This is a genomic window from Legionella sheltonii, assembly GCF_026191355.1.
GTDB classification, from domain to species: Bacteria; Pseudomonadota; Gammaproteobacteria; order Legionellales; family Legionellaceae; genus Legionella; species Legionella sheltonii.
Window position 1 is genome coordinate 1 of the sequence record NZ_JAPHOQ010000005.1, and the last position, 230,686, is coordinate 230,686.

A 230,686-nucleotide genomic window follows, 5' to 3' on the forward strand; every position below is an offset into this window, starting at 1 on the left:
TCATTTTGAATAATAAACTTCAGTAACAGAGCATGCTTGGACTAAGGATATGGATTTTAAGTTTGTTGTTTCTCCTGTTAATCAAATTAAAATTATAACTTTTTGCTTTTATTTTATATTTGTTGCTCATTAATTGCGCCCTCATCAGGGTTCATGTAATTGATTTTTATTAAACTTTAGTTTAAGTTAATTTTATTTAGGATAGGTTGTAGCTTATGTTAGTCCAACAAATTTTGGATTTTATCAAAACGCTTGAAAAGGAAGGCACACCGATTCCGTGTGATAAAGTGCTATCTGAATGTCTTTCAGAGCGATTTTCTAAAAAGCCAGCTGGTTCTAAATTAACCAGTGATGACCTTCATTTTCTTCTTACGTGCTATAAAAGTCGATGGGAAGCGATAGTCGATAAAGATGATGACTATACCCGTAATCCATCTGCTTCTAACCTGGCGTGGATAGCTTTAGCAAAAGAACTTGCTCCTCTAGCCAAAATTAATTATTTAAAAATATTAATCCCAACTTTAAGCAATGAAAAAGATTTGAATGATTTTTCATCGCTGAACGAAACCGTAAATCTCTTTAATTTTTATCTAGGTCACGGTGGCAAGACTTTATACCGAAAATGGAGTTTTTGTAAGCACTTAGAGAATTGGCAATTTACTTTATCAACTTATAGATCAGAAAGAAAATTAACTGCAGTTACAATAGATGAATTAGCCCGTTTAAAATTATGCAAAGTAACTGCTTGCGAAGTAAGTGTAGATGATGAACATTTCAAAAACTTTTGGGATCTCTTACGTAAAAAAGTCTTTGTTAATTTAAGCGCCCAAGGGAATATGCCTATAGCCTTACTTCCTCATATGCTCGCATTGATCGAACGCTACTACTATTTACGGGCTCATAGCTTAGATTTTTCCTTGTTTAAAAATGAAGTAAGGAGTTTATTTGCTCGTTTATACCGTTATGAATTAGCAGATGTAAATTTTTTGTATGGTACAAAAATTGCGTATAAAGAGGATGAGCAATATATGCTCGATCTATTTATTAATCTTTATACAGCTAATGATTTTATGGATCTGGATTATGAAATCCAAACGTTAAGCAAATGGTTATTTGATATTAATCCTGATTTAAAGGCCGTAAGTAAAGAGTTAGGTCCTTTTTATCAAGGATTATCCAAAGACATTAAAGATGCAGAACGACCAGTTGTTCCGTCGGATGCTTTTGTAAATTGTTGTAAGTTACTTGTTTCATTACTTACTACCCAGTTTGAACTTTCCATTTTCTTTACTCGACAAACACACAGTTTATGGGATAAAAAAAATACAGTATTTCCTGAAGCATATGGAATTTTTACTATTTTGTTGCCATTAATTGCGGCAAATAAACCTAAAGCTTTAGAGGACGCTTATGCCAAGATTATTGAGGATATAGTTATTCCTGCAAGTGAAGATAATACTTGGTATACATGGTTTACTCGTAGTAATTCAACAATTAAATGGTTGGAGCTTGTCCAGAATTGTAAGTTAAACGAACTCGGTGTTTATTGGTTTGAACCTGAAATATTGTTTAATGCCTTGAAGCTTTTTGATACAAGGAATGAGTCGGTTCAAAAGCAGATCAATTCACTATTGGATGACATAATTCAAACTTATGCCCAAAATCAAAATGATCTCATGAAGCAATTGCGAGTGAATATTTTGTTTACTGAGTTTCTAGAAGCATTAACTAAGGATCACCGCGTCTATATATTACGATTAATTTCAACATGTGATCCGAAAATAGCGAAATCAAATTTTCTCAGCAATTGTACCAAATATATCAATAGACAAGTATCTGAGCTATGCCAACGTCCAACATCTTCATCATCAGCGTTTTTCCCGCTACTTACCCAACTTGATCATAAAAAATTATTTCATTTGACTGATGGTATAAAAGATGTTGAGGCAATGATGAGCGAGTATAAAACTCAATTATCTAAGCTTAATATTGAACCTAGTTTCGGAGAGAAAATCAGTAATTACTTAATGAAAATAAGCCATCCCATTCTAAGCGCAGCACAAAAAGATAATGTCAAGGATTGTGGACGGCCCATACATGATTATTATATAGGTCAGTATACCTAGTAGAGGCTTGCTTAAATTATACTCGCATGAAATCATGGGGTTTTCTGTGCGTTTCCTGCCACCCCGAGGAATGACGAGGAGGGGTGGAGTGTGGCTCAAACGATCTGGTCTGGTTTTTTATTTAACTAAAATTAAACTTTATTTGGCGTATTGAGTGCAGAGCTTAATAAAATTTTCATATCGTCTTTCTGAAATAAAACCCTCATTCTTTGCTCGAATAATGGCACAATGAGGCGTATTTTTATGCGTACAATTGCGAAATTTGCATTGTGACAGATAGGGACAAAACTCAGGATAGCCACGAGCGATTTCTGTAGCATCAATATGCCATAAACTAAACTCCCTAACTCCCGGAGAATCGATTAAGGCACCACCGCTGGGCAAATGATAATAGCGTGAGTTGCTGGTAGTATGCCTGCCTAACTCGGATAGTTCCGAAAGGGCATTTATGGAAATATTTTGTTCATGAGGCAAAATATTGGAAATAAGTGACGATTTCCCTACTCCAGATTGTCCTACAAATACACTGATTTGATGATTTAATATATTTTTCAGCGCTTCTAAGCCATCAGGAATGCATTTACTTGTTTGCAGGATTGGATAATCAAGCCTCCCATAATCAAGAAGTAACTGTTCTTTTAGGGCTTCGCAAGGCAAATCCGTTTTATTCAATAGAATTACGGCCTGCAAGTGTAGTGTTTCTGCCATCACTAAGTAGCTATCAAGTAACGGCCAGGAGATTTCGGGTTTGGGTGCGATCACAATGATGAGTTGTGTAATGTTTGCTGCAACGGGCTTAACCGCACCTGAGCTGGTTGGTTTTGCCAAAACGCTGCTGCGAGGGTAAAGACTGACTACTACACCTTGATTCGTTCCTTCTGTTTGCCAAATTACCCGATCTCCCGCAACTAATGTTTCCAAATTGGGTCTAATCGAACACCGAACATGTTTTCCCTCATGGTCTTCGAGTTCAACATGTCTGCTAAATCGAGTAATCACTAGGCCATCAGCTAAATCCTCATGATTTTTTTTATTTTCATGATAATTTCGTTGGATTTTTTCAATGCGTGCAGTTTGTTGCTTACTAATACGTCTTTTACTCATAGTTCGGATCTATAATATAATCATTAAATATTCTTAGCTCGGTGAGGCAAATCAGAGCTAAATAATCATACAGTATGAAGGTAAATTAAAATTAATGAAAGTCTACTTGGTTGGTGGTGCTGTTCGTGATCAATTATTGGGTCTCCCAGTAAATGAACGGGACTGGGTTGTAGTTGGTTCGAGTCCCGATGATTTATTAAAAAAAGGATTCAAACAGGTTGGGCGTGATTTTCCTGTTTTTTTGCATCCAGAGACCAGTGAAGAATATGCTTTAGCACGAACTGAAAGAAAATCTGCTCCAGGTTATTATGGTTTTTCCTGCAATTTTAGTAAAACAGTAACTTTGGAAGATGATTTAGCACGCCGCGATTTAACAATTAATGCTATGGCGATGGATGAGCAGGGGTGCCTTGTTGATCCTTATCAGGGGAGAAAGGATTTAGAGGCTAAGTTACTTCGCCATGTATCTCCTGCTTTTGTAGAGGATCCAGTACGCGTGTTGCGTGTTGCTCGTTTTGCGGCGCGTTTTCATCATTTAGGCTTTAAATTGGCGGATGAAACCCGTTCATTAATATATACGATGGTTCAAAGAGGCGAATTGACTCATTTGGTTGCTGAAAGAGTCTGGCAAGAATGGCAGAAAAGCTTGACGGAAAAAAATCCAGAGCAATTTATCGGTACTTTGCGTTCCTGTGATGCATTACGCGTGGTTTTACCTGAAATTGATGCATTATTTGGTATTCCCAACCCTTATCGGTATCATCATGAAGTAGATAGTGGTATTCATACTTTGCTGGTCTTACATGCAGCAGCAAGTTTATCTCCAGATCCCGTAGTCCGTTTTGCCGCCTTGGTGCATGATTTAGGTAAGGCTTTGTCACCGATGCACAATTGGCCAAGTCATCATGGCCATGAGGAGCGTGGAGTGGCTATTATTGAGAGTTTATGTTCTCGACTACGTATCCCCAATGAGTATCGTGCCCTTGCAAGGATGACCTCGCGATTTCATTTGAATATACATCGCTTATTTGAGTTAAAAGCAAGTACTATTGTGAAGCTTTTAGAGCAAAGTGATGCATTTCGCCGCCCTAATCTCTTCTATAATATGTTAATTGCTTGTCAATCCGATGCAGAGGGCTGTGGCCGAAATATTGATTACCGACAAGGTAAATTATGGAGTTATTTGCTTACGGAATGTGCTAAAGTGAATAGCCAAGCCCTTATCACTGAAGGTTATAAGGGTGAAGCAATTAAACATGCGTTACATCAAAGACGAGTGGCATGTGTTGAACTGATATTAAACTCCTGGATGATAAATGAAAAATAATCAAAATTTAATTTGGATAGATTTGGAAATGACAGGGCTTGAACCTGAAAAAGACAGGATAATCGAGCTTGCTACAGTTGTGACTGATCCTCATTTAAATGTAATTGCTGAGGGGCCCGTTTTTGCTATTTCCCAGCCTAAAACTTTACTCGATGGTATGGATTCTTGGAATACCAGACAACATGGGCAATCCGGCTTAGTCAAGCGCGTTTTGGAAAGCCAAATTAGTGAGAAGCAAGCAGAACAATTAACTATCGATTTCTTAAAACAGTATTTGGATAAAGGAAAATCACCAATGTGTGGTAATAGCGTTTGCCAGGATAGGAGATTTTTATACAAATACATGCCAGAACTTGCAGCGTTTTTTCATTACCGAAATTTGGATGTGAGCACGCTGAAAGAATTAGCGATCCGTTGGCGGCCTGAGTTGTTGAATGGAGTAGTTAAAGAATCCAAACACCTTGCATTGGATGATATTAAAGATTCGATTGCAGAATTGGTATATTATCGTCACCATTTTATAAATTTACCGGATGTACCCAAATGATAGAAAGAGAGCGATTGGAATTACCTAACGCTGCAGACAAGTTATTACTGCATTCATGTTGTGCCCCTTGTTCTGGTGAGGTTATGGAGGCGCTTATTAGTTCAGAGATAAATTTTACAATCTTTTTTTATAATCCGAACATTCATCCTGTTCAAGAGTATGAAATCAGAAAAAACGAAAACATTAATTTTGCACAAAAACACAATATCACATTCATCGATGCAGATTATGATAAAGACAACTGGTTTGCTCGAGCCAAAGGTTTGGAATGGGAACCAGAGCGTGGTAAACGTTGCACCATGTGTTTTGATATGCGTTTTGAACGAACCGCTTTATATGCTCATGAGCATGGTTTTCCAGTAATCAGCAGTTCCTTGGGAATTTCCCGTTGGAAAGATATGAATCAAATTAATGATTGTGGCATTCGTGCTGCAAGTAAATATCCCAACTTAGAATACTGGACTTATAATTGGCGTAAAAATGGTGGTTCGGAGCGTATGTATGAAATTGCAAAACGCGAGGAATTTTATAAGCAAGAATATTGTGGATGTGTGTATTCTTTACGTGATACCAATGCTTGGCGCAAACAAAAAGAACGTGATCGAATTAAAATCGGTATAAACTATTATACTGAAGAACCAAAAGACGAAGGAGCCTTATGAGTACTCACTCACATGGTGATTCACATCACCATCACGGGCACAATGCTGCGGTCACTTATGGTAGAGCATTTATCATTTCTATAATCGCTAATGGTCTTTTTGTGATTTTACAGATAGTTTTTGCTTATTTATCTAATTCGACCAGTTTATTGGCTGATGCGTTTCACAATTTAGGTGATGTTTTGGGTTTAGTTTTAGCATGGATTGCTACGGTACTGATGAAGCGTGCACCTACGATGAAGGCTACCTATGGTTTAAAAAAAATATCCATTCTCTCTGCGTTAGCAAATGGAATTTTATTAGTCTTTACATGCGGAATTATTGCTACAGATGCAGTATACAAATTATTTTCGCCCTCAGAGGTTCATGCATTTTCTGTAATGATCGTTGCAGGAGTGGGAATAATAATTAATTTTGCTACGGCACTACTGTTTGCTCGTGGTTCTGAAGACTTGAATATTCGAGCTGCCTATTTACATCTATTTTATGATGCTTTGGTTTCTGTTGGCGTCGTTCTATCTGCTGCATTATTGTATTGGACTGGTTGGTTTTGGATAGATCCAATAGTTGGTTTATGCATTGCATTAATTATATTAAAAGGAACTTGGTCCTTATTTGCTGGAAGTTTCAGACTTATTATCGATGGAGTTCCAGAAAATATTTCCTGGACTGCTGTTAGTGATTTTTTATTGGGTAAGCCAGGAGTAAAAGGATTCCATGACTTACATATTTGGGCTCTCAGCACCCAAGAAAATGCCATGTCAGTTCACTTATATATGCCTGATGCAGAACTTTCTGATGCATTAAGGTCCGAATGGGTTGAGCAATTACGCCATGACTTTAACATTCAACATGTCACCATTCAGGTAGAGAAGACTAAAATAAATTGTAATGATGCATGTCATCATCCAAAATTTTTATAGATAAATTTACTTTATCCTGAGGAGTTACAACGAAGGATCTTCTGCTTTGTGCATTTTATTTCTCATGCTGGAGATCCTCTCGCTGTTCGAGGTGACGTTATCTGATCGAATTAATTGTTCTCGGTGTAGACCTCTTTTGTAATTAACTCTAAACCCTGTTTATAGCTTTTACACGCAAGTGCTTCTTCACCCAGTTTTTCATGCAACTGCCCCTGAATTTCGTAGGCTAGAGCAGTAGGTTCAATCTCATTGGCTTTTTCAAGATAATATTTAGCCTTTCCCCATAATTTACGTTTCATGCAAATTTGCCCTAAACATAAATAGAGTGCTGCTGAATGAGCATGTTTTTTCAGTAATCCTTCGGCAAAAGAGAGTTGTTTTTCATCTGTGGGTAATAAACTATAAAGCCTAATCAATTGGGGGCTAAGGTCTTTACGCAGTGCACGCCGCAATAAATCATTGGCGGTAGTATAGTCTGCCCTCTTTAATAAGAAACGAATGTATTCGGCGATGATATTGGGTTCATCACTTAAAGTTTTAGGTAGTGAATGAAAAAAAGTATGTACGGCTTCTGCTTGATTTTGCTTTACTAGATCAATCATTCTTTGTAAATAAGCATTATATTGCAATAACGCAAACTCTTGGGGATTAACAACCTGATATTTTTTTAAGTCAGGTAGAATGGTAATCAGTTGTGGCCAGTCTTTTACTTCTTGATAAAGTTGCATGATAAGTTTTAAAACATATGGATGACGTGGTGCTATATCATGTAAATGTTTTAAGGTTGCCAGAGCCTGTTCCCATTGATGATTTGCAAGTTGTAATTCTGCTTGCGTCAATTCCACCGCAATTTTGGCTTCAGGCATTGATTGCTGCGCTTCACGCAAATAATCATCCCGTAATTGGTTGTCTCCCATTTTTTGGGCTGCTCGAGCAGCAGTCAAATAATTAAGTAAGGGTGTATCTGTGTTGGGTAAGGCTTGAATTAAATGATTTTTTGCTTTGAGCCAATAGCCTTCGCTGTATTCAATGAATCCTTTACGAGTAATTGCTTGTGCTTTTTGAGACAGTCGCTTGGAGTGCCATCGAGTTAATGTACTTGGAGTACGGGAAATTTGCTGGAATAAACGCAGAATAAGATACAAGATTACGAACAAAATAATCAGGCCAAAAACAGCGACCCAAACTGTTGTTTCGATAGTCCAGTGGTTGATTGCAATGAGAACGTAACCGGGATCTTTATTCAGTTGAATTCCTAATGCTACAGCACCCAGTAAAATCAAAAAAGCAAAGAGAAGACGAAGCATTATTAATTTCCTCCTGCGCTATTTTCCTCGGTTGAGGATTGATTTACAGGTGTCCTCTTTGCATCAATCAATTCATTGAGCATAGGGAGAGCGGAGCCTAGTTCAGGTCTTTTTGGAGTTATATTCACCTGCTGTAAATCAGTGAGCTCTTTGATTAAAGCAGCTGTATTTGGTGTCTCTTTATTAAAATTCATTCTCAGATTATTAATCGCCTGTTTTAGAACCAATTGATAGACAAAGGCATTGTGATGTAGAACTGCCCATTGTGCCTCTTGGAGATTTAGACGGAGCTTTTCTTTGAATATGGCCTCAAATAAGGGAGACATCAGTGGTTTTATCTCCTGATCATGTCGACGAATTACAACAAGCTTTTCCAGCACGGTCATACTGCTTTGTAAACGGGATCGCCAAGAAGAATTATTGGGTGCAGGCGTTGCATTTTCGGTAGCAGGCTTCTCACTTACAGGTAGTGGAATGCTCAAATCATTAATGCTGTTTTGAGCCGCATCCAATTGACTTAGTAAACCGGCAACATCTACAGAGGGTAAGGCTTGCATTTGTGCTATATCTTTGGCTATTGCCTGCCTTATATTAAAAATCTTAGGATTGTTTAATTGTTTTAAGAGCTGATCGGCTTGTTCCAATAAAGCAATTGTTGCATCAACACCATTACTCCAATGTGCATTGATTTGAGCTAATTCAAGATAGTAACGTGCTTTGAGAAGAATCCAATCCTGGTTTTGATAAAACCTTTGGCTCATTGCAGTTTGCAATTGTTTGCTTAAGTTCTCAAATTTAGTTTGTAATTGAGTCTGTATTTCTTCGGCATTATTTGTTTTAGTATTGATTTGCTCTAGAGTTTGCTCTTGTTTTTGTTCGAGTTGCTGTAACTGGGTGGCGAAACTGTTTTGTGCTGTGTTTAATTGATCGTGCAATTGCTTATTCAGAGAAAAGGTATAGGCAGCAATCCCTAAGGCGCCTAAGGCAACAAAAAGCGCGAATACGGTGAATAGATAGTTATTTTTAGAAACAGAGGAATTACTTTTTGATTTTGCTTTCTCAACTTGCGTCGTATTAGGTGCTTTTTTTGTTTTTTGTATTTGTTCTTCGTTGCCGTTTGCCATAAATTAATCCTTGTTTACGTAGTCAAACAATGTATCCATCACCCGGCTAGGGTGGCATATCCTAATATCTGTTATACCCGATGCAGAGGCAACTTGAGCCAGCCGCTCACTAATCATCAGCCATTTTTTATTACGTAGCCAATCATGGGCCTCTTTATCAAATAGTTTAAAAAGGTTATGCAGGGACTGTTCACTTGTTAACAGTATAATGTCCACTAAATCTTCGCGCCATATCGATTGCACAAATTGAGTGCTCATTTGAGGAATAACTCTTTTATACACCTCGAGAACAAGCAAGTTACTTCCTCTCTGTATTAACTGCTCCTCAATAAGTGGCCTGCCTCCTTCTCCCTTAAATAGTAGCACGTTTTGCTTTTCTGGTTGTTGTAACGCTTTTAATGCCAATAAATGCTCACTGTCAGGCACCTCGGGAATTGCACTCACCTGGATGTTGAATTCGTGAAGTGCTGCCGCACTTCCTTGGCCAATTGCAATGACTTGAACGGAAGATGGCCATTCGATCTGGTGTTGGCTTAATTGAGTAAAACAATAATCAACCGCATTAGCACTAATAAAAATGGCTTGGTCTATCGTTTTCAAATTGGGTAGTAAACTGAGCCAATGAGTGTTGGTCCCCTTAATTTCTATCGCGGGAAGTTCAATTACTATTCCTCCTGCGTCACGGATACTTTCGCTTAACTGACTCGCTTGGCCACGTGGGCGAGTATTTAAAATACGTAAGCCAGATAGTGAATTTTTCATTTTGGAACTGATGCAAGAAGATTTGTTGCACCTTGTGCCAGCAAAGATTGGGCGCAATGTTCGGCTAAGTTTGTTGCCTCCTCTAATGGACCAGTTTGCATGCTCTGTATGATTTGTGAACCATCAAGAGTTAAAATTTTTGCTTTTAAGGCAAGTTGATTATTCACCATGGGTGAGCAAAAAACTGCTAAAGGTACATGGCAATTACCACCTAAGAGTGCATTGACCTTACGCTCAGCATGCACGCAAATAGACGATATGGGGTCGTTGAGTTCGACAAGGAGTGCCCGAGTTTCTGCATCATCGCTTCTGCATTCGATTGCTAGAGCCCCTTGCCCACAAGCAGGAAGCATGATCTGAGCAGATAATTGCTCTGTTATGACCTCGGTGAAGCCCATACGCTCAAGACCTGCAGCAGCTAAGATAATTGCCTGATATTCTCCTGACTTGAGTTTTTCAAGTCGGGTATTGATATTTCCTCGTAAGGATTTAACCTTCAAATCGGGCCGGTACGCTAATAATTGCGATTGTCGTCTAAGGCTTGAGGTTCCAACAATAGATTGAGCTGGCAGAGAGTGCAGATCCTTATGTTGGTAGCTGACAAAGACATCGAATGGGTTATCTCTTTTACAAATCGCAACGAGCTCAAGGCCCTCAGGGAATTCTGCAGGCATATCTTTTGAGGAATGAACAGCAAAATCAGCTCTCTTATCTAACAAAGCTTCTTCTAACTCTTTTACAAATAAACCTTTCCCGCCAATAACCTGAAGTTTATCCTTAAGAAACTTATCCCCAGATGTGCTCATAGGTAATAATTCTATTTGCAGATTTGGCCTTTTGTTTAACAGTAAATCTCGAACATGATTGGCTTGCCATAAGGCTAATGGGCTCTGACGTGTTGCGATACGTAATGTTCTTGAACTCATAGGATACTGCATTTAAAAAAAGATGCAGTATCATACTATGTTCACTATATGGATGCACGCACAGAAAGAGCAATAAAAATATAAGTCCAACCATTAACAATCATATCAATTGCAATGAACATTCCTATAACCCATAAACCACTAACTGGCCATTGCATGATGATTAGGATGCCGAGGATAATGGCGAGGATTCCGGCAAATAAGAGCCAACCCCAGCCCTGAGCTTCTTTTAAAGATAAGGCCAAAATGATTCGTGTGATACCAATAACAATTAGAACGCCTGCTAAGAGTGCAGTAATTAAAGTGGATGCTAAAAAGGGATCATAAATGACAACACCAGCACCAATCAGGTATAAAACTGCAATTATTGCTTGCCAGAATATTCCTTTCCAGTCTCGGTGTTTGAAAATATCAATAAAATGAGAGATTGCAGAGATAATTAATAATGCTGCAAAAAAATACATACTGACCAGAGTTAGGCCAATGACCATGCTCAAGCCTATGCAGCCCAGAGCAACAAGTAGTATTCCCAATCCTAAAAGCCAACCCCAATTGCGTCTTATCGCATTTGGGGTGTAAATTTCGTGTGTGTTTGCCATATCATTTCCTTATTGTGGTACATCCATAATGAATAACAACTACTGAAATATAACCTAATTTTCAAAGAGTTGTCGAATAGGGTGGTCGTGTTTTATTGAATTTGATGTCGGTTGGAACCTTGGCCCAACATGTACTTAAAGACGAATGTAGTACGAAATTTTTTGTTGGGCCAAGGCCTTTCCTACAGACTATAAGAGAAAATTATTTGTAACTATCATAAAGCGCATAAGGTTTTTGTTTATAATAAGCCCAATAACGGTCTCCATAAGACCAATGCCAATATTCATTACCATAATTAACAAAACCAACGGCCTCTAATGCCTGGCTCATGATTTTCCGATTTTGCTTTGCTTCCTCAGTAATAATTTCTGACGCAGTTAGTGAAAGAGAGCCATCCAAATCGTCCATCCAATCTTTTGGGTGAATTCCCATTTCAATGGCCTCTCCTTGCTCATTGATTAGGTAAACGTCTATCGCGGCGCCTGTTGAATGAGGCGGGATATTGGGTGAGCCGTCCTGGTTGATTACTGGGGAAACCAATCGCGTTGTTTCCGTAAAAATCTGTTCGGCAGACCATTCCGGGTGTTTCTTTTTGACTTTCTCATGACGTGTATCAAAAAGCGATTTTTGTAGGGTGAGACTCCGATAACTTTCATACAAACAAAAACGTAATCCAGTAGGTAACAAGGATTGGGCGTTTTTTAATTTTTCATAAATTGTTTTTCGCATTTTGGTGTAATCAGTATTATTCGGTATTTCTGGAGAAGGGCCATAGCTAATTCCCGGATGATTTATTAAATCGATCATTGGCTCTTGATTATCAATTACCGGGATGGCGATAATTTTAGGATCGGCAATGAGTAAAATAGGTTCCAGCGCAGTAGAATCTGACATATCTAATCCTTATAACTTATTTTGCCATGAATGAAATGCATTTACTTAAAGCACCAATTATAGATTGAAGCGTGTTTCAAGAAAATAAAATGATTTTCCCCATATTTGGTTTTAATCGTGCTGGAAAAAAAATTCACTTCTGGGTATTATCCTAAATTATTATCATGGGGTGTACGGGCATGAGGTTGCAGTTTTCAATGTTATTGTTTTGTTTTTCATTTGCGGTATATGCCTGTGATGAAGTGCGACAACGAGAAATGCAATTAAGAATTCAACCTGTAGGGGAAGTCTCTGTACAAGGTCAAGCTCAGGCAGATAATAAAGCAGTGAGCGAAGTTGCAGCAAAAAAAGAGCCTGGCGAAGAAACCTACCAAAAGTATTGTATTGTTTGTCATCGAGATGGTCTTGCGGGAGCACCAAAATTCAGGAATGAACAGGATTGGAAACCGCGTTTAGCCGGGAGAGAATTAAATGATTTATTGGCTTCTTCAATAAAAGGGTTGAATGCTATGCCTGCAAAAGGAACGTGTATTAAATGCAGTGATGATGATCTTCGAGCCGCCATATCTTATATGTTGCCAAAATCATGAGAAAAATTACTTTTAAAAAAATTCAAACCTTCAATGCAGCTCTGACTGTGTTTGTATTATTTGCTTCTTTTTATTTTCAATATATTGTTGGCCTTGTTCCTTGTCCTTTATGCATCATGCAACGGCTTTGTGTCTTATTATTATTAGCGGTTATGGGATTTAGTTTTCGAACCTTAAAAAGGGCCCGTATTATTAGTTTCTTACAAATAATCATTGCATGTGCCGGCTTATATTTTTCTTTACGACAATTATGGCTACAGTCCTTACCTGCAGGCCAAGCCCCCGCTTGTATGCCCAGTTTGGATATTTTAATGCGCTATTTACCATGGCAAACGGTACTAAAAGCTTTATTTTTAGGAACTGGGGATTGTGCCGAGGTCACTTGGCGTCTGCTTGGAGTCTCGATGCCAGGATGGTGTGCGATGTACTTTTTATACATGGCCCTAATGGGATGTTTCTTATTTTGGCAGACCAGTTCACGCAGGCTTCGACAAGAACATTTTTAGTTGGTTGCACTTTGTAGCCTGGTTGCGCAGCGGAATCATTCCCAGTGTTGCGAGGGTTGTCCATGGTGCTGCACAGTGGTAAGAGCCTTCGCTTCACTCGGGATGATGGCAAAAAATCTCGGTTTACCTTAAGCCTATAATTAAATCGTTTCTGAAGTGTTGAACTGCTGATTTTGGCTAACAACTTCGGAAGCCTTTTCCTGTGCTCGTTCTGATAAATAGGGTTTGAGTTGATTTCTTTCCGGATAGGCAAAGCGAAGCATTTGATTTTTAAAATGAGTAATCCGAGCGACTGATTCTGATGATTGGGAGTACGTGATTTTTTGTAATAATTCAAGTAATACAGGGCGTGGTTGGTGGCAGACGATCAGCATATCACAACCTGCTTTAAGTGCTTCTTCTGCTCGAGTCATTAAATTCCCTATATCGGCACCAGTCATACTCAAGCAATCACTTAAAATTAAGCCTTCAAACTGGAGTTCATTGCGTAATATCTCCTGCAACCAAATTGTTGAAAAACCAGCGGGTTTGTTGGCATCAATTGTCTTGTAAGTTACATGCGCAGGCATGACCGCGTTGAGTAGCCTCTTATTAAAAAGCTCAATAAAAGGTTTTAAATCCTTTGCTTTCAGCTCCTCCATTGTGGCATGTGAAACCGGCATGGAAACATGTGAATCCGCATTGACCGAGCCATGGCCTGGAAAATGTTTGGCGACGGCAGGCATGCCGGCTGCACTCATGCCTTCGATAAAAGCGCTTGCTAAAGCAATAATTACATCAGGATCATGATGGAAGGCGCGATCCAAGCGAGCAATAACATGGCTTTGGTCATGTAAATCAAGCACTGGTGCGAGGCTTAAATCAATACCACAATTTATCAAGTCTTTGGCCATAAGTTCGCCATATTGTCTTGCAAGTTTGATCCCGACCTCGGGATTTAGATCATATACATCACCATAAAGGCGGGATGCAGGCAAGGAGCGAAATCCATGTCGTGAAAAACGTTGCACAAAACCACCTTCATGATCGGTTGCGACAAAAATATTGGGATTGATGTCACGGATTTCACGAATTAAACGTTCTAATTGCTGAGGATTTATAAAGTTACGCGTGAAAAGGATTATGGCTCCTACATTAGGATGTTTTACGATTTCCCGTTCAATATCTGAAAGTTCAATACCTTCTAAGTCAATCATGAATAAATTAGAATTTGAACTGGACATATATTATCCTTTTTAGAATTGAGATGAATAGGACCATACTTCCATTGGTTTTGCGCATAATATCATAGATTGACTCATGATTAACATGACTAATGCTGGTAATCCACGTTTGACTTAGCTATTATCGCCATTTTTGAACTATTTTTAGTAAATGAATACTTTTTCTTGCACGGTGTTACACAAACACGCCGCAACCCAGGCACGAGTGACACGTGTTACTACCGCCCATGGTGAATTTATTACCCCGGTTTTTATGCCAGTTGGTACTCGCGCTGGTGTAAATAATATGACTCCTACAGAGTTGCGAGACGCACACAGCCAAATTATCTTAGGTGGGAATACGTACCATATGTTGTGTGCCCCAGGGATGGAAGTTATTGAAAAAGCAGGAGGGATGCATCCTTTTATGGGATGGCACGGTCCAATGTTAACCGATAGCGGGGGGTTTCAGGTTTTTAGTCTTTCAAAGAACAAAGAAATTTGTACTATTGATGAGCAAGGAGCTCACTTTACATTACCTGGTAGCCAGCGATTGATCCATATGACCCCTGAAATGTCACTGGAAACGCAAAAGATTATTGGTGCGGATATTATCATGGCTTTTGATCAGTGTACGCCAGATAGTTGTACTAAAGATGAAGTGCAGCACATTATGAATCGCACCCATCGTTGGTTAAAGCAATCCATACAATATCACCAACAACATCCCAACTCACGATATGGTTACCAACAAGCACTATTTGGAATTATTCAAGGTGGAACTTTTAAAGATTTACGCCGTGAAAGTGCGGATTTTATCGCTTCAATGAATACCGAGGGTATTGCAATTGGTGGAGAGACAATCGGTTTTGATATGAAAACCACCGTTGAAGTCATTCGTTGGGTGCGCGAGTATTTACCGGAAATCAAACCACGCTATACCATGGGTGTTGGCATGTCGCCACAGGATCTTTTGGATGTAGTTGCCGAAGGAATCGATATGTTTGATTGTGTCGCTCCAACACGAAACGCACGTCATGGTTCTTTATATTGTGGTGAATTAATCCGAGAAGGCAATTGGTTACGTTTTTCCAGTGAATATGAGAATGAGCGAATTCAAATCAAGAAATCATGTTTTGCTGAAGATATGTCGCCAATTATGGCACAGTGTTCTTGTTATACGTGCCAAAATTATTCACGTTCTTACTTACATCAGTTAGCAAAACAAAAAACAAATTTATTTACTGCTTTGGCAAGTATTCATAATGTTCATGTAATGCACGATGTTTGTGATAAAATGCGCGAGTTGATAATTAACGAAAGTTCGAACTAAAAGGCATCTTATGCCTGTTTACGTCATTAACGAAGACATGATCCAGTAAAAAGCAAGGCTTTTTATATGGGGTTCATCAATTAATCTAAAAAATAACAGGAGATAAAATGGTTGTAATTAGCACATCTAAAGGTGATATCCATATACAATTAGATACAGAAAATACTCCAGCTACAGCAGAAAATTTTCTTAATTATGTGCGCAGTGGTTTTTATAATAATACAATTTTCCATCGTGTTATTGCAGGTTTTATGATTCAAGGTGGTGGACTGGACTCCGATATGAAGCAAAAAGCTACGAATGAGCCTGTTAAGAATGAAGCAAAAAATGCGAAGCCAAATAAACGTGGCTCGATTGCAATGGCACGCACTATGGATCCTCATTCTGCAACAGCGCAATTTTTCATTAATGTTGCTGATAATGCATTCTTAAACTACAGCGGTGATCATATGCAAGGATATGGATATTGTGTATTTGGTGAGGTCGTTGAAGGCATGGATATTGTGGATGCTATTGCCAAAGTAAAGACAGGACAACGAATGGGCCATGCAGATGTGCCAGTTGAGGAAGTGAGCATTCTCGAAGTAAAAGAAGTTTGATAAGTAGCCTTAGTGAAACGCAGAAATTTCCCTTCTCCCCATAGGGGGGAAGGTGTTTGTTAGAGCAGATGTGAGGGGATTAATGGCAGTTGCCTTCACTACATTCTAGACTACAGTTCCCTATCCCTATGATTTCCGTCTACGCTTTTTAATACTCTCTGAATAGTCAAATATGGGTATTTCAATGTGAAAGAAAATAGCCAGTAGACGTGCGGTGAAAATACTGATTAATGTGATGATGATGTTGATGTTTTCTGGGATATGAAAATAATCGAGAACAATAAATAGCAATGCCCCAGCAAGAGCAATCACTGCATAGAGTTCCTTTCTTAACACCAGAGGGATATCATTACATAAAATATCCCGCAACATGCCGCCGCAAATGCCTGTGAGCATACCACTAATAATGGCGATGCTTGGGGATAAACCATGATTCAATGCTTTTTGGGTGCCAATAATCACGAAAGTCGATAATCCCAGTGCGTCAAGGATTAAAAATATTTTCATAATGCGGATCAATGAATGGGCAATAAATATGGTCAGGAATGCACATAATGAGGTATACAGCAGATATTCAGGATGTGTTACCCAGGTCAGAGGATAAGTATTGAATAGTGCATCTCTTACTGTTCCACCGCCTAACGCAGTAATACTGGCAATGAGCATGACGCCAAAAAAATCCATTTTCTTGCGACCGGCTGCCAATGCACCGGTGATTGCTTCAACACAAATGCCTATGATGAAAAGATAATGGAGTAACATATAAAGCTCAGAGTGTTTTTTTAAATCGCAATTATACCACTATTGAGGCAAGCGGAGAACTATGGCAGCGCGAACAAAGAGGGATAATTCCCATATCCATGATTTAAATAAAGGCTTACTTAACTCTTAGAGCTATTTCTTGGGGGGGCTTCTGATGACATACTTTGAGAGGAATCACTGTCCAAGACAACATAAATTCCCATGTTTACAAATGAGTTAAAATCGTCATCATCATAAGATTTAAATAAAACAGAAAACTCTTCGAACATTCTCTTTTTGACTTGTTCACGAATTGAGTCCCAAATGTCTTCCATTGTAGGTTTTTGCCGGAACATGCCATTAACTAATAGAGGAGAAGATGACTGAATAAACTTCTTTGCTTCCTCCCTAACAACAGCCTGTAATTTATAGGAAGCAACTTCTTTTGTGACAAAGTCGATCGTTACATCGGGATGGATTCCTACTAATTTTTCCATGAACTTATTCAATTTTCCATCGCGACAAATATCGATATCCTCACCCCCTATATCTTTATCACCTTCTAGTAGGTTATATCCTCTTTGAATCTCATATAAACCCTCTTTCAACATCTTGAGAGCCTCAGCTAACTCCCCCTGTCTATTTTTTTCATCATGAATAGCAATCCAAGTTAAAATCAAAAGTTTTTTTAAAGGAATACCTGTCTTGGCATGGATTTCAATTCCTTTCAAAATGTCATCCAGAGCTCTATGAGCAGCTAAGTCTTCCTGAGATTTTGAATTTGCTAAACCAGTACCCCACGAGTTTATTTCGTTGATCGTTGCATGGATTAACGCCGGACTTAGCGTATCTCCATAACGTTTCTGCAAGCGTAGAGCTGATTCTGCTGCCGAACTGTCTACACTCGATGCATGGGTACTTTGTTTGGTATTAAGATGAGGTAAAATATTCATTTGTGCCAGTTTGGTGCGCAATACATTGGCAATTTCAGATTGCTTATAGCGCTCTGCTAGAGTAACAAATTCATCCTCAGCTACACATACAAGCTCCGCTCCTTTATCTAACAGCACATTGAGCATATTTAAATCGCCATTAACAATGGCCGTTTTTAATGGTAGCTCGTTCTGGGTGTTTACATTAGCACCTTTTGAAATTAAATACTTAGCACAATCAATATGATTGCTTCGAACTGCAAAACACAACGCTTTGTCTTGGTCAGCATGTAAATCAAAACCATTTTCTTCCAATATCTGAAGAATAGGAAGATATCCATGGGCGGCCGCACTGAATAATGGTTCGCAATTGCTGAGGTCAATTTTCTCACTATGTTCAAGTAATATATTTTTTACCAGCCCTATATTATTTGCTTGGCATGCGTCTAACAAAGCTTCATTTACCGTAAGGCCATACTTCATCAGCAATTTAATTAATGAATATTTTTTAGATGTCGCAGCAAGATGTGCTGCTCCCTTGATTCGAGATGCCTCCCAGGGCAAGTCCCTTGACAACAATTCGCGAAGCGCATCTTCATTTTCGACAAGACAACATGCTTCTAAAAGGTTATAGCTTCTTACACTTTTTTCAAGCCTGATTAAACCAGAAGAACGTTTTACAAGCTCTGCTTTGGAGTATTTATCTATTTCGGATTTTAACTTATCGATATCATTGATTTCGATGCACTGAAAAATAGCTTCAGACTGCAAAAATTTTTTCATATAGTTCAATCCTTAATCTTTTATGTTCCAAAGCAATACTTCTTAATATTTTCTTAATCTATGTAATTTAAAATAAGCCACTCAGCATTGTGCTTACATGAAGTGTGCATAATATGCTCTTGAATATAATTATACACAGTCTTTATGGGAGTTTAAAATGCCCCGCAGAACTAGCGATCTAAGAAAAATGTTAGAAAATGCAAAAATCGATACATCTGATTTTATTTTAATTGCATTAGACATACTCAAAATTGAAAACAAAACACTAGAAGAACAATCAATAGAAGAAGCGATTGGTGCAATTAAAGTTGATTATCTAGAGGTCAATTATACTGGTGCTGTTGAAAAACTTATTGCCGCAGCCAAAACGCTAAAGGACCCAAGTATTGCCAAGTTATTTGAACAAGCTGCTGAAAAAGCGGCTAAAAACAGTAAGCCTGAGCACGTAGAAAGTAGACGGTATTTTGAAAATAAGTTCGTTACTGAGCAGTGGAAAACTCTTGACACGACAGATCATCAAGACAGCCTTGACCGTCTTGCCAAGTTTATGGTGGGTGCCAATAAGCTCTACGCGGAAAAACAAGGCTTTTCAAAGCTTAGAAAAGTTAATAATTTGAATGATATGGAAATGGTCATTTCTGCAATAAGGGGATTTGGTGAAGAAGGGAGCGCTACAGCAGTTGTTTTAGATAAAATAATAGAGATGCGGCATGAAGAAAATGCGTTATCTGGTTTTAAAGACAGAGGTATAGAACGTATACCAAAAGATGTTGGTTATTCGCAAAATCCTGGCATCATCAAAGCAAACACCCCAATGCCTTTAGTTGAACGTAGAGAGCAAGCAGTTCAAGGCAGTATTACGGATAGTTTTTTAATCAAGCGAACAGTTAAAGACGGATATTCTGCTAAAAATGTGGATGTTCCTTTTATTAATTCAGTCTCTGGTACCGCTTACACCTTGGCAGCCGTGTTAAATGAGTATGCTAAAGAAAACCAGCAAAGTCCTACGTTACAAAAAGATATGGATAATATCATCCAGACTTTCGTGGCATTTACTTGCAAATCAGGTTTTCATAGTTTGTCAGAAATGATGGATGTACTCAATTCAGCGGAAGTTTGTGGAATATTCGATGTATACGGTCTCAAAATAAATCATCTTTTTTCCAAAGAAACCCTTGAAACCGCAATTACTGCTGCATCAGATTATACGGAAACAAGACAATCTCACAAAAGCGTGCTGAGTGAAAAATCACAACACCCTCTCTTTAAGAGAAATGCAGAGCCAACTGCTAAAGCAAGTTATCCTGGAGAAATTGCTCTTCGTGTTAGAGAAGAGAAACTGACTGGCCCTCGAGTTGAAAGAGCATTGAGAGAAATGTATCAAGAGGGACTTCAGGGTGATAACAAATATTCTCCAGAGCATTGCAGGGAAATCGCTCAACAATTTGTTAATTATGCAAACAAACATCATCGTCATTTCAATATGGATGGAGTGAAACAATTTCTTAAAGAAATGAATGAGGTTATTAGAGAAAGACAAGAGAATATCGAAAAAAATATTGAACATTACGTCAAGTCTTTCGAAATATAATTCATGCAGTTCATTTTTACCTGGGGCTAGAGACTATCTGAAAAGTCGATGCCCCTGGCCAGTCTTACGTTGTTGAATTATTTGGCGATCTTTAGGTTCCATGCGAATGGCTAAAGTGTTTTACTGAAGCTAAAGCTAAATCAATAATTTTTTTAGACTGCTCTTCATCCGCATTAATTAGACTAACGTCGTTAATTAATTCTATTAAAAAACTAGGTATTTCTTGTTCCGCGAGCGTGCTGTTATAAAGACATGATGCTCTGGAGAAGAGATAGTGAAGCAAATTTTTATTAACCGTTACTTTTTCTCGAGCAACTCCTTGATCATGTGGCGAGTTTCCAAATAATAACCAACCTGGTGACACATGAAGTGTAGCCGCAATTTCCATCAATTTGACAGGTTCCGGGATGGCTTCTCCCCGGAGGTACTTGCGACATATTTGTACGGAATATCCTGTAATTTCAGACAGCTTATGGATGCAGATACCTGAAGTAGAACGTTGCGAATTAAATCCTGCTGCGATCATGGCATCACGTAAACGATCAGCAAATTGTTTTGCCAGATTAATTTTGTCCATAGTGAATTAGGAGGTTTCATTTTAATGTAAGGAAGTATAACAAAAAGAAACATAAAATTCAAAATAATCACCTATTGGAAACTTTAAGTTTCCTATGGAAATTTAAAGTTGACATTGAGTGGCAAAAAAGTATAATGGCTTCGAAACCTATGGAAAAGGGTTTTCTAGTCCCAAACAAGGAAGCAGGTGATAACGATGGAACAAATATCACAATACAGTCCAATAGAAGAAAAAGTGGATAACTCATAGCAGTTAACCTCGCAAACTCATGGCTTGAATGGTTCCCCTCCATTTAAGCCTTTCTAGATGCCTCAGCTGGGGGAGTGTTTTTTGCACAAGCCAGAAAGGATTACACGATTTATTAATACAAAATAATCTAAATGATTGCTTTATAATGGCACCTTATTATATACTTCACCCCAATGTATATGCAGGTCGTTTTATAGGCACGTAGCTCAGTGGTAGAGCACCACCTTGACATGGTGGTGGTCGGTGGTTCGATCCCACTCGTGCCTACCATGCACTAAATCGTATTCCAGGAGCGCCCACTTTCATTTGGGACGATGCTTGATTGACTCCTCTTAATTAAGGTTTAAGCCCTGCCATGCAGGGTTTTTTTTTGAAAAGAAGTGCTTACGGATAAAATTATGCCAAACATTAAATTACCTGATGGAAGTATAAAACATTTTGAAGCGCCCTTAACGGTCTATGAGGTGGCTCATAGTATAAGCCCTGGACTAGCTAAAGCTGCTTTGGCCGGTCGTATTAATGATCGTTTGGTTGATACTTCTTTTCTGATTGAAAATGATTGTGCATTGGTTATTCTGACTGAAAAACAAGAAGAAAGCCTCGAAGTCATTCGTCACTCTACAGCCCACTTATTAGCACAAGCAGTTAAAAGTCTTTTTCCTACAGCGCAAGTGACTATAGGACCCGTTATTGACGATGGTTTTTACTATGATTTTGCGTTTCAAAGAGCATTTACGCCTGAAGATCTGGAGTCAATCGAAGCAAAAATGGCAGAGCTGGCCAAGGCAAATTATCCTGTAGTGCGTCGAGAATTGCCCCGTGATGAAGCCATTCAGTATTTCAAGAGCATTGGCGAGGAATACAAAGCAAAGATTATTGCCGATATTCCTGAAAATGAAGTGTTGTCGTTGTATAAGCAAGGTGATTTTGAAGACCTTTGTCGTGGACCTCATGTTCCTTCTACGGGTTTTTTGAAGGCATTTAAGCTGACTAAATTAGCAGGCGCATACTGGCGTGGTGATTCCAATAACGAAATGTTACAACGTATATACGGTACTGCCTGGGCTGATAAAAAATCTTTGGCTGATTATCTATTCCGTATAGAAGAGGCCGAAAAACGTGATCATCGTAAATTAGGTAAGAGCTTAGAACTATTCCATTTTCAGGATATCGCTCCTGGGATGGTATTTTGGCATCCAAAAGGTTGGACAATTTATCAAGAGCTCGAGCGTTATATGCGCAACCGATTGGTTGATTTTGGTTACCAAGAAATTAGAACACCGCAATTGGTTGATAAAGTACTTTGGGAAAAATCAGGCCATTGGGCTAATTTTAGAGATGAGATGTTTGTTACTGAAACAGAAAATCGCCATTATGCAGTTAAGCCAATGAATTGCCCATGCCATGTTCAAGTGTTTAATCAGGGTTTAAAAAGCTATAGAGATTTACCATTAAGATTTTCCGAGTTTGGTAATTGCCATCGCTGTGAACCATCCGGCGCATTGCATGGTTTGATGCGCGTTCGTAACATGGTGCAAGATGATGCACATATCTTCTGTACTGAAGATCAAATTCAATCAGAAGTAGCGATGATGCTTGAGCTGGTTCAGTCGGTATATGCTGATTTTGGTTTTAGTGAGATTAAGTACCGTCTGGCGCTACGTCCTGAAAAGCGAGTTGGTAGCGATGATGTATGGGATAAAGCTGAAGGTGCTTTAAAACAGGCAATGAAAGACAGACAAATTGATTGGGTTGATGCTCCAGGTGAAGGTGCTTTTTACGGACCCAAAATCGAATGCTCATTAGCGGATTGCTTGGGCAGAATTTGGCAATGTGGAACCATTCAAGTTGATTTCTCGATGCCAGGTCGGCTGGATGCTTCATACGTCGCTGAAAATGGCAGTAAACAAATTCCAGTGATGTTGCATCGTGCAATTTTAGGCTCTTTTGAGCGTTTCATGGGTATTTTGATAGAGCACTACGCAGGAAAACTGCCTTTATGGCTATCTCCAGTGCAAACGATGATTCTGACAATCAGCGAAAAGCAAAATGAATATGCAAAAAAAATAACACAAATTTTGCAAAAAAGAGGTATTCGAGCCAACTATGACTTGAGAAATGAGAAAATTGGCTTTAAAATTCGCGAACATACTTTACAAAAAGTGCCATATCTCTTAGTGATAGGCGATAAAGAAGTCGAATCCAACCAAGTTGCTGTGCGTTCACGCGAAGGAGTAGACTTGGGTGTGATGACAATAGATACAATTTGTGATACCTTGACGCAAGAAATTGCTCGTAAAGGGTCAATTAATTAATTAATAAGCAGGGGGGGTTAAACCATTAGTGCACCAACTAAGCGTGAAAATGATCGCGCACGAATTAATGAACAGATCAATGTACCTGAGGTACGCTTAATTGATGTCGATGGTAATCAGGCAGGGATAGTCCCAACACGTGAAGCTTTACGTGCAGCGGAAGAAGGTGGATTAGATCTTGTGGAAATATCTCCATCAGCCAAACCTCCTGTATGCCGTATCATGGATTATGGCAAGTTTCTCTTTGAATTGAGTAAAAAACAAGCGGAAGCGAAGAAAAAGCAGAAGCAAATTCAAGTCAAAGAATTAAAATTCCGTCCTACGACGGAAGATGGAGATTATCAGGTCAAGCTACGCAACCTGATCCGTTTCCTTAATCATGGTGATAAAGTCAAAGTGACGCTACGTTTTCGTGGTCGTGAAATGGCTCACCAAGAACTGGGTATGAAGATTCTCGAACGTTTGCAGCAGGATACAGCTGAATTTGCGGTTGTAGAACAACAAGCGAAACGTGAAGGAAGACAATTACTGATGGTCTTGGCACCCAAAAAAACTAAGTAGCTGAACAAATGCGGAGTATATTGTTATGCCGAAGTTAAAGTCACATCGCGGAGCATCTAAACGCTTCCGTAAGACAGCAAGTGGCGCGATTAAACGTCGCGGTGCTTATAGAAATCATATCCTAACCAAAAAGTCTACCAAGGCGAAGCGTCATTTGCGCGTGGAAGCCGGTACTTTGAAGCCATGCGATGCACGTTTAGCAGCACGCATGTTGCACGGTAGTTAAGGGGGGGAATGAAGAATGCCAAGAGTTAAACGTGGTGTGACAGCGAAAGCACGTCACAAGAAAGTTTTAGACCAAGCAAAAGGTTATTACGGAGCCCGTAGCCGGACCTACCGCATGGCGAAACAAGCAGTAATTAAAGCAGGTCAATACGCATATCGTGACCGACGCCAAAAGAAACGTCAGTTCCGTGCATTGTGGATTACGCGTATTAACGCGCAAGCTCGTGAATGCGGTTTATCATATAGCCGTTTGATTGATGGCTTGAAAAAAGCAGCAATCGAACTGGATAGAAAAGTATTGGCTGATTTGGCTGTTCATGACAAAGTAGCTTTTGCTGCAATTGCTGAACAAGCTAAGGCTGCATTGGCACAATAATCTTTATATAGTACGTGGCCTGGGTGAAGGCGCATCCTAACCCGGAAAGCTGTGGCAGAAAACTCGGTTTTGCTGTGCTTCACCCAGGAGCTGTTCTAAGAATACTAATAAAGATGAAATTTATTTAAGGAGGCTGCGGCCTCCTTTTTACTTGTGGGTATAATTATGCAGGATATCATCACCATACAAGAGCAAGCCTCTGAAGCAATTAACAATGCGCAAGATGTATCGGGATTGGAAGCAATTCGGGTTGATTTTTTAGGTAAAAAAGGCAAGTTAACTGAAATTTTAAAAAGCCTTGCCCATCTATCTGCCGAAGAAAAACCTAAAGTAGGCCAATTAGTGAATCAGGCAAAACGTGAAATCAGTGAATGGATTGAAACGAAAATGCTTGAGCTCAAAGAAAAACAATTATTAGAAAAACTCTCTGCCGAGCGCGTCGATGTTACCCTTCCAGGACGTAAAAAAGAGAGCGGTTCATTACATCCGGTAACCCAGGTAAAGCACCGGATTAATGAATTTTTTAGCCGCATGGGCTTTGATATTATTGATGGCCCAGAAATAGAAACAGAATTTTATAATTTTGAAGCATTAAATATTCCCGGACATCATCCGGCACGTGCCATGCATGATACTTTTTATTTTGGTGATGGCCGTCTGTTGCGTACGCATACTTCACCGGTACAAATTCGTGCGATGGAGCAACGTACCCCGCCGTTTCGTTTAATTGCCCCTGGACGCGTGTATCGTTGTGATTCAGATTTGACACACACTCCCATGTTCCATCAAGTTGAAGGTTTGTTGATTGATAAACAAGCTACTTTAGCCAGTTTAAAAGGATTGCTCGAAGATCTTTTCGCTGATTTCTTTGGTCGAAAATTAGCATTACGGTTTAGACCTTCTTATTTTCCTTTTACGGAACCTTCAGCTGAAGTGGATATTGAATGTACCCAATGCAGTGGTAAAGGATGTCGGTCGTGCAAATTTACAGGATGGCTTGAGGTTTTAGGTTGCGGTATGGTGCATCCCAATGTGCTTAAGGCAGTAAATATTTCCCCGGATGAATATCAGGGATGGGCATTTGGTATGGGTATGGATAGACTGGCGATGTTGTATTACGGAATTGATGACTTACGTATGATGTTTGAAAATGATCTTAATTTTTTAAGTCAATTTTAAAAGACGTACGCTGTCGGCCTATTATTTTGAATATTAAAGCCCAATAGAGATACAGTGATAACGATGCCTGCTGGGCAATAAGAGTTTAATCAGGTGGTAAGGACTATAAATGAAATTAAGTAAATTATGGTTACGTGAATGGGTAAATTTCTCATTAACTGAACAAGAATTAGCACATCAACTGACCATGGCAGGCCTGGAAGTTGATGCAGTGAGTCCCGTAGCAGGAGAGTTTACTCATGTCATTGTGGCCGAAGTTCTTAGTACCAAACCTCATCCAAATGCAGATAAGTTGACTGTATGCGAAGTGAATGCAAACACAGACAAACCTTTGCAAATTGTTTGTGGTGCTTCAAACGTTAGAGCCGGTTTAAAAGTGGCATTAGCGATGGTTGGCGCGCGTTTGCCAGGTGGTTTTAATATCAAAGAATCTAAATTACGCGGCGAACTATCACAAGGAATGCTTTGCTCTGTGAGCGAACTAGGCATGGCTGAGCAATCTGAAGGCATTATGGAATTAGAAAGTGATGCTCCGGTAGGGATGGATTTACGTGAATATTTAACCCTTGATGATCATATTTTTGATATCGATTTAACCCCTAATCGTGCTGATTGTTTTAGTGTCTTAGGCATCGCCCGTGAGGTCGCAGTATTGAACAAATTACCCTTATTGGAACAATCTATTCCTAAGGTGACCCCAATTATTGATGATGTATTACCTATACAACTGAAAAACCCTGAAGCATGTCCGCGTTATTGTGGTCGCGTCATTCGAGATATAAATCCTCAAGCAACAACACCTTTATGGATGTCTGAACGCTTACGTCGTGGTGGTATACGCACGGTGCATCCTATTGTTGATGTTATGAATTATGTGATGCTCGAATTGGGCCAACCCATGCACGCTTTTGATTTAGACACAGTCAGCGGTGAAATTAATGTGCGTTTTAGCAGTACTCAAGAACAATTAGAATTGCTTGATGGTCAAAAGTTAACACTAAATGAAAAAGTACTAGTGATTGCCGACCAAGAAAAACCTCTGGCGATGGCCGGGATTATGGGGGGAGAGGCGAGTTCAGTCCAAGCACATACGCACAATGTATTTTTAGAAAGCGCCTATTTTAATCCAATTGTTATCGCAGGAATTGCAAGAAAGTTTGGTTTATTCAGCGATTCATCCCAGCGTTTTGAGCGTGGGGTTGATCCTGGTTTGCAGATGAAAGCATTAGAACGAGCTACAGCATTAATTCTATCAATTGCAGGTGGAGAGGCTGGGCCAGTTATTGAGGCTTATGAGCAAAAACATATCCCAGGAATTGTTAGTTTTTCTTTTGATACGGATAAAGTGCAGAAGTTAACCGGCCTTAGTATTTCATTAAAGGAAATGAAAAGTTTATTAGGCGGACTCGGCATTGTTATTGGAAAAGAACACAATAATTGTCTTGATGTGGTTATTCCTTCGCATCGTTTTGACATTCAACAGGATGTAGATTTGGTTGAAGAAATTATCCGCCTGTATGGGTATGATAATTTACATGCGCAACCTACCTATACTTGTGCGCAGGCAGGAAAAACGTGTGGGAATGAGGAAATAGCTACCAAACTTTCCCGATGGTTTAGCTGCAGAGGATATCATGAGGCGATCAGTTACAGCTTCGTTGACCCTGAGTTACAGCAAGAACTTTATCCGCATAAAGAATTTATGCAGTTACTTAATCCCATCTCCTCAGAATTATCGCAAATGCGTGCTGGGATGTGGCCTGGCTTGATTGCATCCATGATTTATAATGTTCATCGTCAACAGCATGCCGTAAAATTTTTTGAAATTGGTGTGGTTTTTGATGTGAACAAAGGGCAACTCGTAGAGCGCCCTTGCGTTGCAGGCTTATTAATGGGGGAACAAGGCAGTGTGAGTTGGAGTGAACCTACTCGCTGTTTTGATTTTTTTGATCTAAAAGGGGATCTGCAATCTTTATTTGCATCACTCAAATTAAAGCAGGTCGAATTCATTGCTGCGGCACATGATGCGTTACATCCTGGACAATCAGCTCAAATCAAGATTAATGGAGTACCTGCAGGATGGATAGGTATGTTACATCCACGTTTAACTGATGCATTGGATTTACAAAATGATGTGTTGCTGTTTGAAATTAATTTAGCGGCATTAGTTGGGCATGAAGAACCACGCTATAAAACAATTTCCAAATACCCTCAAATTCGTCGCGACCTATCATTCTTGGTTGACGCGGATGTTAGTGTCATGCAGATTGAGGCAGCAGTCCGAGCAACGATTAATGAAAACTGGTTAAAATCCTTTGATGTTTTTGATGTATACACTGGAGAAGGGGTACCCAAAGGAAAGAAAAGTCTTGCAGTGGCTATGACCTTGCAAGATGAAAGTCGGACATTGGTGGATGCCGAGATAAATTCTTTGATTAGTGCTATAATCAATACGTTAGAAAATAAATTTTCAATCATATTGAGGGAATAATCGTGAATGCACTAAGCAAAGCAATAATGGCAGAAACCTTAAGTGATGAATTAAAATTGTCCAAACCCGCATCAAAAGAAATGGTCGAGAATTTTTTTGAAGAATTGCGGCATGCGCTTGAACACGGACATCATGTGAAATTATCTGGTTTTGGTAATTTTACATTAAGGGATAAGCCACAAAGACCAGGTAGGAACCCCAAAACAGGAGAAGAAATTCCTGTAGTGGCTAGGAGAGTGGTAACCTTTAAACCGGGTTTGAAATTAAAAACAAAAATTGAGTCTATAGGAAAATAATTCATTGGCCTATTACAACAAACATGTCCTTATATGCACCAACCAAAAGGCTGCAGGTAAGCAATGCTGCGCCAATACCGGCGGTGAAGCTTTTTTTGATTATATGAAGTCGCGACTCCTGGAATTTGAGATGCATGGTCCAGGTAAAATTCGTGTCAGTAAATCAGGATGTCTTGGGCGTTGCAGCTCAGGCCCTTGCATTGTAATTTACCCGGAAGGGGTATGGTACTCCTATTCATCTTTTGCTGATATTGATGAAATTATCGAAAAACATTTAATTGCTGGTGGTCTTGTTGAGCAATTGCTAATTGATCAAGAATAATTAATCAGCTCGATTGGCCTCTGTGTTGTGGTCTGTACCCTAATTACAACTCTGTGTAGGATGAATAAAATGTAGGTTGGGCTTTAGCCCAACTTTTTTCTAAAGCAAATGCATAATAGAACTTTTATCAGCCCAAGGTTCACCCTACATTAGAACAAAAATAATTATGATTCTTGTATGAAATTTGTTATATTTACGCGGATTTAAATAATTGTTTATAAATTTTTATCCTTTTTTACTTGTAGGATGTTTCTGTTTTGGTTAAAATCGCCCGTCCATGATAGAAGATTACCAATTTAGGCGGTTCGGAGTTCATTTAATGAAGACATTTAGTGCCAAAAGCCATGAAGTCAAACGTGACTGGTTAGTGGTTGATGCCAGTGATAAAGTTTTGGGTCGCTTAGCTAGTGAGATTGCACGTCGTTTACGTGGCAAGCATAAAGCTGAGTATACCCCTCATGTTGATACAGGCGATTACATCGTTGTTACCAATGCGGAAAAGGTTATTGTGACCGGCCGTAAGTTTACCAACAAGATGTATTATCGTCACACTGGATATCCTGGTGGAATAAAATCAGATAGTTTTGAAAAATTACAGGCTAGAAATCCTGTTAGAATTATCGAACTTGCTGTTAAAGGCATGTTACCCAAAAATCCTTTAGGTAGAGAGATGTATCGTAAGCTCAAAGTATATGCAGGTAACGAGCATCCACATACTGCACAGCAACCCAAGCAACTTGATATTGAGGAATAAGTATTATGGCTGAAATGAAGCAATACTACGGCACTGGTCGTAGAAAAAGTTCAACAGCTCGTGTGTTTCTACGTCCAGGAAAAGGCGACATCAAAGTAAACGGTCGTACTTTACAAGAATATTTCTGTCGTGAAACCTCTTGCATGGTTGTTATGCAGCCATTAGAAACCGTTGATCTTGTTAATAAGTTTGATGTATACGTTACAGTTTCTGGTGGTGGAATTTCTGGCCAGGCAGGCGCTGTTCGTTTAGGTATTGCCAGAGCATTAGTTGCTTATGATGAAACAGGATTGGCAGAAGATGCTGAACCAAATCCTAATTCTGTTCGCAGAAAACTTCGTGCACGTGGTTTGCTAACTCGTGATTCACGTCGTGTTGAAAGAAAGAAAGTGGGCTTGCACAAAGCACGTCGTGCAACTCAATACTCAAAACGTTAATCGTTTTTTGGTTAAAAAGCCCCGCACATGCGGGGTTTTTTGTTTGGCATTGTTATACTACTATTAGGCCTTAATGACAGTGGGACAAGGGGAAGGTTCATTAGCTGTTCTCTATATGCCATCTGCCCCTGACGGACACTCTTCTCCTCATAGTGAGAAGGCAAATTGAATTAACTGTAATGACGGTACCACACTAAGGCTACAGAAATATCAGCTATGGAAAATCAAATTATTGATCCTGAGCAAGATAAACGCGATCGTGTAGATGAAGATCGCCGTCGATTTTTGTTGACCTCAACTTGTGTATTGGGAGGCATAGGGGCTCTTTGTGCTTTAACGCCCCTTGTTTCTTCCTGGCTACCGAGTGCCAAAGCTCAAGCAGAAGGTGCTCCAGTACAGGTCGATATAAGTAAATTGGAGCCAGGTGAACAGGCAGTGGTTGAATGGCGTGGTAAACCTGTATGGATAATTAGACGAACTCAGGAAATGTTACAACGTTTAACTACAGACTCATCAAAGTTACGTGATCCGAATTCGTTGACCCAGCAACAACCCTCTTATGCGAAAAACGAGCATCGATCCATTAACCCTGAGTATTTAGTTCTTATAGGTATTTGTACACACCTGGGATGTTCTCCTAAATACAAACCTAATCTAGGGGATTTAGGGCCTGACTGGCCAGGTGGTTTTTTCTGTCCTTGCCACGGCTCAACTTTTGATCTTTCGGGTCGAGTTTTTAAGGATGTTCCTGCACCAATTAATTTAGAAGTCCCGCCCTATTATTTTCTCAATAAGCATACTCTTGTTATTGGCGAGGATAAGGCATAAATTTTTTGTGTTGGCGGTGATGATTATCGGGTAAGGGTAGGCACTGAACATGGACACGAGAATGAGGCGCTGCAGTGCTCTTTTTTCACAAAAGCATACGTTAGCATGAATCAATTGACCGAGCATGTCCATGTCCGATAGAGGGCGACAGGCCAGGCTCCAACAACAGGTAATAGAGAAAAGGCTAGAGTAAATGAATAGACTCCTTAATTGGATTGATGAGCGTTTTCCACTAATAAGCACTTGGAAAAATTATTTCAGTGCCTATTATCTTCCAAAAAATTTAAATTTTTTTTATTTTTTTGGTTCATTAGCTCTTGTCGTTTTAGTCAATCAATTGATTACCGGTTTATGGCTTACCATGTTTTACACCCCAAGTGCAGAACAGGCTTTTTCTTCCATAGAGTACATAATGCGTGATGTAAATTTCGGTTGGTTATTGCGTTACATGCATTCCACCGGCGCCTCCGCATTTTTTATCGTTATCTATTTACATATGTTTCGCGGGCTACTGTATGGGTCGTACCAAAGACCCAGGGAATTAGTTTGGCTTTTAGGGATGTTTTTGTATATTTTACTTTTGGCTGGTGCTTTTTTTGGTTATTTATTGCCTTGGGGGCAAATGTCTTATTGGGGGGCTCAAGTAATCACTTCGTTGTTAAGTGCAATACCCTATATTGGTAAAAGTCTTGTTGTGTGGTTAAGAGGTGATTACACCGTTGGCAATGCTACGTTGCAACGGTTTTTTGCCTTACACGTTATAGCGATTCCCTTTTTACTCTTGATGCTGGTTTTTTTGCATGTGGTTGCCTTGCATAAGGTAGGATCTAATAATCCAGACGGAATCGAAATCAAAAAGCAACTGGATGAAAAGGGTAAGCCTTTCGATAAAATTCCTTTTCATCCTTATTACATTGTGAAAGATTTAGTGATGATCATTGCTTTTCTCGGCCTATTTTTTGCTGTAGTGTTTTTCACTCCCGAAATGGGGGGATATTTTTTAGAGCATAATAATTTTGCACCCGCTAACCCTTTAGTTACTCCAGATCATATTGCTCCGATGTGGTATATGTCACCGTATTACGCCATGCTGCGGGCTATCCCTGATAAATTATTAGGAGTAATGTGCATGGGTTTCGCTTTATTAGTTCTGTTCTTTTTACCATGGCTCGATCGCAGTCCAGTCCGTTCAATGCGTTATAAGGGTAACTATTCACGAGTTATGTTGTTTCTCTGCGTCATCGCATTTGTACTGTTGGGATATCTAGGCACAATCCCAGTTACGCCAGTACGTTTATTTTGGGCTCGTGTGAGTACGGGACTCTATTTTGCTTATTTTATTTTAATGCCTTTTTATACTCGTTTTGAATCATCACGCCCATTGCCTGCACGCATAGGAGGGCGATAATGCATAAAAAAGCAGGCATTTTATACGTGTTGGCATGGTTTTCGGGTCTGCTTATCAATCCAATTGTTTTAGCACATCCCGTTAATATTAATGTTCAAGATAAGGAGAGTTTGCAAAGAGGCGCTCGTTTATTTATGAATTATTGTTCTGGCTGCCACTCTTTAAAATATTTACGCTATAATCATATGGCTAAAGGATTAGGCTTAACCCAGTTTAATGGTCGAATTAATGAAGATTTATTAAAAAATAATCTGATTTTTACCCAGGCAACAATTCATGACCCAATTCGTATTGCTTTGCCTCCGGAAGATGCAAAACAATGGTTTGGAATCGTACCTCCTGATTTATCTTTAGTTGCTCGAGAAAAAGGTACGGAATGGCTGTATGGTTATCTAAATGGATTTTATAAAGACGATGCTCGACCTTTTGGGACCAATAACCGACTGGTCCCTGATGTTGCAATGCCAAATATTTTAGAAACGATGAGCCACGAATTACCTGAAGAACAATTTAACACTAATTTAGACGATTTGGTGACTTTTCTTGCGTTCGTTGGTGAGCCAGTACAACCACTGCGTTACCACATGGGTTTCTTTGTCGTAGGCTTTTTATTGATCTTATTTCTTGTTGCACTGGGTTTAAAAACAGTTTATTGGCGAAAAATCGGCATAAAGTAACCCAAACAGGTAAAAATGTGGTAAAGTGCGAGTTTTGTGTGTGAACTTTACCTTTATCTAGGTTTTATGAATTAAATAGGAGTTGCTCATGGCAATTGTTGCGAAGCGCACTATAATGTCTTTATTTTCCGATACGGATGATGTCTACAGTCATCAGGTGCGGATTGTGTTGGCTGAAAAAGGGGTGAATGTAGAAATTCTTGTTGCAAAACAAGCTGAGCCCAGCGCTGATCTTTTATCAGTTAACCCCTACGGAACTGTTCCTACTTTAATCGATAGAGAGCTTGTACTTTATGAGCCACGTATCATTATGGAATATTTAGATGAGCGTTTTCCTCATCCACCTTTACTACCGGTATATCCTGTTGCACGCGCTGAAACACGAAAAATGATGCACAGAATAGAACATGATTGGTATTATTTAATGAACCGTATTTTAAGGGATGATAACGCGGACCAGGCTAGAGCAAATTTATTTGAAAGCTTAACCGCACTTGATCCTGTATTTGCAGATAAGCCTTATTTTTTGAGTGATGAATTTTCTTTATTGGATTGCGCATTAGCTCCTTTATTGTGGCGTTTGCCTCGATTGGGAATTGAAGTTACACCAGAGTTTAAAGGAATAATTGCTTACATGCAGCGCTTGTTCAAACGTGAATCGTTTCAAGCAAGTCTGACTGATGCTGAGCGACAATTAAGAGCGGCATAAACATATGACAATGACATCAAATAAACCTTATTTAATTCGTGCGGCCTACGATTGGATAGTAGATAACGAATTAACGCCTTATATCCTGGTTAATGCAGCATATACAGGGGTTCAGGTTCCCAAAGAGCATGTGAACCATGATCGTATCGTGTTAAATATTTCTCCGGCAGCAACTCGCGGTCTTTTATTAGAAAACGATCGTATTATTTTTACAGCACGATTTTCAGGAAAAACGGAACAAATTTTTGTTCCTCCTGGAGCTGTATTGGAAATTTATGCGAAAGAGAATGGTAGAGGCATAGCCTTTGCCATAGAAGATGAAGAAGAACCGCCTCCAGCAGCTTCAGGTGCTTCTAGTAGTGAATCTGAGGGCTCAACTGCTTCTAAAAGTAAGCCTTCGTTAAAATTAGTCAAGTAAATGGAAGTAGCTTGGGTGAAGACGAAGTCGAAACCCGGGAATTCTGATGCCTGGGTTTTATACACTACATCCTAGACTACAAATAAGAAACGTGTTCAAACTAAGTCCTGTTCCCAGTTTGCTGACTTGAGCCAAGACAGTACAAAGAAACAGGCCTTAATGGATTTGGAGCACAAGGTGACCATACCAGCAAATTCCCTTTATCGTTGTGAACAAATTAGATCTTGTGAACAACAAGCAACATCTTTGTTTCAATTAGATGAAAATGAATTAATGTCACGGGCGGGAGCAGAGGCTTTTTCGGTGATAAAAAAGCTTTATCCGCATGTGCGTCACATTGCCGTATACTGTGGCGCAGGCAATAATGCAGGGGATGGATATGTGGTTGCACGTTTAGCGCATGAACATGGAATATTGGTCACAATTTACCAATGTAAGACCGTGGCTGATCTCCCTTTTACCGCGCAACATGCCGCATTAATGGCGATAAATGCTGGGGTTGAGTGTCAAGCTGCAGATGAAACCATAGATAGTGAAGCAGAGTTAATCATTGATGCTCTTTTAGGGATTGGTCTGAAAGGACCTGTGCATGGAGTTATTGCATCGGCGATCCATCAGATCAATACAAGCGGACTACCTGTTGTAGCTTTGGATATTCCATCGGGTCTTAATGCCGATACAGGAATGGTTGAAAACTTTTGTGTTAAAGCCAATACGACCATAACGTTCATTGCCCAGAAAGTGGGGATGTATACAGCCGATGGTCCAGATTATTGTGGTGATATTCATTGTTGTTCGTTACAACTTGAGCCCTGTGTGTCCAAGCTCATTCCTGCTGCCCGTCTTCTAAGCTCTGCCACTCTATCTTTACCACTTGCCGGGCGTAAAAAAAATTCGCATAAGGGAAATTATGGTCATGTTTTAATAATTGGTGGAGGTCCAGGCATGCCCGGCGCGATTAGTTTGGCCGCGAAAGCTGCGATGCGAACTGGTGCAGGCGCAGTAACTGTCGCAACTTGGCCTGATCATGCAAAAAATGCCTTATCATTAATTCCAGAAGCGATGGTGAGCGGGGTAAAAACTGCTAAAGAGTTAATGCCCCTTTTAGCTCGCGCCTCAGTCTGCATTATTGGCCCTGGCCTAGGGGAGAGTGAATGGGCTATTAACCTATTTTTGACTGCCATTACCTCACAATTGCCTATGGTTATCGATGCCTCTGCCTTAAGATTGTTATCCGAGCATGCACAAGTGGATGATAATTGGATTTTAACACCCCATCCTGGTGAAGCGGCTTGCCTGTTGTCTTGTTCGACTGATTTGATTCAGAAAGATAGATATCAAGCAGCAGCCAACATCCAACAACAATATGGTGGGGTCGTTGTGTTGAAAGGTGCCGGGACAGTGATTCAAACTGCTGAAAAAGATACTTTTGTTTGTCCTCGGGGTAATCCAGCAATGGCTAGCGCTGGCATGGGTGATGTATTAAGCGGTATTATTGCAGGCCTTTGTGCTCAAGGACTTTCTTTGGCTGATGCAGCGCAGTGTGGTGTTTGGGCGCATGCAGTTGCTGGCGACCAGGTAGCCAACGAATTGGGAGGCGCTGGATTATTGGCCAGTGATTTATTTGATGTGTTACCTCATATTTTAAATTACCCTGAATGATGATAAATAGCGAATTAGATACAGCAACATTAGATTTACCTGATGAAAAGACAAGTCAACAGTTTGCCGCTCGATTGGCAAAGTGTCTTTGTCCTTCCTTAATCATGACCTTTAGTGGCGATCTGGGAGCAGGTAAAACCACCATTATTCGCACCATGTTAAGACATCTTGGGGTTCAATCTGCGATTAAAAGTCCGACTTTTTCGTTAGTAGAAAGCTACACATGCAATCATTTGACCATCCATCATTTTGATCTCTATCGAATACATCATGAAGAGGAGCTGGAATATTTAGGGTTCAGGGATTATTTTACGCAAGGAAGTATTTGTTGTATTGAATGGGCTGAAAATGCAGGAAAAGCATTGCCTAATGTGGATATTCGTTTTAAGTTAAGTATTAAAGGGGCTGGACGTGAAATGCAAATAATGGCATTGAGCACAGAGGGTAAAAGAATTTTAGCTCGCCTGGCAGGTGAAACATGATATTTCGCTCATGGTGTTTTGTTGTAATGTGTTTTTGTTCTATTGCCACATTTAGTGCTCAACTTAAGTCCATTGTATTAAAACAACAAGGAAATCAAACTTCCCTTTTTCTAACAATCAATGGACCATTTACACATAAAGTGTTCTTTTTAAATAGTCCGGAGCGGGTTGTATTGGATTTAAAGGAAACACAACTCGCTGTAGATTTAAATCAACTGGGTTTAATCAACGGTTTGGTAAGACAAGTACGCAGTGGACATTCTGATCCGCGAACTTTAAGATTAGTTTTCGAGGTCAATCAACACGTACAACTCCGATCAGCTCCTTGGAAGCCTAATGGAGCTTTTGGCGGTGTACGTGTTGATTTACTACATAGTGGCCTTCTTGCTCAGCCGATTGCCGCACATAGTCCTCCCAAGACTACTTCGGCATTGCCACGCAAAGCCAATATAAAAAATATACAACCAGCAAAATTGCCTGTAAAAAATGCACCAAAACAGCCTGTGCACCCTATTTTAGCAAATCAACAGCCTATTAAAGTAAGTGGCAAGCCTTCTAAGTTGCGTGATGTGATTGTTGTGTTGGACGCGGGTCATGGAGGCAAAGATCCTGGAGCTCGAGGTCCTCATCACAGCCGAGAAAAAGACGTTGTTTTGGCAATTACTTTAAAGTTAAAACAATTAATCGATAGGCAACCAGGGATGCGTGCGGTACTAACACGCTCTGGAGACTATTATGTAGGATTGAGACAACGTCTGGATATTGCCAGAAAATATAATGGGGATATATTTGTGGCCATTCATGCGGATGCCTTTAATAATTCTCATTCAAATGGTGCTTCAGTATTTGCTTTATCACAACGTGGAGCAACGAGTGAAGCGGCACGCTGGCTTGCAGAAAAAGAGAACTATTCCGAGTTAGGTGGTGTAAATTTGGGTGATTTGGATGATCAGAATGGGGTAGTCCGCTCGGTTCTCATCGATTTGTCACAAACAGCGACAATTAATTCCGGATTGCAAATGGGGGGGCGTGTTTTAAGTCAACTGGGTAATTTTACCAATTTACATAATAACAAAGTCGAACAGGCGGGTTTTGTTGTGTTGAAGTCTGCTGATATTCCTTCCATTTTGGTAGAAACAGGTTTTATTTCAAATCCCATAGAAGAACGTAATTTAACCAACCCCAGTTATCAAGCGCGTTTGAGTCAGGCTATTTTTCAAGGTATTAAAGGATACTTCTGGGAAAACCCTCCTCATGGATCTCGCATCGAGGCGATGACAACCAATAATGTTCATGTAGTTCGTGCGGGAGAAACCTTACCCGCCATCGCCGCACGCTATCATGTTTCGGTTGCAGCGCTCCAATCCACAAATCATTTACGCGGCATTACCCTGCTTAAGCCGGGGCAGAAATTGGTGATTCCTCCGGCATGGGCATAAGAATTCAGCAACTACCACCGCTTATCGCCAATCAAATTGCTGCGGGCGAGGTCATAGAGCGACCTGCATCGGTAGTCAAAGAACTATTGGAAAATTCTTTTGATGCGGGTGCTAACACCATAAGCATTGAAATTGGTTATGGCGGCCTGAATCAAATTAAGATTAGTGATAATGGAACAGGAATCCTTGCAGAGGATTTACCTTTGGCAATTGCCGCGCATGCGACCAGTAAAATTAATTCACTGGATGACTTGTATGCGATTGATAGCATGGGATTTCGTGGTGAAGCATTGGCCAGTATTGCTTCTGTAGCAAAAGTTACAATTAGTTCTAAACCGGAACAGCAAGAAACGGCGGCAATGTTACGTGTACAAGGTACAGAACGATCTATTTCTCCCTGTGCGCGCAGTGTAGGTACAACAGTAGATGTGGTTGATTTATTTTTTAATGCACCGGTTCGAAAACGATTTCTAAAAAGTGAAAAACTGGAGTTTCAAGCAATAGAAACTGTAGTGAAACGTTTTGCTTTAAGTGCGCCTAAAATTGCGCTTACGCTCAAACATAATGGAAAACAAATTTTATCCTTACCTGCAGCAACAAACGAACAAGCTTGCTTAACACGTATAACCCGGATATTAGGTCATGCGTTTATTAAAGATTCCATTTTTCTTGATGTAGAACATGGGGCAATGAAACTCACTGGATGGATAAGTGGCCCTAATTTTCAGCGCAGCCAGAATGACCGACTGTGGGTATATATTAATCAGCGCATGGTAAAAGATAAGTTGGTAAACCAGGCGCTAAAACAGGCTTATGATGGTTTGTTACATCCTGGACGATTTCCTGCATGCGTGCTGTACTTCACGATGAACCATGCGGAGGTGGATGTGAACGTACATCCAACCAAGCATGAAGTACGCTTCCAGCAACCTCGATTGGTATTTGATTTCTTTACCTCTCAATTGAGTGCGGCATTGAAATCAAAAAATGATATTGAGGAAGACGCTTCATATCTATTATTCCAACCCTCAGCTCAAGGTCAAATTCAAGAGATTTATGAACCCTATCCTAAATTGACTGAATTAAATAGAACGCGTGATAGCTCAGAAACTGAATTACCTTGGGTCATTTTAACCAATAGGTACATTTTAACATTTATTCATCAGCAACCGCATGTTATAGATGTAGTGGCATTGCATCAATATAAGCTGGAAAAGCAAATTTCCCAATTGGTTTTGCCTCTACCCAGTAGGCCTTTATTGGTGCCGATTCGATATTCTCTTCCTTTAAAACTCCAAAACCACAAAGAGAATTTGGAGCTGGGCCTCAAACAGTTAGGAGTGGGCCTTGAGTGGCTGGGAGAACATGAAGTGCAGATTCGTAGTATTCCTCTTTGTATGCCTTACTTGGATTTGCGTTTGTTCTTTGATTCTGTTGCCGAATGTGGTGTAGTTCAGCAGAGCACATTAATGGACTTAATGAGTCGTTCACAAGTGTTTGATCCTAGACTGCTTAGTTTAGAGGAAAAAATGGATTTAAATCAGCTGCTGTTGCGTATTTATAAAGAGGGAAATCAGCAGCTTGGTTTGTTTAAAGTATTAACAAATGAAGTGTGTAGCAAGCTAGTGGGGGCGGAGTAATCGCTGATTATAGTTATGACTTATTAATAACCCTCACTCCTACCTCTCTCCCACGGGTGGGATAGGGGATGCACATTAAATTCTTTTCTCTCATGCTGGGACAAAGATAAAAATCCCTTCTTCCTGCAAGGGAGAAGGTGCACTTAAGGGCGGATGAGGGTAAAATTATGACTGTTTTATTGAGATCTTGAATGGTTAAATTAATTTTTTGTTTAATGGGACCTACTGCATCAGGGAAAACATCTTTAGCGTGTGAATTGGTAACACGTTATCCTTTTGAAATTATTAGTGTTGATTCTGCAATGATTTATCGGGGTATGGACATTGGGACTGCCAAACCAACTCCTCAGGAGTTGCATAGTGCGCCACATCATTTAATAAATATTAAGGATCCTGTTGAGTCGTACTCTGCGGCTCAATTTTCTACTGACGCCTTATCTTTATGTGAAAAAATTTTCAAAAAAGGCAAAATTCCTCTTCTGGTAGGGGGAACGATGATGTATTTTAATGCGTTACAAAAAGGTTTATCTACTTTGCCCGAAGCGGATCCCGTTGTACGTCGGCAGTTAGAGGAAGAGGCGGCTTTATGTGGTTGGGCTGTTCTCCATCAAAAATTAGAACATATTGATCCAGAATCTGCTGCACGTATTCATGCTCATGATGCACAACGAATTCAACGTGCCCTAGAGGTATATTATTTGACCGGCAAGACATTGTCTTCATTTCTTGTTCAACCCAATAAAAAAACGGACTATCACTTTGTGAATTTTATTCTTTTCCCTGAGCAGAGAGCATGGTTGCACGAACGGATAGCACAACGCTTTGATCAGATGCTTACGGAAGGCTTTATTGAAGAGGTGAAACAGTTACAGCAAAAATGGAAGCTAACCATGAACTTGCCAGCAATTCGTTGTGTAGGGTATAGGCAGGTACTTGAATATTTGCAAGATGATTTTGATTATTCCCTCATGCGTGATAAAGGAGTTGCAGCTACACGGCAATTGGCGAAACGCCAGTTAACCTGGCTTAGGCATTGGGGAGAGGCATTCTATTATGATCCACAAAATGAGGCTTTTCGCGATGAGATTATAGCGAAAATCGGGGAAATATTAGATAATCCTAGCAAACACGTATCAAAGGAACATCATGTTAAAAGTTAAAAAAGAACCAGCAAGCACAGAAAAAAATTATATAGTCCATCGTAATGAATTACCTTTGAGTTGTCCCACAAAGGATATGATTTTGTGGAATGCTCACCCTAAGGTTTATTTGCCTATTGAAAAAACTGGAGTAGAAGTTTGTCCTTATTGCGGTTCGCGGTTTGTTTTACAGAATGATTAAATCCATTTGTATTGTACGTTTATCTGCATTAGGTGATGTTCTAATGGCTGTTCCGCTCATTAGAACGTTGCAAGCCAGTCTCCCACAAGCCAAGTTGACTTGGATCATTTCCAAGCCTGCTTTTGATTTGGTGGAAGGGATGGATGGTGTGGAGTTTATTTTAATCGACAAGCCGAACAGTGTTGTGGATTATTGGCGCTTTAAAAAGCAAATGAAAGGGCGTACTTTCGATGTATTACTAGCGCCACAAGCAAGTCTTAGGACTAATTTACTCTATCCCCTGATTAGAGCAAAACGAAAAATAGGTTATGACGAGCACCGAGCCAATGATGCTCATGGTTTATTTGTCAATGAACGAATTACTCCGGGCTTAGAGCATACCCTAGATGGTTTTTTAAAATTTGCGCAGGCACTAGGAATAAAGGAGCGTGTCATTCGTTGGGATTTACCTATTGCTGCTGAAGATTATGAGTGGGCGGAACAGCACCTACCTAAACAAGGCCCTATTTTAGTAATTAATCCCGCCGCCAGTAAACCTGAGCGTAGCTGGCCTATTGCTCGATATATTGATGTCTTGCAACGAGCTCAGGATAAATGGAACGTACAAGTCGTTATAACTGGAGGGCCGATTGATTTTGATAAACATTTGGCAGAACAAATAGCCCAAGTTATCCCTGCAATAAATCTCGTTGGCAAAACGAGACCCAAACAATTATTAGCGCTCATAAGCAAAGCGACCGTTGTTCTTTGCCCTGACACGGGACCTTCCCATATGTCAACTGCGGTAAATACCCCTGTTATTGCGTTGCATGCAGTGACTAATCCGCTTATTTCGGGTCCTTATCTTTTTCAACATTTAGTGGTAAATCGCTATCCTGAAGCAGCAGAAAAAATTCTGGGCAGCAAGCGAATTGAGGATGTTTGGGGGCAACATGTACACGGTGACGAACCCATGCAATTGATTTCCGTTGATGAGGTAATGGAGAAATTAGCAGCTGTTTTAGATGGATATCGTCAATAGCAACTACATGAGCGACCGATGGCGTCAGCTTAAGTACCACGAAGCTACTTCATATACTCCCAGCTTAGGTGAAACTCGAGTTTCGACCTTACCTAGGCTGTCCGTTAGTTGCTGCCATTGCTTGAACGCTTACCTTTTGTTTCTCGACCACTTTACTGAGGCGCTATTTTACAGGCTCTTACTAATTTTTTTTACTGTAAGCAATCTCAAAATGATTTTCTAAATCCGTTTCAAGTGAGGGGTACTCCACGTCATTACGTCCCTCATTACAGCAGCTATTCCAAAAAGGAAATGTTGTTGATTGCTGTGGTTTTGGTCTAGTATATGATGGGGACTCTTGATCACAAACAAGCTCGCTTTGATAACCAGGGGGGGTGAATTTGTAGATTTTTGCATGAGATGATTCTGTAGGTGAGCTGGCTTCCTGATATCGCTTTGCCTCTTCTTGCAAATGTTCTAGAGGTTGTTCTTTAAAGCGATAGACATTCATAAAAATCATGCATGCTTGAAGAATCATTAATGTGACGCCAACTACTGGATTAAGCGTCAAACCCACTGCAACTAACAGTCCACCAGAAACCAAGATGGAACCGAGGTTATAAGCCAAGCTCATGGCCAGATTTTGATTTATATTGGATACAGTTTGTTTGGAGATTGCAAAAACTGATGCGATAGGTAGTAGCATGCCTTTATGAATGACCACTCCTGCTGCTTCTTGAGTTAAAACATCACTGCTGTCCGATATTACTGCTATGCCTAAGTTGCTGACTTTAATTGCAGGCGCATCATTTCCTGCATCGCCTACCATGGCTACTTTATGCCCTTTATTCCTTAACGCGAGAATACGGGAAGTTTTTGACAGAGAATTTTCCTTTTGATCATTTTCCTCTAGAGAAGTTGGCTTGCAGCCGGCATAAACGTGTTCGATGCCAAGCGCTCTAGCATAACGAGTCGCTGTTTCTTCATCTGCTCCGGTACACAAACAGATTTTTTTCCCCATTGCCTTTAACGTTCGAATAGTACAATAGGCATCTTCACGTAGCGGATCGGTGATTACCATAAATCCAATTACAGTATTCTGACGCGCCACATAGACTACCTGATCTCCTGCCTCTAATTTAGGTTGTTTGAATTTAGCGGGAATGGAGATGTTTTTTTCTTTCATTAGCGTCATGCTGCCAATAGTATATTTTTTATTCTTTATTAGCCCTGAAACTCCAGAATGATGAGAGTCATCAAGATCCGTAACTTCATAATGGGATACTTGATGTTGATTGCTAAACGAATAAATCGCTTGGCCTATGGAGTGAGTTGATTTTTTTTCTAGGGCCGAACAATAGGAGAGGAACTCTGATTCTGTAAGTCCACTCTCATCAAATAGATAAAGTTCTTTAATATTAGGAACGCCTGTTGTAAGGGTGCCATTCAAATCAAAAATTACCGTGTCTATTTGTTCTGCGTGTTGTAATGTTTTAGCACTATTAAAGGTCACTCCATTTTCTGCCGCTTTATGCATTCCTGTTTTTACGGCAAAAGGCGTAATTAACCCTAAGGTACAGGGGCAAGCACTTACTAAAACCGATACGGCGCACTGAATTGCTATAGCGGCTGGATAAAAGAGGCCGATAATGATTCCAGAGGCCACTGCTAATGCAATTACGGTTGGGATAAAATAAGTTAATAGTTGTTCGGTTTTTAATTCAATGGGCGCAGCTTCCAACGCCGATGCTTCTATTGCCTTATCGAGCCGTGCCAGATAGGATTCTTTGTGATTTTTTGTGACACGAATAGCTAAAGGGTTTGCATGGTTCGCTAAGCGCATACCAGCTACTACTTTTGCTTGCGGCGGAAAATAATGAGGAAGAGTAGCTCCTGTAATGATGGTATTGTAAATGATACTTTCATTTTCACAGGTACCATCAAGAGGTATAACTTCTCCTGGGTGCACAATAATCACATCGTCTTCATTAATCAACTCTAAACTAATTTCATCATAGCCATTAGTGTTCTGTTTTTTTACAACTTTAGGAACTCTGTCCTGAAACTTTGTGGTGCCAATTTTTTCTTTAATGGTATCTTCTATCGCAATGCCTATATGTCTAAAGCCATAAATAAGCAAGCCTGCTTCAAACATCATAGGAAGCCAAGGTACAAAGAGTGAGGCAATTGAGCAAACTATAATGGAGGCAGTACTGAGCGCAAATAAACTGTCCATAGTTAATTTTTTGCTTTTGGTCAATTTTATCCAAGCGTCATAATAGGAGTTATACCCAAGTAATAGGGTTAGTAGAGAACTAAAAACAGCAAGAGACGCCATCACTGGGAGTGAAAGTCCGCCGGTTGCAAGACAAAGGATAAGTACAGCCACTCCTGACACGCATCCGACTGCACCAAGAAACCAATGTGAGTTAAAAAATTTTTTGATTTTATTAATGGTTTGCTTTAAGGGGGTTAATTGCTCAGCTGGTGCTTGCGGTGCGTCTTTTTTATCCGGTTGATATTCATATGTTCTACATGAAAAACCCACCTCTTCAATATGGTTCTTAAGTTCCAACCAGATTTCTTGATCAACTCGTTTTTCTTCATCATCAACTTTAATAATTACGGTTACTTTTTTAGGATCTGGCGTGGTGATGTCTGCATGAAAATGTATTAGCCTGTCAGACAGTTGACCTTGAAGGTAACTTCTAATAGTCCGACTACAACCGGCACAGGTCATCCCATCAACATAAAAAATATAGCTTCTGGATTTAGGCATATAGGCTCGTCAATTAAGAATTATTTTAGTAAGACTTGATATTTTTCTTATTGTTGTTAGGTCCTGAATTTTTGGCTTAATTGCTCATATTTTTTGAGACAGGTCTGACTTAGTCTTTGAAAAAAAAGACGTTTTACTTAGGTTTATAAAACATCAAGCCTTAAGTTTATTAAAAAACAGAAAGTTATAATATGCGTGAAATCATATCATATGCATCATTTTTTGCACCATCTTTTTTAAAAGTGCTTAGGAGATTACTAAAAGTCTTCTTTGAATCGATAAGAAATTCTAAGCTCGGCGTTGAATTGATCGAGCTAAAAATGAATCAGGGTGAAATGGCTCTTTCACCCTGAAGGGATATTACGGAGTTATTGTCCTGCATTCAGATCAGCATTTGGTGCGCCAGAACGAACGCTTTGCAACAACAAGATGCTATTCGTCATTAAAAGACGCTCATGGATTTGACGATCCAAATAAAGCTGATAATTAATCTCAGCGAGTAAGATCGCAATTTCTTTTTCTACAGTAGCAGGAGCTGCAGTGTTCAGTTGAGTTATCCATTGGCTACCTCCTGATTGGCCTGTACCGCTTGACCCAGTACCAGTAGTTCCAGTGCTACCAGTGCCAGTGGTACCACCCGCACCAGCATTAGGGAATAACCGCCAAGTCGCCATGTTGTATTCACTTAACGCTTGGCTCATTGGGGTCAGATTTTGACCTTGCTGACCTCCCTGTGCGTTCTGAGGGGGTGATTGCGGCATTCTTTTGGACATAATAAAGTAAAGGTTACTTATTCCCACTGAGCTTTGAGCTGCGTAGGTACGTAAGCTTGCAAGATATTTAGAAATGGTTTGTGTCGCCTGAACTTGTTGCGCAGTAGGAGCGCCGCCGCTATTGGATGAGCTAGGAATCGTCTTCTGTACCAATTGGTCATAGTCATACCATTTTGGTAATTTTATAGGAACAATACTACCGGTAACGTAACGTATAAAATTGTTAGCGAGTTGTTCTTGATTTTGCGCGGTGAGGCCATTATTGGTTCCGGTACCCACCCCAAGACTATCAGTTGAATACATTAATGGTCCAGTTAATGCGTTGCTGTTCAGCTGATTTAAAAATTGTGAAATGTATTGGCCGTTAAAAAAAGTAGTCGCATTGGGGATGTATGCTCCTATTGCATTAGCAGATACTAAAGTGCCATACAGGTAGCCGCAATTCTCAGTCATGGTAGTTGGGGACTGATCATATTTCATACAGTAACTAATATCCGGTGTTCCTAAAATATTGAGTACCGCTTGGCTAATTGGCTCTTGTTGAAAAGATCCCTGACCTTGACTGCCACCTTGTATTTGATTGAACAATGGATTTGCAGTGAATCCTAAGGCACTACCACCTGATTGATTCGATTGCACTGATTGATCGAATAATGGACTCGCAGTTACTGTTGACTGGCCAGAGGAGCCAGAAGAGCTCGATCCATTAAAGCCATTAAATGTATTATTAACGAGCTGATTAATCGCCGAAGCAGTCGGAATATTCGTAGGCACTAACTGAGAGAAAGGAGTTGCGGCACTTTCATTGCCTCCACTATTCTGATTACTACCACTTGTAAATGTATTGACGGGAATCGCACCTAAATAAGTATAAAGCATATAGGTTTGAGCCAGTTGTGCAACAGGTAGGTTGATTAGGTTGTAGTTGAGTATGTATGTTTGGGGATTTTGTGGTTGTTGCGTTACATCAAAACCTAAATAACTACCAAAATTTTGGAAATATTGGACGAGTTTTTGGGTATTATTAGACATTTGTTGTTGATTGTATAAATTGGTTGTATTATCTGCTGCAGCAGGAAAAGCAGTAAAACAAAGCAGATTAAGCAATACAAATTTGGACGACGATAATTTCATTTATTCTTCCCCTTCAAGTGCACGTAAAACAAGTTTTAGCCGGTACTGGCAAAAAACTCGCGACAACAACCTTAAACGTTCAAATACAATATTTCTTTTGAGAAAAACTCCGGCTGAATCATGACTTCCTGTACTTGTTTCTTCTGCATGGATCAAGACTCGTGAAGCACTGCCCGGATGGACCGTATCAATTGCCTGCAGCAGACGTAGGCCTCTGCCTGATTTGATATTCCCCACGATGCGAATAAACTTTTCTTCTTCGGCTAACAGCCCCATGTCTATTTTTTCTATGTCGTCAAGTTCTCTGCCTAATTGCTCCATGGCTTGCTCAAACTCTGGATTTCCATCAAGAGTCCAATCCTCCACACTTTCCATAAAAGTAATCACTCTATAGATCATAGGATCAATATATTCAAACCAGTATTGTGCGGATGCTTCGTGGCTAAGATCTGGCATTTTTTACTCTTTCTTTACTTATAATTAGCGGATGGACGAAACCATTACTTACTACTATAGTATATTATGAAAGGTAAAAGAAAGAAGTAAAATATATGAAAAAGCGGTCAAGAATAATTAAGCTGGTTTCATCGATCCTTAATGTTCGTAGGTGGTTCGATTGGGAACGAATGAGGGCGTTTACTTTATATTTGGGAAATGGGTTTAAACGCTTATTCGTGCCACAAAAAGCACCAACCGAGGGTGAATCATTCAGTGAAGCGGTGAAGCTTCTAAATCTTAGCGATGAAAGTATACTTACGAAACAAAAATCATTGTTTCGTTTAAGTATTCTTATGGTATTAGCCGCTGTTTTAATTTTTGTATATGCTGGATATCAGCTTTTTTACGGTTCGATAAGAGCGTTTCTTGTGAGCATTATTGTTACTATGATTGCACTAGTTTTAGCCTTCCGTTACCACTTTTGGTACTTTCAAATGAAAAATCGTAAGTTAGGGTGTACTTTTAATGAATGGTATAGGCAGGGGTTGTTGGGAGAGAAGAAATGAATAAGTTGTTAGTTACTCTACTCCTCCTTTTATTTCCTGGATTGGTTTTAGCGGATAGTAGTGGTGGTGCTTTGAGTTTTGCTCCTCCTCCGAGTGATTATTCTGTAGTATTTCTTGGTAATTTATTTGGTGTTGTTGATGGTGTTTTAAGTGGTACTGGCAGCCAAATTATGGGCAACATGTTTGCCGTATTTAACGCTGCTGTTTTGGCATTGGGCGGTATCATTATTATGTATACCCTCCTGGTAGCCACCATGAATACTGCCCACGAAGGGCAGATGCTTGGGCAAAAGTGGTCCTCCATTTGGATTCCTATTCGCTCCACTGTAGGTTTAGCTTTATTGATCCCTAAGACTTCTGGTTATTGCTTAATGCAAATTTTTGTCATGTGGGTTGTTGTGCAAGGGGTTGGTGCAGCCGATAAAGTATGGAATGCTGCGTTAAGCTATTTGAATCGTGGTGGCGTTATTATTCAAGCACAACAGATAAATCCGGCCTCTGAATTGACCAATACCGGAACCACAGGGATTAGTGGTATAGCAAGTGGTGTCGTCAATATCCTTGCGGGCCAAGTATGTATGCTGGGATTGCAGACTCAACTGACGACTCAAAGACAAGCCCTGCTGGATGCCCAAGCGCAAAAAACAGGAGCGTGTTACTCTGCTGCTCAAGGGTCAAGCATGCAGCAATTTTGTAATAATGTAGTTCCAGATTTCTTAGGCTCGGTCAATGCAGTTGCGGTTCAAAATGCTGCTCCAACTAGAAGCTCTTGGAGCGTTGACATGCCTAATTTTGATTCCAGTTCCCCTTATAGTTTTCTTAATGGAATCTGTGGCACCATTAAATGGAACAGTATTACCACCCTAAATTCTAACTTTGGCACCCTACTGTCTGGAAGTGCTAGTCCTAAACTGGATCAAAACGGTAATCCTGTAATCGGCAAAGATGGTCAGGTTGAAATGAATTATTTCACCGCAGGAAATAACGTGAAAGTTGGAAATAACACGTTAACTCCTGGTGAGATTGCGGCCACGCAGATGTCTCGCGCTATTGCAATCCAGCAAATGTATTCGGATTTGTCACCAGTTGCTCGGTCTATGATAACTAATGATCCAGGAATACCATTTAATCAAAAACCAAACCCCGATGCTTATTCTGCAGTGGCAACGGAGCAATTCGGTGTACCCTATAAAAAAGATGGAACAGTGTGTGATAATTACAGCAGCAGCACTCCGCCAGATGATCGATGCGTGATTTGGGGGCCAGTGCCAGGATCTCCCATGGGTGGAACTTTGTTAAATGGTAATGAATTAATCAATGCGATCAATGACTACAACGGCATTATGATGCCTACGGTAAATCTATCGCGCCTGATTAACAATGCATCAGACAATGCTAAGGCCACAGACTTTATCAATAATGCCGAGATGCAAGGCTGGATTATGGCCGGTGCTTACTTTTTTAACTTGGTGGAGATTCAGGGAACGTCATCCATTGCGAACTCAAGTCAAACCGATTCAGGCACAGGACTGGATGGAAGTACGTTTAATCCTCAGGCGATAACGAGTCCGTTTGTAATTGGCACCAATGGTACGAGTGTTACTTGTGGTCCTGGAAACATGACGGCTCAGGGTAAAGATTTTACCACATTATGCACTTGGTTTAATCAAGATAATGCTCCATTAAAAGCGGTGCAAGCGCTAATTACTTCGAGTGATACAGATAAAAAGCCTTCCTGGTCATCCTCGATGACAAGTGATAAAACGCAGTCTGCATCTACGGTATATGGTTTTATTAACAATGGATTGATGATGCAAACTCCTGGCCAACCAGGGGTACAGCAACTCACTTTTGCAAACAGCATCAACTTCAGCGTAAATACGTCGTTGTATCGATTACAACGGCAAAACTTTTCTTGCGGTGAAGTAAAACCGTTCTTCTCCATTTGCCTAGGACAAATTCTTGGAAACATATTTTATAATATTATCTTGGTGACCGTATATAACCTGTTCCTTGATATCTTTGGCCAGATTATCAATAGTGTGGTTATGGCATTCTTGATGATTCCATTACAAGGAATGGCAACAATCTTCCAGCAAGGGCTGCAGATTATCGCGCAACCCGGGGTAAACCCAGTTGTTGCATTAGCCAATATGGGAAATGAGTACATCAATTTTGCGGGTAACTTATGGATGCTTTTATTGAATATGGCGGTATCCAGTGCGTTAATCCCGGTATTTGGTATCTTTATCTTTGCGATGATGTCTTTGGCTATGCCGCTTGTGATCGCCTGGGTGGGGGTCATGGTTACCGTAGGCTTTACAACGGCTTATTATATTCCAATATTACCTTATATGATTTTTACCTTTGGTGCTCTGGGCTGGTTAATCTCCGTCATTGAAGCGATGGTTGCCGCACCTATTGTTGCATTGGGCGTGACCCATCCTGAGGGACATGACGCTTTTGGTAAGGGTGAGGCTGCCATCATGATCCTGGTTAATGTTTTCCTAAGACCTTCGATGATGATTATAGGGTATATTTCTGCCATCGCCTTATCTTACGTAGGCGTATGGGTTCTGAATGCAGGGTATGACCAGGCTATCGCATTTATACAACGGCCTAATCAAGATCCAGCGCATCTCGCGGCTGGATTCTGGTCGACTGGTGGTTCAGACTCGCCTTCTGGTACCGGCGGATATACAGATTGGGCGGGAATTTATGCATTCTTCTTCTCAATATTAACTTATACCTCGTTGTACTTAGTGATAATTCAAAAATCATTTACACTGATATCCTATCTGCCAGATAAAGTTTTGAGATGGATTGGCGGCACTCCTGAAAGCTTGGGTCAAGAAACCGCACAATGGGGTGAGGAAGTAAAAGGCAAGACTCAAGAAGCAGGTAAGGAAACCCAGACCGCACAAGGACAAATCGATAAGACATTGGGTGGCTATGGTGTGAAAGGCGTTGGTATGGCTAAAGGTCTTTTGGGCAAAGGCGGCGGCGGTGGCGATGTTTCTGCTCAGGGTAATGCGACTCCGAGTAGTGATAGTGATAGTGGTAAAGATAAAAAAGGATCTAGTAAAGGATCACCTAAGTCAGGGGGGGAATTAGGTGGTAGTGAAGCGCCTGTAACTAAGTAAAATTGTTAAAAGGATTATCACTTTATTTCCAATGTAAAAAGTTTTAAAGCGCATTGTGATATAATTAGATACATATTAAACATAAGGTCGTTTGCATCATGCCCGAATTATCTGCTCCTAAAAGTACTGCGATGAGCCAGAGCGATATGGCTCAAGATAAACTGAAAGGTTTGCAAAAAGCGAAAATAGATGAAGATCGATTTTTCCAAGAGTTATTTCTATTTTTACAAAGAATGCTGGCTTCAATTTTAAACCTTCAAGTCGATCCTAAAGCTGAATTAACTGATCTTGCTAAAGATTGTGGCTACCAAGACCTGCCTACCGCTTTAAATTCTGCAAAAAATGCACGTGGACAGTCCCCATTAACTCAAGCATTGCAAAACCAGGATTTCTCTTTGGCGCAAACCTTACTTAATTCAGGCGCAAAATATGATGTTCGATCAATGGATGAATATGATATTGCAATTAAAAGCCAGCGAGGCCAACAGGCGCTTCAACAAAAGACCATCACTCCTCCTGAGGGGGGGTATCAATCTCGTCCAGATAAATTGCATAAAGTTAAAGAATTTGGTCTGGTTCTTGGCATCGTCATGGAAAGTGTCGATAAAACGTCTTCTCAACGCGCGCATATAGGTCCTACTTATCACATGATGTCCGATGCCATAAGGGAGTATAGCCAAGGCAGTAATAAGGAGCCTACAAAAAAAGACTTTACGCAAATTAAAGAGGCCTTCGCTTTTGCAAATAAAGAAGCCAATTTTGAATTCAGCACCCCTAAAGGAAGCCCTAAAGCAGGAGCCTCACTTTCTGAGCGAGTACAAGAAGGCAAAGTAACCTCAGTCCCCATCAATTGTAAGGGACATGCTATGGGGTTATCTTTTGTGCCGGTTGAAGGAAATCCTGATAAAACTTATTTAGTTTTCACCAATCGCGGGGAGGGGGCAAAAGGAAAGTATGGAACGCAAATTTATGAGGTAAATACCAAGGATGTTACTCCTGACTTTATAAATAACGTAATGAGTGGGCATGATAAAGGGTTATCACACGGACAAGTCATGGCGGAAATCCAGAAAGTCACTCAAGGTAAAGAACCAATAAGCACTATAACTCAAAAACCGCAATCATACGATAATTGTACTATAGCAAATACCCGCGCCAACATTCATGGGGTTCTGCTATGTCAGGAAGCAAATCGCAGAGGCGGCTTTGAGAATGTGACTCAAGATGTTAAAGATGAAGTCAAAGGGCGTTATAAAGAGTTTACTAGTGATATGAGGGATAAAACAGTCCAGAAATTGGAAAGGGGAATACAAGACAATCCAGATGATCCTGATCTAAAAGCCTTGGCTAAAGGGTTTTTGCAAAAACCTAATCATAAGCATTCGGATATACTCCAATCTGCCGTTGCTGAAGAGATCCCCATGAATTCTCTCAAATCATGAATTTGCTTTATTTTTAAGAAAAAGTACCGAGCACGCATTAGCCTTTAGGTTGACAACTCGAACTAGAGAGATCAGAAATGCCTCGGATAAATTCAGACATTTCGATGGGTTCCTGGCCAATCTTTAATGCGCTACGGACAAAATTAGCCGCCTTTAATACCTCTTCCAGATTGTATTTTTTTAATTGAATCGAATGTAAATAAGCAACAAAAAATTCTGTTTTTAAATTTCCAGTGCCTTTACCCATACCCGCTAATGATGCATCGATAAAACGTACCCCGGAGTCCATTGCTGCTAAGGCATTCGCTTGTGCTAAACCCAGATTGTCATGAGCATGAAATCCAAAGGGGAAGGGGTATTTACTAGTGTATTGCTCATAAATTTTTTGAGTACGAGACGGTAATAAACTACCATTTGAATCGGCAAAATAGATGATATCGGGTTCATATTCACTTATTTTCTGGATCGAATTAGTGAGTTCATTGTCTTGGTAATAAGAAATATGCATCAGATTGACCGAAACATTCATATCGGCATTTTTTATCATTTGGATTTTAGGTAGGGCAGAAGCAAGTTCATTTTTAGCAATACAGATTCTTAATAAATCAACACCACACTCCTTTAATTCCATCAGATTTTTTTGAGTGAGGTTATTTGGGAAGACCATGACGGCCATTTTAGCTTTTTGCATTAACGATCGACAAAGAAGCAGGTAATCTCTTTTACACAATCCTGCTCTACCTACAGTGGTAGGAGCTAACATCTCATTACGATAGCCAATTTCAATATATTCAATGCCCGAGTTATCGAGTGGGCCAATGATTTTTTCTAAATGCATGTCTTCGAAATGAAAATTAGTGCGGTGCCCCCCATCTCTTAATGAGGCATCTAAAAGCATGATCGAATCGTTCATATAACTCCTAAGTACGGGTATAAAGCATACCTGTTCTTAAAATTAGTATAGCTAAAATTAGAGTTGATGGAAGACTTTCTATAGAAGTAGAGGAATGGCAGGAAATGATGTTAACCTAAGCAGCTAAATCTACAGAAATAACACATGGTTCTGGATTTTTTTATGAATCTATTGCTGATATTCTTTAGCTCCAGCAATAATTAATTTGTAAACCCGCTCACTGATAATGCCCTGTTCAAACTTCGCTTTGGCATCCCAGGTCATCAGTTGGCCTTTTTGGCGTACTAACTTACGTGTAGCAGAGGTTACATCATTCGGATCGCTTTCAAGTAAAATATCTCGGACTTCTTCATCAAATACCAGATATTCTCTTAAGGCAACTCGTTTTTCGTCTACGGTAGGTACCAGTTTTTGCCAAATACATAATCGAATCGTTTCCAAAATATCAATCGTTCTTCCTAAACGTTCTTCGCCAGAGAATGAGGTGACTAGACGGCGCATGGTTTCGGCAACACCCGAGGTGTGCAACGTTGTGTATACTGGATGTCCAGTAAGAGCAGCTTCTAATGCAGCACTGATTGTTTCTGCATCCCGGCACTCACCTACCATAATTAAACGTGGCTTGCGACGTAAAGCGTTTCTTACTCCATCAGCAAAACTAGGCAAGTGACGAGGGATTTCTGACTGACTTACTACAGCGGATATGGTTTCAATTTCATCATAGACAAATTCGATTGGAGATTCATAGGTCAATACTTTACGGTTTGAATCTTCGGTTTCAATTAAGTCACGAATAATAGAGGCCAATAGGGTCGATTTACCTGAACCCGTTGCTCCTGTTATAAAAACGATTCCTTCTTGAGGAGCAATTGCTTCCAGCACATTATCGGGTAGATTCATCGTCTCAAGCCTCGGAGGCGTGGTAGGAATCGTTCTTAAAGTAATCTGGATTGCATCATGGCCTTCCACAAGACAGGCTGTTCCATTGACACGGTAACGGTATCTGACCCCGCGATTCGGGCGGAATTCATAGTGAGTATCAATATCTTTACCTGAAAGAAGCTGGGTCGTGGCATTAGGACCATAGATTGCATTAATTAAATCACCAAGTTCCGTGTTGGATAAACGACGATTCGTTATGCGTAAGAGTTTTCCATAAACTTCTGCATAAATGGGTTCTCCTGTTTGAATGGTAATATCCGAAGCATTTAAACGCTCTGTATGCTCCAACATTTTATCCATAAACAGTGGAGTAAAACGCGTTGGCTCATCGGGCATTAAATATGTTTTATTATTCATACAAATCTTAGCGAATTCTATTGTTGTCGTTAATTGGGGCAATCGTAGGTTGCCAGGATTTATCCGTTATTATAATTTTAGAACGATTTGCCAATTTTTCCATATTTTTAAATTGTTCGAGTGCATTTTCATCTTTAGAAACCGCTGCTCGCCATTGTTCGCTATTTATATTCAGTGCTGGCAATGCTGTAATTCTTAGAACCCTATCATCGATATGAATTTCGGACGCGTCGCCGGTGATTCCCAAATCGGTGTGAGAGACAAACGGTGGGGATACCATATTCATTGCTAATAATTTCCTGTAAAGGATCATGCCACCAAAATCTTCTTTAAGACGGGCAATGTTCTCCTCAAGAATAGTATTGGCTTGATCAATACCATTTTTCCAGCCTTTAGCTACATAAAGACACCACATCTTCTTCTCTACCTTGGTCTTAGGCAGTAGGGTATAGTGCGGGTATTCCGGTTTGACATAATCCAGCCATAAGTATTGCCGCCAAGTGGGAGGTGTCGTAACAAAATGAGCTTGTTTTGCAACTCGATAGGAACGATCGGAAATGCGTATCGTTTGTGCATCAGCAAGATTAAGGGTATTTCTTCCTTCTAATAATACTGGAGGTAGGATGTTGTGCTCTAGGATCAACGAATTAAAATCATAAATCGTATCGAGTCTGCGAGATTCTCTTATAAGATGCTCATCAATGACCTTTGCGCGAGCAGCCAAACCTGCTTGAGCCCCAAGGCTTAAAGCTGTTTCTCGTAGTGCTGTTTGACGAATTCTACCGTTTTGTCTCTTATTTCTTTCCTTTTGGTTTACATTAGCCATGGCTTGTAGCCCGGCTAATGAGGTAGTGTCACCCATATATTTTGATGAGTGACATCCAATGAGTAAAGCAGACAATACAACTATTAAACTAGGAATAAATTTTGGCATAGCGCAATTCAACAACCTGACTGTTAGGATAGACGTGAATATTGGCTTTTTGACCAGCTTGGTAATCAATATCACGCAGGATTTCAGCTAAACTTTGATCTTTAACATTAAGGCTAATTAAAACGGGAATTGAAGGAGCCTTTCCTAAAACGCGGAGCCTGAAATGCGCTGATTTCGCAATGCGGGCAGTTAATTCCTCAATAGGACCAGACCAGTCCACACTTGCCCTGGCTTGTAAATTATACGCATTAGGTATGGTCAGTGTATTATCTACAGGTGGTGGTAGAATTACTTTTTCAACGCGCGCCATTTCATGCATGGAATCGCTTACAGATACCGCCGCCTCTGCTAATTTAATTGTAGCATCATCACTAGGATTGTTAACCGGTGGTTTTTTAAAGAGAACGCCACCATGTTTACAACCGGAAAGCAGGATTGAGGCAATAAACAGCATGACAAGCTTGTTGTTCATTCAAATATTCTTAAATGTCTGGAATTATTCGTTTGATTGAAACAGGAGCTAGGCTCCTTGTCAAGCCTATCAATGAGGAATTATATCAATTTAATGATGTAAAAAATTAATTGAGTTTCTCAAATAACGCATAGACAACTTGTCCCGCTTGTTTTAGTTTTATTTGCTGCCACTTTTTTTCATCCATGTGAATCTTCGTAGGAGACTCCACATAAACAAGGCCCCCAGGTTTGAGAATATTACTTTGCGCTATAGATGAAATACATTGAGGAAGATAGGTTTGCGCAAAAGGAGGATCCAGAAAAATAATATCAAATTCTTCTTTACTGTGCTCAAGATACTGTACCGCATCGGTTTGGAGTAGTTTGAGCTTCGGATCGTTAAATGAGGTGATTATTTTCTGTAAATTGGCATGGGCCTTGGGAGCTTGCTCCAGAAAAACAACGTGTGCAGCCCCTCGAGAAAATGCCTCCAGACCTAAAGCACCACTCCCTGCAAAGGCATCCAGGCAGTGTGCTTCTCTGATGTCATGCATAAGCCAATTAAATAAAGTCTCACGCACGCGATCTGGGGTGGGGCGCAGGCCTTCTATATCTGGAAAATGTATTTTTTTTCCTCGATATACCCCTCCTATGATGCGCACGACCTGCTTCATGATTTACCCACTGTAACCAATAACAATTTATCGGGATTGACTTGCTGTTTGAATGCCTGCTTCACTTGCTCACTGGTTATTTCATTGATCCGAGCAGTATAGGTATCAAGAAAATCTTCCGGTAAATGATAAAAATTCATGCGCAATAAGAGGCTTGCAATACTGCGATTACCGGATAAAGAAAGTGGGAAACTTCCAGTCAGGTATTGTTTTGCTGCATTCATCTCTTCATCAGTTGGACCCTTATCAATGAAGGCGCGCAAAACACTCTGAATCACATCTAATGTTTCCTGCGTTTGTTTGTTTTTGGTCGATAGGCTGATAAGAAAAGGTCCATATCCTGACATAGGAGCAAACTGACTTTCTATACCATAAGTTAAGCCACGTTTTTCCCTTACCTCTACAGCAAGCCTTGAAACTAACGCACCACCTCCCAAAATATAATTTCCTACAATGAGAGGAAAATAATTTGGATTATGATGATCAATACCGACCTGGCCGAGGCGAATCATGGTTTGCGATGATGGAAATGGAATATTTATTGTTTCTGCCTTGGTTAGTTGGGAGGCTTTAGGAATCGGTGGCGCTGCTTGTCCTTCTGGTAGCTCCTGAGTCAATTGATCGGCAAGCTGATGTGCTGCTTGACTATCAATTGCGCCCACCATAACTAAAATAGCATTTTTTGCTACATAATAGCGTTTATTAAACTCAATAACTTGGCTTTTACTTATCGCATTAACCGTTTCCATTGTCCCACGAACAGGATGTGCATAGGGATGCTGTTGGTATAAAGCCTGGAAAAAACGAAGCTGGGCTACGTCTTCAGGTGATTCTTGACTCTGTTCGATGCTCATCAGTTGTTGTTTCTTTTCTCTTGAAAAAGCCGCATCTGGGAAATCCGGATGGTTAATGATTTGAGTGAAGGTATTTCCCGCTTTGTTCATCGCTTCTTGGCTAACTAAAGTCCTAAGACTAAATACCACCATATCTCTGTTGATTTCGACCTTATATTGAGCGCCTACATCAGCGAGCGACTCAGCTATTGCTGTTGCGCTTTGGCCAGCATTTCCTTGATTCATCATGCTGCTGGTTAAGGCACTGAGTCCATATTGGTTTTCGTCGTAGGACGATCCTGCTGCAAAAGCGATGCTGACATCAAGCATAGGAACTTCCATAGCAGGATAAAAAACAACCCGAACTCCATTTTTAGTGATCCATTTTTCAGTTTTGAATACACTCGCTGTCGCTGTTTGTGACAGTCCAATCGTTATTGCCAAAATACACGCGCTAAAAATTCTCATGGTGCCACCTTTTGTGTTTTAGGTTCTAAGATTGCTGTAGTCATGTTCTTTTCTTGAAAATAACGTTGTGCTGTTTGCTGAATTTGTTGCGGTGTAATTGCATTGATTGCCTGGGAGTAATCTTTGCTTTTTTTCCAACCCACACCGATTGTTTCTAAAAGGCCTAATTCCGAGGCTTGTCCGAAAATAGAGTCTTTTTCAAAAGTTTTTTGTGCAATGATTTGATTTTTAATGCGTTGTAATTCAATCGCACTCACTGGATTTTTTTTCAAGTCATCGAGCTCATTAAGAAGGCCACTTTGTAAATCATTAATTGTATGATTTTGGTTAGGAGAACCATAGACGATGAACTGAGTTTGATATCTTGTGTAGGGGTTATAATAGGTATCTGCGCCATTCGCAACATGCTTGCCGCGAATGAGGTTTTTAGAAAAACGAGCGCTGTCCCCCGCGTCTAAAATTCCAGCGATGATTTCTAAAGCATAAGGTTCATAGGCTTCTTTTGCTGTGACCACACTGGGGACTGAATAACCGATCATGAGTAAAGGTAATTTTGCTGCAGCTTGAATATGAACAATCTTCTGACCTAGCTCCGGAGGCTCTTTTTTTAATTTTCGTTCAGGTATAGGCTGTTTGGGCAAAGCGCCAAAATAATTTTCTGCTAAAGCACGAACCTGTTCTGGGTTAACGTCCCCTACAACCACCAAAGTTGCATTGTTGGGTGCGTAATACTTTTTATACCATTCCCTTAGGTCTTCTACGGTCATCTGTTTCAGATCACTCATCCAGCCAATAACCGGATGATGATAAGGAGCACTTAAGTGCGCGGTAGCCAAAAAACGTTCGAAGGCAAGTGCCTGTGGATTATCATCGGTGCGTAGACGACGCTCTTCCTGGATTACTTTAATTTCTTTGGCAAATTCATTCGCATCAAGAAGTAAATGATTCATACGATCTGCTTCCAATTCAAAGCTGGTGGCAAGCTTTGAAGCATCCGTTTTTTCAAAAAAAGCGGTATAATCATTATTAGTGAATGCATTCGCTTGGGCACCAATTTCAGCTATGGTTTTGGAAAAGACGCCTAAAGGATATTTTTCAGTACCTTTAAACATCATATGTTCCATGGCATGTGATATGCCTGTAATTCCACCGGGTTCATCTGCGGAGCCGACGTTATACCAAATCATTGATACGGCAATTGGAGCTCGATGATCTTCTTTAATTAAGATTTTTAATCCATTATTCAAGATAAACTCTTGAACTTGGCTAAAGGTCTGGCAAGATAGTACCATGAGTAAAGTAAAGAGTATTTTGCGCACAACTTAACCTCAAAGTAAAAAAGATGATAGAATTTCATATTTTTCAGGATTTGTATACTATATGATTAAATGGTTTAAGCGAAGTCATGATTCCACCTCTGCAGAGGCCGATCAGTCACAAAGTGTTACTGACTCGATGCCTGACGTTCCTGAGGAAGTAATTGAACAGGGACAAGAGCCTGCAAAAGAGGGGATTTTTGCACGTTTCAGGAAAGGATTGAGTAAAACACGCCATCAGCTAGGTGATGGAATTGGGCGATTACTGCTCGGTAAAAAGGAAATCAGCCAAGATTTGATGGATGAGCTAGAAACTCTTTTGATCAGCGCTGATTTAGGTATGGAGACCACTCAAGCTGTATTAAAGCAGTTGGCCGAAAGCTTAGCTCGTAAGCAGTTATCAGATGGGAATGCTGTTTATGATGCGCTGAAATTTCATTTACAAGCAATTTTGAGTCAAAACAGCCACCCTTTAACTTTAGAAACAGCAGATCATTCTCCATTTGTTATCTTGATGGTTGGAGTCAATGGTGCTGGTAAAACCACTACCATAGGAAAACTGGCGAAACAATTTCAGCAGCAAGGAAAGAAAGTCATGTTGGCTGCGGGAGATACTTTTAGAGCCGCGGCAGTGGAGCAGTTGCATGTTTGGGGCGAGCGTAATGACATCCCCGTGATTGCCCAGCATACCGGAGCAGATAGTGCCTCGGTGATTTTTGATGCATTGCAAGCAGCAAAAGCACGGAAAATAGATATTTTAATCGCTGATACCGCGGGTCGGTTGCATACGCAGGGCAATCTAATGGATGAGTTAAAGAAGGTAAAACGAGTTCTACAGAAGCTTTGTCCAGAGGCTCCTCATGAAACGATGTTGGTATTGGATGCAAGCATAGGGCAAAATGCTTTAGTTCAGGCTCGACAATTTCACGAAGCTGTAGGGCTGACGGGGATTACCATGACTAAATTGGATGGCACCGCTAAAGGTGGGATTTTGTTTGCCATTGCGAATGAATTAGGAATACCCTTTCGTTATGTAGGGATTGGTGAAGGGATAGAAGATTTACGACCCTTTGATGCAACACAATTTGTTGGTGCACTATTCAATGATCACATTTGACCAAGTAACTAAACGTTATCCAGGTGGTTTTGAAGCGTTAAGTCAAGTGAATTTTTCCTTACAAAAAGGAGAAATGGTTTTTCTTACTGGGCATTCAGGAGCAGGAAAAAGTACCTTACTCAAATTAATTGCTCTTTTAGAATGGCCCACTTCTGGTCAGTTAACCGTCAATGGATTGCGTTTGAATCAGTTGAAAAAGCGCGATGTTGCGGCGCATCGCAGTCAATTGGGAATTACTTTTCAATCACCTTACTTACTGAATGATCGTACCGTATTTGACAATGTCGCTTTACCGTTACAAATTCAGGGTATGCCCTCTCCCATGATTGCCAAAAGAGTGCATGCTGCCTTGGATATGGTGGGATTATTAAGCAAGGAAAAAATGCTTCCTGTCCATTTATCTGGTGGAGAGCAGCAACGCGTGGGGATTGCTCGTGCTGTTGTACATAAGCCCTCATTATTATTGGCTGATGAGCCTACAGGAAATCTTGACCCCAAACTTTCCACGGAAATCATGACTATTTTTGAGCAGTTTAATCAAGTGGGCGTTAGTATATTAATTGCCACCCATGATTTGGCATTAATTGCCGGAATGAAACATCGTATTGTCATGCTAAAAGGGGGACGAATGTGTTAAAAAAAGCACAAGCAATCCTTTCTTATCATCTGCAGGCGGCGGTACAAAGCTTAAATTTATTATGCCGCAAACCATTGGCAACGATGATGACTTCTATAGTGATCGCTATTGCCTTAGCTTTACCGGCTCTCTTTTGGGTATTTTCAGATAATGTTGCTAAATTAACTGCAAGCTGGCAGCGTGGCGGGCATATTTCTCTTTATTTAAAACCCGGTTTATCTGAAGCAGAACAACAGCTTGTTCTGCAAAAAGTCCGTGAGACGGACGGTGTAGCCCATGTTTCCTTAAAATCCTCTACCGATGGATTATCGGAATTAACCCAGCAAGAGGGGATGCAGGATATTATGCGTTATCTTCCGGAGAATCCTTTGCCGGCATTGATCGATGTAGTACCGGCGTTAATCATAGATTCACCGGCTAAATTGGATTTATTAGCACGACAGTTGCAAACTCTATCACAGGTAGACAATGCAAAAGTTGATATGGAGTGGATAAGTCGCTTGCATGCCGTCTTAGGATTTGCCGCTAAGTTTGCAGACGCCTTACTGGCTTTATTGGCAATGGCCGTCATTATGATTGTTGGCACTACCTTACGCTTGGCACTTCATAGCCGACAAGAAGAAATCCAGGTTTTAAAGTTAATTGGTGCAAAAGATCCCTTTATTCTAAGACCTTTCTTGTATTCAGGTGTTTGGTATGGCGCATTAGGCGCTGTTTTTGCTGTTTTTATGGTGAATATTTTTATTTTCAGTCTAGGCTCAGCGGTAAATCAGTTGGCAGTTGCTTATCAAATGCACTATCCGTTAACAGGCTTGTCAATGCGTCAGATCTTGCTACTTGTTTTATTTGCAATTATACTAGGGTGGATGGGGGCACGTTTATCTGTAAAACGTCAATTGGCTTCCATTGAACCACAATTGTAAGGTTTCGTCTTATTTTTCACCTAATTTCTATTGCGAAATGTTAGAGGAAAGAAGTATGAGTCAATATTTGCAACTTGCCGAAATGAATTTACCTGTGGGCAGTCTTGATTCTTACATTCACAGGGTTAATCAAATTCCTATGTTATCCTTAGAGGAAGAGATTGCTTATGCTGAGCGTTTTCATTCTGAAGGAGATCTTGAGGCTGCGCGATGTTTAGTTCTTGCTCATTTGCGTTATGTTGTTCGCGTTGCTCGCGGTTATTTGGGATATGGCTTGCCTCTGAACGATTTAATTCAGGAAGGTAATATCGGATTGATGAAGGCGGTCAAACGATTCGACCCGAAGATGGGAGTACGTCTTGTCTCCTTTGCTGTGCACTGGATAAAAGCAGAAATTCATGAATTCGTTTTACGCAATTGGCGTATTGTTAAAATTGCTACAACTAAAGCACAGCGTAAGTTATTTTTTAATCTCCGCCAAATGAAAAATCGTTTGGGATGGATGAGCCGTGAAGAAGTGAGTGCGGTAGCAAACGATTTAGGCGTAAGTTGTGAAGATGTTTTAGTCATGGAGCAGCGCCTGAATGCAATGGATACCCCTTATGATGCTCCTGATGCAGATGATCATGATGAATTTTATACGGCGCCTGAGCGTTATTTGTTCAATGCAAATGATGATCCTTCCGTCTTGTTAGAAAAAGAAAACACAGGCGATCAAGGCCGTGAACATTTGATGCTTGCGCTAGAGCAATTAGATGAGCGCAGCCAGGATATTTTACAACAACGTTGGTTAGCTGAAGATAAGCTGACGTTACATGATTTGGCTAAAAAGTATGGCGTATCTGCAGAGCGGGTTCGACAGCTTGAAAAAAATGCAATGAAAAAATTGCGACAATATATAGAAAATCTTTAATACAGGTGTGTCGGGCCTTACCCGACACACAGTGAGTCCCTTAAGATTCATTCTGCTGAGCAAGCTATTAGCCTCCAAAGCATAACCTCTCGCTTATGTTGCTAATCGTTTATTCCAAAAAGTCACTTACCAAGCGTTCTACTCGCTCATCCAATAATACACTCACGTGATTTGCTTCTGGAAGGAGGCAAAGTTTGGCATCTGGATATTTTTTACAGAATTCGATCGATTCTTTAGTACTAATCGTTTCGTCGAGCTCCCCATGAATGCATAAGAAAGGGATATTTGGTGATTGGGAAATGAAATGGTGAAGACGGACCAGTTTAATGTCGAAGCGCGCTTGCTGCTTCATCACTTGGCGTAAATACAAGTACCCGTGTCCACTCAGTTTAAACTTTTTGGCAATGTGGTTAACGGGGCTGCGCATTTGTGTGGGTGATGCAATTAAAATCGCACGTTCAGGTTTATATTGTAATTGCCATTCGGGCAGTTGACCTGCCACGTTCAGGGTATTGAGTAACATAGAACCGCCAAAAGAATGTCCAATAACTGCATAGAAAGGACCGTATTGATTGATGGTATCCTTCAAAATAGCAACCGCATCAGTCCAAGGCAGCTGTAGCCCTTTAGCTTCACCATGAGCAGGAAAATCAAGAGCGTATACTTCATATCCTTGTTGATGTAACACATGGATTAAGCGAGCCATGTATGCGGCGCGAGATATCCATCCATGGGTGATCAGGACTTTTCTTCCTTTTGAATTTTTCTGTGGGGCAAAACGATGCAATACATGATGGCGTGGGAATTCATTATGTATCACTTCGGTGCGTCTTCCTTCGATAAACTCACAAGCCAATTTTGCAAAATCTCGATATTCTTTTTCCAAAGGAAAAAATATAGGTGTAATAAATGCCTGATAACACAGTTGGGCGTGTAAAATGTCTCGTACATGGATTAATGATGAAGTGATCATAATTATATCCCCTTCAGAGTTTTACTTTAAGTTTAGTATAAATTATTGTCTATTGGTTTTTTTTAATCTTTGTTTAGCGGGTAATGTGGAGATGGATGACAAAAAAATCATGCAAAATGGACGATGGGCAGGGGAAGGCGACAGGGTCAGATAATCGTGAACGATTAAATAATACTTAATTTATTTCATGACTTTATCTCTCTAGCCCAATTTTATAAACTAGGCCTCAAAACAATTTAATGGCTTATTTAGGGAACTACAATGCATACTTTAAATCATATTTATCAAGATAACGGACAGGAATGTCATGGCTTTATAGCTTATGATAAGGCACTCGCTGGCCCACGTCCTGCAGTATTAGTTGTTCATGATTGGACCGGCCGTAATGAGTTTGCCTGTGAGAAAGCAAAGTTATTAGCTCAAATGGGTTATGTTGGTTTTGCTGTAGATATGTATGGCCACGGCCGACTTGGTTCCACTACAGAAGAAAAACAAGCGCTCATGAATCCCTTGGTTTCTGAACAAAAATTATTACGACAACGCATTCAAGCAGGATTGACGGCTGCGTGTTCTATGTCAGAGGTTGATAGTAAACGAGTTGCAGTTATTGGCTTTTGCTTTGGAGGCTTGTGTGCGCTCGAGTTGGCGCGTTCTGGAGCTGATCTTAAGGGGGTAGTAAGTTTTCATGGCTTGTTGCATAAACCTGGCAGCTTAAAATCTGAGCCAATTAAAGCCAAAATTTTAGCCTTGCATGGTTACGATGATCCTATGGTGCAGCCTGATCAGGTACATGAATTTTGTAACGAGATGAACGAAGCAAATGTAGATTGGCAAATGCATATGTATGGCCATGTGCAACATGCATTTACTAATCCGCTTGCGCATGATAAGCAATTAGGGACTATCTATAATGAGGTTGCTGCGCAACGCTCCTGGCAATCGATGACCGACTTCCTACAAGAAATTTTTAAATAGGGCTCCTTTTTCTTCTAAATAAAGAGGACCTTGGAAAATTGGCTTAGATGAAACGAAGAATAATTGACGGATTTCAGAACTTCTGGCTTCGTTTCATTAAGATTCCATATCATTGTGTTTTAAATGAGATACTATGGAGAGTGGAACCGAGAATAAAATTAAAAAAAATTATTTCAAATGGGCTCGATTGTAATTCGACAAACAATTATAATCCCGAAAAATAATCTTGCTTCTGTGTTTTTTTCCATAAGCCTTTTACTATTGATGTTAAATATAATATATTGAGAATATAGGTTCTTGCTCGCTTCTTTTTTATTAAAAATAAGCAATTAAATCAATTAAACTGTGGAAAAATGGCGCAATTAGTAGGAGTCAACCAATTTGAGTTTTTCACCCGGTTATAACACTATGCTATTGCATCATTTTTTTGAGCAGTCCGTTGATAATTATTCAAGCAATATCGCTTTGATTTGTGATAACGCATTCATTTCTTATCAAGAATTAGAAAATCGCGCCAATCAATTAGCCCATTTTCTTTATGAAAACAAAATATCCAAGGGGAGTATTGTCGGCATTCTATTCGAACGTTCTATAGAATGTTATGTTGCGATACTCGCTACGCTAAAAACAGGCGCAGCTTATGTGCCTATTGAAGTAGATTATCCAGATGAACGGATTAACTACATTTTTTCTGATCTACCTTTTGATGCTGTTTTAACTTCTTCCCTGCAATTGGCCCAAAAAAAACTGGCATGGCCAACTACTTATGTGATTGACACACTTGCTGAAGAAATTTCGAAACGTCCCACACAAAGATTAATTCAAGATGATTTGAGTCCTGATGACTTGTGTTACATCATTTACACTTCAGGCTCAACAGGAAAGCCTAAAGGCGTGGAAATTACGCAACGCAGCATTTGTCACTATGTGCAAACTGCAAGTAAACTTTATGATATAACCAGTGATGATAAGGTATATCAAGGATTTTCTTTAGCATTCGACGCTTCTTTAGAAGAGTTTTGGATGGCCTTTGCGAATGGTGCCGCTCTTATTGCGTGCACTGCAAAAGAGGTGCGTTCCGGTTTAGGTTTAATTTCGTTTTTACAACAACATCGCGTCAGTGTTTTTTCAACAGTGCCTACTCTGTTGTCGTCTTTAGAGGGGCAATTGCCTGATCTGCGGCTTTTAATTTTAGGCGGGGAAGCGTGTTCTTCTGCTTTAGTCAAACGGTGGAGTAGAGACGGACTGAGGATCGTCAATACATATGGTCCTACTGAGGCAACGATTATTGCAACTTATGCAGAATGTCATCCCGACAAAGAAATCACTATTGGCCAGCCATTACCCGGTTATGAAGTGCTTATCCTTGATGAGCAATTGCGAGAGGTAGCGGATGGTGAGGAAGGTGAATTGTGTATTGCAGGAGTTGCTTTGGCTCGTGGTTACGTCAATCGGCCGGAGAATACAGCAGAAAAATTTATCTTAAATCCAGCAAATAAGAATCAGCGCTTGTATCGAACAGGAGATTTAGTTTCCAGAGCACCTAATGGTGACCTGCGTTTTGTCGGGCGTGTAGATGATCAAATTAAATTACGTGGATTTCGCATTGAATTAAACGAAATTGAAACGGTGATCATGCAATATGCGGGAATTAAGCAGGCAGTGGTTGGTTTACATGCATTGGAGCAACCTACATTAGTTGCTTATTTGATCCTCGATACAAATCATGTTCTTGATGTAAATGAACTGAAACACTTTTTAAAATCTCGGTTACCCGATTATATGTTACCTGCATTAATCGAAACCCTGGAAGCATTTCCAGTCTTAGCGAGTGGTAAAGTAAATCGGAAGGAACTCCCTAAACCCACGCAACAAAAGACCGAGACAGATTATCAAGAACCTAAAACAGAATTGGCTCGGGAAATTGTTCTTGCCTGGGAAAAAGTATTTGATTGTAATAATATTTCCGTAAATGCAGACTTTTTCTATGATTTGGGTGGGCACTCATTACATGCGGCGAAAGTGATCTCAAACTTACGCAAAATACCTGCCTTAAAAAATATCTCAATTCTTGATTTATATAAAAATCCAACAATTAGTCAGTTGGAACAGAAATTTAGTGCGCTTAATGCCAATCCCCATGTAAGCGAAGAGCAAGTGGCTAAGAAGAAGTACAGAGCACCTCAATGGAAGTATTATTTATGTGGTGTTGGTCAATTTTTTGGATGTTTATTGCAATATGCAGTAGGTACTTTACAACTATTGGCTGTTATTTTGTGTTATAGCTGGGTGAGTTCTGAGTATTCGATTATTTCTAGAGAATCACAACTGGCGTTTTTAGCTTTGTTTTTATCCATGCCCATCATTTCGTTATTTATCACGATCTGTTTGAAGTGGATTTTACTTGGCCGGGTGAAGCCTGGTGAGTATCAGCTTTGGGGGTGGTTTTATTTTCGTTGGTGGTTAGTACAAAGACTGCTCAAAAATTTGTTTTTAGCTAAATTTTTGGTCGGCTCACCGTTAGCGGCTATCTATTATCGATTGTTAGGCGCCAGAATAGGAAAAAATTGTCATTTGGGCTCTATGCAGGTTTCTGCACATGATTTATTAACTGTAGGAGACAATACTTCTATAGGTTCTGATTGCAGACTTAATGGCTATATAGTTGAAGATGGCTGGTTAAAGATTGGCTCTATCAACATAGGCAATAATTGCTATGTCGGCTCACGTGCAGTGGTGGGTTTGAATACACAGATTGAAGATAATGGGGTTTTGGATGACATGTCCATGCTTCATGATCAAGGTTTAATTCCTCAAGGATCCTATTTTGCTGGTTCTCCTGCATTGGCTGGCACTGCCCCTGCTGACCATGTTACCCGTAAAAAAATTGCAGTTGAAGAATCGACGATGTTGGAAAATACCCTGTTTGGTATTTTGCACTATTTAGGCGTTGTTTTTGTGATGGTGGTGTATTACTTATGCTTAATCCCATCCATCTCTTTGATTAGCTATTACTATGATCAAAGCCATTATTTTACCACGATGTTTTTTGCCATACCTTTAGGAGCGATACTCTTTTTAGGATTGTATTATTTATGCATAGTAATCTGTAAAAAGATCATTATGGATAAGATAAAACCTGGCGAATATCCTTTGAAGAGTTTTTATTATTTCCGCCATTGGATTATGGTGAAATTATTAGACGGCGATGAAATCTCAGTGATGGCAGATACCTTGTACTTGCCTATGTTTTTACGCCTGTTGGGTGCAAAACTCGGTAAAGGCGTCGAGCTGGGAGAGACCCCTCATATTATTCCTGATCTGGTAACCATTGAGGAAGGTGGCTTTGCCGCCAGTTCAGTCGCGTTGGCGTGGCCCAGCGTGTGTAATGGTTTTATTTCTTTTGCTCCTGTAACTGTTGGAAGAAGAGCTTTTGTAGGTAATGTAAGTTTATTACCAGCAGGTAAATCAATGGGGGAAGGTGCTTTATTAGGATGTTTATCTGTGACACCACCAGGAGACAAAGCAACAGAGCCTTATTCTGCTTGGTTGGGTTCACCAGCTGTCTTTTTGCCAAAACGCGAATTATTTGTTGGTTTTTCTGATAAGGATACATTTTATCCATCTAAAAAACTGTACTGCATGCGTTTAGCCATTGAGTTTATGCGAATTATTTTACCGTCAACTTTTTCATTAATTGCATTATTCAATATGCTTTATGTTTTAGACTATATGTTAAGTGAATATTCTTGGTTTACTACCGCGTTAGTTCTACCACCAGCCGAAATGTTCTTTACAGTCTGCCTCGTTGGAGTGTTGGTTGCTCTTAAATGGTTGATGTTGGGTAGATTGAAGCCTTTAACCAAACCGATTTGGGATCCTTTTATTTGGAAAAATGATGTTATTGAGTACTCTTATAACTACTATACAAACCCCCATTTAACGAATAAAGTTTTGGGAACTCCTTTCGCACTTTGGATACATCGTTGTCTTGGAACTAAAGCGGGTAAAAGAGTTTTCACCGACAGTGCTGAGTTTTCAGAATTTGACCTAATTACTATAGGCAATGATGTATGTATTAATGCAGAGACCATCATTCAAACCCATCTTTATGAAGATAGAATATTCAAAGTCTCTAATGTGACGATTGGTTCGGGTTGCAATATAGGGGTAGGTTCAATTGTTCTCTACAACACCCTAATGGAAGATAATTCTTGTTTAGGAAGTCTTTCTTTATTAATGAAAGGGGAGCGTTTACCTGAAAATACTCATTGGGCTGGTATTCCTGCTCAATCAACAGCGCTTGGAACCCAATATCAGCAAGTTGCACCACAGCCGGCGATTACGGAAGAAGTTCCTGGCGACGCAATTCCAGAGTTATTGTAGCCTGGTTGCTTGCAACCAGGAATTTCTAGAAGGTCTCCATTGAGGCCCTTGAGGTTTTCTTAGCTGTATGAGCAAACTTATTGAGCAATAGCGGATGTGCAGGCAATAATTCGCTTAATCGATTAAAATTCGACGGGTTGTATTAAATACTTTAGTCTTTATGAAGGATTAATTGGAATAAAAAACCTGGGTTTCGCTGCTGCTTAACCCAGGCTACATTTTTGAAAGTGCTCAAAATTATTCTAAAGAATAATTATCAATTAACCGGATCTCATCAATTCGTATTGCAGCAAAACGACGATTTTGATGCTCTTCAACATATTCTACAGCAATGCCTTTTGCAGTTAATCGTTCGATGATTTGTGCACAGCTGAGCTCTTTTTGTTGAAATAGTGCGGCAAATTGTTCCGCTAATGCTTTTTGCTCCTTATTGAGTCGATTATTGCGGGAACTGTAAGCCAAACCACTTACTTCACGAATGGTGGGACAGGCTTTAATTTCTATATCCATAAAAAAAGCCTTAACCATTCCTAGAATTAATAGGTATTGTTGATAATCTTTTTCACCGAAATAAGCTCTATGCGGTTTAACCAGGTTGAATAACTTCATTACTACCGTTAATACTCCATTAAAATGCCCTGGCCTATGTTTTCCTTCCATCAGTTGGCAAAGTTGATTTTCTTGCACCTGGTAATTGTATTGATCCGCATACATAGAGTGTTCATTAGGAAGAATACAAAAATCAACGCCAGCATCTTCCATAATCTTAAGATCTGCTTCTAAAGTGCGGGGATAATTCTTAAAATCCTCTGCTTGATTAAATTGCGTCGGATTGACAAATAAGCTTGAAACAGTATGTTGATTTTCCTTTTGGCTCGCTACAAATAAAGAGGCATGCCCTGCATGTAAATTACCCATTGTTGGTGCAAAGCCAAGATTGAGTGAGGGAGATATTGTTTTACGAAAGCTTATCCATTCATCAAGGTTGTGGAAAATTTGCATAAGTTGCTCCTACAGATTTAACCCTATTAGTAAAATGATTCAATACCGTTTTAATTAACGATCGATATAAATATCGTCCTTATTGAACAACATAAAAGGCACTTATATGCCTTTTATGTCGGATTCACGTGAATTAAAATGAATGTTCAGTAGTTGGGAAACTCACTTGCTGTACCTGTTGTGCATAGGCATTTAAGGCATTCAGGAGAATGTCCTTACCTTGGATGAATCGTTTAACAAACTTTGGATTAAAATCAGTTTGTAAACCCAACATATCATGCCAAACAAGGACTTGACCATCAGTATCAGAGCCTGCCCCAATACCAATAGTAGGTATAGCCAATGACTGAGTTATGGTATGTGCTAATTGTTGGGGTACACATTCGATGACAAGAGCAAAGCAACCGGCTGCTTCTAAATCAAGTGCTTGTTGGATTAGTCGTTCTGCTTGTTCTTGATTTTTTCCTTGTACTTTATACCCACCCAATTGATGAATGGACTGAGGTGTTAAACCGATATGGCCTATAACAGGAACCCCTGCGTTGACTAAATAGGAAATGGTATTACAGGTATCTGTATCTCCCCCTTCAATTTTCACTGCCTGTGCCCCGGCTTGTAATAGGCGTTTTACATGTTCAACAGTTTGAGCCATTGAGGTTTTATGGCTTAAAAAAGGGAGATCACTGATTAAAAATTGCTGTGTTAATCCACGTGCTACAGCTTGGGTATGCAGTATCATCATCTCTATAGTCGCCATGATTGTTGTTTCATGGCCATGAACGGCCATAGCTACCGAATCGCCAACGAGAACGCAATCAATATTGGATTCAGCTACAATGCAGGCGGATGGATAATCGTAGCAGGTAATCATGGAAATTTTTTGTTGTTCTTCTTTTTTACGTTTAAAATCATGTATTTTCATAATGCTTTACCCCTTAATACAATGAAGCAAGCATAATGATGAAAAGCGAGACACACTCTAGGTACCTGTCGCATGGATCAAGTCCTCCAAAAAAGTTAAAAAAAAGTCACCGCCAACATGGGTCAGTGCATTTGACCTCGTTCCAAACTCACTGAGAAAGTGGAGGAATGAGGTGAGTTATGAGCAGCGAGTTTGCTGGCTCATTCGAGCTATCATATTTCAAATTCAGGAAGTTGAGAAGTAGTTGATTTTTTGGACGGTGGCCGAAGCAAAAACAAAAGTGGAAAAGCACATAACACCAACCACATCATGAAGCGAAAATCTTGTAAGTAGGCAAGTAATAAAGCTTGTTTGGTTACCGTTGCATCAAGAATGGCCAGACCTTGTGTTGACTGTAGATTAAAGACTCCTAGCTCACTTGCGTGGTTTAAATTGATGTTAAATGGAGTAATAAAATTGGCAAAGGCAGAATGATTTGCTTGAGTGTTTTGGGCTAATTTGGTCATGACTATGGAGATACCTATACTGCTGCCGATATTTCTGAGTAAGCTAAATAAGGAAGTACCGTCATTGCGATACTGCGGGGGTAAGCTGGCGAACGTAAGTGTAGATAATGGAACAAAAATAAAACCCAGTCCCAATCCTTGAGTAATTCCTGAAGAAATGATGTCGCTATTGCTGATGTTCACATTGAATAAGGTCATAAGCCATAAAGAGTAATCCGTTAAAATTAATCCCAAACCAATTTGATAACGCGCATCAATTTTTCCAGATAACTTGCCTACGATCATCATCGCCATCATAGTGCCTACCCCTCTTGGAGCTAAGAGTATGCCTACGTCAATTACCGGATAATTCATTAAACCTTGCATGTAAGGCGGTAGTAAGGCCATGGTAGCCAGTAAAATAATTCCAATTATAAAAATAAAAGCCAGTCCCACGCTAAAATTTCGATCTTTAAACATGGATGGATCAATAAAAGGAGTCCTGGAAGTAAGTATATGGGCAATAAACAAATACAAGCAGATGAGGGCTACTAATCCCTCAATAATTATTTCATTGTTATTAAGCCAATCCAGTGACTCACCCCGGTCAAGAAATAGCTGCAATGAGCCGATTGCGATACTTAAAAAGGCGAATCCCATTAAATCAAAATGTTTTTCAGTTTTAAGTTTATTTTCCTGAAGAAATAGAGTTAAACCAATCCAGGCAAGTGCCCCAAAGGGAAGATTAATGTAAAAGACCCATCGCCAGTTGTAGTACTCAGTAAGCCATCCGCCTAGAGAGGGGCCAAGAATGGGGCCAATCATAACCCCCATACCCCAAATAGCCATTGCCGAACCGTGCTTTTCTGGAGGATTTGAATCTAAAAGTATGGATTGGGATATGGGAATCAAACTGGCGCCACAAACACCTTGAAGTAAACGGAATATGACAATTTGCGACAAACTCTGCGCAGCACCACAAAGCATCGAAGCTATAGTGAAACCAATCACGGACCAAATAAAAATTCGTTTTCTTCCAAAGCGATCACCCAGAAACCCAGTCAACGGAGTGAATATCGCTGCTGCAACAATGTAGGAAGTAAGAACCCAAGAAATTTGTTCTTGAGTTGCGCCCATCCCGCCTTGCATATGAGGTAAGGCTACATTAGCAATGGTTGTATCCAATGATTGCATTACTGTTGCAAGCATGACCGACAAAGTAATGAATACCCTTTGTGAGCCTTGGTGTGCTTGATATGTTTTCATCATCGAGTTCACTCAATCTATCGTTAAAATGTAGTCTGGGTGCCGCGAAATAATTCTGCGTTATATTCGAATGCTCCTCCCCAATGATGGGAGAGGGGCAGGGAATAGAGTAAATACCCCCCCTATCGGTCACCTTCTGCCCATAAGAGGAGATGTGAATGCAGCAGAGCTTGCTTTGCTCATCCAGACTACATAATAGTAGTTTTAACCCTCTCCTACTTTGGGAAGAGGAGGATTTTTAAATGAATATCTTTTATGCCCTGTATCAATTTCCACCCAGGAACTGAGCCCTGAACGCAGTGGAGGGCTGTTCGGGTCGGGCTGTAACTGGATGCGGACTGCAATGCGCTGAGCAATTTTAACCCAATTCCCGGTGGCATTTTGGGCTGGAATAATTGAAAACTCTGAACCGGTTGCAGGACTTAAACTTTGGACAGTACCTTTCCACTTTTTTCCAGGATAAATATCGATGGTGGTAATTACCTTTTGCCCTGGACGGACATAGGTCAACTCTTTTTCAGTAAAGTTTGCTTCGATCCAGGGATGTTCATTAGCAACCAAAGTCATGGTAATAGAGCCTTTACTGACGAATTGTCCATTTTTGGGAGGTGCACTAATGGTTCCAGCTACTGGAGCTTTAATTTCAGTACGTAGTAAGTCCAATTTTGCTTGCTCATATTCTGCCTTTGCCATTAAATAAGAGGGATGTGACTCTACAGGTTCGTCAATACTACCTGCAAGGGATGCTGCCAAACCTTGCGAATTATGTTCCGAAGTGACTATCTGTTGTGCCGCAAGTTCCGCACCCTCATTGGCGTCATCTAAACTGGATAAAGATACAAAGTGTTTCTTTGCAAGATCCATCTGACGTTTTTTATTGCGCAGGGAAAAATTATATTTAGTGCGAGCAAGTTCTAATTCAGCTTGCTTTTCACGATAATTGGCTTTCATAGCCAAAATGTCAATGCGGACTTGAGCTAATTTAGATTCGGCTTTAGTCAATGCTACTTTAAAAGGTTCTGGATCAATCCGATAAAGGAGTTGATCTTTTGTTACATTCTGATTCTCGATGACAAAAACCTCTTGAACCACACCGGATACTTGCGGGCTTAAAGGGATCATATCCGCTTTAACATAGGCATTATCTGTTGCCACATAACGACCACCAAGCAAATAAAGAATTATTCCGATAAGCACAAAAACTGCCGGAATTATAATTAAAAAAATAAAACGTTTAGAAAAAGGGAGGTTTTTTGTGATGGGCATTGCTTCTTTTTGCTCTTTATGCATTTTGTTCATCTATAATTCGAGTTATCATTCAGGCTTCACGCAGCTTCCTTCTTTGTGTAGCGGATCATTAAGGTGGATGTGAAACCCTCACTCTAGCCCCGCTCCCTGCGAGTGGCGGAGGGGATTTTGTTTCCTTCACCTCAAAGCAAGAGGAAGGAAGATTTCCTTATCCCTATTAGGGAGAAGGTGCCCATCAGGGCGATGAAGGTTATGCCCCCACTTCATAGGCGTAACTGCATGAAATATGTACTTATGATAACAGGTTTTTTATGCAAATCACTGAAAAATTAACTGTCCCAGGTGAACATGCGTTATTTTTGCAAGGAGCTGTTGGGAAATTAGAAGCAGTTTTAACTGTCCCAGAGCAAAATAACTCTGTTTTTATCGCTTTTTTGGGACATCCTCATTCACTGCAAGGCGGCACGATGAATAATAAAGTGGTTACCACTTTAGCGCGTGTCTTTAAAGAGTTAGGCATTCCTTCGATACGCTTTAATTTTCGCGGGGTAGGTCAATCTGACGGTAATTATGATGCAGGTCTTGGTGAGAGTGAGGATATGCTGGTTTTAGTTCGTGAGTGGCAAAAGGAACAGCCGGAAAAGAAACTTATTTTTGCTGGCTTTTCTTTTGGTTCTTACGTGGCTTATCGGGCAGCGTCACAATCGGATGCAAAATTGTTAATTACAGTGGCTCCTGCAATACATCATTATAATTATGGCGAATTTAATCCGGCACCTTATCCCTGGCTTATTGTGCAAGGGGATGAAGATGAGGTAGTTCCTCCCCATTTGGTTTTTGAGTTTGCAGCTCAAGCTCATCCTGAACTCCCGGTGATTCGTTTTGTCAATACGGGACATTTTTTTCATGGGAAATTAATCGAGCTGAAAGCTAAACTCATAGAGTACATTCATTCTCAGGTTGTTTTATGATGAATTTGATTAGTCAATATGAAGCTGCTATTCATCGTGGTGAAATTGATGATGATCCCTTGCAGCGAGAAATATTGGCACAGATGCAATGTGTAGCGGATGAGGTAAAAAAATTGAACTCATCCTGGTTTTATCCCTTCATTAAAACTCGAATTAAGGGAGTGTATCTTTACGGTCCCGTTGGGGTGGGAAAAACATACTTAATTGATTTATTTTATGATTGTCTTGAAGAGAAAAAGAAAGCACGTTTTCATTTCCATCATTTTATGCAACAAGTTGACTCGCAATTAAGACGAGTGCAAGGACAAAAGAATCCACTTCGCAAAATTGCTAAGGAATTAGCAAAAACCACGCGAGTGCTTTGTTTTGATGAATTTATGGTTCATGACGTTGCGTATGCCATGATTTTAGCGGATTTATTACAAGCGTTAATTGCTAATGGGGTTATTTTAGTGATTTCCTCGAACATACCTCCGGATGAGTTATATCGCAACGGGGTTCATCGAAAACGATTTTTACCTGCTATTACGGCAATTAAAGAGCATTGCGAAGTATTGCATTTAAATGAACAAAGAGATTATCGAGTCGGGCGAGCTCCTTTACTCGATGCTTATTTATTTCCATTGAATGAGCAAACCGCTTTGACTATGGAGAAGCAATTCACGCTATTAACAAAAGAATTTCAGGAAAATGGTTTTATTACAATCCAAAATCGTGAAATTCCTTACCTTAAGATTGCGGAGCAGTCGATTTGGTTTTCTTTTGATATCCTGTGTAATTTGCCTCGTAGCCAATTGGACTACTTGGAGCTTGCAGATAAATTCGACACCATTTTTTTAAGTAACATCCCTTCATTAACCGTAAATCATACGTTACAAGCTATTATGTTTATTCATTTTATTGATGTGATGTATGACCGTGGAATTAATATTATTATTTCCGCGGAAGTGGCCGTCGAAGAGTTGTATGTTGAAGGTGAAATGAAAGAAACCTTCAAGCGGACTTTAAGCCGTTTGCTGGAAATGCAATCGGTGGATTATTTAGCACGTCATCCCAAAAGAGCACTTAAAGAGTTGATTGCTGGTAATTCTTAATAGGGCCTTCGGCAGAGGGGGCAAAATTACCGAATTCTGCTGTATTTTGCCAAGGCTATATGTTGATTCAAAATTGAATTAATGTATAATTTTTTTCTTAATTGAGAATGATTCTCGATTTCATTTATGCTAAGATTAAAATTATTTCACTATTTTGCTGTTAGGACATGATAAAAATTACAGAATTAGTACCCGGTGATAAAGCACGATTAACCAGTTTTGGTACAACGGAGATGCAATATAGACGTAGACTTTTGTCTTTGGGCGTGACCTGCGGTACAGAGCTTTTAGTGGTCCGAATTGCTCCTTTAGGATGTCCTATCCAAATTGAAGTCAGAGGAACTTCCTTAACTTTGCGTAAGGATGAAGCGAGTCAATTGATTTTGGAGCGTATATGACTCATGTGTTATTAGTAGGTAATCCTAATTGTGGTAAGACCACCTTATTTAACGCATTAACTGGTGACAATCAGCGAATAGGAAATTGGCCTGGTGTCACGGTTGAAAAGAAAACTGGGGAATTCTTCGTAGGCCAACAACGCATTGAAGTAACGGATTTGCCGGGGGTTTACTCTCTAGTGGCGAATGCAGATGGCGTCAGTCAGGATGAACACATCGCTGCCGACTCTGTGGTAACGATGGAGGCAGATTGTATTATCAATGTGATTGATGCCTGTCATTTGGAGCGGCATTTATATCTGACCACTCAAATTTTGGAATTAGGCAAACCCGTACTGCTCGCGCTGAATATGATGGATATTGCTCAGCAACGCGGCATCTCCATAGATATCAATGCCTTGTCTCAACAATTAGGTTGTCCTGTTATCCCCATCCAAGCACATAAAAAGGTTGGGATCTCACAGTTAATGCAGGCACTAACTCACCTGCCTCAAAAGCATATCCCCTGGATACTGCCTATACCCCAAGCGGTACAACAAACATTAACAACTCTGGAAAACACTTTAGTTCATGAGGGGTATAGCCAATCTCTTGCTTATTACTATGCGCGTAGGCTTGCAGAGGGAGATGAGTTGTTATTAGATAAAAAGCTTACTAAAGATTTGCCCTTACTCAACGAAGCAGAGCCTAGTCTTGATATCTTGTTAGCGGATGCTCGATATCAGAAAATACATGCGATGGTGACCGCTGTACAGAAAAAACGAAGTGATGCCAGTGAGGATTTTACTGCAAAGCTTGATAAGATTATGTTACATCGTTTTTTTGCCCTCCCTATATTTTTTGCCATGATGTATTTGATGTTTTTATTTGCGATTAATGTAGGTGGTGCGTTTCAGGATTTTTTTGATATCAGTACTGATACGATATTTGTTCAAGGTACTGCCTGGTTATTACACCAGGTTCATGCCCCTAATTGGTTGATTGCTTTATTGGCCAACGGAGTTGGTAAAGGCATTAATACCACCTTAACGTTTATCCCTGTCATTGCGGCGATGTTCTTCTTTTTATCCCTATTAGAGACCTCAGGATATATGGCCAGAGCAGCTTTTGTTGTCGATAAAGCAATGCGGATGATGGGTTTGCCCGGAAAATCGTTTGTGCCGATGATCGTTGGTTTTGGTTGCAACGTTCCTGCGATTATGGCAGCGCGAACGCTGGATTCAGAACGTGATCGTTTGCTCACCGTGATGATGAGTCCTTTTATGTCATGCAGTGCGCGTTTGGCGATTTATGCAGTATTCGTTGCTGCGTTTTTCCCCTCGGGTGGGCAAAATGTCGTGTTTTCTTTATATCTTGTAGGGATTTTGATGGCGGTATTAACCGGGTTCATCTTGCGCAAATCCACTTTAAAAGGTCATGCTTCCCCCTTAATTTTGGAGTTGCCTGCTTATCATAAACCTGCTCTTAAGCGATTATTTAAAGAAACCTTGATGCGATTACGTTTTTTTGTAGTGCGGGCGGGGAAATTAATCGTACCTATTTGTGTTATTTTAGGTGGTTTAAATGCCATTACTTTGGGCGGTGGAATTAACTCAGGCGAAGCCAGTACGCAATCATTGCTTTCTTTAATGGGACAGTGGATTACGCCTCTATTTGCACCTATGGGAATACATCAGGACAATTGGCCGGCAACGGTGGGATTGTTAACGGGTATGTTAGCTAAAGAAGTAGTGGTTGGTACGCTCAATTCACTTTATGCCCAGGTAGGTCATGTAGGTGAACTTGCCGCTGCTCATTTTGATTTCTGGGCAGGCATCAAAGCCGCTTTTTGGTCTGTTCCTCAGAATTTAGCTCAACTCGGTTCTGCTTTGACAAATCCTATATTGGCTAGTGCAGCGGATAACCCCGTCTCTCAGTCGGTATATGGAATTATGGCGCAACGATTTGATGGAAAAATAGGCGCCTATGCTTATTTATTGTTTGTACTTCTTTATATCCCTTGTGTATCGACAATGGCGGTAATTCGCCAAGAAGCAAATAGAAAATATATGTGGATTTCTGTGGTTTGGTCTTTTGTGGTTGCTTATGCTGCCGCAGTTGGGTTTTATCAAGCCGCCAAGTGGATTCAGCGCTCTGAACAAAGTGTTATCGAGATCATCGTGTTCTTATTGGTTCTCATTATTGTTATCGGGTTACGCCAATACGCCAAACGAAATATGCGGAGGAATAATGCTGTTGCAAATACGTGATTACATTTGTCGTCAAGGTGTAGTGAGTACCCAGCAATTGACTCGAGAGTTTCGTTTGGATCTTCAAGCATTACAGCCTATGCTGGATTTATGGATTGGCAAGGGAGTAATACGGAAATGCCAGGAAAAAGCAAATTGCCAAAGCACATGCTTTAAATGTCATTCTAAGGCGCCTGAATATTATCAATACATTTAGGCGCTGTTTATCATTCTATTAACTTGACCCCGTGCTCTCATTGCACCCGGGATGAAGTATCTCCTCATGGCAGGTTACATTTTTTTACAGGTTTTTTACTTTAGCAGATTTAACTTTCGTGCTCATTCATAAAATTTGGGCTAATATAACCATATGAGCTTGATTTATATGTGGTATGCAAATGGATGAACCAGATTTCCCTACTACTGACGAAACCCCTGAGTATCTAGAAGATTTGGATAACATTGATAACGAGAACAGTCTCGACTTGCGTAAGCTGCAAATGGAAGAGGATTTAAATGATCCTATAACCTTAGTTGAGCGGGTCTATCAAATTTGGTGGCGATGGGCTGATTTTGAACTTTATATTGTGTCTCCAACTATAGAGCTTATTTCTCCTCCTGTACTGATCAAGCCAGAAATAATTGCAGGAACACATGAGTTTGAATTTGTGTATCCTATTCTTGATGCAGGATCAAAATTGTCTACTTCCAAAAGTGAAGAAATGTTTTCCGCTGGCATGTCCATGTATAAGCTCTATATGACCATAGAAAAAATGATCTATATATTGGTTGAGCGTTTAAAAGATGGAGGCATTGATAAAGAAACAGAAGTGCAAGTTTCTTTTGGCGGACATTTGCTTCCCCAAAGAAAAGCTTTTGAATCAATTATTAATTTACCTTATAACGTGGTAGTAACTAACTTTGATCCAGGTGAATGGGGTGAGCGTTATTTACAAATTGTCAAACAGAATGCAGATAAATATGGATATCCACTTGAGGCCCCACGTGATACTTATAAGCAGCCTAAAACATCCACTGTACGGCCTAAATAAAAAAGCCCTCCATTAAAAGGGGGCTTTCTGTTGGTAATCAAACTAGGAAAATCATAGTTGGACTTTTAGTGAAGGAGCTTCTTCGATTTTACCGCGATGTGCTTTAATGAAATCAACACGACCCATTAATTCTGTATTATCACCTAAAACTTGTTGTAAAGACTGAACAACATCAAGTACAGTTTTGTTTCTTGCATTTTCATCATGTTCTTGAGCTGTTATGCGTTTTACCTGGGTAAGGATATTTTTCACCCCTTCACTTGCGAATTAAATAAACTACTTCCTATAAACGAATGATCAACATAATCTTGAAGTATGGCCTGGGTTAGTGCTAAGGGATCTTTTTCCAAATTATTTTGATGGATGAGTTCACAAGCCAGATAATTGGCAATTTCATGATGTCCTGTACTTTTTGCTTCTTTCATTGCTCTTTTGATGTTGCTCGCATTAGGCATATTTTCTTGAGACAAATTACAAAGCTGTTTCACTGCATCATATTGCCCTGCTTTTGCCGCTGAAAAGAGCAGGTTGCCAGCCATTTTCCAATCAGGCTCATGATGATTTAATAGTTTCATAAAAACTGGCCAATCATTGTGATGTGCCGCGACTCTTAATGTAAAACTCATTGCAATCTGAGATGGTTTTTTTACCCTATCGCTTTCAAGATAATCAAAAACTGAATCCCAATCCTCTTTCTTCATTTTTTGCTTGATCAAGTCCGTAAATTCGGTATCGCATAAATTTTGATAATATTTTTCACGCTCTGCCAATGCTTTTTTAACAAGTTTTGCATTAGGTTGTGGTAGCCCTTTGGGTATATTGCATAACAGCGTGATAATTTCCCATTGCTTATTAATTCGCTCACCTGGTTCTGCTTCCTTTGAGGTTGCTGTCTTTAAGGCACTTTCTATTGCCTTATTAATAGTTTCCGGTTGAATTTTCTGAATTTGATTTATATCATTAACAAGAAATTTTACCGTTTTAACAAGACCCTTAGAGACACAATAAGTCAATCGCTCATTTGGATTGTTAGAGATAGCCATAATTGATACCTAATACAATAGATGTATATTAATTATATCAATAAAATAACAAATTGATAAAATTGTAACCTATGAAATATTTTTTATCTTTAATTTTAAGATCTTATCGAGTAAAAAGAGCCTTTTAAGAACAGAGATAATGAACAAATTTATTTGGATTAGAGATAGACAAGTTATATTTTGGTTAGAATCCATATCGACTTAATCTTGCGCGATAACAACAGAGTGCTATACTTCGCATTTGTGCTTTATTTAATTAACTTTTCTAATTAAGGAAGAAACTCACAGTGAACAAAAAAAGACCCGTTAATCTGGATTTGGGTAGTTTAAATTATCCCCCTATGGCGATAGCGTCCATTTTACATAGGATTTCAGGGGTGGTTTTATTTTTACTGTTACCCATAATGCTTTATATTTTTGGCCAATCAATGCAATCTGAAGAATCCTTTACACAAGTAAAGAGTTTATTGTCCCATCCTGCTTATAAAATGATCCTGTGGGCATTTGGTGCAGCAATGATTTATCACGTACTTGCAGGGATTAGACATCTTGTGATGGACATGGGGTTTGGTGAGCATCTTAATGCTGGTCGGCGTTCCGCTGTTTTAGTCATTATTCTTGCCATTATTTTGTCAATTTTTCTAGGAATCTGGATATGGTAAATAATGTCACCAGCTTAACAGGTAATGGGCTAAAGGATTGGTTGATTCAACGAGTCACCGCGGTTTATTTTGCTGTTTATTCTTTCTTTATTATTGGATTTTTGTTATTGCATCCTGAGCTAGGTTTTGCGCAATGGCATGCTCTTTTTTCGAATGCTTTAGTGCGGATCGCGTCACTTATTGCCTTGTTTGCTCTTTCATTGCATGCATGGATAGGTATTTGGACAGTAACTACCGATTATATGAAGTGTACTGCTCTGCGTTTATCAGTACAAATGTTAGTCGTTTTATGGCTCCTGAGTCAATTTACTTGGGGCTTAATGATCCTTTGGGGGCGGTAGCATGGCAATTGCACGTAACACATTTGATGCAGTAATTATTGGCGCAGGCGGAGCTGGAATGCGAGCTGCACTGCAGATGGCAAATTCTGGTTTAAAAGTTGCGCTCTTATCCAAAGTATTTCCAACCCGTTCACATACGGTATCAGCCCAAGGCGGGATTACTTGTGCATTAGGAAATGCTCATGAAGATGATTGGCGTTGGCATATGTACGATACAGTGAAGGGTGCTGATTATATTGGCGACCAGGATTCGATTGAGTACCTCTGTAAAACAGGCCCAGAAGCTGTATATGAACTCGAACATATGGGTTTGCCTTTTTCTCGTATGGATAATGGCAGAATCTACCAACGCCAATTTGGTGGCCAATCAAAAAATTTTGGTGGTGAACAAGCTGCCCGCACTTGTGCTGCAGCAGATAGAACAGGACATGCCTTACTTCATACCCTGTATCAACAAAATTTAAAAGCCAAAACACATGTATTTAGTGAATGGTATGCTCTTGATCTCGTTAAAGATGCTCATGGTCACATATCTGGTGTCACAGCAATGTGTATTGAGACTGGTGAAGTCGTATTTTTCCAATCCCGGGTATGTATTTTAGCAACTGGGGGCGCAGGCCGTATTTATCAATCCACAACCAATGCTTTTATTAATACTGGGGATGGTTTTGGTATGGCCTTAAGAGCAGGCATTCCTTTACAAGATATGGAAATGTGGCAATTTCATCCTACAGGTATTGCTGGCGCTGGTGTTTTAGTGACTGAAGGCTGTCGCGGTGAGGGTGGTTATTTAATTAATAAAGACGGCGAACGTTTTATGGAACGTTATGCTCCTCGGGTTAAGGATCTTGCATCTCGCGATGTCGTTGCCCGTTCTATGGCTCTCGAAATACGTGCAGGTAAGGGTTTTGATCCAAAAGGGGTTGATCACGTTAAATTAAAATTGGATCATCTGGGAGCCGATCTCATTAAGTCACGGTTACCAGGAATTCGTGAATTATCGATGAAATTTGCAGGAGTTGACCCAATCGTTGAGCCGATCCCAGTTGTTCCTACATGCCACTACAGTATGGGCGGAATACCGACTAATATGTATGGTCAAGTCCTTACTAAAACGAATGGAGTAGAGCATGTCGTAGATGGATTATATGCGGTAGGAGAATGTGCTTGTGTTTCTGTTCATGGAGCGAACCGTTTAGGTGGTAATTCGTTACTGGACTTAGTTGTTTTTGGTCGGGCAGCAGGATTGCATGTTGAAGAGTTATGGCTCGCAAATCAATTGCCTGAATTGACTTATATTAGTGACGATGATCTTGCTCCATCGTTACAACGCTATAATCGCTGGAATGATTCAACAGACGGCGAAAGCCCTGCTGTGATTCATGATGAAATGCAACGTGTAATGCAAGAAGACTTTGGTGTATTCCGCACAGGTGACGTTATGGCCTCTGGCTTAAAACGCTTACAAGCTTTACGTGAGCGATTGGCCCATGCCAAATTAGAAGATAAAAGCAAGGTATTTAATACAGAACGAGTCAGTGCATTAGAGTTGGATAATTTAATGGCAACTGCATACGCAACAGCACAATCTGCAATTGTTCGTACTGAAAGTCGTGGGGCTCATAGCCGTGAGGATTACCCAAAACGTGATGATGAGAACTGGATTAAACATACGCTCTATTTTGAGGAAGGTGAGAAAATTGATTTTCGTCCAGTTAATGCATCACCTAAGCATGTCGAGCCTTTTGCGCCCAAAGAACGCGTTTACTAAAGAGGATAGATTACATGGCAGATAGTAAAAAATTGACCCTATCAATATATCGCTATAATCCTGAGGTGGATGCTAAGCCTTATATGAAAGATTATGAGCTGGAGATCCCGGTTAAAAGTGATCCTATGTTGCTCACCCTACTTGAGCGTTTAAAAGCAGAGCAGGATCCTTCTCTAACCTACAGGCGCTCATGTCGTGAGGGAGTATGCGGTTCAGATGGCATGAATATTAATGGAACAAATGCCTTGGCATGCATTACCCACGTGTCTCAATTGAAAACCGACAAAATTGTTATTCGGCCCTTGCCTGGATTTCCAGTAATCCGTGATTTGGCTGTTGATATGTCTCAGTTTTATCAACAATTTGAGCGCATCGAACCCTATTTACAAAATGATGGAGTTGCACCAGCTCGGGAGCGCTTACAATCTCCAGAAGAGCGTGCACAGCTGGATGGCTTATATGAGTGCATTTTATGTGCGTGTTGTACCAGTTCATGTCCTTCATATTGGTGGAATCCAGAAAAATATGTAGGGCCTGCTGGATTATTACAGGCAAGACGATTTTTAGCAGACAGTCGTGATACCGCAACAGCGCATCGTTTGGATAAATTACAAGATCCATTTAGTGTGTTCCGTTGCCGAAGCGTCATGAATTGTACCAGTGTCTGCCCGAAAGGTCTCAATCCCATGAAAGCAATTGCTGAGATTCGCCAGCAAATGCTGACAAAAGAAACCTAACGGTACTTTGTTATTATTGAGGGTACTTGGTAAAAGTCATTAAAAATAGGAACATTTAATTCTCTAAAATGAGAATTATCCTGAAATGATCTCGAAACCAGAATAAGGATGGATCCCCGCTCTTGCGGGGATAGCTGTTTTATCCACGGGGATGAGTGGAATAGCCAATTTAAGTAAGGGCTCAGGCCTCCTATGTTAAGGTGTATTCGAACGGTTGGATTTGAGCGCAGGTGTGAGATCATTTTTCTGATAAGTGCAGCATAATTAGTCTGCGCATTGATTAGAAAAATGGTCTTGCACCATGTGCCAAATCCAGTCGTTCCCTGATAGGGGCTGAGTACTTACCAATTTAATGGTGGTAGTGATTAATACCCCTTTGGAGAAAAAGAAAATGAGCGGTTCCGATCTGCAAAAAGAATGGGCTTCTTCCTATTTATCTGGCGGAAGTATGGCATATGTTGATAGCCTATATGAAGATTATCTTGCTGATCCTAGTTCGGTTTCATCCGATTGGCGAGCAGTATTTAGTGCTTTACCCAAGGTTAATGGTGCTGAAAAGGAACGTTCCCACAGAGAGATACGCGATTATTTTTTGCAGAACGCAGATAAAAAAGCAATACCGGTAATCCAATCTTCAGATAGTCAACAATTTCGAATTGCAGATTTAATTAATTCATACCGCGCATTGGGACATCATGCGGCCAAACTTGATCCTCTTGAAATGACCGAGCGTACTCCCGTGCCCGCATTGGAATTAGATTATCACCACTTATCGGATGTCGATCGAAGTCGCAAATTTTTTGCAGGTACCACATTTAATGGCCCAGAAATGACTCTGGATGAAATATACCACGCACTGCGGGAAACATATTGCGGCAGTATTGGTATTGAGTACATGCACATTTCTAATACTGAAGAAATTGAATGGATCCAAGAGCGAATGGAGTCTGTGCGTGGCCGTTTGAAACTAGATGCAACAAAAAAACGACAGATTTTAAAAGACTTAATTGCTGCAGATGGTTTAGAACGTTATTTAGGTACACGCTATGTGGGACAAAAACGATTCTCTCTTGAAGGGGGCGATTCTTTAATTCCCATGATGAAAGAACTCATTGAGTGCTCTGGAAGGGATAATGTTAAGGAAGTGGTCATCGGTATGGCACATCGTGGCCGTTTGAATGTCTTGGTCAATGTGTTGGGTAAAGAACCTAACCAGCTTTTTCAAGAATTTGAAGGAAAAATCAAATATGAACGCACTGGTGATGTGAAATATCATTTAGGGTTTTCTTCCGATATAAAAACAGGTTCAGGTTCCGTAGTTCATTTGGCTTTGGCCTTCAATCCGTCGCACTTAGAAATTATTGGCCCCGTCGTGGAAGGGTCAGTACGTTCTCGTTTAGGCCGACGCAATGATTTAGTTAACAAGGAAAAAGTTGTCCCTATTGTTATTCATGGAGATGCTGCATTCGCTGGTCAAGGCGTTGTGATGGAAACGTTTAATTTTTCTCAAGCGCGTGGTTATTGTACTGGGGGTACAGTGCACATCGTGATTAACAACCAAATAGGCTTTACTACCAGCAATCCTTTGGATGCACGTTCTACTTTATATTGTACCGATGTTGCTAAAATGGTACAGGCGCCTGTTATTCACGTGAACGGTGATGATCCGGAAGCAGTTGTATTTGCGACTAAATTAGCGTTTGATTTCAGAATGAAATTTAAACGGGATGTGGTTGTTGATCTGGTTTGTTATCGTCGTCATGGTCATAACGAGGCAGATGAGCCAGCAGTAACTCAACCGTCCATGTATCGAAAAATTAAATCCATGCGTCCATTACGCGAAATTTATGCCGAACAACTCATTCAAGAGGGAATACTTACCAGTAAAGATTCTGAAAAATTAGTCGATGCTTATCGTGATTCCTTGGATCAAGGTAAGGCAGTGGTGGATTTAGTTCATGGGGATTATGAGGGGAAATACGCGGTGGATTGGACCCCTTATATGAATGCAAAATGGACAGATAAAGTAGATACCACCATATCTAAAGAAAACTTGAATAAATTAGCGAAACAATTAAGTGAACTGCCTGAGGGATTTTCATTACACCCAGTAGTACAGCGCTTGTTAAACGAGCGTGATAAAATGACCGCCGGTGAATTACCGATGAATTGGGGTTATGCTGAAACTATGGCCTATGCCAGCCTAATTCAAGAAGGTTATGGTGTGCGTTTGTCGGGCCAAGACTCTGGAAGAGGAACTTTTGCGCATCGCCATGCGGTATTACATGATGTAGAGACAGGCGAGACGTTTGTGCCTTTAGAGAAAATAACCAATGAACTCAACCGACCTTTTTCTGTAATCGATTCGGTACTCTCAGAGGAAGCAGTGTTAGCTTTTGAATATGGTTTTTCTGCTTCTGCTCCAAATTTCTTAGTGCTTTGGGAAGCTCAATTTGGTGATTTTGCCAACGGTGCACAAGTTGTTATCGATCAATTCATTAGTTCTGGTGAACAAAAATGGGGGCGTTTATGTGGTCTGGTGATGTTATTACCCCATGGATATGAAGGACAAGGTCCTGAGCACTCATCTGCACGCCTGGAGCGCTACATGCAGCTTTGTGCCCAGCATAATATGCAAGTGTGTACGCCAACTACCCCAGCCCAAATTTTCCATTTGTTAAGAAGACAAGTTATTCGTAATTTCCGAAAGCCATTAATTGTAATGACTCCTAAGAGCCTGTTACGTCATAAATTAGCAGTTTCTCCTTTAGAAGACTTATTTAAAGGGAAGTTCCATACAATTATTCCGGAAATTGATGCACTGGATGCAAAAAAAGTGACCAAGGTAGTGCTGTGCTGTGGAAAGGTTTATTATGATTTACTGCAAATGCGCCGTGATAAAGAATTAAATCACGTTGCTATAGTGCGAATCGAACAATTATATCCGTTTCCTAAAAAGGCACTTTTGATTGAGCTCGATAAATATCCTCAGGCCAAGAAAGTGATTTGGTGTCAGGAAGAACCACAAAATCAGGGAGTATGGTTCTCTTCTCAACATAACATAGTAGATTGTTTGCTTCCTGAACAAACCTTGCACTATGCCGGAAGAGAGTTTGCTGCTGCACCTGCTGTAGGAAGTCCTGCGCTGCATGCACAGCAGCAACAGGCTTTAGTAGAGCAAGCTTTATTGGGCTGAATTTGAGTTATCGTATTCTGGGATAAAGAGTTGTTTTTACCTCAGACTACAGAGTGTTAACGAATTTAATAAAATAAGAAGGTATAACCATGTCTATTGAAGTCAAAGTACCTGTTTTGCCGGAGTCAGTAGCTGATGCAACTGTGGCTGCATGGCATAAAAAAGTAGGTGATAAAGTTACCCGTGATGAAAATTTACTGGATCTAGAAACAGATAAAGTTGTATTAGAAGTTCCAGCCCCAGCAGATGGGATACTGGCTGAAATAATGTTTCAAGAAGGAGATACAGTAAATTCTGGTCAATTATTGGCAAAAATAAAAGAAGGTTCTGGCGCTGAAGCTAAAGAAGAAACCAAAACCGAAACTGCGAAGGGACGTGACGAGTCAGATGATAAGGTAAGTGCTAAGGAAGATAAGTCAACCAGTCCTGTAGTACGACGAATGATGGCAGAACATGATCTGCAATTAGGGCAAATCCAAGGTAGTGGCAAAGACGGTCGCATTACCAAAGAAGATGTTCTCGCTTATATCGAATCTACTCGAGAGAAAACATCGAAATCCCCAGAAACTCACAAAGAGCAACAATATAAAGCACCTATGGGTTTACGTGAAGAGCGACGTGTACCCATGACGCGTTTAAGAGCTAAAATTGCTGAGCGTCTATTAGAAGCACAGCATAATGCAGCAATGTTGACAACCTTTAATGAAGTCAATCTAAAAGCTGTGATGGATATGCGGGCTCAGTATAAAGACAGTTTTGAGAAGAAACATGGTGTTAAACTCGGATTTATGTCGTTTTTTACTAAAGCGGTCGTTGAGTCATTAAAACGCTTCCCTGCAGTAAATGCTTCCATTGACGGTCAGGATGTGGTCTATCATGGTTTTTATGATATTGGTATTGCGGTATCAACGGAACGAGGATTAGTCGTCCCAGTAATCCGTGATGCAGATCAAATGAGCATGGCTGAGATTGAATTGGCTATTAATGATGCAGCAACAAAAGCCAGACAAGGCAAATTAGCGATGGAAGATATGCAAGGCGGTACCTTTACCATTACTAATGGTGGGGTATTTGGTTCTTTATTGGCTACTCCAATTATTAATCCACCCCAAACAGGAATTTTGGGAATGCATAAAATTGAAGATAGGCCTGTAGTGGAAAAGGGACAAATTGTGATTCGTCCGATGATGTATGTCGCGTTGTCTTATGACCATCGATTGATTGATGGTAAAGATTCAGTACAGTTTTTGGTGAGCGTTAAAGAGTTATTGGAAGATCCTGCTCGTCTTTTACTTAATGTTTAATGAAATGTAACAGCGAAATACGCAATGACACATAAATGTATTCTGGGCGAAGGCTTCAATGGATACTGATGTGTGTTGACGAATTTAGCTTCTTTTAGAAAGGTAATGGCAATGAATTTACATGAATACCAGGCTAAACAATTATTTGCTCAGTACGACCTTCCCGTTCCTAAGGGTGAGGTAGCTTATAGTGTTGAAGACGCAATGCAAGTCGCGTCACAGTTATCTACTGACCGTTGGGTGGTTAAGGCGCAAGTTCATGCTGGTGGTAGAGGAAAAGCAGGTGGCGTGAAATTAGTCTCGAACAAAGACGAATTAGCTGCAGCGGTGAAAGCATTATTAGGTACTCGATTAGTTACCTATCAAACAGATGCTCATGGTCAACCCGTTAATACTGTACTAATTGAAGAAACGTGTGACATAGGCAGAGAGCTATATCTTGGCGCTGTTGTGGATCGCGCAACTCGTCGTGTGGTGTTCATGGCTTCCACTGAAGGCGGTGTTGAAATAGAAAAGGTGGCTGAAGAGACCCCTGAGAAAATTTTCAAGGTTATTGTAGACCCGTTAGTTGGGGTTATGCCCTTCCAATGTCGTGACGTGGGTTTTAAACTGGGTCTACACGATGAGCAAATAAAACAATTTACTCATTTGATGATGGGCTTGGGTAAAATGTTTGTTGATTGTGACTTGAGCTTATTAGAAATCAATCCTTTAGTTGTAACCAAGCAGGGTCAATTAATTTGTTTGGATGGAAAAATTAATATTGATGGCAATGCATTATATCGTCAACCTAAGTTAAAAAGCATGCGTGACACAACTCAAGAGGATGAACGAGAAAATCGTGCGAGTGACTGGGAATTAAATTATATTCCTTTAGATGGCACTATAGGTTGTATGGTAAATGGCGCGGGTTTGGCTATGGCGACTATGGACGTGATTAAACTTCATGGCGGGGAACCAGCTAACTTCCTAGATGTTGGTGGGGGCGCTACCAAGGAACGAGTCAGTGAAGCATTGAAAATTATTGTCTCAGATGAAAAAGTCAAAGGTATTTTAGTAAATATTTTTGGTGGTATCGTTCGTTGTGACCTCATTGCCGATGGCATTCTTGCTGCAGTTAAAGAAGTCGATGTGAAAATTCCTGTGGTGGTACGTCTTGAAGGTAATAATGCGCAACTTGGTGCTGATATTTTAAATAAAAGTGATTTGAATGTGATTGCTGCAACCAGTTTAACTGATGCTGCGAAGAAGATTGTGGCAGCTGTTGCCTAATCCTAAAAACGGCAGTTGAATCTACTCCTCTCAATAATTCAACTGCGGTTTTTAGGTTAATTACTAAAATTCGAGGTTAACAATGAGTGTATTGGTAAATAAACATACTAAAGTACTGTGTCAGGGTTTTACTGGAAAACAAGGAACTTATCATTCAGAACAGGCGATTGCTTATGGCACACGCATGGTTGGTGGCGTGACACCAGGCAAAGGTGGGCAGCAGCATCTGGGCTTACCGGTATTTAATACTATGCGTGAAGCCGTTGAAGAAACTAAAGCGGAAGCCAGCGTAATATACGTTCCAGCGCCATTTTGCAAAGATTCTATTTTGGAAGCAGCAGACGCAGGAATTCAATTAATTGTTTGTATCACAGAGGGTGTTCCTGTATTAGACATGTTGCAAGTAAAAGTCTATTTGGAAAATAATACCCAGGCCCGTTTAATTGGACCAAACTGCCCTGGAATTATAACTCCAGGTGAATGCAAAATTGGGATTATGCCAGGTTCAATTCATTTGCCTGGTAAAGTAGGTATCGTCTCACGCTCTGGTACACTAACTTATGAAGCAGTAAAACAAACCACCGATAAAGGATTTGGGCAAAGTACCTGTATTGGTATTGGTGGTGATCCAATTCCTGGAACCAGTTTTATTGATGCATTAGCTTTGTTTGAGCAAGACGCTCAAACACAAGCCATTATCATGGTGGGTGAAATTGGAGGCTCTGCAGAAGAAGAGGCTGCTGAATACATTAAATCACATGTAAGTAAGCCAGTCGTTTCCTATATAGCAGGTGTTACCGCGCCCGCAGGTAAGCGCATGGGGCATGCTGGGGCAATTATCTCTGGTGGTAAAGGAACTGCTGCTGAGAAGTTTAAAGCATTAGAAGCAGCCGGTGTAAAAACGGTACGTTCACCAGCTGATTTAGGCGATGCAATTGCCGAAGTAACTGGTTGGTAGTCAATTTAGACTATAGCTTGAGTTAAGGCAAAGCCTACAGCATTAAGTTAAGTATTTTGTCATTCCCGCGCAGGCGGGAATCTATTTCTAAGTAAAGTAGTGAGTTGCTCTGAAAATGGATCTCCGCTTTTGCGGAGATGACAAAGGCGAAAAAGCGTAATCATATTGATGGACGCAGGTAAAGCCAAAACTGAGGAATATGGAATCGTTCACTATAACTGGGGTCCACGGATACCCAATTTTTTTATGGTATTTCATGACAAATTTTCGAAGCATTGCGGATATACGACGTGAGTATGGGGATCTCAATTTAAGTGAGGAATCACTTCCAGCTGATCCGCTTATTCAATTTAAGCTTTGGTTTGAAGATGTTTTAAAAAATGAAAAAAACGATCCGACCGCTATGGTTCTTTCCACGGTAGATAATCGAGGTTACCCTGACTCCCGAGTTGTTTTGTTAAAGGGTGTTGATGAGGGTAAGTTTGTTTTTTATACCAACTATCAAAGTACAAAATCAAAACAAATTCAAAATAACCCTCATGTAGCGCTTAATTTTTATTGGCCACAAATGGCCAGGCAGGTACGTATTCGTGGTCAAATCAAGCAAGTTGATGAGGAGCAGTCTGATCTCTATTTTTCCTCAAGACCTATTAAAAGCCAATTCAGTGCAATTGTTTCTCCCCAAAGCCATGAGGTTGCCGGAAGAGAGTCGTTGGAGAAAGCTCTGAATGATTTAATACAAAAGCATGGACAAGAACCAGTATTACGTCCTAACTACTGGGGCGGCTATATGGTTATTCCCGAGGAGATCGAGTTTTGGCAAGGACGGGATAATCGTCTGCATGATCGAATTCATTATTATCAACATGATGGACAATGGAAGCATCATCGGTTAGCTCCTTAGCCATAACCTAGATAACAGTACAATTCATCTCAGAGACTAAAATAGCTGATTAACCTTCTGGCTTAGTGTTTTATGTGCGCTTTAATACACTTTGAATGCTGCGTGTTTAAATGAAGTAGAAACGGTACTGGCGGCAAAATTTGCCGGCAAAGAGTTAAGTTCTGCCACAAATATATATTTTTTCCCTCTTTCTGTTCTTACTCTATTTTTTGTGCTTTTTAAAGAGACAAAAAAAAGATTGGCATATTAATTGCTATATTAATATTAGAAATAACAACAATATTGATTTCGAACGTTATTTTTTCTGAGTTAAAAAAAATTTGTCAAGAATTAGTAAATGTTTTTATTTGGTAAATAAGCGTTAACATAAAGTCGTAAAATTAACTTAAATGTAGAAATTATTAACAGTATTAAAAATTCATGTACTGTATAAATAGAGGGTATAATCATGAACGACATAACAGCCTTACTACCACATATTAAATTACGTTTTAACATCGAACATCCAACTTATGAAGACAGTTATGCATTTGGTTACGAATGTGCACTCGCCGATGTTACTGAAGAGGATAATCCGTTTCGTAAGGGTACTCAACAAGCAGAACATTGGTTAGAAGGTTGGTGGGACGCAATTGAGGGTGAAGAACCTTTATTTGAATTAAATAAGACCGACAATGAAGAACTGTCTGCATGCGAAGAAGGAGCTGCAAACGATAAAGAGTATGGTCATAAGCACAGCTTTTTATCTCTAGTTATTGAAATTAGTGGCGCCATAGCAGCTTCAGCAATAGTTGGATATCAATTATTTGAATTGGTAGCATAGAATTTGCCCTTTAGTGAAGTTTTATGGAAGATTTCGCTTCATCATTGTCGGATTATGCTGCTGAACCCTCATGAGTACCTTCTCCCATCGAGGGAGAGGATTACCCAAGAAACATTGTGAGGCCTTAGCCAGTTTCTTGGGTAGATATTTTAATCCTTGAAAAATTTTAATACCATGGAGCGCATTCGCGCTGTTTCCGATGGATTGAATTCTTTATATATATCGCTACCGATATTAAGACATACGGTTACATTCTCACCAAGTCCTTTAAGTAAATCGACACCGGATAATTTAAGCAGGTTTATGTCAGTAGCTATATCAACAGCCCATGCATCAAGATAACTCATTTCAGAAAACACAGGAAGAAAAACGTGTTCTCCATCTTCTAAAAACAATACCTTAGGTTGATTTTCGTCTGAATTTTTTTCAATGGGTATAATAAAATTCGCTTTAATAAACTCAAGATAGGCTTTATTCGCTTCTTTGTTATTTCCAGCAGCATTAAGCGCTTCTTTTATTGCATGATTCAGAGCATTCATTTTGAGCCTTAGTAATATTAAGATCAGATTGTGACATTCGTGTGCAACGAGGTACATTATGTTTGTAAATTATAACCATTTTCTATACCTATGAAAATGAAATCAAACTATGTGTTGAAATAAATGACAACACCAGTATAATGTAGGTTTTGTTTTGCAGAATTATTGCTCATTTTTTGGATAAGTATATTAGGGTTTGATTCTATTTCATACCGTTAACGATGTACTAGTGAACTCGGAATGTAAATGGAATGTTAACAAACTCTATCCTGGAGGTTTGTTTTTTGATGTGTCTACCAGTTAGTACCTTTTCAATCGAACAAAACTAATTAGGATTTTTATTAGTGTAGAGAGTTTATGAACAAAATACATGAGTCTAGAGTAGAGATTTATAACCAAAAAAAATATTTAGGATTTGCTTGGTTAGTATGGGGGTTGGCTGCTGCGTTCTATTTTTCTGATTATATGGCTCGTGTTGCACCCGGCGTAATGCATCGATACTTGCAAATGGATTTTGGGATTAATGAAGCGGGCTTTGGCATAATAACCGCCTCATTTTATGTCCCTTATATTTTAATGCAAATCCCTGTAGGCCTCACGGTAGACCGATTAAGTATCCGTTGGCTACTTACAGTAATGTCATTAGTTACCGCGTTCGGATGTTGTGTTTTTGGTCTGGCAGATGGTTTGTTTATGGCTTCAATAGGCAGAATGCTTATAGGTTTCAGTGCAGCATTTGCTTTTATCTGTTCATTAAGATTAGCGACATCATGGTTTCCACCTACCATGTTGGGTTTATTAGCAGGTTTAACTCAGGCATTAGGAATGCTCGGGGCTGCTGCTGGTGAAGCGCCTGTTTCATTTTTAGTGACTAATGTGGGTTGGCGTCACAGTATGCTGATTATTGCTTTTCTATTTATCGCACTGGCCGCTTTATTGTATCAATTTGTACAAGATAAGCCTGGAGAGCATCGTAGTGAAGTCCACTCTGTGAATCAGCTCAGCATTCTCCAGAGCTTAAAAATTGTATTATCGTGCAGACAAACATGGCTCAATGCGTTATATGCCGGATTTTTATTTGGCCCAACCGCGGTGATTGGTGAGGCAATTGGCCCTGCATATTTACAATTTGGAAGGGGGCTTGGTGCTCATGCTGCTGCTTTTGCTACAGGATTAATATTTATTGGTTGGGGGATTAGCGGTCCTTTATCCGGTTGGCTTTCAGATAAGATGGGGCGTCGTAAGCCTTTGATGATACTTTCAGCAATTTTTGGTGTCATTCTTACCTCTCTCTATGTATTTAGTCCTAATCTAAGCCAAACATCAGCATATATACTCTTCTTCTTTTTCGGGGTAACAAATACGGGTGTTGCCATTGCCTATGCGGTTTCAACTGAGATACATGACAGAAGTGTGGTCGGAACTTCTATTGCATTTACCAATATGATATCAATCTTTGTAGGTGCTCTATTGCAGCCTTTGGTTGGACGATTGGTCGATATGGTTTCAGGTGCTCGTGCTTATAATGTTGAAACTTTATTACTCTCTGATTTCCAAGCGGGCTTAAGGATACTTCCTCTTTGCTCCATTATCGCACTCATTTTAGCTTTTACAGTTAAGGAAACTTATTGTAAGCCCAAAAATCATGCCTAAACCTGTAGGTATTTTTTAGGGATTATTGTCCACCCGAATATTATTCAATTACTTTGTCATCCCGCGGTACACGGCGGGATGACGTCAAGTTCTGTTCATCAAAAAAATTGGAACAAAAGATCAGTTGATATAAAAAATAGTTATTGCTGTTTTTTTATAAGCTTATCGCACTCCGATGTTATTTGCTGTTATACTTTGAGCTGCAGTTTTGCTGCTTGCGAATTAATAACATGGAGAACAGAATGAAAAAATTTACAGGATTAGTAATTATCCTGGCCGTTCTAATTCTAGGCGGATATTATGGCATGGGGGTTCTTACTGAAAAAACAATCAGAAAGAATGTAGAAGTAATTGACCAATCTAATGGGTTATTTGCTGAAATTGAGCAATACCATAAAGGATTATTTAGTTCTGAAGCCAAAATTAAATGGCGCTTACATATTCCAGAACGCGTTGTTAAAGATGCAAATGGACAACCTCAAACTCTTCCTGCCCAAGATTTTAATTCGGAGATGCCACTAACAATCCATCATGGTCCAGTTATTTTTGCAAATAATCGTTTGCGCTTTGGGTTGGGCTATGCTGAAACAGTTTTCCCGTTTCCATCGCAATATAATGAACAATTTGATGCTCAATTCTCTAAAGACTCAGTTAAGCCACAGTTGGATTTAAGTATTTTCGTGAATTACTTAAATGAAAGCACCGTTGATTTCAAAGTACCTAACTTTAAATTAATTGCCAAAGATGGTACTGGTAACTTTGAATGGTTGGGTATGGACTCAAGTACCACCATGTCTTCTGGTATGGGAAAGGTTGAAGGGAAAATCAAATTGGATGGCTTAAATGCTACCAAAGATGATACCAAAATTACTTTAAGTAAAGTATCCAGCGATTATGATTTGCATGAAACACCTGCCGGACTGTATCTTGGAGATGCAAACTTCATCCTGCCCTCTTTTATTGTGTTAGTTAAAGATCAAAAAATGTTTGAGATTGTCGATCTAGTAATTAAGTCAGACAGTGATATCGAGCAGCATCTTTTTAATACTAATTTTAATGTGACTCTAAAATCTCTATTAGCAAATGGCCAAAATTATGGTCCAGGAGATTTGGAAGTTGCTTTAAGAAACCTTGATGCCGATGTGTTGGCTAAAATTAATCAGCAAACAACGGCGATGCAAAACGGCAATGACATGCAACGCCAACAAGCAATGCTTGCGCTGCTTCCTGAGCTACCCAAATTATTTAATAAGGGTGCGGAATTTGAAATCTCTAAACTGAGCCTAAAGATTCCCCAGGGGCAGATTGAAGGTAATCTTTTTGTCACTTTGCCAAAGGGTGATAATGCTAACCCATTTGAAATGATGCAAAAAATTCAGGGTAAAGCGAAATTACAAGTTCCTGCAGAAGCTGTAAAAGAGATTATGAAGCAATCAGTGATTCAACAAATCGCCAAAAAGCCTGAATTGCAACAAACCTTAACACAACAATTGCAAGCGAACCAAACAGCCGCTCAAACAAATCAGCCATCTCCATCAGTTGAGCAACTCGCTGAAATGCAAACCAACAAACAAATAAATGCATTACAGCAAAGTGGCTTAATTACAGTTCAAGGAACTGATTTTGTGATTGAAGCGAGTTTGGACCAGGGTAAATTTACAATTAATGGCAAACCATATGACCCTTCAATGATGAAATTTTAAGATGCAATTGGAGTAATTTTGTAAGGAGTAGTTCGTAAAAATCAACTCACTCCTTATAAGAACTCCTTGCGCTGTGAATGAACATTATATATTGATTTTTAATGCAGTTTTTTCTGTTCTGCCCTTGTCTCAATGGGCTTGTTTCGGTAATATACTGTTTTTAAAAGGAGGAGCTAATAATAATGACAACAATCAGTAACGAAGTAGTGGATAACACCGCTTCTCTGGCCGAAAGCGTAACTCTTTCAGTGCAAAAATATTTTTCAGAGCTTAAGGGAACTGATCCTGTTGACTTATACCAATTTGTACTTGAAGAGATTGAAACACCTTTGTTTCGCGCAGTGATGGAGCATTGCAAGTACAATCAGTCACGTGCAGCAATTATGCTGGGGATTAGCCGTGGTACTTTGAGAACTAAGTTGCGTCGATATTTCGATGATAAATATGTTGGTACTCGAGACTAACGGAACATTGAATTGAAGAAGAGGAGCTAACGAGCTCCTTTTTTTTAATGTAAATTTATGAAGTATACTAATGCAGGATAGGTCAAAAATCCCTGCCTTCAATCTCAGGAATCTTCATCACATTGCGCAAAGAAAAATTAGACACTTAAGTGGATAGGCGAAAGAAATAAAATGTAGGTTGGGCCTTGGCCCAACATAAAAACATTTTGGAGCTTTTTGTTGCCCAAGATCCAACCTACAATTTGCAGAACGTGTAGCAAGTAATAAGGGTACAGTTACTCAGCAAACATTGAGCTTACAGACTCTTCAATATTCACCCTTTTAATCGCCTGTGCGAGCATGTCTGATAAACTAACAACGCGAATTTTTTCGCATTTCCGAGCTTCATCAGATAAGGGAATCGTATCGGTAACTACAATTTCATCGAGTCCAGAATTTTTAATATTATTGATTGCTGGGCCAGATAAAACGGGGTGTGTTATATAAGCTCTGACAGTATGAGCGCCATTTTTCTTAAGCTCATGGGCAGCAGAGCAGAGAGTTCCTGCAGTATCAACAATATCATCGACAATAATGCAGTCTTTATTCTTTGGCTCACCAATAATATGCATTACTTCGGATTTATTAGGACCACTGCGGCGCTTGTCTATGATACATAACTCAGCATGATCAAGACGCTTCGCTACTGCTCGAGCTCTGACAACACCCCCCACATCGGGGGAAACGACCATAATGCTTTTTAGATTCTGTTTTGTTATGTCTTCGAGAAGTATCGGAGTTGCATAAACGTTATCTACAGGCATATAGAAAAAGCCTTGAATCTGGTCTGCATGAAGGTCTACTGTAAGGACCCGACAAATTCCTACTGAAGCCATCATATCAGCAACGACTTTTGCTGTAATAGGCACACGTGCAGAGCGTACTCGTCGATCTTGTCGTGCATAACCAAAATAAGGAACTACAGCGGTGATTCGAGCAGCAGAAGATCTTCGTAGCGCATCAGCCATGGTCAAAAGTTCCATGAGGTTATTACTAGCTGGTGCACAAGTTGATTGAATTATAAAAACGTCCCGACCACGAACATTTTCAAGAATTTCAATCATTGTTTCCCCATCGCTAAAAGTACCAACAGTAGCCTGGCCAATAGGTATTTGCAGATGAGAAGAAATTTGTTGAGCTAATTCCGGATTTGCATTTCCGGCAAAAATCATCATTGTGGACATGTGTAAAAAGCCTTTAGATTTAGGTTTAATCATTTAACTTAAACACATAGCAGAAGACAGCCAAAAAGATATTATTATTATTTGAGCATTACAAGAACGCATCCTTCTAGGTTATCTTCTGCTGTCTGTTTACTTGAATCAACAAGAATGTGGCAGGGGTGCTAGGATTCGAACCTAGGTATGCAGGGATCAAAACCCTGTGCCTTACCGCTTGGCGACACCCCTAAATTTGCAGATTCTTACAATCATCCATTATAAAATTGCGTTCATCCCTGCAAATGTGTTGCGTATTTTGCAGTGCTTTTGGAAACATGTCAACTTTGAAATCAATAATTTTTTATATTTTTAAATGGAAGCAGGAGTTGACATTAGAGCAAGAATATCATATGTGGTAAAAACGAATCATTTAAAAGCAAGATTTAGAAAAATCTGACGTTCTAAATCTTGCTTTTACTCAATTCTAACTGGGATTTAAATAGTCCAATTTTGAATTACTACTTTAACCATAACCCCATTGCCTTCAAGACGAATCATACTTGGTAAATCAATGCCTTTAACGGAAGTATATTTGGTGAAATTGATGGTATAACCATTTTGTTCTAGTGCGACTAGGTGATTGTACTTATCTCGGTGTTCAGTTTGAACAGGTCCTGGTGCAGGCAGACCTCGCACCCAATAATAAAGGTTGTTTACCGGAAGACGAATTCCTGTTTGCTCTACTAATAATTCGTCCGCATTATGTGAGCTGATCTTTTTGGGTCCATCTTGGTAGGTAATTGTATTGCCTTTTTTGTCAATAAGGACTGTCCCGCTACCTAATGGGCCCATAAGTCGGATTTGATAAGCACTGGGTCCTTCTTGTCTCCAATTCATGGCAGCAGACCATCCTTTGTTTTTATTTTTTGCTGCCATGGCCCCACGAAGTTCCCATGAGGAAACAGTCTCTGTTTTTGCTTTGCGTTGTTCTACAGGCATGACTTTATTTTCGGGTAATTCTGCTGCAGGTCGCGGAGGAGCACAGGCAGTTAGCAAAAAGGGGGTTATCATTATTATTAATCGTTTTATATTATTCATTGGTCACCTCAAGTCCTTTTATGTAGTTTTTCAATTAACAATACGCTAGACTGTTCGCATATGCAATTAGTCTTAATCATTATGAAATTAAAAGCAATTTATCCTGGAACTTTTGATCCCGTTACGAATGGACATGTTGATATTATTAGTCGTGCGGCTACGATTTTTCCTGAAATTATTGTTGCCGTAGCAAGCAATAAAGCGAAACGTCCTTTTTTGCCACTAGTGACACGAATTGAACTTGTAGAAGAGGCAATTGCCCATTTACCTGGAGTACGTGTACTTGGGTTTGATAACCTGTTAATTGATTTTGCATTAGAGCAAAATGCAGGGGTTGTTTTACGCGGTTTGCGCGCAGTGTCTGATTTTGAATATGAATTTCAATTGGCTGGAATGAATCGAAAATTATCCAAACAAATAGAAACCATTTTTTTAACCCCCTCAGAAAATTTTATGTATATTTCTTCTACTCTAGTACGTGAAATTGCGCTTCTGAAAGGAGATATTTCTCAGTTCGTTCCTTCTTGTGTCGTCAGAGAACTCCAAAAGAGGCAACATGAACATGGGACTTAGAAGACTATCCAAAGGCTTTTTCCTGATTACGAGTGGCATCAATTTTCTCTATTTTCCTACTAATGCGCTTGCCCAGCAAAATAACTCCCGTCCTCCTGGTTATGCAGTAGCCAGTGCAAATCCGTTAGCAACTAATGCCGGACTCGAAATTTTAGCAGATGGTGGAAATGCTTTTGATGCAGCAATTGCTGTATCTGCAGCATTAGCAGTTGTTGAACCATACCATTCAGGACTGGGTGGAGGAGGATTTTGGTTACTGCATCAAGAAAATCAGCATAAAAACATCTTTATTGATGGACGAGAGGTTGCACCTCAAGCCGCAAAGGCAGACATGTTTTTGGGAGCTGATGGGCATGTGATACCCGGACTATCCTTAAATGGAGGATTAGCTGCAGCAATCCCTGGGGAGCCAGCCGCATTGGTCTACATTGCCAAAAATTATGGACGATTACCTTTAGCACAATCGCTTGCTCCTGCAATTAAGTTAGCACAAGAGGGCTTTGAGGTTGATAAGCAATTAAGCTCATTGCTGAACAACGAAGACCGACTGGAGCAAATTAAGAAATACCCTTCTACAGCTAAAATTTTCCTGAACAAAGGACGTCCTTATCGCATTGGGGAGCAATTAATTCAAACGGATTTGGCAAATACTTTAAAGTTAATCGCCGAGAAGGGCGAAGACGGCTTTTATACTGGAGCAGTTGCAGAACGTTTGGTTAAGGGGGTTAATGCTGCGGGAGGAATTTGGACCCTTGAGGATTTAGCTAAATATAAAATCAAAGTAAGAGAACCATTAATTGGTGCCTATCATAACATGTTAATTATAACGGCACCCCCACCTTCAGCAGGTGGTGTTGCGTTATTGACCATGCTCAATATATTGTCTCACTACCCTTTGTCCTCCTTCTCAAAAATTCAATGGATACATCACTTGGTAGAGTCCATGCGTTTGGCCTATTGGCAGCGCGAGCAATTTTTGGGCGATCCTGATTTTGTGACTATTCCTATTGGGAATTTAATTTCTGCAGAGAATGCGAAAAAGTTAGGTACCTTAATCCCACCACATAAAGCACTTCCTAGTACCGTTTTACGTGGACAGGTAAAAAAACAGTCCGCAATGCAACCTGAGACTACTAATACTACGCATATCTCTATTATTGATGCCGATGGTAATCGGGTTTCTGCAACGATGTCGATAAATTATATTTTTGGCTCCAGTGTTGTAGCCGATGGTACCGGTGTTTTGCTAAATGATGAAATGGATGATTTTTCTACTAAAGTTGGCGAGGAAAATGTTTTTGGTATTGTTGGCGGCGATAAAAATGCCATCGCTCCCGGCAAAAGACCATTATCCAGCATGACACCTACCTTCCTTGAATTACCAGAGCGTGTTGCCATTTTGGGGACTCCGGGAGGCAGTCGTATTCCTACTATGGTTTTAATTGCAGCATTAGTATTCCACGATGGGTACGGTGCAATTAGTATGGTTTCAGCAATGCGCTTTCATCATCAGTATTTACCTGATGTACTGCAGTTTGAACCGGATACTTTTCCGCCGGCGATTCAAGAAGCATTAAAAGCCATGGGGTATCATTTAATGCCATTAGAACGATACTATGGTGATATGCAAGCGATTACCTGGGATAAGCAAACGAACATCCTTACCGCGGCATCCGATCCGAGAGCTATTGGATTAGCTGCATCTATAGTGAATGCTCCAAGCGGATATGGGCATGGAGCACGCTTCTAACCGAAAAAGCCATATTGGGCACTCAAATCTGTCTTTTTCTCTAGATTTTTACTTGTGGCTACTACTTTATTGTCTAGGCTGATCTTCTCCAACCAGTTCTTTGATTACTGAATAAGTTTGTTGAATCAATTGTTCTTTATTTTCGATGGTGAATTGTGAGGCATCGATTGGTTTGCCTATATGTATTTCTGCCTTTTGTTTCAGATGAAAATTAAAGGTTCGTGCGGGTAAAATATTATTAGCACCACGTATTCCTATAGGAATAATGGTTGCTTTGGATTGAATTGCAGTGATAAAGCCCCCTTTTTTAAACGACCCAAGTTTTCCATCTTTGGACCGAGTTCCTTCAGGGGCAATCCACATAATGATCCCACTCTCCATGAGCTGTTGTGCATAGGCCAAGTCTTTGATGGCTTGATATTTATTTTTCCTATCTATAAAAGGAAATTCTGCAGCTACCATTGCTTTACCCATTAAGGGAACTTTTGCGAGTTCTTTTTTAGAGAGCATGCGAATGGAGTGATTTGGAAAGGCCTTAAATGCAAGTGGAATATCGTAGGCACTCGAATGATTGCACATCAGAATTGTAGCCCTTCCTTCTTGTGGCTGGACATTAAAAGGATTGATTACTTTATATTCTACTTGTACTGCATTGAGCAATTGATCAACCCAATGATGGATCGCCTTATCTGTCCATTTTCGATTTATGGTGCTAAAAAAATATTTAAAAATACAGCGCGTACTGGTTACTGCTGTATAAAATATTATATTACAAAGAACAAATGCGGTTCGTAATTGATTGATTTTCATTAGTGTTAGAGTTAAGTAAAGTAGCGGTAATATAGCGCAAGTTCATACGAATGCCCAGATAGTTTTTAAAGAGTCTCATTCACGTTAGAAATGTCGATTCAATATAGAAAGTTTAGCCTATTTAGCAAAAAAATATACTTCCGGTCCTGGGTGAGGAATTCACTGGTACTAAATCTTACGTTCCTCCTTAACAAGCATTCATCTGGAAAGACACCATGAATATCAAAAACATTGGCGATCTTTTTGTTACTTACCCACGTTCGAGCATTTAAAAAATTAATTTTGACATGTAGGGCAGAAAAAAGAATTACGTCCGGCAATTATCACCGATTCAATAGGGTGGTGGCAGCGCAAACAAGGTTGATTTTTTCGGCCATATACTTTGAGTGATATACTGAAATAACCGGGTTTGCCATCAAAAGCATAAAAATCGCGCAAGGTTGTTCCCCCCGAGATGATGGCTTGTTTTAGCACTTCTTTAATCTGTGTAGTGAGTCTGTCACACATTTCTTCTGAAAGCATTTTTGCAGGAGTATTCGGATGTATATTCGCTAAAAATAGACTTTCTGATGCATAAATATTGCCAACTCCTACCACAATGTCATTATCCATAATCAATGATTTAACGGGTTTATTTTTATTTTGGGCTCTCTGAAATAAATAAAAACCATTAAATTCGTCCGAAAGAGGTTCAGGGCCCAAATGTGCAAGCAATTGATGTTGGTATGGGTTTTCCTGGATATAAAGAAATAAACCAAAACGTCTGGGATCACAAAACCGTAATACCAGACCATTGTTTAGCATCAACATAATGTGATCGTGTTTTTTGGGTTTGCTCTGAGCCGAAACAATGCGTAAATGCCCCGACATGCCGAGATGAATTAAAAGATGTCCTGTTGAGAGCTGCAGCAGGATATACTTCGCTCTACGGGTAACGGCGATTATTTTTTTACCGACACAAAACGAAGCCAAATTATCAGGCACGGGGATTCGGAGTTTGGGATTACGAACCATAACTTCTTGAATTGTGTGACCTTCAATATGGGGTTTAATTCCTTCTTTAGTCGTTTCAACCTCAGGTAATTCAGGCATTATTTTTTATCGTCATGCTCAATGATGCGGCCCTGATTTTTTTTAATCACTTCTGTTTTAGTCGAGCTGCTTGGGAACAGGTATTGTTTTATTGTGGCAACAAGCCATAGGATAGCCCCTATAATAATTCCCCAAACTAAAACGTAGGAGAACATAAATAATAAACCAAAAAATAGGGCGATAGCACAACCCGCTATGATAAAAGGCACCAAATTTTCAAAGATTTTTCCCAGAGGGAATTTATCGTTCATTGCTTGATTCCATAGTTTATTCATTATTAATTATCGGCTACATAATGAAATGTTGCAACGGAAAGAGTAAAATTGTGATATCCTTATTATGAGATAAGGATTTTCTGGAGTTCTTACAAGAGGTATCCAACTAAAGGATGAGTTTTTTCTTAATTTGCATTTTTGCATTTTTGCATTTGAAGTGGAGCTATTATGGTTTTTGGTTATTTAAACCTGTCTTTTTGGGGATATGTGATTGCAACGTTGATTTTCACGCAAATTACTATCGCGGCGGTAACAATATATCTTCATCGCAATCAAACCCACCGCGCGCTGACACTGCATCCTATTATCAGTCATTTTTTTCGTTTTTGGTTGTGGTTAACTACGGGAATGGTTACAGCAGATTGGGTTGCTATACATCGTAAACATCATGCATCATCAGACGTCGAGGGTGATCCTCACAGCCCGGTAGTTTTTGGCATTAAAAAAGTATTTTGGGAAGGAGCTGAACTCTACAAAGCAGCTCGTAAAGATAAAGAAATGGTCGCCAAATATTCTCATGGTACCCCTAAAGACTGGCTTGAGCGAAAAGTTTATTCCCCTCATTCTGCCAAGGGAATTGTACTTATGCTGCTTATTGATTTATTTTTATTTGGTGTCCCTGGAATCACTATTTGGGCAATTCAAATGATGTGGATTCCATTTCATGCAGCTGGAGTAATTAATGGGATCGGCCATCATTGGGGGTATAGAAATTTTGAATGCCTTGATGCTGCAAGAAATATTTTCCCTTGGGGTTTTTGGATCGGTGGCGAAGAGTTGCATAACAATCATCATACGTTTGCTTCTTCAGCAAAGTTTTCTATTAAATGGTGGGAGTTTGATATAGGTTGGATGTATATCCGTATCCTTTCCTTTTTAGGTCTTGCCAAAGTGAAAAAGTTACCACCTAAATTGGCTATGGACGAGGGCAAGCTGCAAGTCGATTTAGATACCGTAAAGGCAGTGATTGGAAATCGCTTTCAGGTGATGTCTAATTATTATAAAAGTGTGATTCGACCGATACTCAAGCAAGAAAAAAATAACAGCATTGAAAATAAAGAAGGCAAAAAACTCTTTGCGCGCGCTGGAAGTTTATTGCGTCGGGAAAATCGTCTGTTGAACTCAAAAGCTAAAATGCGTTTATCGAATTTGCTTGAAGCCCGTGAACAATTACGTGTCGTTTACGCCCATAAACAGTCACTTCAAAATATTTGGTTAAAAACTGCATCTACGCAAAAAGAGTTAATCGAAGCATTGCAACAATGGTGTAGACAAGCAGAAGAATCAGGCCTAGAAGTATTGAGACAATTTGCGCAACAGCTAAAAGGATATGTACCGGTATATAGGTAATTCTTTTATAATTTTTTAATTCGCTCAACTGCTCATCTCACGGAGAGGAGATGAGTGGGCTGCATTAGGTTAAGGAATATGGTCATTCCCGCTTAGAAGGAAGTTTCATCCCTGAATTGGCTTTGCTGATAGAGATGGATTCCAACCTACGGGGGAATGGCCATTTTACATAGATATGAAGCTTAATGGCAGTGAAGAGGATATTTGACTTTTAGTCTCGATTTTCTATAGTAGTAGTTTATTATCGCAATAACAGGGAGTTGGTTATGATGAAAGGTGTAGCAATAGTTACTGGTGGAACTGGTGGTATCGGCACAACCATTTGTCAACGTTTAGCTGCCGATTTTCAAGTAGTCGCGTGTTATTTCAAGCATGGAAACCATGAAGAAGCGAAGCAATGGCAAGAAGAGCAAAAAAAGCTAGGCTATGATATTGATATCGTTTATGGGGATATCGCGCAATTTGCAGATTGTGAAAAAATAATGTCTTTAATCATGGAGCGTTATGGCCGTGTTGATGTCCTGGTTAACAATGCGGGCATTACTCAGGATTGTAGTTTACGGAAAATGACTCCAGAACAATGGCAAAATGTGATCGATGCGAATTTGACTAGCGTATTTAATATGACCCGCAATGTAATTCCAGTCATGATCGAGAAGGGTTATGGTCGCATCATCAGCATTTCTTCAATTAATGGCCGAAAAGGCCAATTCGGGCAATGTAACTATGCTTCTACTAAGTCTGCTTTGTATGGTTTTAGCAAAAGCCTGGCATTAGAAGTAGCAAATAAAGGCATAACCGTGAATACGGTTTCTCCTGGCTATATAGAAACACCCATGCTTGCTTCTTTAAAAGAAGAGGTATTAAAGTCTATTATTTCAAGTATTCCTGTTGGTCGTTTGGGACATTCAAAAGAGGTTGCTGATGCAGTTGCTTTTTTAGCATCTCCAGACAGTGGATTTATTACTGGCGCGAATTTGGATGTGAATGGTGGGCAATATATGTAAATGCGCTACGGTTTGCTATTAAAAATCTGGCCATTGTAGTTGTTTTATTCTCAAACTTCTAACTTATAGAGAATCTCATGCAACATAATAATATCGTTTTGATTACTGGTGGTACTGGGGATATAGGCACAGCAATTGCGAAAGAATTGAATTCATCTTACAAACATGTTTTTGCTCTTGATTTAATTACAGAAGAAGATGGCAAAGCATGGCAAAAAGAGCTTATGGATGAAGGATATAAAAATATTTATTTTCGACATATGGATGTAACGGATTTTGATCAATGCGGGGAGGTTATTTCTTCCATTATTGAACAGTTTGGTAATATTGATGTGTTAATTAATAACGCGGGTATCACTCGCGATGCTGTATTTACTAAAATGACCAAGAAGCAATGGGATGAAGTATTAACGGTAAATCTTGATGGTATGTTTAATGTAACTCGTCATGTTGTTGAAAACATGAGAGAACATGAATCAGGACGAATTGTTAATGTTTCTTCAGTAAATGCCCAAAAAGGACAATTTTCGCAAGCAAATTATGCTGCATCAAAAGCGGGTGTTTACGGTTTTACTAAAAGTTTGGCTCAGGAATTAATGAGTAAGAACATCACTGTCAATAGTCTATCGCCTGGGTATGTGGATACTCGCTTAATGAAAGGCATAAGACCCGATATTCTGGATTCGATTATTGCTCAAATTCCGGCAAAGCGTTTGGCGCAAACACAAGAAATTGCCTGGGCTGTAGAGTTTTTAATTAGCGAGAAGAGTCGATATATTACAGGAGCTAATCTCAGCGTCAATGGCGGCCTTCATATGTATTAAAACTCTTTTATTTAATAAAAGATCCGCTACTCTGCTACTGTCAGCCCCGTGCATTGCGAGATCTCGAGTTGTAGTACAGGATTATGATGGAGATCCCTCACTGCACTGGGGATGGCGGGATAGGAAGAAAGGAAATTTCCCTTAACTGAAAGGCTGTAAAGAATAAGGTGAGATTTTTATATCTTAAACTCACCTAAATATTAAGAGAAGACTATGACTCGATTAATTAAAAAATACAAAAACCGTCGACTTTATGATACTGAGACAAGTCAGTATATAACCCTTGAAGACTTACAGCGTTATGTTGTGGAGGGTATGCAATTTAAAGTAGAGGATTCGCTAACAGGGAACGATTTAACGAACTCCATCTTGTTGCAAATTATTGTGGAGATGGAAGCAGGTTCAACTCAATTTTTATCTTCCGATATTTTGCGGCAGATCATTGCTCTGGCAAATCATCCGATGCATGCTTCTTTAAAACAAATGATGGAACAAATGTTCCAAGTTATGGAAAAACCATTGCAAAATAATCCTTATCTTCAGGCAACTGAAAATTGGAATCAACAAATGCAAAAGATGATGCAACAATGGCAGAGTATATTTAAAAGTTAAAATGTTATTACTGGTGTGATGATCAAGGCATTCTATTGTTGATTTTTATGGTGCATTGCAAAAAAATATTTACTTAACCCATTGACAAATTTGTCATCAATAGACTAATATTAAATTGTGCGATGCAACATAGTGGAGAATATCATGAGTCAACAAAATTTTGAAAGATGGACGGAAGCGGCTAAAAAACTTCAAGAACCTTTTCAAGCAATGGCTGAATTGAACGTGAAAACGCTGCAAAGTTTGAATTATCTGAAACCTGAGGAACTTTCTAATATTAAAAGGCCTGAAGAATTATTAGAAAAGCAAATTAATCTAGCTGTTGAAAATGGAAAAAAAGGTTTAGATTACATGCAAAAATCGTTTCAAATTCTTGAGAAAGCAATGTTAGGTTTCGTCCAAGAAGCTAAAAAAGCTACTGAAGTAAAGCATTAATTAAATATCTTATTTGAAAGCAGTTGAAGCCATTAAGCTTGAACTGCTTTTTTATTTTTGAACTATTTATTCCATCCCAATTCAAGCGCTACAGGAATGGCTCTACTTGCCCCCCGCTATGATTAATAGTGATGACTTTATATAATCAAATTGCCTTTGAGTATCGGATTCTACAAATAATGTACATCAGTTAAATAGAGCGTGTAATTCTATACGTCGATTATATTTATTGAAATTCTTCCAGGGGTTCTCTTTATGCTCCAAGCGCTGAAATATATTACCTAAATGATAAGATTGTGGATGTAAGGCAGGATCATCTAGCTCCTTCCATTCAAGAGGGGTTGCTATAGGCGCTCCTTTTATTGCGCGTAAGGAATAGGGTGCAATGGCAGTCATGGCATAATCATTTCGGAGGAAATCGATGAATACTTTATTGCCCCGTTTATCTTTTCTTTGTTCTAAAGTGGTTATTTGAGGTTTGTGTTGATGCAGCTTTTCAGCTATTTTTTTTGAAATTTCTTTAACGCGATCGAACTGATAATGGGCTTTAATGGGCAGATGAATATGTAGGCCCTGCATATTCCACTCCATCCCGATCACAGATTCCAGTGATGCCGATCACGAATTCCATTTGATGCCGATCAAAGATTCCATTCTAAGCCGATCAAGAATGAGCAATACGTAAGCATATTGAGCGACGCACGATAACCGTTTTATCCTTTTGTTTGGTCAAACAGAAGGAAAGTAGAAATGCCAACGGAGAAGCTATCGATGCGTAAAATAAGAGAAGTTTTAAAGCTGCGATATGAAGGTGGCTTGAACAATAGAGAAATTGCAGCAAGTGTTGATATTAGTGCTAGCACAGTGAGTAGCTATTTATCACGTGCCAAAATGTTTGACGTGTCGTGGCCATTGCCTGTGTCGATGAGTGACGCTGAACTTTATGCTCGCTTATTTCCCCAAGAGTCTAATCCCAAAAAACTTAATAGACCTACCCCTGATTTATCATGGGTTCATCGAGAGCTAAAACGCAAGGGCGTGACCTTATTATTGCTATGGTATGAGTATCGCAGCCAATATCCTGATGGATACGGATACAGTCGTTTTTGTGAGATGTATCGAGATTTCTCGTGTAAACTGAATCCAAGCATGCGTATTACCCATCATGCCGGTGAAAAGTTATTCGTAGATTATTCTGGACTCACTGTTCCATGGGTTGATAAAGACACAGGCGCACTACACAAAGCAGAAATCTTTGTAGCAGTGCTTGGTGCTTCGAACTATACGTTTATTGAAGCAGCAGAAAGCCAGAGCTTACGTCATTGGATAGCTGCGCATATTCGGGCATTCGAATTTTTTGGTGGCGTTACCACCAGCATCGTTCCTGACAATCTCAAGTCAGGAGTTACACAACCCCATCTCTACGACCCCGATACCAACATGACTTATCAAGAAATGGCCAACTATTATAATGTCGCTGTTATTCCTGCTCGAGTACGATCCCCGAAAGATAAAGCCAAAGTTGAAGTGGGTGTACAGGGTATTCAACGATGGATTTTAGCTCGATTGCGAGATTGTACTTTCTTTAATATTTCTGAGATTAATTCAGCAATAGCCCCCTTATTGCAAGCTTATAATGAGCGTCCATTTCAACAGTTATCTGGCTCTCGTTATTCCCAGTTTTTAGAAATTGATAGGCCTGCATTAAAATCATTACCCATTCATCGTTATCAATTTGCTTATTGGAAACGTGCTAAAGCTGGAATTGATTATCATGTGACCATTGAGAAACATCATTACAGTATTCCATGGCGTTATCTTGGGGAATTCATTGATGTTCGAATTGGAGACCGAACGATTGAATGTTTTTTAAATAATAAACGTATCGCGCTGCATCAACGTTCATTTAAGCCAGGTCATACCACACAGAATGAACATATGCCAAAAGCCCATCAGGATTATGTTTCATGGACACCTGAACGATTACATCGATGGGCACAAAGTATTGGGCCACATACAGCTCAATTAATTGATGAAGTCATTAGTTTGCACAAAATACCACAGCAAGGTTATCGCGCATGTCTTGGTATTCTTCGCATGAGTAAAAAATATGGAAAAGAGCGTTTAGAAAATGCAGCGATTAGAGGGCTTCATATTGGTGCAGTTCGATATAAAAATATTGAGTCCATTTTAAAGAATGGGTTGGATAAGCAGCCGCTATCAAAGCCTGCCAGCACGAGTGCGGCTGCTGATATAACTAATCACCATGAGAATGTTCGTGGTGCAAATTACTATCATTAACAGACTCAGGGAGATATTGTTATGTTAACACAGCCATTGTTCGAACAGTTAAGAGAATTACGCTGCCACGGCATGATTGAGGCATTACAAGAGCAGATGCAGCAATCTGATATTCATCAATTATCTTTTGATGAACGATTTAGTTTACTAGTAGAGCGAGAGTGTATTGTACGTGGAAATCGCAAGTTAAGCACTCGATTGCGGCAAGCCAGACTCAAAGCCAATGCGTGTTTAGAGGATATTGATTACTCGGTTTCAAGGGGAATCTCAAGGGCGGTAATAAAGCAACTTGCTGATTGTTATTGGGTTGGGCGAAAACAAAATCTACTGATCACCGGTCCCACGGGTACCGGTAAAACGTGGCTTGCATGTGCTTTAGCTAATCAAGCGTGTCGTAATAATTTTACGGCACGTTATTTACGTTTACCAAGACTATTTCAGGCACTTGAATTAGCCCGAGGTGATGGGAGTTTCCCTAAATTACTTGCTTCATTAGAAAAAATCCAACTCCTTATATTGGATGATTGGGGTTTGGCTCCGATGAATGATGAGCAACGCCGTGATTTACTTGAAATTATGGATGACAGGCACAATCAGTCCTCAACCATTGTGACTAGCCAACTACCTGTTAAGCTCTGGCATGAGGTTATTGGTGATTTGACATTGGGGGATGCTATCTTGGATAGACTTGTTCATAACTCTCATCGAATTGATATGAAAGGTGAGTCAATGCGAAAAAAAATAACTACAAAATTAGATAATCTGGAGGATAAGTCATAAACTTTAAAAAAGCGTCGCTTTGCTCCGGTTTGATCGCCATCGAATGGAATCAGTGATCGGTATCAAATGGAATCTATGATCGCGATGGAATGGAATCTTTGATCGGCATCAGTGGAATCTGCAGGCCCCGAGAACCAGAGGTTTTGACAAAGGAGGTGAGTTGATACTCATCTAAAATCTTTTTTAAGGCGAAAGCAGTTTCTCGAATTTTTTCAAAATCATTATCTTGGGGATCCAAATCAAAAATAATTTGATCCGGTTTGTCAATCGCAGACATAGTGGACAGTGAAATATGAAACTCTAGAATATTTTGTGCGGCCAGATAAACCAAAGCCTTTTTAGAGCGGATACCTGCCATTTTCATGCTTAAATCCTTTTGTATTCGAGGTACAGTAAATTCTTCAATGAAATCAGGAAAATAATCAGGACGATGTTTACTATAAAAGCCAGACTCATTAATACCATTTGGGTATCGTTTAAATGATATTGGCCTATTTCGCACAAAAGGCAAAAGATGTTCTGCGATTTTATAAAAATAGTCTACAACCTCTTTTTTTGAAATCTTGTCATCTGGATAAAGTAATTTATCAGCATGAGCTATATCAATGCCTTCAATTTCCATAGTGATTGACTCCAAGAGGTGATGTTCTCATTATTAATTGGTGCACAAAATCATAATGCAAAGGACTGACATCATCCATTAGAATGACAAAGCAGGGCTCATTACTCTTCTTTGTAGCGTTCTCTTTAGGTTCTTGGGTTTTCCTAAAGTCTCTTTTCCGTTGATAACGCGTTAATTTCTTGTTTTGGAACATTATTTAAATCCTTTTTCTGTACTTTCCACTAAATTACCCTCAATAGGCTTAATGGATGTTATGGTTAACAAATGATCTTTATATAAATTTATTAGCCAATCAATTAAATTACAATTTATGAAACGCAATAAACTATTGTTCCAAAGTACGGTTAGAAAAGACTTTTTTAGTTTCCTGCAAGAGGATACAATGTTTTAAGGTTAGAAAAAAAATTAGAAAAGGTTATTAAAATAGGGGCATTGGGTGATTATTTTTCGTTATTTAGCCAAAGAAGTGTTTCTCACTTTAATTGCGCTCACCTCCATACTCGTATTAATTTTTTTGAGTAACCAACTTATTCAATACCTCAATCGCGCAGCCTCCGGAAATATCCCAGGTGTCATTATTATGAAGCTAATGATGCTTGAACTACCCACTTTATTGAGTCTATTGGTTCCATTAGGTTTTTATATTGCCATGTTGCTCGCATACGGTCGTTTGTATGCTGAGAGTGAGATGACCGTATTGCGTGCCTGTGGTTATGGGCCAAATCAGTTATTAAAACACAGTTTTATTATGGCGACTGTCGTAGGGATTATTGTGGCTGTAATTATGATTTGGGGAAGTCCTTTAATTTATATTGAACGAGCGAAGTTGTTGCGAACTACAGGGATAAAAACTTTGGTCCAAACGATTATGCCTGGACGTTTTCATGCGATTAATGAAGGTCAAGAAGTGTTTTATGTTCAATCGATGAGTCGTGATCATACCAAAGCGGAACAAGTATTTTTGGCAAAACGTAGTTCGGTCAATAATCAAATTCGTTGGGATATCTTATGGGCGGATCAAGCTTTTGCAGAAACTGATGCAAAAACAGGAGAGGACTATATCATTCTGCAAAAAGGCAAAGAATATCAAGGAATTCCAGGACAGGCGGATTATCAAGTCGCAGAATTTGGGCAGTATAAAGCCCGCTTGCCCCATCCTGTTGTCAATACATCGGAAGATCTACGGACAATGAGTACGACCAGTTTACTCCCTTTCAACAATGAAGATCCTGCTAAGGTAGCAGAGTTGCAATGGCGTTTGTCTGTACCCATTATGGTATTTACTTTGACTTTAATCGCTGTTCCGTTGAGTCGTATCAATCCACGTTCAGGGAAATATGCTAAATTATTCCCCGCAATCATCATTTATATTTTATATGCTAATTTGTTATTTATTGCCCGTGATGCAATGGTTTCTGGAAAAATGCCTCAATGGATCGGTTTATGGTGGGTACATCTTATCGTAGTTGCCTTCGGTTTGTTCTTAATCGGGCGTAATCAGGCGAAATTGGCATGATGAAAATATTAGATCGCTATATTGCGAAAACTGTTCTTGGCTCAATTGGCTTAGTGACGCTCATGCTCGTAGGGCTACAAATTTTCATTTTATTTGTCGACCAATTAAATGATTTAGGCCGGGTGGATTATGGGATTACGCAAGCTGCATTTTTTGTTTTATTGCAAATGCCCTACCAAGTCTATTTATTTTTTCCTATGGCAAGCCTTCTCGGCTGCTTGATTGGGCTAGGAATTTTGGCCAATCATAGTGAGTTGGTGGTCATGCGGGCATCAGGAATGTCTATAGGGCAGATTACTATGGCGGTTTTAAAGGCCTCCATCGTACTGATTGTGTTGGTTACTGCATTAGGAGAAACTGTAGTTCCATACTTATCGCATTATGCCAATGATTATAAGACTGCTGCAGTCAGTGGCGGACAAACATTGAGAACCTCAAAGGGATCTTGGTTGCGGTATGGCAATGACTTTATTTCAGTAGGTTTAATCCTCCCTAATAATATTTTAAACAATATTTATCAATTTCGTTTTGATAGTCATCATCATTTAAAAATGTCTCGTTTTATTGCCGAAGCTCGCTATACCCCTACAGGTTGGATTGCATATAATGTACAGCAAACCGATTTTGAAGCAGATAAAACCAAAGCACAGACATTTGCCTCTCTTCCCTGGGATGTATCTGTAAAACCAAAAATTTTGACAATCAGCAGTATTGAACCGGATGAAATGACCTTACAAGAACTGAATCGTTATATAAGAGAGCAAAAGCGAAATCATCAAAATGTACATAATTATCAGTTTGCTTTTCTTCAACGGATTATTCAACCATTTACGACTATGGTGATGATGATCCTTTCCATCCCATTCATTTTTGGTCCTTTGCGTTCAACGACTATGGGCTCAAAATTGTTGGTTGGTGCGGCAGTAGGATTTAGTTTTCATATTTTTAGCCGTTTTTTTGGTCCACTGAGTACCGTATTTCAATTACCGCCAGAATTAGCTGCTTTAGGGCCTACTTTTATTTTTGCTTTATTGGGTTTGTACTTAATGAAAAGAGTTAGGTAAGTAGGTTATTTTACAATAAAGAATGTTTTCCACCATCTTAGGCTCTTGCAGCCAGGCTACTTATTTAATGTTCTGCCCCTTTTTTTATGGTAAAATATTGTCCATATCGTATTAAAATCTTAATAATATGAAAATCCAGTGTAAGTTTTGCCGACAGCGTATGGAACCGACGGTGTGTTGGGAAAAAAGATTAATCACTACGGACCAAGCCGTTTATTATTGCAGTTTATGTAAAAAACAATTATTTGTTTTAGGCGGTTTTTTAGATAAACCATTTTGGCAACGCCCCATCTATTTATGGTTTTGCGGCTCGTTTATCATTGATCTAATCGATTATTGGGAAAAAGCGAAAAATCTTTTAAGTGAAATGCATCTTGGTAAATTTTTATACCTTGTTTTATCCATCATTGTAACCATTATTTTTTACTTCTTTTTAAGATAACAGCCGCTTCCATTTGCAATAGAATAGACGCAGGCTGGACCTTGGCCCCAAAGTTTCATAACACGTTTGTATTCAAGGAAAGTTGAGCCGAAGCTCAAGCGATGTCCGCAAAAATCATCGATGAGAACATGGCAGGTAACGGATTTATACTACTTGCCCCGCGGCCCATCCTGAGGACCATGCCCATTGAAAATTATAGCCTCCTAGCCAACCGGTGACGTCTAAGGCTTCGCCAATAAAATAAAGGCCAGGAACCTCTTGAGCCTCCATGGTTTTTGAGGAAATCGCATGACAATCCACGCCGCCAATGGTTACTTCAGCAGTGCGATACCCTTCTGTACCATTAGGTTTAACCAGCCACGAGTTGAGTTGTTTCGCCACAGACTCCAAATCACGATTTGAGAGTTCAGCAAGTTTCTTGTCGATAATCTCAGGTGCAATGAAGAGTTCAATAACTCGTTTCGGCAAGTGCATGGACAAGATTGAATTTAATTGTTTTTGTGGTTTATCTGCTCGTGCAGTTTTTAAATAGTTCAGAAGATTAATTTCAGGTAATAAATTAATACAAATGCTCTCTCCTGGATGCCAATAAGAAGACAATTGCAAAATGGCAGGGCCACTCAAACCGCGATGAGTGAATAGCGTATTTTCACGAAACTCAATGCGTGTATTTTTTACTAAACTGTCAACACTAATCCCTGAAAGCGGGGCTATTTTTTCTTTCTCTACAACATCCAAAGTAAAAGGAACTAATCCGGCGCGAGTAGGCCATACTTTGATTCCAAATTGCTCTGCAACTTTATAAGCAAAAGGGGTGGCTCCCATCGTGGGTATGGATAAACCACCAGTGGCAATAACCAATGACTGACAAGGAACAATTCCTCTATTGGTTTTTATTTTAAAATTTTGTGATTTTTGAATCTCTTCTATGCTGGTATTCAATTGGATTGTAACCCCTGCCGCATCACATTCTTTAAGCAACATATCGACAATATCTTTTGATTTATTATCACAAAATAATTGTCCTAAGGTTTTTTCATGAAAGGGAATCTTATATTTTTTTACCAGTTCAATAAAATCCCATTGGGTATAACGAGTTAAAGCAGACTTAAAAAAATAGGGATTATGGGAGTTATATTTTTCAGGTTCAATGTAATAATTAGTAAAGTTACAACGACCACCGCCTGACATTAAGATCTTTTTTCCAACTTTATTGGCATGATCAAGTACCAAAACCTTACGGTGACGTTTGCCTGCTTCAATGGCACACATCAAACCGGCGGCACCGGCACCTACAATGACGACATCAACTACTTCCATCGGATTTGACTTGTATAAAATAAACGGCTGCAAGAGTAACATGCATGAGGGGTAATTCAAAGGGCGCTCCTTGATCGTAGTGAGATTTTTTTATACGATTGCTTAACTCACTATTTATAAAAGTATTTTATGTCCTTGTTGAAGCATCTTCTGGCAATCTTATTAGGTACTACTGTTTTACCTTTCCGTGTTCTGGTGAATAATACCTTTTATGCACTAGCAGCGCTCTTTTTGGGAGTGGCCGTTCTAGTCGTGCTTCCTATTAATTTGGCGGATACCCTTAAAGAGAAGGGAATATCGAACAGGGTGAATTTTCTAATCACGGCGTTGATTTTTTTGCCGCTACTCACGGCAATAACTACAGTTGCCCTTGCAGGGATAGCAGTTTATCTGACCTTTAATACCGTTATTAATATGCTGGAGTCATTGTGGGTTGGTTTTAAAAATGGCCTGCTTTATGGTATGGACGGTTTTTGGAATGCATTAGAGTCACAACGATTGTTCAACCCAATCCCCCCTGAGAGCTCTTCTCGGGCTAGAGTAAACACACAGCACGCAATTAATGAGGTCGATTTTGATGGATTTCAACGCGTTAATATTGAGGACTTGCACGATGTTCCTGTAGCCCCTAAGCCTTTGGAAGTTCTAGATCTGGAAAGCAATGAAGGGCAGGTGTCCACTAAATTGTTAAATGAAAATCAATTAAAAATAATCCAGAAGCTCATTGATGAATTACCTAAGCTTAAAGATCCGTTGCCTCCACTGGCGAAAAAGCAATTTGAATCGTTACAGAAGTTATATACGCAATATCAAGATCTATCACTCAAGCTGGAAAAAGTAAGACTTGCTTTAGAACAAGATGATAAAAGCCAAATAAAGGATGAACTGATCGCCGATATGGAGGTGAACACACCTATTTTGCTGGTCAAACAATATCAGGATGGCCAAAAATGGCTTAACATCCCTGCAACCAGTTATGTTACCGATAAAAATAATTTATTACAGTGGTTGCAACATAGTCCGGTTCATCCTCTAAATAAGGATGTTTTGAAAGAACCTGGAGATTATAATGGCAAAAAAACAAGATATATTTGGTATCTGCTGACAAAAGACAATTGCTCGTCCCAAGAGCTTGATGAGGCTGCTGTACAAATGCGCTTTTTAGTCAATGCATTGTCCATTAGGTTAACTGAAAAGCAAAAATTAGATTTAGGGCTGGGTTTATCGCCACAATCTTTTTTTGCTCCAGTAGCTCATGATAATTCTGTACTTTCTCTGGATAAGGATAATTCAATGAATTTTGGCCCAGGTTAGTATGGTGATCTATCGCTCAAAAAAGACCACCGCTTCTTGCTAGAATAAATGGCATTGCTATTTTCTTGTTGGATTCATCACTCAAAAGGACAATTTAAGTTTATACTGTAGATAGGTAAAATGATTCTTTTAAGGGACCAAGATCATGAATGAACTTGATATTTTGCGATTATTTTATGACGAGATGAAAAATCGTGGAACAACTCGAGATCAAGTATTTTTGAGTATGGAAGAGGATGCAGCGGCGATGCTTTCTCAAAAAATACAAAGACCTGTCTCTGTAGAAGAGGTACAAAAATTAACGGACATATGCATTGCCAACGAATGGCTGGAACGGACAACAGCAGACCCTCATTATAAATATTTATCGTTAACTGAAGCGGGATTACAAATTATTTTAGCCAATCGATACAGTTAATTGTTCCTAAAGGGTATAAACTTTAAGCAAAAATAGGTAAAATACGTCAATTTTATTCTTTTTTGTTGTCAATATGCCAAAACGAACTGATATTAAATCCATTCTTATCCTCGGAGCAGGTCCTATCGTGATAGGACAAGCTTGTGAATTTGATTATTCTGGTACCCAAGCAGTACGCGCCCTCAGGGAAGAAGGGTATCGGGTAATTTTAGTAAATTCTAATCCCGCAACCATTATGACCGATCCAGAGCTTGCTGATGCAACTTATGTTGAGCCTGTTTCTTGGAAGGAAGTAGCACGGATCATTGAAATTGAGCGTCCAGATGCTCTTTTGCCTACTATGGGTGGACAAACAGCGCTAAATTGTGCGCTGGATCTGGTGCGTGAAGGGATATTGACCAAGTATCAAGTGGAAATGATTGGTGCAACACGTGAAGCAATTGATCGCGCTGAAGATAGAGAAAAATTTCGGCAATTGATGATTAAAATCGGTTTGGATATGCCACGCTCGGCAATTGCCCATAGTATGGAAGAAGCAATCCAGGTGCAAGCACAATTAGGTTATCCAGCGATTATTCGTCCTTCGTTTACTATGGGTGGCAGTGGGGGCGGTATTGCTTATAACCGAGAGGAATTTGAAGAAATTTGCATGCGTGGTTTAGAGTTGTCGCCAACCCATGAATTATTAATCGATGAATCAGTGCTGGGTTGGAAAGAGTATGAAATGGAGGTTGTGCGCGACAAAAATGATAATTGCATTATTGTCTGTACCATTGAGAACTTTGATCCCATGGGAGTCCATACCGGTGATTCGATTACTGTGGCTCCCGCGCAAACACTCACCGATAAAGAATACCAACGCATGCGTGACGCCGCGATTAAGGTGTTAAGGGCGGTAGGCGTTGATACAGGCGGGTCGAACGTACAATTTGCCGTCAATCCTGAAGATGGACGCATGCTGGTTGTAGAAATGAACCCCAGGGTTTCTCGAAGTTCTGCTTTGGCTTCCAAGGCAACTGGATTTCCGATCGCGAAAGTCGCTGCAAAATTGGCTGTAGGCTACACTCTTGATGAGTTAAAAAATGAAATTACGGGGGGCAAAACTCCTGCTTCATTTGAACCAAGTATCGATTATGTAGTGACTAAGGTGCCTCGGTTTAATTTCGATAAATTCCCACAAACTTCCAATACGTTGACGACGCAAATGAAGTCCGTAGGGGAAGTGATGGCCATCGGATCCAATTTCCAAGAGTCATTACAAAAAGCAATTCGTGGGTTAGAAATCGGTCGTTGTGGTTTGCATCCTTTATTCCAAAAAGGTGATTTAGCACGTCTCAGAGGACATTTACGAGAACCGACACCGGATCGACTCTGGTACATTGCCGATGCATTTAGAAGCAATATGTCGCTTGAGGAAATTCATCAGGAAAGTCGTGTTGACCCCTGGTTTTTGGCGCAAATTGAAGAATTGATTGCCTTGGAACGGTCCATAGCAGGTAAAAAACTCTCCGATGTGGATGTCGTGACTTTGCGTTTGCTGAAGCGACGTGGTTTTGCTGATGCTTATTTGGCTAAAATTTGGTCTTGCGCGGAAGAGCAAGTACGTACACGACGTAAAGAATTAGGCATTGTGCCTGTTTATAAACGTATTGATTCTTGTGCTGGTGAGTTCCCCAGTGATACGGCTTATATGTATTCTTGTTATGAAACCCGTTGTGAAGCTCGCCCCGATAAACATAAGAAAAAAATTATGATTCTCGGTGGGGGACCTAATCGTATTGGTCAGGGTATTGAGTTTGATTATTGCTGTGTACATGCTGCTATGGCGCTTAGAGAAGCCGGTTGTCAGACCATCATGGTCAATTGCAACCCTGAAACTGTATCTACTGATTTTGATACCTCAGATCGCTTATATTTTGAGCCTGTGACTTTAGAAGATGTATTAGGTATTGTCGATGTAGAAAAACCCGATGGAGTTATTGTTCATTACGGTGGCCAAACCCCCTTAAAATTAGCCCGTGCTTTAGAAGCAAATGGGGTTAAAATTATTGGAACTTCTCCTGATGCCATCGATAGAGCTGAGGATAGAGATCGGTTTCAAAAATTAGTGACTGAGTTGAAATTACATCAGCCCGATAATGGTACGGTGCGTAGTGAGGCAGAAGCGATTACTTTAGCCAATAAGATTGGTTATCCCTTGGTGGTTCGCCCGTCCTATGTGCTTGGAGGCCGAGCAATGGAGGTTGTCTACCAAGAGGATGATTTACGCCATTATCTCTCGCATGCAGTGGCTGTATCTAATGATTCACCCGTATTGTTGGATAAATTTTTAAATGACGCTATTGAAGTCGATATTGATGCCGTTTGTGATGGAAAGGAGGTATTGATTGGTGCCGTAATGGAGCACATAGAACAGGCTGGCATTCATTCGGGCGATTCTGCATGTACGTTGCCTCCCTTCAGTCTCAGTGTGGTGGTACAACAAGATTTAATGGAGCAAATGCGCCAAATGGCATTGAATTTAGGCGTAGTTGGTTTGATTAATGCGCAATTTGCGATTCAAGCGGATGACATTTATGTTCTAGAAGTTAATCCAAGGGCTTCAAGGACTGTTCCTTTTGTTTCCAAAGCGACAGGGTTGCCTTTGGCTAAAATTGCAGCGCTTTGCAAGTTGGGAGTTAGTTTAAAAGAACAAGGCTTAAGTCAAAATCATCATATGCCCTCGTTTTATTCAATTAAACTTCCCGTTTTTCCTTTTATCAAATTTTCTGGAGTAGATTCTATTCTTGGCCCTGAAATGAAATCAACAGGTGAAGTAATGGGTATTGCCAGACGTTTTGGACAAGCTTATGCGAAGGCACAATTGGGCGCTGGTTCTAATATAGCTAAGAGACGACGTGCGTTTGTCTCAGTGCGCGATGCAGATAAAACACGAGTAGGTGAAATTGCAAAGCGATTGATTGAATTGGGTTTTGAAATCATTGCAACACGAGGTACTGCGTTGGCTTTGCAGGCGGCTGGAGTGGATTGTCGCAGAGTATTTAAGGTCAATGAAGGTAGACCTCACGTTTTGGATTTTATAAAAAATAATGAAATTGATTTTATTGTAAATACAACCGAGGGCAAGCAAGCAATCGCCGATTCTTTTGCAATCAGGCGCAATGCATTACAACACAAGGTCAGCTATACTACGACTTTATCAGGAGCTGAAGCGGCTTGTTTGGCTATGAAATATGAGGATAGAGAGACTGTAACCCGATTACAGGATTTACATTAGGGAACATAAAAATTGTAGCCTGGGTGGAGGCGCAATGATGTCAACTAAATGATGCACTATGGATTAGACAGAGTCATCATCATAAGGATGCATCCCCGTATTATGCTGCGCGCTGATACGGGCTACGTATAAAGCTTAATTGACATCATTGGGTGAAGGTCTTAACTTATTGCGCAAAGCTCTTTCTCTGTTGTATTGGAGAAAAAGTAGAATTACCAGGGAATTATTTTTTTGAGGTAGATATGAGTAAACACCCCATGACAGTACAAGGTGCGGAAGCACTGAAAGAAGAATTACAACGTTTAAAATTTGTTGATAGACCTCGTATAGTTGAAGCGATTGCTACAGCACGAGCTCATGGTGATTTGAAAGAAAACGCCGAATATCATGCTGCTCGCGAACAGCAAAGTTTTAATGAGGGGCGTATTCAGGAGTTAGAAGCAAAATTATCACATGCACAAATTATTGATATCAGTAAATTACCCAACAATGGCAAGGTTGTTTTTGGTTCAACAGTTACCGTCAGTCATATAGCAACCGATGCGCAGGTTACTTACAAAATTGTTGGTGAAGATGAAGCCGATATTAAACAGAATAAAATCTCTTACAGCTCTCCTATGGGTCGTGCCTTAATTGGTAAAGAATTGGATGACTCCGTCATTGTTAACACTCCAGGCGGTATGGTGGAATACGAAATTATTGATGTGCAGTACCTATAATTCGAGAACGTGCCGGTGCGCGGGCACGTTGATACTTAGGGAAATGAGTTTTCTATACGTAAAAAGTGTCAAAAAGGTCTATACTTAAGTATAGTATTTTGAATAAATGCTTAAGTGATTCGCCGCAACAATAAAAAATATAATTAACCTTTGTGTTACTATTACAGGAAGTAATAATGGACACTTTGTCTGAATGGTTTCAAACTACTCCAATTCCGGTTGATGTAATAACGGGTCACTATGATGTAAAGTTAGTGATCTTATCCTATATAATCGCAGTTTTTGCTTCTTATGTGGCTTTAACTCTTGTAGGCAGACTTCGTGCTACAAATAATAAGCATGCGCGAATCTACTGGCTTGCAGGTGGTGCTTTTGCCATGGGGGCAGGAATATGGTCCATGCATTTTGTTGGCATGTTAGCTTTTATTATGGGTATGCCCATGGAGTATGATTTAAGTTGGACGGCAGCCTCCCTAATTGTTGCCATACTTGCCTCCGCCTTAGCTTTGTTTATTCTACAGAAAAAAGATTACTCCATTTTGCACTTTGCTTTGGGTGGCTTAATCGTTGGTCTTGCTATATCCAGCATGCACTATATGGGCATGGAGGCAATGAAGGTTCATGTAACGATTCATTATTTACCGACTTTATTTGTTCTTTCTATTCTCATTGGAGTTGCTGCCGCAGAGGCTGCTATTTGGTTAGCCTTAGAAAGCAATTATGGTTCAAGTAAAAGACAATTTAATTTAAAAATATTCAGTTCCTTACTCATGGGGCTTGCCATTTGTGGAATGCATTATACAGGGATGTCCGCCGCAGTATTTACCCCCAATTTATCCCATGTGATGATAAACGAAAATGCAGCGATACAACCTAGTTATTTAGCCTTTTTCATTGCAGGGGTTAGTGGATTAATTTTTGCTCTTGCACTGACTGTCTCAAATTATTATAAAAAAATGGTCACGGCGATCTCAAATAAGAAGGAATTTCTCAATGCAATGCTGGATAACTTAGAAGATGGGATTATCGCATGTAATGCTGAGGGGCGAATTACGGTCTTAAATCATACGATTCAAAAATACATTAACTTAGACAAGTCAAATAAAACCATCAATAACATCTTGGATTATTTTAGTTTTTACACTACGAATAATAAGCCCATTAACCCTGAAGATTTTCCTCTTAAACGCGCTTTAAATGGTGAACGAGTACGCGCTGTTGAACTTCTGATGCATATTAAAAATAATGGGATTCGCAATGTAGTCATTGATGGGCAAAAAATAATTAATTCCGAGGGAAAGAACCTGGGCGCAGTGATTGTAATCCATGATGTTACTGATTTGAAACAAACTGAAAGATTAAAGAATGAATTTGTTTCAATAGTTAGTCACGAGTTACGCACACCACTTACTTCTATTCGGGGTTCTCTCGGACTTTTAGTAAGTGGGGTCATGGGTAAATTTCCCGAAAAAATAATGAAATTGCTTGAAATAGCAAATAATAACTGTGAACGTCTATTGTTGTTAATTAATGATATTTTGGATATTGAAAAAATTGAAGCCGGGAAAATGGATTTTGAATTAAAAGTCACCAACTTAAATGAAATAGTTCAGGAATCAATAGATGTTAATAAAATGTATGCAGATAAGTTCGGGGTAAAAATTGAATTAATTTCCCCTGAAAAAGAATATTTAGTCACCGTTGATTCCGGTCGTCTAATGCAAGTTTTGGCTAATTTGGTTTCTAATGCCTGTAAATTTTCTTATGAAAAAGAGACGATTACGTTAAGAATCCAACAAATTGATTCATCGGTGCGTGTCTCTATTACCAATAAGGGTACGGGAATATCACCTGAATTCCAACCTCGAATTTTTCAAAAATTTTCTCAAGGCGACTCTTCAACGACTCGAGGAAAGGGAGGGACTGGTTTAGGATTAAATATCAGCAAGACCATTATCGAGAAAATGGGGGGATGCTTAAGTTTTGAGAGTAAGCCTAATGATCTCACTACCTTTTATTTCGATTTACCAATAGCACACCAATTGCATATTAGCCAAGAAAAAAATCAAATAGCTGCTTCAGAGACTAGAAAAAGGCTACTTATTTGTGAAGACGATAGTGATCAATCAAATTACCTCAAATTACTATTGGAATCGGCGGGTTTTCTTGTGGAGGTGGCAAATACCGCGAAAGAGACACGAGAAATGTTAGAAAAACAGGAATACCATGCGCTCTTGTTGGATCTCATATTACCGGATCAAGATGGAGTTTCGTTTATTAGAGAACTGCGCTCCAATAAAAAAACAAAAAATTTACCTATTATTGTGCTTTCTGTGATTGCTGAAACAGGAAGGGAATTATCCAATGGAGATGCTGTTTCAATAGTTGATTGGTTGGATAAACCAATAGATTTTAATAAGCTACTTTTTACAATCAGCAAAATACAAAAAAATAACCTCCAAAGTAAACCTCATATATTGCATGTTGAAGATAATAAAGATACCCAAAAAATTTTAGAAGTGCTGCTGGAAAAACATGCGAATGTTACAACCGCGAATAATTTACACGAAGCAAAAAAAATGCTTGAAAAAGAGAAATATAATTTAGTGATTTTAGATTTATTGTTGCCCGATGGAAATGGTGCCGATATTCTTCCTTTGATATCGAAATATCATGCGCCGGTACTTGTATTTTCTGATACCAAATTAAATGAAGATTATTCTAAGTATGTGAGCCAAGCATTGCTTAAATCGAGTTCCTCAAATGAAATTTTATTAAATACGATTCAAAACCTTATTTAACGGGTTGATTAAAGGAAAGGATGATGGCTGATAAAGAACTTAAAAAGATTTTATATGCAGAAGACGAAGAGGATATAAGAGCGATTGCCCAAATTGCTTTGGAAGATATTGGTGGGTTTACGGTGAGGTATTGTTCTAATGGGAAAAAAATTCTCGAAGAGGCAATAGAATACATCCCCGATTTGCTTTTATTGGATGTCATGATGCCAGAAATGGATGGACCTACTACCTTACGAGAAATACGTAAGAATCCAAATTTTATAAAAATACCCGCTATATTTATGACGGCTAAAATACAAAATAATGAGATAGAAGATTATAAGTCGATCGGAGCAATAGATGTCATTAAAAAACCTTTTGATCCTTTGACCCTTGCGACGTCAATAAAAAATGCATGGTTGAAATATAATGGATGAAAAAATACAGAAAAAATTACATGACCTTTTTGTTCTCTATGGCAAGAATTTACCAGAAAAAATTCATAATATAGAGATCCAATGGCATGAGCTACTCAAAAAATGGGATTTAGCAGGCTTTCAAACCTTTCATCGCGATGTCCACAGTTTGTGCGGCTCAGCGGGAACCTATGGTTATATGGAATTAAGTAAGACAGCGCGCCAGATGGAAATATTATTAAAGGAAATTTTAGTGAATGGACTATTAACTCATGAGGATCAGGAACTAATTAATTCTTTTTTTGCCCAATTAAAAAGTGTATTAGCTAGAGAGGCTCCTAAAAGACCACTCATTTTTACGGACGTAACGGAACTTACCGACAATAAATTAGTGTACATCTTAGAACAGGAAACTGATTTAGTTCATGAACTGAGTGAAAATCTTAAATACGCTGGCTATCATGCACACCCTATCGATGATATAGGGTCTTTATTAAGTTCAGTTCAAGAAAAACAACCTATTGCACTAATTGTTGATACCAATTATTTGAAAAAATCTGCTCTGGATAAACTGATTGCGATACAAAAAAAGCAGAAAACACCCATTCAATTATTTTGTATCGTGCCCAATGCTGAGTTAGCACCGCGACTTACCGCAATACGTGCCGGTTGCGTGGCTTATTTTCAAAAGCCCCTCGATGTAACGTATTTAGTACAAGAATTAAACATAAATTGCAGTTCAACCGTTAATGAAGCATACCGCATTTTAATTCTGGATGACTCTAAGTCACTTGCTGAATATTATTCACTGATTTTAAAACAAGCCGATATGATTACTCGCGCCATCACCAATCCATTAAATTTATTAAAAGAGCTTGAAACTTTTCAGCCCGATCTATTGTTGATGGATATTTATATGCCAGAATGTTCGGGTTTGGAGCTTGCTGCGTTACTGCGTAAGGATAGAAGATATACTAAAATGCCTATTGTTTTCCTCTCTACAGAGGATGACAAAAATAAAAAATTAGCAGCGATTAGTTTGGGCGGAGATGATTTTCTTACCAAACCTGTTTCACCACAGGATTTGGTTTCAGCGGTACGCTCACGATCCAACCGTGCAAGTATTTTAAATTATTACATGACTACAGATAGTCTGACGGGTTTATTAAACCATTCGAGTATTTTAAATCGTTTAAATATTGAAGTGGCTAGAGCGAAACAACAGAACTCACCTTTGTCTTTTATCATGATCGATATTGATCATTTTAAATTGATTAATGATACCTATGGTCATCCTTTTGGTGATCTGGTAATTAAAAAGCTGGCCTCATTATTTATGGTTAGTTTACGTAATCGAGACATTATTGGACGATATGGCGGGGAGGAGTTTGCAATCATTTTGCCCGGTGCTGATTTGGAAAGCAGTCTAAAAATTTGTAATGATTTACGGCTTCAATTTTCCAGAAATTATTTTACTGTGAATGAGCAAAAAGTTCATGTGACGATTAGTGTTGGCATTTCATATTTTAATGGCAATCATGATATCAACAGCATTGTAATCCAGGCAGATAAGGCTTTATATAAAGCCAAGGAAAAGGGTCGGAATCAAGTAGTTGTTTTTGATGAAACACTTATTGTGAATTAGTGTTCTGAGCCTATTGAAATTCCTGGTCTGTATTTGCTATTCAGTTAAAATTCGCTCCAACTGTGGAGAGGGGACAGAGGTTTGGGTTTACTCGCTGTAATCAATGCGCCAGCCGCCCTGAGAGACCTCTTCTCCTTTGTCCCTGTCATCCTGGCTTAGCGAGTGAACTTCTCGTTTGATAAAGTGCTCGAGGAAAGTGGTATTTCGTTGCACTTGGGATGACGGGCTCAGGGGAGAATGGAGGTTTTCTTAACCTATGGAAATGATCCTAGGATGAAGAGGGATGTAACCTGGGTTTCGTAGATGCCCAGGTTCATTCTTCTATTAGGGTTGAAATACGTCTTGTTGAATCCCACCCACAACCCATTGAGGATTGTTAGGGAATTGACGAAAGTGCCAAATTTCATCAAGCTGGCTTGGTTCATCATTTTCTTTAACAGTGCCAGTAAAGCGAACACTTGCGATTAGAGAATTAGATTGTCTTGAAACATCAAGTAATTCAGCGTCTAAACGGATGACTTCTGTTTTATTAGGCGCATCTCCCCGCTCATCCAATTGCATTTTAATTTCTGCAAATACCTCGGGTGCGGTGAAATCACTCATATCTTGAAGATTCTTTTGATCGTAAGCTGCTTGTAATCGATTAAATGTCACCTTTGCTTCACGTAAAAAGGCCTCAGGTACAAAACCTGCAGGATACTCAGCAACGCCATTATCGCCATAACCCCCTGCATTGCTGCTATTGAAAGATTGGGTAAAATTACTAAAAGGATTTTGGTTAAAGGAGTTGGTTTGGCTTTGTCCTGACTGAAAGCCAGGCTGCATTCTTTTGCGGAAAAAACCGACAATGAAGAAAATAATCGCACCTACAATGATCCATGACAAGATCCCACTGGTAAGACCATGTCCCATAAATAAGCTGGTCAGTAAGCCGCCAATTAATAAACCACTGAGTAAACCACCCCATCTGCTTGGATTTTTGGTGCTTTGTCCCATAACACTGGATTTCTGTACTTTATTTTGAGAAAACATGGCGTTTTGTGAACGCTGTATGCCAAAGCTTCTACCTGAGCCAAAACGCTTAGCAGAGGCTTCGTTAACCAGCAGGCCAAAACTGAATAAGGCAATAAGCAAATAGGAGATAAACGTACGCATAAAATAGACCTTTCTTTTTTCCAATTGAGATAAAGAGTATATATGAAATCCAAGGAATCTGCCTCTTTGTTGTTAAAATTTTAACTATAATTAACATAAAAAGTTGAATGGAGTTTAAAAATTTGGCCTCAGTCACGTAGGATGGACATGATGCAATAATGAATTGAATTGCCTACTGTATCTGAATTATAGGGAGATAATGATGTCTGAGCATCAAAAAGAAGTTATGGGTGGTATTGGGCTCTTTGCCTCTTCAAAAGCACCACCAAAAAATACCGTTGAGTCACAATTTCAGAGTTTAGTGAATCGTATTGAAGATGAAATAACCTATTGCAAGCAGCAAAAGGAAAAACGCCCAAGGTTTCAACCGTATTCCGATCAACTATCCGTATTAAATGCGACCAGGAATTATCTGTATGACAATATAGGGTTTAATATTTTAGAAGAATACATGAGGATCTATCCAAAATGGGATAAATCTCTTCAAGCCTCCAGTACCAAGATACTGATTAACGATGCAATCGCTTTTAAAAATGGTCAACAACAACCGGCGTCAATGAGATTAGAAAAGTAGGCCCTTCCCTAATTCTGCAAAGGGGGTGGATAGTTTCTTAAATAAGTGCTTTTCTCCTCATGTACTCGCGGCTGTCCGCTCTTGTCTTTTCGCGTTTCCCTTTCACAGCGGGTTTGGAAAGAGGTCTAGTGGTTCAGAACTATACTATCGAGTCACGCAAGGTAAATCCATTTAAAATTCCTGGTGTGAAGGGATTAACTTGATTGTTTGTTTTTAATAAGTAACGTCCTGAATTACTGTTAATTTCAAAGAGAATTTGCAAGCTGGAACTGTCTTGCTCATCAACCAAAACATTTACTTTCTCGAGTAGTTTAAATAAGGCCCATGTTCCTTGTTCTGCCAGTTCATAATGATTGCCTTCAATGGAGTCCAGCGCAAGCTTTGCATTGGGTTGTGGCCAGGAAAAACGAATTACTGAATCACTGCCTTGATTATCAGTTAATTTGGTTCCGCCAATCTCAAGTTCTAGATTAGCAACTACAGGATCAAGACTGATTTTTTGCAAACTAAAATCAATTTTGCTTTCTTCACCATGATCAGGGAAGAACATATTGGTAATAATATTGGCTCGGATGAGCGCATCTAATGTTTCTGACGCTATGGGTAGTACCGAATCATTGACCGCTTTAGGTTTCCACTCCGCACTGGAAACGTCCAAGAAAGGTTTCACGAAACTTTCAGTAAATGTGTTTAATGCGCCATGAGTAGAGAAGAAATGATTAAAATCATTTATTGCTATTTCTTCTTTCTGCGACGCATCAAAAGGATAGCGTCTGGCAATAGTCATTTGGAATTCTCTAAAAACCGTTTGTTGCCATTGTTGATTGATATACTGACGACTGTCTTTTATTAAAATGCCCCAGGTATCACTTGCTAATTGCTTGGTCCAGGTACTTAAAGGCTCCGGTAATTGCCGGGCTTGATTGTAAAGCAGGCTTACTGGATCGGAGGCACTATCACTGGCAAAACGTGTTCTAATAATATTAAAGGCCGTTTTGCCGCCATCATTTATCATGGATAACGTGGAGATAAATCGCTCTAAATCAACGATCTTTAAGCCTAGTTCTTTAGTGCTGGAATGGCTCATTAAGTTCAAATCAGTAAACTGATTGGCAATGGAATGATTAAAAGGTGATGAATTATCAGTTAGATCGGCTTTAGTTTCTTGTTGAATTAAGCCAATCATTTTACTCAGTGCATGAGATTGTTCTAAGCTTTTAACTACCTGTCGCCCTGCTTGATAATCTTGGTAATGTAAAGGCTGTGACTTACGCATGAATGTTTGCCACCAGGTGACATAATCAAAACAATAGGCTTGAGTGATCATTTCCTGTAATTGGACCGTATCATTGCGCGCAAGTACCCAATTTTCTTTTTGTAAATTATGGCTAATATCAGGAATTTTTTGCATCACTTCATTAAAACCAGAACGGGTAAAGTAAACCGGCAGTTCGCTGGTTGCCAATACAAAACCGTTAATTGCAATTTTCTGTTTTGCAGTAGGGAAAAACTCTTTAGCGATGGAATAATAAAGATAACTGGAGGGCAATGCATTTAAATAATTTCTCGCATCAGTAATTACCTGTTGTTTCACAGTTATATTTTTTGGTGGTTTGCTTAATAGAAGTTTGAGCAGCGCCATTTGTTTCTTGAGAGCACTTTCAGGTTGTTTGTTCCATCGGTTAGCAAACCAATCATGTACTTGCATCGCTGAGAAATGTTCTGGTTGGCTAAGCATCAAGTAAATTTTCAGCGCATTATAGCGAACAATCGGCGTATTACCTGGATTGTTGATTACCTCTTCTAACTCATGAGTTAAAGAGGGTAAAAATTCACCATGGAGACGATTTTCAGCATTTTGGTGTAAATTTGTTTTTAATTGATGTACTGTGGGTAGCGACAAGGAGTTACTTGAAATATGACTCATCGTTTTTGCAGCATTAGACAAATGATAAAGAGCCTGTTTTTCTTTATTTTCTTGACTATTGAGTACATCGTAAGCCAGTAATTCTTTACTTGCTTCATCCAATAGATGAGCTGTTTTGTAGTGGTTGTAACTTAAGAGGAGTAAACTGATCCCGGCGATACTTGCAGTCGCTGCAATAATGGGCTTTTGTGAAAATTTTCTTACTTGTGGTACTTGACTACAATGCTCTTGAATGGTTTTTAATGCGCCCTCAACAAAATAAGCCCTGAAGTTTGTAGCTTGCGGGAATGTATCTTGTACTACCAATGCATATTCATGCTGAATTTTCTTATTTAACCGATCAATACTTACACCACCTTGCTCGGCACTAGTAAAGTAAATGGAGTGCAAATTAAAGAGCTTCGGTGAAATTCCTTGGATGAGTGCCTGGATAGGGGCTCGCAAACTTGCAACCTGTAATGGAAACTCCCGGATTAAACTGCGTCTCATTGTTGAACGTGCAGGATGCATTTTATTAATTACTTGTTGACCAATTTGTTCTGTAAGCTGATTGAATTGTAATGAATAAGCTTCTATTTTTTTCTTAAGTTCATTTCTACAATCAAGCGAAAATCCTAGAGGTTTCGATAAATCAGTTGCGTGATCGGCTTGATAAAATTCGGTAAAACCTGCAAGGGTATCCATTTTGGTAAAGATGAGTGCAAGATTGACCGAGTAATTTAGATTTGCCCCAAACCGCTCCAACAATTGCACATGTGCTTTTTTGTGTTCTGCAAATTGTCCCGGATCAGCAATAAGTAGTTCATTGACATCAATGCATAAAACAAGACCAGTAATTTTTAGATGCGAGTTGCATCGATTTAATTGCTTTAGCGTGGCTTGTAATAAGGTCTTGCTGTTATTCAGCCAATTTTCACCCAGCTCAATGATGATTCCTTTCTGATTGAAATAAATTTTAGCATGTTGTTCGCTAAAAACAGGTATTTCTTCCATATTACTTTGCTTTAATATGGCCGATTTTCCTTGAGCATTTTTACCGGTAATCACTATAAAAGATAGTGGATTGCTTTGTGGCTTTAATTGTGAAAGTATTTTTTTTATAGCATCACATAGTGCGTGTAACGAATTGTCCATTAGCTGTCCAGAAGAGCAAGTTGGGTATGTCCAAATAAAACGGTTTTTGCTTTATTTTCCAATAAATATTGGCTGGTGAAAAAAGCAAGTGCAACCACAGCAACGGCAGAAATCAACGTTATTATGGCAGCTTTATAATTTTTTTTAACTATTTTGGGTATAGGGTTTTCATTAAATAAGCGGCGTGGTTGATTAAACCGATTTTGTTGAATTATTTGATAAAGATCTTCAATGTAATTATCTAAACTCTGTCGTCCATCTGGCTTGAGATGGTAATGGCCTTCAAAACCAACAATCAGGAAAAAATAAACCAATTCAATAAGATCAAGGTATTGATTCGGTCGCTCTTTAATGTAGTTAAGAATTTCAAAAAAACGATGTTGTGGCAGCGCTTCATCCGCCGTCAGTGGGGTAAACGCTTTGAATTCAGCAGTAATCTGATAGACGCGCATGTAATTTTTACCAATTATTTCGTCTATGGTAGCGGACATTAAATAATAGGCAATAGCAGCAAAGTCTGCTGGGTATTTGGAGGCATCCATCTTGCTTTGAAAGGCCAGTAATTCATGCTCAATGTTGTCTCTAATATTTTCAATAGGGGGAAGCGATGGACTAAGACATAGTCGTTCCAATAGGGATAGTAAAGGACCTGCTGCTGCAACTAAAGCATTAGTAGAAAAAGGAGCAATAAATAATTTTGAACGATAGTAACCTTGCGGGACAAGCATGGATCCCGAATTAACAAGCTGACTGCTGACCAGTGAGGCTGGATAATGCGCAACTGTCATGGTCTTGCTCCTAATAGGTCTTGATTCAAGCATGAAATCGTAGTGCAACACTCAAATTAAAAAGAAGATGATACGTTATATAACGCGCATAGTTCAAGTGAGTCAAGCTTTATGATCTGGGATTTTGGTTTAATGCAGTTGGAGTCTGGAGGTCATTGTCTTTAAGCGAAGGATTTTTATCATTTCTCAAATGGCATAAGGCCACATCATGAATGCAGCCTCATCTTTTGAATACCCAAACGGTTACCGCTGGCTACTATTAAAGTTTATGTGCTTTACTCTCATCATTTCCAGCTTCAGCATCATTTTTTAATAATGCTAGATGGTTAACAAGATGAGTGAATGCATCTCCTGCTAATTGTCCTTTAAGTACTAAATCGCTAGAAAGAGCGCCTTTGCTAAAAATACCACTAATGGCTCCAAAGTTAGTGGCAATTTGAGCATCGTTTAAATATTGTAATGCTTTAATGACATTAGGATTTTGTGAATCCATCAAAAGCAGGTTTAACCCATGAACTAGGGCATCTAAGGCATATGTTCCCACTACTTCATTGAATTTGTTGTAATTTGCCAAAAGACTATAGGCTGCACCTATAAAAGAGAGCGTGTTTACGATTTGTGATGTTCTTCTATGTGTCAGAAAGTTATAGCCACTTGAAAACAAACTGTAACCTGTACCTAAATTGAATAGACTACCGTAATCCATAATTAACTCCTTGTTTTGCTTTTAATAAGGGCCGTGTATTTTATGGTTGGTATGATCAAAAGTAAATCTTAATTTCCTTGTTTTGTGCAAAAATGGCGGTTTCGAGTGGTGGTTTTCAAAGAAAGGAGACTTCTTTACTGACCCTTATTGATTATTAGGAGATAGAGCACATTCCATCATTCGGCTTGCTCGATGGGGTAGATTCATAAACCAATTGCCTTTTTTTGAAATCAGGGACAAAGGATGCCTCTTTGAAGAACGAATCATCGTTTGATTTTTTTTGTAAAGGATATTGATAAATAGGTAGTTGCAGGGTTTTAAGTTCAGCTAATAACGTTTTATCAATCGTTTTTGGTACCCATATTTCAGAAATATCCTGAATACCCACACCACCAAATACCTGAATGTTAATACTTGATGATTGTTTTAAAGATTCTGATGTGGGGCATGTATCAAAAGGATAAAAATAACCTGGACGATGGGTGTCTGTCTCACTCCAAATACCATTGGTCTCAAATGCGAGCCAGGTTGACCGTTCTTGAATCTCCTGATTCAGCTTTAAAATGATGCCGCACTCCTTAAACGCCTGGGAGTATTGGCTCAATGAAGAAATAAACAAGGGTTTATTAGGTACATGCAGAAGACCGGAAATATGTCTAATGTCTTTAACTGCATCAACTGTGCCAAGCTCTTTTTCCAGCGAGATATCAAAAATTATTTTTTCTATGTCATAGGGTTTTGAATTTTCTTTTTGGCCTGAAGTAAGTAGCTTTTTCTTGTTGATGAGATGCTCCACTTCTTTGATGGAGCAAGGGATTAGGAAATCACATTTTTGAAAAAAAGCTTGAGCAGCCTTGGGATCACCACTCTTATTTTCCCTTCTTAATCGCTCAATTAATTCTTTAACCGTTTGCCTGATATCTGGGTGGTTCTGGAAATGTTCGGGGGGAATCGTGCTACCGGGTGATAAATCTTTAATCATTATCCCTTTGTTTTTTAATTCATTCATCTCTTGTTGGGCAATCGTTAATGCAGGTTGCAAATCGAACAATGGCTTTTTTATTGGAGAAGGTTCAATGCCCGGAAAAACATCCTCATAGACGCGGCATTCTGACAAAGAATGAGTGGCCATGATAATTTTATTACGCTGAGGATCAAACAATACAAAGTACGCTCCTTTAGAAGTGGACGCTGGGGATTCAGTTAAGAGAATGTTTCTTTTTGCTTCCTTAGGCAATGTTGCCGTAAATTTATGGATGTCACAGTGATGTTGGTCATAATAACGAGAGAAAAAAAGTACCTCCATATCGGTCTTATCATTAAGTCCGCTCTGTTCATGGAGCAAATCAACATAGATAGGCTTGATATAAAACTGACTTCTAGGCAATACATGCATCATCCATACCTTTTGTGTGGTCTTATCGAGCATAATCACACAATGACAATTTGTAATCTGTTTGGAAATTAATCTTGAGTGCCGTTCGGGATCGCCTTCGAACTGAGCCAGATCACTTTTCCATGATATGTTCTCTGATTGCTGCTCTTTCGGATCCGTAGCTTGAAATTCACTAAATCGCTCGAATGAATGATTTGTTAATGAATAGCTAATGCTCTGATCGTTAAATACCGAAATTGTTTCCGGATCATTTTCTTTAGTTGAATTAACTACAAGTTCTATATTAAGTAGGCGCTCTGTTTCCCTAATGGCTTCAGATAACTCACTCAAAAAATGTACGGCATACATTAGGGATGGAGTTGCTTTCATCACCTCAGCTATTTGTTCTGTTTTTTTTGGGCTTAAATCAGCAATTTCTTTGACTTGTATTAAATCGGCAGCAAGCATTTCAAGCGCGGTTAATGTCGGTAGTCCAAAGGTTTTATCTGCGGTTGAACTGAGCGCCGCAGTTATTTTGGCTACGTCAAAATATTGTGACAGGTGTGCATCAGATTCTTTTACTTGCGTGAGTAACGCATCGAGCTGTGAACGGAGCGCACTTATTGCGCTATCAAGATCCTTCACCATATCTAATTTATAGTAATGCATTATAAATGAAGCTTTCTTTTTGACTCGAGATACGAAAAGTATAGCCCAAATCGAGAATTTATTTCGAATATGTCTATGGCTCAAGGCGCAAATGAAACTGAGGGCAGCCATCTGGACAATGAGAATTCGGAGATTCTGCCATTTAAGTACAGTTCCCCTAATTACATTAAGCATAATTTGCTGGTCGCCCACTTAATGTTGAATATATTTCCAGGGCGTATTGCGTCATTCCTTAACAATAAGGTACTATTTACGTTTGCCAAATATAGAACTATTTTGGTACTATATTTATAATATAGATAAAAAATGATGAAGACGGAGTTTGTCTCTAATTAAGACTTATTCAGTACTAGATTATTCGAGTTTGAGGTGTTATGCTGCGCATCAGCAAATTGGCCGATTATGGAACAGTTGTGATGGTTTATCTCGCCAGACACGCGCAAGAACTATGTAATGCTCGTGATATTGCACTACATACTCATCTGACTGTACCAACGGTAAGTAAAATTTTAAAACGTTTGACGAGTGCAGGTTTGTTAACTTCGGTGCGTGGAGTGGCTGGAGGATATCGCTTGCGACGACCTGCAACTGAGATTTCAGTGTCGCAAATAATTTTTGCATTGGAAGAACATCGTGGTTTCACAGAGTGTAGTTTGCAACCTAATGATTGTTCATTACAAGGTGTTTGTACTATTCAGGGTAATTGGCGATTGATTAGCCAAGCAATTGAAACAGCTTTGGATAGTGTCAGTTTAGCCACTCTGGCTAAACCAACGTTACAAGCACATGACGTGGAACGAGTTCGGCAATTGGCAAGTGGAGTTAATCGTGGCTAAAAGCAGTGAGCAAATTAATTCTCTGCTCGATAGAGAATATCAACATGGGTTTACAACCGACATTGAAGTAGATACTTTTGAGCCTGGACTGGATGAAGAGGTTATTCGTCGTTTATCTGCAATTAAAGGTGAGCCAGAGTTTTTGCTGGAGTGGCGTTTAAAAGCCTACAGGCATTGGTTAACTATGTCGCCTCCTCAATGGTCTAGCGTGCATTATCCCCCTGTGGATTACCAGGCTATTTCTTATTATTCAGCACCCAAACAGAAAAAAGATGCACCCAAAAGTTTGGATGAGGTGGATCCCGAATTGCTAAGGACCTATGAGAAATTAGGGATTCCTTTAAGAGAACAGGAAATGCTGGCCGGCGTTGCGGTAGATGCCGTGTTTGATAGCGTTTCCGTAGCCACTACATTTAAAGCCAAACTCGCTGAAAAAGGCGTCATTTTTTGCCCTATTTCTGAAGCAGTCCATAAGTATCCTGAGTTGCTGATGCAATATTTGGGTTCGGTCGTGCCTTATCGTGATAATTTTTATGCCGCTTTGAATTCAGCTGTTTTTAGTGATGGTTCTTTTGTTTATGTACCCAAAGGGGTGCGTTGTCCTATGGAGCTCTCAACTTATTTTCGCATTAACGCAGCTTCTACTGGACAATTTGAACGTACTTTGATTATTGCGGATGCAGACAGTTACGTTTCTTACCTTGAAGGGTGTACTGCACCGATGCGCGATGAAAATCAATTGCATGCAGCGGTGGTTGAATTGGTTGCGTTGGATGGTGCGCAAATTAAATATTCCACCGTACAAAATTGGTATCCTGGTGATAAGGAAGGGAAAGGCGGTATTTATAATTTTGTGACCAAGCGTGGGGCATGTCGTGGTAAACGCTCTAAAATTTCCTGGACACAAATAGAAACCGGTTCAGCAATTACCTGGAAATATCCAAGCGTGATTTTACAAGGTGATGATTCTGTTGGTGAATTTTATTCAGTTGCGTTAACCAATAACTATCAACAAGCAGATACCGGTACTAAAATGATTCATATTGGTAAAAACACGCGTTCAACCATTATTTCCAAAGGAATCAGTGCAGGGCGTGCACATAATGCGTATCGTGGGTTGGTTCGTATTGCACCGACGGCGACCAATGCGCGCAATTATACTCAATGTGATTCCATGCTTATGGGTTCTGAATGTTCCGCACATACTTTTCCTTATATAGAGGTCAAAAACCCTACAGCACAAGTAGAGCATGAGGCAACGACTTCGAAGATCAGTGAAGAACAGTTATTTTATTGTCAGCAACGTGGAATCGACACCGAAGATGCTGTTTCAATGATTGTAAATGGTTTTTGTAAACAGGTATTAAAAGAATTACCTATGGAATTTGCGGTGGAAGCAACGAAATTGCTAGGTCTGAGTTTAGAAGGGGCAGTAGGTTAATATGTTAGAAATTAAAGACTTAAGTGTTGAAATAAATGGTCAAGCTATTTTAAAAGGCATTAATCTTCAGGTAAACGCGGGTGAAGTTCATGCCATTATGGGACCGAATGGTTCAGGAAAAAGTACTCTGTCTAAGGTATTAGCTGGCCATCCTTCGTATCATATGACTGGTGGAGAAATAAGCTATCTAGGCCAGGATTTAGCTCCTTTATCTCCCGAGGAAAGAGCGCGTGCCGGTATATTTCTATCTTTTCAGTACCCTGTAGAAATACCTGGTGTGACAAACGTCAATTTTCTCAAGGCCTCCGTTAATGCAGTACGTAAAGGCCAGGGAAAAAACCCATTAGATGCTATTGAGTTTCTGACCTTCATTCGAGAGAAATGTCAGTTATTGGAAATGGATGAAAGTTTTTTATACCGCAGTATTAATGAAGGATTTTCTGGTGGCGAAAAAAAGCGCAATGAAATTTTACAGATGGCTGCCTTAGAGCCAAAGCTTGCGATTCTTGATGAGACCGATTCAGGGTTGGATATCGATGCATTACGGATTATTTCCCATGGTGTTAATGCAATGCGTTCACCAGAGCGCTCTATTATTTTAGTAACGCATTATCAGCGCTTGCTGGACTATATTGAGCCAGATTTTATTCATGTGTTGGTCAATGGCCGTATTATTATGTCCGGTGATAAAACATTAGCACTTGAATTAGAGAAAAAAGGGTACAGTTGGCTTGAGGAAACGGTGGAGTGATGAGCGAGATCTTGGATTTTTACCAACAACGGGCAAAGGCCAGTTTTTCTACTTTGCCTTGGCTTGCCCAATTGCAAACCAAAGCATTAAATGATTTGAGTCAGCAGGGCTTTCCAACGCGCCATGATGAAAATTGGAAATATACGTCTGTTGATGCCTTGTTAAATCAACCCTTTATGCGTTCTGATGCTGCTGAGCCTTCTCAAGATTCAGGGGATAACGCATACAATGAAGCAATGTCTTCTGATTTACCAATAAAGCAGAATTTATTGGTCCTTAATGGGCTTATTTCTGGGGAACAGCAGCTTGCGCAAGCGTTACCGAAAGGAGTATTGGTACTTCCTTTAACCGTAGCGTTAACCAAGCATCCGGAGCTGTTGAAGCCTTATTTGGGCACGATTTTAAAACAAGAACATGGTTTTCATTTTTTAAATACCGCCATGATTCATTGTGGGGTGGTGATTTACATTCCCGCAGGAGTCGTTATTGACGAGCCGATTGCTTTAACGCATATACAAAATCGTATGAATCAAGCGGTATATCTGCGACATTTGATTATTGCTGAGGCAAACAGCCAGGCTACGATTATTGAAGATTATCAAGGTTTGGCAGATTGTTGCTATTTGACCAATAAGGTCACTGAGGTTGTTGTAGGGGCTGGTGCAAAACTAACCCATTGCACCATTCAAAGAGAGAGTAAATCTGCTTTTCACTTTGGTCATTTATCCGTGAAACAATTAGCAGGCAGTGAGTTTGCGAATCATTCTCTAAGCCTTGGCGGCCAATGGGTACGCTCCGATATTAGTTTGTATTTGCAAGAAGAAAAAGCACATTCTTTAATGAACGGAATATATGCTCCTGCAGAAGGGCAACATGTGGATCATCATACAACAGTGCAGCATTTGGTGCCTTGTTGCAGTAGTGAACAGGATTATAAAGGGATTCTCATGGGGCGTTCGCGTGCGGTATTTAATGGTAAAGTAATTGTTGCTCAAGAAGCACAGCATACGGATGCCAAACAGCAAAATAAAAATCTTTTACTTTCAGCCAATGCAGAAGTGGATACCAAACCGCAATTGGAAATTTTTGCTGATGATGTATTGTGTTCTCATGGGGCAACGGTTGGACAATTGGATGAGGAAGCATTATTTTATTTGGCAACCCGCGGAATTGATCGACTTGAAGCATCACACTATTTAATCCATGCGTTTGCCAGTGATAATTTGCGGCTTATTCCCCATCGTCAATTGGCGGACTACATGGGGCATTTATTAACACAACAGTTGGGGTAAGCTCAATGGACGCTTTGGATATTCATGCAATTCGCAACGATTTCCCTGTACTCAAGCAAAAAGTAAATGATTTTGATTTAGTTTATTTTGATAATGCGGCAACGACCCAAAAGCCTAAAGCAGTGATTGAGGCTATTTCTCGTTATTACGAGCAGGATAATTCGAATATCCATCGCGGTGTTCATACTTTAAGTGTCAGAGCCACAGAGCACTATGAGGCAGCTCGTTCCAAAGTAAAGCGCTTTATCAATGCCAACTCCCCAAATGAATGTATCTTTGTTCGCGGTACTACTGAAGCAATTAACTTGGTTGCGCAAAGTTTGGTTGCACCGCGTATTCTACCGGATGAAGAAATTTTAATTACCCATATGGAACATCATTCCAATATTGTTCCTTGGCAGATGGTGTGCAAAAAAACAGGGGCAAAACTGCAAGTTGCGCCTATTTCACTGGATGGTGAAGTTTTATTAGAAGAGTTTGCCAAAAAATTAAATAAAAATACCAAGTTTGTTGCGATTGCTCATGCTTCCAATGCCTTGGGTACTGTTAATCCAGTAAAAGAAATGATTAAGATGGCCCATGAGTATGGTGCTGAAGTATTACTAGACGGCGCGCAAGCTATTCCTCATTTGCCTGTAGATGTGCAAGATTTGGGATGTGATTTTTATGCATTCTCAGGGCATAAATTATATGGTCCTACGGGTATTGGTGTTTTATGGGGTAAAGAAGAGCTTTTGAATGCCATGTCTCCTTATCAGGGAGGTGGCGAGATGATTAATTACGTGACCTTTGATGCAACAGAATATGCGCCTATTCCGCATAAATTTGAAGCAGGCACGCCGAATATTGCGGGTGTGATTGGGTTAGGCACCGCTATTGATTATTTAGAATCTTTGGATATGGAAGCAATTATCGCTTATGAGACACAGTTATTAGACTATGCAACTGCTGGGGTTCGGTCTGTGGGCGGATTTAATATAATTGGAACTGCTCAGCAAAAAGTACCGGTTGTTTCTTTTGTGCATGGAACAATCCATGCTCATGATGTAGGTACTATTTTAGATAGTGAAGGAATTGCAGTACGCAGCGGTCATCATTGTGCTATGCCATTAATGGATTTTTACAATGTTGCTGCCACGTCACGAATTTCCTTGTCCTTTTATAACACTAGAGAGGAAATTGATCGATGCATCAAAGTATTGCATCGAGTTAAAGAGGTATTTGCATGAGTGCTGAACTGCGTGAGCTTTATCAGGAAATCATTATCGATCACAATCGCAATCCACGTCATCATTATGAAATGAAAGATGCAACGGTGCAAGCGAATGGTTTTAATCCTTTATGCGGTGATAAATTAACTGTTTATGCCAAAATCGAAGAAGATTTGATCACTGAGTTAAGTTTCTTAGGATGTGGTTGCGCCATATCCCAAGCCTCGGCTTCCTTAATGACCGATTCTTTAAAAGGAAAAACTATAGAAGAGGCGCATGAACTGTTTCATCGTTTTCATCATATGTTGACACAAAACGAAGAGGGACAGTTACTTCATATGGACAAGTTAATGGTTCTAGCGGGAGTGAAGGCTTATCCAGCCCGAGTAAAATGCGCTACGTTGGCTTGGCATACATTAGAAGCGGCATTGAATAAAGACAGTAATGTAGTGAAAACGGAATAGGGTTGGTTTCTGTCACATCATCCCTCGCTGCGCTCGAGGTGATGTGGGAACTAGCAAAATGGAAACTGGCCTTGGGTTATCCAAAATATAAGCGGGTACTTTATGTTTGGTTTTAAGAAAAAACAAGATTCAGAATTGCTGAAAGAGGCCATTACTAATGCGCTTAGGGAAATTTATGACCCTGAAATTCCTGTTAATATTTATGATTTGGGTTTAATTTATGATATATCCATTGATGATGAAGCCCATGTTACCATTCAAATGACTTTAACTACTCCTGGTTGTCCTGTTGCTCAAACTTTTCCGGGAACAGTAGAACAAGCAGTCAATAAAGTTGAAGGGGTTCGTGATTGTACTGTGGAGTTAGTCTGGGAGCCGCCTTGGTCTCAGGAGAGAATGACTGAAGCTGCACGTCTTGAATTGGGAATTTTTTATTAAATGTGGCAACCTTCAGCATCGATTGAGTATTTGCGCCAACGTGCACAACTATTAAGAAAAATACGGCATTTCTTTACTGAACGCGGTTATTTGGAAGTTGAAACGCCAATTATGGCCCGTTATGGCACAACGGATGTCTATCTCAGTAATATCAAAGCAACGTTTCGTGATGAAACCTATTGCTTACAAACTTCCCCTGAATATCATATGAAACGTTTGCTTGCCGCAGGAAGTGGTTCTATTTTTCAAATAGCGCGGGTATTTCGCGACGATGAATTAGGGCGCTGGCATAATCCAGAATTTACTTTGTTAGAATGGTACCAACTAGGTATTGATCATCATGCATTGATGGATGAAATGGATCTGTTTCTGCAAATGGTGATGCATTCTAAATCCATGATCAGAAAAACCTATCAACACGCTTTTCTGGAAGCGTGTGATGTGGACCCATTCACTGCAACAATCCCACAACTTCGTAAAACACTGGCGCGCTTTGATTTGGATAATGTATTACCTTCTCAGGAAGAGGATAGAGATCAATATCTGTTTTTACTGATGAGTCATGTTGTAGAGCCTTGTTTAGCAGAAGAAAATGCGCCAGTTGCTGTGTATAATTTTCCAGCATCACAAGCTGCTTTAGCAAAAATTAATGATGGAGTCGCAGAACGTTTTGAGGTCTATTACCAAGGAGTGGAATTAGCGAATGGCTTTCATGAGTTGACTGATGCTGATGCCCAGGCAAAACGCTTTGTTCAAGACCAAAAGCTAAGAAGTGAAAAAGGTCTTCCCTCCGTAGCTGCAGATCACTATCTTTTGCAGGCTTTAAAACATGGATTGCCTTCATGCAGCGGCGTGGCTTTAGGTATTGACCGGTTAGTAGCTTTGGCGCTAAAACAACCGGAGATTGCTAAAATTATTTCTTTTGATTTCGCCAGAGCCTAGTGTTGCTCGGCTTCTTCTAGTCTTTCTTCCTCATTCATAAAAGATTTTGATGTTTCAATGTCAATAAAAAGTATTCCTCAGCCTATATAACTCAATCAATGGTCTAATATTAACCATATAGCGTTGTTTTTGGTAGTAGATCATGATCCGGACCGAGGATATTTTTAAATCTGATTTTAAAGGCCCTATAGTTTTGCATATGATTGATCAGGAAGGCTATGGTGATGTTTCTCTGGCAATGAAAATTGCTAAATTTCTCATGAATAAGTACCCTGATGCCCCAATTTACGTTGTGGGTAAAAAAGCTTCGATTCATAAAGTACACGAGATTGAACCGAAGCTCCCTGATCAATATCACCAAATTCACATGGTTGACTCGTCTGATTCGCATGAAGTAGAAAAGGTATGTCAAAGCGCAAAACTTGCAGTAGAAACCGCAATTTTTGATAACTCCTTGGAACACTATTACAAAAATAACGAGTGCCTCAAAATTTTTATTGGAGAATATGGCCTTTATAAGCAGACAGAATATAAACCACCAATAATTTGTTTGAGTGGAAATGTCGGTGTAGGTGATGGTTTTCCTGGAATTTTAATCGAATCCGATTTAAAAAAATTTTCGCATCTTGATCCTGCCAAGAAACTTGAAGCTCGAAGTAAAATCCTTAACGAACTCGATCCGCCTTTAAAAAAACAAGTTTTTGGTAAGTCTGCTGAAGATCCATCCTTTCTTAAAAAAAATAGTTTTGCCTTTTCTTATTACAATTTTCCTAAGTCTTATAAAAGAGCTGCGGCTGTATTTGCTGCGAGCAATGAAGAAGGGAAACATGCGAATTACTTTATGAGTGTCACAAGCAAGAATGGGAGAGACAAGACGACATTATCCCTGCTTGAAGAGCCAGACTTTCAAGATAAGTTAAAAAAATTGGGGTATGGTAAGCTTGTTTTCTTTACCGGAGACCCAGAAAATCCACATAAAGAGATTATTTTAGATGAGAAAAATCCTCATGGTAGGGAGTTTAGAGTATTCCAAAGAAATCGATTTACTCATGATACAACCCTTGATTTGATGCGCCTATCTGATTTATGTGGTGTGGCTGGCGATCAATCCGTAACCGAAGCGCATTCGCTGGGCGCTGTTCCTATTCCTGAGGAATGGCATTGTCAGCTTTCAATAGTAGGCCAAATCGCAAAAACTTATTATAACCAGAATGTTATGGGAGCTGTTTTTAATAATACCTAGGGACATCATACATCTATTGATCAATGGGTTTCTGCTGGGAAAGAATTACGAACACGCCGCTCAGAGGTGGAAAGGGTACTTACCAAATTTCAAGAAGAGGCGAATCTTTATAATGCACTCGATTATAGGCTCAATTTAGAATTGGATGGTCCACAACAAAAAAAGGTTGAACAATACAATCAGCATTTTATTAAGGCACTGGCAGAGCATCAAAAAACGCTAAAAAAAGATAAAGCCGATGCATTCTATATAGCTACTGAAATAGCACGTTATTATGCCAAGTGGCAACCAAGCGAACCGCTGACGATGAGTAAGATAGTCGATACGATGCGTGCCTATGAAGGTAAAAGATTAGCCCATATTGACACCATTCATTACGTAATGGTTCAAAAAAATTATTCTGATTTAGTCAGTAGTGAACGCAGTGGCAGCTTTATAAAAAGAAATATTACTCATAAGCCTTCTCATAATGAACAATTATTTAAACACCTTCAATCCATACACCAACAGCATTTTTTTGTAGGCGAAAGTAATTTGCAAGCAAAAAGTAGTATGCTTAAAGGGAAGTTATCTGACATATGTCATCCGCTTAAAGATGAGGATCTTGAGCGGGCATTAAAATATTTGGCCAGTTTGGAGATACTTGAACTGGGGGTGCAAGTAGGCTTTGATTCGCAAAATAAAGGTAAGACTTTGAGCGAAGCATATCACCTTATTGAAAAAATAATACCGTGTGAGCAAGAAAAGCCAATAGGAGAAAATAAGAAGTTTGCTATTTTCTTCCAGACGAATTATGCGACAGATGAAGTCTATCAAGTAACGCTTTCAAAAGAGCAAATTCAAGCGTTTGCAGAGAAACAAAAAGAATTGGATGCTCGAGAAACATTCAACTGCTAGAAGCAAGGACAATTTTGAACCAAAACAGGAACAGGATTGTATTGTTTCTGAATAGATAGTTTTTATCAATTATTGGAAAAGTCCATTTCATAATAAGCGGGATCTGCATTTGTATAATGATTATTTTCTGTGGTTAATTTTATCGTTAAATCGTGACACTCTTTCTCTGAGATGCAAAGCGTCACGTGCAAGGAGCATAAACCGGATTTTATTTCATCGGCAGGCAATACAGCACATAAACCTCCTTTAGTTTTTATTGCATCAGGATTTTTTACCGAAAACAAAGGAGTATAATTTTGACAATCGGTACTTGTTTCGATGGTTGATGAATAAAGCGAGGTTTTATTGGTATTAATTTTAATTACAGAAATGAGCTCCCCTTTTTTTGCATATAAATTTTCTAATGCCAGTTGACAATAATCTGTTTCAGCGAAAACAGTACTGACAGCAAGAGAAGAAAGGAGCGATAAAATAAATTTGGTCATGGGGAATATTATGGTTTTGTGTAAGGATATTTTAATTATATTAGAGAATTTTGTTTTTTAGATAGTTATTTGTTTCGAAACCCTCACCCGACGCAACGCGTCGGTTAAGGGGGGTTATTCGCGACATATCGACTTGCTTTCGGCCAGGATGGAATAGACTTCATTATCACCAATGACGAGATGATCAAGTAAACGCGCGTCAACTAACTCCAGGGCTTCTCGAACTGATCTATCCCCACGAATTATGAGTTGAAATAAAGAGCGTCTCATGATCAAATGAGCGTCATTAAGACTCATGGAAATTAAAATGTTAGCTGTAGAAACCTATCTTTATAATTCGCTTACAGAATCATGTCCTGAAATTCATATATCACGATTGAATGCAGTAATGGATGTAGCATCAGGCTTAAGACATAGCCAAAACCTTTCATTAAGTGAATTAGGGAGGAACTTGCCTGGAGATGCAAAATTAAAAAATAAGATAAAGAAAGTTGATAGGCTGGAAGGCAATAAGGCACTGCATAATGAACTTTTTTCCATTTATCAAGGGTTATCAAGCTTTGTTTTTACTTACATCTCGCAAGATACAACCTTACCTTTGATTGTAGATATTTGCTGCTTAAAAGACGACCGAGAAATTCAAATGCTCAGTGCAGAAATAGCGTTAAAAGGTAGAAGTCTTCCTCTTTATCGAGAAGTGTATAGAGATACCGAAACAAAAGGACGAGCTAAGGACTTTTTAAAAGAGTTGAGTCTTTGTTTGCCCAAAAATCGTCGAGTAATCGTAATCATGGATGCCGGTTTTTATGAAGAATGGTTTAAAGAAATAGAAGCGCTGGGCTGGTATTGGCTAAGTCGTGTAAGAGGAGTTAAATCGGTACAATTATCCGAAGAACTGGGATGGAAACTCATTAAAGAACTAATCCCTGATATTAAATCTAAAACGACACATTATGAGCATGCTCTATTAACCAAAGAGCATACAAGACCTTGTAGGGTGGTTACAACCTATCGTAAGCCTAAGGGAAGAAAGGTAAAGACATCACGAGGAAAAACCACCTCGACACTGTCTAATGGAAGTTATAGTCAAGCTAATAAAGAGCCATGGATTTTGGCTACTAATTTACCATTGGATGTAGGGCCTACTGATATTATCAATCTCTATTTTAAAAGAATGCAAATAGAAGAATCGTTTAGAGATGTTAAAAGTCATCAATTCGGACTAGCAGGACGTTATGTGCGTACTCATTCAGTAGATAGATGGGGAGTAAAAATGCTTCTTGCTGCTATTGTGCAAATTACTTATTGGGTTATTGGAGTAATTGCACATAGTCAAAATAAACAACAATACTTCCAAGCCAATACGGTCAAAGATAAGAAAATATTCTCTTATTTTACCCTGGGTAAGCTTATGATTGAGCATAATCAGCTCTGTTCCTTAGCCCCTGACCCTAGAACCTTACAAGAGATTATAGAACAGGAGCTTAACCGTGTTTGGTAATTTCGTGGGGATCTTTCAGTTCTCGAATGCGTTCAGTTACAGCGATATCCTGATGACTGGGATCGGATAAACCTGAGGGGTGGTTGTGGGCGAGAATAAGTGCTGCTGCATTGAGTTGAAGAACACGTTCTATGATGGGTCTTGGATGAATTGTTAATCTAGGTCTGGTAATCTGGAACAAAATTCAGGAAAAATAAGAGCTATTCCGAATTGGTTTATTAACTCCTGCTCTCACAGAATGGCTTATCCACAAGTCCATAGGCCAGTAGAGCCTTCATCGTCTCGGATAGGCCTGTGGACCCTGTGGGTAAGCCATGACACACCGAACTATGTTTTAGAAACCGTACTAGGGTGTCCGAAATACACTTGAGCTGGTGTTAAATATCCAAAAGACTGATGGAGTCTTCGGTTGTTATAATATTCAAAATACTCAGCTAATTCCAGCTCTATCTCTTCGATTGTTTCGAAATCATACCGATAGAGTTTTTCTTGCTTAACACTGCGCCATAAACGTTCTATGAAAATATTATCGAGGTATCGGCCGCGCCCATCCATACTGATAGAGATTTTGTGGGCCTTCAAGGTATTGATCCAATCATTAGACGTGAACTGAGCACCCTGATCGGTATTAAAAATATCACACCGCCCCTGTAATAACGCGTTTTTTAGCGCCTCTACACAAAATTCTGCTTCTAATGTTGGGGACACCGCCCATTGAAGCACATACCGACTATACCAGTCCATGATGGCAACCAAGTAAACATGGCCTCCCTTCATACGCACGTAGGTAATATCAGCAGCCCAGACCTGATTAGGCTTAGTGATATCGATGTCACGTAATAGATAGGGGTACACGGTGTGCTCTTTATTGGGAACGCTTGTATTTGGCTTTGGGTAGACGGTTTCTAATCCCATAGCCTCCATGAGTCTCTTGATGCGTCGTTTACCAACAGGATAGCCAACTTCAAGGGACAACCATTGTGCGCGCTTCACTTTACCTTCACATGGATACTGGAGATAATGCTCGTCTAACAGCGCCATGAGCCGCTCGTCCTCTGCTGATATAGGAGACGCTTTGTAATAATAACTGGAAATACTCAATCCGAGTAGCATGCATTGTTCTCGGATTGATATTTCAGCGTTGCTATCAATCAGCTTACGCTTTTCATCCAAGCTCAGTGGCAGTCTTTTTTTTTAACCATGATAATTGGGCTTGAAGTCGACCAATTTCCTCATACAAAGCACCAACAAGCTCGGCTTGCTCTTTTTTATCCTTATCATGAGAATTGGAAAAAGCATCTGAAATAGCCTGCAATGCTGTTTGCTTCCATGCTTTAATTTGGGTAGGATGCACACCGTATTCGCTGGTCAGTTGAGCCTGAGTCAATTTTCCTTCAATTGCCGCAACTGCTATCTTTGATTTTTTTGATGCCGTGTAATAGTTTCTTTTTTTGCTCATTCTATTCTCCTCTGTTACTTAGAAGAATAGCTCTTAAAAATTACCTTTTTTCGTCCAAAAAACCGCGCCTATATCATGTTGCCGTATTGATGGTACCAGAAAAAAGTTCCTCATAGGCAATGATGCGATGTTGATTATCGAGAAACAAAGCGGCAAAAGTTTCATATTTATAATCGCGCAAACGTTTTTTTAAATACGCGTAGGTTTGTCTGCTGTTTGTGATTGGTGTATCTTTTTGTAATTGAATGAAATCACTGCGCCGACATATTTCTTTGACTGCTTGCAGCTGGGCATAACGAACTTCCCCTAAACCAGATATTTGCTTGAAGCATTGTTTATCGGCGTTAAGAATCGCTCGTAAATCGCCCATGTGTTTGAGGAGCTCAAAAGCGAGTTGCACACAGGATTTTTTACTATTGCCAGAGCTGATAAAGACAGCGAGTAATTCAGTATCTGAAAGACTTTGTACCCCATGGGTGAGCAGTTTTTCACGCAAGTTCAACTGCCGTGTTGATTGGACAACCGTCATTTTTCTATTCCTTTATTGCGAAGTTTATGCTTTGATCGGAGCTATTCTTATCAAAAATGACCAGTCATGCAAGATTTTATTGGCAAAAAAATTCTTCTTGGAGTATGTGGTGGGGTAGCTGCGTATAAATCAGCCTACCTAATTCGAGAGTTAACTCGAGCCGGAGCTGAAGTACAGGTGGTGATGACCCAATCAGCTCAGCAGTTTGTTAGCCCTTTGTTAATGCAAGCTTTATCAGGCAATAGCGCACGTACAGATTTATTTGATGCCGAGGCAGAACGCGCTATGGGACACATTGAGCTAGCGCGTTGGGCAGATTATTTAGTTATTGTGCCTGCATCTGCAAATATTCTTGCCAAAATGGCTCAGGGTATTGCGGATGATTTACTTTCTACTTTGTACCTCGTAGCAGAAGTCCCTGTCATAGTTTGTCCAGCGATGAATCATACTATGTGGGCTCATCCAGCAACCCAAGCCAATTGCACGATTTTGCGGGAAAGAGGAGCCATTTTTGTTGGGCCTGAAGAAGGTTCGCAAGCGTGTGGGGAGTATGGTTTTGGACGTGTGAGTGAAGTAGAACACATCATGAGTGCACTCCGTTTAAGTGATGTACACCAGTTATTGGCGGGTAAAAAAGTACTGGTCACCGCTGGACCTACTCGAGAGCCTATGGACCCAGTACGCTATATCAGCAATTATAGTTCCGGAAAAATGGGGTACGCTATGGCAGAGGCCGCGGCTATGGCCGGAGCGCAAGTTACTTTAATTAGTGGCCCCACTTCTTTACAGGCTTCGGCCGGGATCAAACGAGTTCAGGTCGAGTCCGCACAAGAGATGCTTGATGCCGTAATGCAAGAAATGCCTACAGATGGTATATTTATAGGAACAGCTGCTGTTGCAGATTATCGGGTTGAGTCACCTGCGTCAGAGAAAATGAAGAAAAAAAACCATGACGAAATGACGCTTAAGTTGATAAAAAACCCCGATATTCTCAGTCGTGTTGCTGATTCAGCTCGGGCTTCTTTTGTGGTTGGATTTGCTGCTGAAACTACGGATGTTGTGCATTATGCTACTGAAAAGTTACAACGTAAAAAATTAGATATGATTGTGGCCAATTCGGTTGGGAAAGGACTTGGGTTTGATAGTGATGTGAATCAAGTGATCGTCATTACAAAAAACAAGCAAATCGAATTGCCCTTAACCCATAAAACACGGTTGGCAGGACAAATTATTGCAATCATTGCCGCAACTCTGCAAAATGATGCGCATTGAGCTTTTATAGGAAAAATTATGACCCAAGCAATTCAATTAAAAATTCTTGATGCACGAATCGGCGATACCATCCCATTACCTACCTACGCGACCCATGGTGCAGCTGGATTAGACTTGCGAGTTTGTATTAATGAACCCATTCAAATTGCCCCCCAAGAAACCGTATTATTGCCAACAGGATTATCCATTTATATTGCTGACCCTAAATTAGCCGCAGTGATTTTACCTCGTTCAGGTTTGGGACATAAAAATGGTATTGTTTTAGGTAATTTAGTGGGGTTAATTGATTCGGATTATCAAGGTGAGCTTAAGATTTCTTGTTGGAATAGAGGCATTGAGCATTTCACCGTAAATCCAGGAGAGCGTATCGCTCAATTAGTTTTTATTCCGGTTGTGCAAGCCGCTTTTGAAATAGTGGACTCGTTTACTGAAACCTCCAGAGGCGAAGGTGGATTTGGCAGCTCAGGGAGACATTAAATGAAATATCAGCAAAAACAAGTTTCTCGTTCTGTGTTTCGTGCCTATGATATTCGCGGCATAATTGGACAAGAATTGGATGAGAATGCCTTTTATAGTATTGGACTTGCCCTGGCTTGTCATTTGCATGACTTAAAACGGCAACAAATTTTTTTGGCACGTGATGGTCGTCTCACCAGTTTTGCAATGGCTTCGGCTTTAAAGCAAGGACTATTGGATAGTGGGATTGATGTATTTGATTTAGGTGCGGTGCCAACACCAGTGATGTATTTTGCAATTCATACTCAAGAGATTGATTGTGGTTTGATGGTCACAGGAAGTCATAATCCAGCAAATTACAATGGAATTAAAATGGTCTTATTAGGTAAGACCTTGATGCAAAAAGACATTGATATCTTGTATCACTTGGTTCTTGAACGGAAGCGGATTGTCGGTCAAGGTAAAGATGTGGCATTTGATGTGCTGCCTAAATACAAGCAGCGTATTTTAAGTGATATAAAAATTAAACGTCCATTAAAAGTGGTGGTCGATTGCGGTAATGGTATTGCTGGTCCTATTATTCCCGAAGTGCTCAGTGAATTAGGTTGTGAGGTGGTGGCTCTTTATTGCGATGTCGATGGTCACTTTCCCAATCATCATCCTGATCCAACAATAGAGGCTAATTTAGCTGATTTAAAAGCCGCAGTGGCCGCGCACCAAGCGGATATAGGTTTAGCCTTTGATGGGGATGCGGATCGATTGGGATTAATTACCAATAAAGGTGAGATGATTTGGCCTGACCGGTTGATGATGCTCTATGTACGTGAATTATTAACCCGCCTTCCTGGAGCGACTATAGTTTTTGATGTGAAATGTTCAAGCCATTTAGAATCAGTAATTAAAGAGGCTGGTGGATTACCCAGAATGTGTCCCACAGGCCATTCCATCGTAAAACACGTGATGAAAGAAGAGGGTGCTGCTCTGGCAGGTGAAATGAGTGGGCATTTATTTTTCAAAGATCGTTGGTATGGATTTGATGATGCACTCTACAGTGCTTGTCGTTTGCTCGAAATCATTAGTGCCGCGGATCTAACGGTAAGTGAACAATTTGAATCGATTCCTAATAGCATTAATACTCCTGAACTGAAAATCGCTATAGCAGATGATGAGAAGTTTCAATTTATGAAACGCTTTAATGAAATGGCAGAGTTTCCTAAGGCACGAGTTATTGCAATTGATGGTTTACGTGTTGAGTTCGATAAAGGATGGGGACTATTACGTGCTTCCAACACAACTCCTTGTCTCGTTGCTCGTTTTGAAGCAGAAGATGAAGATAATTTGGAGCACATTCAACAATTATTTAAGAAACAAATGCATTTATTGAATGATAAGCTGGAGTTGCCATTTTAATGTGTACTGTAGCTTGGGTGTTGTATCGTCCGGATTAGCATAGCCTAATCCGGGAGCTTATGTGCCGGGTTTAAAGAACATATCGTCCTAAATAAGACACTAAATTTTTTATTGAAAAGTTTTACAAAAAAGAACACACTAAAAAGCAGTGTCATGATGATTTTTTTTACTATGATAAATGGAGTTTACGGTTGGAACATCTAAAGTCTTTCAATACTCCCCAAACGTCTCATGGTGTAGATGTGAATCGAGAAGGTAGGTCCGTTGTAACCATCGGACATGGTTGTCAATTGACTATTGCCTCTTCTCAAACATTGACGCATTATTCATCAGCGGTGGCCTTACCACCCCAGGCGATGGAAGCAATAGAGGCTTCATATCAATATTTGAAAGTACATGTTGATTCGAGAGTTCCTATTTATGGTGTGAATACAAACTTTGGTGATCAGGTTCGTTATATCGATGCTGCTCTCAAAGATACGGACACATTAGATTATTATGAATCCATTAATGAACGACAAGAAAACATTATCCGCTCACTTTCTTGCGGTTTAGGTACAGTAGTTTCACCTCACATCGTGCGTGTCACGATGATGTTGCGGGCTCATTGTTTGGCGCAAGGGTATTCAGGTGTTCATCCTGAATTGATCAATTCACTTTTAGATTTTCTCAATGCGGGTATTACTCCCGTTGTTCGTTGTTATGGATCTATTGGTGCTAGTGGCGATCTTATTCCTCTTTCCATGATTGCAGCAGCGTTGATTGGAGAGCCTGTCGCAGTCACTTATCAAGATAAAGTGATGTTAGCCCCTGAGGCCATTCAATTAGCTGGTCTCAAAGCATATAAACCCGTGATGCGTGATGGGCTTGCTTTGATTAATGGCACATCATTTATGACGGCAATTGCCAGTTTGGCAGTTTATGATTTGCATCATTTATTTCAATACATGTTAGCAGCTGTTGCGATGACCTTAGAGTCTTTACTCGTAATTAGTAGCGCGTACCATCCAATGGTACACCAACTGAAAAAACAGAAGGGAGAAATTGAAATCAATCAATTTTTCATCGATTTCTGGGAAGGCAGTCAATTATTGACGGATTTAGATGAGTTACGCACCAATGATTATACCTATAAACCCGTACAAGATTATTATTCTATTCGCTCGGTTCCTCAAGGATTTGGTCCTTTTCAAGAGAATTTGGAACGTGCAATTCAGTGGGTAGAAAGTGAAATGAATTCCGTTAATGATAATCCTGTTATTGATGTTGCTGCGAATAATATTCATCATAGTGCAAATTTTATGGGTTATTATGTTACTGATGCGTGTGATATTTTGAAAATGAATATTGCTCAAGCCTCAACGTGGATGCATGCATTGCTTGCCAATTTAGTCCATCCGCGTAAAAATCATGATTTACCGGTGAATTTAGTGCCTAATCCCGAAAAACACAACGGGTTCCGTTCCATGCAGCTGCTGTCTGCGGCGCTTGCGGTACAAAATCGCAAATTGGCCCAATCACATCAGGCATATACTTTACCGACAGAGGGTGATAATCAAGATGTGAACAGTTTGGGAACACATGCTGCTTTTGATTTGCAAGAGTCAGTTGCTAATTTGGAGCGTCTAACCGCTATTTTGCTGCTTGCGGCAACCCAAGCACTTGAATTGCGAGGTATCGAAAAGGCAAGTAAAAAAGCTCAATCCATATACCACAAGGTTCGTGATTATTCGCCAAAAATAGAGCATTGCAGACCCATGTCGGAAGAGATTGAGATAATGATTAATTTATTAAAGGATGGCAAAATATAAAGGTAGCTCAGTTCTCCTTATTGATAGTTACTCGGACGGTTGGATGCTCTCAATTTGGGTAATAGAGCCGTTCTTTGAAAGGCGCTGAGCACTTACATATAAAGGAGCAAAACGTGCGCCAATTGTCTCAATTATCCCTAGCGATTTCTGTTTTCTGTCTTTCTTCACCCGTCTCGGCACATTCCGATTTTAGTTTGCCTTTTGTTAATACCGCGGGCTTGGGGGTCGCTTATGCCGATTGGGCAACTGCTGATAGTGACTCATGTTACGCACGATCTATTTTAAGCAGCCATATTTTTAAGCTCCCGCCATGCAAGCTGATTTGCTCTAAGGATCAATCTGTACTTAATGGCAAAATGATTTAATTGAGTTTTTATCTTCAACAATTCCAGCTTGCAGTATGCAATAATAGAAGCATAAATATGATTACACTGAGTTTTAACGGTTCGAGTGGGCGACTTGGTTAAGCTTGCATTTTGCTTAATTGATTTGTGATACTCTTCAATCCGCCACCGTTTCTGGTACACTTCATAAAGACGTTCGGCACTACTTGGCATGTCATTAGAAACAAGATAGAGAATTCCTGTTGAACCGTTTTCGTTTTTGAACACTTTTTTCAGGAGCCTCACGGGGAAGTCTAGGCCTTTAAGCCAGACTGTGTGGGCTACATCCTCTTCTAATTCTAAAGCTCTTACTTGTTGGTACCGTCCGTTTTTGGCCTCGTTTTCAGATAAAGCTAACGTGCGGTTAGATTTAATCCCAATGATAAACGATTTTTGAAGGTCTTTATGGATGTGAACCATATTGGCCTTCGAGCCAAACCAGTTGTCTGCAAGCACATAATCAAACATCACTTTATTGGTAATGGCCTGAGTAATCAGGTTTTGAAATAATTGATTTTTGGTAACCGATGATTTTCTTCTGGCTTGTTTGGTTTTAATATCACAATAGGCAACATCTTTTTTAATCACCTCATACCCTATGGGTACACTGAAGTCAGCATAGCGAACCATGCATGACAAGATGTTGATTCCTTTGAGCACGCTCCCTTTAGCATGAGAGTAATGCCAACAATTAATTTCATTCTCATCCGTGTAGGGTTTCTCTTCGATGGAGTCATCCAGTATTAAGACACCACCAACCGTTTCTTGCGACCTCACTGGCTTTTTTACATAGCGCCAAAGGGATTTTGAATCAAAAGACTCAAAACGAAGAAATCGAGTCACCTTGTCATGCGCAAATGCTCCATCAACCAAATCAGATAATCCGGTGGCTGTCGCATATTTGTTCTGACAAATTAAATAATCACTATAAAGATCAAGCATATCCATTTAACTTCCTCCCTAAAATAAGGACGAAATTCTAATGCTTTTTATTCAAACTACAAGGTCATGTGCGTAACATGAGATAGTGATGCAAGTACGGCTTATACGAATCCGGCAGCACTTGTGAAGCTGCGTCATCAACAAATAGTGGGTAATTTATTAGGTATCACAGGGACAGCACGTTTTACAGGGACTTCAGTTACTCCTCCCTCTCCATTTCCTTTCCCCATAGTTCAATCTGGGGTAGCGCACAGTCAAATTAAAGCGTTCATGCCTTCATTTTATTATGCTGCTCCTCTTAATCAGCGCATTACATTCGGTTTAAACTTTACGACACCATTCGGTTTAGGTACGAATTATGGCTCTTCACGCTCCTCCATTGCGCGTTATGCATCCACGCGTTCCCAAGTGGTGGGGATTGATGTAGGTCCAAGTCTGGGGGTGAAGCTAACGGATCGTTTTTCTCTAGGCGCGGGATTTGATGCACTTCATTTGGCATTTACACTCAATAATATGTATGGTCCACCTATTTCTTTTCCTTTCGATTCACGACTTGAGAATCATTTAAGTGGCTGGGGATACGGTGGGCATGGTGGTTTGTTATTTGACTTGTCGTCGACAACCCGGATAGGGTTAAGTTACTACTCTAAAATCTCCATTACGACTAATGGGCACAGTACTGTTCATGTACCTTTTGGTGGCATCTTCAGAACAAATCAACAAGAAACTAAAGCCGCTTTGCCTGCTCGAGCTCAACTGAGTGTGCAACATGATTTTACCCAACGATGGACGGGCATGGCTACAGTATTTTACACCAATTGGAGAACATTTAATCAAATAACAATGGAGCATACGGAAACTCCTTTTGGAGTAACACTTCCAGTAACGATTCCCTTCAATTACCACAATTGTTTTGATTATGCCGTCGGTGCCACGTTTAAAACAACCGAAAAATTGTTATTACGAGGTGGAATTCAATTTATGAGTACTCCTTCTAATGATCACGATCGAGGCATTGCAGATCCGGTAGGAAGCGCAACTATCCTGGCTGTGGGAGCCCATTTTCAACCTACGGAGAATTTAGGCTATGATGTGGGTGTCGGTCATTCATTTTTTAACCAAATGCCGGTGAATCTCATTACTCCAGTGACCTCCCTTAAAGGACATACCAACACGCAAACCACTGCAATTGGTGGGCAAATTACGTGGAGTTTTGCATAACGTTCCCGTCGACCACTGTTGGTTTTAGCAAAACCTGTAGCGTTTTGCAGTCAACATGGCGCGCAGAGCAAAGTTCTTTTTTTCCACAAGTTCAAAAAAAGCAATCTATAATTATAGGAAATTCATGGTTATCCCAAATTCAATGATTGAGAGTGGTGGTATATGTCGCAAGATTCTGCTGGTAATAGCCCAAACGATACAATTATTGCTAAACTGTTGCTAAATTATCAAAACACTCCGCAAAAACCAGCCTATCGGTTGTTAAGCAAGGATAAAGAACTCAACGTCATAACCTATGAAGAACTGATCGCTAGAGTATTTCATTTAGCATACCAAATTCAACAAAAAGCAAATCCCAGAGATCGAATCATTTTGTGTGCCCAGCCTGGAATAGATTTTATCGTAGGATTTTTTGCTTGTTTGGCTACTGGGACAATTGCTGTGCCTTTAGTACCACCATTTAATAAAATGATGGCCAATCGATTTTTACATATTATCGAGAATGTGCAGCCACAATTAATACTTTTTGATGCTCTGACCTCCAGAGGCCTCAATATTGCGCAAAAAGTAAATCGTTTTATACCAAATAGATTAAAATCTTATGTTGGTTTATCGGATACGCATCAGCGGCTATTTAAGACATTGGGAACAATGGAAATTAATATGCTGATTATTGCTCATGATCTAAAAATTGATAGGACGCAGTTCAGTCCTTATCCAGTTATTGGCGATGATGTAGCCTTTATCCAATATACTTCGGGTTCTACTGCTGAACCTAAAGGAGTTTTAGTCAGTCATGGTAATCTAGTGGATAACTCGGAAATTATTAAATATGCCTGCCAGACGACCGAAGATATTATTTGCTATTCCTGGTTACCTCCTTACCATGATATGGGTTTAATTGCTGGTATTATTCAACCCGTCTATGTGGGGGGGACTTCCGTACTTTTACCCACTTTAGATTTTATCGCAAAACCATCCCGATGGATGGAGGGGATCTCAAAATATCGGTGTACTCTCACCGGAGGCCCTAACTTTGCCTACGAATTATGTGCTTCAAAAGCAACTGAGGAACAGATTGCAACATTGGACTTAAGTTGTTTGCAAGTCGCTGCCAATGGAGCAGAGCCTATTAACCCCAAAACGATGGAACTTTTCTATACTACTTTTGCTGCGGCTGGTCTAAGAAAAAACGTATTATTACCTTGTTATGGCTTGGCCGAATCGACTGTAATGACAGCAAGTAAATTCGCGCTTTCAGAGGAAATTAGACTTTCTGTCAACTCGGAGCAATTAAAACATAATAGGGTCGACATTAACCCGAGTGATGGTCCTTCTACATGCCTTGAAAGCAGTGGCACCCCTCTGATGCCATTAAAAATCGTGAATCCAGAATTATTGACCGAATGTGGTGAATTAGAGATTGGCGAGATTTGGATTCAAGGTAAATCGGTAGCAAAAGGTTATTATAATAATCCAGAAGAAACAGCGAAAACCTTTCATGCGCATTTAGATAATGATCCCTCAAATGAAAACTACTTGCGAAGTGGTGATCTTGGATTTTTATACCAAGGTCAGCTTTTCGTTTGTGGGCGAATCAAAGATATGATCATTATTCGTGGCCAAAATTATTATCCTCAAGACATCGAGTTATCCGTTTTTCTTGCAGATCCTGCCATACGAAAAGGATGTGTGATTGCCTATGCTGATCAAGTCGAAGATGAAGAAATTTTAGTAGTGGTTGCTGAGTTAAAGCCTAAAACTTCGCCTCAAACCTATCCTGAGATCATTGAACATATCAATCAAAGACTGAGCCAAGACAGTCATATTACGGCTAATGCTATCCATTTAGTACCGGCTAAATCGATTCCTAAAACAAGTAGTGGTAAGTTACAACGTAGACGTTGTAAACAATTAATCCAAGAACATCATTTGCTCTCTCTTTATCGTTTTATTGCCTCTGAAGTGCAAGATAGGCCGAAAGTTGATGAGGATGAGGTGAATGCAGTTAAAAATCCCAGTCAGTGGTTCGAGGGATTTAAGCAGTTGACCAAGGATGAGCAGCGATTGGCAATAAAAGATATGGTATTAACATCAGTTGCTCACTACATCCATATCGAAGACACGCCCATCGACTTGAGTAAAGGATTTTTTGACTTAGGTCTTGATTCAATTAATGCCGTAGAATTAATTAATTTGTTACAGACAAAATTAGGCGATGCGTTAATCTTGGAGAGTTCGTTATTATTTAATTTCCCCAATATTCAGGCAGTAATTGATTATATGTACGAGGAGCTGAGCCCTAAAAAGGAAAAGCCTCTACGATCACCGCCGGAGCATATAAAGAACCTGAGATCGCCACTGCATGAAGAGATAGCTGTTATTGGCATGAGCTGCCAGTTTCCAGGGGCTAAGGATATCGATGAATTTTGGCAACTTTTGGCGGAGGGAAAAGATGGGGTTCGAGAGATTCCCAAAGAGCGTTGGTTCTCTGAATATTACAGCAATCGGAGCCCTGAGGCGTTGAATTCCTTACCTCCACTAAAAGGAGGCTGTATTGATGGGATAACTGAATTTGATGCAGGTTTTTTCTCCATCTCACCACGTGAGGCGTTGCTCTTAGATCCACAACAACGCTTGTTATTAACCAACGCATGGCGAGCGTTGGAGAATGCCGCATGTGATCCGCGCCAATTACGTGGTAGTAGTACTGGGGTGTTTATTGGAATTTCGAGTCATGATTATGAACACCTTATTTTTAGCCATAAAGCATTAATTATTCACCCTCACGTCACAACGGGTAATGCGGCAAGTTCTGCTTCTGGACGACTGTCTTATGTCCTAGGGCTTCAAGGCCCAAGTATGGCGATAGATACAGCGTGCTCCTCGTCCTTGGTTGCTCTTCATCAGGCGTGTCTGTCCTTACGTAATGAAGAATGTGGGCTCGCCATCGTTGGCGGAGTGAATGCGCTCTTGTCTCTCGATCTCACCCTCAATTTAAGAAAAGCGGGGATGCTATCGCCTGATGGGGCATGTAAGACGTTTGATGCCAGTGCAAATGGTTATGTTCGCGGAGAAGGATGTGGCGTGGTCATTTTAAAACCTTTGTCTGCAGCGCAAAGGGATAATGATCGTATTTTAGCGGTTATCAAAGCATCCGGGATTAATCAGGATGGTGCAAGTAGTGGTTTAACGGTACCTAATGGTGCTGCGCAAAAATCATTATTACAGACTGTTTTGATTAAATCGGGATTAAAATCAAATGACATTGATTATATTGAGTGTCATGGAACAGGAACTTCTTTAGGCGATCCTATTGAGATTGGTGCAATAGGCCAGGTCTATGGTGAACATAGGGAATTGAATCATCCGCTGTATTTGGGAGCTGTAAAGACCAACATTGGTCATTTGGAAGCTGCAGCGGGTATTGCGGGCCTTATTAAAACTATTTTGGCCTTACAACATGAGCAAATTCCAGCGAATCTTCATTTTAAGACGCTCAACCCGCATATTCGTTTAAACTTTCCTGCAGAAGTTATGGCGGTGAAGAAGCCATGGGTACGAGGCCAAAATCCTCGTCGGGCTGCTGTCAGCTCTTTTGGCTTTAACGGGACTAATGCTCATGTGATCATTGAGGAGTCTGCTCAAGACAGCAAAAAAGAGCCGGTCGAGTTACCTGCAACATCACTTTTTGTTTTATCCGCAAAAACGGAGAACTCGTTGCAGTCCTTGATAGGTGCGTACAAGGATTATTTGAAAACCACTAAGGATTCATTAGCGGATATATGCTACACGGTAGCCACAGGCCGTTATCATTTCGAATGGCGGATAGCTATTTATGCTCATAGTAAGGAGGAGTTGATTGAGAAATTAGGCCAAACCATGGCCATAGAAAGTACGTTGACTGAAGAAGTCGTTGGTGATGGCGATCTACAAAGTGCTTATTTAAATGGCAAGCAGGTCGATTGGTCCGCGAATTATGCCCCCTATATTCATGGATTATCAAAAGTCAGCTTGCCGACCTATTGTTTTGAGAAGAACCATTATTGGTTAACGTAATTTACCCAGATTACGCTGCGCTAATCCGGGTTACAAAGCAACTCAGGCTATTAGATCTCACATTCTACCATAGTAAAACACGAGAGCTTTTCGGTAATTTTTTGAATGATTTTCGATCTTATTTCTTTTTCTCTTACAAACAGATGTCCACTATCAAATTGTTGAAATTCACAGGGTTTCAAGAAGTGATTGCTCCATCCAAAATGATCCTCGGGAGCGACCCATGCATCGTGTGTCCCTAAAAATACCGTGGCATCCAATTTTAAAGGTAATTCATCGCGATAAGCATAACTTTTTACAATGTTCATATCACCAATAAAAATGGGTAATAATACTTTAATAATGCTTTTGTTCATTCGCGCATCACTGTAATCAACAATACCATTTTCTTGAAACACGCTGGATAAAGTCGTTAATTGTTGGTCGTCTAATTCACTTATTCGTTCTGAATTTAAATCAAATAAATTGATATTCAACCGTTGTAGTTTTGCCAGCAGATTATTCAAACTTTTGGATGGGACACGGGGATCAGGATAAGCTGATGCAAAAAGATGGACAGGGGTGGCGAGATGATGTCGACGCAAATACCGAGTAAGCTCAAATCCAATCAGTGAACCAAAACTATGGCCGAAAAAGGCAAAAGGTAAATCAAATTGAGGGGACAGTTGATGGGCCAACAAAGAAATCAGGTTATCAAGATTATCGAGCGGTTGCTCTTCCATCCGATTTTCTCTGCCTGGCAATTGTACCGGGCATACTTCAATAAAATCGGGGAACTCCTGCTGCCATTCACGGTAAATGGAGGCACCACCACCGCCATAGGGAAAACAAAACAAGCGAATTTGAGCATTTTCTTGTATTTTTCGATTGGCAATCCACAGATTCTCTAAACGGTTTTGGGGCGTTGGCTCTTGTTTCGCGCCTAGCCATTGGCTTGATAACACATACTCAGCAATCTCATGAATGGATGGCCCCTGCATCATTAACGGTACAGAATAAGTCACGTTCAAATTGGTTTCTATGATTCGGATAACTGCTAAGGCCATTAGCGAATCCATCCCTAATTCATGCAAGGATTGAAAGGGGCTGATGTCCTGTTGTGGCATCGAAAAAATCATCGCGAATTGCTTAGTCAAATAATGAATCAATTGATGTTTACACGTTTCATAAGGCAATGATAAATCGAGTTGGAATTGGGATTGAATCTCCATAATTTGATTAATTTGCAGGGTATCGTTGAGTAGGGTCATGCGTAGATCATGGCATTGAGCGATTACACTATAATTTTTATCCAACAAGTACCAGTCAGCAATGATATGCTTCCCTTCTGGATGGAGTTCTTTTAATACGGTATGTATGTATCGTTGGTCTTCTGCTGAGCCATGAAATTCTATAGTGCCCATATGTGATGCAATATAGGGTTTAGACAATTGTTCTGGCAATAATAAAAAGAGTGTTTGAATGCAGGCATCGATAATACCTGGATGCATTTGAGTTATAAATTGTCTTCCACGTTCTGCAGCTTTAGGTTCGCGTAGTATACAAAATAATTCATTGTTATTTACCCAATATTGATGTGCCCAACGAATGGTGTCACCAGCGGGCATCCCCATCCCTGAGATGCGGTTGTAAAAAGTTTCCATAGTTCCTGACGCTGGAAGTCGTTGCATTAGCTCGTGCTTGCTTTTTTCGAATTCGTTGCGAGTGGGAGCATGAAGAGCTAAAGTTCCAGTTGCATGTTCTATCCAATGTTCCTTGCCATCACTGCTGAAAAAACGAAAGGATAATGCATCTTTCTCATCATTTTCGATAATTAAGTGGACCAAGACGGTTTTTCCATCCAGAACTAATATAGGGGATAAATAATTAAGATGATGTATGCTAAAGGAGCCTGTTGTTTGGAGTTGCTCGGAGGCATACGCTAACATTTCCAGATAATAGCCTGCATGCAACACATAAAAAGTATCCTGAACCTCGGGCAATGTTTTGGTATCAAAGACAAACTCAAATTGTCGCGCGGATAAAGGCGAAGGAAGCATTCTTCCTCGCATTGGATGGCTGGTATTGCCATGTCCGCTTGTTGATGTTTGCTCAAAAGTTGGCCAGTGAGTTTTGCGTTGCCATGGATAAAACGGCATATCCAAAGGCATATAAGTTCGTTCTGCTTCAAATTTTTTCCAATCAACCTGCGCTTGGTTTACATAGTCTTTGGCTAAAAGCGGTAAGTCTATAGTTGTAAACTCGGCTATTTGCAGCGGGCTGTTGGTTTTCTTTAATTCATGATTGATAAATATCTGTTTATTTTTAGTGTGAGGATCGGCACGTAAAATCTCCAGTTTTTGATAAAGATCCGCAATTGAAGTGCTAATTATGGCCAGACGATGTAGGTAATGAGAGCGTTTGATATGGAGGTTATAGCACAGTTGCGCCAGGTTCGTTTCTGGATTGTATTTTAAAAAATCACACCAAAGCTCAATCAAAGCAGATAATGCAGCGGGTTCTTTTGCCGAAATGGTAAATAATTCTTTATCTCGAGTGAGGGCCTGTGTGCAGTCAGGTTGCTCATTTACAGAATGTTCTTGGAGTACAATATGGGCATTGGCACCACCAAAACCAAAACCACTCACACCAGCAATGCACTTATCGCCATATCGAGGTAATTGTTCTGTTTGATGCGGGATACGCAAAGAATAACGATTAAAAGGGATATGTGGGTTTGCCTGTGCAAAATTAAGATGAGGGGGAAGCAACCCTTTTTTTAAAGCTAAAGCCACCTTAATCACACTGATAATACCTGCTGCAGGTTCCAGATGGCCTAGATTGGTTTTGACTGAGCTAATCCAGCAGGGTTTTTCAGGATCGCGATTTTTGCCAATCACCTCTCCCAAAGCGTGCACTTCAATAGGATCTCCTAAAAAGGTTCCTGTTCCATGGCATTCGATATAGGCAATGTGTGCAGGGTCTGTTTTGGCTGCTCGATATGCGGAACGCAATAATTGTTCTTGTTGCAAACCGTTAGGGGCGGTTAAACCATTTGTTTTGCCATCTTGGTTTATTGCCCCCCCGGTGATCACGGCATAGATTTTGTCTTTATCCTTTAATGCTTTGGAAAGTGGTTTTAGCACAATGGATCCGGCTCCTTCTCCTTGCACATAACCATCTGCTTTGGCATCAAAAGTATGGCACTGTCCAGTAGGCGAAAGCATTGTTGCTTTAGCTAAAACGGAGTGAATGGAGGGTAATAAATTGATATTCACTGCACTGACTAGGGCGGTATCACATAATTTTGCATGTAGGTTGAGGCATGCTAATTGAATAGCAATCAGTGAAGAAGAGCAGGCAGTATCTAATACCAGGCTAGGCCCCCGCAAATCGAATAAATACGATAAGCGATTGGCTGCCATACTGATGGCACTTCCTGTAGGAATAAACAAAGCATCCATATCTGAGTCCAGCTTTTGTAGATGACTGAACTGGCTTGCGTATAAGCTGGAAAAAACACCCATATTGGATCCAGCTAAGGTTTCAACAGTTAAACCAGCGTCTTCAAGGGATTCATACGCGACCTCCATTAAAATACGTTGTTGGGGATCCATGCGCATGGCTTCGCGGGGGCTAATGCCAAAAAAATATGCATCAAAGGCCTCAATCTGCTGTAAGTAGCCACCCCAATAAGGTAAATTGGCATCACGTTGTTCGAATTCTCGTGTTCCTTTTAGCAGTTCCCAACGTTCATCGGGGATTGGGGAAATGACATTTTTACCTTGGCATAATAATTCCCAAAATTCTTGCGGGTTATTTGCTGCGGGTAAACGACAGCTCATCCCTATAATTGCAACGGGATCAAATGATTTTTCATTTTGTTCCTGCAAAAGCCTTTTTAGCTTTTGAATCATTAACAATGATTTTTTTAAAGTAGTGGTATCATTCATAGGCCAGCTCGAGCTCTTTTAATTCCAATTCAAGTAGTTCATTGAGTTGTGCATCGTTTAAGTGATCCAAATCAATAGTTCCTTCTGCGCTAAAAAGTGGTGCAGGACTGGACTCGGAGTTCACTTGCACTCGTTGCACGATGTAATTCGTCAATTGATTTAGGGTGGGGTAGCGGTATAAATCCATTGGAGCGACCACATCGGGAAAATGTTTCCCCAGTTCTTCGGTATAATCGATGCCGGTAATGGAGTCCATCCCGTATTGCTGGAAAGGGGTTTCCCGGTCAATTTCAGCTACTTCTAATCCTAATACGCTAGCAAAGTGATTCAGAACTAATGCAGTAATTTCTTCGGAGTTTAATGAAGAAACGACCGGTGTGGATGGGCTTGCAGCATACTCAGCAACAAAATGTTTAAAGAAATCCAGTTGTTTGGCTGTGGGATTAACTTGTAAGAATTTCTTCCATTGAATGTGACACACCGTAATTTCAGCAAGATTAAGCCTGAGAAGGGTATGAAATAGGGCGACTCCATCCTTAATGCTTAGCGACGCCATGCCTACAGCATCTAAAAATGCATCATGATTATGTCGGTGACTCATTCCTTTTTCCGACCAAGCGACCCAGTTAATGCTGGATGCAGGTAATTGCATACTGCGACGATATAAAGCAAGACCACTCATAAATTCATTGGCTACGGCATAGGCACTAAGCCCAGCCATACCAAAATGGGGCACTGCAGCAATGGAGGAAAACAACACGAAGCACGACAATCGGGCTTGCAAAAAGAGTTCATGCAACACCAATGAGCCTTGTATTTTGACGCGTAATACATTGTTCCATAATGCTTCATCCATATCGGCAATCGTGACATTATCCGTAGTGATTCCAGCCAAATGAAAAACACCATCAATGGGCTGCTGCCATGCTTTTTCAGCATCCATAATCACCTTTTGCATTTGTTCTTTGTCAGCCACATCAACTGCCGCGTAGCGAACCTGTGCCCCTCGAGCTTCTAATTGTTTGAGCCAGGTATTTTTTTCTGCAGTTTGAGCAGACAATTCAGTTGTTCCAGTAAGCAAGATAAAACGTGTCCCTTGGGCTAGAATAGATTTTGCTATTTCATAACCTAACGCACCTAAGCCACCAGTAATTAATGCAGCAACAGGAGTCGTGTAAGAGGGAACTGGCTCATGATTTTGTGGCATCTCATAAGGCATGAAACGAATGGTGTAGCGTTGTCCAGCACGATAGGCAACGTGATTTTGTTGCACTTGGTAATGTGCTAATTCTTGAGCTAGGATCTTAGCATTGTGTTCCATCCCCGCATCCCTCTCCAAATCAAGCAGCAAAGCCTGGTATTTTGCCTGTTCGGCGGCAAAAATGCGGGTCATGGACCAAAGATGATGTTGCCATATATTGATGCAGTCATGGGGATTCACGTGTTGGGCTGATTGTGAGGCAAGACAAAACGTGAGTTGATGTTGCCAAGAATGCTTAATCATGGCTTGGAGCAGGTATAACAATGTTTGAGCAGTATCCCCTGCAGTATATGTTTCAGTAGGAGCTACTGCAGAACATACATAGATAACCCCGTGTAAATGTTCTTGATGCAATGCATGGATTGTCGCAAATAATTGCTCATAATCTGCTTTTTGCGATCCATTAATCACGTACTCATCCTGCTGAGTTGCTGCACCCGAGGTGCTTGCAAAACAATAAATACCGCTTGCAAACTTTTGCCTCAATACTGGGATTGATTCGTGATCACAAAAAATCAGCCATTTCCCCTCATTTTTTGACAAGCCGGTCTGAGTGAGTTGAGGATTTTTCTCCCATTGAGTCATATAAAGCCAATCTTGGACGTTAATCCCTTTTGTATTGCAGACTACAGAGGGGATGCTTGGCTGCACACTGGCTAATTCTACGGGTTGTGTTTCTACTTCCTTAGTGGGTATCCAGCAGCGTCGTTTCGTAAAGGGATAGGTAGGTAGGGAGATAATGTTGGGGGATTGTTGTGTGTGTAATTGGTCCCAATCTATTTTTGCTCCATTAACCCAATGTTGGACTAATTCTTCATAGTGGGCGTTACTGATTAATTCTGCTAAATGAGCAGCGGGTTGGGGGTTACTTTGTGCATTGGGATTTATCCAGAACTTAGAACCACTACCCTGAGGATAATTCGTCAAGGCCGTAAGCAGCTCGTCTTTGCTCGTGACGATCACTGCGAATCGTGCCGTCATATGCTCTCGTCCAGTTTGCAAAGTAAAGCATGCGTCCCTGAGCCATTCTTTATTTTCTGTATGGCTGTGTTGTAACAAATAGTGGTGCATTTGTTGTATTTTTGCTGCCAATCGCTCCTCATTTAATGCAGATAGTATGAAAATATACGGGCCATTTACGCTATTCTGTTGTGTTCTTGGTGGTCGGTATTCTTCAATTATCATATGTATATTCGCGCCACCCGCACCAAAAGAACTGACTCCGGCACGACGGGGTAGATTATGGTCAGGCTGCCAATCGCTGAGCTCTTGTTGTACGTAAAAAGGTGAGTTTTGAAAATCAATAAAGGGGTTCAATTGAGCACTATGCAGGGTAGGTACTAATTTTTGGTGACGCATTTGTAAAAGGACCTTAGCCAATTGAGATACACCTGCGGCTGACTCCAAATGTCCAATATTGGATTTGACTGAACCTATCGCACAAAATTGCTTGTCTTCCGTAAAATGTTCAAAGGCATCTTGAAGACCACGAATTTCTATAGGGTCTCCTAAGGCCGTTCCTGTACCATGCGCTTCGATATAGGATACCGTTCGAGCATCAACTTGTGCCTTTTTTAAGGCTTGGAGAATCACCGCTGCTTGCGCATTGGGATTAGGAACAGTATAACCGCTGGTTTTACCCCCATGGTTCATACTGCTTCCTTTAATGACCCCATAAATCATATCTTTATCAGCAATTGCGTCAGCTAGAGGTTTCAGCAATACAGAGCCAACACCTTCGGCGGGTACATATCCGGTTCCTCCTTCAGCAAAGCTCGCGCAACGTCCTTGTTCCGACATAAAATTAAAACTGCCTAGGAAGTGGTATTTACTCGGATGTAAAGACAAATTGACGCCACCGGCAATCGCCATTTTACAATCACCTCGTAACAGGCTCTCGCACGCTAAATGGATTGCTGCCAAGGAGGATGAACAGGCTGTATCGACCACAAAGCTTGGACCGTTTACATCAAGAAAGTAGGAAATTCGGTTGGCTACGGAGAACGATTGGATATCCAGTGGCACACGATTTCCTTTCTGCCACTCCTCGGCAATAAACAGTGGGTAAAAATTATAAGTCACGCCAGCAAATACACCGACCGAATTGTTTGCTTTACGCTTTAATTTGTCACGCGTATAACCTGCATCTTCTAAAGTAGACCACACAGACTGCATGAATAAACGCTCTTGTGGATCCATAAGTCCAGCATCGCGGGGGGAGATATTAAAAAATAAGGGGTCAAATTTATCGACATCAGGTATAAAGCCTCCATGCGGGAAATAATGTTCCTCACCTGCGATAACTACCGGGTACTCTTTATAATTCCAGCGATCAGCCGGCACCTCGCCCACACAATCACGTCCTGTGCTTAAGTTATGCCAAAACTCATCTATGGAGTTGGCCATTGGGAAGGTTCCGTTTAAGCCAATGATTGCAATGTCCCGGGATGATTGGCTTGGGTGTTCGCCAGTCACGGTGGTGGGTTGCGCGGTTTCTATTTCCTGCGGGATTACTGCGGGTACCGCATGGAGTGCAGACACCAGACCCGACAATTTTTCTTTATGATTTTTGATGAAAAATTTCGCTAAATCATTTAATCGATTGCGTTCATACAGTAATGTTTTGGGTAAGGTGCCAAAGTCTTTCTCCAAGCGATTGGTAATTTCCAAGCCAATTATTGAGTCAACGCCATAAACCTCATAGGTTTCATCCACTTGAATGCATTCAGGCATGGTACTTAATTTTTCTGCAAAGATCTGCTGTAAATAGGTTAATACCTGGCTGGAAAGATCCATTTCTACCGGGATGGCTTGTTTGACAACCGGAGGGAGGATTGCGGGAGCTCGTGTGGCATTTAATTCCTGGTCATACCAATAGCGTTGCTTGATAAATGGGTAAGCAGGCAAAGTACCTAATCGCGATATTTTTTCCCCATAATAAACTTGTTGCCAGTCAATGAGATAATGTTTCGTATAGAGATCAGCCAAGATAAATAATTTGTGGCGATACTGGTCTGGATTGTCTGGCTGGTGCAACGCCTTAATTGCTGCTTGATATACTTCATCGAATACTGGTCCCTGAATTGTCAAGGTTTGACCTTCATTTAACATGCAATATTCTGGAGTTTCATGTTGAATTAACAAGGTCAAAGCGTGGAGTAATGTATCAATAGAGTCTACAACCAGAGCACAACGGTAGACAAAATGAGCACGACCTGCATTCAGTGTATAACTTAGGGATGGTAAGAAAACCGTTTCTTTATTTTGGTTCAGCCATTGGTAGAGATCCTCTATTTTTTGTTGCAAACTCTCTTGGTGTTTGGCTGAAAGTGCAATTAAATAATAGGGTTTTGTTTGATGGCGCTCAACGATGGTCTGGTGGGGGCGACCTTCTTCAAGAACAATATGTGCATTGGTGCCACCAAATCCAAAAGAGCTAACGCCTGCACGCAATGGAATATCATCTCCTGTTTTATTTTTGATGCGTCGCCAGGTTTGTGTCTCTTTAGCAATGTAGAAGGGGGTATTGGCTAAATTGATATAAGGATTTAATTCATTTAAATGCAAAATACCGGGTAGGGTTTCATGGGTCATGGCCATAATCAACTTGATGACTCCCGCTATTCCTGAGGCGGGTTCTAAATGGCCGATATTTGTTTTTACAGAACCTAAACCAATTGAGTTTGGTTTGATTTCAGATGTAAGTAGGGTGGTAAACGCATGTTTTAATCCCTCGATCTCTACAGGATCACCTAAAGCGGTTCCAGTCCCATGAGTTTCAATGTAGGTCACCGTGTCCGGATTGAAATTGGCTTGTGTGTAAGCACGAATTAATAACTCACTTTGTGCGGCAGCATTGGGTGCCGTCAGAGATTGCGCTTTGCCGCCATGGTTTACTGCCGAGCCTTTAATGACCCCATAGATATGATCTCTATCGTGTTGTGCTTGCTTCAAAGGTTTCAGTAACAGGCCGGCTACGCCTTCCCCTTTGACATAGCCATTGGCCGCCTTATCAAAAGTCTTGCATCGTCCATCTGCAGATAAGGCACCTAATTGGCTGGTAACTACCAGGGTATCTGGGCTTAATATAAGGCTTACCCCACCGGCAATTGCCATATCGCATTCACCATGGCGAATGGCTTGTACCGCGCGATGTATCGCAACCAGCGCACTGGAACACGCCGTATCAATGGACTCACTTGGACCTTGGAAATTAAAAAAGTAGGAAACACGATTGGCGATCATGCTATGCGAGTTGCCTGTAGCGATAAATCCATGATGTTCTTTTTGTTGTTTGGCAATTAACGTTTGATATTCGCTAAACTCAACTCCGGCAAAAACCCCAATGTTCTGTGAGGATAATGCAAAGGGATCATAGCCTGCGTCTTCAATGACTTTCCATGCGATTTCCAAAAAGAGGCGTTGTTGTGGATCCATAAGATTTGCTTCGCGGGCTGAAATATTAAAGAAGCCTGCATCGAACTGATCGAAATTGTTGATAAAAGTACCCCATTTGGAGTTACTTTGATTGGCTTCAATGCCGTAATGATCTCGCCAGTCCCAGCGTTCTGCAGGGATCTCCGTTACTAAATCATGGCCATCAACCAAATGTTGCCAAAATGAGGTAAGGTCATCTGCTTGAGGAAAAATTCCTTGCATCCCAATAATCGCAATCGAATCCGCCTCATCGGTTACTATCCGTCTGGATTTTACTGGATGAGTATTTACGTGCAGTTTGGCCAGCTCATGGTGTGTTGGTGCGACTGCCTCTGGAAATTGATTGATAAGATACTGGCTGATTGATGATATGCTGCTGTGCGTAAAGAAAACCGCAGGTGTGAATTCTATTGCGTAGTGTTCCGTAATCTTTTTGGCCAATTCAATAAAATGCACCGAATCCATACCGTATTCCCCCAGATTTTTTTCTATGGCAATTCGGTGTTGCGTCAATTTCAATATTTGCGTTACTTCTCGCATCAGAAAAGAGTTTACTTTCTCCGCAAGCCCATTTGGGGTTAATGTCCGACTGATTGGCTTTTCTTGAGCAGAGGCACGTTGTTCTTCATCAGAGTACCAATAACGTTCTTTGGCAAAAGGATAGGTGGGCAAGGATAGTTTTTTCCTGGATTCACCTGTATGGATTTGCTGCCAATCCAGATTTTGGCCTTCCACATAAAATTTTGCCAGTGTCAGCAAAGTCTCTTGATATTGAGTGGCTTGTGACAATTGCTGCATTACTAAACGCAAAAGCGTTGTGTTGATAAGGCGGTTTTCAGAGGTATTGCCTGCATTTTGCTGGATCAATAAGTGAGCTGGATTTTGTCCTGCTTTAAATTGTTGAATTAAATCGCTCACCTCATCAAGCGAGCTCGCCACCATGGCATAACGATACTCAAAATGACTTCTGCCGGCATTTAAGGTGTAACTAACCTGTTCTAGCTGTGCTGATGGATTTTGCTCAAGCCATGCCAATAAATCATCGAGACGTTGATTTAAGGCGAATTCGGTTTTGGCCGATAGCGTGAGCAAATAATGTGATTTGTTCCTTACCGGAGAAGAAAATACCTCGGGTGCTTCAGACAAAATCAAATGAGCATTAGAACCTCCAGCACCAAAAGAGCTGATCCCCGCAATTCGCGGTATAGTAGGTATGGGTTGCTTCCACTCACTGACGGTTTGCTGCACCGTAAATGGGGTGAGCGACCAGTCGATGTTGGTATTCAAAGTGGTTGAGAAAAGCGAAGGGACTAAAGTACGGTGTTGTAGTTGCAAGACTACTTTGGTGACCGCAGCAATCCCTGCGGCAGACTCACAATGTCCGATATTCGATTTGACTGAACCAAGAGCACATTGGTGTTGCATGGATTGACCGAATACTTTATTTAATCCAGCAATTTCAATAGGGTCACCCAGCGAAGTTCCTGTGCCATGTGCTTCGATATAACTGACATGTGCTGGGTCAACCTGGGATTGTTGGTAGGTTTCTGCAAGTAATTCGGCTTGAACATTTGGGTTGGGTACTGTGTAACCGTTGGTTTTGCCACCATGATTAAGATGACTTCCCTTAATTACCGCGTAAATAAGGTCGCCATCTTCGAGTGCTTTATCTAGGGGTTTGAGCAATACTGCCCCCACGGCTTCGCCAGGAACATAACCATCGCCGCCTTCACCAAAGCTGCGGCAATGTCCGTCACTTGCTAAAAACTTTCCATGACTTAGCAAAAGGTATTTATTGGGATGCAGCGATAGATTCACCCCACCAGCAAGGGCCATCTCGCATTCGCCTTTATGGATGCTTTGACAGGCTAAATGGATGGCCGTAAGCGAAGAAGAACACATGGTATCCAGCGCGATACTCGGACCATGAAAATCAAAAAAATAAGAAACCCGATTAGCAATAGAAGCAAACACCGAATTCGTCGGGACAAACTGGCTGGAGGGCGATAATTCATGGCCAAACAACTGATATTGGCCATACATCACACCAACATAGACCCCAATTTTTCTCCTAACTAATGCTTCCCGAGCATAGCCGGCATCTTCTATGGTTTTCCATGCGGTTTCTAAAAATAATCGTTCCTGGGGATCCATGAGGGCCGCTTCACGAGGGGAAATATTAAAAAAGAGGGGGTCAAATTGATCCACATCCTTTAAAAAACCACCCCATTTGCTGTACATTTTACCTTGGCACTCTTGATTGGCATCAAAATAATCTGCTAAAGCCCATCGATCCTGAGGAATTTCGGTAATACAGTCTTTTCCTGAATACAGATTGTGCCAAAATTCTGTTAAATCCTGTGCTTCGGGATAGCGTCCACTGATCCCAATAATGGCGATGTCTTGTGATTTTGAGATATTTTTCCTCGAACTAAGTAGTCTTGGCCCGGTCATTAAGCTTTGGGGCGCTGTGGTTGAGTTGAGAGACTCGGTAATTTCCGACCATTTCTGAGTTGATATGGGTGCTTGATTGGCAGTAAGTCCCTGTCCGTGCAAGGAGGGCAGAGGCAACTTAGATAAATGTTGAATCAATTCATGGGGATAATGCTCCATGAAGTACTCAGTTAAATCAGCCATGGTCTGGCATTCAAAAAATAAGGTTTTGGGTAATGCAGAGAACTCTTTGGCCAAGCGTTGATTGAGTTGAATAATCATTAAGGAGTCGATGCCGTAGTGTTCGAAAGGCGAATCTCTATCAATACGTTCTGGTGAGCACTTTAAGGTCTCAGCGAGTATGTTCTTTAAAAACGCTTCAGCTTGTTCACCTAAATTGGGCATTACGCCTTTGGAAGATGTGATGGATTGCTTCACCAGTGAATTTTTTTGCAATGCATGCCTGAGTTTTTGCTGATAGCCCGGAAGAACAATAAAATGTGCACCAGAGTGCTGTAACGCGTGCACGAAAGCGCTCAATCCCTGCTGAGTGGACAAACTCAGAATACCTAAAGTTTGCGCAAGCTCCTGTTGGTATTCGGGAGCGATCTGTAACCCCCCCTCTTCCCAAAGTGGCCAATTAATTGAAAGAGTATGCCCATTACAGTGCCCCTGAGCTCTTTGTTGCTCTCGTGCGTCGGCAAATTCATCAAGAAAACAATTCGCGTAGGCATAGTCACTTTGTCCTAAATTACCAAACACTGCTGCCGCGGATGAAAAGAGAATGAAAAAATCTAAAGGTTCTTTACGTGTTGCCGTATGCAAATTGCAGGCACCAAAAATTTTGGGGGCGACAACCTGTTCTATTTCAGGTAGTGTTTTATTGACAATCAATCCATCTTGAGTAAGTCCTGCAGCATGAATAATGCCATTTATTGCACCAAAGCGTTCTTTAATGATTTGAATCAGTGCTTGCACCTCCTCGTAAGATGATACATCTGCTGATACATAAGCTACCGACGCGCCGTGCTGTTCCAGTTCTGCGATTCTTTTTTGATGTAGTTCAGACAGCGGGGAACGACCTGTTAATACCATTTGGGCTTGATAATGTTTGGCCAAATACGTAGCAAATAAATAGCCCAGTCCGCCCATGCCGCCAGTAATTAAATAAACACCGGATTTCTTGAGCATTGGTGCTGTTTCTTTTAGTGTAGGGAGTGGAAGGTACTCTCTGATATAACGCTGATTCCGTTTATCATAGCGGACATAAATCTCGTTTTGAGTTAATTCATTGGTCAGTAGGCCAAGATCATGTAATTCAATAAAGCGACACGAGATGTTGGATTGTTCTTGATGCACGCACTTTGCAAATCCATCCAATGCCCGGGAAAAAATAGAGGGATTGTTAATGATACCCACTAGTTGTATGGGTTGTTTGGGTTTTAATTTACTGATTTGGTTTACTACAGCATGGACCAGATAATAAGTTTGCTCAATTTTTTCTTGAACTTCTGTCGTTGAAAGAGACTCACTATGGAATTCTTCCAGAGCAATAATAATACACTCGCTCAGTACATCGATGTTGATATTTAAATGAGAAGGTTCTTTTAGGAGCTGGTACGAAACCGTTCTACCTGGGAATTGGGTGCTTATTGCGAGCACAGATTGTTCGTTATGGCCTAAAATCAGAATGGAGTCTGGATATTTTCGGGTTGCTCCTTGCGCAGCTTGGGGAATCCATTGATGGGTATAATATGCTACCGTGGCTGCAGGTTCATGCAGTGGATATAAGGTAAATCCCGTAATAACTAATAAGAGTGCTCCTTCAGCGTCTGTGACTTGAATATTAAATGCCGGCATATGCTGACTGTCTGCAGTCGAAATCAGGTTCGCATGGACATAACAGCGATTTGGCAGAGGCTTATAAATATCTATTTGCTCAATAGAAAAGGGTAGATAAAGCACTTCATGATTTTTAAGCAGTACCTGGGTAGTCTGTAAGACTCCATCAAATAAACAGGGATGTAGTACTAACTCATGATGTTGAGTCGCTAGGTTTTCAGGCAAAGCAATTTCTGCTAAAAGATGATGCTCATCAAAATGTATGCTTTGAATGACTTGAAAACTGGGGCCGTAGGTTATCCCTGCATGATTAAAATAGCTGTAAATGACTTTGGGATCTTGAGTATAAGGCAATGTGGATTTTATTTCGTTTAGCTTAAGTAAGTAGAGCGGGGCATCGGAAGAATTATCTGTATAATGAATCATTCCACGCGCATAAGAAACTGTTTCGTCTTGGTTAGTAATGGAAAATGAGACAGTATCCATTTCCGGAAATAAAACGACATGCAGTGGGGTAGCCAAATCCGGATTTTTTATTGGTTTTTCCCAAATGATCTGGCTTAGAGTCGTTACTTGCTGGTTTTTCGCCGCCATATTGGCAGCAATGCGAACCATTTCCAAACACACAGCACCGGGCAAGACTGGTTCTTTGTTAATCCTATGATCGCGCAAATAAAATTCATTTCCAGTGAATCGTTTACTAAAAGCAGACGAGGAGAAGGTAGAAATATTCTCATCAATCAATGTATGCGGGTGATGTACATTATTTTTGATGTCGACCCAATGCGATTCTTTGGCGAAAGGATAGCCAGGAAGCGAGACTTTTTCCTGATATTCACCATAGAGGGTGCGCCAATCAATTGATTTGCCTTGCAGGTAGTCATGGCGTAGTTGCTTTAAATCAGCAGGGTGATGATTTGTATTGGATAATTCGTAATCAAGTAAGTGCGCCTGGATGTCTTTGCTGGATAAAATAGACCTCAATTCTTTCCTTAATTCTGCAATTGTTTTCACCATCACGCAAAAACGTTTGCTAAAATGTTGTCTTCCGGCATTTAAAGTATAACTGAGTGCTGCCAGAGTGGGTAAATTCTTTTGGGTCTCCAACCAGTTGAGTAGATCCATCATCCGTTGCTGCAATCCATTTAGAGTCATTGCTGATAAGCAAATAAGGTGTACAGGATGCTTAGGAGGTGAAACGGGTGTTCGTTCCGGAGGCTCTTCAAAAATGATATGCGCGTTTGCTCCGCCAAAACCAAAGGAGCTCACTCCCGCCCTTCTAGGTTTACCCGGGATTTTTGACCATTGAGTGGGTCTATCAACGAGATAAAATGGGCTGTTCTCAATTTCGATGTAAGGATTTAATTCATTTAAATGTAAATTGGCCGGTAGCATTTCATGCTGCATGGCTAATAAAGTTTTTATAATCCCCGCGATTCCGGCTGCAGATTCCAAATGACCAATATGAGTTTTCACTGCGCCTAATCCACAGTAGCGTTGTGGCAAAGAGTCAATGTTTTGCTCTAAGGCCAAGTATTGAAATGCTTTTTTTAAGCCGTTGATTTCAATGGGGTCACCTAGGGGGGTGCCGGTGCCATGGGTTTCAATGTATTGAATGCTGTCAATCGGTACTTGCGCCCGCTGGCACGCTGAAATAATGACCTCTGCTTGCGCATTGGGATTAGGGGCAGTGAGGGTATTCACATGCCCTCCATGATTCACCGCGGTGCCTTTAATTACTCCATAGATATGATCGCCATCTTGCAATGCCTGCGATAATTTTTTTAACAAAATGGCACCAGCCCCTTCGCCACGCACATAACCATTGGCGTTTTTATCAAACGTTTTGCAACGTCCATCGTCACTTAGCATCCCTGCTTGCTGGGCTGCAATAAATGAGGTAGGGGTAATTAACGTATTCACTCCTCCGGCAATTGCCAGCTCACAATCGCCTTGCAAAATAGCATGTACTGCCTGGTGAATGGCTACTAAGGAGCTGGAACATGCGGTATCAATTGCCTCACTGGGTCCGCGTAAATTTAAAATGTAGGAAATACGATTCGCAATCATACTGTGCATCGTACCGGTAGTCAGATAGGCATCCATAACCTCATTTTTTTGCAATAACTCAGCATAATCATGATTAAATACCCCTACAAATAATCCTGTTTTCAATACCCCAAGGGATGAAGGAGTATATCCAGCGTCTTCAATGGTTTTCCAAGCGATCTGCAAAAATAATCGTTGTTGCGGATCAATAAGTTCTGCTTCATGAGGCGAAATATTAAAAAATGCCGCATCAAATTGATCCACCTGTTCAATAAAACCACCCCACCTCACGGTTAAATCACGCCAGTTCCAGCGAGATAAAGGGACTTCACTGATGCAATCTTTCCCTTGACATAAATTATCCCAAAAGGTATCCACATCAGGTGCTTGTGGAAAAATACCGCTCATTCCTATGATGGCGATGTCGTTTTGGGTCAGATTGCTATTGCTGGGTTGCTGTTCTTCTTCAGGCTCCATCACAACCGTTTTTGCTGCTAATAATTCGCTATAAAACTCTGCTAAAGTGGCGTATTCATACAAAGCTGCAGGAGATATAGCGAGTTGATAGGTTTCATTAAGAACACTGGTGAGCTGAATGATATTAATCGAGTCAAAGGAATAATGGCTTAATGGCGCATGTAAGTCGATTTCTTGCACCTCTTTGTTTAATACTTTAGCGATCAGCGTGATGAATAGGTTTTTACTATGCTCTTCAGTTTGCTTGGTTGGGGCCTTTATGGGCTCGTTTTGTATTAATACCGCAAGACTTTGTTCATTAAAGAGTAATTGGGCTTTCTTTCGTTGTAATTTGCCACTCCCAGTTTTGGGAATTGCCCCCTTAGGGCTTAAAAGGACTTCATGAACATCCAGCCCATGATGTTTGGTTATCGCATGACGAATTGTGTTTTTGATCTCAGGATAGAGCGACTTATATGTCTGTTCCGACAATTCCTGAACAACGATAATTTTTTCTTTACCCTTAATTTCTGTAGAGAAGACCACTTGGGGGAGTTTGATCTGGAATGGGGCTAGTGCATTGGCGACGGTAGCTTCTAAGTCAAGCGGATAATATTTTTTGCCATAAACGACGATGACTTCTTTTAACCGTCCAGTTAAATAAATTTCATCGTCGAAGATAAATCCCAAATCTCCGGTTTTAAAGTAGTGTAAATCACCGCCAGAGACTGTCGCATGAAATACCTCTTGTGTTTCCTCAGGACGTCGCCAATAGCCTTGAGCCAGCGATTTGCCTAATAACCAGATTTCACCGGTTTCTCCGTAAGCAACAGGCTGTTTCGTTTGAGGGTCAACGACAATGGCCTGCAGTCCTGGCAATAGTTTGCCGCTACTGACCAATTGTCGCTGTGCATGCTCTTGCAGTGGTAACGAGCGGGGTTCACAACCAAAAGACGTTACGGCAATTGCTCCCGATAATTCGGACATCCCATAAGCTGAACAGAATTGTTTTAACTCAAAACCACATACTTTGAATTTTGCGGCGAAACGAGTAAGGGTTTGATATTGAACCATATCGCCACCATTAATTGCTACGCTCCAATGTTTTAAATTAAGCGAGGCAAGCTCTTCATCCTGAATGTCACGCACGCAAATATCATAACCAAAATTAGGACAACCGCTATGGGTGACACGGTAGGTTGAAATGGCGGATAACCAGGTAATCGGCTTATTAATAAAGGCTGCCGGCGGCATAATAATTGCCAATGTGCCATGATATAGAGGTACTAGGATCCCACATACCAATCCGTAAACATGGGTATGGGGAGCCCAGGTTAAAGTGATACTTTTCTTGGTGTAATGCCAAACTTTAAGGGTTTCTTGCAAACTATGTTGTAAATTGCCATGGGTGATTATTGCTGCTTTGGGGGTAGAGGTTGACCCTGATGTATATTGTAAATAGGCAATGGTATCCTTAGTGATATGCATGGATTGATAATCGTTAGCCGGTTTGTTTTTTAGCCTATCTGTGGCAAATACAGGTACTTTTTTCTTTAGAGTCATCTCAATACTGGAACACAATTGATCCAAGGTTAAAACGGCAGCAATGTCTGCATCATCGGCTATACTGTTCAGAAAAGCTTCGTGTTTGGCAAATTCATCGATTTTAGGGCAGGGCACTGGCACCGCAATGACACCTGCATACCAACATCCTATCAAACTGACTATAAATTCAATCCCTGTAGGGTAAAGAAGAACCACACGATTACCCTTCATGTGTTGGGTTTGTAAATGGGAGGCAATAATTCTGGCTTGATGATCCAACGCGCCAAAAGTAAGACTTGCAGTCGGATGTTTTCCATCTTCTAAATAGAGAATTGCTTCAGATTGAGGATTTTTTTGAGCTCGCTTTTGTACTCGATTAATAATATTTTGCATACGCAACTTCCATTTGCTAAATCGATTATCTGAACTTGCATCATGCTATCAATACTCTTAGGTAATGTCATCTTTATATTGAGGGATAGTGTTGCGTCGAGGCCCAACCTACTGCAGACAGGCTACGATTTGTTTTCAGAACTGATTGGATGCATTAGCTTCACCAATTCGTTAGTGCCTCGTAGCTGTTTTTGTAGTGCGTTTTTAAAAACTCAGAAAAATCTTTGACATCCAGTGGTTGACTGAAGTAATAACCTTGCATGATGTAACATCCATTTTCTTTTAAGAATTTAATTTGCTCTAGGGTTTCTACCCCTTCTGCCAAGCAATCAATATTCATCCTATGTGCCAAGGCAATGGTGTTGCTAACGATATTTCTACTATCAATACTCACGTCAATATCTTGAATAAATGTTTTATCAATTTTTATTTTATTGACTTTAAAGAGCTTAAGATTACCAAACTCTGAGTAACCTGTACCAAAGTCATCAATGGCTAAGGAAATACCCATTTCTGTAAATTTATTAATAATTGGAATGGCTTCATTTTGAAATGCATTGGACTCCGTGAGTTCTAACTCAAGGTACTTGGGAGACAGTTTCTGATCCGCTAAAATTTGTGCAATATGCTCGACCAGATCCTGTTGCACCAACTGCTTCGCTGACAAATTAACGGACAGAATCAATTTAAATCCACTGTTATGCCATTTTTTCAATTGTTGGCAAGCAGTGCTTAATACCCATTCACCAATAGGAAGAATCATGCCGTTTGTTTCTGCTAAGGGGATAAACTCCATTGGGGAAAGCAACCCTAACACGGGATTATTCCAACGCACTAAGGCTTCTGCGCCACAAACAGTCCCTGTTCGTAAGTCAATGAATGGTTGGTAATTTAGAATTAACTCATTGTTTTCAATCGCCCGATAGAGTTGATTTTCAATGTTTAATTGTCTCGTAGCATCTGCAGTTATGATCGTATTATAAACACGGACACTATTGCCGCCGCGCTCTGTGGCAAGGGTGCGTGCCGCTTCTGCATGCGTAATCAGTGTGTCTACATCCCGGCCATCATCGGGAAATACACTGATACCAATACTTGCAGTTAAATTCAATTCTTGTTGTGCTACATAGACAGGATTATCTAATACAATAAATAAATCCTGAGTACATTCTTCTATTTCCAGTATGTCGATGATTGGATCAATGAGAATAACAAATACATCTTTACGTAATAATGAAAAGAAATATTTAGTGTTTTTTTCTGCAAGTTGACTAAACCGTTGGGCAATACGATGAATAATTGTGGCTGATGCGTGATGGCCGATACTGTCATTAATTTTCATCATATTGTTTAATGAAAAGCAGGCAATGGCAAATTTATGATGATCTTTAACGGCTCGTTCGGCTACATTATTTATGTGTTCATAAAGAAAACGTTCATTAGGTAAATCGGTTAATAAATCATGCGTTGCTTGGTAGGTCACTAATTTTAATGACTTTTCTAACGCTTCGGTGCGCTCTTTGACCCGTTGTTCCAAAAGAGCATTCAAGTTTTCCAGTTTATGGCTCAATAAGGCATTTTCATAACCCAAACGAAATAATTTTAAAATGATTCTATTGCCTACAAAGCAGGCAATGAGCATAAAGATTCCAAGCATCACAAATGAGCCAGTAATGGACATACTGATATTACCCGCTTCAGAATGAAATGCACTAATGGTTATATAAGAATGATATAAAATTGTAGGGCTAAGCAAACAAACAATGCTGGCAATTCCCATGGTTAAATCAATTGCTGTCGAGAACGAAAAACAAATCAAAACTGCAGATAAAAAGATAATGGTGGTCATCTGTTGATGCATTCCATCATCCATAAACACAATGCCAATGCTGCTCCATATCAGACATATTAAAATGACGATGTAGAGAAAACCTTTTCGACACTTAAGAATTTCTTGACGGCTTATATGTTTGTATTCAAAGCGGAGAGCCCATAATACATTGAGTAAATTGGCAATCACCAAAAGAAGATACCAAGAAATGATCAATACAGGTTGGGTTGTATTATAGATAGCAAGAACATAAAGAAAGGCACCGCAAATATTGGCAAAAGCGCCAAGTTTAACCATGCTGTGAAATGATTTTGCGGTTTCAAAATCAATTTTCCGATTGATTTCATGTTGTTCGTCGGAAGTTAGTTGTGGTGCCTCGACAAATTTATGTGCATTGATGGGCTTCGACATATAAGCTCCTTGCTCTCTATAAAAGTGGTAGAGTCACTTTCCCATTCCTTATATAATATAGTATATGTATTATTTTGTTTAATTGCTTAAAATTATTCAAATTGTTAAAATATAAAGCATCACCTCCAGAACGCGTTGTTCTTGTATGCGTGCAGGAATTTTTTCCTGTTTTACGAATTGGAACCGATTTTGTTCTACTAATTTTTTGATGTAGTCCGAATGATGACTGAAACGAGCACTTGTTTCAAGCGACCACGGATTCTCCAAGCTGATTTCCGTAGTAAAAATAAAATAGCCTTTGGATTTCAGATGTTGATGAATCGTATGAAATAGCGTATCGAGCTCACCAAAATAGGGTAGGACATCGGCGGCGATAATCAAATTATAGGTTGCCTTGTTTTGCTGTAGAAATTGATTGAGTTCCGCTTCTACCAAATTGTCATAGATTTCCTTTGCCTTAGCTTGGGCCAGCATTTTTTCAGAAATATCAACGCCGGTTAGGTGTTTACTCACTTCACGAAGAACAATCCCGGTTAAACCGGTTCCACAGCCTAAATCTAAGGTATGGGTGTTTGCAGGTAATTCTAATTGGTGGATTACACGTGCTATGTGCTGTGGGATGGAGTAGTTTAACGTGCCTTTCATGTGTTGATCGTAATAAAGCGCGTAGTTATTAAATAAATTATGGGCATACTCAGGAGTCGTTGTTGCTTGTTTATTGCCGGTAAGGGCATAGAGCATATGGGCGCTTATTGTATCTTCGGGATTAATCTTCAGAGCACGTTCTAGATATTCTCTGGCTTTAACTTTTTGTTCCAATTTAAGATAAATCGCAGCCAGATTGTTGAGAGAGGAGGTATGAGTGCTATCTAACTCAAGTATGTGATCAAAAAGAATAATGGCTTCATTTAAATGGCCTAAAGCCATTTGTGCTACGCCGGAATTGTATAAATATTCAACATTATCCGGTTCTTTTTGCAGTAATACGTCATAATGCATGAGTGCATTCTCAAAACGGTCATGATGCATAAAGGTCGCAGCTAAGTTATTGCGTGCCTCGATGTTCTCATTGTCCAAGGCTAATGCCTTACTAAAATAATCAATTGCCAATTGGTTTTGCTGCCTTTTTAAAGCGATCACTCCTAAGTTGGACAGCGCTTCTATTTGCTTACTGTCTTGCTCTAAAACGTTTTGAAATGCCTCTTCTGCTTCGGCGAGCGCATTTTTTTCCAGATGTAAAACACCGAGATAAAACAAGGCTTCAGTATGAAAAGGATTTAAGGAGACTACATTATTAAATTGGGTTTTGGCTGCATCCAATTGATTATTTTGCAGCAATAATAAGCCTAAATTAAAATGTGCGGCACTAAAATCAGGTTCAGCATGAACTGCTCGGGTATAATGTAATAGCGCTTGAGGATAATTATGTTGTAATGCATAGACCGTGGCCAAGTTATTATGAGCTTGAGCATAATCCGGTTTCAGTTTTATGGCCTGTTGATAATATTCAATTGCCCTATCCAGGCGGTGTAGTTTTTTGTACGCGTTCGCTATGTTATTAAGCAAACTTGCATTCTCAGGATTTAACGAGAGTGCTTGTAACAGATAGAGAATGGCATTATCCATATCCCCTAACTGAGCATAAGTAAGCCCTAAAAAGTGTAACGTATTGAGATGCTTAGGTTCTTGTAACAGGATTTGCTCATAAAGGCTAATGGCTTGTGGCAAATGACCTTCATATTGGAACTTATATGCTTGCGCAAAGAGTGCATCAGTGTCCATCATCAATTCTTAATTAGAGTACGCAGTTGCTTTAATGCTTGTGCGCGGTGACTGATATTATTTTTAATTTTAGCAGGTAATTGAGCTACTGTGCATTGAAAGTCAGGAATATAAAAAATGGGATCATAACCAAATCCACTGTCGCCAACAGCGTGAGTGTGGATCATCCCTTTCCATAGTCCTGTGGCGATGATTGGTGTTGGATCATTGGCATGCTGAACTACTGCTATGGCACAATAAAACCAAGCTTCCCTCTGTTGTGAGGGAATATGAGCCATTTTTTCCAAGAGTAAATGGATGTTTTCCACATCAGTTGCATTATCGCCGGCATAGCGAGCAGAATAAATACCCGGTTCGCCATTTAAGGCCGGTACTACTAAGCCCGAATCATCCGCTAAAGCAGGTTTTCCTGTATGAAAACTGGCATGACGTGCTTTAATTAGTGCATTTTCAATAAAGCTTAAGCCATTTTCTATGGCATCAGTAACACCTAAATCGGTTTGTGGGATACATTCTATTGGTGCTAATAAATCGCGTAATTCTTTAATTTTACCGGAATTGCTGGTAGCGAGAATAATTTCTTTCATAATTTAAGCCATAAAAAGTAGAGGAATATAGCCTGGACGATGCACCGCGGGTATCTCCTCATCCTCTATTGTACTCAGGATGAAGGCGATTATATTGCTTCTCAACAGGCCTTTTAAACACTATTTTAAAAAGAAAGTGCAGTGTAACGTGGTGATTAGAAAATAGAAATTAAATTTATCCTGATTGCTGTATGCAACCACTTAATTGCGATCAAATCTTTTCTTTATTTTAACCACTAGGCTGGCCAAAAAATAAACTGTTTAAATAGCTTTGTAACAGACTTTAGGCTAAAATAAGATTTTTATTGGAGCACTGATGATGCCCATTACACATCTTTTATTGGCGCTTTTAGTCGTTTTGATTTGGGGGGTAAATTTTCTTTTTGTTTCCTTTGGACTGGAAGAAATTTCACCTCTGCTACTCTGCGCGCTACGTTTTTTATTTGCCAGCGTGCCGGCTGTTTTTTTTGTCAAAATACCTTATGCGTCATTTAAAGAGATTGTTTTATATGGCTTTGTCATGTTTGCCCTGCAATTCGCCTTCCTATTTATCGGTATGAATGTTGGTATGCCTGCTGGAATGGCCTCGTTACTCATGCAAACGCAGGTATTTTTTAGCATGTTTTTCGCAGTAATTTTTTTGGGCGAACAGCCCAATCTAGGCCAGATTATAGGTGCCCTGGTTGCTTTTACGGGGATTGGTTTGGTTGCGATGCATTTTGACAGTGATATCTCTTTGCTTGGTTTTATTTTTATTCTTGCAGCTGCCGCAACATGGGGCTTAGGCAATCTGATCACCAAGAAAATTAAAGGCAGTAACAACAACATGATGGCAATTATTGTCTGGGGGAGTTTTGTTGCCTGCATCCCGATGTTTCTTTTTTCTTTGATATTTGAGGGCGCATCCAGTTTTGTTTATACCTACGAACATATCAGTTGGCGGGGTACATTATCATTGTTTTATATTGTTTTTGCTTCGACCTGGATAGGTTATGGGGTTTGGAACTGGCTCATTGCTCGTTATCCAGTGGGAATGGTCGCGCCCTTTACATTATTGGTGCTGATTGTGGCAATGATTAGTTCGGTTTTCGTATTAGATGAACCGTTCCAACTGTGGAAGCTCGCTGCAGGATTGTTAGTGATTGGTGGCTTGTGCATCAATATTTTGGGCGCTCGTTTTTTTCCTGTAAAAACACAGTCAGAAGCAGCTTTAAGATAAAAAATTTAACGACCTTAATTTGACGTGCCGAACAATTTGTGCCAGGTTGGTGAGCATATAAGCATGAGATCATGCTGTCCTAGCATACACACGTTTCGGATTCTTCTCTGGCGCACTCAGGCTACAATATTATAGTTAAAATGATATATCATATGCTTTTGCTACAAAGTATTGGCGCTTGATTGTGATTGATTCGAAAACTATTGTTCTATGTGCAGATGACTTTGGTTTGGACTCCGGAATTTCGGAAGGCATTTTAAAATTAGTCCATATGGGGCGTCTGTCTGCTGTAAGTTGCATGGTGAATATGCCGAGTTTTATTCCTTATGCCAAAGAGCTACTCTCCTTAAAAAAATGTAAGCACATCCAAATTGGTTTGCATTTTAATTTGACTGAAGGTTATTTAGCATCCATCCCAGAACAATTATCTTTTACATTACATGAATTGTTGATTAAGTCGCATCTGCACGCGCTGAAATTATCTTTTATTGCAAAAGAGTTTTTAGCTCAATTGGATCAATTTATAAATATCATGCAACAACCCCCTGATTTTATTGATGGCCACCAGCATGTGCATCAATTTCCTGTGATACGAAAAGTCATTTTGGATCTTTATGAACAAAGATTGAAAAATTATGGAACTTTTGTTCGCGCCACTTGGCCGTCCATTAATGTGCCGCAAAGTCGATTTAAAGCAAAAGTATTGGAGTTTACAGGAGGTAAGGCATTACTGAAGCAACTGATACATTTAGGCATCCCACATAATCGTTACTTCTCGGGCATTTATGATTTTGCACCTGATGCTAATTATAGAGAGATGTTCAGAAAGTGGATGGCTTTAATGAAGGACAACACATTAATTATGTGTCATCCAGCAGATAAAGTGAGTCCTACTGATCCTATATCCCCGGCGCGTTTAAATGAATTTAATTATTTTTTAAGCGAAGAATTTTTAAAAGATTGTGATGAATTTCAGGTTCATTTAGCCCAAGATGAACATGCATTCTCCCTGTCATCCCAGGTGTAGCGAGGGATCTTTCATCGCAAGTGGGGACTATAGCCCAGGAACTTTCTCATCGTGCGTGGATGACAGGGATTGTAAACAGGTTCGAGGTTAAATTTACTCGTCTTTTTTTTTTATGTATTATCCCTTTTAGATACTTTGGAGTCGTTTAAAAAAAGGAAGAATACCTTGAATAATTTTTTTTGGATCTCTTGTGGCGCGATCATTGGTGCGAATTTGCGTTATTTAGTGAACCGTTTTTCCGTTAAATATTTATCTGCAGGTATTCCTTTTGGAACATTTATTGTGAATCTTACAGGAAGTTTTATCCTGGGTTTTTTTATGACCTGGACTTTAGAGCGGGTAGAGGTTGATCCAAGATGGCGTTTGTTTGTTGCAGTTGGATTTTGTGGCGGTTATACAACATTTTCAAGTTTCAGTTATGAAAGCTATGTGTTGCTGGAACAGAGTGATTACGCCCTTGCTGCACTAAATATTATTTGCAATAATGTTTTATCACTAGCAGCAGCTATTGCGGGCGTAGTGCTCGCTCGGACAATCTAATATGAGTCATGTAAAAGTTTCTATTTATATTAACGAAGGAGACAAATGGCAACATCGTCCCCTACACCTTGAACTTTTAAGTATGCTGGATAAACAGGGAATTGCAGGTGGAACTGTGTTGCGCGCAATTGCCGGATTTACCCTAAAAAGCCCTGTTGTATCAACCTCATTGGTTGATATAGGTAGCAATCTTCCTTTAGTGGTGCAATTCGTTGATACACCGGAAAAAGTGGATGCGGTATTACCTCAAGTAAAAGAAATGGTTGGGAAACGTCTCATTATTCGTGAGCCTGTAGAAGTCGTGAATGGCTTTTATCCGGTCTCTTAATCGCAACTAAAAAACGCCTATCAATCGATTCAATTTGATGCTGAGTCTCTTTTACAGCAGGGTACTCATTTGAGTGTATTTATCTTTCTTTACTCGATTTATTGTAAAAAATCTATTTATATACTATTATTATCTATAAATAGAGGTAATAAGCATGAATCATTTACATTTAGCACCGTTTAATACATCACAAGATTTAAGTGAAGACGTTTTAAAACGTAATACTCAGAACGTTATTGCCCTTTTTAAGCATTGGCAATTAAAAAATGAAGAAGAGTGTGAATTGTTAGGCGGCATAAGCCCTGCACAACTAGCTAAATTTAAGAAGGGAACGGCTCATATATCGGGTAGAGATACAATGGAGCGAGTGGGCAATCTTTTAGGGATTCATAAAAATTTGAGAATTCTCTATCCATACAATCGAGAATTAGTCTATCAATGGATAAAAGGAAGAAATCAAAAGCTTCATAATCTTCGCCCTTTGGATGTGATGCTGGAGCAAGGTTATATTGGCATTGCTCAAATAAGACGCCTTACTGATTTTTTGCGAGGCCAGTAAACGTGTCTTTATTTGATACTGTCAGGGAATACTCACAAGATATTTTTAGAAATATAAGAGGAATAAAAGTATCTCAAGATTTATTTGATGATCTCAGTAATGACCCTCTCAATTGGGAAGCAGCAAATACGATAGAAAGTCATACTCATCCGGTATTAACCCACCAATCTTTAATTCAACGTGCATTTGATTACAGTAAAAATGATTTTATTGATTATCCATTTGAAAACATAACAAGCTCTCGTTATAGCGATGGTTCAATGGCTTGCTGGTATGGTTCAGAAACATTAAATACAACCATTTATGAAACACGATATCATTTTGTTCAGGAAATTAAAGATTCCTGGGATATTTTTCAAAACCAAGAGACCGTCATCATTGATAGGAGAGTGGCGAAAATTTATTGTCAGGGTTTAGGGCTTGACCTTACTGAAAAGAAAGAAGAATTCCCCTGGTTAATTGATCCAAACAATTACACACCATGCCAAGAAATAGGGAGAAGAGTAGCTCAAGAAGGACATCCATTGTTAATTGTTCCCTCCGCGAGACAGCCACAAGGAGTTAATCTCGTGGTTTTTAATCCGAATGTACTTTCTAATCCAAGGGAATTTTGCAGATTACAATATGTGTTTGATGTAAAAAAAAGGAAAATTCAATGCATTCGAGGAGAAAATGAAGTTGTGCTTGAGCAAAGTGAGGTTGAGATTTAAATCCTAAGTTAGGAAGCTCCTCTTCCCATTTGTGGGAGGGGTTGTCATCCCAGCATAGCGAGGGATTTCCATGCTGTAGCGCCGTGTTACGATAGGAGAGCCCGCGTTGCATTCGGGATGATGGGGGTAGGGAATAAGGGGCCGTCATTAATCTAACGGCAGGCCCAAAATCGAGATATCGTAAAGCTATACACTGAAACCAATCCCAAAACCAGAAATAAAGCAAACAAGTAATTTAAAGTCGTATAACGTAGAAGCAAGAAGTAAAGCATTTCATTAATGATTCCCGCAGAAGCGGCTACCAAAAAAAAATGGGGTAAACTTAAAATTTTTTCATCATGCAGTCGAGCAAAAGTAAGATATTTATGTCCTAAGAAACTGACATTAAAGGCAATTAAAAAGGCAAAAACATTGGCGGTGAGCGCTTGGATTTGCATGAAATTCACTAAATTGAATACAACAAAGAGGTGGATTAAAGCCGCAGAGCCACCAATTGCCGCAAAATAAATCAGTCGATACCTTAATTTAAGTTGAGCTGTCATCAAAGCTGGATTCCTCATCAATAATGTAATGGGGTCTATGTTTGACTTCGTCAAAAACACGGCCTATGTATTCCCCCACTACGCCCAAGGCAAAAAGTTGTAAGCCGCCAAAAAAGGTAATTGTTGTGACTATGGTTGCCCAACCAGGAGTTTCTATACCAAATATCAGGGTGCTGATAATAATCCAAATCCCATAAAATATTGCAAGGGTTGCAACGCTAATTCCACCAATAGCAATCATTCGTAATGGAAATGCAGTAAATGAAGTAATTCCTGTAATTGCCAAGTCCAAAAGCGAGTAAAAATTCCATTGTGAAGTACCTGTCTTTCGAGGTTGTACTTCAAAAGGAATAGCAACTTGCTTAAATCCAACCCAGCTGTATAAGCCCTTCATAAAACGATTTCGCTCAGGTAATTTTTGTAGTGCTTTCACGATCTTGCGATCCAAAAGTCTGAAATCTCCGGCATTTGCAGGGATATTAATCCGATTGATTCGTGAAGTCAGTTGATAGAATGCTTTGGCACAGGTTCTTTTTAACCAAGATTCATTAGCACGATTTTGACGCACAGCGTAGACCATATCATAGCCCTCTTCCCATTTAGCAAGAAATTGGCTTAGAAGTTCCAGCGGATGTTGGAAGTCAGCATCCATTAGAATCACGGCATCGCCTTGGGCATAGTCAAGCCCGGCACTGATGGCATTTTCCTTGCCAAAATTTCTACTAAAACGAATGCAGCGGAGCGGAAATTGTGTTCTTAATTGTTGAATAACTACTGGCGTATTGTCCTGGCTGCCATCATCCACAATAAGTATTTCATACGCGTAACCCAGTTTTTTTAGGGTATCAGTTAATGCCGTAATAAATTCGGCTATTCCTGCTTCTTCATTGTAAACTGGAACAACATAAGAGACGCGTTTTGTATGATTTATTGGTTTGGACATGTTGGGTTTAATTGGTAAACGGCTGCTGTAATAAACGCGTATATTAACCCGAATTGAAAATTCTCGTAAGTGCATTTAAATTTTTTTTTATTAATAAGAAATAAGCTGATACTATGGGTATCCTATTTTTGTTTTAGCGTTATGAACCGATGAAGTACATTGATTTTGACGAAATATGGGATACTAAGAAACAACCTATTTTTCTGGATGAAAAAGTTGCTAAATTTTTATTTAAGCAAAAAGAGGACATCAATTTTTTTGCCTCGCCCCTAGATAGTCTTGTGCCAATAAAATCAAAATCAAAATTAAGTCTCTTTGAGAGTGCCCCCCATTTTCTTTTAGCCACAGTTTAGTTCTCTCCGGTAAAAATCAATGGCATATTGTTGCTAACACCCACAGAGGGAAGGGCGGTTTTGGTTCGGTTCATGAATCAAAATATAAAATCGTGGTGACGCATGACCCTAAAAAGAAGCATTATCAAGCGCAACTTGTCCCGGTTAGCGATGTGGTCAAAATACAAAGACCATCGAAGGAAACTTTCTATGCAGAGCTATTGAAAAGGACAGAAAAAGAAGCATTAAGACAAAAAAAGCATGGGGTCAATGTTATTGGTGTTGTTGGGGCAAAAGACAGGGTCATTACCATCCTTGAAGATTGTGGGACTAGCCTGGATAAGCTATTGCCCTTTAGGCCCAGCTGCAATTATTCTTTTCAGTTTCGCTTGGAAGTCGCGGCCAGGATAGCCAGTGAAATGCTTTTATTACAACAAAAAGGCGTGGTGCACCGCGATCTTAAGCCCGCTAACATCTGTTATAAAAAATTGTCTCATGGACAATTTCAGATCATATTTATTGATTTTGGTTTGGCCGAAGATATTGATTCAAAGAATAACCTAAAACCTTCAGGAACTCCTGCTTATATGGCCCCGGAGGTACTTCTTGGTGAGGGCAGCACTTATGAATCCGATATGTATGCTTTCGCAGCCATATTAGCCGAGATCTTTGGGGCTAAAGATATTTTAAAAAATAAAGAGTCGGCGGCAACGTTGTACGAATTAGCCTCAGCAACTTATTGTCTAGATGGTCTTTTTACTGGTTATGATGTATCCGAAATTGATCCTTACCTTCTTGAAGACATAAAAACATTACTCTATCGTTTACAAAGTAAAAAACCTGCAGACCGCCCGAGGATTGATGAAGTCAATAAATTCCTTATTACTCTCCCCGCCAGGATGGATACCTATAAAAATTTTAGTGATAATTGGGCGAAGATGGTTGAATGCTTTAAGGAATTTGAAGGCTACCATCAGAAAATGAACTTGTTAGTGTCAAAACATGAATTAGTTCCATTTGGAGTGAACCCACTTTATGAAAATAACATCTTGAATCACACATTTAATCGAGGGATGCTCCAAAAAAGAGCGGATATTTATATAGAAATTTCAAGATTTGCTTTACCTCAATCTCATTATGAATTGGCGAAAAGATTAATTAAAGAAAATCGAAGGGCTGATTTTGAAGATCAAGATAATCCTTATCCTAATGTGGAAAAAGTGATTTACATGTTGCAGAAGGAAAACTTGAAATTTAAGAAAGCGATGGATAGTTTTAGGGCGTGTCCTCAATTTAAAGCCATTAATTGAACAGATTTATCGATTTGTAAATTCTTTTTGTTCATCATTCCACCAACCATTTATTTTGTCTTAATTTAAATCAAAAAAACAATTAAAATCCTGTAGACTTTTACTCCTGATGTGCGACTATTTTGCAAAAAATTAGGGGCACATATGCCAAGACAAATACTCACTGATGAGATATGGATACAACTTGAAAAGACAATGCGATTTCACGGCTGCCATAAATGGAATAATGATCGTAGTGTTATGGAGGCCATTTTATGGAAACTACGCACAGGAGCGCCATGGCGCGATATTCCGAAAGAATTATGTCCATGGAAAACAGCTTATAATCGCTTCAATCGGTGGGCTGCAAAAGGATTATGGGCAGATTTTTTTTTGATGTACGAGGCGAAATTGATACGGAATGGGTATTCACCGATGGAAGTTACGTCCGCGCTCACCAGCATGCGAGTGGATCTCGGCTTGGAGAAGAGCGAGCCATTGGTAAGTCTAGAGGTGGAGCTACTACAAAGATTCATATTGCAGCCGATGCGCATGGAAATCCGATCGATTTTGAAATCACTGGGGGTCAAGTCCACGACTCCCAAGTTGCATGTAAAATAATAGAAAAAGTGGGCTCAGCAGATCATTTCATAGGCGATAAAGGTTATGACTCGGAGGATATTCGAGAAGAGGCCAGAAGTGCGGGAATGAACCCTGTTATTCCTCGGAAAACAAACAGTAAAAAACCTAACCCAGAGTTTGATTCATCTTTGTATAAATTACGCCATTTGGTGGAGAATCTTTTTGCTCGATTGAAACACTTTCGAAGTATTGCTACGCGCTTTGAAAAATTGGCACGAAACTTCAAATCGATGCTTTTTTTAGCATGTTCGATAATTTGGCTTAAATTGAAATGAGAAATTGGTGTAATGATGAACAAAAAGAATTTACAAATCGACAAATCTGTTCAATTAATAGCTTTAAATTGAGGACACGCCCTAATAACTGCGCTTGGAGCATTGTAGAGGGCAAACAGCTAGCAAAGAAATTTATTAATACCAACAGCACGGGAATGAGAAAAATTGCCAGAATTTTGTGTTCTCAACTATCCCCTTTAGAACAATTGGAACAATTGAAACAAATTGGTCAGACAAAGATTGAACCAGGATTGTTCTACTTTTTCAGCCATTCCAAGATTCTTGGTAAAGGTCGACATCAGAATATAGAGAAATTTTATCAAAAGCTTGCTCAAATTGATCCGGAAAAAGAGGAAGCAGAGTATTGTGCCAGAGAGCAATTGGATGAAATCGTTCAATTTATCCAAAGCACAACAACCTTTACGCATTAAGCACGCAGGAGTTGGAGCCCCGTAGGTCGCCTTGGCCGACAATTCTTTATGGGTTATTGCGCAGCAATATGCTGTTGGGCCAAGGACCAACCGGCATTCTCTCACTAATGAGCTAGCCTTAAAACCGAGAGATTATAATGAAGAGCCACACCACAAGTGCGTTAACAATCGTAATAAAAACCGCTGCTGAACCCAGATCTTTGGCTTTTTTAGTTAAAGGGTTCCAGGCGCGATCAATTCGATTTAATGTGGTTTCTACCGCTGAATTCAATAATTCAGCTACCCATACTATGAGTAAGGTACTAATTAATAAAGCCCGTTCAACAGATGTTTTTCCTACAAAAAACGCTGTAGGGATGGCTATAATGCCAACGTACAATTCAAGGCGGAAAGCAAATTCGTCTTGAAAGGCTGCTTTTAAACCCGCAAAAGAATAAATGCTGGCTTCTTTTATTTTCAAAATGGCTTTAACTATAAAATGAAACATTCAATTAATCCTACCGTCGTTTAAAATTTTTTTAGTTTGTCTGAGATCGCTGTACTTTTCAAATAGATATTCCATAATAAATTGCCTAAAAGAGTTTTTATGTACTTAGACAGCACTTCCAAAAAATTTTACAAGCAGTTCTTAGGGGTTGGGTATGGGGGAAGGTTATACAAGTTTGGTCGATTTACTGGAAAAAAAAGCAGAAAACAAACCAGATTTCCCGCTCTATACGTTCATAGACAGAAAAATACAGGAAAACAAGAGTCTGACGTATCGCGAGTTGGCAGGGCAAGCAAGAAAAATAGCAAGTATTTTATTTGAAGAAGCAAAGCCTGGTGATCGTGTATTAATTATTTATCCACCGGGTTTGGATTTTATTGCTGCTTTTTTTGGTTGTTTGTATGCCGGGACCATTGCTGTGCCTTCTTATTCTCCGACTACCAAAGATTGGACTGAAAAGCTCCAACATATTATTAAAAACTCAGGAGCTCATGTTGTTTTAACCACTAAAGAGTTTGTGCAGCAAATCAAGAAACTAAAGGGCAAATATGGAAATTATGAAGCCATACGGTTTATCACGGTAGAAGATTGGATGAATGCAACGGATACATGGCATTCTCCATCACTTACAGAAAACCACCTCGCTTTTTTACAATACACTTCAGGGTCCACTGGGAAACCTAAAGGAGTCATGATCAGTCATGGTAATTTGCTGCATAATTTGTTTGTAATCAAAAAAGCTACTCAGCTGACTGAAGAAGACATTAGTGTTTCTTGGTTACCTCATTTTCATGATATGGGACTTATTGGGGGGATATTACAACCAGTTTTCAGTACCATCCCTGCCAAACTTATGTCGCCGTTGACTTTTTTACAACGTCCGGCAATTTGGTTAGAAACCCTATCGCACTATCGCGCTACGGCAACGGTAGCCCCCAATTTTGCTTATGATTTATGTGCCAGTGAAATCACTGAAGAAGAAAAAAGTCGATTGGATTTAAGCCGCTTGCACTTTGTCATGAGCGGAGCAGAGCCGATTCGCAAAGCAACGATTGATCGCTTTATTCAACGTTTTGCATCGTGTGGATTTTCGCCTGAGTTTTTTTATCCGTGTTACGGACTTGCCGAATCGACATTGATGGTTACAGGAGGAAGACGCAAACAAGGAATAAGAAGTCAATGGGTCGATAAGAACACATTAAATCAAGGCAAAGTAATTTATTGTGATGAAACACATCCTGATGCGCGTAGTTTGATAAACTGTGGACAGGTCATTGATCGTTGTACTCTTGCCATTGTTAATCCAGAGACCTTACAAGAATGTCCTGAAAAAGTGGTTGGTGAAATCTGGGTGGCAGGGGCGAGTGTTGCCCAAGGTTATTGGCAAGCACCTGAGGAAACAAGCCGTTCTTTTAATGCGCGAATTGAGAATAGGGAGCCTTCTTTTTTACGCACAGGGGACTTGGGTTATCTGGATGAGGGGTCGCTGTATGTCACAGGACGTCTGAACGACCTGATTATCATTCGCGGATGTAATTTTTACCCGCATGATTTGGAAGATACTGTTCATAGATGCCACCCTGATTTGCGCGAGCATTGTTGTGCTATTTTTTCGATAGAAGAACATGAGCGTGAGTTATTGGTTATTGTCCAAGAAATTAAAAAGAACGTTCAGGCACCGAACTTTGAAGAAATCATCAGAACCCTACGCAGCACCCTACTGCAAAAACATGGGATTGATGCCGATGTTGTCGCGCTTGTTGGTCGTAATTCAGTTCCTAAAACAACTAGTGGAAAAACGCAACGTCTATTATGTAAGAAAAAATATTTGGAAGAGGATTTAGATTTTCTCTGTATTGATAAGATTGTTTCGCATGAAGCAAAGGAACAGGTCAAGGAGGTTACCGGTTCAGAGATTACCCAGCGGCTCAACTCGATCTTTAATAATGATCTTACGGTCTTAGATAAAGAAAAAAAATTAAGTGAGTTAGGATTGAACTCTGTAAAGCTGGCCCAGTTGCATGAGACCCTTTCAACCCACTCGGGTAAAGACATATCCATTGAATTTTTACTTGCGGATCCTTGTCTGTGCGACATTATAGACTTATTGCATACGGGAAAAACAGAAAGAAGGCTTGAGCTGACCTCAGTCGATCTAGCCGCAGAGTTTCATCAATATAAAAACATCGTCCCGCACATCACTAGTTCGTCCAAATCCATGCCCCAACATGTATTAATAACCGGGGCAACAGGCTTTTTAGGCGCTTATTTACTGCGAGAGTTATTGACCCATACCAACTGGCGCATTACTTGCCTTGTTCAAGCCAATTCCCTCGCTGCAGGAATGAGCCGTGTGATTAAAAACATGGAGGATTATGGCCTATGGGATTCAGTTTTTCATGAGCGGATTAAAGTCGTATTAGGTAATTTGGAAAAAAACAACTTAGGCCTTTTCAGACAGGATTGGGAATATTTGGCCGATACGGTCGATCTTATTATTCATGGAGCTGCGGTACTTAACTTTATCTATCCTTATCAAAAATTGATGGCGAGTAATGTCCTTGGCACGAAACAACTCATCAAATTAGCGGGTTATAAAAGGTTGAAGGCATTACATTATATTTCCACCGTAGGTTATTTTATGTCCGCTGATTTGGCAGAGGATGTAGTGATTTGCGAACAATCGGAGCTTACACCTGAAGACGGAATTTATGGCGGTTATAATCAAACAAAATGGTTGGCAGAGCGGTTGGTCGTTCACGCTCGTAGCTACAATATTCCAACGATAGTCTACCGACCAAGCCTGATCACTGGGGAAAGCCAAACGGGATACTGGAACCATGAAGATGTAGTATGTCGGATACTCAAAGGTTGTATCGAATTGGAGGCGAGGCCTACTCTTGATGTGCGCTTCAATTTTGTCCCTGTCGATTATGTGGCCAAGGCAATTACTCATTTTACCATGGAAAAACCCTATCACGCTGATACGTATCACTTAATAAATCCACACGAAGTCGAGGTAGCGCAATTATTTGGATATATTCAAGCAAAAGGTTTTAAGATAAAGGAGATCGCCTATCCTGATTGGGAACAAATGATTCAACACCATAGTAGCCATCTTAATCATTCATTTTCTCCTCTTCGCCCCTTTTTCACCGAAAAATTGGCACAGAAAGACCGTTCATTATTCGATTTATATCTCCACAACAATAAAGCGAAAATTGATTGTACTTATACTAAAAATCAGTTGGCCAATCATGGGATTTACTGCGAAAAAATAGATGCAACTCTATTTAATAAATACCTTGATTATTTGATTGATTGCGGTTACTTAAAAGAATTAAGAGAAGAAGCTTTTGAAGAATAGGGGCTATCCCCATCACCTCGAGCGCAGCGAGAGATCTCCGCGATAGAGCACGGTGCGGGGGCTTGGGTTCACGTCAAATTGGGGTATGGTTTCTTTATGCTATAGTTCTACAGGGAGATATTGATGAGGAACAAGCATGACGCGCATTCATCAAATTACATCACTGCCTCATGATAAAGAGATTGTCTGCGAACGAGTAAAAGCCTATGGTTTTGGTTTATACGAGACTATGGGGGCTCGTCCAAGCCAAGAGGATGCTGCCTTTGCAAGTTGGTACACCCCAGATCATTTTAATTGGCTTACTCCCCAAGATATTGGTCGTCGTTTGTGGACAAGTTATCACCTGGTTAACCATTTAGGTCAGTCCTTAATTTATGGTGGTAGCACGGCATCGACAACGGTGTACGATGGTCAAAGAACTTTAATCACTGCAACTTTAGCGGATTCTCTTTCTTTTGTCGTGGTTTATGACACACAGGAAAAATTGGCAGGAGTGTTCCGTTTAAATAGTATCATTCACCATCCTGGCGTCGAATTAGAACGTATTAAAAGAGCTGGTGGCATCGTTTTTTTTGATCGCATCAACGGTCAGTTGGCAGTATCACGAGCGTTAGGAGATTTTAATTTTAATGCTCAGGTCGTTTGTGCTGATGCGAGTATCGACATTAACCCGCTTGATAAAATTTATGAACAACTGGAAATTCTGGAAGCAAACGTAGGGAAGGTGCAAATCATTATGACGTGTGATGGTTTTACAGAACCTTTAGCCTCACAGACCCAGAAAGAGCATGAACATTGGCTTTTTAATTGTTTAACTAAGGTACCGTTTGCCAGCAAGCAGCAGGAGCATCAACTGGCAAAAATGCTCGTTAATGAAGCGCTTGCATTGGGCTCAAGTGATAATGTTTCAATTGCCGTACAAACACTTTCTCAGTCTTCCCCCTTTTTAATCGGAATTTATGATGGTCATGGTGGAAAAAGTGTTTCACATTATGCAGCGGAACATTTGGGTGATATTTTTGATTCTCAGTGTGTTCTATCTCAAGAAGCCTATGCGCAACAATCAATGAGTGCCGATAAAAATTTCATTACCTATTATCGAGATAACAAGGATCATGAATGGTATGAGCCTTTAGCTGAAGCTGAAAAAAAGAAAAGGCAGCGGAAGCGTTTTGGAGTCAGTACGGTTCACGCACAATTGAAATTACTGCAAGCCGAATCCGATATGTTTCTAGCCAAGTCAGGTAAAAAAAATACAAGAGATGCTCAGAGTGTCAGTGCAGCAGTGCGCAGTTTTTGCGATTTTATCGATAATTTATATCGCCGCTATGTTGATTTGACCCTTAATGAACACGAATTTATTGAATGCATGATTTATCTTCTAAAAAACGATGGTATCGAGCGAAGCATCAATGAACGATTTTCATTTTTGTCTTTAGATTTTAAAGGATGTAAGGAACAGGTAAACATCATTACAAAACAAGAACCATTAAGACAAATTTTAATGCACTTATTCTCATTTTTGTAAACCCATTTCATGTTATCATGATATTTTTCTGATTACATGGAGGATTATTGTGCAAGAGTTTTTATCGATCAGTATGTTGATTATGTTGGCTGCGATTTCTCCTGGACCTGATTTTGCCCTGGTGACTAAGAATTCTTTACTTTATTCCAGAGGAGCAGGAATTTATACCGCCCTGGGGGTTTCAGTAAGTCTTTTGATTCATGCAAGTTACTGTATTTTAGGACTGGCACTAGTTATTTCAAAATCATTGCTCGCATTTAGTATTATCAAATATTTGGGCGCAGCGTACCTGATTTATATTGGCATCAAAAGCTTATTGGCCAAACGTGAAATGATGAAGTTGGATGCCCATCACGCCACGCATTCGATTAAGGGTTTGCAAGCCTTTAATCAAGGTTTGTTGTGTAATCTTTTAAATCCCAAAGCAATTATGTTTTTACTGGCATTTTTTACCTTAGTTGTAAAGCCTGGGCATTCCATTGCCGCTGAGTTAGGTTATGGGGTAGAAATCGCTTTAATTCACATGATTTGGTTTTCCTGCCTTTCTTATATGTTGACCCATCAGTATGTCAAAACCAACCTGAATCGTTTGCAATTTTATATTGTTAAAATCATGGGAGGATTACTCGTTGCTTTTGGAGTAAGAATCGCCAGTTTGAGTCAAGCAGCAATGTTGCCGGTAGCATTAGCTGAGTAGTTACTCTATTTCCCAGTATGGGCTTTTTGCCCATACTATAAAAACGCTCCAGATATAATTTATATTAACTTGTTTCATTCTATTTGTTTCAGCCAATCAATTGAGACAATTCATCACCCTCCAGGACAATGGACATAATAATTCGTTAAGGAATGATTTGTATAATAAATGCGCTTCAAGGGTCAAAAGAAAGCAAATCCCTGTGGTTGCGATTTATGATCAGCACAACATGCTGGACTTCGGATATTCGCTACTCAACTCGTAATGAGTTGATTTCGATGCTCGGAAATTCCTGAGTCCTTCCCAATATAGCGCATTACTTGTTCAATTAAAGTTTATTAGAGGTCATCTCATGGTACATCAAAAAGCTACACTCAAAGAAAAGAAAACACACGGAGAAAGCGAAGTCTATAGTTTAGAGATAAACGGCCTTTCTCCAAAAGATTGTGGGAATGGACAATATATGGTTATTCATGGATCCAGCAAACCTCTTTATTTAGCTATTGCGTCAGATAGAAATGATTCGTATATCAAGATTAGTCAAGTATTGAAACAAGGGGCGAAAAATTGTCTTTCTGAAAGTCAAGTCAATTCAGATCTTGAAGTTGATGCACCCTGCGGAAATGAATTTAAGCCAACAGGGCAAAAAGTATTATTAATTTGTGCTGGCTCTGCAGAATCCGTCATGAGAAACATGTATAAAAATTTAACATCTGAAGGAAAAGAGGTTTCAATTATTTATTCCGCAAAACAGCTTGAAGATCTTCCATTTCCAAAGTTAATTTTGAAGCTCAATCAAGATGCACGACACTATATTTCATTTACAGCAGAACAAGGAAATCAGTTTAAATCAGGACGTATTTCAGAACATTTAAAGACAAAAGATATTGATCCTGAAACATCCATCTTTGTTTGCGGCCCGGTAGGATTTGAAAATGATGTAGTTAATATATTACTTAGTAAATCCCATTTAGCGCAAAATATTCATCTGAGTCATTGGGGCAAAATCATTCCTGTAGATTCCTCTTGCCTTGAACAACGAGGTTTTAAAATTCCCCAGCAAAAATCTGAAGTAGAACACCAACAACAAGCAACACCAACAACAGAATATTATCTATAGGCTAGAGTACTGAAATGGACTTCCTCTCGCCCTTAAGTTAAGAACTCCCTTAGGTAAACATCCCATCAGCAGCGTTGCCGTTGCCATCATAAAAACAGCCAATATTCAGTCATAGATCATGGAACTTTTTTTTCAATTTGGGGCTGAAATTAAACCGGTGCGATTTTTTTGAACTAATATTGATACTAAGTGAGTACTGACTTACGGTGCTTGATTATGGAAATTAGGGATAATTGGGGCAGCAACACGCGGATGCCGTTGCTTTTTATAGGTCACGGCTGTCCTATGCATGCAATTCAAACCAATAAATTTACCTCGAGTTTACATGCATTAGGTAATAAAATCCCTCAGCCAAAAGCAATCGTATGTATTTCAGCTCACTGGCTCACCGAAGGTTCGTGGGTTACCCATATGCCAAATCCTAAAACGATTCATGATTTTTATGGGTTTCCTAAAAAGCTGTTCAATATCTCATATCCAGCCCCTGGTTCCCCTGAAACGGCAGAACTGATTCAAACGATTGTGACAAAGACACCAATTCATTTAGATGACGGGCAATGGGGATTAGATCATGGAACCTGGTCGGTGATGCGACATGTATATCCTCGTGCGAATATTCCTATCGTGCAACTGAGTATCGCCATAGAGCAACCCGGGGAATTTCATTATCAAATTGGTCAGCAATTACAAGGGTTACGTGAACAAGGCATTCTGATAGTCAGTAGTGGTAATCTGGTACATAACCTTTCTAAGATTAGTTGGGAATGCAAATCAAGGCCCTATGATTGGGCAATAGAGTATGATGAATGGCTCAAGGAAAAGCTAGTCACTCGAGATTTTATCGCTTTGCTCAATCATTATGATCAGACCGAGGCAGGTCAATTAAGTGTTCCTACAACGGATCATTATTATCCATTGCTCTATATTTTAGGTGCAACACGAAATGAAGATGAATTGGTTTTCATTTATGAGGGAATTGAGAACAGTTCGATATCCATGCGTTCGTTTTTTTGGGGATAAAGAAGTACCCTCTCAATAAGGTTGGCAAATACACAGCCTACATGCTGCGGGCAAGCAGCAGAGGAGAGGAACACATCGAATTAGTCCGCACTTATTGAGAAATTACATGATTAATACTTAACTTTTTTAGCTAATTAACCAATAATAAATAAATCATATTAAAAGGAATTATAAATGCAATCTCAAATGGACAACCCTCCGCTTCAATTAGCGATTATGTCTCGGTGGTATGTGGTTTCAAGAGCATTACATGCCATCGCCAAATTAGGCATCGCGAATCATCTTGCATTTGGACCTAAAAAGATTGATGAGTTGGCCAAACTCACGGAAAGCAAGCCCGAATTGCTGGATAGGGTTTTAAAATTTTTAACAAGTTATGATTTATTTAATTACGATAATGGCTTTTATTCGTTAACCGAATTATCTAAACCGCTTCGGGATGATGACCCTCACTCAATGCGTGATGTATTGTGTATGGTTGATGATGTTTGGTGGCAAGCTTTTTCTCAGTTAGATGCCAGCCTTAAGACCGGGACGCCTGCGTTTGAACTGCAACATGGAGATGATTTTTTTAGTTTTCTTAGCCAACACCCAGAGAAACAGCAAAATTTTGATAGAGGGATGGCGAAATTATCTACATATGATGAAACAGCTATCAGCCAAGCATTTAATTTCTCCATTTTTTCGAGCATTGTCGATATGGGGGGAGGCCGAGGAGGGCTTTTGAAAGCAATCACCAGCCAATATCCTGAGTTAACAGCAATTCTTTTTGATACACCGGCCGTGATTTCCCAATTGGATCGCAACAGCTTTTCTAAACAAGTTACCCTTCAAGAAGGGGATTTTTTTGCGACAATACCCCAAGCAGATGCTTATGTGTTTAAGGGGGTTTTGCATGATTTTAATGATGAAATGATGCACAAAATCTTAAAGAACTGCGCACAACAAATGCCTAAAAATGCAACCTTATTTATTGCAGAACAAGTCATGCCCGATGACAATAAGCCACATCCAAATAAAACGATGGATTTGGTGATGATGGTTTTATTAGGAGGACGGCAACGTACCTTATCCGAATGGCAAAAATCAATTGAACCCACTGGGTTTATTTTTAAAAACAGTTATCCAACGAATAGTTTATTTACTTTAATGGAATTTAAACCCAAATAGTTTGAGGAGCGCGGCACAATTTAGACAGTTAATGTAAACCCTCATCCGCCCTGACGGGTACCTTCTCCCCTATGGGGAGAAGGGAAATTCCTGGATTTACTCTAGGTTACAATTATTCGGGATGCAACACCGAGCAAAAAATATTTTGTGGATCATACTGCTCCTTTAATTGAACCCAATCATCATAGCGGTCTTCGAAATGAAGTTGCCAAAAGTGTTTATCCGGAGCATCACCTAAATATCCAGAAAGATAGCGTTTACCTCCTTGCGGTAGAAAGAGTGCATCCAGGCGTTTGATGGTTTCCAAACAACTTGGAATTAATGCTTTTGGTAAACCGGGATTCAGGATCATCAGGGCAAAAATATCTTTACCTTTAGGAAGTTGTAAAAATCCCGTCGGAGAGGGTGAAGCAATTCGTCCAACATGTACTACAGTAGCATAGTGTAAAGGCAAAGTAGCTAATAACTCTTCCAGGTTCTCTAATTGTGCACCAGATATAAAACACTCGTACCATGGATGTTGTAGCTCCCATTGCCCAGTCATTTTCATCGCATTAAAGCGCGAATCATGGCGATGTAAATAAGAATGGATTAATTCATCTTGGGTATGTAAAAGTCGCCAGGGTTTTAAGCCTAAATCACTGAAAGCTGGAGGATCATTATCATATTCCACAGCGACATGCAGCGCATAAAACCATTGCGCAAAAGGGAGGCGACCTTGTTCCGATAATTTTGCGCCTTGTACTGCTGGTGTGCAAAATGATTCCACATAATCTGCATTTGTTTGGCATAAAAACATGTCATGCAACCATTCGTTCTTATCGGCATAAAGCAAAAAAAATGTTCTCACCTTTTTGAAACAAGGTCTTAAGGCAATGCGCGCTTTGGTGATCAGACCAAAGCGTCCTTGCCCGCCCAAACAAGCAGACATTAAAGGCGAATGCTGTTCTAGATGGACCACTGTTCCATTTGCTTGCACCACTTCTAAGGCTTTTACATGAGCCACAACGCTACCGTATTTTGATGATGCAGCACCTACGCCTCCTGCAGAGAGCACACCGCCAACGGATAAATTACAATTATGGGGAACTACATAAGGAACCATTGATTGTTTTAACGAGCTTTCTAATAAAGATGCCCACGTGGCGTTGGCGTCAACCCAAATCGAATCCGCATCAGCTTCCGATGTATCGTTGAAGTGCCTCATACTCAGGATTAATCCACCTGGAACTGCAAGCGATTGCCCGCTTTGGCTCATTCCATTGCCACGAACTGTGATAGGCAATTGATGGTTATGGGCATATTGGATAAATGATTGCAGGTCTTCAATGGTCTTAGGCTCGAAGACGGCTACAGGGTTGGAGTGTATGAGTTTACCAAAATCTTCATGAAATAAAAAAAGCGAGTGCTCATCGCTGAGCACCGCTTGTCCAAACTCTTTTTTACACTGCTTTATGTGAAATGAGTTCCACTGGTTCTTTGTTTGCAGCATCTTGATGATTCCTTTGTTTTGCCAATTCGAGTCTTCGATTACAAGCAATAATCAATCCATCAAACATCTTGTTAAATGCATCATAGCATCGGTCTACCATTTTTAATGCTTCGCGGCGAGTGTGGATAGGTACTTTTCTCGAAAACAATGATCGTTCCATTTCTTCTTCAAACAAGGCATGGGCCATTTCTACTTCTAAGTGTGATGTAGAGAAATATTTGAGGTTTTTATCTTCTCCTGTTTTTTTCACTTGTTTTGATACTTTTTCAAAGAAAACGTGTCCTGATGATTCAATAGTTAAAAGGAGAACAATATTGAGAATTTCATCATTCGCTTTATAAACTTCTGCTAAAATAGCATAGGCGGCATCACGAGTTAATTGAGTTTCTTTACTATAAAGCCAACTTACATCATTTGTATCATTTGTTGAATCGATATTAACTGCTCCCATATATTTTTTATCATGCAGAAACCATTTTTCATGGCCTGCGTCTTCGAGCCTATGATGACGAGCAACTTTTCTTAAGTAGGGGTCGTTAACTCGTTCTTCATTTATTCTTAAAATATCTTGGAACGTCATTGCCCAAAAGGTTAGTTCAGGAACAAAGTAACTCAATTCTTTTAAACTTTTCAATTGTTCGAGTATTTCAAAAAAAGGATGATTCATGAATTCTTGTTGTTTGGAATCAATATAATCTTGTATGATTTTCATAGCCATCTCCATGAGAATAAATTTGTTGGACAATTTTAACAATGCATGACGCATACCAACTTTTTTTTCTCTTTTTTGCTCGAATACGATAAAAAGGGGGGAATTTGCCCCTTTTTTTCATCCAAAAGCAGTGTACTCCGTCAATAAAAATGAACAAAAAAACACCATAATGTCAAATTTTTGACAAAGAAGTCCCTTGAATTTTTTAACATATTTTAAAATTCAGTTTAATTATGCCAATTTTTTGTCATATTGTTTAAGTTCTTTCTCTACTTTATTCCAATCAATCGCTTCAATTCGCTCCACTTTGTCGCATATTTTATTTAAAAATTGTGCTTGTAACTCCCCATGCGCTTGTGCCTCAGCATATGGAGTATTGGTAAACATGACCAAAACGTGTTTTGAAACATAATGTTCTGGATATCGATGCATTAATTCGTGTTCCAGCTGTTTCTTTAAGTTAAATTGCTTGTCTCTAATATCAATTTGAATTTCATGGAAGTTATCCAGTGACATTTGAGCCACCGCATCAGTATTTACTTTCCTCGATTGGTAAAATGCCGGCATGACTTGCTTCCAGTCATCATGATATTTATCCAGAAGGTCATTTAAAATACGACAGTCTTCAAAAGCACTATTCATTCCCTGGCCAAAGAAGGGGACTACACCATGAGCGGCATCTCCGATTAATAAGCATTGATCTTGGTAATACCAGGGGTCGCATTTTATAGTACTCATATTACCCATAGGGTGTTGCGTAAACTCTTCCAATAAATTAGGCATTTGCGCAAAAGCATCTGGAAAGGATTCTTTAAAAAAGGTATTGATTTTCAATTCATTATCCAGTTCAGCGAAGCTGTTTTTTCCTTCAGTGGGCAAGAACAAGGATCCTGTAATCGACTGGTTAAGATTGGGATTGCCTAGCAATAAAAAGGCATCTCTTGGCCACAGGTGTAAATGTTCGTGAATGAGATGATTTTGTGCAGGCTCTCCAATGGAAAGCTCTTTGTATCCATAAGGTAGGAACGTTCGTGAGGCATGAACTAAATGTTTTGCCCTTAATTGTTCACGAACGCATGAACCTGCGCCATCCGCACCAATTAAAAGCTCATATTTTTGTTTTATGAAGGAACCATCCGGTAATTCAAAAGTAACCCTTTTTTTGTCGACATCCAAATCAATGAGTTTCCTGTTGAAATTGAGTTTAACCTTAGGAAATTTTTCTAATTCATTAAGCAATAATATATTGAGTTCATTGCGTTGAATGGCATTGATGTATTCATCATGATGCCGTCCAAAGGATTGGAATTTAATTTGTCCCTGAAGTTCATGAATCGCACGGGCGCGCATAGGAACCATGAGCTTTTTCACCAGCGGCATGATGCCTACACCTTCCATGCCGGTAATGCCACGACATGACAAGGCCAGGTTGATGGAGCGTCCATCATCTGTACTCATAAATCTTAGATCAGGCCGTGCATCAACAAGCTCAAGTTTATAATTTCTTTTGGCCAGATAGAGTGCGAGTAAAGTTCCTGCCAAACCCGAGCCAATAATGGTTACCTCTTTCATTCCATTCTCCTTTATAACAATCGCAGCCGTATGTGAGGCTAGGTTTCAATACTGCCATTTTGGGAAATATTCCTTCGCACTAAAAGGGAGCGGGTGTCCGCTAGGGCGGATGAGGGTATTGCAACGAATGAACCCTCATCCCTACCCCTCTCCCACCAGTGGGAGAGGGGATTCTTAACCTCATGCCAGCGACCTGTGTCCCTGTTTAGCTATTTCCTTAAAAGCAGTGAACCCTTCCAAATCATATCGGGTAACAAAGTACTGCGACTGCTTGTTTCAATTAATCAATCAATGCCACATAAAAACTCTCTTAATACTTCTCAACCTAATTTTTACCAGCAAAAATCATACCGATTTGAACGAATCATAGGAAATATAAATGGAGCATCATACCGAGCCACAGCGAGGAGATCCCTCGCTACGCTGGATGACGGGTAAACGTTTCGGGATGAACAGGAGGAAGCTCGAGATGACTTAGAGGCGGCTTCGGGTGATGTGGCGTTGTAGCGATTCTAAAGATGACCAAGAATAAAGTCGCGTAATTCTTCTGGTTTTTGAGGCATGGCAAAATAATATCCCTGAGCGTAATCACAACCATGTTGCATAATAAATTCACGTTGTAAGTCGGTTTCTACTCCTTCAGCGAGTACCTCTAAATTTAAGCTATGCCCTAAGTTGATGATGGCTCGTGTAATGGCGGCATCATTTTCCCGATTGACTAACTCACTAATAAATGAACGATCAATTTTTAATTTATCTACAGGAAATTGCTTGAGATAAGATAAACTGGAGTAGCCAGTGCCAAAATCATCGATGACTAATTTTGCTCCCATGTCTTTTAATTCATACATGGTTTCCACAGCATGTTTTACATTATCGACAAGTAAGCTTTCAGTCAGTTCCAATTCCAGGAATTTAGCTGGCAGGCCAGTTTCAAGAAGGATTTTTTCAATGACTTCAGATAAATGTGCTTGACGGAATTGCCGTCCCGAAATATTTACAGCAACGGTTAACTGATCATAACCTTGTGCGTGCCAACGTACCAGTTGGCTGCATGCTTCGCGCAAAACCCACAGACCAATATCAAGAATTAAACCATTTTCCTCAGCCATGCTAATAAAATCATTGGGTGGTACATCGCCTAGAATATGGCTGTGCCAGCGCAATAAGGCTTCAAAGCCAATAATTTTGTTTGTAGCTAAATTAATAAAGGGTTGATAGACCAGATGAAATTCATTTCTCCTAAGTGAATCACGTAACGCATTATCGAGTTGCATGCGGTTAATGATGCGCATGTTCATCTCTTTATCATAAGTGCGATAGGTATTGCGACCGCTGTCTTTGGCATGATACATCGATAGATCGGCACTTTTCATTAAAGATTCGTAATCATCACCATCTTTAGGAAAATAGCTAATACCGATGCTGCCGGTAATTTTTAAATTGTGCTGATCAATTTGAATGGGTCTTGCGATTGAAGTGAGAATTTCTTCTGCCTTTTGTTGCGCTTGCATTTCAGTCGCCACATCTTGTAATAAAATGACAAACTCATCACCGCCTAAGCGGCAAACGGTATCAAAATCATCTGTAGCAAGAAGTAAGCGGTTGGACACTGCTTGTAACAGTCGGTCTCCAATGCTATGCCCCAAAGTATCATTAGTCATTTTGAAATGATCCAGATCAAGGAATAAAAAGCCTAACATAGAACCTTTTTTCTTCGCTTGTAAAATGGCTTGATCCACACGGTCAATTAATAATACTCGGTTAGGCAATTCAGTGAGTGAATCATGAGTTGCTTGTTGGATTAATTGTTGTTCCATCTCACGTCGTTGCGTAATGTCGTTAAGAATACAGACATAATGTTTGACGTTATCAAATGAATCCCTAACTGGAGCGACACTCACTTCCGCCCAGAACACTTCGCCATTGCGTCGGTAGCTTTCTAACTCCACTGTTTCTTCACGTAGTTCCTTAATTGCCAGGTTAATTCGCTTTTGATTGACATGCTCCATTTTGCTGCCATGCAAAAAGGTAAGATTTTGTCCTAATATTTGTCGTTCACTGTATCCAGTGATGCGCTCGAAGGCTTTATTAACATAAATAATCGGCAAATTGGGTTTGGAAATATCAATGATAACTACAGCATGCGTACTTGCTTCAATGGCACGTTCTCGGATGCGAAGCTCATCTTCCTCCATTAGTTTTTGGGTTATATCCCTAAAACTGTATACTCTGCCAACAATTTCAGAACCTATCCGTTGTGGTTGCGTAAAGCGCTCAAAAATTCGTCCGTCTTTAAAATGTAAAACAGGTAATTCTCCTTGCCATTCTGGATTTTCATAAAGATACTTCACATCAGCGATGACTGCTTCGGGATTACTTAGCTGTTGTAAGATGTATTCAAAACCGATACTTTCGGTACCCGATTCCAACATATGGGAGGGAATTCGCCACATTTCCACGAACTTTTGATTCCAATCCACCACCTGTCCTTTACCATTAACCATCATGATGCCATCAGCAGTCGATTCAAGAGTAGCGCGTAATAGAGATAAGGACTTTTCCAATTCTATGTTTTTTTCAAGAATGTTATGGGGTTTCACATTAATATTTTCTGACAGTGGGGCTTTAATAGAGCGCTGAAACTCAGGTTGTGTGTGATACCATTTTTCGAGTAGCGTGGAGAGATTAGGAGTTGGTGTAATCATTCCTAATTCTTCGCATACATTCGTAAGCGATGGTTCTCGGCCTTGTTTTTTAACTCTTTCTGCGGCGTTAGCCACCTTTTGATAGTCAATTTGACGTCTGGTCATGTTCCCTCACTCAGCCCCTCAACTACATACAAATTCGTGCATCTGTTGCTCTGATCCAGTTTTATCTTAAAGTATATACTGTTAATGCATTTTTTGCTTAAACCTAGATCAGGTGAGAAATTCTTTTGTCATCTTCTATGATTCTTTTGATTAAGACTTGTGAGAAGACAAAAAGAGATGAAAGCAAAAATGAGGAAGAATTAAGAAGGTGTGGAATAAAGAGTTCCCGCTCTCGCGGGAAAGGTGATTTAATTATTTTATTTTTTTCCCGGAGCAGCTGGAGCTGGAACGGATATCGGTTGCGATGCTTGTTTGCTTGCTAATTGTTGCACTTGAGAATTTACAGTTTGTATTTGCATCTGTAGCTGACTTTGTACTGTTTTTATCTGATTTTGCAATTGAGCATTTACCGATTGTATTTGTTGTTGCAAATCAGCTTGTACTTTTTTAATTTGCTCCTGCAGCTGGGTGTTCATCTGTTGGGTTTGCTGTTGTTGATCGGTTTGCAATTGTTTTAACTGGCTTTGAATTTGTGTATTGAATTGTGATATGTCATCAGCAAAAGCAATATTAGCTAAAAAGACCGTACAAAAAAGCGATTTTGCCAAAATTTTCATTACCCGTCCCTTAATCGAAAAAATAATCCGTCTTAATACTTTACCTAATCCTCTATAAATTGACTAGGATCTATTTATATTTCTAGCCTGCTCGATTGGCTGCAAGTTTAACGTTTAAAACCCAAATAGCAGAGGATGATGCCAATGAACAGATCAAATCCGACAGCGCTGTAGGCAATACTTTTATTTTGCACAAATAAAAGGGTCGCTCTATCAATATAATGCGGATAAAAAATCATACTCGCACCTTTTAATAAGATAATCCAGGCCATAATCGTGATTAAAAGTCGCCAGCTCCATTGCCAAACATTATGGCCTACAACCATCAGTAAACCCAGAGTAAAGGTCCAAAACCCCAGGACGAGCATTAATGGACCATCCTTTAACAACTCTTGGACATAGAGTGTAAATTGATGCAGGTTGATTAAAATGGCCAGACTGACCACAATTAGATAAATCCCAAGGACCTTACTTAAAAACTTCGATGTGTCCATTTGAGCACTCCTATTATTCCTCTTATAATTCAAGTGTAGCCCAATAGGAATTTTGTGAGTGTAATAGCTTGGATGCTTTAATGAAACCTGCGTTGAAGCAGGTGAAATCTTGACCCGACAAAAAGACTTTGCTTGCAATTAAAAATGTTCGGCCAAGGCCCAAACTACTACAAATGCAGCTTCTGTAATTGCTATCGAGCGCTAATACACCGATACTTCATTTCTTTGTTCTTCCTCCGCCATTTTCATTACATTTCGTGGGTTTGGCGGTGGAAATAAGCTTTGACTTTGCGCATAGGTGCGTGCTGAAAAATATTCTTCGGTCAATGTTTTTGCCTTCTCTACAAGTAATTGGAATTTTTCAGTCAGTATTTGGATGAATTCGCTGAAGTTATAATGGCTTAATTCGGCCAACATCAGACGATTATCTAATGCTTTGGATAAGGGTTGTCTGCCGTGAAATGTGGTTGGGTTTTGGGTCCCAATGAGGCAAAATCCGGGTTTTTTTGGTGGATTTCCTTCGAGGTCATAGCCTGAAAGTAATGCATTAAGTAATTCTTCATGCACTTGGGTATTGAATTCTTCAATAAAAACGATTTGTCCTTTATGAAACGCATCTAGGAGTTTCGCTTGTACTTCTTTAGGATTGGTGGGGGCAATGGTGTTGTATTCAACTCCTTTTGCTTTCAGCAACGCATAGACTAATTGACTTTTACCCAGACCGGGTTCTGCTTCAAGAATGATTCCATTGATACCTAATTCCTGATCCCAAAGACCTTTTATCTTTTTTTCTCGAATAAGCAACAACATTTCGATGCTTAATGCTATTTTCTTGCGTGAGTCAGTCCAAATGAATTTTTTATCAATCGTTTGAGGCTGTAATTGTTCTAAGACTTCTTTAAGTGACTTTTTTTCTTGTTTCCAGCTTTTTTCCTGCTTTATGTCAAGACGAATCGATTGGCTCAGTTTTTTATCGAGATTTAATGTTTTGATTTCACTTAAAATGGCATAGCGGATGAGAAAATCATGGGATAGCAATTTAGTTTGCGACAACTCTTTTAAGATGAAAAAGCGCAGACACATCATTTGCGCATTGCGGGAGGTAATATTCAGTCCGGCATCTTGTGCTTTGATATAGTAGGTTTGAATGAGATTGAATAAGTTTTTTTCATAATCATAGTGCTCAAGTAGAGGACTTAAGATTTTATCCAAGGGTTGCCCTTCAAAGGACAAATAATGGGGGAAGCGTCTAAATAAATCAGGCTCAAAACGTCCCTCATAATCAGTCGGATTACCTGCAAAGATAATTTTATGTTTTTTTAATGGGTAACAGGTTCCTTCATACCAAAACTCTTTATCTCCTCGTGCAAGTGCTTCGAACAATGCATAATGATTCTGACTGATATTGGCTTCATCAAGAAATAATATGGGTTGTCTCGTATCCTGATGCTCAAGCCAGTCTTTTACTCCGGCCAATCCATGATAGATTTTAATAGGTTTGAGATGTTGCTTACCGTACTGAGGCAGGATTTTCTGGACAAAATAGCTCTTCCCAGCTCCAGTTTTACTCGTTAGAAACACAAAGGAATGATCGTCCAGATAGTTCATTACCATTTCAGGAGTAGTTGGCTCCGCATGGTCAGGAAGAATTCCTGCTCGGCGCTCTAGTCGCAGGATTAAATGATCCAGCCATTTTTCATGCTGGGTTGGGTCCTTAGGCAAATCAATAAAATGGCTATGACATGATGTCAGTTGGAGCCGTTGGTAGGTTTTCTTTAACTGTTCTGCTAAACCAGGCGTTAAGCGGGCGAAATCTTCTTCAGGTTTGTACTCATGGGTTGTCTTATGGACAGCTTTAAAAGGAGCTGCATGGTCCGTAATTAAGGTGATGTTTGGAGCTGAAACCGGTTCACCATTGACCCAAAGTGTGGGTGGATCAACGAAGAGGGTCTGTAATTGTTGGGCAAAAGTTGTTGCGAATTGTCCTTTGAGAATTACCGGGTTGCCCCCTTTAATGGCTTTTAGTAATTCAGTGTCTTCACCTTTAAATTGTTTGTCTTTTAATGATACATGAAAGAACAAACTGTTAAAATTGGTTTTAGGATCAACATTGATGGTGATGGTGCCTTCAGACCTATATTTTTTCTCTGCATCATCTAAATCATTGGAAATAATGAGACGGCTCTTTTGTCCTAATGGTTCTATGGGAATTACCCATTTTTTTAATGGCTCAGGAATGAATACCTTAGGTGTTGCTTTAATCGTTAGGGCGCAGGATGCTTTTTGGGCTTCCCTTAAGAGGCTATACCACTGGATTTCAGTTAAATTATCAGTGACGATCAATTCAAGAGCGGGATCTGCCGCAAAAAATCCCGGCAGCGGTTTAAGCGTATGCTTTGCAGTGATTTTGTATTGATTAGAAAATAAGGGCAGAGTTGTCTGGTTAACAATTCGCTTTTTTGCAGGCGTTTCTTTAGGCGTAATCACCTCGGGATAAATACTCAAATCAGGTTGGGCAAATTCCAGGTGAAAATCCTTATGCAACTCATGCCATTCGCCATTAAAGAAAAAGCGCTTTTTAGCCATTAATTCTTTGATCAAGAAATGGAATTTAGGGTCTTCAAATGGCGCATTATGCAACACCAACTTGGTGGTTTTATTTTCAGATGCCTTCATGAGCGCACCCGGTGCAATGTCTAAAGTACCCTCATTAAAAGTATGCCGTCCTAGAAAAATGGACTCCCAATTGAGCGGCGAAGGGAAAAGAACATCATCATCGCTTATCGGTTGATTTAATTTAATTTCTGGCAAAACGATGGCAGGGAGTTCAGGTGCTTGGCTGATTGCATCAAAACGAGAATAAAAATCATCACCCATTTTGCATGCGGAGCGTTCGTCCATTCCTACGACAATATGCACATTAGAGGGGATAGGGAGACCTCCGAGATTACGGTCTTCATTATCAATAATGCTATTTAAGCTGACATGACGTGCTTTGGGATCAGACCAGTTAATGAACCAAGTAAAGGATTCATTTGGATTTAATGTTGCATTCTTTAAAAATTGACTTATTGGGCTATCTACTTTCTGATCCTTGTGATGCTCGACCCTCGTGTGATGAAGCACCAGCGAATCCAAGTCTCGTGAAAACAACGTGTTTTTGCACAGCAAGGATGCTTGATGCAGCGCTTCTATACCTTGATTGTTTTTAAAAATAAGCCATTGTCTTACGTGCGAATCTTTAGCAGAAAGTTTCTTTGCCAGTTCATCTGCATTTTGGGCTTGGATCGGGAAGTTATTCCAGGTTTGAAATCGATTGCCTGCTTTTAAGGGAGGGATGGTTTTCTTTGTTGTCGCTACAGATTCTTCCTGAGTCTTCGCTTCTTGCCTTTTTTTAAGTGATGGGATCGGCAGGTTAATAATGTCCGCTGCTCCTCCACCTAAATTCAAAGTAAAACGTAGGCTTTTGTGGTGTACTCGTATGAATTGGTGAACGTCGTTATCAATAAGACTGGCACCGATGTTCAAGGCATCCGCCAGAGCAGAAAAAAGTTGCGCACGGTGTCTACAAACCCCGGCTCGTTTTTTAATTAAAGCATTCAAAACATCAATCACATTACCTTTTATATCCGACTCTGCCGATTCTTTTTCAAAACGGCAATGTTCGGCTAATGCTTGAATACGTTCTATGACATCAAGTTGTAACAAGCTTCGATATGCTTCACAGTCAACTAATTTTCCTGTGGCATCAAAAGATAATTGGGATATCCATTTGAGATGTTCTTTGGGAGCCTTTTGGTCCAGGGTGAAATCAATATTATTCCTTGGTTCAAGAATGTAATTCACTAGACAAGATTCTACTTTTTTATTGAACTTTATGAAGTAATAACCTGAAAAATTACACCTTTTAATTTCAAAATCAGGATGTTCTGCTGCATAGTCAATGAGTTTATCGTAGGCACTTAAAGCAGGTAATTGAAGCCATCTGCCGACTTGGGGATTTTCAAAAATAAATTGACCATACACCGTATTTTTAGGTGTATCTGGATGGTCAAACTGTTCTTCTAATTGTTGTGTAGAGCGTTTTAAAGATTCAGAAACGGGTGCTAAATGCTTTTCTTCAGGGACATAGGGTCTAAAGCTTTTGGTGGGAGCAAACCAAAAAAATGACTCAAGGTGATAGTCTGAAACTAGAGGATCTGGACCTTCTTTGGCTCTGAAAATTGTTCGCGCAGGTAAGGTGGGGATGTGATCGTTTTTACCAATATGTCCATCAAGCGATAAAGAACCATCACTCGGTACCACCAATTCTTGGGATTTATTTGAGCTCTCTTCTAAAAATTTTATTTCAATTTGAGGATAACTCCCTTGAAGCCATTGTGATGTAAGTCGCTCCATTTTATTTTGGGGATTAGGATAGGATATTGATTTTAAATTAGGTGCCACTTTAATTAATTGATTTAACTCCGCAAAAGTCAATGCCTCTGAAGTAAAGGAAATGTGCGTTAAAGAGGGAAGCGACCCAGGATTCAAACTATTAAGCAGGTCAAGGAGATTCGAGGGATTATTAATTTTAATCTCATATAAATTAGGTGCCGCGGCTAAAAGGTTAAGTAATTGTTTGGTGTTTAGATTATTTTTTAGGGCAATGAACTCTTTTAAATTGGGTAGCGAATTGGGTGCAACATTGATTGACTCGATGTCAATGGAGCAAGACGACATGTCAAAATGGGTTAAATTCGAAGCACAATTCAGGAGATTTTGGAGTTGTCCCGCAGTCATCAATCCGTGCGTGATAACCATTTTTTTTAGAGCTTTGAGTGGATTCTCTAATTGAATTAGAGGCGCTTCATATTCCATCCAATCAAACCCGGATATGATTAATAATTCGAGATTGGGAGCCGAATTAACAAGCGTGTAGAGATCATCAAAAATAAGACTGGCATTGACGCACAGTTCCTTTAAATGAGTCAGTGGCGCCTTAATTGTAAGGGGGCTATCCCAAGGTCCGTAACACTTAGATAAATTGAGCTCAGTTAAATTGGAAGTTGCATTAATTAAATCGCTGATTTGAGAGATCGCCATCCACTCATTGACCAGCGAAATGGTTTTTAAATGAGTTAATTTTTTAGGATTAAGTGCTAGCGGAGTATGATGTTTCACCGAGCCATTCAGAAGACAAAGAGATACCAAATGAGGTGAGTTATTTAATAAAGTAGCAAGATACTGTGCAGAAAATCGCACTTCTTGGGCGAAAAAAAATCTTAAAGCAGTCGTTAACAGGACTTCATCATCCGGGTCTTCTTCTGCCTCATCGGGTCCAAATTCACAACAGTCTATGGACAGTGAAAATAGGTTTTCTCTTCGGTTGAGAAAAGAAAATAAGGGTAATCTGTTGTTGGCCAAAGAAATATGGGTTGGTTTTTTGAGTAAGTCAGGATAATTTTTTAGTAAAAAGGAAAGATAAAGATTATCGCGTTCTTCAGCGATATTTAGCGCTTGAGCCGATTGCAAAAAAGTAGGAATTGGTTCTCCTGGGTTTCTGCTGGAAATTTTTTCCTCAAAGTGCACGTATTTTTTTCGCCAATCTGTATCCGGATTAGGTGCCGTATCAAAAGACCATTCCAGGGCACTGTTTAAATCACTTTTGCACATTTCGCTGTAACCCAGTTCGCTGTACAGATGCACAAAATCGAGGGTGATGAAGTTGATAAAATGAAAAAAAGCAGTAGGGGAGTTTAAAATGTTTGCACAAAGATCATCAAATCGAGGTACATCCAAAACAGTAATGCGATCGCCGACAAGATTTAGTTTTTTTAGCTGGGCAGTTTCTTGAGTTGAATCTAACTTACAATACAGCTTATCGATGAGCGCCACTTGTTCCTCATCCTCTATTTTTTTTAAACCTTCCTGGGTCGGAACGTATACGGAAAAATTATCTTCAATTAATTTTTTTATAACACGTTGTTTCAATTGGAAATTTTTTGATGATTCATTTAAATTACATTGGAGAATGATCGACTTTTTCTCAAGTTGGGAGGCACCTATAGCGATGGTATCCCAGCATTCTGGATTATTGGCTAGCACTTTATCCAGGTTCAGAACTCCACCATTTGGTTCAACAGAAGATTCAATGGTTGGTAATTGATTCTTTTCATATAACAAGCCTAGCTCTTCGAGTATTTCAGTGTGGGTTTTCATTTAATTCCTGAACTTTATTTTATGTATGATGCGTATTTTTAATGGATAAAAAAGAGCAATTATATATTGTTTGTTATATTTTTGGGCATTATTTAAAAAATGATTTAGAGTCAATTCAGTCGAATTATTACTCATATTGATTATTTCTTTAGAGCGACTGGGTGCGAAGATTCTTTATAAGCGTACCGCATTAAGTATCTAGCGCAAATCAAGATAAGCCTCATAATTGAAATTAATTTTGGAAATAGTTCTTCCCTCATGATAGTGCCAGATCAATTTTCTCACTTGCTGAATAAGATCTTCCATTTTAGCGAATGATTTACAACCGTAAACTTTATGCTTCAACCAATGCCAAAAACGCTCTATTGGATTGTACTCAGGTGAATACGGTGGTAAAAAATGCAAGTCTACCCACTCATGCTTTTTGACAAATTTCTGTACTTTTTTACTTTTGTGTATCGTTCCATTATCCAAAATGATCGCAAGCTTTTTATTGGGATTTGCTTTATGAAGCTGATGCAGAAACATAATAAATTGCTGGCTGTTTCCTGAATCGGCTTGTTTCCAGTAAAATCGGCTCGTTCTTAAATTTAAAGCACCAAAAAGTGTTTTGCTCAGTCTATTTTTAACCGTATTTACTGTTTTTTTTCACCTGTTTTGAACCATCCACGGCTAACATATGGTTGATTAGAAAAATGGGATTCATCAGCAAATAAAACTTCCATCTCATTTGGAGTGTTTTGTTTTATCGCTGTCACAATCTCTGCAACTTTTGATTTCTTCTCCGTCGGTGAGGGAGCATTTTCAGGCATTGTTTTTGAAAAACGTTTATACACATAGCCATGTTTATTCAGGGCCTTCGCAAATGTTTTTTCACAGGCCCTAATGCCTTGCTTATCAAACCAATCACGTAGCAAATTAATTTGCCAACCGCTTTCCTGATAACCATAATCCTGTGGAGAGCGTTCTAACAATTCTTTAAGCCTGGATTCTATTGCCGGTGCTTTTTGCGCGGGACGACCAGATGCTTTTTTTGTCTTAAGACCCTCAATTCCCTTTTCAACATACCGGTTTAGCCATAACCGTATCGTGATAATATTTCTATTTAATTGTTTCGCTATTTCGGGCGGGGATTTTCCTTGGTCTGATAACAATACATAGTAGGCACGTTCACCAATGTTTGTATTTCTACCCAAGCGAAGTCTTGTTAATTCCGAGCGCTCTGCCTCTTTTAAAGATATCCTTATCATTTTTAATCAAATCATTTATTGTGGGATGACAGAATAAACAATATCACCAATTTGCGCTAGATACTTAATGCGGTCCGCTTATTAAGATCAATTATGCGATCCTTCTCCCCAAAGGAGAGAAGGTACTTATAAGTGGATGAAGGGGAATTTTTTCTAAAACATCCCATTACTATTTGCTGACTCAGCCGGAATGGATTGAATCACGTCCCAATGCTCATAAATTTTATTGTTTTCTAGACGAAAAATATCCATTATAGCTCGTCCTTTTGTTCCCGGTTCTAGAACAGAGTGAACATGGACAATCACATAATCTCCATCGGCAAGAATACGTTTGATTTCACTGTGTGATTGAGGGTATGTGTTTTTGAGGTAATTGATGTAGTTTTTTAAGCCTTCAATCCCATCTTGAGCCATAGGATTATGTTGAATATACCATGCGCCCAAGTAATTTTGTGCCGCATCAAAGTCTTTTTCATTCAATGCTTTTTGATAAAATTGGCTTACTATGTGCTTATTAGTCTCCTGAAGAGATCCTGCGACGCCAGAAATTGAGTGAATCAATAAACCGCCTGTTATTAATGACAACAGTATTTTTTTCATTATTGCTCCTTGTTAATCTAACAAATTGATTATAAATGGCTATTTAAATTAAAAAAGCGCATAATTTTGGTCAAATATATCTAATTTTTAGATGGATTAGAGTGATGAATGATGACTAAGGTCACTTTGGAACAATGGCGGGTATTACAAACCGTAATCGACGAGGGTAGCTTTGCTAAAGCAGCAATAAAATTGCATAAAAGCTAATCCAATATCAGCTATACCATTGCAAAACTTCAGGACATGCTAGGGTTGCAATTACTGCAGCTTGAGGGACGTAGGGCTGTGTTGACTGAACAAGGAGTGGAAATTCTAAAGTTATCGCGACAAATTACCCGGGCGGCAAAAAATGTTGAACTCGCGGCGCTTAATTTAAAATCAACCTATGAAAAATCATTGCGCCTCGCCATTGATGAGATTTTCCCATTATCTGTATTAATGGCCGTATTGCACCAATTCGCTCAGGAAAATCAATCGACTAAGCTCATTATCCATCAAGGCTTATTATCAGGTCCTAGTGATCAATTAGTTCAGGGGGATGTAGAGCTTGCTATTATTTCAAAAATTCCAGAAGGTTATACAGGGAATAAATTAATGGACGTGCATTTTCGTCCATACGCTCATCAAGACAGCCCCTTGCATCAAAAACAGGTTACTCTCGAAGATCTTTATGAGGAACGTTATCTCATCGCTCAGGATTCTGGAGCCAATCATAAACGAAATGAAGGTTGGTTAGGTTCTGAATTTCATTGGAAACTAAGTACCTTGGAAATGAAAGTTCAATGTGTGGCGCACGGGATAGGTTTTGCCTGGCTCCCACAGCAAATGGTCGAAGAGAGAAATTTACCGATCCTCCCTCTGATTATGGAGGAAAATAATATCAGAACGTACCCCGTTTATTTAGTACACCACCAACCTCAAGAAATGGGGCCCTCAGCGAAGCATTTGATTGCGCTCTTTAAAAAATACTCATCCCATTAAGGCGTGTTGACAATTCATCCCCACCGGCTACGTGCCGCGACTTGTTCGCGGCAACCAGCCGATCTTAATCAGTGGCAAATTTCTTCATAAAGATCATGCCATTCTGTATTTAGGTTCTCAATCAAATTTAACTTCCACTGCCTGGGCCAATTTTTGAATCGCTTTTCACGTCGAGCAGCTTCTATATAGGTTTCATGAACCTCATAATAAACCAATATATGTACATTGTACTTAGCTGTAAATCCTGGAATCAGGTTGTTTTTATGTTCCCATACTCGTTTAATTAAATCTGATGTTGAACCAGCGTATAGTGTACCATTTCGCTTGCTTGCCATAATATAGACATAAAATGACTTCATTTGGCTTCCTTGTTTTGATCAGAGTGTTGGACTCAATGCGATGATATCACCTAAATTTCACTGATTACATTGGTAGCCAAATATAGGAACAAGCCATTGCGAGCATTGACGCATCATTTCTCTTCAATTTATCATATCTTGTGGCAACAGCTCGAAAAAGTTTAAGTCGCGCAAATACGTTTTCAACTAGATGACGATATTTGTATAGACCCCAATCAATATCAGCATTCCCAGTTTTAGAGTTCGTCTTCCGAGGAATCATTGGAGTAGATGATTTTTGCCTAATCTGATCTCGAATTTCCTCGCTATCATATCCTTTGTCTGCAATGGTGTAATCAGCTTTAGGGAGTGTTTCAATGAGACCTGAAGCTGCTTTAGCATCATGTACCTCTCCGCCAGTCAATTGAAATTCAATCGGAAGGCGGCAAGCATCAACTGCCCTATGAATTTTTGTTGTATTACCACCAACGGATTTCCCTATTGCTTGATGTTTCTTTCCTATGGCGCCTGAGCTATGTTGATGGGCACGAACGATACTGCCATCAATAAATTCCCATTCAAGATCAGGATGTTGTATGAGCGCTTTGAAAATCATCATCAACTTGTTCTTTGAGGACCAACGATTGAATTGTTGATAGACAGAATTCCAAAATCCAAACTCTTTAGGTAGGTCTCGCCAAGGGCAGCCTACACGCATGCGATATAACATTGCCTCAACCATCATACGAAGATTAGGTTTGTCATATATCTGATGTTGTAGCATTATCTCCTTTAGCTTAGACCATAGCTCATCACTGAGCATCAGTCTAGCCATTGCAAACTCGTTTTATACTTGATATTGAAATCGATATATTATGAGTTTGCTCTTATTCATCAATCGATTAGAGCAATGAATTAAGTTCATCTTTAACTTGACCATTTCCTGGATGCCGCGAACAAGTCGCGGCACGTAGCCGGTGGGGATAAATTGTCAACACGCCCTACAATTCTCATCATCTCGAGATCTCTACGCTCAGGATGGCGTCGGATAGAGCCTAATGACATTAGGGATTATTTGGCCTATAAATAATAGATTAAAGCCACCTTTGATAAAGAGAATACTATGACCATATCAAAAATAAGTATTGTGCTCAGTGGATTGATGATTTTATTTTCTGTTACCGCACAGGGTATGACTGAAAATGTGTCACCATCTGATTCAGATGCAGCTCGAATCTCCATGTTGGAGAAAGCACTGGCGCCTCAGAAGTTAGACGGAGTAGCCAACTTATTTGCCAAAGCGAATAAACAACGTAATGGCGCTGTCCAATTCATGTTATTTTCGGATCAATTGAAAAAGAAATTTAAAGATCGTTGGCCCTATTGGGTTTCCGGGGTTTCTAGTCCATGGATAACTTCTTATAAGATTAAAAAAATGGCGCAAGGTAAAAATTCTTGGAAATTTAAGATCACTTACCAATGGGCAACTGCTGACGGACCATTTAATCCCCCATTGGTGCAGACTATAGTCGTAGCGCCTGTGCCTTCAAATATCAATTCATCACAAAAATTTTGGATCACTGAATTTAATGAGAAGTAACCTGTTAATACTATAATTACCTCAGGTACCCGTTTAAGGAATAAACAATGCATAATGGAGAGGATGTAATAAAAGAAGATGTTCAAAATATTTAATTTAGAAATCGGCTTGCTACTCATGAATTCAAAATAACAATAAAGAACGGTTCAAGTTATGATCCCAACCAAATAGTCAGTAGGCAGGTGTGGATTACAATAGAAAAAAATTCGATAAAAATGCAATATGGTCTATACCGAAGTAATTGGCCTGATGATTTTGAAACCGATTTAAAAAATGGTTATTTTAACCCCTGACATTTTAGGCCTTCTGTCGTCTTGGGTGCAGTTCAGAGAGCTTAGGGTATATCGTGTGATTTTGTTAGAAAACCCGGGTTACGGCGTTGCTTTCACCCAGGCTACAATTGAGATTTTATAAATCTTTTTTATTTCCTTAATGCAGCAATTCCCAGTGTCGCTGCGACACCTAAAATTACTCCTACTCCAATGGTGGTTGGTGAGAAAAAGCTATAGGGATTTACTGCATTCTCTTTTTCTTGCTTATTCTCTTGCGACGGTAATGTAAGTTTTGCGCCCTGCTCTTCACTCCCTGAAATTGGCGATTTTTCTTTAGGAGCAGTTACGGCTTCCACCCATTGCTCTGTCTGTCGCGAAGAGGGCACATCCACTTCACTGTCTGGAGATTCTTCTTTACCTATACTATTATAGTTTTGTGCCGCTAAAAATTTGCGCTCGGCGATTTTCTCTTCAGAATCGTAAAAAATTTCATTTTTTATAATCTCTATGCCACTCGGTGTTATCGGTTTTCCTACTATCGCAGTCGCTTCAATTTCTGTATATCCATTTTGTTGTAATTTTGAAATCTCGCTATCTAATGTTTCTTTGGTGGGAGAGAAACTTTCCCCAATCTGAAGATGTTCCTCATCTATTTGTCCTTCTGTCTTATTGTCATTCCAGGAAACATTTTTTTTCTCCTTCTTGGCTGCTCCCATTGTCGTGGATTCGTATTTTTTTTGCATGAAAAACCTCATTACTATTAGCTAAAATTAAAACAATTTTAACAATAAATAATTAAGGAAATATGAGCTGAGTCTTTTGTGAGTATTTGAGTTAATCATACATATTCCGTTCATTATGCTGGTACGCTATTAAAATCAAACCTAAACGTTTAATTGAACTATACTTAGAAAAGCAAAATATGAGTCAATTCCATTTACGGGATGCATACGGATGAACAAGGAACATCATCGGGAGTACATTAATGAGTATTGTTAGGGAAGCCTATACTCCTTATGTCCCAGTTCAATCACCGCTGTGGAGAGTATTGATACCACCCACAGCTTTATTCTTAATCTGTATTTTAATTGAGTATAAAACCAACTTTCTGGTGTTTCACACTCTGACTGAGTTAATTTCGGTGTTTATTGGATTAACTGCAATGACTGTAGCCGCCACAACGACACAATTCACCAGAAATCAGTTTGTCGTTTTTATTTCTTTAGCCTTAGGTTGGTGTACACTCCTCGATATCGCCCATATTCTCTCATATCAGGGAATGGATTTATTGCCTCAAGGAGGAGGTAATTTAAGCACTCAACTTTGGGTTTCTGCTCGTCTTCTTCAGGCTTTATCTTTTCTTTTTGCGATTTATTTTTTTAAACATTCCATGAAGATTTGGGTGGTTAATTTTATATTTTTTTTAATAGTTCTAGCTATTTTTGCAGCCATTTTTTCAGGTCATTTTCCAATCACCTATATTGATAATTATGGGGTGACTTGGTTTAAGCTTTATTGCGAATGGGGGGTAGTTCTTATTTTGACTATGACACTCATATTACTTTGGTATGAGAAAGCCATGATATCAAAAGAGCTGCTTTTATATATGAGCCTGAGTTTGATCTCCATGATCCTTTCCGATTTAGCAGTTTCAGATTATAGAAATTTATTTGGCATACAGAACATAGTCGGCCATATTTTGAAAATATACTCTTTTTGGTTTATCTACATCGCTTTAGTCGTACAAACCTTACGTCGACCCTTTGCTATATTGGCACGTGCTGCAACAACTTACGATAATATTCCTGATCCTACGTTTATTGTTCAAGCTGAAGGCACCATCAGCCAAGCGAACACTGAGGCAGGAAAATATACCCAGATTAAACCTGAGGAATTAGTGGGCCTATCTTCCCATAACCTGTTTCATAATAAGTCTGAAGCGATCGAGCAATGTGCCGTATGTTTGCAACTGCCGATCACAAGAAATAAATTTATTGTGGAAATTAAGACCGGAACAAAGGGATGGGTGGAATGCAGCTTGTCACCTATAGAATCTGATTTATTTCCCAATTCTTGGGTACAAATCGTAAGAAATATCACTTTTCGTAAAGCGCTTGAAGAAGAGCGAAAAAAATTGACCTACGACCTGGGAGAACGGATTAAAGAACTTAAATGCCTTTATACAATTTCAAATTTAATTGCGCTCAGCAGTTTAAATATTGAAGAACTATTTGCAAAAACGGTTAATGAGTTACCCTCTGCTTTTCAATACCCTGAACACATGGTAGCAAAAATAGAAAGTAATTGGGGTGTGTTTAGTTCAAATCCTGATGCAGAAAAATTACCTTATCAATTGGAAAAGGAATTTAGACTAAATGACGGATCTGCAATAAAGATAAATGTATATTATTGTGCTCCCCCTCATTCAGAGACCATTTTTTTACCCGAGGAAGTTTCTCTTTTAGACTCAGTAGCTACTCTATTAAAGACTACGCTTACCCGATTTTACTCGGAACAAATAGCAACCCAGGCAGAACAGCGATTTAAAGAAAGTGAAAAACGTTTCCAGGCATTTATTGAACAAGCACATGTTGGTGTCTACATACGTAATAAAAAGCGATTTTTATATGTAAACCCACGTTTTTGTGAGCTAGTTGGTCGAAATGAAAAAGATTTGTTATCAATTGGATTGCTGGATTTGATAGACGATGAAACAACAAGAAAATTAGTTCTTGAAAAATGGGAGCAATTAGAGCTGGGTGAATCGAGTATTACTTATAACTTACCTTTAACAAGAAAAAGTGACGGTACCTCTTTAATTTTAAGAGTTGATACGACGGTCATATCCTGGAAGGGTACTTCCCAGTTCTTGACCATAGCCGATGATGTGACCGAAATTCAGCACGCAAGAGAACAAATAGATCAATATGTCGCTCAATTAGAAGCAGCTATACAGGGAACTTTTCTTGCTGTTTCGTCGATGGTTGAACTTCGTGATCCCTACACAGCAGGCCATGAGCGTCGGGTGGGATTAATCGCCAAGGAAATTGGCAAAGAGCTTGGCTGGTCCGCGGAACGTTGTGCATCAATTGAACTCATGGGGTTAGTCCATGACATAGGGAAAATCTCAATACCTGCGGAAATTCTTTCCAAGCCAACTCGACTAACTGATGTTGAAATGGAGCTCATCAGGGCGCATCCACAAGCGGGCTATGATATTTTAAAAGATGTTCCACTTAAAGAGCCTGTAGCCGAAGTTATTTTGCAACATCACGAGCGTCTTGATGGCAGTGGCTATCCTCGAGGACTGAAAGGAAAAGAGATCTTGCCCGAAGCCTTGGTGCTTGCCGTAGCTGATGTATTGGAAGCAATGTCATCTCATAGACCCTATAGACCCGCTTTAGGTTTGAATGCAGCTATTGCAGAAATTAAACGTGGAAGAGGGATTCAATATGATGCAGATGCAGTGGATGCCGCATTAAAACTTATCGAACAAAATAAATTGCCACTTGAGCCGTAAAAAGAAAGTTGTATTGATTTTTTCTCACAAAGACTTTATTAAAAAAATCATAGGTCATTCCCGTCTTTGCGGAAATGGCCTGGATGTAGTTTGCTAATTATCATATCCTTCCAAACTATTTATTCAATCAAAGCGCTGACCGATGGGGAATCAGAGGGATTCCTTACTCTCTTTATTAGACAATCTCTTAAGAATATCAGTATATTAGATTATATTTTCAATCCAAAGGTGTTCTATGTTTCGAAAAACCGCTCCTTGCTTTTTTGCAGTTGTCATTGATGCTTTAGGTTTTGGACTCGTTTATCCAGTAATGACCGCCATATTTACAGCGGAACAAAGTCCAGTATTAAGTGCCAATGCGAGTATGGCAGTAAAACATTTTTATTTAGGATTAAGTTATATGCTTTATCCCTTATGCATGTTTTTTGGAACTTCCTTTATGGGGGATTTATCCGATGTGTGGGGACGGAAAAAAGTATTATTGTTGTGCATGTTGGGAATAACCATTAGTTTTCTACTTATGGGGGCTGGAGTTGCTTTTTCTTGTTTGAGTTTATTACTTATTGGCCGAGCTCTTTCTGGTTTAATGGCGGGTAGCCAACCGATAGCGCAAGCTTCTATTGCTGATTTGAGTACACCTGAAACTAAGGCCTTAAACATGAGTCTCATTTCCATGAGTTTTAGTTTTGGCTCTGTTCTAGGGCCCTTACTTGGCGGAGTGATGTCGGATCAACAATTACTGCCTTGGTTTACTTTTACGACCCCTTTTTTGATGGCATCATTCCTTGCCTTTATCGCTTGGGCTTGGATCGAACTTGGCTATCAAGACACTGTTTTAGCTTTATCTCATAAAAAAATATCCTTTTTTCGTCCAGTACAAATTTTCATAGAAGCATTTGAACATCAATCCGTTCGCATTCTGGCATTAGTTTTTTTATTGATGCAAATGGGATTTAGCCTTTATTTTCAATTCATCATTGTACATATGAAGACAGCTTACCATTACACCAATTGGCAATTAGGTGCAGTTCAAGGCATGATCGGTTTAGGTTTTGCTATAGGCATCCTTATTGGCATGCCCCTTTGTGTTAAACGATATAAGGTCCAGCACATCGCTTTATTTACCCTTGTACTCACGGGCTTAGGTCAATTACTGGTGTATGTGATGCCCATTTCATTGTGGCAATGGCCCTTAGCGGTGGTTATCGCAACTTTTGATATTATGGCCTTTGCTTGTTTACTAACGCTATTCTCCAATGCGGTTGATGCCCAATCGCAGGGGTGGGTGATGGGCATATCAGGCGCTGTGATGGCTTTTGCGTGGATGGTTACCGGATTTGGCTCCAATTTATTATCCCTAATCTCCAGTGCTGGTTTGATTGTCATCGGAGGCGTGTTGCTGCTTGTTTCGGCACTCCTCTTACTAAAAAATAATTGAGAAAAGCCCTATTTGATACTCAAATCTGACTTTTCTTCAAGATTTTTATCCTATTGCAGTTTAGGAGTAGCAGATATTTTCTCCGATTGCTTTGCAGGTTTACGTGAAAAAAAAGAACCCACATAACTGAGGATGGAGCGATTGGTATTCGTCTCCTTTTCCTCTTCAACTTCAATGATTTCAGGTGCTGGGTACAAACTCTCTTGAACCATTTGAAAGCCTGAAAAAACACTTTTTAGAACGAAAGGGAGCAGGGTTAACATCATCAGCATGCTGCCTAAGTTGGTTGATTCATTAAACAGCGCATAGTTCGCCAAAGATTGAAAAACTGCAATGAGTAGCGCAATGCCCATAGTATTTGAAATCAGTCTTGACGCATTGATATTGCGGTTATCCATGGGTAAATCAGCGCTTTGATTAATTTCATAAAATGCAATCCATAACCATAATAGGTCAAATGCAACGCTATACCAATGTTGCTGATTCATTTCCGTGACATTTGCGCCGACCGCTTTCGCTAGATCAAAGGTCATTTTTCCGCTTTTAAGTGCTAAAGCCATCGTCGGCTTTTCTTGTGAATTTGCTAAAGGAGCAAATTGCTGTACAAACAGGCTCTTCGGAAGATTAATGTCAAAAAGCTCATAAAAGGTTTTATCAGAACCAAATAATCTTCTGAGTTGTTCTTCACTGATATTTGCTAAAGCACCTACACCAGGGGCAAATGTACCATCATCGGAATGATGGGCGATAACCACATTGGAGTTTTTCATCATCATGACATCATTGGTCCCATCACCATTTGCGACGATAAAATAATGATGATCTTTGAGATAACGGGCAAGAATACCTTTTCCTTCGGTACTCATTTCTGCAAAAATAATGACTGGACGTTTTGTTTTCTCTCGATCCAACAGTTTTTGAAACTCTGCCAATAAGGTTTCATTGACGCCGGCAAATATGACTGTGGCATCGGGTGGACAATTTTTTTCACTTAAACCGTCAAAAGCTTGGTCTTCAGCCTGATTGGCGCGAATGGTAATGATGTTTTTCGCATTTTCCGGACATAATACTTTGGCAATATTTACCGCTGCTTTAGTTGTATCACCTGTTGCTACAAATACCGGAACGGATATTTCTCGGCATTGAGCAATAAATTGTTCAGCCCCTTTTTTAACTGGGTTATCAATAATAAAAGTGCCGTAATAGCTTAATTTTTTGAGTAATGATGGATTTTTTAAAATAAACTCTTCAATCGCTTTTTTATCATCTTTATCAAATAATTTTTTTAAGGTTGTAAATTCAAATTCATTAATTGGCGTGTGGGCGATACACCAATCGCGGGATAAAACTGCAGTACGACTTTGCATCGATGTATAAGCCCGTAACAAAGGAGTTTCTTGAAACGCATCCGCTTTAGGCACCCCACAAAAGACAAGAGATGATTCTTCACCATCCTGCACGAGAGTGAAACGGCCGCCAAAGGTACGATATAAACCCAGATGAAACGTCTCAACTTCTTTTTTAGAAGCAATCACTTTTTTAAAGTGGTTGTTTCCGAGGGTGGTCACTTCCAAACACTGAGAACTATCTAATAAAGATTTGAATAACCCCAAAATGGCATGTTCCTCAGGTTCTAATTCCTTTATATTGTTAGTAAAGGCATAACAAAATACCTCAAAGGAGTTACGCCATTGTGATTCTTCGGGTAGCAGTAGATTTCCTTTGTTTTCTTTGAGTAGGTGCTGTACTTCAGATTGCATATCGGTAGTCCACAAGCCTAATACATTCATTTGAGTTGTTGTCAGAGTGCCGGTTTTATCTGAAATAATCGCAACCCCATAGGGAAATTTATCACGATAATATCCACCCAAAGCATTACATAAATCCACCAGACGAAGCGCATCAATCGTTTCAAAAGGTTGATCCCCCAAATTGCTATTTAGGCTTTTCATTAAGCGGCTATTCACAGTTTCCCGTAAAAAAGCCTCAGAAAAGGGGATCATTGTTTGAAAGAGGGTGAACATAAGTCTTAGCGTTTCTGCAGGCATTAGGGTAATGTCCCGCTGCAGAAAAGCAGCCATAATGATGGAGCCTAAAATAGAATATAAAACACTTCTTTGCTTGCGTTCGGCGATAATCTCATTAATAACTGCTTTCTTCTCATAGTTACTACTTAATACAAGTTCCTTCTCAGGCTTAATTTGAATAAAAATATTGTCATTCCCATACAGGTTTAATTTATCGCCTACAAGTACTCCTGCTTGTTTGCCATCCCGAACTGCATATAAGTCCACTTTTTTGTAGTCTGAGGTCAAATTCGCTTTGGTGTGATGTTCTATCCAAACATCCTCTCCATTTTGCGCTTTAAGATTCACGCTAAATTTTTTTCGCTCCAGCGTTGGCGTCCATTGCCCTTCTACGTTACGTTGTAGCGCGACAAGCTCTCCAGATATGGGCACACAATCCAAAGTGATGCTTTCATCACAAAGAACGAGATCTCCAGTACGAAGCCTGTATCTGGGGACACTAACGAGCATGGGTCCATTTGCGGTAAATTTTAAAACCCGATGTACCTTATGATTGTATTCGTAATCATGGTCCAGTTTTTCTTGTTGCACCCGCATTTTTTTTATCGTCGATGGGGCTAAATCAGCGAGTAATGCCGGTAAGTTACGAAATTTTTGTACGATTCGGTCCGCATAACGAATATTGTGAGAAATAAGTCCCAATTGAAAGGCACGGGAACTGACCATTAATTCACTGGCGATAAAATGATTGATTTGGAACCAGATATTGGATACTGGCGTTAGCCCGCTGGAAATCACTGCGGTATCTGAGCGTTGTGCGCCTCGACTGTATTGGAAGCGGACGAGTAATTCTTGTGCTTTTTGGGTGAGATAAGAAATGCCGCTGGGAACAACCAATGTACTCGCTCCCAATCCGGCAATTAATGAATATTCATCAGCTACAGGGAGTAAAAAGGTAGTGCCCTTAAAAACCGAACTGTACATGTATGTTATTGCCATAACCTCACTGGCTACCGCAGCAGATAGTGCCACTCCGGACTCTAGTTTATTGTCTGTAATCCGATTTAAGGCACAATATCCTAATAGGGTTGCACTAAAAAGAAATTTGATAACAAAATCATATTCGGAACTCCCCATTAGGTATTCGCTTAGAAGCGGTGTTAGATAATGACCAAGAAGTAATCCGGCACCAGAAGAAATGGTAGGCCAGATGTATTTGTTAAACGTACTCCAATCCACAGACTCTAAAGAAAAGGTCCATGCCAGAGTGTGGTACAGCTCTTTGACGCGCAAGGAAAAAAAATTATTTATTTCTGCTGCGGTACTTTTAAGATAGTAGGTGCGATCGGGTTCGGCGCGTTGTACCAATTGCACCGGCAAGGCCCGGCTGTCTTTAGGATTTTTGCGTTGCGATTTTGAGAAAGTAGGTATTTTTGTCTTCATGTCTAAATCCTTTTTGCATTCCAATAATCTAATTGGATATTTAGGGTCCATGTTGATAATTAACTTATCTACACTAAAGGTTCAAGAGGATTTGCTAAAAAATAATTTAAAAACAGCCTTTGAGGTTGTTCTTTGAGAGGTAAAAGCAAACACAGGCCAAACCTATGTTTGCTACTTAATATTATTTAAAGTTTCATATCATGAGGAAGAATATGAGCTCCAGCAGGAAGTGGCGCTTTGTGAGCAAAGAATCCTTTTTGTGAGGCCACAACTCCTGTTGTTTGATCCTTAGAACCCGCTTTATTGTGATCACGAGTAAAGGTAATGCTCTCAATATTCTTGGTTCGATTCACAAGTATTTCCGCAACAAGAGTTTGCTCGATCAAAATGTCCAATAAGTTTTTGGAACCGTTTTTGAGCTTACATGCGCCTTTGTTATCCAGAACAAAAAGATCTCCTTGAGCATTCAGGCCATAACGTTTAGAAAAAATTCCCTTAGAGGTATTAAAGTCAGTAGCAAAAGTGATCATCCCTTCCCTTGAGAAGCTGCTTTTGCGTATTACAAAGGGGAGTTGGGGATTATCTGTCAGAACGGTTTTACCTCGTTGTGCATCGGCAACAAAATAGGGACTTTCTGTAAGCTCCTGATAAAGAATTTCACCTTTTGATATTTTTGATTGAACATTATGAGTGCCAGGTTTCCATTTGTCATCATAGTTTATTATGAACTTTGCTTGTTCAGTAAGCAAAAACAGTGTGGTTGTTATTCCTCGCGGATGCAGGTCTACTTCGAATCGCTCATCCTCATTAACCAGAAAGATTTTTTTGCTATTAAAATCAAAGTCAAAGGGAAATGAAACGATACCTTTAGCCGTTTTAAAGGAAATAGAGAACAGTGCATGTTCATCACCATGTTGCCTACTGGGATGCACCACATAGGAAGCCTTAGGATCTTTAGCGAAGTACTCCTTCACCTCATCAATACTTTTGATAAAGCGGCCATATTGAAACACGTCACTCATAATGTAGAATATTTTCTCTTTGGGGCTCATTACACGTTCCATCAGTGTCTCTGCAACTTTATCCAGATCATTGATATTTTGATGCATCACACGTACCCAGAATGCATAGTCTGATATCGGTTTTCCTTCACCATGAAGAGACTCTATTAATTGCTCTTTTCCTCCTGCGTAACGATGTAAGCGTAGGGTTACATTTTGAGGAATCAGGTAGGGATATTTGCTAAAATAGTGATTCAGCACTGTCAATATATCCATTCGATCATCAAAAAAATCAAAAACTATTTCTTCTCCTGGATGATCCGCCGCTGCTTTTTGTATTTGTGCAAAAAGCAGCGGCCTCTTATATTCATCAGTTTGCTTGCAATAAGCATGATGATGAGTATTCTCATGGAACATACCCCATGTGTTCTTGGTGATTTCGCTCATGATTAAATTGAACGAAGTGCCGTTTTCCAAATATTCCTCTATATCGGCCAGTAGTAAGGGGTCATGTACCATGCCCAGAGCATTGCAAATAGTGAGTATGGCGGGGCAACATGATCCGTTCCCATTTACTTCGTCAATACTAAGGTCCTGTCTGGTCGAGCCAATGAATGCATAGGTTGTTGAAAATTTTGTATTTTCTCTTTTCAGTTGGAATAGAAGACCTTGATTTGCAAGAATAAGGGCATTAGCCTGCCGGCCTTTATATTGATTACCCCATAATTCCATGAACGTCTTATTGAATAAACATCCATCAAAATCTAGAGATATGTAGCGTATAGTCATTTTGATAACCTTATGGAAAAAAGCAAGCATAAGTCCGGCCTATGCTTGCTACAGTCTATTTAGGGTTGCAGATCATGACCAGGACCATATGTATCTGTAGTCTCTGCCACTTTGGCTGCAAAGAATCCTTGTTCTGCTACCAAAACTCCTATTGTTTGATTCGTTTTTTGAGCGGCACTAAAGGTGATATCCTCAAGACTTTTGGCACGATTGACTCTTTCAGTCACAACAAGAGTCTGTT

Annotated in this window: 187 protein-coding genes, 2 tRNA genes and 4 pseudogenes (1 of these 193 cut by a window edge); 118 read left to right on the top strand and 75 right to left on the bottom strand. The window is 39.9% G+C overall.

Annotated elements, in window-relative coordinates; translation table 11 throughout:
• Positions 1–215: 215 nt before the first annotated feature.
• Positions 216–2,126 carry a hypothetical protein gene (locus OQJ26_RS06435; RefSeq protein ID WP_265703067.1) on the top strand — a complete coding sequence of 637 codons (1,911 nt, stop codon included), beginning with the start codon at positions 216–218 and terminating at the stop codon, positions 2,124–2,126.
• A 138-nt stretch (positions 2,127–2,264) separates the two neighbouring features.
• Here the strand turns inward: OQJ26_RS06435 and rsgA are convergent, their stop codons facing one another.
• Positions 2,265–3,230, bottom strand: a complete 966-nt coding sequence (gene rsgA, locus OQJ26_RS06440) for a small ribosomal subunit biogenesis GTPase RsgA (RefSeq protein ID WP_265703068.1) — start codon at positions 3,228–3,230, stop codon at positions 2,265–2,267.
• 94 nt (positions 3,231–3,324) lie between these two features.
• Here rsgA and OQJ26_RS06445 point away from each other — a divergent pair, with 94 nt between their 5' ends.
• From OQJ26_RS06445 to OQJ26_RS06460, 4 genes are read left to right on the top strand one after another with little or no spacing between them, the layout of a single operon-like run.
• The gene (locus OQJ26_RS06445) at positions 3,325–4,557 is read left to right on the top strand and encodes a multifunctional CCA addition/repair protein (protein ID WP_265703069.1); all 1,233 of its coding nucleotides are present in this window, start codon (positions 3,325–3,327) and stop codon (positions 4,555–4,557) included.
• On the top strand, positions 4,547–5,104 hold the full coding sequence (orn, locus tag OQJ26_RS06450) for an oligoribonuclease (protein WP_265703070.1): 558 nt from the start codon (positions 4,547–4,549) through the stop codon (positions 5,102–5,104). The genes OQJ26_RS06445 and orn overlap by 11 nt, the downstream gene beginning before the upstream one ends.
• Positions 5,101–5,766 (top strand): epoxyqueuosine reductase QueH, encoded by a 666-nt coding sequence (locus OQJ26_RS06455; protein WP_028380689.1) that lies wholly within the window; start codon positions 5,101–5,103, stop codon positions 5,764–5,766. Before orn ends, OQJ26_RS06455 begins: the two co-directional genes overlap by 4 nt.
• On the top strand, positions 5,763–6,689 hold the full coding sequence (locus tag OQJ26_RS06460) for a cation diffusion facilitator family transporter (protein ID WP_265703071.1): 927 nt from the start codon (positions 5,763–5,765) through the stop codon (positions 6,687–6,689). The genes OQJ26_RS06455 and OQJ26_RS06460 overlap by 4 nt, the downstream gene beginning before the upstream one ends.
• Before the next feature lie 110 nt (positions 6,690–6,799).
• On the opposite strand, the gene OQJ26_RS06465 is transcribed toward OQJ26_RS06460, so the two are convergent.
• From OQJ26_RS06465 to OQJ26_RS06490, 6 genes are all read right to left on the bottom strand, one after another.
• A complete protein-coding gene (locus OQJ26_RS06465) occupies positions 6,800–7,996 on the bottom strand; it encodes a heme biosynthesis HemY N-terminal domain-containing protein (protein ID WP_265703072.1) in 1,197 nt (398 codons plus the stop codon).
• A gap of 2 nt (positions 7,997–7,998) precedes the next feature.
• Complete coding sequence (locus OQJ26_RS06470) at positions 7,999–9,120, bottom strand: uroporphyrinogen-III C-methyltransferase (protein ID WP_265703073.1); 1,122 nt, start codon at positions 9,118–9,120, stop codon at positions 7,999–8,001.
• A gap of 3 nt (positions 9,121–9,123) precedes the next feature.
• A complete protein-coding gene (locus OQJ26_RS06475) occupies positions 9,124–9,882 on the bottom strand; it encodes a uroporphyrinogen-III synthase (protein WP_265703074.1) in 759 nt (252 codons plus the stop codon).
• The gene (gene hemC, locus OQJ26_RS06480) at positions 9,879–10,808 is read right to left on the bottom strand and encodes a hydroxymethylbilane synthase (protein WP_265703075.1); all 930 of its coding nucleotides are present in this window, start codon (positions 10,806–10,808) and stop codon (positions 9,879–9,881) included. The genes OQJ26_RS06475 and hemC overlap by 4 nt, the downstream gene beginning before the upstream one ends.
• A gap of 44 nt (positions 10,809–10,852) precedes the next feature.
• A complete protein-coding gene (locus OQJ26_RS06485) occupies positions 10,853–11,407 on the bottom strand; it encodes an HdeD family acid-resistance protein (protein WP_265703076.1) in 555 nt (184 codons plus the stop codon).
• Between the two features lie 202 nt (positions 11,408–11,609).
• Complete coding sequence (locus OQJ26_RS06490) at positions 11,610–12,302, bottom strand: M15 family metallopeptidase (protein ID WP_265703077.1); 693 nt, start codon at positions 12,300–12,302, stop codon at positions 11,610–11,612.
• Positions 12,303–12,481: 179 nt separating this feature from the next.
• Between OQJ26_RS06490 and OQJ26_RS06495 the strand changes: the two genes are divergently transcribed.
• Positions 12,482–12,892: a c-type cytochrome gene (locus tag OQJ26_RS06495; protein WP_265703078.1), complete on the top strand. Its 411-nt coding sequence runs from the start codon at positions 12,482–12,484 to the stop codon at positions 12,890–12,892.
• Positions 12,889–13,398, top strand: coding sequence for a disulfide bond formation protein B (locus tag OQJ26_RS06500; RefSeq protein WP_265703079.1), 510 nt, complete (start codon positions 12,889–12,891; stop codon positions 13,396–13,398). Before OQJ26_RS06495 ends, OQJ26_RS06500 begins: the two co-directional genes overlap by 4 nt.
• Positions 13,399–13,538: 140 nt before the next feature.
• On the opposite strand, the gene nagZ is transcribed toward OQJ26_RS06500, so the two are convergent.
• Positions 13,539–14,621, bottom strand: coding sequence for a beta-N-acetylhexosaminidase (gene nagZ / locus OQJ26_RS06505; RefSeq protein WP_265703080.1), 1,083 nt, complete (start codon positions 14,619–14,621; stop codon positions 13,539–13,541).
• A 151-nt stretch (positions 14,622–14,772) separates the two neighbouring features.
• On the opposite strand from nagZ, the gene tgt reads away from it, so the two are divergent.
• Complete coding sequence (gene tgt, locus OQJ26_RS06510; RefSeq protein ID WP_265703081.1) at positions 14,773–15,933, top strand: tRNA guanosine(34) transglycosylase Tgt; 1,161 nt, start codon at positions 14,773–14,775, stop codon at positions 15,931–15,933.
• Between the two features lie 107 nt (positions 15,934–16,040).
• The gene (locus tag OQJ26_RS06515; protein ID WP_265703082.1) at positions 16,041–16,532 is read left to right on the top strand and encodes a peptidylprolyl isomerase; all 492 of its coding nucleotides are present in this window, start codon (positions 16,041–16,043) and stop codon (positions 16,530–16,532) included.
• A gap of 126 nt (positions 16,533–16,658) precedes the next feature.
• On the opposite strand, the gene OQJ26_RS06520 is transcribed toward OQJ26_RS06515, so the two are convergent.
• Together OQJ26_RS06520 and OQJ26_RS06525 are read right to left on the bottom strand one after the other, a co-directional pair.
• Complete coding sequence (locus tag OQJ26_RS06520; protein ID WP_265703083.1) at positions 16,659–17,294, bottom strand: trimeric intracellular cation channel family protein; 636 nt, start codon at positions 17,292–17,294, stop codon at positions 16,659–16,661.
• 119 nt (positions 17,295–17,413) lie between these two features.
• Positions 17,414–18,988 (bottom strand): ankyrin repeat domain-containing protein, encoded by a 1,575-nt coding sequence (locus OQJ26_RS06525; protein WP_265703084.1) that lies wholly within the window; start codon positions 18,986–18,988, stop codon positions 17,414–17,416.
• A 187-nt stretch (positions 18,989–19,175) separates the two neighbouring features.
• On the opposite strand from OQJ26_RS06525, the gene OQJ26_RS06530 reads away from it, so the two are divergent.
• Positions 19,176–20,579 carry a hypothetical protein gene (locus OQJ26_RS06530; RefSeq protein WP_265703085.1) on the top strand — a complete coding sequence of 468 codons (1,404 nt, stop codon included), beginning with the start codon at positions 19,176–19,178 and terminating at the stop codon, positions 20,577–20,579.
• A 91-nt stretch (positions 20,580–20,670) separates the two neighbouring features.
• Here OQJ26_RS06530 and OQJ26_RS06535 read toward each other — a convergent pair whose 3' ends face one another.
• Positions 20,671–21,156 carry a helix-turn-helix domain-containing protein gene (locus OQJ26_RS06535; protein ID WP_265703086.1) on the bottom strand — a complete coding sequence of 162 codons (486 nt, stop codon included), beginning with the start codon at positions 21,154–21,156 and terminating at the stop codon, positions 20,671–20,673.
• A gap of 444 nt (positions 21,157–21,600) precedes the next feature.
• Here OQJ26_RS06535 and OQJ26_RS06540 point away from each other — a divergent pair.
• The 23 genes from OQJ26_RS06540 (at position 21,601) to OQJ26_RS06650 (ending at position 41,986) form a co-directional block, all read left to right on the top strand.
• Positions 21,601–21,675: transfer RNA gene (locus tag OQJ26_RS06540), tRNA-Val, on the top strand.
• Between the two features lie 128 nt (positions 21,676–21,803).
• On the top strand, positions 21,804–23,720 hold the full coding sequence (thrS, locus tag OQJ26_RS06545) for a threonine--tRNA ligase (protein ID WP_265703087.1): 1,917 nt from the start codon (positions 21,804–21,806) through the stop codon (positions 23,718–23,720).
• A 24-nt stretch (positions 23,721–23,744) separates the two neighbouring features.
• Positions 23,745–24,281, top strand: coding sequence for a translation initiation factor IF-3 (gene infC / locus OQJ26_RS06550; protein ID WP_035900696.1), 537 nt, complete (start codon positions 23,745–23,747; stop codon positions 24,279–24,281).
• A gap of 25 nt (positions 24,282–24,306) precedes the next feature.
• Positions 24,307–24,507 carry a 50S ribosomal protein L35 gene (gene rpmI, locus OQJ26_RS06555; RefSeq protein WP_082650800.1) on the top strand — a complete coding sequence of 67 codons (201 nt, stop codon included), beginning with the start codon at positions 24,307–24,309 and terminating at the stop codon, positions 24,505–24,507.
• Between the two features lie 15 nt (positions 24,508–24,522).
• A complete protein-coding gene (rplT, locus tag OQJ26_RS06560; protein ID WP_265703088.1) occupies positions 24,523–24,882 on the top strand; it encodes a 50S ribosomal protein L20 in 360 nt (119 codons plus the stop codon).
• 165 nt (positions 24,883–25,047) lie between these two features.
• Positions 25,048–26,061 (top strand): phenylalanine--tRNA ligase subunit alpha, encoded by a 1,014-nt coding sequence (gene pheS / locus OQJ26_RS06565; RefSeq protein WP_265703089.1) that lies wholly within the window; start codon positions 25,048–25,050, stop codon positions 26,059–26,061.
• Positions 26,062–26,170: 109 nt separating this feature from the next.
• Entirely contained in the window at positions 26,171–28,552 is a 2,382-nt protein-coding gene (pheT, locus tag OQJ26_RS06570) for a phenylalanine--tRNA ligase subunit beta (protein WP_265703090.1), read from the top strand.
• Between the two features lie 2 nt (positions 28,553–28,554).
• Positions 28,555–28,848 carry an integration host factor subunit alpha gene (locus OQJ26_RS06575; protein ID WP_028380711.1) on the top strand — a complete coding sequence of 98 codons (294 nt, stop codon included), beginning with the start codon at positions 28,555–28,557 and terminating at the stop codon, positions 28,846–28,848.
• Positions 28,849–28,852: 4 nt separating this feature from the next.
• On the top strand, positions 28,853–29,170 hold the full coding sequence (locus OQJ26_RS06580) for a (2Fe-2S) ferredoxin domain-containing protein (RefSeq protein ID WP_265703091.1): 318 nt from the start codon (positions 28,853–28,855) through the stop codon (positions 29,168–29,170).
• A 319-nt stretch (positions 29,171–29,489) separates the two neighbouring features.
• A complete protein-coding gene (rplM, locus tag OQJ26_RS06585; protein ID WP_028380713.1) occupies positions 29,490–29,924 on the top strand; it encodes a 50S ribosomal protein L13 in 435 nt (144 codons plus the stop codon).
• Between the two features lie 5 nt (positions 29,925–29,929).
• Positions 29,930–30,361 carry a 30S ribosomal protein S9 gene (rpsI, locus tag OQJ26_RS06590; protein WP_028380714.1) on the top strand — a complete coding sequence of 144 codons (432 nt, stop codon included), beginning with the start codon at positions 29,930–29,932 and terminating at the stop codon, positions 30,359–30,361.
• 216 nt (positions 30,362–30,577) lie between these two features.
• Entirely contained in the window at positions 30,578–31,189 is a 612-nt protein-coding gene (petA, locus tag OQJ26_RS06595) for a ubiquinol-cytochrome c reductase iron-sulfur subunit (RefSeq protein ID WP_265703092.1), read from the top strand.
• A 193-nt stretch (positions 31,190–31,382) separates the two neighbouring features.
• Entirely contained in the window at positions 31,383–32,597 is a 1,215-nt protein-coding gene (locus OQJ26_RS06600; protein ID WP_265703093.1) for a cytochrome b, read from the top strand.
• Positions 32,597–33,274 carry a cytochrome c1 gene (locus OQJ26_RS06605; RefSeq protein ID WP_265703094.1) on the top strand — a complete coding sequence of 226 codons (678 nt, stop codon included), beginning with the start codon at positions 32,597–32,599 and terminating at the stop codon, positions 33,272–33,274. The genes OQJ26_RS06600 and OQJ26_RS06605 overlap by 1 nt, the downstream gene beginning before the upstream one ends.
• 88 nt (positions 33,275–33,362) lie before the next feature.
• Positions 33,363–33,983: a stringent starvation protein SspA gene (gene sspA, locus OQJ26_RS06610; protein ID WP_265703095.1), complete on the top strand. Its 621-nt coding sequence runs from the start codon at positions 33,363–33,365 to the stop codon at positions 33,981–33,983.
• Between the two features lie 4 nt (positions 33,984–33,987).
• A complete protein-coding gene (locus tag OQJ26_RS06615; protein WP_265703096.1) occupies positions 33,988–34,401 on the top strand; it encodes a ClpXP protease specificity-enhancing factor in 414 nt (137 codons plus the stop codon).
• Between the two features lie 159 nt (positions 34,402–34,560).
• A complete protein-coding gene (locus tag OQJ26_RS06620; protein WP_265703097.1) occupies positions 34,561–36,063 on the top strand; it encodes an NAD(P)H-hydrate dehydratase in 1,503 nt (500 codons plus the stop codon).
• Entirely contained in the window at positions 36,060–36,545 is a 486-nt protein-coding gene (gene tsaE, locus OQJ26_RS06625) for a tRNA (adenosine(37)-N6)-threonylcarbamoyltransferase complex ATPase subunit type 1 TsaE (protein ID WP_265703098.1), read from the top strand. The genes OQJ26_RS06620 and tsaE overlap by 4 nt, the downstream gene beginning before the upstream one ends.
• Entirely contained in the window at positions 36,542–37,984 is a 1,443-nt protein-coding gene (locus OQJ26_RS06630; protein WP_265703099.1) for an N-acetylmuramoyl-L-alanine amidase family protein, read from the top strand. Before tsaE ends, OQJ26_RS06630 begins: the two co-directional genes overlap by 4 nt.
• Positions 37,975–39,624 carry a DNA mismatch repair endonuclease MutL gene (gene mutL, locus OQJ26_RS06635; protein ID WP_265703100.1) on the top strand — a complete coding sequence of 550 codons (1,650 nt, stop codon included), beginning with the start codon at positions 37,975–37,977 and terminating at the stop codon, positions 39,622–39,624. Before OQJ26_RS06630 ends, mutL begins: the two co-directional genes overlap by 10 nt.
• 191 nt (positions 39,625–39,815) lie before the next feature.
• Complete coding sequence (gene miaA, locus OQJ26_RS06640; RefSeq protein WP_265703101.1) at positions 39,816–40,784, top strand: tRNA (adenosine(37)-N6)-dimethylallyltransferase MiaA; 969 nt, start codon at positions 39,816–39,818, stop codon at positions 40,782–40,784.
• Entirely contained in the window at positions 40,771–40,965 is a 195-nt protein-coding gene (locus OQJ26_RS06645) for a zinc-finger domain-containing protein (RefSeq protein WP_265703102.1), read from the top strand. The genes miaA and OQJ26_RS06645 overlap by 14 nt, the downstream gene beginning before the upstream one ends.
• Positions 40,958–41,986 (top strand): glycosyltransferase family 9 protein, encoded by a 1,029-nt coding sequence (locus OQJ26_RS06650; protein WP_265703103.1) that lies wholly within the window; start codon positions 40,958–40,960, stop codon positions 41,984–41,986. The genes OQJ26_RS06645 and OQJ26_RS06650 overlap by 8 nt, the downstream gene beginning before the upstream one ends.
• Positions 41,987–42,167: 181 nt before the next feature.
• On the opposite strand, the gene OQJ26_RS06655 is transcribed toward OQJ26_RS06650, so the two are convergent.
• The 3 genes from OQJ26_RS06655 to icmW form a co-directional block, all read right to left on the bottom strand.
• Positions 42,168–44,744, bottom strand: coding sequence for a heavy metal translocating P-type ATPase (locus OQJ26_RS06655; protein WP_265703104.1), 2,577 nt, complete (start codon positions 44,742–44,744; stop codon positions 42,168–42,170).
• Positions 44,745–45,112: 368 nt separating this feature from the next.
• Positions 45,113–46,651, bottom strand: coding sequence for a type IVB secretion system protein IcmX (icmX, locus tag OQJ26_RS06660; protein WP_265703105.1), 1,539 nt, complete (start codon positions 46,649–46,651; stop codon positions 45,113–45,115).
• Positions 46,652–47,107: a type IVB secretion system protein IcmW gene (gene icmW, locus OQJ26_RS06665; RefSeq protein WP_028380728.1), complete on the bottom strand. Its 456-nt coding sequence runs from the start codon at positions 47,105–47,107 to the stop codon at positions 46,652–46,654. It lies immediately after the preceding gene.
• Positions 47,108–47,202: 95 nt separating this feature from the next.
• On the opposite strand from icmW, the gene icmV reads away from it, so the two are divergent.
• The 3 genes from icmV (at position 47,203) to ankD (ending at position 52,240) form a co-directional block, all read left to right on the top strand.
• Positions 47,203–47,655: a type IVB secretion system protein IcmV gene (gene icmV / locus OQJ26_RS06670; protein ID WP_265703106.1), complete on the top strand. Its 453-nt coding sequence runs from the start codon at positions 47,203–47,205 to the stop codon at positions 47,653–47,655.
• Positions 47,652–50,798, top strand: a complete 3,147-nt coding sequence (gene dotA / locus OQJ26_RS06675) for a type IVB secretion system protein DotA (protein WP_265703107.1) — start codon at positions 47,652–47,654, stop codon at positions 50,796–50,798. Before icmV ends, dotA begins: the two co-directional genes overlap by 4 nt.
• A 98-nt stretch (positions 50,799–50,896) precedes the next feature.
• On the top strand, positions 50,897–52,240 hold the full coding sequence (gene ankD, locus OQJ26_RS06680) for a Dot/Icm T4SS effector AnkD/LegA15 (RefSeq protein ID WP_265703108.1): 1,344 nt from the start codon (positions 50,897–50,899) through the stop codon (positions 52,238–52,240).
• Between the two features lie 37 nt (positions 52,241–52,277).
• Here ankD and OQJ26_RS06685 read toward each other — a convergent pair whose 3' ends face one another.
• From OQJ26_RS06685 to OQJ26_RS06715, 7 genes are all read right to left on the bottom strand, one after another.
• Positions 52,278–53,153 (bottom strand): beta/alpha barrel domain-containing protein, encoded by an 876-nt coding sequence (locus OQJ26_RS06685; protein WP_265703109.1) that lies wholly within the window; start codon positions 53,151–53,153, stop codon positions 52,278–52,280.
• 168 nt (positions 53,154–53,321) lie between these two features.
• Entirely contained in the window at positions 53,322–54,452 is a 1,131-nt protein-coding gene (gene dotB / locus OQJ26_RS06690; protein WP_028380733.1) for a Dot/Icm type IV secretion system ATPase DotB, read from the bottom strand.
• 7 nt (positions 54,453–54,459) lie between these two features.
• Positions 54,460–55,386 (bottom strand): type IV secretion system DotC family protein, encoded by a 927-nt coding sequence (locus tag OQJ26_RS06695; protein WP_265703110.1) that lies wholly within the window; start codon positions 55,384–55,386, stop codon positions 54,460–54,462.
• Positions 55,367–55,858, bottom strand: coding sequence for a type IVB secretion system lipoprotein DotD (gene dotD / locus OQJ26_RS06700; protein ID WP_265703111.1), 492 nt, complete (start codon positions 55,856–55,858; stop codon positions 55,367–55,369). The genes OQJ26_RS06695 and dotD overlap by 20 nt, the downstream gene beginning before the upstream one ends.
• 106 nt (positions 55,859–55,964) lie before the next feature.
• On the bottom strand, positions 55,965–56,513 hold the full coding sequence (gene rsmD / locus OQJ26_RS06705; protein WP_265703112.1) for a 16S rRNA (guanine(966)-N(2))-methyltransferase RsmD: 549 nt from the start codon (positions 56,511–56,513) through the stop codon (positions 55,965–55,967).
• Positions 56,510–57,814 (bottom strand): M16 family metallopeptidase, encoded by a 1,305-nt coding sequence (locus OQJ26_RS06710; protein WP_265703113.1) that lies wholly within the window; start codon positions 57,812–57,814, stop codon positions 56,510–56,512. The genes rsmD and OQJ26_RS06710 overlap by 4 nt, the downstream gene beginning before the upstream one ends.
• Entirely contained in the window at positions 57,811–59,133 is a 1,323-nt protein-coding gene (locus OQJ26_RS06715) for a M16 family metallopeptidase (RefSeq protein ID WP_265703114.1), read from the bottom strand. The genes OQJ26_RS06710 and OQJ26_RS06715 overlap by 4 nt, the downstream gene beginning before the upstream one ends.
• A 136-nt stretch (positions 59,134–59,269) precedes the next feature.
• Here OQJ26_RS06715 and ftsY point away from each other — a divergent pair, with 136 nt between their 5' ends.
• The 4 genes from ftsY to rpoH are packed head-to-tail and all read left to right on the top strand — an operon-like array spanning position 59,270 to position 62,720.
• The gene (ftsY, locus tag OQJ26_RS06720) at positions 59,270–60,247 is read left to right on the top strand and encodes a signal recognition particle-docking protein FtsY (protein ID WP_416209949.1); all 978 of its coding nucleotides are present in this window, start codon (positions 59,270–59,272) and stop codon (positions 60,245–60,247) included.
• Positions 60,234–60,884 (top strand): cell division ATP-binding protein FtsE, encoded by a 651-nt coding sequence (ftsE, locus tag OQJ26_RS06725; protein ID WP_265703116.1) that lies wholly within the window; start codon positions 60,234–60,236, stop codon positions 60,882–60,884. The genes ftsY and ftsE overlap by 14 nt, the downstream gene beginning before the upstream one ends.
• Positions 60,878–61,807, top strand: a complete 930-nt coding sequence (gene ftsX / locus OQJ26_RS06730) for a permease-like cell division protein FtsX (RefSeq protein WP_265703117.1) — start codon at positions 60,878–60,880, stop codon at positions 61,805–61,807. Before ftsE ends, ftsX begins: the two co-directional genes overlap by 7 nt.
• 55 nt (positions 61,808–61,862) lie before the next feature.
• Entirely contained in the window at positions 61,863–62,720 is an 858-nt protein-coding gene (gene rpoH / locus OQJ26_RS06735; protein ID WP_265703118.1) for an RNA polymerase sigma factor RpoH, read from the top strand.
• Between the two features lie 109 nt (positions 62,721–62,829).
• On the opposite strand, the gene OQJ26_RS06740 is transcribed toward rpoH, so the two are convergent.
• A complete protein-coding gene (locus OQJ26_RS06740) occupies positions 62,830–63,693 on the bottom strand; it encodes an alpha/beta hydrolase (protein WP_265703119.1) in 864 nt (287 codons plus the stop codon).
• Positions 63,694–63,954: 261 nt separating this feature from the next.
• Between OQJ26_RS06740 and OQJ26_RS06745 the strand changes: the two genes are divergently transcribed.
• Together OQJ26_RS06745 and OQJ26_RS06750 are read left to right on the top strand one after the other, a co-directional pair.
• On the top strand, positions 63,955–64,668 hold the full coding sequence (locus OQJ26_RS06745; RefSeq protein ID WP_265703120.1) for a dienelactone hydrolase family protein: 714 nt from the start codon (positions 63,955–63,957) through the stop codon (positions 64,666–64,668).
• Positions 64,669–65,049: 381 nt separating this feature from the next.
• Positions 65,050–69,054: a Pls/PosA family non-ribosomal peptide synthetase gene (locus tag OQJ26_RS06750; RefSeq protein ID WP_265703121.1), complete on the top strand. Its 4,005-nt coding sequence runs from the start codon at positions 65,050–65,052 to the stop codon at positions 69,052–69,054.
• A gap of 237 nt (positions 69,055–69,291) precedes the next feature.
• Here the strand turns inward: OQJ26_RS06750 and panC are convergent, their stop codons facing one another.
• From panC to OQJ26_RS06770, 4 genes are all read right to left on the bottom strand, one after another.
• Positions 69,292–70,056: a pantoate--beta-alanine ligase gene (gene panC / locus OQJ26_RS06755; RefSeq protein WP_265703122.1), complete on the bottom strand. Its 765-nt coding sequence runs from the start codon at positions 70,054–70,056 to the stop codon at positions 69,292–69,294.
• Between the two features lie 133 nt (positions 70,057–70,189).
• Positions 70,190–70,978 carry a 3-methyl-2-oxobutanoate hydroxymethyltransferase gene (panB, locus tag OQJ26_RS06760; RefSeq protein ID WP_265703123.1) on the bottom strand — a complete coding sequence of 263 codons (789 nt, stop codon included), beginning with the start codon at positions 70,976–70,978 and terminating at the stop codon, positions 70,190–70,192.
• 212 nt (positions 70,979–71,190) lie between these two features.
• Complete coding sequence (locus OQJ26_RS06765) at positions 71,191–72,732, bottom strand: DHA2 family efflux MFS transporter permease subunit (RefSeq protein WP_265703124.1); 1,542 nt, start codon at positions 72,730–72,732, stop codon at positions 71,191–71,193.
• Positions 72,733–72,933: 201 nt separating this feature from the next.
• Positions 72,934–74,028, bottom strand: a complete 1,095-nt coding sequence (locus OQJ26_RS06770) for an HlyD family secretion protein (RefSeq protein ID WP_265703125.1) — start codon at positions 74,026–74,028, stop codon at positions 72,934–72,936.
• Positions 74,029–74,288: 260 nt separating this feature from the next.
• On the opposite strand from OQJ26_RS06770, the gene OQJ26_RS06775 reads away from it, so the two are divergent.
• The 6 genes from OQJ26_RS06775 to OQJ26_RS06800 all read left to right on the top strand — a co-directional run bounded on the left by OQJ26_RS06775 (position 74,289) and on the right by OQJ26_RS06800 (position 79,720).
• Positions 74,289–74,948, top strand: coding sequence for an alpha/beta hydrolase (locus OQJ26_RS06775; protein WP_265703126.1), 660 nt, complete (start codon positions 74,289–74,291; stop codon positions 74,946–74,948).
• The gene (gene zapE / locus OQJ26_RS06780) at positions 74,948–76,042 is read left to right on the top strand and encodes a cell division protein ZapE (RefSeq protein ID WP_265703261.1); all 1,095 of its coding nucleotides are present in this window, start codon (positions 74,948–74,950) and stop codon (positions 76,040–76,042) included. The genes OQJ26_RS06775 and zapE overlap by 1 nt, the downstream gene beginning before the upstream one ends.
• A 167-nt stretch (positions 76,043–76,209) precedes the next feature.
• Entirely contained in the window at positions 76,210–76,440 is a 231-nt protein-coding gene (locus tag OQJ26_RS06785) for a FeoA family protein (protein WP_322783958.1), read from the top strand.
• On the top strand, positions 76,437–78,689 hold the full coding sequence (gene feoB / locus OQJ26_RS06790) for a Fe(2+) transporter permease subunit FeoB (protein WP_265703127.1): 2,253 nt from the start codon (positions 76,437–76,439) through the stop codon (positions 78,687–78,689). The genes OQJ26_RS06785 and feoB overlap by 4 nt, the downstream gene beginning before the upstream one ends.
• Positions 78,670–78,885, top strand: coding sequence for a FeoC-like transcriptional regulator (locus OQJ26_RS06795; protein WP_265703128.1), 216 nt, complete (start codon positions 78,670–78,672; stop codon positions 78,883–78,885). Before feoB ends, OQJ26_RS06795 begins: the two co-directional genes overlap by 20 nt.
• A 283-nt stretch (positions 78,886–79,168) precedes the next feature.
• On the top strand, positions 79,169–79,720 hold the full coding sequence (locus OQJ26_RS06800; protein ID WP_416209950.1) for a virulence factor: 552 nt from the start codon (positions 79,169–79,171) through the stop codon (positions 79,718–79,720).
• Between the two features lie 51 nt (positions 79,721–79,771).
• Here the strand turns inward: OQJ26_RS06800 and OQJ26_RS06805 are convergent, their stop codons facing one another.
• Together OQJ26_RS06805 and OQJ26_RS06810 are read right to left on the bottom strand one after the other, a co-directional pair.
• A complete protein-coding gene (locus OQJ26_RS06805; RefSeq protein WP_265703130.1) occupies positions 79,772–79,972 on the bottom strand; it encodes a hypothetical protein in 201 nt (66 codons plus the stop codon).
• A complete protein-coding gene (locus OQJ26_RS06810) occupies positions 79,969–80,763 on the bottom strand; it encodes an ankyrin repeat domain-containing protein (protein WP_265703131.1) in 795 nt (264 codons plus the stop codon). Before OQJ26_RS06810 ends, OQJ26_RS06805 begins: the two co-directional genes overlap by 4 nt.
• A 287-nt stretch (positions 80,764–81,050) precedes the next feature.
• Here OQJ26_RS06810 and sdhC point away from each other — a divergent pair, with 287 nt between their 5' ends.
• From sdhC to OQJ26_RS06860, 10 genes are all read left to right on the top strand, one after another.
• Positions 81,051–81,425 (top strand): succinate dehydrogenase, cytochrome b556 subunit, encoded by a 375-nt coding sequence (gene sdhC / locus OQJ26_RS06815; protein WP_265703132.1) that lies wholly within the window; start codon positions 81,051–81,053, stop codon positions 81,423–81,425.
• Positions 81,419–81,766, top strand: coding sequence for a succinate dehydrogenase, hydrophobic membrane anchor protein (gene sdhD, locus OQJ26_RS06820; RefSeq protein ID WP_265703133.1), 348 nt, complete (start codon positions 81,419–81,421; stop codon positions 81,764–81,766). The genes sdhC and sdhD overlap by 7 nt, the downstream gene beginning before the upstream one ends.
• Position 81,767: 1 nt before the next feature.
• Entirely contained in the window at positions 81,768–83,537 is a 1,770-nt protein-coding gene (sdhA, locus tag OQJ26_RS06825; protein WP_265703134.1) for a succinate dehydrogenase flavoprotein subunit, read from the top strand.
• Between the two features lie 14 nt (positions 83,538–83,551).
• Positions 83,552–84,274 (top strand): succinate dehydrogenase iron-sulfur subunit, encoded by a 723-nt coding sequence (locus tag OQJ26_RS06830; RefSeq protein WP_265703135.1) that lies wholly within the window; start codon positions 83,552–83,554, stop codon positions 84,272–84,274.
• A 391-nt stretch (positions 84,275–84,665) separates the two neighbouring features.
• Positions 84,666–87,470, top strand: a complete 2,805-nt coding sequence (locus OQJ26_RS06835) for a 2-oxoglutarate dehydrogenase E1 component (RefSeq protein ID WP_265703136.1) — start codon at positions 84,666–84,668, stop codon at positions 87,468–87,470.
• Positions 87,471–87,559: 89 nt separating this feature from the next.
• Positions 87,560–88,774: a 2-oxoglutarate dehydrogenase complex dihydrolipoyllysine-residue succinyltransferase gene (gene odhB, locus OQJ26_RS06840; RefSeq protein WP_265703137.1), complete on the top strand. Its 1,215-nt coding sequence runs from the start codon at positions 87,560–87,562 to the stop codon at positions 88,772–88,774.
• A gap of 111 nt (positions 88,775–88,885) precedes the next feature.
• Entirely contained in the window at positions 88,886–90,046 is a 1,161-nt protein-coding gene (gene sucC, locus OQJ26_RS06845) for an ADP-forming succinate--CoA ligase subunit beta (RefSeq protein WP_265703138.1), read from the top strand.
• An 82-nt stretch (positions 90,047–90,128) separates the two neighbouring features.
• Entirely contained in the window at positions 90,129–91,004 is an 876-nt protein-coding gene (gene sucD, locus OQJ26_RS06850) for a succinate--CoA ligase subunit alpha (RefSeq protein WP_265703139.1), read from the top strand.
• 256 nt (positions 91,005–91,260) lie between these two features.
• Complete coding sequence (gene pdxH / locus OQJ26_RS06855) at positions 91,261–91,908, top strand: pyridoxamine 5'-phosphate oxidase (protein ID WP_265703140.1); 648 nt, start codon at positions 91,261–91,263, stop codon at positions 91,906–91,908.
• Positions 91,909–92,356: 448 nt separating this feature from the next.
• On the top strand, positions 92,357–92,731 hold the full coding sequence (locus OQJ26_RS06860) for a transmission trait enhancer LetE (protein ID WP_265703141.1): 375 nt from the start codon (positions 92,357–92,359) through the stop codon (positions 92,729–92,731).
• A 149-nt stretch (positions 92,732–92,880) separates the two neighbouring features.
• Here OQJ26_RS06860 and OQJ26_RS06865 read toward each other — a convergent pair whose 3' ends face one another.
• Positions 92,881–93,270, bottom strand: coding sequence for an SseB family protein (locus OQJ26_RS06865; RefSeq protein WP_265703142.1), 390 nt, complete (start codon positions 93,268–93,270; stop codon positions 92,881–92,883).
• A gap of 357 nt (positions 93,271–93,627) precedes the next feature.
• Here OQJ26_RS06865 and OQJ26_RS06870 point away from each other — a divergent pair, with 357 nt between their 5' ends.
• The 3 genes from OQJ26_RS06870 (at position 93,628) to OQJ26_RS06880 (ending at position 97,090) form a co-directional block, all read left to right on the top strand.
• Positions 93,628–94,923, top strand: a complete 1,296-nt coding sequence (locus OQJ26_RS06870) for an MFS transporter (protein ID WP_265703143.1) — start codon at positions 93,628–93,630, stop codon at positions 94,921–94,923.
• A 242-nt stretch (positions 94,924–95,165) separates the two neighbouring features.
• On the top strand, positions 95,166–96,626 hold the full coding sequence (locus OQJ26_RS06875; protein ID WP_265703144.1) for a YdgA family protein: 1,461 nt from the start codon (positions 95,166–95,168) through the stop codon (positions 96,624–96,626).
• 182 nt (positions 96,627–96,808) lie between these two features.
• The gene (locus OQJ26_RS06880) at positions 96,809–97,090 is read left to right on the top strand and encodes a helix-turn-helix domain-containing protein (RefSeq protein WP_003633193.1); all 282 of its coding nucleotides are present in this window, start codon (positions 96,809–96,811) and stop codon (positions 97,088–97,090) included.
• Between the two features lie 275 nt (positions 97,091–97,365).
• Here the strand turns inward: OQJ26_RS06880 and OQJ26_RS06885 are convergent, their stop codons facing one another.
• From OQJ26_RS06885 to lolB, 3 genes are all read right to left on the bottom strand, one after another.
• Entirely contained in the window at positions 97,366–98,313 is a 948-nt protein-coding gene (locus OQJ26_RS06885) for a ribose-phosphate pyrophosphokinase (protein ID WP_265703145.1), read from the bottom strand.
• Between the two features lie 150 nt (positions 98,314–98,463).
• Positions 98,464–98,538: transfer RNA gene (locus tag OQJ26_RS06890), tRNA-Gln, on the bottom strand.
• A gap of 246 nt (positions 98,539–98,784) precedes the next feature.
• Complete coding sequence (lolB, locus tag OQJ26_RS06895) at positions 98,785–99,387, bottom strand: lipoprotein insertase outer membrane protein LolB (protein WP_265703146.1); 603 nt, start codon at positions 99,385–99,387, stop codon at positions 98,785–98,787.
• 60 nt (positions 99,388–99,447) lie between these two features.
• On the opposite strand from lolB, the gene coaD reads away from it, so the two are divergent.
• Together coaD and ggt are read left to right on the top strand one after the other, a co-directional pair.
• Complete coding sequence (gene coaD, locus OQJ26_RS06900) at positions 99,448–99,960, top strand: pantetheine-phosphate adenylyltransferase (protein ID WP_265703147.1); 513 nt, start codon at positions 99,448–99,450, stop codon at positions 99,958–99,960.
• Entirely contained in the window at positions 99,944–101,710 is a 1,767-nt protein-coding gene (ggt, locus tag OQJ26_RS06905) for a gamma-glutamyltransferase (protein ID WP_416209948.1), read from the top strand. Before coaD ends, ggt begins: the two co-directional genes overlap by 17 nt.
• Positions 101,711–101,776: 66 nt before the next feature.
• Here ggt and OQJ26_RS06910 read toward each other — a convergent pair whose 3' ends face one another.
• From OQJ26_RS06910 to OQJ26_RS06920, 3 genes are all read right to left on the bottom strand, one after another.
• Positions 101,777–102,520 (bottom strand): lysophospholipid acyltransferase family protein, encoded by a 744-nt coding sequence (locus OQJ26_RS06910; protein WP_265703148.1) that lies wholly within the window; start codon positions 102,518–102,520, stop codon positions 101,777–101,779.
• 276 nt (positions 102,521–102,796) lie between these two features.
• Complete coding sequence (gene mutM / locus OQJ26_RS06915; protein ID WP_265703149.1) at positions 102,797–103,612, bottom strand: bifunctional DNA-formamidopyrimidine glycosylase/DNA-(apurinic or apyrimidinic site) lyase; 816 nt, start codon at positions 103,610–103,612, stop codon at positions 102,797–102,799.
• Positions 103,612–103,863 carry a hypothetical protein gene (locus OQJ26_RS06920; protein ID WP_265703150.1) on the bottom strand — a complete coding sequence of 84 codons (252 nt, stop codon included), beginning with the start codon at positions 103,861–103,863 and terminating at the stop codon, positions 103,612–103,614. Before OQJ26_RS06920 ends, mutM begins: the two co-directional genes overlap by 1 nt.
• A gap of 192 nt (positions 103,864–104,055) precedes the next feature.
• Here OQJ26_RS06920 and OQJ26_RS06925 point away from each other — a divergent pair, with 192 nt between their 5' ends.
• From OQJ26_RS06925 to OQJ26_RS06945, 5 genes are all read left to right on the top strand, one after another.
• Entirely contained in the window at positions 104,056–105,237 is a 1,182-nt protein-coding gene (locus tag OQJ26_RS06925; RefSeq protein ID WP_265703151.1) for a DesA family fatty acid desaturase, read from the top strand.
• 266 nt (positions 105,238–105,503) lie between these two features.
• Positions 105,504–106,244, top strand: coding sequence for an acetoacetyl-CoA reductase (gene phbB / locus OQJ26_RS06930; RefSeq protein WP_265703152.1), 741 nt, complete (start codon positions 105,504–105,506; stop codon positions 106,242–106,244).
• Positions 106,245–106,321: 77 nt separating this feature from the next.
• Positions 106,322–107,068, top strand: coding sequence for an acetoacetyl-CoA reductase (gene phbB, locus OQJ26_RS06935; protein WP_265703153.1), 747 nt, complete (start codon positions 106,322–106,324; stop codon positions 107,066–107,068).
• A gap of 213 nt (positions 107,069–107,281) precedes the next feature.
• Complete coding sequence (locus OQJ26_RS06940) at positions 107,282–107,680, top strand: polyhydroxyalkanoate synthesis regulator DNA-binding domain-containing protein (protein WP_265703154.1); 399 nt, start codon at positions 107,282–107,284, stop codon at positions 107,678–107,680.
• Positions 107,681–107,824: 144 nt separating this feature from the next.
• Positions 107,825–108,115: a phasin family protein gene (locus OQJ26_RS06945; protein WP_265703155.1), complete on the top strand. Its 291-nt coding sequence runs from the start codon at positions 107,825–107,827 to the stop codon at positions 108,113–108,115.
• A gap of 186 nt (positions 108,116–108,301) precedes the next feature.
• On the opposite strand, the gene ligD (OQJ26_RS06950) is transcribed toward OQJ26_RS06945, so the two are convergent.
• A complete protein-coding gene (gene ligD, locus OQJ26_RS06950) occupies positions 108,302–108,694 on the bottom strand; it encodes a non-homologous end-joining DNA ligase LigD (RefSeq protein WP_265703156.1) in 393 nt (130 codons plus the stop codon).
• 171 nt (positions 108,695–108,865) lie between these two features.
• Here ligD (OQJ26_RS06950) and istA point away from each other — a divergent pair, with 171 nt between their 5' ends.
• Both istA and istB read left to right on the top strand, forming a co-directional pair.
• Positions 108,866–110,416, top strand: coding sequence for an IS21 family transposase (istA, locus tag OQJ26_RS06955; RefSeq protein WP_265703157.1), 1,551 nt, complete (start codon positions 108,866–108,868; stop codon positions 110,414–110,416).
• Positions 110,417–110,437: 21 nt separating this feature from the next.
• Entirely contained in the window at positions 110,438–111,196 is a 759-nt protein-coding gene (gene istB, locus OQJ26_RS06960; RefSeq protein WP_265703158.1) for an IS21-like element helper ATPase IstB, read from the top strand.
• Between the two features lie 73 nt (positions 111,197–111,269).
• Here the strand turns inward: istB and ligD (OQJ26_RS06965) are convergent, their stop codons facing one another.
• Both ligD (OQJ26_RS06965) and OQJ26_RS06970 read right to left on the bottom strand, forming a co-directional pair.
• Positions 111,270–111,818 (bottom strand): non-homologous end-joining DNA ligase LigD, encoded by a 549-nt coding sequence (ligD, locus tag OQJ26_RS06965; protein WP_265703159.1) that lies wholly within the window; start codon positions 111,816–111,818, stop codon positions 111,270–111,272.
• Positions 111,808–112,011: a hypothetical protein gene (locus tag OQJ26_RS06970; RefSeq protein WP_265703160.1), complete on the bottom strand. Its 204-nt coding sequence runs from the start codon at positions 112,009–112,011 to the stop codon at positions 111,808–111,810. Before OQJ26_RS06970 ends, ligD (OQJ26_RS06965) begins: the two co-directional genes overlap by 11 nt.
• Positions 112,012–112,254: 243 nt before the next feature.
• Here OQJ26_RS06970 and lptF point away from each other — a divergent pair, with 243 nt between their 5' ends.
• The 3 genes from lptF to OQJ26_RS06985 all read left to right on the top strand — a co-directional run bounded on the left by lptF (position 112,255) and on the right by OQJ26_RS06985 (position 114,840).
• Positions 112,255–113,334: an LPS export ABC transporter permease LptF gene (gene lptF, locus OQJ26_RS06975; protein WP_265703161.1), complete on the top strand. Its 1,080-nt coding sequence runs from the start codon at positions 112,255–112,257 to the stop codon at positions 113,332–113,334.
• On the top strand, positions 113,334–114,398 hold the full coding sequence (lptG, locus tag OQJ26_RS06980; protein WP_265703264.1) for an LPS export ABC transporter permease LptG: 1,065 nt from the start codon (positions 113,334–113,336) through the stop codon (positions 114,396–114,398). The genes lptF and lptG overlap by 1 nt, the downstream gene beginning before the upstream one ends.
• A gap of 172 nt (positions 114,399–114,570) precedes the next feature.
• A complete protein-coding gene (locus OQJ26_RS06985; RefSeq protein WP_265703162.1) occupies positions 114,571–114,840 on the top strand; it encodes a hypothetical protein in 270 nt (89 codons plus the stop codon).
• Positions 114,841–114,984: 144 nt separating this feature from the next.
• Here OQJ26_RS06985 and OQJ26_RS06990 read toward each other — a convergent pair whose 3' ends face one another.
• Complete coding sequence (locus OQJ26_RS06990) at positions 114,985–116,160, bottom strand: BaiN/RdsA family NAD(P)/FAD-dependent oxidoreductase (protein WP_265703265.1); 1,176 nt, start codon at positions 116,158–116,160, stop codon at positions 114,985–114,987.
• A gap of 129 nt (positions 116,161–116,289) precedes the next feature.
• Here OQJ26_RS06990 and OQJ26_RS06995 point away from each other — a divergent pair, with 129 nt between their 5' ends.
• From OQJ26_RS06995 to OQJ26_RS07025, 7 genes are all read left to right on the top strand, one after another.
• Positions 116,290–117,474, top strand: coding sequence for a coiled coil protein (locus OQJ26_RS06995; RefSeq protein ID WP_265703163.1), 1,185 nt, complete (start codon positions 116,290–116,292; stop codon positions 117,472–117,474).
• Between the two features lie 145 nt (positions 117,475–117,619).
• Positions 117,620–117,892, top strand: coding sequence for a hypothetical protein (locus tag OQJ26_RS07000; RefSeq protein ID WP_265703164.1), 273 nt, complete (start codon positions 117,620–117,622; stop codon positions 117,890–117,892).
• A gap of 73 nt (positions 117,893–117,965) precedes the next feature.
• Positions 117,966–121,169, top strand: coding sequence for a carbamoyl-phosphate synthase large subunit (carB, locus tag OQJ26_RS07005; protein ID WP_265703165.1), 3,204 nt, complete (start codon positions 117,966–117,968; stop codon positions 121,167–121,169).
• Between the two features lie 242 nt (positions 121,170–121,411).
• Positions 121,412–121,888, top strand: coding sequence for a transcription elongation factor GreA (gene greA / locus OQJ26_RS07010; RefSeq protein WP_265703166.1), 477 nt, complete (start codon positions 121,412–121,414; stop codon positions 121,886–121,888).
• Positions 121,889–122,064: 176 nt separating this feature from the next.
• Positions 122,065–124,689 carry an MHYT domain-containing protein gene (locus tag OQJ26_RS07015; RefSeq protein WP_265703167.1) on the top strand — a complete coding sequence of 875 codons (2,625 nt, stop codon included), beginning with the start codon at positions 122,065–122,067 and terminating at the stop codon, positions 124,687–124,689.
• A 23-nt stretch (positions 124,690–124,712) separates the two neighbouring features.
• On the top strand, positions 124,713–125,105 hold the full coding sequence (locus OQJ26_RS07020; RefSeq protein ID WP_265703168.1) for a response regulator: 393 nt from the start codon (positions 124,713–124,715) through the stop codon (positions 125,103–125,105).
• Positions 125,098–126,729 carry a diguanylate cyclase gene (locus OQJ26_RS07025; RefSeq protein ID WP_265703169.1) on the top strand — a complete coding sequence of 544 codons (1,632 nt, stop codon included), beginning with the start codon at positions 125,098–125,100 and terminating at the stop codon, positions 126,727–126,729. Before OQJ26_RS07020 ends, OQJ26_RS07025 begins: the two co-directional genes overlap by 8 nt.
• 324 nt (positions 126,730–127,053) lie before the next feature.
• Here OQJ26_RS07025 and OQJ26_RS07030 read toward each other — a convergent pair whose 3' ends face one another.
• Positions 127,054–127,884 carry a Tim44 domain-containing protein gene (locus OQJ26_RS07030; RefSeq protein ID WP_265703170.1) on the bottom strand — a complete coding sequence of 277 codons (831 nt, stop codon included), beginning with the start codon at positions 127,882–127,884 and terminating at the stop codon, positions 127,054–127,056.
• 202 nt (positions 127,885–128,086) lie between these two features.
• Here OQJ26_RS07030 and OQJ26_RS07035 point away from each other — a divergent pair, with 202 nt between their 5' ends.
• Positions 128,087–128,458 carry a hypothetical protein gene (locus tag OQJ26_RS07035; RefSeq protein ID WP_265703171.1) on the top strand — a complete coding sequence of 124 codons (372 nt, stop codon included), beginning with the start codon at positions 128,087–128,089 and terminating at the stop codon, positions 128,456–128,458.
• 139 nt (positions 128,459–128,597) lie between these two features.
• Here OQJ26_RS07035 and icmF read toward each other — a convergent pair whose 3' ends face one another.
• From icmF to OQJ26_RS07055, 4 genes are all read right to left on the bottom strand, one after another.
• A complete protein-coding gene (gene icmF, locus OQJ26_RS07040; RefSeq protein ID WP_265703172.1) occupies positions 128,598–131,519 on the bottom strand; it encodes a type IVB secretion system protein IcmF in 2,922 nt (973 codons plus the stop codon).
• Positions 131,519–132,307 (bottom strand): type IVB secretion system protein IcmH/DotU, encoded by a 789-nt coding sequence (gene icmH / locus OQJ26_RS07045; RefSeq protein ID WP_265703173.1) that lies wholly within the window; start codon positions 132,305–132,307, stop codon positions 131,519–131,521. Before icmH ends, icmF begins: the two co-directional genes overlap by 1 nt.
• A 259-nt stretch (positions 132,308–132,566) precedes the next feature.
• Positions 132,567–133,013, bottom strand: a complete 447-nt coding sequence (locus OQJ26_RS07050) for a hypothetical protein (protein WP_265703174.1) — start codon at positions 133,011–133,013, stop codon at positions 132,567–132,569.
• A gap of 154 nt (positions 133,014–133,167) precedes the next feature.
• The gene (locus OQJ26_RS07055; RefSeq protein ID WP_265703175.1) at positions 133,168–135,057 is read right to left on the bottom strand and encodes a hypothetical protein; all 1,890 of its coding nucleotides are present in this window, start codon (positions 135,055–135,057) and stop codon (positions 133,168–133,170) included.
• Between the two features lie 374 nt (positions 135,058–135,431).
• On the opposite strand from OQJ26_RS07055, the gene OQJ26_RS07060 reads away from it, so the two are divergent.
• The 10 genes from OQJ26_RS07060 to OQJ26_RS07105 all read left to right on the top strand — a co-directional run bounded on the left by OQJ26_RS07060 (position 135,432) and on the right by OQJ26_RS07105 (position 144,572).
• Positions 135,432–135,893: an SUF system Fe-S cluster assembly regulator gene (locus OQJ26_RS07060; RefSeq protein WP_265703176.1), complete on the top strand. Its 462-nt coding sequence runs from the start codon at positions 135,432–135,434 to the stop codon at positions 135,891–135,893.
• Entirely contained in the window at positions 135,886–137,334 is a 1,449-nt protein-coding gene (sufB, locus tag OQJ26_RS07065; protein ID WP_265703177.1) for a Fe-S cluster assembly protein SufB, read from the top strand. The genes OQJ26_RS07060 and sufB overlap by 8 nt, the downstream gene beginning before the upstream one ends.
• Before the next feature lies 1 nt (position 137,335).
• Entirely contained in the window at positions 137,336–138,085 is a 750-nt protein-coding gene (gene sufC / locus OQJ26_RS07070) for a Fe-S cluster assembly ATPase SufC (RefSeq protein WP_265703178.1), read from the top strand.
• Positions 138,085–139,377: a Fe-S cluster assembly protein SufD gene (gene sufD, locus OQJ26_RS07075; protein ID WP_265703179.1), complete on the top strand. Its 1,293-nt coding sequence runs from the start codon at positions 138,085–138,087 to the stop codon at positions 139,375–139,377. The genes sufC and sufD overlap by 1 nt, the downstream gene beginning before the upstream one ends.
• Positions 139,378–139,382: 5 nt before the next feature.
• The gene (locus OQJ26_RS07080) at positions 139,383–140,606 is read left to right on the top strand and encodes a cysteine desulfurase (protein WP_322783959.1); all 1,224 of its coding nucleotides are present in this window, start codon (positions 139,383–139,385) and stop codon (positions 140,604–140,606) included.
• Complete coding sequence (gene sufU, locus OQJ26_RS07085; protein ID WP_265703180.1) at positions 140,603–141,052, top strand: Fe-S cluster assembly sulfur transfer protein SufU; 450 nt, start codon at positions 140,603–140,605, stop codon at positions 141,050–141,052. The genes OQJ26_RS07080 and sufU overlap by 4 nt, the downstream gene beginning before the upstream one ends.
• A gap of 102 nt (positions 141,053–141,154) precedes the next feature.
• A complete protein-coding gene (locus OQJ26_RS07090; protein WP_265703181.1) occupies positions 141,155–141,490 on the top strand; it encodes an SUF system Fe-S cluster assembly protein in 336 nt (111 codons plus the stop codon).
• Positions 141,491–142,432 carry an elongation factor P--(R)-beta-lysine ligase gene (gene epmA / locus OQJ26_RS07095; RefSeq protein ID WP_265703182.1) on the top strand — a complete coding sequence of 314 codons (942 nt, stop codon included), beginning with the start codon at positions 141,491–141,493 and terminating at the stop codon, positions 142,430–142,432.
• A 142-nt stretch (positions 142,433–142,574) separates the two neighbouring features.
• Positions 142,575–143,675 carry a hypothetical protein gene (locus tag OQJ26_RS07100; protein WP_265703183.1) on the top strand — a complete coding sequence of 367 codons (1,101 nt, stop codon included), beginning with the start codon at positions 142,575–142,577 and terminating at the stop codon, positions 143,673–143,675.
• A gap of 66 nt (positions 143,676–143,741) precedes the next feature.
• Positions 143,742–144,572, top strand: coding sequence for a hypothetical protein (locus OQJ26_RS07105; protein WP_265703184.1), 831 nt, complete (start codon positions 143,742–143,744; stop codon positions 144,570–144,572).
• 65 nt (positions 144,573–144,637) lie between these two features.
• Here the strand turns inward: OQJ26_RS07105 and OQJ26_RS07110 are convergent, their stop codons facing one another.
• Entirely contained in the window at positions 144,638–145,057 is a 420-nt protein-coding gene (locus OQJ26_RS07110; RefSeq protein ID WP_265703185.1) for a hypothetical protein, read from the bottom strand.
• A gap of 114 nt (positions 145,058–145,171) precedes the next feature.
• A pseudogene (locus tag OQJ26_RS07115) lies at positions 145,172–145,282 on the bottom strand (JAB domain-containing protein); the annotation flags it as partial.
• A gap of 70 nt (positions 145,283–145,352) precedes the next feature.
• On the opposite strand from OQJ26_RS07115, the gene OQJ26_RS07120 reads away from it, so the two are divergent.
• Positions 145,353–146,558: an IS4 family transposase gene (locus tag OQJ26_RS07120; protein ID WP_265702028.1), complete on the top strand. Its 1,206-nt coding sequence runs from the start codon at positions 145,353–145,355 to the stop codon at positions 146,556–146,558.
• Positions 146,559–146,568: 10 nt separating this feature from the next.
• On the opposite strand, the pseudogene OQJ26_RS07125 reads toward OQJ26_RS07120, so the two are convergent.
• The 4 genes and pseudogenes from OQJ26_RS07125 to OQJ26_RS07140 form a co-directional block, all read right to left on the bottom strand.
• Positions 146,569–146,712: pseudogene (locus OQJ26_RS07125) on the bottom strand (JAB domain-containing protein); the annotation flags it as partial.
• A 173-nt stretch (positions 146,713–146,885) separates the two neighbouring features.
• Entirely contained in the window at positions 146,886–147,731 is an 846-nt protein-coding gene (locus OQJ26_RS07130; RefSeq protein ID WP_082650874.1) for an IS3 family transposase, read from the bottom strand.
• Positions 147,724–148,017 carry a hypothetical protein gene (locus tag OQJ26_RS07135; protein ID WP_065235619.1) on the bottom strand — a complete coding sequence of 98 codons (294 nt, stop codon included), beginning with the start codon at positions 148,015–148,017 and terminating at the stop codon, positions 147,724–147,726. The genes OQJ26_RS07130 and OQJ26_RS07135 overlap by 8 nt, the downstream gene beginning before the upstream one ends.
• Before the next feature lie 76 nt (positions 148,018–148,093).
• Positions 148,094–148,546, bottom strand: a pseudogene (locus OQJ26_RS07140) (JAB domain-containing protein); the annotation flags it as partial.
• 66 nt (positions 148,547–148,612) lie between these two features.
• On the opposite strand from OQJ26_RS07140, the gene coaBC reads away from it, so the two are divergent.
• From coaBC to OQJ26_RS07160, 4 genes are all read left to right on the top strand, one after another.
• Positions 148,613–149,818: a bifunctional phosphopantothenoylcysteine decarboxylase/phosphopantothenate--cysteine ligase CoaBC gene (coaBC, locus tag OQJ26_RS07145; protein WP_265703186.1), complete on the top strand. Its 1,206-nt coding sequence runs from the start codon at positions 148,613–148,615 to the stop codon at positions 149,816–149,818.
• An 18-nt stretch (positions 149,819–149,836) separates the two neighbouring features.
• Positions 149,837–150,295, top strand: a complete 459-nt coding sequence (gene dut, locus OQJ26_RS07150; RefSeq protein ID WP_028380811.1) for a dUTP diphosphatase — start codon at positions 149,837–149,839, stop codon at positions 150,293–150,295.
• Positions 150,296–151,684, top strand: a complete 1,389-nt coding sequence (locus tag OQJ26_RS07155; protein WP_265703187.1) for a phosphomannomutase/phosphoglucomutase — start codon at positions 150,296–150,298, stop codon at positions 151,682–151,684.
• A gap of 191 nt (positions 151,685–151,875) precedes the next feature.
• The gene (locus OQJ26_RS07160) at positions 151,876–153,495 is read left to right on the top strand and encodes an HAL/PAL/TAL family ammonia-lyase (RefSeq protein ID WP_265703188.1); all 1,620 of its coding nucleotides are present in this window, start codon (positions 151,876–151,878) and stop codon (positions 153,493–153,495) included.
• 281 nt (positions 153,496–153,776) lie between these two features.
• Here OQJ26_RS07160 and OQJ26_RS07165 read toward each other — a convergent pair whose 3' ends face one another.
• The gene (locus OQJ26_RS07165) at positions 153,777–154,826 is read right to left on the bottom strand and encodes an IS701 family transposase (protein ID WP_265701959.1); all 1,050 of its coding nucleotides are present in this window, start codon (positions 154,824–154,826) and stop codon (positions 153,777–153,779) included.
• Between the two features lie 87 nt (positions 154,827–154,913).
• Here OQJ26_RS07165 and OQJ26_RS07170 point away from each other — a divergent pair.
• Positions 154,914–156,041 (top strand): annotated as a pseudogene (locus OQJ26_RS07170) (OmpP1/FadL family transporter); the annotation flags it as partial.
• Between the two features lie 162 nt (positions 156,042–156,203).
• Entirely contained in the window at positions 156,204–160,100 is a 3,897-nt protein-coding gene (locus OQJ26_RS07175) for a beta-ketoacyl synthase N-terminal-like domain-containing protein (RefSeq protein WP_265703189.1), read from the top strand.
• A 50-nt stretch (positions 160,101–160,150) separates the two neighbouring features.
• On the opposite strand, the gene OQJ26_RS07180 is transcribed toward OQJ26_RS07175, so the two are convergent.
• The 5 genes from OQJ26_RS07180 to rdgB form a co-directional block, all read right to left on the bottom strand.
• Positions 160,151–164,032 carry a beta-ketoacyl synthase N-terminal-like domain-containing protein gene (locus OQJ26_RS07180; protein ID WP_265703190.1) on the bottom strand — a complete coding sequence of 1,294 codons (3,882 nt, stop codon included), beginning with the start codon at positions 164,030–164,032 and terminating at the stop codon, positions 160,151–160,153.
• Complete coding sequence (locus tag OQJ26_RS07185) at positions 164,025–178,448, bottom strand: SDR family NAD(P)-dependent oxidoreductase (RefSeq protein ID WP_265703191.1); 14,424 nt, start codon at positions 178,446–178,448, stop codon at positions 164,025–164,027. Before OQJ26_RS07185 ends, OQJ26_RS07180 begins: the two co-directional genes overlap by 8 nt.
• Positions 178,449–178,608: 160 nt before the next feature.
• On the bottom strand, positions 178,609–180,690 hold the full coding sequence (locus OQJ26_RS07190; RefSeq protein ID WP_265703193.1) for a putative bifunctional diguanylate cyclase/phosphodiesterase: 2,082 nt from the start codon (positions 180,688–180,690) through the stop codon (positions 178,609–178,611).
• A 96-nt stretch (positions 180,691–180,786) separates the two neighbouring features.
• Entirely contained in the window at positions 180,787–182,472 is a 1,686-nt protein-coding gene (locus OQJ26_RS07195; RefSeq protein WP_265703267.1) for a tetratricopeptide repeat protein, read from the bottom strand.
• A gap of 2 nt (positions 182,473–182,474) precedes the next feature.
• A complete protein-coding gene (gene rdgB / locus OQJ26_RS07200; RefSeq protein WP_265703194.1) occupies positions 182,475–183,059 on the bottom strand; it encodes an RdgB/HAM1 family non-canonical purine NTP pyrophosphatase in 585 nt (194 codons plus the stop codon).
• Between the two features lie 319 nt (positions 183,060–183,378).
• On the opposite strand from rdgB, the gene OQJ26_RS07205 reads away from it, so the two are divergent.
• The 6 genes from OQJ26_RS07205 (at position 183,379) to OQJ26_RS07230 (ending at position 187,442) form a co-directional block, all read left to right on the top strand.
• Positions 183,379–184,278: an EamA family transporter gene (locus OQJ26_RS07205; RefSeq protein ID WP_265703268.1), complete on the top strand. Its 900-nt coding sequence runs from the start codon at positions 183,379–183,381 to the stop codon at positions 184,276–184,278.
• A 184-nt stretch (positions 184,279–184,462) separates the two neighbouring features.
• The gene (locus tag OQJ26_RS07210; protein WP_265703195.1) at positions 184,463–185,305 is read left to right on the top strand and encodes a ChbG/HpnK family deacetylase; all 843 of its coding nucleotides are present in this window, start codon (positions 184,463–184,465) and stop codon (positions 185,303–185,305) included.
• A gap of 165 nt (positions 185,306–185,470) precedes the next feature.
• On the top strand, positions 185,471–185,845 hold the full coding sequence (gene crcB, locus OQJ26_RS07215; RefSeq protein WP_265703196.1) for a fluoride efflux transporter CrcB: 375 nt from the start codon (positions 185,471–185,473) through the stop codon (positions 185,843–185,845).
• 1 nt (position 185,846) lies between these two features.
• Entirely contained in the window at positions 185,847–186,173 is a 327-nt protein-coding gene (locus OQJ26_RS07220; RefSeq protein WP_265703198.1) for a DUF190 domain-containing protein, read from the top strand.
• Positions 186,174–186,327: 154 nt separating this feature from the next.
• Positions 186,328–186,732, top strand: a complete 405-nt coding sequence (locus tag OQJ26_RS07225; protein ID WP_028380824.1) for a hypothetical protein — start codon at positions 186,328–186,330, stop codon at positions 186,730–186,732.
• Positions 186,733–186,734: 2 nt separating this feature from the next.
• Positions 186,735–187,442, top strand: a complete 708-nt coding sequence (locus OQJ26_RS07230) for an RES family NAD+ phosphorylase (protein WP_265703199.1) — start codon at positions 186,735–186,737, stop codon at positions 187,440–187,442.
• Positions 187,443–187,594: 152 nt separating this feature from the next.
• Here OQJ26_RS07230 and OQJ26_RS07235 read toward each other — a convergent pair whose 3' ends face one another.
• Together OQJ26_RS07235 and OQJ26_RS07240 are read right to left on the bottom strand one after the other, a co-directional pair.
• Complete coding sequence (locus OQJ26_RS07235; protein ID WP_265703200.1) at positions 187,595–187,984, bottom strand: GtrA family protein; 390 nt, start codon at positions 187,982–187,984, stop codon at positions 187,595–187,597.
• The gene (locus tag OQJ26_RS07240) at positions 187,968–188,927 is read right to left on the bottom strand and encodes a glycosyltransferase family 2 protein (protein WP_265703269.1); all 960 of its coding nucleotides are present in this window, start codon (positions 188,925–188,927) and stop codon (positions 187,968–187,970) included. The genes OQJ26_RS07235 and OQJ26_RS07240 overlap by 17 nt, the downstream gene beginning before the upstream one ends.
• A gap of 448 nt (positions 188,928–189,375) precedes the next feature.
• On the opposite strand from OQJ26_RS07240, the gene OQJ26_RS07245 reads away from it, so the two are divergent.
• The 3 genes from OQJ26_RS07245 to OQJ26_RS07255 all read left to right on the top strand — a co-directional run bounded on the left by OQJ26_RS07245 (position 189,376) and on the right by OQJ26_RS07255 (position 191,896).
• The gene (locus OQJ26_RS07245) at positions 189,376–190,569 is read left to right on the top strand and encodes a protein kinase domain-containing protein (RefSeq protein ID WP_265703201.1); all 1,194 of its coding nucleotides are present in this window, start codon (positions 189,376–189,378) and stop codon (positions 190,567–190,569) included.
• 144 nt (positions 190,570–190,713) lie between these two features.
• Positions 190,714–191,465 (top strand): IS5 family transposase gene (locus OQJ26_RS07250; protein WP_416209942.1). Its coding sequence is split into 2 segments (ribosomal slippage): positions 190,714–190,915 and positions 190,915–191,465, totalling 753 coding nucleotides; the frame shifts between segments, so codons are not numbered across the junction.
• 155 nt (positions 191,466–191,620) lie between these two features.
• Entirely contained in the window at positions 191,621–191,896 is a 276-nt protein-coding gene (locus OQJ26_RS07255; protein WP_265703202.1) for a hypothetical protein, read from the top strand.
• Positions 191,897–192,014: 118 nt separating this feature from the next.
• On the opposite strand, the gene OQJ26_RS07260 is transcribed toward OQJ26_RS07255, so the two are convergent.
• On the bottom strand, positions 192,015–192,383 hold the full coding sequence (locus OQJ26_RS07260; protein WP_265703203.1) for a diacylglycerol kinase: 369 nt from the start codon (positions 192,381–192,383) through the stop codon (positions 192,015–192,017).
• 154 nt (positions 192,384–192,537) lie between these two features.
• Here OQJ26_RS07260 and OQJ26_RS07265 point away from each other — a divergent pair, with 154 nt between their 5' ends.
• From OQJ26_RS07265 to OQJ26_RS07290, 6 genes are all read left to right on the top strand, one after another.
• On the top strand, positions 192,538–195,750 hold the full coding sequence (locus OQJ26_RS07265) for a thioester reductase domain-containing protein (protein ID WP_265703204.1): 3,213 nt from the start codon (positions 192,538–192,540) through the stop codon (positions 195,748–195,750).
• A 136-nt stretch (positions 195,751–195,886) separates the two neighbouring features.
• Positions 195,887–197,278 carry a PP2C family serine/threonine-protein phosphatase gene (locus tag OQJ26_RS07270; RefSeq protein ID WP_265703205.1) on the top strand — a complete coding sequence of 464 codons (1,392 nt, stop codon included), beginning with the start codon at positions 195,887–195,889 and terminating at the stop codon, positions 197,276–197,278.
• 49 nt (positions 197,279–197,327) lie between these two features.
• A complete protein-coding gene (locus OQJ26_RS07275) occupies positions 197,328–197,975 on the top strand; it encodes a LysE family transporter (protein ID WP_265703206.1) in 648 nt (215 codons plus the stop codon).
• A gap of 352 nt (positions 197,976–198,327) precedes the next feature.
• Positions 198,328–199,095 (top strand): ferredoxin reductase domain-containing protein, encoded by a 768-nt coding sequence (locus OQJ26_RS07280; RefSeq protein ID WP_265703207.1) that lies wholly within the window; start codon positions 198,328–198,330, stop codon positions 199,093–199,095.
• 216 nt (positions 199,096–199,311) lie between these two features.
• Positions 199,312–200,115 (top strand): 4,5-DOPA-extradiol-dioxygenase, encoded by an 804-nt coding sequence (gene ygiD, locus OQJ26_RS07285; RefSeq protein ID WP_265703209.1) that lies wholly within the window; start codon positions 199,312–199,314, stop codon positions 200,113–200,115.
• A gap of 174 nt (positions 200,116–200,289) precedes the next feature.
• On the top strand, positions 200,290–201,285 hold the full coding sequence (locus OQJ26_RS07290) for a methyltransferase (protein WP_265703210.1): 996 nt from the start codon (positions 200,290–200,292) through the stop codon (positions 201,283–201,285).
• A gap of 112 nt (positions 201,286–201,397) precedes the next feature.
• Here the strand turns inward: OQJ26_RS07290 and OQJ26_RS07295 are convergent, their stop codons facing one another.
• From OQJ26_RS07295 to OQJ26_RS07340, 10 genes are all read right to left on the bottom strand, one after another.
• Complete coding sequence (locus OQJ26_RS07295) at positions 201,398–202,777, bottom strand: FAD-binding protein (RefSeq protein ID WP_265703211.1); 1,380 nt, start codon at positions 202,775–202,777, stop codon at positions 201,398–201,400.
• Positions 202,728–203,489, bottom strand: a complete 762-nt coding sequence (locus tag OQJ26_RS07300; RefSeq protein WP_265703212.1) for a hypothetical protein — start codon at positions 203,487–203,489, stop codon at positions 202,728–202,730. The genes OQJ26_RS07295 and OQJ26_RS07300 overlap by 50 nt, the downstream gene beginning before the upstream one ends.
• Positions 203,490–203,720: 231 nt before the next feature.
• Complete coding sequence (locus OQJ26_RS07305; RefSeq protein WP_265703213.1) at positions 203,721–205,061, bottom strand: FAD-dependent oxidoreductase; 1,341 nt, start codon at positions 205,059–205,061, stop codon at positions 203,721–203,723.
• 512 nt (positions 205,062–205,573) lie between these two features.
• Positions 205,574–207,874 carry a bifunctional diguanylate cyclase/phosphodiesterase gene (locus OQJ26_RS07310; RefSeq protein WP_265703214.1) on the bottom strand — a complete coding sequence of 767 codons (2,301 nt, stop codon included), beginning with the start codon at positions 207,872–207,874 and terminating at the stop codon, positions 205,574–205,576.
• A gap of 257 nt (positions 207,875–208,131) precedes the next feature.
• Positions 208,132–208,491 carry a hypothetical protein gene (locus tag OQJ26_RS07315; protein ID WP_265703215.1) on the bottom strand — a complete coding sequence of 120 codons (360 nt, stop codon included), beginning with the start codon at positions 208,489–208,491 and terminating at the stop codon, positions 208,132–208,134.
• 107 nt (positions 208,492–208,598) lie between these two features.
• Entirely contained in the window at positions 208,599–208,985 is a 387-nt protein-coding gene (locus tag OQJ26_RS07320) for a hypothetical protein (RefSeq protein WP_265703216.1), read from the bottom strand.
• Positions 208,986–209,186: 201 nt separating this feature from the next.
• Complete coding sequence (locus tag OQJ26_RS07325; protein ID WP_265703217.1) at positions 209,187–215,186, bottom strand: P-loop NTPase family protein; 6,000 nt, start codon at positions 215,184–215,186, stop codon at positions 209,187–209,189.
• A 198-nt stretch (positions 215,187–215,384) separates the two neighbouring features.
• Entirely contained in the window at positions 215,385–215,804 is a 420-nt protein-coding gene (locus OQJ26_RS07330) for an IS630 family transposase (RefSeq protein WP_322783961.1), read from the bottom strand.
• A gap of 17 nt (positions 215,805–215,821) precedes the next feature.
• A complete protein-coding gene (locus OQJ26_RS07335) occupies positions 215,822–216,436 on the bottom strand; it encodes an IS630 family transposase (RefSeq protein WP_265703218.1) in 615 nt (204 codons plus the stop codon).
• A 153-nt stretch (positions 216,437–216,589) separates the two neighbouring features.
• Positions 216,590–217,036 carry a nuclear transport factor 2 family protein gene (locus tag OQJ26_RS07340; protein ID WP_265703219.1) on the bottom strand — a complete coding sequence of 149 codons (447 nt, stop codon included), beginning with the start codon at positions 217,034–217,036 and terminating at the stop codon, positions 216,590–216,592.
• A gap of 108 nt (positions 217,037–217,144) precedes the next feature.
• Between OQJ26_RS07340 and OQJ26_RS07345 the strand changes: the two genes are divergently transcribed.
• A complete protein-coding gene (locus OQJ26_RS07345) occupies positions 217,145–217,243 on the top strand; it encodes a LysR family transcriptional regulator (protein ID WP_265703220.1) in 99 nt (32 codons plus the stop codon).
• A gap of 78 nt (positions 217,244–217,321) precedes the next feature.
• Positions 217,322–218,017 carry a substrate-binding domain-containing protein gene (locus OQJ26_RS07350; RefSeq protein WP_265703221.1) on the top strand — a complete coding sequence of 232 codons (696 nt, stop codon included), beginning with the start codon at positions 217,322–217,324 and terminating at the stop codon, positions 218,015–218,017.
• Positions 218,018–218,085: 68 nt separating this feature from the next.
• Here OQJ26_RS07350 and OQJ26_RS07355 read toward each other — a convergent pair whose 3' ends face one another.
• Both OQJ26_RS07355 and OQJ26_RS07360 read right to left on the bottom strand, forming a co-directional pair.
• On the bottom strand, positions 218,086–218,376 hold the full coding sequence (locus OQJ26_RS07355; protein ID WP_265701926.1) for a GIY-YIG nuclease family protein: 291 nt from the start codon (positions 218,374–218,376) through the stop codon (positions 218,086–218,088).
• A 64-nt stretch (positions 218,377–218,440) separates the two neighbouring features.
• A complete protein-coding gene (locus OQJ26_RS07360) occupies positions 218,441–219,190 on the bottom strand; it encodes an IS5 family transposase (protein WP_265703222.1) in 750 nt (249 codons plus the stop codon).
• Between the two features lie 288 nt (positions 219,191–219,478).
• On the opposite strand from OQJ26_RS07360, the gene OQJ26_RS07365 reads away from it, so the two are divergent.
• Positions 219,479–219,955, top strand: coding sequence for a hypothetical protein (locus OQJ26_RS07365; RefSeq protein ID WP_265703223.1), 477 nt, complete (start codon positions 219,479–219,481; stop codon positions 219,953–219,955).
• Between the two features lie 421 nt (positions 219,956–220,376).
• Here OQJ26_RS07365 and OQJ26_RS07370 read toward each other — a convergent pair whose 3' ends face one another.
• Positions 220,377–220,970, bottom strand: a complete 594-nt coding sequence (locus OQJ26_RS07370) for a hypothetical protein (RefSeq protein ID WP_265703224.1) — start codon at positions 220,968–220,970, stop codon at positions 220,377–220,379.
• A 242-nt stretch (positions 220,971–221,212) separates the two neighbouring features.
• On the opposite strand from OQJ26_RS07370, the gene OQJ26_RS07375 reads away from it, so the two are divergent.
• The gene (locus OQJ26_RS07375) at positions 221,213–223,747 is read left to right on the top strand and encodes an MASE3 domain-containing protein (RefSeq protein WP_265703225.1); all 2,535 of its coding nucleotides are present in this window, start codon (positions 221,213–221,215) and stop codon (positions 223,745–223,747) included.
• Between the two features lie 235 nt (positions 223,748–223,982).
• Complete coding sequence (locus tag OQJ26_RS07380; protein ID WP_265703226.1) at positions 223,983–225,185, top strand: MFS transporter; 1,203 nt, start codon at positions 223,983–223,985, stop codon at positions 225,183–225,185.
• A 50-nt stretch (positions 225,186–225,235) separates the two neighbouring features.
• Here OQJ26_RS07380 and OQJ26_RS07385 read toward each other — a convergent pair whose 3' ends face one another.
• The 3 genes from OQJ26_RS07385 to OQJ26_RS07395 form a co-directional block, all read right to left on the bottom strand.
• On the bottom strand, positions 225,236–228,655 hold the full coding sequence (locus tag OQJ26_RS07385) for an HAD family hydrolase (protein WP_265703228.1): 3,420 nt from the start codon (positions 228,653–228,655) through the stop codon (positions 225,236–225,238).
• A 185-nt stretch (positions 228,656–228,840) separates the two neighbouring features.
• Positions 228,841–230,445, bottom strand: a complete 1,605-nt coding sequence (locus OQJ26_RS07390) for a hypothetical protein (RefSeq protein ID WP_265703229.1) — start codon at positions 230,443–230,445, stop codon at positions 228,841–228,843.
• A 59-nt stretch (positions 230,446–230,504) separates the two neighbouring features.
• On the bottom strand, positions 230,505–230,686 hold the final stretch of the coding sequence (locus OQJ26_RS07395; protein WP_265703230.1) for a hypothetical protein. It continues 1,447 nt past the right edge of the window; only the last 182 of its 1,629 coding nucleotides appear in the window; its start codon lies off the right edge, out of view; its stop codon occupies positions 230,505–230,507.

Coding starts and splice junctions, on each gene's coding strand:
- OQJ26_RS06695 (WP_265703110.1), bottom strand. CDS start 55,386: ATGCCAAAATTTATTCCTAGTTTAATAGTTGTATTGTCTGCTTTACTC.
- OQJ26_RS06605 (WP_265703094.1), top strand. CDS start 32,597: ATGCATAAAAAAGCAGGCATTTTATACGTGTTGGCATGGTTTTCGGGT.
- OQJ26_RS06775 (WP_265703126.1), top strand. CDS start 74,289: ATGCAAATCACTGAAAAATTAACTGTCCCAGGTGAACATGCGTTATTT.
- pheT (WP_265703090.1), top strand. CDS start 26,171: ATGAAATTAAGTAAATTATGGTTACGTGAATGGGTAAATTTCTCATTA.
- ftsE (WP_265703116.1), top strand. CDS start 60,234: ATGATCACATTTGACCAAGTAACTAAACGTTATCCAGGTGGTTTTGAA.
- ligD (WP_265703159.1), bottom strand. CDS start 111,818: ATGGAAATTGAAGGCATTGATATAGCTCATGCTGATAAATTACTTTAT.
- ligD (WP_265703156.1), bottom strand. CDS start 108,694: ATGCAGGGCCTACATATTCATCTGCCCATTAAAGCCCATTATCAGTTC.
- OQJ26_RS07310 (WP_265703214.1), bottom strand. CDS start 207,874: ATGACCAGACGTCAAATTGACTATCAAAAGGTGGCTAACGCCGCAGAA.
- rplM (WP_028380713.1), top strand. CDS start 29,490: ATGAAGACATTTAGTGCCAAAAGCCATGAAGTCAAACGTGACTGGTTA.
- phbB (WP_265703153.1), top strand. CDS start 106,322: ATGCAACATAATAATATCGTTTTGATTACTGGTGGTACTGGGGATATA.
- odhB (WP_265703137.1), top strand. CDS start 87,560: ATGTCTATTGAAGTCAAAGTACCTGTTTTGCCGGAGTCAGTAGCTGAT.
- OQJ26_RS07335 (WP_265703218.1), bottom strand. CDS start 216,436: ATGATAAGGATATCTTTAAAAGAGGCAGAGCGCTCGGAATTAACAAGA.
- OQJ26_RS07315 (WP_265703215.1), bottom strand. CDS start 208,491: ATGAAAATTTTGGCAAAATCGCTTTTTTGTACGGTCTTTTTAGCTAAT.
- ftsY (WP_416209949.1), top strand. CDS start 59,270: ATGCCTGACGTTCCTGAGGAAGTAATTGAACAGGGACAAGAGCCTGCA.
- OQJ26_RS07295 (WP_265703211.1), bottom strand. CDS start 202,777: ATGCTGCAAACAAAGAACCAGTGGAACTCATTTCACATAAAGCAGTGT.
- OQJ26_RS07205 (WP_265703268.1), top strand. CDS start 183,379: ATGCCCATTACACATCTTTTATTGGCGCTTTTAGTCGTTTTGATTTGG.
- OQJ26_RS06645 (WP_265703102.1), top strand. CDS start 40,771: ATGTTAAAAGTTAAAAAAGAACCAGCAAGCACAGAAAAAAATTATATA.
- OQJ26_RS07345 (WP_265703220.1), top strand. CDS start 217,145: ATGATGACTAAGGTCACTTTGGAACAATGGCGGGTATTACAAACCGTA.
- greA (WP_265703166.1), top strand. CDS start 121,412: ATGAGTAAACACCCCATGACAGTACAAGGTGCGGAAGCACTGAAAGAA.
- lptG (WP_265703264.1), top strand. CDS start 113,334: ATGAAAATATTAGATCGCTATATTGCGAAAACTGTTCTTGGCTCAATT.
- OQJ26_RS06460 (WP_265703071.1), top strand. CDS start 5,763: ATGAGTACTCACTCACATGGTGATTCACATCACCATCACGGGCACAAT.
- OQJ26_RS07325 (WP_265703217.1), bottom strand. CDS start 215,186: ATGAAAACCCACACTGAAATACTCGAAGAGCTAGGCTTGTTATATGAA.
- OQJ26_RS07365 (WP_265703223.1), top strand. CDS start 219,479: ATGACCATATCAAAAATAAGTATTGTGCTCAGTGGATTGATGATTTTA.
- istA (WP_265703157.1), top strand. CDS start 108,866: ATGCCAACGGAGAAGCTATCGATGCGTAAAATAAGAGAAGTTTTAAAG.
- icmW (WP_028380728.1), bottom strand. CDS start 47,107: ATGCCAGATCTTAGCCACGAAGCATCCGCACAATACTGGTTTGAATAT.
- istB (WP_265703158.1), top strand. CDS start 110,438: ATGTTAACACAGCCATTGTTCGAACAGTTAAGAGAATTACGCTGCCAC.
- OQJ26_RS07060 (WP_265703176.1), top strand. CDS start 135,432: ATGCTGCGCATCAGCAAATTGGCCGATTATGGAACAGTTGTGATGGTT.
- feoB (WP_265703127.1), top strand. CDS start 76,437: ATGACTCATGTGTTATTAGTAGGTAATCCTAATTGTGGTAAGACCACC.
- OQJ26_RS06810 (WP_265703131.1), bottom strand. CDS start 80,763: ATGGCTATCTCTAACAATCCAAATGAGCGATTGACTTATTGTGTCTCT.
- coaBC (WP_265703186.1), top strand. CDS start 148,613: ATGCAAGATTTTATTGGCAAAAAAATTCTTCTTGGAGTATGTGGTGGG.
- OQJ26_RS07030 (WP_265703170.1), bottom strand. CDS start 127,884: ATGCGTACGTTTATCTCCTATTTGCTTATTGCCTTATTCAGTTTTGGC.
- icmF (WP_265703172.1), bottom strand. CDS start 131,519: ATGGACAATTCGTTACACGCACTATGTGATGCTATAAAAAAAATACTT.
- coaD (WP_265703147.1), top strand. CDS start 99,448: ATGCAATTAGTCTTAATCATTATGAAATTAAAAGCAATTTATCCTGGA.
- sucD (WP_265703139.1), top strand. CDS start 90,129: ATGAGTGTATTGGTAAATAAACATACTAAAGTACTGTGTCAGGGTTTT.
- OQJ26_RS07080 (WP_322783959.1), top strand. CDS start 139,383: ATGGACGCTTTGGATATTCATGCAATTCGCAACGATTTCCCTGTACTC.
- epmA (WP_265703182.1), top strand. CDS start 141,491: ATGTGGCAACCTTCAGCATCGATTGAGTATTTGCGCCAACGTGCACAA.
- icmH (WP_265703173.1), bottom strand. CDS start 132,307: ATGACAGTTGCGCATTATCCAGCCTCACTGGTCAGCAGTCAGCTTGTT.
- OQJ26_RS06630 (WP_265703099.1), top strand. CDS start 36,542: ATGATATTTCGCTCATGGTGTTTTGTTGTAATGTGTTTTTGTTCTATT.
- zapE (WP_265703261.1), top strand. CDS start 74,948: ATGAATTTGATTAGTCAATATGAAGCTGCTATTCATCGTGGTGAAATT.
- OQJ26_RS07305 (WP_265703213.1), bottom strand. CDS start 205,061: ATGAAAGAGGTAACCATTATTGGCTCGGGTTTGGCAGGAACTTTACTC.
- icmV (WP_265703106.1), top strand. CDS start 47,203: ATGAAAAAGCGGTCAAGAATAATTAAGCTGGTTTCATCGATCCTTAAT.
- OQJ26_RS06740 (WP_265703119.1), bottom strand. CDS start 63,693: ATGATCACTTCATCATTAATCCATGTACGAGACATTTTACACGCCCAA.
- OQJ26_RS07090 (WP_265703181.1), top strand. CDS start 141,155: ATGTTTGGTTTTAAGAAAAAACAAGATTCAGAATTGCTGAAAGAGGCC.
- sufC (WP_265703178.1), top strand. CDS start 137,336: ATGTTAGAAATTAAAGACTTAAGTGTTGAAATAAATGGTCAAGCTATT.
- sspA (WP_265703095.1), top strand. CDS start 33,363: ATGGCAATTGTTGCGAAGCGCACTATAATGTCTTTATTTTCCGATACG.
- OQJ26_RS06785 (WP_322783958.1), top strand. CDS start 76,210: ATGATAAAAATTACAGAATTAGTACCCGGTGATAAAGCACGATTAACC.
- ygiD (WP_265703209.1), top strand. CDS start 199,312: ATGGAAATTAGGGATAATTGGGGCAGCAACACGCGGATGCCGTTGCTT.
- OQJ26_RS06525 (WP_265703084.1), bottom strand. CDS start 18,988: ATGAAAAAATTTTTGCAGTCTGAAGCTATTTTTCAGTGCATCGAAATC.
- rsmD (WP_265703112.1), bottom strand. CDS start 56,513: ATGAAGCAGGTCGTGCGCATCATAGGAGGGGTATATCGAGGAAAAAAA.
- OQJ26_RS06880 (WP_003633193.1), top strand. CDS start 96,809: ATGACAACAATCAGTAACGAAGTAGTGGATAACACCGCTTCTCTGGCC.
- OQJ26_RS06945 (WP_265703155.1), top strand. CDS start 107,825: ATGAGTCAACAAAATTTTGAAAGATGGACGGAAGCGGCTAAAAAACTT.
- OQJ26_RS06995 (WP_265703163.1), top strand. CDS start 116,290: ATGTCCTTGTTGAAGCATCTTCTGGCAATCTTATTAGGTACTACTGTT.
- OQJ26_RS06970 (WP_265703160.1), bottom strand. CDS start 112,011: ATGTTCCAAAACAAGAAATTAACGCGTTATCAACGGAAAAGAGACTTT.
- petA (WP_265703092.1), top strand. CDS start 30,578: ATGGAAAATCAAATTATTGATCCTGAGCAAGATAAACGCGATCGTGTA.
- sucC (WP_265703138.1), top strand. CDS start 88,886: ATGAATTTACATGAATACCAGGCTAAACAATTATTTGCTCAGTACGAC.
- OQJ26_RS06530 (WP_265703085.1), top strand. CDS start 19,176: ATGTTAGAAAATGCAAAAATCGATACATCTGATTTTATTTTAATTGCA.
- OQJ26_RS07260 (WP_265703203.1), bottom strand. CDS start 192,383: ATGTTTCATTTTATAGTTAAAGCCATTTTGAAAATAAAAGAAGCCAGC.
- dotA (WP_265703107.1), top strand. CDS start 47,652: ATGAATAAGTTGTTAGTTACTCTACTCCTCCTTTTATTTCCTGGATTG.
- OQJ26_RS07255 (WP_265703202.1), top strand. CDS start 191,621: ATGAGAAAAATTGCCAGAATTTTGTGTTCTCAACTATCCCCTTTAGAA.
- OQJ26_RS07055 (WP_265703175.1), bottom strand. CDS start 135,057: ATGCATTACTATAAATTAGATATGGTGAAGGATCTTGATAGCGCAATA.
- panB (WP_265703123.1), bottom strand. CDS start 70,978: ATGAAAATACATGATTTTAAACGTAAAAAAGAAGAACAACAAAAAATT.
- mutM (WP_265703149.1), bottom strand. CDS start 103,612: ATGCCTGAATTACCTGAGGTTGAAACGACTAAAGAAGGAATTAAACCC.
- OQJ26_RS07280 (WP_265703207.1), top strand. CDS start 198,328: ATGGTACATCAAAAAGCTACACTCAAAGAAAAGAAAACACACGGAGAA.
- OQJ26_RS06795 (WP_265703128.1), top strand. CDS start 78,670: ATGCTGTTGCAAATACGTGATTACATTTGTCGTCAAGGTGTAGTGAGT.
- ggt (WP_416209948.1), top strand. CDS start 99,944: ATGAACATGGGACTTAGAAGACTATCCAAAGGCTTTTTCCTGATTACG.
- OQJ26_RS07340 (WP_265703219.1), bottom strand. CDS start 217,036: ATGAAAAAAATACTGTTGTCATTAATAACAGGCGGTTTATTGATTCAC.
- rplT (WP_265703088.1), top strand. CDS start 24,523: ATGCCAAGAGTTAAACGTGGTGTGACAGCGAAAGCACGTCACAAGAAA.
- sdhA (WP_265703134.1), top strand. CDS start 81,768: ATGGCAATTGCACGTAACACATTTGATGCAGTAATTATTGGCGCAGGC.
- tsaE (WP_265703098.1), top strand. CDS start 36,060: ATGATGATAAATAGCGAATTAGATACAGCAACATTAGATTTACCTGAT.
- dotD (WP_265703111.1), bottom strand. CDS start 55,858: ATGAACAACAAGCTTGTCATGCTGTTTATTGCCTCAATCCTGCTTTCC.
- OQJ26_RS06830 (WP_265703135.1), top strand. CDS start 83,552: ATGGCAGATAGTAAAAAATTGACCCTATCAATATATCGCTATAATCCT.
- OQJ26_RS06885 (WP_265703145.1), bottom strand. CDS start 98,313: ATGTCCACAATGATGATTTTTGCCGGAAATGCAAATCCGGAATTAGCT.
- OQJ26_RS06860 (WP_265703141.1), top strand. CDS start 92,357: ATGAACGACATAACAGCCTTACTACCACATATTAAATTACGTTTTAAC.
- OQJ26_RS06835 (WP_265703136.1), top strand. CDS start 84,666: ATGAGCGGTTCCGATCTGCAAAAAGAATGGGCTTCTTCCTATTTATCT.
- OQJ26_RS06445 (WP_265703069.1), top strand. CDS start 3,325: ATGAAAGTCTACTTGGTTGGTGGTGCTGTTCGTGATCAATTATTGGGT.
- OQJ26_RS06535 (WP_265703086.1), bottom strand. CDS start 21,156: ATGGACAAAATTAATCTGGCAAAACAATTTGCTGATCGTTTACGTGAT.
- OQJ26_RS06515 (WP_265703082.1), top strand. CDS start 16,041: ATGGTTGTAATTAGCACATCTAAAGGTGATATCCATATACAATTAGAT.
- rpoH (WP_265703118.1), top strand. CDS start 61,863: ATGAGTCAATATTTGCAACTTGCCGAAATGAATTTACCTGTGGGCAGT.
- OQJ26_RS07025 (WP_265703169.1), top strand. CDS start 125,098: ATGGATGAAAAAATACAGAAAAAATTACATGACCTTTTTGTTCTCTAT.
- OQJ26_RS07135 (WP_065235619.1), bottom strand. CDS start 148,017: ATGAGCAAAAAAAGAAACTATTACACGGCATCAAAAAAATCAAAGATA.
- OQJ26_RS07290 (WP_265703210.1), top strand. CDS start 200,290: ATGCAATCTCAAATGGACAACCCTCCGCTTCAATTAGCGATTATGTCT.
- dut (WP_028380811.1), top strand. CDS start 149,837: ATGACCCAAGCAATTCAATTAAAAATTCTTGATGCACGAATCGGCGAT.
- thrS (WP_265703087.1), top strand. CDS start 21,804: ATGCCAAACATTAAATTACCTGATGGAAGTATAAAACATTTTGAAGCG.
- OQJ26_RS06495 (WP_265703078.1), top strand. CDS start 12,482: ATGAGGTTGCAGTTTTCAATGTTATTGTTTTGTTTTTCATTTGCGGTA.
- OQJ26_RS06765 (WP_265703124.1), bottom strand. CDS start 72,732: ATGATGAAAACATATCAAGCACACCAAGGCTCACAAAGGGTATTCATT.
- OQJ26_RS07020 (WP_265703168.1), top strand. CDS start 124,713: ATGGCTGATAAAGAACTTAAAAAGATTTTATATGCAGAAGACGAAGAG.
- OQJ26_RS06990 (WP_265703265.1), bottom strand. CDS start 116,160: ATGGAAGTAGTTGATGTCGTCATTGTAGGTGCCGGTGCCGCCGGTTTG.
- phbB (WP_265703152.1), top strand. CDS start 105,504: ATGATGAAAGGTGTAGCAATAGTTACTGGTGGAACTGGTGGTATCGGC.
- sufD (WP_265703179.1), top strand. CDS start 138,085: ATGAGCGAGATCTTGGATTTTTACCAACAACGGGCAAAGGCCAGTTTT.
- OQJ26_RS06800 (WP_416209950.1), top strand. CDS start 79,169: ATGGAAGAGGATTTAAATGATCCTATAACCTTAGTTGAGCGGGTCTAT.
- OQJ26_RS07155 (WP_265703187.1), top strand. CDS start 150,296: ATGAAATATCAGCAAAAACAAGTTTCTCGTTCTGTGTTTCGTGCCTAT.
- OQJ26_RS06490 (WP_265703077.1), bottom strand. CDS start 12,302: ATGTCAGATTCTACTGCGCTGGAACCTATTTTACTCATTGCCGATCCT.
- rpsI (WP_028380714.1), top strand. CDS start 29,930: ATGGCTGAAATGAAGCAATACTACGGCACTGGTCGTAGAAAAAGTTCA.
- dotB (WP_028380733.1), bottom strand. CDS start 54,452: ATGAATAATAAAACATATTTAATGCCCGATGAGCCAACGCGTTTTACT.
- OQJ26_RS06920 (WP_265703150.1), bottom strand. CDS start 103,863: ATGAACGATAAATTCCCTCTGGGAAAAATCTTTGAAAATTTGGTGCCT.
- pheS (WP_265703089.1), top strand. CDS start 25,048: ATGCAGGATATCATCACCATACAAGAGCAAGCCTCTGAAGCAATTAAC.
- pdxH (WP_265703140.1), top strand. CDS start 91,261: ATGACAAATTTTCGAAGCATTGCGGATATACGACGTGAGTATGGGGAT.
- OQJ26_RS06745 (WP_265703120.1), top strand. CDS start 63,955: ATGCATACTTTAAATCATATTTATCAAGATAACGGACAGGAATGTCAT.
- OQJ26_RS06435 (WP_265703067.1), top strand. CDS start 216: ATGTTAGTCCAACAAATTTTGGATTTTATCAAAACGCTTGAAAAGGAA.
- sufU (WP_265703180.1), top strand. CDS start 140,603: ATGAGTGCTGAACTGCGTGAGCTTTATCAGGAAATCATTATCGATCAC.
- OQJ26_RS07050 (WP_265703174.1), bottom strand. CDS start 133,013: ATGGATTACGGTAGTCTATTCAATTTAGGTACAGGTTACAGTTTGTTT.
- OQJ26_RS07180 (WP_265703190.1), bottom strand. CDS start 164,032: ATGAATGATACCACTACTTTAAAAAAATCATTGTTAATGATTCAAAAG.
- OQJ26_RS07370 (WP_265703224.1), bottom strand. CDS start 220,970: ATGCAAAAAAAATACGAATCCACGACAATGGGAGCAGCCAAGAAGGAG.
- OQJ26_RS07015 (WP_265703167.1), top strand. CDS start 122,065: ATGGACACTTTGTCTGAATGGTTTCAAACTACTCCAATTCCGGTTGAT.
- icmX (WP_265703105.1), bottom strand. CDS start 46,651: ATGAAATTATCGTCGTCCAAATTTGTATTGCTTAATCTGCTTTGTTTT.
- OQJ26_RS07165 (WP_265701959.1), bottom strand. CDS start 154,826: ATGGATATGCTTGATCTTTATAGTGATTATTTAATTTGTCAGAACAAA.
- OQJ26_RS06455 (WP_028380689.1), top strand. CDS start 5,101: ATGATAGAAAGAGAGCGATTGGAATTACCTAACGCTGCAGACAAGTTA.
- OQJ26_RS07270 (WP_265703205.1), top strand. CDS start 195,887: ATGACGCGCATTCATCAAATTACATCACTGCCTCATGATAAAGAGATT.
- OQJ26_RS06770 (WP_265703125.1), bottom strand. CDS start 74,028: ATGAACAAAATGCATAAAGAGCAAAAAGAAGCAATGCCCATCACAAAA.
- OQJ26_RS07225 (WP_028380824.1), top strand. CDS start 186,328: ATGAATCATTTACATTTAGCACCGTTTAATACATCACAAGATTTAAGT.
- rsgA (WP_265703068.1), bottom strand. CDS start 3,230: ATGAGTAAAAGACGTATTAGTAAGCAACAAACTGCACGCATTGAAAAA.
- OQJ26_RS07265 (WP_265703204.1), top strand. CDS start 192,538: ATGGGGGAAGGTTATACAAGTTTGGTCGATTTACTGGAAAAAAAAGCA.
- OQJ26_RS07320 (WP_265703216.1), bottom strand. CDS start 208,985: ATGGACACATCGAAGTTTTTAAGTAAGGTCCTTGGGATTTATCTAATT.
- OQJ26_RS06520 (WP_265703083.1), bottom strand. CDS start 17,294: ATGTTACTCCATTATCTTTTCATCATAGGCATTTGTGTTGAAGCAATC.
- OQJ26_RS06465 (WP_265703072.1), bottom strand. CDS start 7,996: ATGCTTCGTCTTCTCTTTGCTTTTTTGATTTTACTGGGTGCTGTAGCA.
- OQJ26_RS06710 (WP_265703113.1), bottom strand. CDS start 57,814: ATGAGAATTTTTAGCGCGTGTATTTTGGCAATAACGATTGGACTGTCA.
- OQJ26_RS06655 (WP_265703104.1), bottom strand. CDS start 44,744: ATGCCTAAATCCAGAAGCTATATTTTTTATGTTGATGGGATGACCTGT.
- OQJ26_RS06685 (WP_265703109.1), bottom strand. CDS start 53,153: ATGAACGATTCGATCATGCTTTTAGATGCCTCATTAAGAGATGGGGGG.
- OQJ26_RS07300 (WP_265703212.1), bottom strand. CDS start 203,489: ATGAAAATCATACAAGATTATATTGATTCCAAACAACAAGAATTCATG.
- ankD (WP_265703108.1), top strand. CDS start 50,897: ATGCCCGAATTATCTGCTCCTAAAAGTACTGCGATGAGCCAGAGCGAT.
- orn (WP_265703070.1), top strand. CDS start 4,547: ATGAAAAATAATCAAAATTTAATTTGGATAGATTTGGAAATGACAGGG.
- OQJ26_RS06485 (WP_265703076.1), bottom strand. CDS start 11,407: ATGGCAAACACACACGAAATTTACACCCCAAATGCGATAAGACGCAAT.
- OQJ26_RS07375 (WP_265703225.1), top strand. CDS start 221,213: ATGAGTATTGTTAGGGAAGCCTATACTCCTTATGTCCCAGTTCAATCA.
- rpmI (WP_082650800.1), top strand. CDS start 24,307: ATGCCGAAGTTAAAGTCACATCGCGGAGCATCTAAACGCTTCCGTAAG.
- OQJ26_RS07190 (WP_265703193.1), bottom strand. CDS start 180,690: ATGTCGAAGCCCATCAATGCACATAAATTTGTCGAGGCACCACAACTA.
- lolB (WP_265703146.1), bottom strand. CDS start 99,387: ATGAATAATATAAAACGATTAATAATAATGATAACCCCCTTTTTGCTA.
- OQJ26_RS06940 (WP_265703154.1), top strand. CDS start 107,282: ATGACTCGATTAATTAAAAAATACAAAAACCGTCGACTTTATGATACT.
- OQJ26_RS07380 (WP_265703226.1), top strand. CDS start 223,983: ATGTTTCGAAAAACCGCTCCTTGCTTTTTTGCAGTTGTCATTGATGCT.
- rdgB (WP_265703194.1), bottom strand. CDS start 183,059: ATGAAAGAAATTATTCTCGCTACCAGCAATTCCGGTAAAATTAAAGAA.
- OQJ26_RS06910 (WP_265703148.1), bottom strand. CDS start 102,520: ATGAAAATCAATCAATTACGAACCGCATTTGTTCTTTGTAATATAATA.
- OQJ26_RS07360 (WP_265703222.1), bottom strand. CDS start 219,190: ATGGCTAGACTGATGCTCAGTGATGAGCTATGGTCTAAGCTAAAGGAG.
- hemC (WP_265703075.1), bottom strand. CDS start 10,808: ATGAGTTCAAGAACATTACGTATCGCAACACGTCAGAGCCCATTAGCC.
- OQJ26_RS07390 (WP_265703229.1), bottom strand. CDS start 230,445: ATGACTATACGCTACATATCTCTAGATTTTGATGGATGTTTATTCAAT.
- OQJ26_RS06500 (WP_265703079.1), top strand. CDS start 12,889: ATGAGAAAAATTACTTTTAAAAAAATTCAAACCTTCAATGCAGCTCTG.
- panC (WP_265703122.1), bottom strand. CDS start 70,056: ATGCAAATTTTCCACAACCTTGATGAATGGATAAGCTTTCGTAAAACA.
- OQJ26_RS07185 (WP_265703191.1), bottom strand. CDS start 178,448: ATGCAAAATATTATTAATCGAGTACAAAAGCGAGCTCAAAAAAATCCT.
- OQJ26_RS06615 (WP_265703096.1), top strand. CDS start 33,988: ATGACAATGACATCAAATAAACCTTATTTAATTCGTGCGGCCTACGAT.
- OQJ26_RS07195 (WP_265703267.1), bottom strand. CDS start 182,472: ATGGACACTGATGCACTCTTTGCGCAAGCATATAAGTTCCAATATGAA.
- OQJ26_RS06600 (WP_265703093.1), top strand. CDS start 31,383: ATGAATAGACTCCTTAATTGGATTGATGAGCGTTTTCCACTAATAAGC.
- OQJ26_RS07220 (WP_265703198.1), top strand. CDS start 185,847: ATGAGTCATGTAAAAGTTTCTATTTATATTAACGAAGGAGACAAATGG.
- miaA (WP_265703101.1), top strand. CDS start 39,816: ATGGTTAAATTAATTTTTTGTTTAATGGGACCTACTGCATCAGGGAAA.
- OQJ26_RS07175 (WP_265703189.1), top strand. CDS start 156,204: ATGTCGCAAGATTCTGCTGGTAATAGCCCAAACGATACAATTATTGCT.
- OQJ26_RS06865 (WP_265703142.1), bottom strand. CDS start 93,270: ATGAATGCTCTGAATCATGCAATAAAAGAAGCGCTTAATGCTGCTGGA.
- nagZ (WP_265703080.1), bottom strand. CDS start 14,621: ATGTCCAGTTCAAATTCTAATTTATTCATGATTGACTTAGAAGGTATT.
- OQJ26_RS06875 (WP_265703144.1), top strand. CDS start 95,166: ATGAAAAAATTTACAGGATTAGTAATTATCCTGGCCGTTCTAATTCTA.
- OQJ26_RS07120 (WP_265702028.1), top strand. CDS start 145,353: ATGGAAATTAAAATGTTAGCTGTAGAAACCTATCTTTATAATTCGCTT.
- OQJ26_RS07235 (WP_265703200.1), bottom strand. CDS start 187,984: ATGACAGCTCAACTTAAATTAAGGTATCGACTGATTTATTTTGCGGCA.
- carB (WP_265703165.1), top strand. CDS start 117,966: ATGCCAAAACGAACTGATATTAAATCCATTCTTATCCTCGGAGCAGGT.
- OQJ26_RS07000 (WP_265703164.1), top strand. CDS start 117,620: ATGAATGAACTTGATATTTTGCGATTATTTTATGACGAGATGAAAAAT.
- OQJ26_RS07100 (WP_265703183.1), top strand. CDS start 142,575: ATGATCCGGACCGAGGATATTTTTAAATCTGATTTTAAAGGCCCTATA.
- OQJ26_RS07240 (WP_265703269.1), bottom strand. CDS start 188,927: ATGTCCAAACCAATAAATCATACAAAACGCGTCTCTTATGTTGTTCCA.
- OQJ26_RS06475 (WP_265703074.1), bottom strand. CDS start 9,882: ATGAAAAATTCACTATCTGGCTTACGTATTTTAAATACTCGCCCACGT.
- OQJ26_RS07385 (WP_265703228.1), bottom strand. CDS start 228,655: ATGAAGACAAAAATACCTACTTTCTCAAAATCGCAACGCAAAAATCCT.
- OQJ26_RS07035 (WP_265703171.1), top strand. CDS start 128,087: ATGTCTGAGCATCAAAAAGAAGTTATGGGTGGTATTGGGCTCTTTGCC.
- OQJ26_RS06925 (WP_265703151.1), top strand. CDS start 104,056: ATGGTTTTTGGTTATTTAAACCTGTCTTTTTGGGGATATGTGATTGCA.
- mutL (WP_265703100.1), top strand. CDS start 37,975: ATGGGCATAAGAATTCAGCAACTACCACCGCTTATCGCCAATCAAATT.
- OQJ26_RS07355 (WP_265701926.1), bottom strand. CDS start 218,376: ATGAAGTCATTTTATGTCTATATTATGGCAAGCAAGCGAAATGGTACA.
- OQJ26_RS06620 (WP_265703097.1), top strand. CDS start 34,561: ATGGATTTGGAGCACAAGGTGACCATACCAGCAAATTCCCTTTATCGT.
- OQJ26_RS06470 (WP_265703073.1), bottom strand. CDS start 9,120: ATGGCAAACGGCAACGAAGAACAAATACAAAAAACAAAAAAAGCACCT.
- OQJ26_RS06650 (WP_265703103.1), top strand. CDS start 40,958: ATGATTAAATCCATTTGTATTGTACGTTTATCTGCATTAGGTGATGTT.
- tgt (WP_265703081.1), top strand. CDS start 14,773: ATGAATACTTTTTCTTGCACGGTGTTACACAAACACGCCGCAACCCAG.
- sdhD (WP_265703133.1), top strand. CDS start 81,419: ATGGTAAATAATGTCACCAGCTTAACAGGTAATGGGCTAAAGGATTGG.
- OQJ26_RS06870 (WP_265703143.1), top strand. CDS start 93,628: ATGAACAAAATACATGAGTCTAGAGTAGAGATTTATAACCAAAAAAAA.
- OQJ26_RS07110 (WP_265703185.1), bottom strand. CDS start 145,057: ATGACCAAATTTATTTTATCGCTCCTTTCTTCTCTTGCTGTCAGTACT.